Consider the following 230,686-nt stretch of genomic DNA (forward strand, 5'->3'; position numbering starts at 1 on the left):
GAACGCGCCAGCCTCATCGTCACCAGCAACAAACCCTTCGGCCGCTGGGGCGAGGTCTTCGGCGACGACGTCGTCGCAGCAGCGATGATCGACCGACTCGTCCACCACGCCGACGTCGTCTCCATGAAAGGCGACAGCTACCGACTCAAAGACCGCGACCTCGGCCGCGTCCCCGCAGCCACCAAAACCAACGACTAACAACCACCAACCAACCCGGGTGGGTCAGCATTCACCCGGACCAGACGGGTCAGAGTTCGACCGGCGTTGACAGGGCTGTCCCGGTCGGGGTTGGTGCCATTGAAGGAGCCGTCGGTGAGCATTTTCCTGCACCGGTGGTCCTACCCAGTTGCCAGACGAGATCGACCGATGGCTCGGATGTGCGTTGTAGCTGGAGAAGTAGTCCTGTCTTGGCTGCGCAGACCTTGACTCCTGGTCCATAGGCTGTGGAGCAGGCTAAGTCCTTGGCTGGGCCCGTTGGCCGAGATTTTCAGCGCGGCTTGTCCCGTACAGACTGCTCGCACCTCATAGGCTCCAGGCGCGAGAGACAGGTCCTCGTTGGTCGCTGTCTTGTCGAAATCGACGTCTTCGCGCCAGATCACTTGCGAATCGGCTGGAAGATCCGAGATCTTGAGCCGATTCGCGTTCCGGCCGGGCGTTGTCGCTGTCGCTGTCGGGCTTGCGGACGGCGTTGCGGGATTGGAGGTTGGCGAGCCTCCTGCGTCGTCGCCGGAGGAGCAGCCAGCCAACGCGCAGCAAGCAACAGTTGCTATTGATGCGCCGACAACGCACGGCCAGATCTTCATCAGGTAGTGGTCTCCCAGTACTTCCATCCGACCGACGCAGCCGAGGGGATACGCGCGGTGCCAGATGCTCGTAGTTTGGTCGTGCAGTCTGCACCGTCGTAGTAATTCCTCCACGAGACCTGCTGGCCCCAGAAACCGTCCTGCACGTTGCCGTACCTATTCGCGGTGATCAGGTGGTCGTAATTGTGCAAGACGCTGAGCGAGACCGAAGAACTGAGGGTTCCGGTCTACGGCATCATCCCGAAGGATGCTGACGGCAACGGCATACCCGCGCCAATGCGATGCGAAGGCCGGCCAGAGCAGCCGCAGCCGCAGCCGCAGCCGGAGCCGGAGCCGGAGCATGGTGGACTTAGTGAAGCGCACCGGCCATTCAACAGCGGTGGCTGCTCAGCGGTACATCATGCCGCCGAGGGGACGAGACAAGGAAGTTGCCAAGGCGCTCAGCGACATCGCCGCCAACGGCTCCGCCGCCTCGCTCCCCGAGAGATCAAAATCAAGCCGTAACGCTCCAGGCAAACTGTTTCAGTCATAGGGATTCTCGCAACGGCTTCGACTAGGAAGTCGAGTTGCTGGCCCAGAGACGGAACTCGTGCATCGCTTCCGTCATGTTGGCTGGGCCACAGGCGGCTTGGAATGTCCCGTTCTCCGTCCAAGTGATACACCAGTCATCTTCAGTCCGATGTACTTCGCGGCGCGCGTATGCCCCGACGTCGAGGCCGGTGTCAATCAGGCCGATCTTGATCGACCATCCCGGATTGTCGAGGGTCGTGATGTTGATTCCGTCCCCGTGCTCCCAGTCGTCGTTGCATTGGGCGACGTACCAGGCCTGCAGCCAAGTCCAGACATCGGGCCGGTCGGGATCGTACGCACGGTCATCAGTCACGTTGTGAGCGTAGAGGAGTGTGACCGAGTCTTGTTCTGCGGCTGAGCTACTGCAAGGCTTCCCCTCCTGATGTCGCACATCGGTCATACCACACGGCGTGAATGTGGCCTCTGACCTGCGGTTATGTGAGCGCCTGAGAAGCGGAGGGTCAACGGTTCGGACCGCCCTGGCCACACTTCCGTGACTCTGGATCTCGGTCTGAGATCCGCCAGCTCTTCCGCTAGTCCAGCAACTGATGCTGCTCCTGCTCCTGTCGCCTGCAGGGCGATCGGATCAGTTGAGCTGGCCGGTGGGGCGTAGGACGAGGTTGTTGATGTCTACGCCTTTGGGTTGGTTGATGGCGAACAGGATTGATTCGGCGACCTGGTCGGCGGTCAGGGTCGGGGCTGCTTCGGGGGATCCACCGCGCTCGTCCCAGAAGGGGGTGTCGACGACGCCTGGGGCGATAAGGGTGACGGTGACGTGGTCTTTGGTTACGAGGAGGCGGACGTTTTCGGCTAGGGCGTGCGCGGCCCACTTGGTGACGGAGTACAGGTTGCCGGGTGTGTTCCTGGTGCCTGCGACCGAACCGACTATCACTATCCGGCCCTTGGAGTTCCTCAGGTGTGGCAGTGTCTCGCGTACCAGTAGAGCTGGGCCGAGGATGTTGGTGAGAACCATGGCACGCATGGCCGCAGGGTCGTGGTCCTCCAGCGTGCCGGGCAGGGAGAAGCCGGCATTGGCGATCACCGTGTCCAATTGGCCCCACGAGTCCACGACCTGACGCACGGCAGCGGTGACATGGCTGTCGTCGCTGGCGTCACCGGTGATGGTCAGCAGCTGTTCGCCTGCTCCGGTGGAGGTGGCGAGCGCGGCCAGGCGATCTGCATCGCGGCCGGTGATCGCCACACGATGGCCTTGCTTGAGCAGGACACGAGCGGTGGCCGCACCGATCCCGCTCGAACCGCCGGTGATCAACGTGACGGGTTCCATGGCGGGGCCTCCTTGGCGACGGCGATATCGGCGATGCGCCAGGCTCCAGGCGTATGGCCACTGAGTTGGCGGACGCAGGCTACCCGACGACTGTGAAGGTGCGACGCGAAGATCAGGCGCACGAACCGCAACCGGGGATCGAACAGCAAATACGAGCGGCTCCCAGCTCCGTGCATGTCTGTGACGTAGCACGCAGCGTGGTGGCCAGAACCGGGGCTCTCCGTAGGCAGTCGGGGACAGTGTGAAATCGGACGTTCGAAATGCGGTGTAAATTCCCGGACAATGTGGTGACGGAATGTCGCGAAAACTTTATTGCGTTATTCGATAATCGGCGTTGAGCGACGGACGGTAATGCCTTGAGCGGGGACGGGGCATCGCGATTGTCACGCTGCGCTGCCCTGGCGCCCAGATTGTTGCGGTGCGTAGTCGTCGAGGCTGTCGTTACCGGTTTGAGACCTCGTGTGGGGTGTGCATATGCTCACCGGCGCCTGGCCGCGGACCTGGGGGACCGGATACAGACAGCAATGAATACCCCCGCCGACTCGCAACGCCGAGTTCCGCCCTCCGGGTCGGTGGCCCCTCCCACACACAGCATCCGAGGGCGGAAGTGGGGAACCCAAGGTTCCCGGACCGGCCGTGGCGCCAGCGTGCGCTGCTGCCTGTCCTCGGGGCGAAGTCGCGCCAGCGACCGGGCAATCTTCCTGCCCGAGCCCGACAGCTAACCTCACAGGCGTGCAGGAAGGACTGTCCCCATGCGGGATGCTTTCTCCCGTCGGCATGCACAACATCGAGCTGCCGTTCCCTCCGACAGACTGAAAGAACCGGCCGCCAAGGCCGGCCGCCGGGCACTGATCCCGATCATCGCGGGCATCTCCTTGGTCCTCACCACCGCCGGAATCGGCGTGGCGGCGCTGACCTCCGACAGCATTCCGGCCCCGGTCAGCCTCACGGCCGGCGCCGATGCCTACGTGACCACCACATCCCCGACCCAGAGGCATGGTTGGTCCTCCCGGTTGGTCGCGAAGATGAACGAGGCAACCAGCCTCATCCGCTACACGGTGCCCCCGGTGGCGGACGGCTACGACCGCAAGGCAACGCTGGTACTGACCCGGCTGACCACCAGCAACCCAGCCAAGATCGCGGTTTCGAAGGCTCCTGGCGGTTGGACCGAGGCCGTCACCTACTCGACCGCTCCCAAGCCCGGTACGCCGTTCGTGACCGTGGCCGACGACGGCAAGTCGTCGCAGCTGCGGATCGACGTCTCCGAGGGCGTCACCGAAGCCGGCGAGCTGAACCTGGCCGTCACGCAGCCCCAGGGGGCCGGCAGCACCGTCTTCGGTTCGCGCGAGTCCGGTGCGGAGCAGACAAAGTTGGAGATCAGCTACGTCCCCGAGGGCACGACCGACCCACTGCCGTCGACACCTACGTCGGCGCCAACGACGGTGAAGCCGACGCAGTCGCCCACGCCCACGGCGACAACGACCAAACCGACAACCACCCCGACCACGGCGTCGCCCACGCCGACCGTCTCACCCACCGCGTCGCCCACCACAACGAGTCCGACGTCTACTCCGCCGACGACCGGCCTTGCGCCGTCGTGGAGCCCGACGAGTTCGGCCAAGCTGACGTTCCAGGACGAGTTCAATGCCACGACAGTCGACACGACCAAGTGGGAGCGCGGCTGGTTCAAGGAAGGCATCTCGGACGGTGTCAACAGCGACAACCTCCAGTGCTACGACACCAAGCAGGTCACCGAGTCCGGCGGATACCTCAATCTGAGCCTCGCGCAGCGCGAAGCCTTCTGCCGAGGTGGCACCAAGCAGTACGTGTCCGGTCTGGTGAACACTCGCAAGTCGTTCAACCAGCGGTACGGCTCGTTCGAGGCAAGGGTCTGCCTGCCTGACGGGAACGGCGATGGCAAGGTCGACGGCTTCCCGGCCTGGTGGACGAACGGACCGTCCTCGGTGCCGTGGCCGGACCATGGCGAGATCGACGTCCTCGAAGGCATCGGTGGCGGCACCAAGGCTTCGCTGCACTATGTCGACCCGGTTTATCACGGCGGTACCTACTCGCCCACGCCGCTGGCCGGCTGCCACAACTTCGGCTCGCAGTGGACAAGCAGCGGAGTCACGTTCTACTACGACGGCAAACCGATGTGGTCGCACGCCTTCGCCGGCACGCTCCCGCAGTTCCTCATCCTCAACTACGCGGTTCGCCAGCACACGGGCGAAGCGATCCTTCCCGGCACTGCCGTCCGAGTCGACTGGGTCCGGGTGTGGGCGTAAGGCGCACACATCCGTACTGCGGTCCTTCTCCACGAAGTGACGTCCTGAGCTAGCAACACCGCGAGGTGCACTCCCGTGACTCAACACGGGAGTGCACCCGTCGGCCCGGCACCCCCAAACAAAAGATTTCGGTAGGTTGTCGGAATTGGTGGGGGCTGTTCGTAGCGTTGGTGGAGGCGGACAGTGGGTCCGCTCTAGTGAAGGAGCAGACATGGCCGAGTACCTCATCTACTTCAATCAGCAGTGGGTGGGCGACCACACCGAGGAGTGGTTCCGGGGGCGGGGGCCGCTGGCCATGGCGGTGGTGGAGGAGATGAAAGACGCCGGGGTCTACGTCTTCGCCGGCGGGCTCGAGGAGGAGGACGGCCCGGTCTACAGCGCCGATCCCACGAGTGGCGAGATGTTGATCACCGACGGGCCGTACGTCGAGACCAAGGAGTTTCTGGGCGGGTTCGCTCTGGTGGAGGTGCCCGACGACGAGACCGCCAAGATGTGGGCCGGCAAAGTCGCGGAGGCCTGCGGTTGGCCGCACGAAGTACGCCGGTTCAAGCCGCGGCCCAAGGCCAAGTAGCAGGAACGCTTACCAACGACGAAGTCACAGCGCTGGTCGTCAGTCGAGAGCCTGTAGGTGCTCGGTCTCGTTCAGCGCTACGACTTGGTGGCTGAAGTGCGTGTCGTTGCGGTGGAGGGTGGTGATGCTGCCTGATGTCAGCGGGAAGAAGACGCGGTCGGTCGACGTCATCGGCATGCCGATCCAGGCGGCGATCAGGTAGCTCGACGCGGATCCGTGAGACACCACGATCTGGTTCGTCGCCGGTCGACGGAGAATATCGTCGAGGGCGGGGTACAGGCGTTCGACCAAGGCCAGTCGCGTCTCGGCGCCGGCCGGACCGTCGTGGTGGCCGAGGCGATCGCCGTACTCCGGAAGCGGGATGCGGCGTTCGTCGAGCCAAGCCTGAGGACGGCCGTCCGCCTCGCCGTTGGACCTCTCCCGAAGCCGCGGATCAGTCTGTACGCCGACGGAGAACCGCGCGGCAATTCGCTCTGCCGCTTCGCTGGCTCGCCTCAGATCGGAGGAATAGACCTCCACGGGCTGGTTTCCGATCTTGCCGGCCAGGACGTCGGCGATGCGCTCGGCCTGCAGCCGCCCAGGTGCGGTCAGCTCCGAGTCGTACCAGCCGCCGACGAGGTCGTCGACGTGATGCTGCGCCTCAGGATGCGTGACGAGGTAGATGTGTCTCACTGGGCCTCCTCCGACCGGCCTCGGCAAGCCCAGAGCCTCTCACAAAGGGCAAGTCAGGTGCCGTCGGCAAGCTTTTCGGGGAGGACGAAGCCGCGGCGGCGCGTGAGGAGGACGGCGGTGGTGATGAGCCACAGCCAGAAGGCGACGTACGGCAGGAGCCAGGCGCCTTCGATCGTCCAGACGAACTGGGCCGGCGCGAGGGCGATTCCGCTGATGACGCCCCAGCGGCCCAGCCAGCGCGGCATGACCCGGGTCGCCGCGATGATCCAGCCGCAAGCGAACGCGAAGCCGGCCATCGCCAACCAGGCATTGGCAAACCCGAGGTGGCTGAGGTCGTACGCGTAAGCCAACTGCCCCGGATCGAGATCAGCGGCGTGATTGGCGCCCGCCGCGTCACCGACCTCGAGGATGACGAACGCGGCGACCAGTACTGCGGACACCAAGGCCATCGTCGATCGCACAGGTATTTCACCGTCGACCCGGCGCAGCAGCAACGCCAGGCCCACCATGAACCAGAGCAGAACGAACATCGCGATGTCGCTTCCCGCCTCCGCCAGCCGCACCCAGGTCGTGTCCAGTCCCCTGACGTACGTCGCGGCCTCAGCGGTGGTGGCGTTGATCGCGGGCTCGCCCGGCGAAGCGCCGATCAGCGTCGCGAAGAGCAACAGGGTGCCGACCAGCCCGGTCGCCCCGATAATCCGGGCGATCGGGATACCGCGCACCGCCAAGTCGTCACGGTCGGCCATGTCCTCAGGATGCGCCTGCCGTCGCCTGTTGCCCACAGTTGGCTACGGCAGCGAAGTCGTCGGACTATGAGTGGCCGCCTGTGAACGGACGGTGGTCAGCGGTCGGGAGGTTTGTCGGTGCTGGTGACTAGCATCCGGCGCTATGAATGCTTTCCCTGTCGAGCAGCCGGGCGATCTCGAGGTGGTTCGGACCTCCTATGACCGGGTCGCGGACAACTACGTGGAGATGAACCTCGGTGACATCACGGCGTATCCCTGGCTGCGTACGGCGATCGACGGGTTCGCGGCCGCAGTACAAGGGCTTGGGCCGGTACTGGATGTGGGGTGTGGGCCTGGAAGCGTGACTGCCTACCTGGCTGAGCGTGGCCTGGATGTGTCTGGGGTCGACCTGTCGGCTCGGATGGTGGAGCACGCTCGGCGGTTGTATCCCGACCTGCGGTTTGCGGTTGCCTCCGCGACCGAACTGGAGCTGGCCGACGCCTCGCTCGGGGGGATCCTCGGGTGGTGGTCGTTGTTCAATCTGCCCAGGCACGTCCTCCCGCTGGTCCTTGAGGCCTTCGGACGCGCGCTGGTTCCCGGCGGGCACCTCATCATCGGGACGCACATGGGCGACGGCGAGATCGAGCGGACAGAGGCGTACGGCGGGGTGCCGGTCGCGTGGACCACTTATCTCTGGCAGCCGGCGGCGCTGTGGTCGCTCTTGGCAGCGGCCGGCCTCGACCCGGTGGCTGAGCTGAAGGTCTCGGAGAGCGTGGCCGGAGTACCGTCACTGGTTCTTGTCGCGCGACGCCCAGACGAAAGCTGACGGTGGCCTGAGCGTTTGGCGGGCTTAAGCGTAGCCGCGTTTCAGGAGGTATTTGGCGCCTGCGTCGAAGGCTTCGGGGGTTAGTTGTTCGAAGCCGAAGGTGTCGGCGAGGCGGTTCGTGATGTTGAAGGCTGTGCAGACGGCCAGGGCGTCTTCGAGTTGTTGGGGTGAGGCACCGGCGGCCAGCGCTGCTTGCATGTCGTCGGCTGTCACGGTTCCTTCTTGGGTGAGTTTGCCGAGGATTCGCAGGGTTGCGCGTAGTGGTTCGTCGATGGGTGCTGAATCCAGGTCGTTGAGAACGGCTGCTACGCGTGAACCGTCCTCGGAGGCCTGACTCGCCGTCGCTGTGTGGGCGCTGATGCAAAACGCCGAATTGTTCATTTTCGAGACATAGGCGGCTATCAATTCGCGGTCGGCGACGGACCAGGCGGATGGTCCGCGCATTGCTTCGTGGGTGAATTTCTTGGCGAGGGTGCCGTAGAAGTCGGGGCGGTAGAAGACCAGTTTCGCGGCATCCGGTACTGGTTGACGCGAGAACAGGCGGATCATCGCGAACAGCACTTTGGTGCCGCGGCTGTAGCCGTGGTTGAGAATGTCAAGACGCATTGCCGTGGCTCCCTTCGGCCTCCGCCAAGGCAGCCAGTCCGGTTTCATAGAGCCGGGTGGACTGACCGACCGCCGCACAGATCACCAGCTCGAAGAGCTCGTCCTCCGTGGAACCGGTCCCCCTTGCTGCTGACAGATCGAACTCAGTGACGTCGGTCGGCCTGTTGGCCACCTTGTCGATCAAGGTGTCCAACGGCGAAGACAGCTCATGATTGCTGAAGGCGCGTGCGCGCTGCTCTGCGGAGGCCCTCCCTTCACCGTTGAGGATCCGATCCACCAAGGCTTGGTGCGCTACTTGCTTCTGGTCCGGCATGGTCCCGCTGCCTTCTTTCCAGTTCGGGTCATCTATCCAATCAGTAGACGATCGGGCATGCCGCTGATTCGACAGGTGAGCGAATCAGCGCGCGGCGATCAGGCTTTCGATGGCGTCGGCGAGGTCGGATATCGGCCGCCGGCCGTCCAACTTGAGGGTTGCGCCGCGCCGGAGTACGGGCTCGACGGTTTCGACGTACTGCGCGATCTCGGCCCGCTGTTCGACGGTTTTGCCGTACGGATTGTTCGTACGGCGGCTTACTCGCTCGATGAGGGTCTCCAGCGGAGCGCTGAGCAGGATGACGTGCTCGAAGCGGTCATAGAAGCGGCCTTGATTCTCGACCGCTCCTGAAATGACGATGTCGGCGTGCTGTGTCAGCAGCTCGTCCATCCGCGGCTCGTCCCAGGTGCCGTCCCGCAGCACCCAACCGTCATAGTCGGTGTCGATCGTGAGATGACCGCGCCGGCGAAGCTCGTCGAGGACGGTGGTCTTTCCCGCACCCGACATACCGGTCACCAGAACCCGGGCCATGGCTGCGACCGTAGTGCTTATTGGACCTTGGCGACAATCTCCACGAGGTTGCCGTCGGGGTCGCGGAATAGGGCGTTGCGATTGCCGTTTCCGGAGTCGCGAGGCGGCTGGACGGCTGTGACGCCGGCGGCGGTGAGGTCCGAGTACGCCGTATCGACGTCGTCGGTCCACATCACCAGGGCCATCGCGGGGGTTCCCGGGGAGGCGTCGACGCCGTGAGCTCGTTGGGCGGCCTCGACTGTGCCGAGGCCGAGGGTGAATCCGTTCAGGCGGAGTTCGACGTGCTCGGGAGTGCCGTCGATCGGAGTACGGAACGTCTCCTCGAATCCCAGGAGATCGCGGTAGAACCGAATCCCGGCCTCGATGTCGCGCGTGTAGAGGTTGACCAGCGCTCCGGCGTACATGCTGGAAATATACCGACCTGGACACTGCTGGTTTTCGGACGAGGATCGTCTGGAATTGGGCTTACCTTGGGGGTATGGCCAAGGTGACGGTGGTGGCGGGGGAGCTTGGGGTCAGGGCGCTGGGGGCTGAGACGTGGGATGCGTTTGCGGACCTTGTGGAGCGGCACAACGGGGTGTGGGGTGGGTGCTGGTGTACGTGGTTCCACACGATGCATGCCGAGAAGACACACACGGTTGAGGGAAATCGGGCGCTCAAGGAGCAGTTGGTCAAGGAGGGGCGGGCGCATGCGGCGCTGGTGTTCGATGGCGACGTCGCGGTCGGGTGGTGTCAGTACGGGGTGCCCGCCGAGTTGCCGAACATCAAGCATCGTAAGGATTACGAGGCCGGTGTCGTCGAGCCGCCGGATTATCGGCTGACGTGCTTCTTCATCGATACGCGGTACCGGCGTCAGGGGGTGGCCGAGGTTGCACTGCGCGGCGCCTTGGAGTTGATCGCGCGGGCAGGCGGCGGAGTTGTCGAGGCGTATCCGCAGGTCACGGATGGCAGGAAGATCACCGCCTCGTTCCTCTACAGCGTGACTCGCAATTTCTTCGAGGAAGCTGGGTTCACGTACTTGCGTCCGATCGGCAAGAACCACTGCGTGATGAGCAAGACGGTGGCCCCAGCGGGATGAGCCTCGTACGACGATCGCCTCGGCGAGGCGGGCGACTTCGTACAACGATCGCGGGAGACCTCGTACGGCGGCGTCCCGTCGTACGAGGTCTCCCCGGGCTCAGGAAGTGATGCGGGAGCGAGCCTGGTGGCGCCAGTCGCGGGCGGCCGCGGGTAGCTCGTGGTCGCGGCTCAGGTCGGCGACCGCGATCGCCGGGCTGCTGTCGGACGGGCCTTGGACGACCCAGTCACCCATGTTGTCGATCACGCCGGAATCGATGTTGGAGTCCGGGTTGGCGGCGACCGCGAGGCTGACCCAGAAGCAGTTCGCCGCGGCGTGGCCGCGTGCCTCTGTTGCCGCTCGATCGTTGCCTGGGACACCGTTCGTCGAGTAGCAGACCAGTACGCCGTCGACGTCGAGCCGGTCGTATTCGGTGAACAGCTCCGGGAAGTGCACGTCCATCCCCAGCGCCAGCCCGAACCGGTAGCCGTCGATCTCGATCGTCACCGGCTTCTTACCAGGCGTGTACATATAGGTGATCTTGGTCGTCGAGAGCGTGCGCTCGTCGTACCGCGCAACGAGCTTGCCCTGGTCGGACACGACGTACGCGCTGTTGTGCGGTCGGGAATCAGGCAGTTGGTGCACGGACGGGATGACGGTCCAGATGCCGAGTTCGCCTGACAGGGCTGCGATCTGGTCCAGTTCCTCCTGCAGCACGGACCACTCGGCCTTGGTCCAGTCGGACGGTCCGAGCTCGTCCGGACCCAGCGAGGACATCACGTATTTGTGGGGAAAGCAGATCGCACCCTCGGGGAAGTGCACCAGCCGAGCGCCCGCATCGGCCGCCTGCTTCATGAATCGGCGAACCTCCGCTCCGCTGGCCCGCAGCCCGTCGACATCGGTGGGGTCCTCGCGAACCGTCGACTGGGCGACGGCGATGCGGAGGACGGTCTGAGTGAGTTCCGGCATGTCTTCTCCTGATGGAGTCGAACGGAAGTGCCGAAGGGCAGCCGTGTAGGACTCGCCGGTCTTGGCGGCGCGGGCGCGAACCCGTCGCTTGAAGTTCCTGTGCGCTGTCATCTGGCCTTCCACGCACCCGCACGCGATCCCCCAGCGATCCCGTCCGAGGCGACTGACCAGGACGAGCGGCCCGAGATCGGAGATCCCTTTGCCTTCTCGATGAGACCAGGCTGGGGCCGGTCAGCGAAGGTGAGGCGCGGGCCGCGCCAGGACCCACATCCTTCCCGACCGAACCCGCCGTCGTCAAACCTCTCCCCGACGGGCGTGTCGCCGGAATCCCTTACCAGGCATCGGTTTGGCGTCATCGAAAGCCATCCGCAATCGCTTGAACGATCCGGTACTGCGAGTCGCCGGCGACCGCGTCGTTGCCGACACCGGTCCTCCCGTCGATCAACTCCCGAACGATGTCGGCATGACCGCCTTGAGGTTCGTCGGATCCGCCATGCCACGGAGCCTAGGCGAGGGCGCCGACAAAATCTGGAGTGCTGCGGTTCGGGGTCAGTGGTCGAGCCAGGACTGGGCTCGGGTGCCGTGGTAGTCGAGGTATTCCTGGGGAAGAGGGCCGTCGGCTGTCGCCAGTGAGAGGTTCAGTTGGTGGAGGCCTCGGGCAACGATCAGCCCGCGCATCACGGTGTCGGAGGCGTCGGGCCAGGGGCGGATCTTCGTGTAGCCGTCGCGGAAGGACTCGGTCATGGCGTCGCGGTCGTCGCGGCGGCCGAAGGAGGCGAGGGTGATGGAGATGTCTTGTTCTGGAAAGCCGTGGACGAGGTCCTGGAAGTCGATCGGCACGGGACCGAGGCCGGAAGCTTCGATGACGTTGGCCGGGGTGAGGTCGCCGTGGATCAGCTGGGGAGTTCGGCCGGTCCACACTTCATCGATGAGCGACTGAGCGCTGTCCCGTGCCTGGGTGAGCGCCTTGCCGTGCTTGGGTACGTCGCCGAGGCGGTCGGGCAGCAGCCAGTAGAGCACCTTGTCCGCACGCAGTACGTCGGCATCACGCAGTACGAAGGTGTGTGAGTGCAGCCGAGCCATGAGCTGCCCCAGCATGCGAGCGCGAGCCGGACCGAGTCGCGCGCGCATCGAGCGCCCGCGGATCCAGGTGAACAGCACACACGTCCGCGGCCGACCATCCACGTCATGCACCACAACCATCGGCTCACCCGACGAGGCCAGTACGACGTCAGGCACCGCCAGCCCATCGGCGACCAGAGCGCGTTGCCAAGCCGCCTCAGCCGCAGCCGTACCTTCCGCATGGATCCGCAACACAGGCCCGACCCGCAGCGCAAAGGTGCCCTCCGACGCCTCCACTCGATAAACCGTATTGAACGACTCCGCAGCCCGAGTCACCCGACGCACCTCAACGGGAAATTCCTGCAGGGCGGCAAATGCGAGCTCCCGTTCCGGGTTCACAGCGCTCCTTCGGTGGATAAGCTTGGCAGCCGAGCATAGATTGCGAGTCGCAATGGGTGAGCCGGACGACCAGGGCAAGAAAGGACTCGCCGTACTACGTGCTGCCGCCGACGACGCGCCTCGCCAAGCGGGCGTTTATCTGTTCCTTGGTGAAGGCAACGAAATCCTTTACGTGGGAAAGGCCGGCAACCTCCGCCAGCGTCTTCGCCAACACGCGGCGGTCGTGCCCTCCGGATCGCAGCTGCACCAACGCTACGACCTCGTACGCCGCGTCGTCTGGGAACTCGCCGACGACGAGGAGGCCGCGGTCTGGCGGGAAGCAGACCTGATCTTCGCCCTCCGGCCGCCGTTCAACGCGAACACCGGCCTCCGCGCAACCGACCCGATCGCGACCGAAGCACCCGCGCCGTACATCGTCGTCCGCGAGGTGGCGTCCGGCCTCCTCGGCTTCACGTTGGAGCCCGTAGTCCCCAAGGAAGGTCGGGTCTACGGCTGCTTTCCACATCTGGGCAAAGGCGTCGCCTCCCGTCTCGGCATCGCCTGCAGCGACGGCTACACCGCCCTCCTGCGATTGCTCTGGGCGGCAGCGGGAGAGGGCAGTCACATGCCCGCAGCGATCACGAGGTCGGCGCCCCCGTCGTACAAGGTGGCTGCTCCGCCCGGTGACGACCTGCACCGCCTACTCTCCGGCACAAGCCCTCGCCTGGCCGGCAACTTGCTCGAGAACGCCTCCCGCCGGCCAGAGTTCATGCAGCCGGCCCTGCGCCGCGACCACGACGCCGTACTACGCTTCTTCGCCGCCGGCCCCCAACTCCTCCGCACCCGCCGCCTACGCCACCAGATACGAACCCGAGTCCTCACCCCAGAAACCTACAAACACTTGTCCACAAGGAAATTCGACCGCTACTAGCAGAGGCGAGCAGCAAGTGATGCGAACTGCTCAGCCGTCGCGCCGCCGCCGCGAAGATAGGCTGCCGTTCCGCCATAGCTGCTCTGGAGATGATCCAAGGTTCGGCTGATGGTGTCGCTCCGGGGCGCAGCCAACTCGGGCAACGCGTGGCTGTCTGCACTCAGGGCAGGACTGGCCACATAGTCGGCAGCAATTGCACTCACCGGTACGCCGACCAGGTGGAGCGCGAGAGCTACGACGAGCCCAGTTCGGTCCTTGCCCGCATGGCAGGCGACCACGACGCATCCCGGCGGTGCTTCGGCGATGGCGGCGATCGCAGCGGCGAAGCGTTCCGGCGACCCGTCGAGCAGAAGGCGGTACTGCGCGGAGAGCTCCCAAGTCGACACGTTCGGACCGTCGGGATCAACCAGCGGAAGATTCAGCCAGAGCGGAGTGTCGGCGAACGGCGACGGGTACTTCTCGCATTCCCAAACGCTGCGCAGGTCGACGATCCTGCTCACCCCGGCCGCGTGGACCGCGGCGATCCCAGTGACGTCGAGCTGATCGAGGTTGTCACTACGTACCAGAGCACCGGCCCGAATCCGTCCGCCGTCGCGCAGCGGCGTACCGCCGAGGTCGCGAACGTTCTTGCAGCGGGGCCAGTGCAACGTCACGGCGTGGTCTCCAAGAGGGTCAGGTCGCGTTCGGCGTAGAGGCGGTGTTCCCATTCTTCGGTGAGGACTATGTGGAGGCACTCCTTGAAGGGGAAGTTTTCGAGCACGGGCCAGCCGGGGGCTGTTTGAGATACCGGAGAGGCGAGTTGGTCGTCCGTGAGTGAGGCGAGGACTTCGCGGACCATGGTCTGGCGATCGGTTCGGATCTTCAGGACTTCGTCGAGGGGAGGGCGGGCCTCGCGGTTCCAGGGGATGCCTTCCCAGCCGGGGGCCTCCTCCCAGGGGAGGTCGAGGGGGTGCCAGGGCGAGGGGTTGCCGAGGATCATCCGGCCGACCCAGGCATCGGTGGCGAAGTTGAGGTGACGCAAGGTCTGGATCAAGGACCACTCGTCGTTGACGTTGCGGTGCAGTGCGTCCTCGGGGAACGTGTGCGCCCGGGCAACGGTGTCCGCCCACAACCGTTCGAGGATCGTCCACGCCTCCCGGAACCCATCGGCGTCCGCGGGATGCATCTTGGCTCGCTCGGGCATCCGGCGGTTCAGCTCGGCCTCGACCAGCGGGCCGATGTCGACGCCGTTGACCTGGAGGTTCTGAAGTTCGCCATAGATCTCGACGTCCAGCAGTTCGACACCGAGCAGCCGGGTCCGATGGAGAGAGGTGCCGCGGATCGTCGCGTCGTCGAAGTCCGACGCGCGCAGCTCGGCGCCGGTGAGATCCACCCGGGAGAAGGTGGAGTCGCGCAGGTTCACCCGCTCGAAGCGGCTTCCGCTGAGATCCTGGTCGCGAAATCCGGTCATGGACCGACGGTAGACCCGGTTTCCGACGATCGGCGTCCGGATAAGTTGGTGACATGCGCACTCTCCGCCCCGGTCAGCGAGCCGAGCTGTACGTCGTGGACGTCGCCACCACCGAGCGACGCCTGGTCCACGAGTCGTCCACCTTGTTGTTCGAGGCACCGAACTGGACGGGCGACTGGCTGGTCGTCAACGGCAACGGCAACCTGTACCGGATCCCCGTCGACGGCGGCGACCTCGAGCAGCTGGACCTCGGCGGCGTACCGGCGATCAACAACGACCATGTGCTGAGCCCGGACGGCGAGACGGTCTACGTGTCGGCCGAGGACGGGCATCTGTACGCCGTACCGCTGGCCGGCGGCTCGCCGCGCAGGGTGAGCAACGATCGTGGGCCGGAGTTTCACCATTACCTGCACGGGATCTCGCCCGACGGCCGGACGCTTGCCTACATCGGTCTGGAAAACAGGGCCGATGGCAACAGAATCACCAACGTCTACGCGATACCGGCGGCCGGTGGCGACGACGTGCAGGTCACGGACGACGAGTACGCCGACGACGGTTCGGAGTACGGGCCGGACGGTCGGTGGATCTACTTCAACTCCGAGCGGGCCTCGACGACGCCTGGGCACGCTCAGCTGTTCAGGATCGCCGGTGACGAACTCGAGCAGCTGACCTTCGACGAGCGGGTCAACTGGTTCCCGCACCCGGCGCCGGACGGATCGATGATCGCCTACGTCAGCTTCCCGCCCGGCACCCTCGGTCATCCCGAAGACATCGACGACGTACGCGTCCGGCTGCTCCCGACCGAGGGCGGTTCACCTCGGGACCTGGCCACACTCTTCGGTGGCCAAGGCACGATGAACGTCCCCAGCTGGTCCCCCGACAGCAGCCGACTCGCGTACGTCGCCTATCCACTGGACTAGGCAGCAGCGGCGGCCTCAGTAAGCTGCTCGGCCGTCGGCTGCAGCTGCGGTGAAGCCAGAGTCAGTACTACGTTGGCGACGGCGAAGGCAGCGGCCACCAGCAGGCCGCGCTGGAATCCCTCGACCAGCGCCTGTTGCTGCGCGACACCGTGAGTCAGAGCGTCCGTAGTACGGCTGATCGACAGCGTGGTGACGATAGCGAGCCCGAGAGCTCCGCCGACCTGGTACATGGCGTTGACGACACCGGACGCCGCACCCGCTTCGTGGTGCTCGACTTCGGACACCGCGGTGATCTGCCCCGGTACGCCGACGCCGATGATGCCGAAGCCGAAGATGATCAGCCCTGGGAGCAACTGGCTCGTGTAGCTACCCACTGCATCCGCCTGCGACAGCAGTAGCAGGCCGACGACGCTGAGCGCAGCACCGGAGAGCTGCACAGTCCGGGTACCGACCTTCTGGACCAGCTGTGAGGCAAGGATGGCTCCGACGATTGCAGCTCCACCCATGGGAAGGAAGTGCACACCGGCCTGCAATGCCGAGTCACCGCGGACTTGCTGCAGGTAGATCGCCGTCAGGAAGAACATAGAGAGGAACCCGGCACCGTTCAGCGCCAGCGAGGCACCCGAGACACTGAGTGCGCGGGACCGGAACAGCCGCAGCGGAACGAGCGGTGCCTTCGACCGCGCCTCCACCAGCACGAAGGCGATCAGTAGCGCCACACCGCCGATGAGGAACGTCAGTACCTCACCCGAGCCCCACCCCTTCGGCTCCGAGCGAACCACGCCGTACACGACGGACAGCAGACCCGCAGTACCGAGTACTGCGCCTGCCGTGTCGAACGTGCGGTCGCGTCCCTCGTTGTGCCGGGTGTCGCGGACGAACACCGGGATCAGCGCGACCAGGGCGAGCACGATCGGCACGTTGACGAAGAAGACCCACTGCCAGCTGAGTGAGTCGACCAGTACGCCGCCCGCAACCACACCGAGCGTGCCGCCGAGACCGGCGAGCCCACCCCACACTCCCATCGCGATGTTGCGCTCACGACCGTGCGCGAACGTCACCGTCAAGATGGCCAGTGCCGCAGGTGACAGCAGAGCCCCACCGAGTCCCTGTACTGCGCGGGCGCCGATCAGGAACTCCGGCGAGTTCGACAGTCCTGCGACCAGCGAGGTGGCACCGAAGAGCAGGAGGCCGGCGATGAAGACCCGGCGCGGGCCGAGCAGGTCGGACATCCGGCCGCCGAGCAGCAGGAAGCCGCCGAACAGCAAGGTGTAGGCGTTGATCACCCACTGCAGGCTGTCGGCGGAGAAGTTCAGATCGGCCTGGATGTGCGGCAACGCGACGTTCACGATCGTCACGTCCAGCACCACGATGAATTGCGCTAGGGCCAACACGGCGAGTGTCGCCCACGGACTGCGTCGCATGCCTACCTCACAGGAGAGAGTTGTCTACGTTGTATGTATACGTTGTATGCGTACTCCGTAGACGTTAGGTCTACGTTGTACACTTGTCAACGTGGCGACGATCAGCAAAGAGACCGCGAGGCGGCTCGACCCGGAGAAACTGGCGACCAGCGCGCTGGCCCTGGCCGACACCGAGGGGCTCGAAGCGGTCACCATCAGACGGCTGGCCCAGCAGCACGAGGTCACCCCGATGGCGCTCTACCGGCACTTCAGCGACAAGGACGACCTGCTGGCCGCGATCGGCGACCGGATGCTGGCCGACATCGCCCTGCCGGAGCCGACCGACGAGCGCTGGGACGTCCAGTTGCGGGCGATCCTGACCGCCTTCGTCGCCGCGCTCCGCCCGCACCCGAAGGTCGCGCAACTGGCGCTGTTCCGCATCCTCGTCACCGAGCCGGGCCTGGCGCTGGCCGAGCGCACGATGGAACTACTCATCGAGGCGGGCTTCTCCGTGGACGACGCCGCCGAGGTCGGCCGCCAGTCGATCTGCTCGCTGATCACCCTCGTCAACATGGAGCCGGGCTCCGCGGAAGTCACCGATCCGATCGGCCGCGAGGACGCCCTCCGCGCCAAGCGTGCGGCGCTCGCCGCCCTCCCGCCCCGGCGCTACCCGCTCATCACCGCCGCCGCCGACGTCCTCGTCTGCCCGACCTCCACCGACGCGTACTACGAACTCGGCATCGACCTCGCGGTCGCCGGCATCTGCGGCATCCTGACCGATCGGCAGCAGCACTGACACTTCGGCGGCCGGCGAAGCAACGCGGGTTTAGCGTCGAAGCATGAGTCAGGAAGCGTTGGCGGCGAGGTTCCGCGAGGTCAATGGTGAGCATCCGATGAGTGCCGAGGACGATGCTTACGTCAATCGCCAGTACCGCGTGCTGGCTGAGCTCTGCGCGGAGCACGGTCGCGACCCGGACGAAGTACGGCGATCGATGCTGGCCGGTGAGCTCCCGCTTCCCGGCTATCTGCGCTCGGACGGTGCCGAGATGGTGCCGGCGGATCTGTTCGAGTTGCCCGACCAGGTCGGGCTCGGCAATCTGCACGCCTGGTTCGTTGCGCAATGGGAAGACATTGCCGAGGGCAACGAAGAATGGGAGGCGTACCTGAGCGGTCAGTACGTCTGCCTGCATTCGGTCACCCCGGCGACGATCAAGCGCAAAGGTGAGCTGATCAAGGCGATCGACGCGACCAGCGATCCGGCCGCGCTCAAGCCGCTGGTCGACGATCTGGACGAACTCGAACCCGAGTTCACCGCCTACGACCGGCTCCGCTTCGGTGGCCCGGTCTCCCGCGACACCCACATCACCGCGATCCGGGCGCGCCTCGACTCGTGAGCCCGAAGTGCCGGGCGGGCGTACAGCGTACGAGGCGGCGGGCGGGCGTACGAGTGTCGGGCGGCCGTTCGGCGTACGAAGTGTCGGGCGGTCGTTCGGCGGTCCCGGGTCTAGGCTCCGATTGGTAACCGGTTGATGACACGGGAGGTTTCATGGCGGCCAAGTTCGAGCTGTACGAGGACAAGTCGGGCGGGTTCCGGTTCCGGCTGAAGGCCGGGAACGGCGAGGTGATCGCCGTCAGCGAGAGTTACAAGACGAAGGCCGCCGCTCAGAACGGGATCGAGTCGGTCAAGAAGAACGCGGGCGACGCGAGCGTCGACGACCAGACCTCTTGAGCAGTCCGAACGGCAGGACCTCCCGCGGGCGGTCCTGCCGTTTCGCAGCTCCGGACGGCTACAGGCCCACCTCGTGGACGACCTCGCGGACCTCCACGCCGAGCCCCTCGATGCTCGCGTCGGGGATCATCGCGGCCAGTTCGCAGGCCCGCTCCCTGCTCGCGACGTCGATCAGGTAGTAGCCGGCCAGGAACTCCTTCGCCTCCAGGAACGGCCCGTCCGTCACCGCCGGTACGCCGTCGCGCACTTTGACGACCGCGGTCTTGGCCGGTTCCGCGAGCGCGGCGGTGCTGTGGAACTCACCCGACTCCTGGGTGAGCGCCATGAACTTCTCGTGGCCGCTGAAGATCGCCTGCTGCTCTTCCTCGGTCAGCGCCGCCAGCACGTCTGGGTTGATGTTCAGGACCAGTAGGTATTTCACGGTGTCTCCTTCACCCTCGGTTCCCCCGGCGGGAACCGCTCATCATCAGTACGGAACCGGCTCGACGTTCTTGACATGGCGATGCTACGAACTCTGGCGGGCCGCCAGGGGCTTGTGGGACGGTTGGGCTTCACGAGCCGGTTGCCGGGGGGCACCGCAACGGTTTTTTTGGGGGGGTTCATGCGTCGCGTTGTGCTGTCCACTGTCACCGCCATGATCGGGGCGATGTTGCTCGCCGTCGGGCAGGCCGGGTCCGCCCAGGCCGCACCGATCACGGTCACCACCACCACGGATGTCGTGAACGGCGCCGACGGTGTGACCTCGCTGCGAGAGGCGATCACCACGGCCAATGCCGCGGGCGACGCCACCACGATCACCCTTGCCGCAGCCGCGACGTACGGGCTGAACCTGTGCGGCGACGACGACACGAACGCTGCCGGAGACCTGGACAGTACGTCGGCGCAGCCACTCACGATCGAGGGGAACGGGTCGACCATCGACCAGAACTGTGCGGGCGAGCGGGTGCTGAACACGCTCGACTCCGACGGCTCACTCACCTTGCACAACGTGACACTGACCGGCGGCGACAGCCTCTTCGGCGCTGCACTGCAGCACGCGGGCGACGCGACTCTGGACAACACGACGGTGACCGGCAACGCGGGCGGGGCGGGCCGGGTGCTCGAGAGCTCGCTCGGTGGCGCTGTGCTCAACCTGACCGGCTCCAACATTCATGACAACACCGGTACGGGCGTTGCCTTGTCCCTGGGGCAGGTGCACCTCACCAACACGTCCGTCACCAACAACACCGGACGTGGTGTCGGCCTGACCGACGGAGCCCTCAGCGTGACCGGCTCGACGATCAGCGGGAACGGCAGCGACGGCGTACGGACCACCGGGCAGGGTTCGGGGCTCTTCACTCTTACCAATACGACAGTGAGCAACAACGGCGGTACTGGCGTGATCTGCTCGGCCTGTGGAGACCTGACAGTGACCGGTTCGACCATCACCGGCAACCATCCCGCCGGAACGAGTGCGGGCGGCGGCATCCAGGTGCTGTTCGACCAGGACTCACCCACTGATCAGCCGGTGGTGTCGGTGATCGAGTCGACCGTCTCAGGCAACTCCAGGACCGGTTCCGGTGGCGGGATCAACACCGCCATCATCGAGAACTCCGACGGTCCGCCTCCGGCGCAGATCGTCGTCACCCGCTCGACCATCAGCAACAACAGCGCTTCCGGTGCCGTGGACAGTCAAGGCGGCGGTATCTACGCGGTCACCGGTGAGGTGCGACTCGACAACTCCACTGTGACCGGCAACAGCGCGACTGCTGCCGGCGGCGGCGTGTACACGCTTGCCCATGACATCTATCTGCGGCACGCGACGGTGTCGGGTAATACAGCAGGCGGTGTCGGGCGCAACGTAGCCACCAATGCAGGGCTGCACACCTTCGGCTCGATCCTGGCCGGCGGCACCGGCTCCAGTGACTGCGGTATCGAGCTACTGACCACTTCTACCGGCTACAACCTCGACGGCGACGGTAGTTGCAGCTTGGCCGGTCCTGGCGACCACAGCAACATCGGTAGCCCGCAGCTTGGCGCACTGGCCAGCAACGGCGGACCGACGCAGACGATGCTGCCGCTTGCCGCATCGCTTGCCAACGGCGCAGTACCAGCGGCGGCGTGCACAGTGCTTACTGTCGACCAGCGCGGCGTCACCCGACCGCAGGGCACCAACTGTGAAGCCGGATCCGTCGAGGTCGCCGAAGTACCGCCTGCACCAAGCTGCACGCAGACCGGTACTGCGGGGAGCGATCTGCTCGTTGGTACCGCCGGAGCCGACGTACTGTGCGGGCTGGGCGGCGACGACCTGATCTTCGGACTGGGTGGCAACGACATCCTGCGCGGGGGCAACGGCAAGGATCTGCTGATCGGGGGCACCGGCCACAACACCCTCGACGGCGGTCCGGGACAGGACCTCTGCATCGGAGCCGGAGACACCAAGATCTCTTGCTGACGGTAGATTTCGCGACATGCTCAGCCTCGAGGACGTCCGGGAAGCCGCCCAGCGGATCGAAGGCGTGGCGCACCGGACGCCGGTGATCACGTCACGGACGCTGAACGAGCGCGTCGGTGCCGAGGTGTTCCTCAAGGCGGAGAACCTGCAGCGGATCGGGGCATTCAAGTTCCGGGGCGCTTACAACGCGATCAGCCGGCTGAGCCCCGAGCAACTCGGGCGCGGCGTCGCGGCGTACTCGTCGGGGAACCACGCACAGGCGGTGGCGTTGGCCGCGGCTCTCGCGGGGACGAGCGCGGTCATCCTGATGCCCGAGGACGCGCCGCCGACGAAGGTCGCCGCGACCAAGGGGTACGGCGCCGAAGTCGTCACCTACGACCGGTACACCGGGGACCGTACGACGCTCGCGACCCAGCTGGCCGAGGAGCGCGGGGTGACCTTGATCCCGCCGTACGACCACTACGACGTGATGGCGGGGCAGGGCACGGTGGCGCTCGAACTGATCGAGGAGGTGGGTCAGCTCGGGGCACTGCTTGCCCCGATCGGCGGTGGCGGGCTGATCGCCGGCTGCGCGACGGCCGCTACCGCACTCTCCCCCGGTATCCGGGTGATCGGGGTCGAGCCCGAGGCCGGCGACGACACGGCCCGGTCGCTGGCTGCCGGTGAGCGGGTGGAGATCGGGGTACCGCGGACGATCGCCGACGGGCAGGCCATCCCGATTCCGGGCGAGCTCACGTTCGAGATCAACCGGCGGCTGCTGGCCGGTGTCGAACTCGTCAGCGACGACGAGATCCGGGCCGCGATGGCGTTCGCGTTCGAGCGGCTGAAGCTGGCACTCGAGCCGAGTGGCGCCTGCGCGCTGGCGGCGCTGCTGGCCGGGCGGATCCAGCACCTCCCCGACCGGGTCGGAGTGGTGCTTTCAGGCGGGAACGTGGGGCTGGAACGCTTCCTCGAACTGCTCGCTGAGAGCTGAATCGGAGCCGGGCCACCAGCCGCCCGAGTACTCACTGTGGTCGTTGTCACAGAGAGCCATCATGAAATGTGAGCCAGCTCACAGGAAATCGCTACGTCGCCGCCTGCGCCCCGCTCAGACAGCCTCAGGACACCAGGTGTTCCCCAGCGGTCCTTGACGCGTCAGAGACCCGTTTGAGGCCTTTCCGGAGGGTCTCTGTGCATTTGAGGGTTTGCGTCGTGACCGTTCTGTTATACAGTCGTCGGCGGTTCGACAAATGAGACGAACTGCAGGTGTGTCAACGCCGAGTCCTGCCAGGCGCACCTGTTCCCCTCGAACAACCATGGCAGGAGTGGGGGACCCAGGAGGTTGGGGTCCGACCGTGAGTGGTCGGGTCCCTGGGGTGAAGTCCGCGGGAGCGGACCGGGCTATCGACTCTCAGCCCGAACCCGACAGCTAACTCCGCAGGCGTCGGGAGACAACCATGCCCGTCACCGTCCGACGGACAGCGCTGCCTGCTGTCAGTCAACAGAGCGAGTCCAGTAGCCGGCCCACCGGTCGCATCCTGGCCAAGCACCGCAAGACCACCAAGTCCGCGGCCGCCCCGCGTGCCGCAGCCGCCGTCCTCTCGGTCGGCCTCGCCGTCAGCGGCGGAGCGATCCTCACCGTCGCCAGCACGCCTACGACCGCATCCGCGGCCACCAGCAAGACCACCTCGGCCGCGTGGGCCCGGGGTAACAAGCCGGTCTCAACGAAGCCGCTGCTTCGCTACGCCGACGCCGGCTCCGCTGTTCGCTACGTGCAGCGCTCGCTGGACGTCCCGGCCGGCGGTTGGTACGGCTCCGCCACTCGTACGGCGGTCGCCAAGTTCCAGCGCCGGGTGGGCCTGCCCCGCACCGGCACCATGACCGTGAACACCTGGCGTTCGCTGTTCTACGCCGCGAGCCACGGTCTGCTGCACGGCGGTACCGGTAGCAGCTCCACCTTCCAGGCCCGTGTCCTGCGGGAAGCGGCCAAGCTCAAGGGCACGCCGTACCGCTACGGCGGCACGACCACCCGCGGCCTGGACTGCTCGGGCTACACCGGTCTCGTCTACAAGCGCGCCGGCAAGAAGCTCCCCCGTACGTCGCGCCAGCAGTACAGCGCCACCAGGCACTTGAGCCGCAAGGCCGCCAAGCCCGGCGACCTGGTGTTCTTCAAGAGCGGTGGCGGCAGCGTGTACCACGTCGGCATCTACGCCGGCGGCAACATGCTGTGGCACGCCTCCAAGCCGGGCCGCCCGGTCGCGAAGGCAAAGATCTGGAGCAGCAACGTGGCCTTCGGCCGCGCCTGATCCTCAGCGTTCTGCGTTGGAAGTTGTTTGAGCGATTGCGGTGGTCAGGTGCGTGCATCGCGGTGCTGGAGAAGCGCCCTCGATGCGGAGCATCGTGGGCGCTTGGCCAGTGCCGCGAGGTGCGTGCCTGGGCGCCGCAAGCGCCAAAGAACTTCCGACGCAGGACGCTAGTCACGTCAGCGAGACCCGTTCCCCCCCGGGTCGCTGACCTGGAACCGGTCGCGAGTCGCCGCCCCCACCCCTCCGGCGACTCGCGGCCGGTTTCCCTTGTCCACAAGGCGTTTCAGGTGTCCAGCAGGCCCGCGTCATGGGCGAGGATCGCGACCTGGACCCGGTTGGTGGCATCGAGTTTCACCAGCACCCGCGAGACGTGCGCCTTCACGGTCGCCTCGCTCATGAACAACTGCTTGCCGATGTCCGCATTGGACAGTCCCTTGGCGACCGCGGCCAGGACCTCCCGCTCGCGATCGGTCAGTGACGTCAGCCGCTCCCGCGCCACCCGCCGCCGATCGGTCCGCTGATCCGCCGCGAAGTGCCCGATCAACCGCCGGGTCACCGCCGGCGACAACATCGCGTCCCCGGCCGCGACGACCCGAACGGCTTGAACCAGTTCGCGTGGCGGCGTGTCCTTCAACAGGAACCCACTCGCGCCCGCCTGCAGCGCCCGGAACACATAGTCGTCCAGATCGAAGGTCGTCAGTACTACGACCTTCGGCGGCTCCGGCAACTCCTGCACGGCCCGGGTGGCAGCCAGTCCGTCCAGCTTCGGCATCCGGATGTCCATCAGCACCACGTCCGGACGATGCTCGCGCACCATCGCGACCGCGTCGGCGCCGTCCTCGGCCTCGGCGACGACCTCGAGGTCGTCGGCCGACTCGAGGATCATCTTCAGCCCGGCCCGGACCAGCGCCTCGTCGTCCACGATCAGCAGCCGCGTCATCCTTCTCCTTCGTCGATGTCGTCGGTGTCGTCGGTCTCGTCGGTCTCGTCGGTCTTGGCGGTCTTGGCGGTCTTGACGTCGGCGTTGGTCTCGTCGGTCTTGGTGTTGGTCGTGGTGTCGCCGGGCCCGGCGGGTTGCGCCGTGTCCTTCTCCGACCACGGCAGCCAGGCCTCGACCTGCCAGCCGCCTTCCGCGGTCGGTCCGGCCGAGATGCTTCCACCCGACAGGCTGACCCGTTCGCGCAGCCCGACCAGGCCCGCACCGGCGCCAGGCAACAAGGAATCGGCCGCGACCGGCCGGACGTTCGTCACCCGGACCGTCACCCCGGTGCCGGGCGCACCGTGCACCACGACTTCGGTCGAGACGCCGCGGGCGTGCTTGTGCACGTTGGTCAGCCCCTCCTGCACGATCCGGTAGACCGTGCGACCCACCGACGCCGGTACGTCGTCCGGCAGGACCAGCTCGCTCGACACGTTCACCCCGGCCGCCCGGGAGGCCTCCACCAACCGGGCCAGGTCGAGCGCTTGCGGTACCGGGGCCAGGTCAGCACCGGCCGCGCTGAGATCAGTTCGCAGTACGCCGAGGACTTCGCGCAGGTCCTCCATCGCCTGCCGGGCGGTCTCGCGAATCAGGCCGGCCGAGCTCTCCACCTTCTCCGGGCCGACCGCCGGGTTCACCTCGAGACCGCCTGCATGCAAGGCGATCAGCGACACCTTGTGCGCCAGGACGTCGTGCATCTCCTGCGCGATCCGGGCCCGCTCGCCCAACCGGGCCTGGTCGGCGCGGAGTTCGCGCTCCGCCTCGGCTCGCTCGGCCCGGTCCCGCAGCGAGACCATCAGGTCACGCCGGGCACCGATGTAGGCGCCGACCGCCACCCAGGTGCCGATCAGGAACGGCCCGGTGAAGAGCAGCACGTACGGATCGCTGGTCCGGTCGGACCAGGCGCTGGCGACATACGCGACGTACGCCGCGAGGCTCAGCGCGGCCAGCATGAGGTCGCGGCGACGGACCGCGAGCGTCAGCAGGGCCAACCCCATCGGGACGAAGATCTGACCGCCCAGCAGCGCCAGGATGGCAACGATGGTGACGGTGACGGGGAAGCGGCGACGCCACCACAGGGCCAGCGAGGCGGCGATCCCGAGACCGAGCACGAACCAGTCCCGCGCCTGCCAGCCACCCCGGCTGGTCCCGGACGCTGCCTGGGCGACGATCGTAAGCAGGCTGAAGCCGATGTACATCAGGTCGCGGATCCGCGGGGCGCGCTGGACGAACCAGTCGTACCAGCGCCGCAACCATTGCATTGCGTCAGCGTAGTCGCGCAGCGTAGGTGTCCACGTCCACCTTCAGGAGCGTGCCGTCTCCCTCCTCCGGTGGGGGTCAGGGTGGATCCCCGACGACTTTCGTAGGGGGCCGGTCGAGACGCTCGGTCGATGTGGACACCGGGGTCCGGACGGAAGAGTTGCCCCCATGATCACCGTCGAGAACCTCAGCAAGCGCTACGGCAACACCACCGCCGTGCAGGATGTCTCCTTCACCGTCGAGCCCGGCAGCATCACCGGCTTTCTCGGCCCGAACGGGGCCGGCAAGTCCACCACGCTGCGCATGCTGACGGGACTCACGCCGCCGACCTCCGGCCGCGCGACGATCACCGGCAAGCGGTACGTCGAGTTGCCGAACCCGGGCCGGGTCGTCGGGGTCATGCTCGACGCCGCCGCCCAGCACCCGGGCCGCACCGGCCGGGAGACCCTGCAGCTCAACGCGAGCCTGCTCGGCGTACCGAAGACTCGGGCGGACGAGATGCTCGAAGCTGTCGGGCTCAGCTCGGCTGCGAAGCGCCGGGTCGGTCAGTACTCGCTCGGGATGCGGCAGCGGCTCGGTATCGCGAGCGCGCTGCTCGGCGACCCCGCAGTACTGATCCTGGACGAGCCTGCCAACGGGATGGACCCGGAAGGCATCCGGTGGATGCGCGGCTTGCTGCAGGACTTCGCGAACCGCGGTGGAACGGTGATCCTGTCCAGCCACCTGCTGGGCGAGGTACAGGCGACCGTGGACCGACTGGTCGTCATCGGTGGCGGCCGCATCGTCGCCAACGGCTCGCTGGACGAATTGCTCGCCGGGAGCGGCACGCTGGTCCGCGGCCTCGACCCGGTCGCGCTGAACCAGGCGCTGACCGCCGCCGGGCTCGCCCTGGAGCCGCTGCACGACGGCGCGCTCCGCGTCGATGCCACCGCTGAGCAGGTCGGTCGGGCAGCCGCTGCTGCCGGCCAGATCCTCCTTGAACTGCGCGAGAGCGACGGCGCCGGTCTGGAAGAGCTCTTCTTCCAGCTCACCAGCCCGACCGCCACTGCCGTTGCCGCCTGACCACCTCGAAACTTCTGGAGTTCACCACCATGGCTGTCACCGAAATCGCCTCCCCACCCACCACAGCGGCCGCTGCTGGAAAGCACCGCGCTGTCGCCACCTCATTGCCCCCTGCACGCGGGCAGTCCTTCCTTCGGCTGGTCGTCACCGAGCTGCGGAAGTCCCTGGACACGCGCAGCGGCAGGGTGCTGATCCTGGCCATCCTTGCGCTGGCCGTTGCTGCACTCACCTGGCAGCTCACGCACATGGACGCAGGCCAGCAGCAGTTCGACAGCTACCTGGCAGCCGCGTCGACAGGCGTACAGCTGTTGCTGCCGGTCATCGGTGTGATGGCGATGACGAGTGAGTGGACCCAGCGCACCGCGTTGACCACCTTCACGCTGTCGCCGCGCCGAGTCCGGGTGCAGCTGGCCAAGTTCGTCTCAGCGATCGTGCTGAGCATCGTCGTACTGACCGCGACCACGGTGCTCGCAATGGCCGCCACTGCGCTCGGCGGCGCCACCGGCGGCCACGGCTCGTCGTACGCCGGACTGGGCGGCGCGCTCGCCGGCGCCTATCTGACCACCGCATTGAACGTCGTGATGGGTGCCGCCTTCGGTGCGGTGATCGCCCAGACCGCCGTCGCGATCCTGGTCTTCTTCATCGCCCCGACTGCCTGGGCGCTGGCCGGACCGGCGCTGTTCAAGGACAACGCGAACTGGCTGGACGTGTTCGGCGCCTTCGGCCGGATCGCCGAACGCGATCTGCACGGGATGCTGCCCGAGACGCTCACCGCGATCGGGGTCTGGATCGTGCTGCCGACCATCGTCGGACTGTGGGCAAGCTCACGTCGCGAGGTGAAGTAGTTCCTCGGTTCGACGCTCAAGACGCGGAAGGCCTGGCCGGTTTGAGGGGATCGGCCAGGCCTTCCGGCCTGTCACCGGGCCCGTTCGGGGGTCCAGCCAGGGGGCGGTGCGTGTGTCGGAGACCGGCTCCGGGTAACCTAGAACCACGATTACTGACGACTGATCCGTGGGCGCCCAGCTGCGTACCCGGTTGACTTGTGCGAGGGGGTCGACGCTATGGGGCGCGGCCGTGCAAAGGCCAAGCAGACGAAGGTCGCACGCGACCTGAAATACCGCACCTGGGAGACCGACTTGGAGCAGCTCAAGAAAGAGCTGTCCGGCGGCGAGCAGAGCGGTAACGGATCTGCGAACGGCGACAACGACGCAGACGTCGGCGATGACGCCGACGACTACCACCCCCGTCGGTAAGGCAGCATTTCAGCTCGGATGACCTGCCCAGCGCCTCGAGCGCCGGGCAGGTCTCCTGTGCTTGACCGACGAGTTCCACCACAGGGCTAGCGCTTGACCACACAGATGGCGCTTCGTGCTGCCCTGCTCACGCTGTGAATCCGGAGAACTCCTCGTGGAGTTCTCCGGATTTCGCGGGGTCGCTCAGCGGATGTCGCCGCTCGTTGCCCCAGCGGCGATTGCCTCGGCGGCTGGTTGCTTCCGGCGGAGTTCGCTTGCTGGTTGGCTTCAGCGGGCGTAGTCGCTTTCAGCGGGCGTAGTCGCCTTGGAGTTCGACGCCTGAGGCGCCGTCGGCTGCGCTGACCTCGCCGCACACCCAGGCGGGGATGTCGCGCTCGGCCAGTACGGCGATCGCCCGGTCCGCCGCGGCCGGGTCGAGCACCGCGACCATCCCGACGCCCATGTTCAGGGTCTTCTCGAGTTCCAGCAGCGGCACGTCACCGAGCTGACCGACCAGGCCGAAGATCGGCGCCGGAGTCCACGTCGACCGGTCGATCCGGACCGCGAGCTCGGCGGGGATCACCCGGGCCAGGTTCGCCGCGAATCCACCACCGGTGATGTGCGACATCGCGTGCAGCGGCTTCTCGTCGCCGTTCAGCTCCCGGATCAGCTCCAGGCAGTGCTTGGCGTAGACCTTGGTCGGCGTCAGCAAGGTGTCCCCGAGGGTGCCGCCGAGTTCGGGGACCTCCCGGTCGAGCTGCCAGCCGGCCCGGTCGAAGAAGACGTGCCGGACCAGGGAGTACCCGTTCGAGTGCAGACCCGACGATGCCATCGCGACCACGACATCACCCGCGCGAACGCGGTCCGCGCCGATCACCTCGTCGGCCTCGACCACGCCGGTGGCCGCGCCTGCCACGTCGTACTCGTTGGCCTCGAGCAGGCCGGGGTGCTCAGCCGTCTCTCCGCCGACGAGCGCCGTACCGGCTTCCACGCACGCCTCGGCGATGCCCTTCACGATCTGCGCGATCGTCTCGGGGACCACCTTGCCGGTGCAGATGTAGTCGGTCATGAACAGCGGTTCCGCGCCGCAGACGACCAGGTCGTCGACGACCATGCCGACCAGGTCGAAGCCGATCGTGTCGTGCCGGTCCAGCTTCTGCGCGATCGCGACCTTGGTCCCGACCCCGTCCGTCGACGTCGCCAGCAACGGCCGCCGGTACGCCGTCAGGGCGCTCGCGTCGAACAGGCCGGCGAATCCGCCGAGCCCGCCGACCACCTCGGGACGGGTCGCCTTCGCGACCCACTCCTTCATCAGTTCGACGGCCCGGTCACCGGCCTCGATGTCGACCCCCGCGGCGGCGTAGCTGGCGCCCTCGGACACGTTGTTCTCCTTGTTCTCAGGGTCCTGGTGATCAGGGCCCTGTCTGACGGCCTGATTTTCTGGCGGCCTTTGTCCTTGGTCCCGACCGGCCTCTTGCCCCGACCGGCTCGGTCAGGGCCGGGACAGGGCGTCCGCGGCGCCGGCTCCGCCGGCCACCGTGGCCAGACCGTCGACATCGGTGGCGACCGGCAGCTCCAGCAGGTGCTTGCCGAGGTGCTCCGGTTCGGGCAGCGCGATCGGGTAGACACCGTCGAAGCAGGCCCGGCAGAGCTTGTCCTTGCCGACCGAGGTGGCCTCGATCAGGCCGTCCAGGCTGACGTAGCCGAGGGAGTCCGCGCCGATCGAACGGCAGATCTCCTCGGTGTTCAGGCCGTTCGCGATCAGTTCGGCACGGCTGGCGAAGTCGATGCCGTAGAAACACGGCCACTTCACCGGCGGCGACGAGATCCGGACGTGGATCTCGGCCGCGCCCGACTCGCGCAGCATCCGGATCACCGCGCGCTGGGTGTTGCCGCGGACGATCGAGTCGTCCACGACGACCAGGCGCTTGCCCTCGATCACCTCGCGCAGCGGGTTCAGCTTCAGCCGGATACCCAGTTGGCGGATCGTCTGGCTTGGCTGGATGAAGGTGCGGCCGACGTAGGCGTTCTTGACCAGGCCCGAGCCGTACGGGATGCCGGACTCCTCGGCGTACCCGATGGCGCCCGGCGTACCGGACTCCGGGGTCGCGATGACGAGATCGGCCTCGACCGGGTGCTCACGGGCCAGTTGGCGGCCCACCTCGACGCGGGTCGAGTGGATCCGCTGGCCGGAGATCTGGGTGTCCGGGCGGGCGAGGTAGACGAACTCGAACAGGCAGCCCTTGGGGTCCGCCTCGGCGAACCGGGTCGAGCGCAGGCCGTCCTCGTCGATGGCGACGATTTCACCCGGCTCGACCTCGCGGATGAAGCTGGCGCCGACGATGTCGAGGGCGGCGGTTTCGCTCGCGATCACCCAGCCGCGCTCGAGCCGGCCGAGTACGAGCGGACGGATGCCCTGCGGATCGCGCGCGCCGTACAGGGTGGTCTCGTCCATGAAGACGAGGCTGTACGCACCCTTGACCTTCGGCAGCACCTTCGCGGCGGCCTGCTCGATGGTCAGGTCCGGGTACCCGGCGAGCATCGAGGTGAGGATGTCGGTGTCGGAGGACGCGCCGTGCTTGGCGTTCGCCTTCGCGTGCTCGACCTCCAGGTCCAGCCCGAGGTCGAGCGGGTCGGTGCCGTCGAGAGTCGCGGCCAGCTCACCGGTGTTGGTGAGGTTGCCGTTGTGCCCGAGCGCGATCGACCCGGTCGCGGTGGACCGGAAGGTGGGCTGGGCGTTCGCCCAGACGCTGGAGCCGGTCGTCGAGTACCGGCAGTGCCCGACGGAGATGTACCCCCGCAGCGACGCCAGGGTCGCCTCGTCGAAGGCCTGACTGACCAGACCCATGTCCTTGTAGACCAGAATCTGGGTCCCGTTGCTGACCGCGATGCCAGCCGACTCCTGCCCCCGGTGCTGCAGAGCGTAGAGCCCGAAATAGGTGAGTTTGGCAACCTCTTCCCCCGGAGCCCAAACCCCGAAGACGCCACAAGCGTCCTGAGGTCCTAGGTCCTGCGGGTCAAGATCATGAGTGAGCCGACCATCGCCACGAGCCACAGGCAACAGTCTACGGGACTACATACCCCAGCAATTTCCGGCCGCGCAGCTGCTGGTCGGGTTGTCCACGACCGGCGGGTCGTCGCCCGCCCAAGCCGACCCTGAGGACAGCAGGACGGAACCCGTCAGCAGCAGCGTCACGCCGGACACCGTCAGAAACCTCTTGATCACAGCGTGTCCTTTCGAAATAATCCGAAACGTTCTCCTGAGCGCGCTAAATCGACGCACCCTGTATATGGTCGGTTCCTGAACGAGCGTTAGAAGGGTGTAGACAGTGCTGGAACCGTTAGGTGTGGACGAGGCCACCTTCGCGGTCTATCACGCCCTTCTACGTGAGCCCGAGAGCACACCGGAGCAGATTGCCTCACTCCTGAATTGTGCATTGGACGAGGTTCACCACCGGATGGATGTTCTCCGGAAACTCGATCTTCTGGTTCCGACCTGGTCGAACCCGACCGTCGAACACGCTGTTCACCCCAGGGTCGGCCTCAGCGGGCTCGCGGAGCGCCGACGCAGCGAACTGAACAAAATGCTTGGCGAACTGAGTCAGGCCGAGGCCTCGGCCGAGGTACTGGCCGAGCAGTACAACGAACTTCTCACCTCCCGGACCAGCGGCGACGTCGAGGTGTTGCGTGGCCGCGCTAACGCTTCTCGCCGGATCGAGGAGCTGGGGTCGAAGGCCCGCGAATCGTTCTGGGGACTCATCCCCGCCCACGTCGACGACATCGTCGCCCCGGCGGAGGAATCCCCGGACATCCCGCTGCTCGAGCGCGGTATCAAGATGCGGAGCGTCTACCTCCAGAGCATGACCGTCTCGAAAGCCGGACTCGAGTTCGCCTCGTACATGTACAAGCTCGGCGGCGAGGTCCGCGCGACTCCGACCCTTGCGATGCGGCTGCTCATCATCGACCAGGAAATCGCGATCATGCCGCTCAATCCGGAGGTCGAGAGCGACGGCGCGGTGATCCACCGCAGCCCATCCGTCCTGGCGCTGGCGATCGCCCTCTTCGACTCGTACTGGTCCCGCGCCACGGAACTGTTCGCCCCCGAGGACCGCGAAGACAACTCTCCCCTCACCCCACACGAGGCCGAGGTACTACGGCTCCTCGCCGGCGGCGCCAAAGACGAGCAGGTCGCCCGCCTCCTCGGCATCTCCCTCCGCACCGCCCGCCGCATCACCGCGAACCTCTCCGAGCGCCTCGACGCCACGTCCCGCTTCGAACTAGGAGTAGCCGCAGCCAAACGCGGCTGGGTCTGACACAAGCCTGGAGCCGACTTGTTCGAATCGCTGGGGATCACAAGCACGGCACTGCAGATCTACAGAGCACTCCTGGACGAGCCCAACATCGGGGCGGAGGAGTTGGCCGCGACCACCGGCCACTCCCTTGCGCAGGTAGAGGACAGTCTCAACGAGCTGCGCGAGTTCAAACTCCTGATCCCACGCTGGACCGGCGGCGCCGAGTATGCCGTCCATCCGAACCTTGGCTTCTCCATCCTCAGCCGGCGTCGGCGCCAGCAGCTGAACCAGCTGACCGAAGAGCTTCACGCGGATGAGTTGAGAGCCGAGCTGATCACTCAGCAGTACAACGAATCGATGCGCCGCCGCAACGAACGCGAAATAGAGATCGTCGAGGGTAGCGAGCGCGCCCATCAGAGAATTGGCGAATTCCGCCCGACGAAGTCGTTTTGGGCACTGAACAACTTGGCGGAAACGAATCCAGAATTCGGTGACCCGGCAGATTCACCAGACAAACCATATCTCGACGCCGACATTGATTTCCGCGTCATCTTCATGACGGCCACCTTGACCAACAAATGAATCTTCGAGTACTTCGGCTGGATGCACGCCAACGGTGCGAAAATCAGGACATCACCGACCGTGCCAATGCGCTTGATGATTTTCGATGGAATTGCTGCTGTGACTGCGCTCGATCCCGACGACCATTCCGCCGGCTTGGTGGTGCACCACAGCAAAGCTGCGCTGACGATGGCGAAGGCTCTCTTCGAGCGCTACTGGCAGGACTCGACCGATCCATTCGCCGGTGAACTCAAGTCATCGAAAGACCTGGCACCGCAGGAGGCTGAGTTGTTGAATCTGTTGGTCCAGGGGGCTACTGATGAGCAGGCGGGGCGGAAGTTGGGGGTTTCGTTGCGGACGGTGCGGCGGATGGCGGCCAAGTTGAGTGAACAGGCGGGGGCGTCGGGACGGTTCGAGTTGGGGGTGCGGGCGGCTCAGCGGGGGTAGGTGCGGTAAGAGCGGGGAATGAGCGACCAATTCTTCTGGTGTGCGGGGACGGAATTACCGGACTGGACCGCTTCAGATGCACCAGCCGCGCGCGTGTTGGCCGGAAGCTGCCAAAGGGTTGTGGTCTCGGCAGAAAAGTGCTTTGGCGTTGACCCATTCGACGCCGGTCGAAAGTTGTTCGGCGTACTGGGCGACTGCGGGCGCTAGCGGGAGCAGCAGGAGCGAAAGTAGGACGGTGCTGCTGGAGAGTGGGCGGGCTGATTACGTCGTACGAGCGGACACGGTCATCCTTGGCTTTCGGGCATGACGAATAGACCGCGAGGCGGCCGGATCGTCACATTGACGGGCGGAATGCCACCAAAATCTCAGCGGCAGAGGTGGGAGCCGACAGCTCCACGACCCGCCCCGAACCTATTCGCCACCCCCAGCCCGGTCAACGCGATCCACACCTCCCACCCCGGCCGCATGGTGCATTGGCACCACCCGGCCTCATACCGCCGATCCGATCCGCCAGGCCTTGGGCGCCGTCTCGGCTTCGAGACCTTTCGCGCCGGGCCGACGACACTTACAGTGACTTTTCGGTCACAACAGTGACTGAGCGTCTGGGGTCAGGGGGTCATGGTGGGGCGTCGGAGAGGATTCTTTGCCGAGCTGGAACATCAGCGGATACAGCAGCAGAAGCAGGCGGCTCGCTTCCAGCGGGAGAACGACCGGCTTGCCGCTCAGGCTCGCCGAGCCAAGGAGCGCCAGATCCGAGAGGCGGACCGGGCGGACAAGCAGGCGGCCAGGGAGGCAGCTGCGGAGTATCTCCGCCTTCGCCAGGCCGAGACGGACGCCCTCAACGAACAGTTGACCGGCCGGGTGCGCGAGCTCGACGGCATTCTCATCGCGAGCCTCGCGAGATCTGTACGCGTGCCCTTCGCCTCGCTGCGACAGACACCCTCCATCAAACCGTTCCAACCCGGGAAGCTGGCTGCACCACTCGCACCACCGGCCTGGGAGGACTATGCCCCGCCTGCTCCGAAATCACTGCAACGACTCTTCAAGAAGACTCAACTCGAGCGTGAGCAGCTGGACGCCGCCGCGAGGTTCGAGAGCGCGCAGGCGCAGTACGCCGTAGCTGAACGGGACCGTCTCGATCAGTTACAGCGAGCCAGAGCGGCCTACGAGGCGAAGGCGGCCCGACAGCGGCTTGACGCGAGCGCGGCCAACGCCAAGGTGGACGAATTCGAACGCGCGTACCTGGCGAGAAGTCCGGAGGCGATCAACGACTACTTCGAGCTCATGCTCGAGTCCCGGGACCTACCCGCCGGACTGCCGGCCGATGTCGAGGTCGCCTTCCAAGCCGACAACGGACGGCTGCTGGTGGTGATGGAACTTCCCGGGGTCGACGTGATTCCGCCCGAGGTCGAACATCGCTACGTCCGCACCAAGGACGAGATCGTCCCGAAAGCGCGTCCTGCGCGCGACATCGCTCAGCGCTACACCAATCTGGTCGCGCAGTTGGTGCTCTGTACGATCCGCGACATCTACGAAGTGGCAGCCCCGGACCTGATCGCCGAGGTTGCCATCAGCGCACATGTTGCGACCCGGAACCGAGCGACCGGCAGACCCGAGCGGCCGTGTCTGGTCAGCGTCTTGACCACCCGCGAGCAGTTCAGCGACCTGGTGCTCGTCGATCTCGACCCCGTTCAGTGCCTTCGGCACCTCAACGCACTGATCTCCCCGCATCCCCACGATCTCGAGGCCGTCCGTCCGGTTTTCGACCCGGACCTGTCGAAGTACAAGTTCGTCACCGAGCACGATGCTGCCGTTGGTCTGGATAGCCGGACCGTCCTCGTCGACATGCCACCGACGGAGTTCGAGCACCTGGTTCGGCAGCTGTTCGAAGCGATGGGGATGAAATCGTGGGTCACCCAGGCGTCACGCGACGACGGCGTTGACGGTGTCGCCTTCAACGAAGATCCGATCATGGGCGGCGTCTGCGTGATTCAGGCCAAGAGGTACAAGAACATCGTGCCGGCCGACGCAGTTCGCGCACTGGCCGGCGTGATGGGTCAGAAGAAGGCCAGCCGAGGTGTGCTGGTCACCACCTCGTGGTACGGGAAGGCGACGATCGACTTCGCCGACGACCACGGCCGCATCCAGCTGATCGACGGTCAGCAGCTGAAGTACATGCTCAAAGAGCATCTTGGGCTGGATGTGGTCATCGGTGAACTCAACCGGCGGCGCCAAAGCAGCTGACCGGCGGAACGGGGTGCTCACCGACCTGAGTGAGCACCCCGTCGCCGATGAGACTAGACGGTCTTGACTGCGGCGAGGAGTTTGGTTAGGGAGTCTTTGGCGTCGCCGAAGAGGAGGGTGGTTCGGGGGTCGTAGAGGAGTTCGTTCTCGATGCCGGCGAAGCCGGGGCGCATGGAGCGCTTCAAGAAGATGACTCGTTGGGCTTCGTCGGCGTTCAGGATGGGCATGCCGTAGATGGGGGCGCTCGGAGTGTTGCGGGCGGCGGGGTTGACGACGTCGTTGGCGCCGACGACGAGGACCACGTCGGTGGCCTTGAAGTCGGGGTTGATCTCGTCCATCTCGCGGAGCTGATCGTAGGGGACCTGCGCTTCGGCGAGGAGCACGTTCATGTGCCCGGGCATGCGGCCCGCGACCGGGTGGATCGCGTAGTCGACCTTCACGCCGCGACCCTGCAGTACCTCGACCAGTTCGCGCAGCGTGTGCTGGGCCTGCGCGACCGCCAGGCCGTACCCCGGGACGATGATGACCCGTTGCGCGTACGCCAGCAGGATCGCCACATCCTGAGCCCCACCCGAGATCACCGGCCGGTCGGACACCGTTCCGGCCCCGAGGGTCGAACCACCGCGGACAGCGCCGAACAGGATGTTGAAGACCGACCGGCCCATCGCGTCGGCCATCAGCTTCGTCAGCAACGTACCGGCTGCACCGACAAGCGTTCCCGCCACCAGCAGCAGCGTGTTGCCGAGGACGTAACCGCCCGCGGCCACTGTCAGGCCGGTGAAGGCGTTCAGCAGCGAGATGACGATCGGTACGTCGGCGCCGCCCACCGGCAGCACCAGCATCACGCCGACCGCCAGACCGACCAGGCAGAGCAGTACGCCGACCCACACCCGCGGGTCGGACACGAGCCACCCCGACAGCGCGATCGCGCCGAGAATCCCGGCCACGAACAACACGGGCAGCCCCGGGAACGTCACCGGCCGGGTCGTCATGAGTTCCTGCAACTTGGCGAAGGTGACGATCGAACCGGAGAAGCTGATCGCACCGACCACGATGGTGAACGCGGTGGCGATCGCCGCGACGGTCTCGCCCGACTGGACCTCGCCGAGCTCCATCAGCGCGACCAGCGCCGCGGCACCACCACCGACACCGTTGAACAAGGCCACCAATTGCGGCATGTGGGTCATCTGCACCCGGCGCGACCCGATCACACCGCCGACCGCGCCGATCACCAGCGCGATCAGGATCGGCACCAGATGATGGGGCTTGTAGGCGATGAACGTGATGAGCACCGCCAGCACCGCGCCGGCTGCGCCGAGCAGGTTCCCGGTGCGCGCAGTACGGGGTGACGACAGCGCCTTGAGGGCGACGATGAAGCAGACCGCCGAAACCAGGTAACCGATCTGGGCCCAGGTGGCGATCACTTGTGCAGCTCCTTCTTGCGTGCCGCGGGTCCGCGGAACATCTCCAGCATCCGGTCGGTGACGACGAAACCGCCGACCATGTTCACGGTGGCCAGTACGACGGCCAGCAGGCCGACGATGACGACCAGCGCGGAGTCGGCCTGACCGGTGACGATGATCGCGCCGACCAGGATGACGCCGTGGATCGCGTTCGCCCCGGACATCAGCGGGGTGTGCAGGGTCGAGGAGACCTTGCTGATCACCTCGACGCCGACGAACGCGGCCAGCACGAAGATGGTCAGCAGGGCGATGGACTCGGTCATCTGGACGGTCCTTCCAGGAGCTCCCGGGTCGGCTCGTGCAAGACCGAGCCGTCGTGTGTGACGCAACAGCCGGCCACGATCTCGTCGTTGAAGTCCGGATCGAAGGCGGCGTTGCGGGTCATCAGCGTGATCAGGTTCGCGATGTTCTGGCCGTAGAGGCGGCTGGCCGGGCCGGCCATCTGGCTGGGCACGTTCGCGCCGCCCCAGACCAACGCGTTCCCGATCATCAGTTCGGTACCGGCGACCGAGCCCTCGACGTTGCCGCCGGATTCCGAGGCCAGGTCGACGACGACGGAGCCGGGCTTCATCTGCTCGACCATCGACCGCGACACCAGCATCGGCGCGGTCCGGCCAGGTACGGCGGCCGTGGTGATCAGGGCATCCGCACCTGCGACGTACGGCGCGAGTAGGTCGCGCTGGAGCTGCGCGCGCTCCTCGGTCATCTCGCGGGCATAACCGCCAGGGCCGTCCAACGTGCCGAGTTCCAGCTCGATCGGGCTGGCTCCCATCGACGCGATCTCTTCGGCGGCGGCGGTTCGTACGTCGTACGCCTTCACCACTGCGCCGAGGCGCTTCGCGGTCGCGATCGCTTGCAGGCCTGCGACGCCGGCACCCAGGACGAGGACCTGCGCGGGCGGGACCGTGCCGGCGGCGGTCATGTTGAGTGGAAAGAACCGGGGCAACCGTTCCGCGGCGATGATGGCCGCGCGGTAGCCGGCGACCAAGGCCTGCGAGGACAGGGCGTCCATCGACTGGGCCCGGGAGATCCGCGGGATGAGCTCCATCGCGAAGGCGGTCAGCTTGGCCCGGGTCGCGGCCCGGATCACGTCCGGCGGGTTCGTGGGCAGGAACGACATCAGCGCCGTACCGGCATGCAGCCGCTGCAGGCGTTCGCGTTCGAGCGGCTGTACCGACACGACGACGGTCGCGGCGTGGTCGGCTCCCCAGGCGACCTCGGCGCCGGCTTCGCGGTAGGCGTCGTCGGAGTACAACGCGCGCTCACCTGCCGCGGGTTCGACCGCGACCTCGTAGCCGAGCTGGACAAGTTTGGTGACCTGTTCCGGCACCAGCGCCACCCGGCGCTCCGCCGGTCTGGTCTCGCGCACTACTGCGATCTTCACTCGCCGAAACCTATGCCAAACCCTGGGTACCCGGAAACCCCGGTACCAACTTGTTCGCCACACTGTTGCGTCCGAAGAACCGTGGGCCCTGCCCCTCGGTCCTTCGGACGCAAGAAATCAGGCCAGGTTCTGCAGCAGGTGGGCCTCGGCGAGGCAGACCTTGGTGAACTCCTCCAGGTGCAGACCCTCGTCGATGCCGTGGGCCCGGGTGTCCGGGTCCTCGACCCCGGTGACCAGTACGGCGGCCTGCGGGAACGCCCGCTGGAACTCCGCGATGAACGGGATCGAGCCGCCCATCCCGGTGTCGACCGGCTCGACCCCCCAGGCCGCCGCGAACGCCGACCGGGCCGCGTCGTACGCCGTACCGCGGGCGTTGATCGAGCAGGGCTGGCCGATATCGCCTTCCGTGACAACGACCTGGGCGCCCCAGGGAGCGTTCTGCTCCAGGTGGTTGACCAGGGCCTGCATCGCCTTGACCGCGTCGTCGCCGGGCGCGACCCGGAGGCTGACCTTGGCCTTGGCGACCGGCACGAGCGTGTTGCTCGCCTCGGCGGTCCGCGGTGCGTCGATCGCGAGCACCGAGATCGACGGCCGGGTCCACAGCCGGTCGACCAGTGAGCCGGAACCGGTCAGCCGGACCTGGTCCAGCACGCTCGACTCGGCCCTGAACCGGTCCTCGGGATAGTCCAGATCGGCCGCACGGGAAGCGTGCAGACCGTCGACCGCGACGTCACCGTTCTCTGTGTGCAGCGTCGCCAGCAACCGGCACAACGCGGTCAGCGCGTCCGGAACAGCACCGCCGAAGAGGCCGGAGTGCACTGCGTGCTCGAGCGTCCGTACTTCGACGTAGCAGTCGACCAGGCCGCGCAGCGACACTGTCAACGCCGGCTGGCCGACCGCCCAGTTGCCCGAGTCGGCGATCACGATCGCGTCGCAGGCCAGCTCGTCGGCGTACTCGTCGAGCAGTTGCAGCAGGGTCGGCGAACCGATCTCCTCCTCGCCTTCGACGAACACCGTCACGCCGACCGGAAGATCGTTGCCGAAGGCCCGTACTGCGGCGAGGTGGGCCGCGATACCGGCCTTGTCGTCGGCGGCACCGCGGGCGTAGAGCCGGCCGTCCCGCTCGGTCGGCACGAACGGGTCCGTGGTCCACTCCTCGACCGCGCCGGTCGGCTGCACGTCGTGATGCGCATAGAGCAGCACGGTCGGCTTGCCCTCGGGAGCGGCCTTCTTCGCGATCACAGCCGGCGCGCCCTCGCCGGCGCGGACGATCTTCACCTCGAAGCCCTCGGCCTCGAACAAGGCGGCGGTGGCCTCGGCCGATCGCTGGACGTCGCCCTTGCGGGCCGGGTCCAGGCTGACCGAGGGAATCCGGATGAGGTCCTCGAGATCGGCACGAACACTGGGCAGAACGCGGTCGATAGCCGCTTTCAGATCGGTCATGCGCCCTACGGTACGGCGGCGCTGCGCGTCAATGATTACCGGACTACGCTGAGCTGACCGAAGGTTTCCGCCCCAACCTGAAGAGGACCCGCCCATGCCTCGCCCGTTTGCCATCCTTACTGCCTTCATCACCACAGCCACTGCACTTACGGCGGCAGTCGCTGCTCCTGTCACTGCCAGTGCCGCCATCAGTTGCGACACCGCGACCACCGGCGGCAGCACCTTCTACGACGGCCCGTCCGCGTCGGTGAAGTACGACGCCCGGTTCAGCAACTCCAGCATGACCGTGCCCGAGCTCGGTTCGTACACCCCGCAGGGAGCCGGTACTTGGTACAACTGGGACGGCTCCGGCCAGAACCTGATCCTGGTCGCGTCCTACCGCAGCGGTGCCGACTCGCACATCTACGGCATCAACCCGTCCACCGGTGCAACGGTCGGCGTCGTCGCTGTCGCCGAGGCGCACGTCGGTGGCATCACCACCAGCAAGGGCTGGGCGTTCGTCGCCGGCACGAGCAACACCATCCGCAAGTACCGCCTCACTGAGCTGCGCGACGCAATGAAGGCCGCCGGTACGCCGTACCTGGCACAGGTCGGTACCGCGCGGTCAGTGGCCGGCGCCTCCTTCCTGACCAGCTATGGCGACTCCGTGTGGTCCGGCTCGTTCAACGAGACCGGTCGCGGAACCATGTACGAGTACAAGATCGCTGACGACGGCACGCTCACCACTGTGGCCGGCGCCTGGGAGATCCCGACGAAGACGCAGGGGCTCCTCGTCACCGCGACCCACTTCATCTACGCCACGTCGTACGGCCGGGACAACCGGAGCAACCTGTACGTCGTACGTCGCGGCCAGAAGGATCTCGACGCGGCCACCCTGAGCTGTTTCCGGTCGCCGAGCATGGCCGAGGGCATCACGGAGTACAACGGCACGGCGTACCAGGTCTACGAGTCGGGCTCGTACCTCTACAGCGGCGATCCGGCGACGCTCAACGTGATCAGCAAGATCCACAAGGCCACGGTGTCGTCCCTGACCTCACTGGCGTAGCTACTTGACCTCGACCGAGTCGAGCACCTTCCGGAGCTCGGCTTGGTCGTCGTCGCGCACCTGAATCCTGACCAGCTCCTTGTCGGAGAGCTGGATGTAGCGCTCGACGACCGTCGGCGTACAGGAGTAGGTGAAGGTGACAGCCTTCTTGTTGCCGATCGGCGAGTCGTCCCGGGTAGAGGGACCGCAGCCCTGCGGCGGCGTCGGGCTGGGCGGCAACGAGGTCGCGTTCAGCACTCCGGCGAAGACTCCGGGGACCTTGGCCTGCTTCTGCCAGTCGGACGTGCTCGTACTGACCAGCAGTGCCGCGTTCGCCCCGGTGGTGGGCCCATTGGACTTCTGTGTCCAGTCCCTCGGCACCTTGACCGTCAGCCGCCCACTGCTGTCGTGCACTTCGACCGGCCGGCTCATGACGAGCTGGTAGCCCCCATAGCCGCCACCGCCTGCCAGTACTACGGCTAGCACGGCTGCGATCGCCCGGGCTCGACCGCCTCGGCGCCTGACCGGCGCTGTGGTCGCCGGGCTCTCCCCAGCGGCGGTCTGCGCTTCGGACAGGCCACCGGCGAGCGGGGCGATGGTGGGCCGGTCCGAATCCGACAGTTCGGTCGCCTGGTCGATCGCGCCCGGTCCAGCCGGGACGGACAGCTCACCGGCCGGGACCAGGTTGGCTGGGATCTTGCCGGTGGTGTGGGCCTCGTTGAGAGCGTCGAGGAAGCTGTCGAGGTCAGGCCAGCGCTTGTCGCGAACGGGTTCCAGCGCACGGCGTACGACGGCGTCGATCGCCGGGGGGATGTCGCTGCGGATCGTGCTCATCGAGGGCGGCGGGGCGTCGATCCGCATCACCGCGCCCAGGCTGATCACGCCGTGCGGGGCCTGCCCGGTGAACGCGGCGTACGCGACGGCGCCCAGCGAGTACAGATCGGCCCGCTGGTCCAGGCGGTCCCCCATGACCTGCTCCGGAGCCACGTACGCCGGTGTGCCACCGGGCATGGTCAGCTGGGACACCGTCTCGAGTGACTTGCCGAGTCCGAGGTCGCCGAGCATCGCGCGGTCCCCGGCCGGATCGGTCCGGAACAGCACGTTCGCCGGCTTCACGTCGCGGTGCAGGACGCCCCGGGCATGCAACTGCTTCAGCCCGCTGCCGACCTGGGTGACGATGTCGACCACGTCGGCGATCTCCAGCGGGCCGGCCTTGATCTTGTCGGCCAGCGAACCGCCGTCGGCGTAGGTGAGGACCAGGTACGGGCGGCCGTCGTCGGCCTCGCCGATGTCGTGTACGCCGACCACGTGCGGCGAGTCGACCCGGCGCAGGAAGCGTCCCTCGGCCACGAACCGGCGCCGGACGTCGTCCTCGTCGATCCAGTTGTCCGAGAGGATCTTGACCGCGACCTCGGCGTCCAACTGCTCGTCGCGGGCCAGCCAGACGGTCGCGAAACCCCCGGCACCCACCCGGCGGACCAGGGAGTACCGGCCGATCCGGGGTGGCTGGTCCATGTGCGCATTATGCTCGATTCCTTCTGCGACCGTGTCGCCAGTACTGTGTTCCGGCACCGCTCGGTCACGCAGACGCCGCTTACTGTCACAGCACTGTGACGCTCGGAGCCAACCGAACGCCTGCTTGCGGCGTCTGAAACGGGGATGGAAACAGGGCGCGTGTCAGCCAGGATCCGGCCGCTGGTCGCCGTGGTGGCCGCAGTAGCGGTCGCCGCCGTGGCAGTCGGCGGTCTGCTCGCGTCCAGGCGCAACCCCGAAGCCGCTGCAGGTACCGCGGTCCCACTGGCCGCTTCGAACAAGCCACAGCCCGGTACGCCGCCGAAGAAGCTCGCTGTCGACGCCACCAAGCTCCAGCTCGGCCGCGAGCCACAGGTCCCGTACGTGCGGGGCCGGACCCTCCAGGGCGGTGGCGGCCGGCCGGTGGTCATCCCCGGCAAGAACGAACTGGTTGCCGTCGCGAGGCTCTGGGACCTCACACTGACCGTGCAGCTCAAGGGCGTGACGAGCCCGGTCCTGGTCGTCTTCGACGGCGAGGGCAAGCAGGTGAACCAGGTCCCGGGCGTCGACTCGCTCGTCACGAGCGCCGACGGTCAGGCTGCGGCGTACGCATCGGGCGGTCGGTTCGCGGCCGACGCGACGGCCGGCGGCACTGTCTACTTCCAGGAGCCGGGCAAGAAACCGACAGCGCAGCTCAGCCGCCCGCACGTGTACGACCTGGAGGTTCTGGCGGTCATCGGCAAGACCGTGTACTTCCACTCGGCCCGCGGGACCGACGTACCGTGGGAGCTCTACCGGTGGCAGGTGGACAAGCAGACAGTCACCAAGGTCTCCGCTGTAGCTTCTCCGGTCGCGGTGTCGACCAGTGGCAGCGCCGTTGCGGGATTCGTGGTGTTCAACGACAGCGGCATGTGCACAGCTGTCACAGATCTCGCCAGTGGACGACAGAGCTGGCGCACCTGCCAGTACCAGCTCACGCGCTTCAGCCCGACCGACAGGTTCGTACTGGCGATCCCACCCGGCAGTTCGCCGTACGGCGATGCGCTGACCGCCGCGTTGGACAGCAAGACCGGTGCCCTGCTGCGCGAGTGGGACGCGAGCTCTCTGCGCGGCGCGGTTGCCGAGGACGACGACCACGTGTTGCTGCAGTGGCACGACCGGCCGGAACCGCAATCACGATCGGCACTGGTCCGCTGCACGATCAGCACTGGCCAGTGCGAGCTGGCCACCCCGTTGTCGTCCGAATCACTCCTGCTCGGATCATGACGAACAAATCAGGCTCGACCCGCGTCGTATCCGCGACGGCGACCAACCGATAGGACAACTGAACGTGAGAACGGGGAACGGCCGGCTGGCCATTGGGGTGGCCGCCGTCGCAGTACTGGCTGTGGTGGGCGGTGCGGCCTTTGCGGCTCGTCGTGGCCCTGTCACGTCCCCGGCAACCGCAGCGAGCCCGCTTGCCGCAACAGCCACACCGGCGAGATCGACGGTCAAGGTGGATCTCGCGAAGCTGCCCACGGGCCGCCCTCCGCAGGTGGCCTATGTGAACGGCCGGACGATCAAGGGCGGCCTCGGAGAGGACGTGACGGTACCCGGCCGGCAGGAGATCTTCCGCGCGGTCCGGTACGACGGTGACGCGCTGGTGATCCTGGAAGTCGGCATGGGCGACTCCGAGCTCGTCCGGGTCAGCAAGGATCAAGGCATCCTTCCTGGCAGCACTCCTGCTGTTGCGAGCCTGGTGACCTCGGTCAACGAGGACGCGGTGGCGTACGGGACGTCGCGCAGCAACGCCGACCACACCAGGCGGCAGGGCAACGCGGTGTACTGGCGCAACGCCTTCACCGACAACAAGCTCAACCGTCCTGACGACTGGGCGTCCACCGTGCTGGCCGTGGACGGCGACACCGTGTACTTCGCCGCCAGCATCGACCGCGACGGCCAGACCTCGACGCTGAACGCCTGGCACACCCAGACCGGCAAGGTCGACCTACTGAAGTCCTTCAGGTCACCTGCCGTGGTCGACTTCCAGGGCACGAACGGGGTGGACCAGATCTCCGGTGCTGCCCAGACGTTCTGCTCGGCGCTCCGTGAGCTAGCGACCGGCAGCCAGCTCTGGCGGACCTGTGAGTACTCGCTGAACGGGTTCACGCCGGACGGCCGGACCGTGATCGCCACACCGGACTTCCGTGGCGAGGGAGGCGATCCGTCGACTACCGCGATCGACACCAAGACGGGCGCAGTACGGCGGCAGTGGACCGGTGTGCAGTTCCTCGGCGCGACCGCTGAGGACGACGACCATCTGCTGATGGTCGTCGACACCGGCGAGAACACCGCGAGCGCGATCATCCGATGCAGCATCGGCTCGGGCGCCTGTGAACTCGCGACCGCTCCCGCGCGCACGGCCCGGCGGGACACGCTGCGGCTCATGGGTGAACGGTCATGAAGCGGAAGAGCGGCCTTCTGGTCGTCTCGGTTACCGCAGTGACCGTCGCTGCGGTTGTCCTGGGTGGCACAGTCGCTTCTCGCCGGGTCCCCCACTCCGAGAGTGTTGCGGCCGCCGCGCCGCTGCCGCCGTCGACCGGCGTACCGGCTACCACTGGACCGACCAGGATCACGCTGTCTCTGCAGGGACTCGGTAAGGGACAGCCGCCCACGAACCCTTATCTGGTTGGCCGTGAGGTCCGCGGCGGTGCCGGTGGACCGGTGCGGATCCCTGGCACCGAGGACGTCCTCGAGATCGCCCGGGTGAACAGTTCCGTCCTTGCCCTCACCACGAACGACAACGGCTGGCACCTCCAGCGGCTGAACGCGCACGGCACCAAGACCATCAACGGCGTCAACCACCTGGAGATCAACGCGGACCGCAGCGGTGCCGCGTTTGCCTCGTACGACGGCGGTCTGCCGCCGGTCGAGGGCGGCACTGTCTATGCCGACTCGGGCTCGTCGCTGAAAACGCTGAAGCTAAAGACCGGCTGGAACTTCAAGGTCCTCGCCTACGCGGCCGGCAAGGTCTACTACCAGTCCTCCGACGTACTCGGCTCAGGTGCCACCTGGAGCACGTACGCGTGGACTCCCGGCGAGCCGAAAGCCTCGCTGGTGAAGACGATTCCGTATCTGAACAAGCTGACCGCTGACGGCAAGACCGCAGCCTCGACGCTCCTGGTGAACAACAGCGGCTCGTGTTCTGCGATCAGCGCCGTCAGTACCGGGCTGCGGGCCTGGAAGACCTGCGACTACTCCCTCAACGGGTTCAGTCCGGGTGGCGCCATGGTGTTCGGTTCCCCCTCACGCGATCAGGGCAGCTGCGCCTCGGCGGCGGCGGTCCTCGATGCCAGGACCGGGCGGCTGCTCCGGGAGTGGAAGGCCTGCGTGCAGAACGCGGCACCGGAAGACGACGAGCACCTGTTGCTGGTGGTGAGAACATCGGATGCCGTGGGCAACAACTCGCCGTACGGGATCGTGCGCTGTGCCATCAGTACCGGCGAGTGCGAGCTCGCGATGCCGCTCAGCCCGGAGCAACTCCTGCTGAGCTCATGATCGAGACTGGGAACGGCCCTGTCATCACTACCCTGCCTGCTACGTCGCTGGTCGAAGTGGCACGGTTACGCCTTTTGGAGCCTCGTAAATGAAGCAGAAGAACGGCCGGTTGATCGTGCTGGTCGCAGCGATCGCAGTGGCCGCCGTAGTGGTCGGCGGCGCCATCGCCTCCCAGCGCGGACCCGAACCGGGCGCGAACTCCGCAGCTCCGCTGTCCGCCACCAGTTCAGCCCCGCAGACCCCTGCCGGTACGCCGTCCGCCCAGACGCCACCGGCGACTCCGTCTGCAGCCGGCAGCCCGGTGAAGGTGTCGCTGAAGCTGAGCAGGCTCAGCAAGGGTCGTGACCCGCAGGTGGCGTACCTGGTCGGCCGTGAAGTCCGCGGTGGAGCAGGCGACGTGGTGAAGGTGCCGGGCAACGAGCAGATCCAGGCGATCACCCGGGTCGGCGACGCCGTACTGGCCGTGGTCAGCAAAGGTCTCGGCACCGAGCTCCTCACAATCCAGTACGACAAGGTCGAGCACACTCCCGATGTCACCTCGGTCGTCAGCACCGCCGACGGCAAGGAGGCTGCTTATGCGACCAAGAAGGTCAGCGCCACTGACGGCGGAGCGCGCGAGGGCAGCACGGTCTACGCGACGGTCACCGACGCCGGTCTGCCCGAGGTGAAGAAGCTGGAGCTGGCGAACCGGTGGGACGTCTCGGTGCTCGCCTACCAGGACGGCAAGGTCTACTACCGCGCCTTCACAACCCAGAACTCGCCTACCTGGCAGCTGTACGAATGGGACCCGGCGAAGTCGGAGGCCACCGAGGTCAAGACGATTACCTCTCCGACCGCACTGTCCGGCGACGGCAAAACAGCCGGAGTACTGACCGTGCTGAACGACAACGGCACCTGCTCGGCCGCGATTGAAGTTGCCAGCGGCAAGCGTTTGTGGCGGACCTGTGAATATCAGATCAGGGGCTTCACGTCCGACGGGCGGACGGCGATCAGCGGACCGGCGAGGGTCGACGGGTACGCCGACGGGCTGGTCGCGGCGCTCGACGCTCGGACCGGGAGTCTGTTGCGGGAGTGGTCCGGGTTGTCGTTCCGGCAGACCGTTGCCGAGGACGACCAGCACCTGCTCGTCCTCGCCGACGACGGCTCGGAGACGAAAGCATCCATCATCCGCTGCACCATCACCACCGGCGCCTGCGAACTCGCGACTCCCCTCGCCAAAGGCGAACTCATGATCGGCCAGTAGACGCTCTTTGGTGCGTACACCCGTTCGCTGGGTGGCGCGTCTGCTGGTAGCAGAGAAGGCCTCGGGTGGGTGGCGGTTGCGGCGACACTGGTCGGTATGAGCGTTGTGGTGCTGGCCGATATCCACGCAGTACTGCCCGCGTTGGAAGCCGTGCTGGCGGAGCCTGACGTCGCGGACGCGGAAGTGATCGTGCTGGCGGGCGACATCGCCAGCGGTCCGCAGCCGGTGGAGACGCTGGATCTCCTTGTTTCCTTGGGCAAACGCGCCGTCTGGGTTCGCGGGAACGCGGACCGGGAGCTGGTCGCGATGGCTCGCGGCTCATTCGAGGGCACACCGCCCGACGCGGTCAGCCCGTGGGCCGCGTCGCAGCTGCGACCCGACCAGGTGGAGTTGCTCGACAACCTGCCGACCACCGTGACGCTCGGCGACACGCTCTTCTGCCACGCGACCCCGCGCGACGACGAGGAGATGGTGCTCGTCGACAGCCCGATCTCCCGCTGGACAACGGTACTGGCCGGCGTACCGGACGACATCAGAACCATCGTCTGTGGCCACACCCACATGCCCTTCGCCCGCCAGGTCGATCGCCGCCTGGTCGTCAACGCCGGAAGCATCGGCATGCCCTACGGCGCCCCCGGCGCAAGCTGGGCCCTGCTGACCCCCAACGGCGTCCAACTCCGCCATACCCACTTCAACGCCACCGAGGCCGCGGCCCACCTCGCCCAACACTCCACCTACCCCCACATCACCGCCTGGTCAGCCGAATACCTCCTGACCACCTACTCAGACACCGAAGCCCTAGAAGCCTTCCGCCCCCGCACAGAAATCTGATCCACCGCGCTACCCACACGGTTGGCGGCCGCCTGCGCGGGACCATCAGCGGGGTGAAGTGAAGGTTCCCCAGACTGTGCTGGGGCCGGTTGGGGTTTGGGTGTGGGCGTGGTAGGTGTCGCGCTTGGTTTTGCGGGGGCCGGGGGCGTGGTTGTACTGCGCGGCGAACTCGTGCTCGCCGGTCGGCACGGTACGGCCGGGCTTCAGGGTCCAGCGGTAGAGCAGTGCACCGCCGGACTCCTGGACGGTGACGATGAAGTCGTCGCTTGACAGGGTCTGCCAGTTGCCGGTCTTCTGCACACCGCCCGTCTGGGCAATGCGTAGTTCCACGGTGAGCGAGGTGAGCTGCTGCGTGGTCTTGAGGAAGAGATCGTTCTGGGCCCAGAAGGGGTTGCTGTGCACGTCTATCGAGCCCTGGGACCGCAACGGCCCGTCCTGCAGCCGGCTAGCGCCCGATGGAGTCGAGCGCGGGCTGGGCGAGGTAGTGGCAGGGGCTTGACCGGTGCTCGTGGCGCGCGCCGAGGGCGTCGAAGTGGAGGTGACGATCGGGGACGGAGCGGGCGAAGTGCGGGCTGTGCGAGTGGGGGCGGCGGCCGGCAGCGACGGAACTCCGCCGATGGCGGCAACTGCCAGACCACCGGTCGCCAGAGTGGCAGCGGCGACCATACCGACGATCGCCGCGCGGGGCCATGACCTGGCGATCGAAGGTGTGCGATGCCGGACGGCCGGGTCGGCCATGCCGCGCTCGACTCGCGCCAGAATCCTTGCACGGTTGGGTTCGTGGGACTCGGCGGCTTCTCGCAGCCGTCGGCTGATGTCCTCGTTCACCGGTTCCTCCTCCCTGCCGCTAGTTCGCCGACTGCTGCTGCGCCGAGCAGCGATTCCAGCTCGGCCATTCCCTTCGAGGTCTGGCTTTTCACCGTACCGACCGATATGCCCAGCGCCGCGGCGGTGTCCTTCTCGGACAAATCGAAGGCGTGGCGCAGTACCACGCACGCCCGCTTGCGGAACGGCAGCCGACTGAGCGCGGCCCGCACGTCCAGCACCACCGCAGTGTCCGGCCCATCCGCCACTTCTGTACTGCGTGACCAGAACAACGCCACTCGCCGCCGCTCACGCACCGTACTCCGGATCCGCTCCCGCGCCAGGTTGGCCACTACGCCGCGGGCATAGGCCACCGGGTGTTGCGCCGCCTTCAACCGGTCCCAGCGCTGCCACAGGGCGACCATCGCATCGGCGGCAAGGTCGTCGGCCGCGTCCTTCTCGCCTGTCAGGAGGTGCGCGAGACGCGACAGTTCGGCGTGGTGGCGTTCGAAGAAGTCGTGGAACTCCGCGGACGCGTCGTCGAGGAGCATCTGCCGCGGTCGCCCTCCCCCTGCGATGTGCGCGTTAACAAGCTGCCCGAGCGTAACAGCGCCCCTCCCCGGCTGCCGAACGGCGAACGCCGGCGGAGGCGAGGTCAGCGCTGACCGGCTCATGGCGGTTCGGTGATGTCCTGACGACGGCTCGGCGGCACGATCAATGCCGCGCGAACTGTACGCCGGTCCGCTGCGCGACGTCCGGTTTGAGTGCTATCCCCTTGATGGTCAGCCGCTCACCGTAGATGTCGGTGATCCTGATCGCCTTGCCGCAGCCACTGCCGTCGGTGGAAAGGAAGTAGTTGTAGTCGGTGCGGTGCAGCTTCCGCCAGCCTTTGGCGGTCTGGACCTCCAACACGGCCAGCGGGTTGCGATGACCGATCGCCTGCACGCCGCACCAGTACTGGCTGGACCCGTCCTTGTACCGAATGGAGATCGTGCCGGACGCGGCAGGACTCACCAGGGACCAGGTGATCGCGAGCCGGCCGACGGAGAGCTTGGCGAGCTTGGCGAAAGCCTGTTGGCTGAGGTCCAGTTGCCCCGGGGCGCAGGGCAACGGGCAATCGTTGACGATCCGTACCGTGATGGAGGCGCCGTTGGCCGCACGGACCAGCACGTGCGCCCCGCAGGCCTTGGCAGACTCGTAGTCGGTGTGGTTCATCGCCGCGATCATCAGGTCGCCGCCGGACGGCCCGTAGAGACACGCGCCGTTCCCGTCACCTGCCTCGTAGGCGGTCGCGACGCCGCGGTACCGGACGCCGGGCTTGATCCGTCCCGCCAGCGATCCCGAGGTCGCCGCGGCCGGCGTACGCGGGGTCTTGGAAGCCACGCGCTGAGTGCTGGATGCCACGCGGGGGCTAGGAGTAGCCGCAGGCGGGCGGCTTGAAGGCGTCGTAGTACGGGGCGATGACTTCGGTTTCGTGACGGGCGTCGGCGTCGGTGCGGTGGTGGCGTCGGCCGTGGCGTCCGTGGAGCCTGAACCGGACGGAACTCTCATCTTCGAACCCGCGACGGACACGTCCGCAGTACGGCGAGGAGCAGCGCCGCCCCTGGTGGGGAGTACGGCGATCAGGCAAACCACCACACCGGCAGCCAGTAGCACGACCGGAATCCCCAAGGCCCACCGCTGCTGCTTCGGCAGCTGCTCCGCACCGTGCTTCGTTGTCCTCATATCCATCCGTTCAGTTGACCGAGTCGACGTCCACCTCCAGTTGCCACCACCGGCCAAAAGGTTGCCGCCGCCAGGGAATTGCTCATCGGCGGCACGGAGGCCTACCGGAGAGCGGCTTACTGGAGGGCGGCGATGATCCCGTCGGCCAGGCCTCCTCGCCAGCAGGCCAGGTCGTGACCACCGCGGTATTCCCTGAACGACACCGCGTGACCACTGGCCTGCAGAACGTCGCGGAATCGGTGATTCTCCGTCAAGAGGTCGCCTTCCTGGCTGCCGACTTCCAGAAAGAACCGCGGCCGCCGCGGGCCGGCCTTCTCGTAGGCTGCGATCACCGCCGCGCCGGGGAGCCCGCCGGACTCGTCGCCGGGCCACCAGAGTGCGGCTGACTGGCCGATCACCCAGCCGATCTTGTCCGGTGCGACCGCCGCGACCTGGGCAGCAGCCAGGCCTCCAAGGCTTTGGCCGACAAGCACTGTGCGACTGGGGTCGCTGCTTACCGGATAGCTGGCGCGCAGGTACGGCAGCAGCTCGGCCAGAACGAAGTCGACGAACTGGTCCGGATGTGTGAGGCTCTGGATCCGCGTGGGTCCGCGCTCGACGGAACCATTGATCGACTCGATCAGGACGGCGACGAACGGCGGTACGGCGCGATCGGCGACCAGGTTCGCGAACGTGGCTGTGATTCCGATCCGGATCCAGGACCCGCCGTCGAAGGAGATCACCAGCGGTAATTGCGCCAGCGGTTGATCCATAGCGGGGGTCCAGACGTGGATGACGGAGTCGCCTAGTTCGACCCGGGACAACTCTCCCGGCGGTACGTCGGGGCGCCGGGCGACCCACGGCTGCGGCAGCGCGGCCGGCAGTTCGAGAATCGAAGCCGGACCGGGATTGCCCCACAGGGTCCCCGGTGGCAGGCCCTCGGGGGCGGTCGGATCCGGCACACCGGTCGCAAGAACCTGCAGCCATCGGTCCTCGTCCGGCGTCTGCCCACGCAACGGCCGATCGCGAACCGGGCAGAGCTGATAGGCCGTCCGCAGGTCGGCGGGCAGCTTGGAGGTCCACGTCCAGCTACCATCCGGCCCGGGCTCCATCAGATAAGGGGACAGATCCCCCGCGTCGTAGGCGTCATCGGTGAGGGCGATGAGCCGGACGAGAACGTCAAGCGCGGGGTGCGAAGAGTCGGTTTCAGCCCATCGCAAGGTGACCTCGTGCTCCGGGATGAGACTCTCAGGGTTAGACATGCTTCGTCGTACCATGAGACTGTTCGTTTCATCCACGAACTGACGGAGTGACCGATGGACAGCCGATTGCTCGCTGTGGCCACCGAGTTGCTCGACCAGGACGGCTGGACGGCGCTCAGCCTCGACCGGATCGCCGAGCGGGCCGGCGTCTCACGGGCAACGGTCTGGCGAGCCGGACTCACCCGCGCCAACGTCGAACTCGTGCTGCGGCGGAAACTGGCGGCTGACTACCAGGAACTGATGTGGCATCCGCTGACCATGCCCGGCTCCGGCCTTGATCGCCTCCAGGCAGCCCTCAGGTCTCTCTGCGCGGTCGCCGAGCAGAACCTCCCCTTGCTCGCCCACACCGACCTGGCCTTCCACGAACCGGACCTCGACGCAGCCGGCTTGGAACTCGACTACTTCGGCCCATGGCTGCGCATCCTCGAGCAGGCCGCCGCCGATGGAACCCTCCCACCGATCGACAACCCGACGAGATTCGTCGTAGCCCTCACCGATGCCCTGCTACTCACCTACGTCCACCTCCGCGCCCACCACAGCACCTACGGCTGGACCCCCGACAGCACAGCCGACCACCTCATCAACCTCCTGACCCACGGCTACCTCCCCCGCTCGGTCTGATCGGCGGGTTACCGTCGGGGCATGTTTGCTCGGCGGCGGAAGCATTTCGGGACTCCGGCTGACAAGGCGACGTATGCGACTTTGCATACCGCCTCGTTGGCCACGCCGAGTTTGCGCGAAGGGTTGACGCCCGAGGCGGCGGGTAAGGCGAGCAAGCATCTGCGGGACCTACTCGGTACTGCGGCGATCGCGATCTGCGATTCGTCCGGCGTACTCGCCTGGGACGGCGTCGGCGGACCATACGAGTCCAACCATCGTGTGGACGCCAAGTCCATCGCCGCACACACCCTGCGCACCGGGCGGACCGCAGTACTCGGTGCTCATGATGTCGCCTGCAAAGACCCACAGTGCCCGATCCGTACTGCGGTCGTCGCTCCGATCGTCACCGAAGAACGCGTAGTAGCGGTACTGGTTGCATATAGCCCTCGCTCGTCGGCCGCGCTCGTCCGGGCAACCGAGGAGGTAGCCCGCTGGGTCTCCGGTCAAGTGGAACTGGCGGAGCTCAACAAGGAACGCACCCGCGCAATGGAGGCCGAACTCAGAGCGCTCCGAGCCCAGATCAGCCCGCACTTCATCTACAACGCGCTTGCCGCGATCGCCTCGTTCGTCCGCACGGACCCAGAGCGTGCCCGTGAGCTCCTGCTCGAGTTCGCCGACTTCTCCCGCTACGCCTTGCGCAGAGGCGGCGAGTTCACGGCGCTGTCCGACGAACTGCGCAACGTCGAGCGCTATCTCGTGCTGGAGCAAGCACGATTCGGTGAGCGCCTGACCGTCTCGCTGCTCATCGCGCCCGAAGTACTGGCTGTCGCGATCCCTTACCTTGTCGTCCAGCCGCTCGTGGAGAACGCCGTACGGCATGGGCTGGAAGGCAGCACCGGCGTCGGGCGCATCACCATCCGCGCGCTCGACCGCGGCTCGGAAGCAGAGATCAGCGTCGAGGACGACGGTGCCGGCAGCGACCCCGAGGTGATCCGCGCAGCCTTGGCCGGTGAGCCGAGTGGCGACTCGATCGGCCTCGGCAACGTCGACTCCCGGCTGCGGCAGGTGTACGGCGACGCGTACGGGCTGGTGGTGGAAACGGCTCCGGACGCCGGCACGAAGGTAAGTTTCCGAGTACCCAAATACTCCTCAGGCGTGCATGCGTCCCCTTAGTGTGTGGGCCATGACCGACTCTCCGTTGCGTGCGCTCGTTGCCGATGACGAGGAGCCGGCGCTGGCCGAGTTGGTCTATCTGCTGCGGCAGGACGAGCGGATCGGCGAGATCCTGACCGCGTCCAACGGGCCCGAGGCGCTGAAGATCCTGCAGGCGGCCGATCTGGACGTGGTGTTCTGCGACATCAAGATGCCCGGCCTGGACGGTATCGACCTGGCCCGGGTGCTGTCGAAGTTCGCCAAGCCGCCGCGGATCGTCTTCGTCACCGCGTACGACGAGCACGCCGTCGACGCCTTCGATCTCAATGCGACCGATTACGTGATGAAACCGGTCCGCGCCGAGCGCCTGACCGAAGCAGTACGCCGAGTCGTCAACGCCGGCACGCCGACCGCTCAGCCGCCGCCGGTCGACACAGGAGAGGAAACCATCCCGGTCGAGCTCGCGGGCGTGACCCGGTTCGTCCAGCGTTCCACCGTGCGGTACGTCGAGGCGCAGGGCGACTACGCGCGCCTGCACACCGGCCAGAACTCACATCTGGTGCGGATTCCGCTGAGCACGCTGGAGGAGCGCTGGCGCGACGCCGGGTTCACCCGGATCCACCGCAGTACGTTGGTGGCCTTGGCTCACGTCGACGAGATGCGGGTCGACGGCGGTCGCTGCGCGGTCCGGGTCGGCGACGACTGGTTGCCGGTCAGCCGCCGGCACACCCGTGAACTGCGCGACCTGCTGGTCCGGTCGACCTCGCTGCGGGGATGAGTACGCCGGCGGAGGGACCGCGACGGGTTCGGGTGACGAGCCCTCGGACGAGCGCGGCCCGCCGCCCCAGTACGCCGGCCGGCACCCGCGAGATCGACGAGCAGACCCGCCTCGGCGAGGTCTACATGTACTCGCTGATCCAGTCGCAGCTCCGCCTCGCCCTCGCCGTGGTCGCCGGCGCTGCCGTGGTACTCGGCGGGCTGCCGCTGCTCTTCGCGCTGCTGCCCGCCACCCGCCATTTGCTGGTGCTCGGCATCCCGCTCCCCTGGGTCTTGCTGGTCTTCGTGGTCTACCCGGTGGTCTACATCTCGGCGCGGATCTACGTGCGCAACGCCGAGCGGATCGAGGCCGAGTTCACCGAGTTCGTCGGGCGGAAATGATGCCGGCCCGGAGGAATTAGATGTCATCGGCAATGAGTTTGACCGCGATCGGATTGGTGATCGCGGCAACTATCGGCATCGGGCTGTTCGGCTTGCGGATCTCCCGCACCACCAGCGATTTCTACGTCGCCAGCCGGGCCGTCTCGCCGCGTTGGAACGCCTCCGCCATCAGTGGCGAATACCTGTCGGCGGCATCTTTCCTCGGCGTCGCAGGGTTGGTGCTGGTGAACGGCGCCGACATGCTGTGGTTCTCGGTCGGCTACACCGTCGGCTACCTGATGCTGCTGGTACTGATCGCCGCGCCGCTCCGTCGCTCGGGCGCCTACACGCTGCCGGATTTCGCCGAGACCCGCTTCGAATCCGCAGTGGTGCGCCGGCTCTGCTCGGGCCTCGTAGCCGGAATCGGCTCCCTCTATCTGCTGCCGCAGCTCCGCGGTGCCGGCTTGACCTTCCATGCGGTCACAGGAGCTCCCCCGGCGGTCGGGGCCGCCATCGTCGCGGCGATCGTGGTGATCAACGTGGCCGCCGGTGGGATGCGGTCGATCACCTTCGTCCAGGCCTTCCAGTACTGGCTGAAACTCACCGCGCTCGCCGTTCCGATCTTCGTCATCCTGATCACCTGGCGATCGATGGAGCACCCGGTCGGGCTGCTCGACTCACTGCAGGGCGCAGGCTCGGAATGGGCCGAACCGCTTTCCCACGCAGGCGGTCGTGACCACCCCCTGTACGCGACGTATTCGTTGCTCTTGGCCCTTTGTTTCGGCACGATGGGCCTGCCGCACGTCCTGGTCCGCTTCTACACCAACCCCGACGGGCGAGCCGCGCGCCGGACAACCGTCGTCGTCCTGGCACTGCTCGGCATGTTCTACCTGTTCCCGCCCCTGTACGCCGTACTCGGGCGATCCTTCGCCGCCGACCTCATCGGGACGTCGCCTGACACCGTCGTCCTCGAACTGCCCAGCCGGATCTTCGCCGGTACCACCGGCGATCTGCTCGGAGCTCTGCTGGCCGCCGGGGCGTTCGCCGCGTTCCTGTCGACCTCGTCCGGGCTCACGGTCGCCATCGCCGGAGTGATCGACCAAGACCTGCTCCGATCGCGGCTGCACCGACTGACCGGTGGCGATTACCTTGCAGTGAACAGTTTCCGGATCGCAGCGCTGCTGGCGATCGCCATCCCGTACCTCGCTTTCAACCTCACCAAGGCGCTCAGTCTCGCCGACACGGTCGGGCTCGCGTTCGCCGTCGCCGCGTCGACCTTCTGCCCTCTGTTGGTGCTCGGCATCTGGTGGCGCAAGATGTCCGTCCCCGGTGCCGCGGCCGGACTCGTGGTCGGCGGAGTCGCCGCGATCACCGCCGTCCTGGTCAACGTGATCGGACCGCCGTCCGGCGGCTGGCCGAAGGCGCTGTTCGGTCAACCGGCCGCCTGGACGATGCCACTCGCCTTCCTGACCGTCATCGTGGTGTCGAAACTGACCCCGCACAGAATCCCCCGCGGCACCGCCCGCAGCATGGTCCGCCTCCACACCCCCGAAGCCGTCGACGTCGACCGCGGCCTACCGCCCGCCTGACACCGCGCCGGCAACGCCCGCCAACTGCCCGACCGGCGTACGCAGTACGAGGAGGGCACACTCGGCGCGGACAGGGCCGGCTCGCTGGCATTCGCAGTACGGGGAAGCTCCGTTCGTCGCGGGATTTCGACCGTTCGTCGTGGGGGCGGGCACCGCCGGGCGAGGGGGCGGGGCCGCTGGGCGCTCGAGGCGTGTGCGTGCTGTCCGGCGAGGGTGACCTGGGCCACAGTTTGGCCAACAACCCTGCGCGCCGGTCTCCGCCCGGCCCGAGATTCGTCTGGAGGTCCGCGATGAGCGATACGCGTCGCGCGGGCGATCCGGAACTGACGACGTACCGGGATGTCCAGTTGTCACCGGACTTCTCCGAACTGCGCCGCCGCTTCCGCCGCTTCGTGTTCCCGATGACCGGCCTGTTCCTGGTCTGGTACTTCGTCTACGTCCTGCTCGCCGACTACGCCCACGGCTTCATGTCGCACCGGGTCGGCGGGAACATCACCGTCGCGCTGCTGTTCGGGCTCGGCCAGTTCGTCTCGACCTTCGCCATCACGATGATCTACGTCCGCTGGGCCGACAAGGAGATCGACCCGCCGGCCGAGCGGATGCGGACCCTGATCGAAGGTGAGGACCAGTGAGCGCGCCCCTGCTGTTGCCGATGGCAACCGATATCGGCAACCCGACCGTCAACATCGTGATCTTCGCGCTGTTCGTGGTGGCCACCCTCCTGATCGTGATCCGGGCCTCGCGCAACAACCGGACCGCGGCCGACTACTACGCCGGCGGCAGGTCCTTCACCGGCCCGCAGAACGGCATCGCGATCGCCGGCGACTACCTGTCCGCCGCCTCGTTCCTCGGCATCGCCGGGGCGATCGCGGTCAACGGGTACGACGGCTTCCTGTACTCGATCGGCTTCCTGGTCGCCTGGCTGGTGGCGCTCCTGCTCGTCGCCGAACTGCTCCGGAACACCGGCCGCTTCACGATGGCCGATGTGTTGTCCTTCCGGCTCAAGGAGCGGCCGGTCCGGATGGCCGCGGCCATCTCCACGCTGGTGGTCAGCTTCTTCTACCTGCTGGCCCAGATGGCTGGCGCTGGCGGCCTGGTCGCGCTCCTGCTCGGTGTCTCGCACCGCGCCGGACAGAACATCGTCATCGCCGTCGTCGGCCTGCTGATGATCACCTACGTGCTCGTCGGCGGCATGAAGGGCACCACCTGGGTGCAGATCGTCAAGGCAGTCCTGCTGGTGATCGGCGCAGGCATCATGACGTTCTGGGTGCTGGCGAAGTACACCTTCAACCTGTCCGCGCTGCTCGGCGCTGCTGTGGACAAGAGCCCGGCCGCCGGCGAGAAGCTGCTCAGCCCGGGACTGCAGTACGGCGCGACGGGGGTCAGCAAGCTCGACTTCATCTCGCTCGCCCTGGCCCTGGTGCTCGGGACGGCCGGTCTGCCGCACGTGCTGATGCGCTTCTACACCGTGCCGAATTCGCGCGAGGCCCGGCGCAGTGTCAGCTGGGCGATCTGGATCATCGGCATCTTCTACCTGTTCACGCTGGTCCTCGGGTACGGCGCGGCCGCGCTGGTCGGGCCGGACCGGATCAAGGCAGCACCGGGCAAGGCGAACTCGGCCGCACCACTGCTGGCATTCGAACTCGGCGGTGAGCTTTTGCTCGGGGTGATCTCCGCGGTCGCCTTCGCCACCATCCTGGCGGTCGTCGCCGGTCTGACGATCACCGCCAGTACGTCGTTCGCGCACGACGTCTACGGCCAGGTGATCAAGAAGGGCCAGATCAGCGGCAACAACGAGGTCCGGGTCGCCCGGATCACGGCGGTCGTGATCGGCATCGTCGCGATCATCGGCGGCATCTTCGCCAACGGGCAGAACATCGCCTTCCTGGTGGCGCTGGCGTTCGCGGTGGCAGCCAGTGCGAACCTGCCGACGATCCTGTACTCGCTGTTCTGGCGACGCTTCAACACCCGCGGCGCGCTCTGGAGCATCTACGGCGGCCTGGCGTCCGCGATCATCCTGATCGCGTTCTCCCCGGTCGTTTCCGGCAAGGTCGACAAGAAGACCCACGCCAGCCTGTCGATGATCACCGACACCGGGATCGACTTCCACTGGTTCCCGCTGGACAACCCAGGCATCGTCTCGATCCCGCTGGCGTTCCTGCTCGGCATCATCGGCACGCTGACCAGCAAGGAAGCCGTCAACGTCGACAAGTTCGCCGAGATGGAGGTCCGCTCCCTGACCGGCGCGGGCGCCGAGAAGGCGGTCAACCACTAAGACCTGTCAGGCAGGTTCTGCTTCGACGCGGACCTGCCTGACAGCACCAACCACCGAGGCAGCCTCTGGCCAGTAGGCCAGAGGCTCTCTCATTTGAGCGTGGGCCAAAGTTCGAGGAACTGCTGGTACGAATGCTCGCCGCGGTACTCCTCCGCCGCATGCAGTCGCCCAAAGGTGAAGGCGTTGCCGCCGGACAGGTGAACCTCGACGGCCAACTGACGAAGCAACTCCCGGCCGACCACGCTGTCCTGATGGTCGCCAAGAACCTCCTGGACCTGCTCGGCCCGGCCGGCCAGCGCAGTGGCTTCCGAGCCCATCACTGGCTCGGCCGACTCCGCGGCGTACCGGAGTCGCTTGGCTGCCTTTCGTACTTCGTGCAGCTCGTGATCCCGCGCCACCGGATCCTCGGCGGACTCCATCCGCCGGACGGCCTTCCGCATCCGCTTCCAGTCGTGCTCGAGGATCTTCGGAAGCTGCTTGGCCGCCTTCCGCTCGTCGCCGGTCAGCGGCGGGTTCGCGATCAAGTCGTCCAGCGAATCGAGCAGACGGAAGTACCGCGCACTCTCCAGCGCGGCAAGCGCATCAACCCGGGCGGCCTTGTAGACGGCCCGCAGATGGTCGTCGATGGCACCGGCGACCCGGCCCATCACCAACTCGGATGGTTGCTCGGCGACGACGCCGGCCAGGTGTTCCCGCAGTACTTCGGCATCGCGCGCCCCGCCCAGCTCTCCGGCGAGCCATTTCAGCTCCGCCCTGATCGCATCTCCGGCTTCGCGATCCACCACCGGGCGGTAGCTGGCCAGCGCCGACCGAAGACGCCTGGTGGCGACGCGCATCTTGTGGATGGAGTCGGGCACATCCCGGCGTACTTCGGGATCGCGCACGCGGATCGCCTCGACCTGCGCACCGGCGTACAGGCGGAAGAGGTCGGCGGTGAGCGGCTTCTTCGGCAGCGTCCACTCGACCGGCTGCGGGATCCGCGAACCGAGTGCCCGGGCGAGTTTGCTCGGACCCGCTGCTGGTGTCGCACCGGCGTCGCGCAGCAGCGGCTCGGCGGCTTCGAGCAGCTCGGGACCGCCGTTGACGAGTTCCAGTTCCCACTCCCGCCAGCGATCCGGCTCGGAGCCTTCGATCTCGGCGGTCACGTGGTCGTCGGCCAGTTCGGCGAGCACCTCGCCGTCGGCGTCCAGTAGCCGGTGGACGATCCGGTGGGTCCGCAGGGTGACCACGGGCGCGAGGTCGCGGTCGCGAACGTGCACCCGAACTGCCCTGATCACCTGCAGCGGAACCTTCTGGACCGCGCGGCCGAGCGGGTGGCGGATCTCCAGCCGGCCGGCGCCGGAGCTCGGGAGTTTCACATGCCAGCCGTCGTCCTCGCCGCCGGTGCGTCTGCGCAGGGTCACCTTGTTCGAGGCCAGGGCGAGGTCGGCCGTGTCGAAGTACACCGCCTCCAGATCGAGCTCGACCGGTTGGGCGACGCTCGCGACCCCGGGCAGCTCGTGCAGAGCCGGCAGGATCGCGTGCTCGTCGACGTCGTACTTGGTCTCGATCTCCAACTGCTCAGTCGCGGGCATACTCCCTTGTCTACCAGCCCGGACCAACCGGCCCCACCCCTGCGCGCGTCACAGTTCGCGCCCGGCCGTTGCCCGCAATTCGGCGAGCACCCGCTCTGCGTCGCGGTCCTGGACATCGCTGCTGCCGGACGTTCGCGGGCGCGGGTGTGGTTGCCGGCGGCGGTTGCGTTCGAGGGCAGCGACGACGATCGCGGCGATGACGATCAGCCAGACCACGAGCCCACTCCCTCGGTCGCTGCGGCCTTGACCCCGACGGCTTTGAAGAACGTGTAGTGGAAGGTGCCGCCCGGTTCGGCCGCTCGTTCGAGGGCCCGAATTCCCTGCTCCCATTGGGTTTCTGTGCGGAGACCGCTGGCGATGGAGCGGTCGCGGACCGACTCGACCATCGCGATGAACGTCTTGCGGGTGAACCCGTCGACCAGGTGTGGCAGCGTCTCGTCGGCGTACACCGTGAGCGGCCGGGCGCTGACCTCGTCGTACCCGGCTTCCGTCAGCAGCGGCTGCAGTCGTCGCCCGATCAGTGCGTCGCCACCGGCCTCGGCCTGGAGTTCGACCAGGCAATCGATCACGCGTTGCGCGTTTGTACTGCGGGGGTGGAAGAACGCGGACTCGTGATCGCCTTCGATGACGGTGATCGATCCGCCCGGTCGCAGCAGGCGGCGCAGCTTCGCCAGTGCCTCGGCGGGGTGTGGCAGGTGCTCGAGTACGAAACATATGAAGAGGTGGTCGAACGTCTGGTCCTCGAACGGCAGGGTGAGCAGATCGCCGTGCTGCCACTCGACGTTGGCCTGCGGAGCCGTCGCGGCGACGCGGGCTTTGGCGTGGGCGAGCGATTCTTCGGAGATGTCGACGGCGGTGAGCCGGATGCCCGGACTCCTCGTCACCAGTTGCACGGTCTGCGCGCCGACCCCGCAGCCCACCTCCAGCACTTTGCTGCCCGGCTCGTACTGCGTATCGCCGTGCAGCAGGTCGGCCAAGGTACCCGCCTGGTCGGTCAGTCGGCGGGTCTCGGCGGTCGTATATCCGTGGACGTAATCAGTTCCCATGACTCCACCCTGAGGTCACAATGGTCTAGTGAACAGGTCCATATCCGGCGTGATCAGTAGGTCCAAAAGCGGAGCCGACTTCCTGCAGTTGTCGTTCGGCGACGTCCCGGCCGGCGGGTTGGCCAGTTGGCTGGCGTCGCAGCTCCGGGCGGCCATCTCCGACGGCCGCCTCCCGATCGGCAGCCGGCTCCCGCCAACCCGCGTACTGGCGGCCGAGCTCCAGGTCTCCCGCGGCGTGGTCACCGAGGCCTACCAACGCCTCACCGAAGACGGCCACATCGCGGGCCGAGGCCGAGCAGGTACCACCGTCGTAGCCGCCCCACTCGACGACACCACCACGTCGCCGGCAAACCCCGGCGATGGTCGCGCCAGGCCAGCGGCCGGCGGTGGATCGGCGGCGGACGGCGGGTCGGCGCACGGCGCCGGAACGGGGAGCGGCGGTGGTGCGGCGGGGGCGGTGGTGGGTGAGCCCGGGCTGGATGTGTTCGATGCGATGCGGGCGGTGCCTGCTCGACTTGATCTCACGCCGGGGGTGCCGGATCTCGCCGCGTTTCCGCGGGCGGCGTGGTTGAAGGCCGAGCGCGCGGTGCTGGACGACTTGGCGGCGGCCGAGTTCGGCTACGGCGAACCAGCCGGTACGCCGAGGTTGCGGCGGGCTGTTGCGACCTGGCTCGCGCGCAACCGTGGCATCAAGGCGGATCCGGACGATCTCATCATCGTCGCCGGTGTCGCCCAGGCGCTCGGCCTGATCGCCCAGGTCCTCAAGGACGAGGGGACGACGGAGCTCGCGGTCGAGGATCCCGGGTCGCTCGGATCGCGGCAGCACCTGCAGAACCACGGGATGCGGACGACACCGATCCCGGTCGACGCCGACGGGCTCTGTGTCGATCAACTCCGCGCGACGGGAGCGCGCGTAGTACTGGCGACTCCTGCACATCAGTTCCCGATGGGCGTCGTGCTCGGTGGGGAACGGCGGCGGCAGCTGATCCAGTGGGCGGCCGAGGGCGGGTTGATCGTCGAGGACGACTACGACGCGGAACACCGGTACGACCGGCCGCCCGTGCCCGCGTTGCGAGCGATGCTGAGCGATCGGGTGATCTACACAGGCAGCGTTTCGAAGCTCCTCGCACCTTCGCTCCGCATCGGATGGATGCTCCCGCCACCGCAGTACAAGGATGCTCTGATCCGCGCCAAACGCCTTGCAGACCTGGGAAATGCGAGCCTTCCCCAACTGGTGCTCGCCCAGCTGATGGACTCAGGCGACCTGGAACGCCAACTCCGCTACGTCCGCCGCCGTCACCGCCAGCGCCGCGACGCCATCATCGATGCCATCGGCAACCATTTGCCCACGGCAACAGTCCACGGCGCCGCCGCCGGCCTCCACCTCACCATCACCTTCGACACCCCCTTGGACGACGTCGCCCTCGCCAGAACCGCCCTCGCCCTCGGCGTCAAAACCCAACCCCTCTCCTGGCACGCCCAAACCCCCACCCCACCAGGCCTCGTCCTCGGCTACGCAGCCCGCACCCCCACCGCCCTGACCGAAGCCATCACCACCCTCGCCACAGCCCTCCAGCAAACAACAAACAAGGATAGATAGAAGCAATATCTTGTGTAGTACATAAGCGAGGTTTTGTAGTACATTACTGAGGTGGCGATCACGTGGGCACCCAGCGCGGACAAGCACGGCATCGACCGCGAGGACGCGCTGCACGCGATAATGAACGCCTACTACGTCGAGCGGGAGTTCGACGAGCCACGACCACCGGCCGAGATCCGGCCCACGTTGTTCATCGGTCCGCCTCGGCGACTGGGTGGGGAGCTGCTGGAGGTCATGGTTGAGGTGAGTCCTCCGCGCGATCTGCACATCTTTCATGTGATGGTTGCCCGGCCAAAACATCTCAAGCGGATGGAGGAGGGAAATGACTGAGAAGGACTACGACGCTGCGGCCGAGTGGGCTGAGCATGAGATGAGGCTGCCGGCCGGCTCGAGGTCCAGCCTGCGTGGCGAGGCTGCAGCCGCCTTCGGGCGTGAATTGGTCGAGCGCTCGCAGGGTGGCCGGCCGTCGATCGATCCTGAGGCCGGTCCCGGTGAGAAGTCACCGGTCCGGCAGGTTCGGCTTCCGCGCGCGCTCAACGCAGATCTCGACGCGTTCGCCAAGAGTCATCACCGCAAGCCGAGCGATGTTCTGCGCGAGGCCCTGAGCGAGTATCTGGCGACTCACAAGAACGCCAGCTGATCAGCGGGTGTAGAGGCCGTTGATGGAGAGGGCGAAGGCGACCATGGTGTCGGGGTCGGGGTGGGGGATGCCGATCGGGATCAGGTCGACGAGTTTGCCGGTGCCGACACGGATGGTGCCGCGGCCGGTGGTGGTGTCGACGTAGCCCTCGTCGCCGAGGGGGACGGACATCGAGGTGGGTGCCTTGCGGATCGGGACCATCGCCGCCTCGGCGTCCGTGACCCGGCGAGCAGTGGTGTAGAGGACGCCGGTCGCCGTGATCCAGCCGCAGACCGGGTCGCCGGCGGACGTCTCGCTATCGCGGCGGATGATCGCCGGTGCGCCCATCACCTTGGCGGCCTTCGTCGTACCGCGCTCGCACTCCGGCCGGGCGATCACCGGCGCAGGATCGGGCAACCCGGGCGCCTGCCGGACAGCCTCCTGCCCGAGTACGACGTACTTCGCCAGCGTCGCCGGAGGTCCGCTCACCTTCACAAGTCGCCCACCGAGCAGGAAGACGACAAACCGGCTCGTCCCGAACCCACCCGCGCCCAGCGTCACCGGCTTGGCCGGTTCCGCTCGGGTCGCCGCGTACGCCTTCTGCGCCGCCGCCAACTCCGTCTTGGTCGCGGGCAGGACGGACACCTCCATCCGTAGTACCGGACCGTTCGCGGCCGCACTCAACGCGAGCTGACACACGTCGTACGTCGGCAGGCCGAAGTCCGCCGGGAGCTGCTTCGGCTGGATCTCGACCACCGGTACGCCGAGGGTCGTGCGCACCAGCGTCTGGTCCATCCGCGTGCACAGCGTGTCGGCCACCTTCGACGTGGCCGGGTCACTCGGAGTGGGAGTCGGCGTCGGTGTCGGCGTCTCCGTCGTCGGAACGGAGACCAGCGGCGGTACGTTCGGCGCGTCCTCGTTCCCCGGCCCGCTGCAACCAGCGAGCACCGCGGCCAGCCCAAGGAGCCCTACTACCGAACGCATGCGCATGGTCACCCACACTACTCAAAGCTGTCCAGGAACTCCTTGCTCTTGGCGATCGCGAACCCCCAGCCCTGGCTCAGCGTCGGCGACGGCGGGACCGACACCTCGTCGGGGTTGGTCAGTACGTCGAGCAGCACCGGCCCCGGCGTCGCGAAGGCATCCCGCACCGCGGCGTCGACATCACCCGGCTTCTCGACCCGGATGCCGGTCAACCCGATCGCAGTGGCGACCGCGGCGAAGTCCGGATTGGCGAGCTTCGTCCCGTACTCCGGCAGGCCGACCTGTTCCATCTCGAGCTTCACCATGCCGAGCCGGCCGTTGTCGAACACGACCAGCTTCACCGGCAACTCGTACGCGACCGCGGTGATCAGATCGCCCAGCAGCATCGACAGCCCGCCGTCCCCGCAGAACGCGACGACCTGACGAGCCCGATCGGCCGCGGCCAGCCCGAGCGCCTGCGGCATCGCGTTCGCCATCGACCCGAGGTTGTACGAACCGACCAGCCGCCGACTGCCGCGCATCCGCACGAACCGCGACAACCACACCGTCGACATCCCGGTGTCCGTCGTGAACAGGGCGTCGTCGGCCGCATGCCGATCGACAGCGGCAGCCAGCAACTCCGGCCGGATCCGGCCGTCAGGGTTGTCCACCTTGCGGCGCAACAGCCCCTTGGGCTTGCGGTCGAACTCAGGATCGGTGAACTGCTCCTGCCGCTTCCGCCAGGCCTTGTACGCCGAACGCGCCTTGTCGAGGTGGTCCGTGTCCTTCTTCGGTGTCAGCAGCGGAAGCAGCTGCGCCAGTGTGGGTTTCGCGTGCCCGACCAGTCCGTGGTCGACGCTGACCCGCCGGCCGATGTGCTCACCCCGCAGATCGAGTTGTACGACGGTCTTCCCGCCCGGCAGGAATTCGCGGTACGGAAAGTCCGTGCCGACCAGGAACAACACATCGCAGCCGTCGAAGGCCACCTTGCTCGCGTGGTTGCCGATCAGCCCCGACTGCCCGACCTCCTGCGGCAGATACTCCTCGAAGCCTTCCTTCGCCTTCAGCGTCAGCACGACCGGAGCCGCCAGCGTCGAAGCAAGCTCCTGTACTTCGGCCAGCGCCTCGCGCGCTCCGATGCCGACCAGCAGCGTCACTTTCTCCGCCGCGTTCAGCACAGCCGCGACGCCGGCCAGCTCCTCGGCCGACGGAACCGTGTGCGAGGCGGGCTCGAGGAAACGCGGTACGGCGGTTCCGTGCGGCAACTCGAGACCACCGACATCACCGGGAATCGACAGTACAGCGACGCCTCGCTCGGCCAGCGCGGTGTTCACAGCCTGCTCGATCAACCCAGGCGCCTGCTCGGGCGTCATCACGGACGCCCGGAAGACGGCGACATCGGCGAACACCGCGTCGTTGTCGACCTCCTGGAAGAAGTCGCTGCCGATCTCCTCGCGCGGCACCTGGCCGCAGATCGCGAGGACGGGGACGCGCGACTTCGCCGCGTCGTACAGGCCGTTGAGCAGGTGGATCGCGCCGGGGCCGACGGTGCCCATGCAGACGCCGAGCTTGCCGGTCAGCGCGGCCTGCGCACCGGCCGCGAACGCACCGGCCTCCTCGTGCCGGACGCCGATCCACTCGATCCGGTCCTCGCGCCGGATCGCGTCCGTGACCGGGTTCAGGGCGTCGCCGACGACGCCCCAGACAGAACGGACACCGTGCTCGGCCAGCGACTCGACGAGCAGTTCAGCGATGGTGGTCATCTGCGGCTCCTCAGGGTTTGAACACGTCCGGGTCTGCCTGTACCCAATCCCGCGCCCAGTCCTCGGGCAGGTCGTGCACGCTGCCCAGCAACTGGCCGGAGGTCAGGTGGTCGAAGAGCTCCGCGTAGCTCTCGGTGCGGGTGTGGTCGATCCGGCGGCGGAGCATCCGCGGTTCGAGCTGGTGCGGGCCGTCGAGGCCCATCGACGCGATCACCTGCATCGCCTGCTGGACCGTCTCGCGCTGGTAGTTGGCGACCCGGTCGGTCTTGTCGGTCACGTCGAGCGCGCGCATCCGGCGCGGGTCCTGGGTGGCCACGCCGACCGGGCAGGTGTTGGTGTGGCAGGTCTGGGCCTGGATGCAGCCGGTCGCCATCATCATCGCCCGGGCGGCGTTGGTGTAGTCCGCGCCTTGCAGGATCCGCTTCACGATGTCGACCCCGGTCGCCACCTTGCCGCTCGCCCCGACCTTGACCCGGTCCCGCAACCCGACCCCGACGAGCGCGTTGTGCACGGTCAGCAGGCCCTCCGTCAACGGCGTACCGATGTGGTCCTCGTACTCCTGCGGCGCCGCCCCGGTGCCGCCTTCGGCGCCGTCCACCACGATGAAGTCGGGCGTGATCCCCTCGGCGACCATCGCCTTGCAGATCGCCAGCACATCGGTACGGGAGCCGACGCAGAGCTTGAAACCGGTCGGTTTGCCGCCGGCCAGCTCACGCATCCGGGCGATGAACAGCACCAGTTCGCGCGGCGTCGAGAACACTTTGTGGTACGGCGGCGAGACGCACTTCTCGCCCTTCGGGACGCCGCGGGCGGCCGCGATCTCGGCCGTCACCTTCGCACCCGGCAGAACACCGCCGAGGCCAGGCTTCGCGCCCTGGCTGAGCTTCAGGGAGATCATCTTGATCTGGTCGTCGGCCACCTTGTCCCGGAACTGGTCCGGGTCGAAGTCGCCGTCCTTGGTCCGGGTGCCGAAGTACCCGCTGCCGATCTCCCAGACCAGGTCGCCACCTTGGCGGTGGTACGGACTGATCCCGCCCTCGCCGGTGTCGTGCGCGAACCCGCCTTTCGCGGCGCCCCGGTTGAGCGCCTGCAAGGCGTTCGCGCTGAGCGCGCCGAAGCTCATCGCGGAGACGTTCAGCAAGGCCATCTCGTACGGCGCGCGGCAGTCCGGGCCGCCGATCAGGACCCTGGGGACCTCGGTGGCGACCGGCCGGGGCGCGGTCGAATGGACCAGGTACTCGTACCCGATCTCGTTCACGTCCCGCTCGGTGCCGAACGGCTGCTCCTCGTTGGTCCCCTTCGCCCGCGCGTAGATCGTCGAGCGGGTGTCCCGGTCGTACGGCCGGCCGTCGTAGTTGCGCTCGATGAAGTACTGCTGCAACTCCGGCCGGATCCCCTCCAGCAGGAACCGCATGTGCCCGATCACCGGGTAGTTCCGCAGGATCGAATGCCGCTTCTGCACCAGGTCGTAGATGCCCAGGGCAACCAATGCGACCACGATCGCGACCAGGAACCACCAGCCGGGGCCGCCGATGACCGCTGCCATCAGCGTCACCGCACCCAACCCGATCAACGTCGCCAGCACGTAGAAGCGGACCACCGCACCTCCTCGGTTCGGACCCGCCGCCGCACAGCCGACCGGTCGCGGCTCCGAAACTACCCGCTGCCGCCCCAGTGAACCGCAGGGGCGCGTCGAGTCAGCCCGCTTCGGCGGCCGTCCGCAGGTCGCGCTCGCGGATCGCGTGCTCGTCCGTGCGGGCGTCGTACCGCCAGAACTCGCGCAACCACACCGTCGTACCGACCACGCCCGCGACGCACAGGATGCCGCCACTGACGATCGCGGTCCGTACGCCGGTCAGGTCGGCCACGATGCCCGCGCGCGCCTGGCCGCCGAGTGGGCCGAGCGAGTAGCCGAGCATCTCGATCCCCGCGAGCCGGCCGCGCATCTCGTCGGGGATGGTCTGGTTCCAGATCACCGAGCGGAACAGCACCGAGACCATGTCGGCACCGCCGGCCACGGCGAAGAAGGCGATCGCGACCCAGATGTTGGGCGCGAGACCGGCCAGACCGACCGACGCGCCCCAGCCGATGGTGGCCAGCACGACCGCCCGTCCCTGGTGATGCACGCGTTTGGCCCAGCCGCTGGTCAGGCTGGCCGCCATCGCCCCGATCGCCTCGGCGCTGTAGAGGAGACCGAGCAGTTTCGGCTCTTTGAGGATGTCGGTGGCGAACGCGGGGAACAGCACGATCGGCATCGCCAGGAACATCCCGACCATGTCGACGACGTACGTCGCGAGCAGGTCCTTGCGCCTGAACGCGTAGGTGATCCCCTCGCCGATCCCGCGCAGGCTCGGCGGCTTGCTGTGTTCGCTCGACTTGTAGGAGCCGAGCCTCAAGTAGAGCGCGGTCGCGAGGATCACGCCGGTGAGCTCGATACCGAAGGCCCAACTGACGCCGGCAGTGCCGACCAGTACGCCGCCCAGCGCGGGACCGGCGAGCTGGCCGACCTGCATCGTGAGGGAGCTCAGCGCGACCGCAGCAGCCATCTCCTGGTGCTTCACGACTCGCGGGAGCAGTGCCTCGCGGCTCGGGCGCTGCAGTGAGGTGGCAATCGCGTTGAGGGCACCGCAGGCGTAGATCACCCAGACCTGCGGATGGCTGAGCAGGCTGTTGGCGAGCATCACAGCACAGATCGCGGCTTGCGCGATGCCGGTGGCGATCAGGGTCTTGCGGCGATCGAGGTGATCCGCGAGCGCACCGCCGTACAGGCCGAAGACGACCAGGGGCGCGATGGTGACCAGGCCCATCGCGCCGACCGCGAAGTTGGAGCCGGTCAACTGGTAGAGCTGGAACGGCAGCGCGACGTACCCGACCATGCCGCCGAGGAAGAACACCGTCCCCGCGATCAGCAGGATCCGGAAGTCGCGCGACCCGCGCCACGGGGTCAGGTCGACGCTCAACCGCGCCAACCGCGCTCGAAGACTCACCGGCCCATCGTGTCATCTGTGTCCACGCGAGACGACCCTGTTTCCACCATCTGGTTGCCGAACGCACCCATCGGAGCAGGCTCCCTACCTTCGCCTTCCCTTACCTGCACCTGCCTCAACGGGTCAGCAATGGCAGTAGTGCGGTGAGATCGGTCCGCTCGCCGCTCGCGCGGACCTTGCCGGTCGCGCGGGCGTCCGGCCAGCTGATCCGGCCGAGGGCGAGGGCGATCCACATCTCGGCCGGCATCTCGATCACGGCGCCCGGCGTACCGCGGGTGTGCCGTGGTCCCTCGATGCACTGCACCGCGCCGTACGGCGGTACGCGCACCTCCACGGCATGCCCCGGCGCCTTCGCCACCAGAAGGTTCAGCAACTGTTTCACCAGCAGTTTGAGGTCGGCCCGCTCCGCCTCACCGGCGTCGTAGCGGCGCAGCGCCTGGTCGAGGGCCTCGTCCGTCTCCACGACGGGCCAGCGTACGCCGGGTTTCGGCGAAGCCCCCCACGTAGACGATAATCGGGGCGAGGCAACGGAAGGCGAGGTCGGATGCTCACGCCCAGGCACCAGGCACTGGTGGCGACACTGGCGGGGATGACCGTCGGCGTGGCCGTCTTCGGGACGGTTCTCGCGATCAACCGGGCCAACGGCCCCGACACCGCTACGCAGGTGGTGTCCACACCGTCGACAACGCCCAGCACCCCTGGGCCGACGGACGGGCTGAGGGCCGACTCGCTGACCTACGTGACGCAGACCTTCGGCACCGGCAAGGCTCCGGTGACCACCGAGGTGCCGGACGGCTGGACCAGCGTCCAACTGGGGACGAAGCCGAAGTTCGTGGACCCGACCGGGGTCTGGCAGATCCGGTTCGACACCCGCGGCAGCAAGCAGACACCCGACGACCTCGTGTCAGCCCGGGCGAACAGCATCGACGAGCAGGATCTGAACGTTCTCAGCCGCACCGACGGCACCCTGATCTACACCTACGTGGACAAGGTGCGCGGCCCGCGGATGGGTCTGTCGCGCTGGATCCCGGCCGACGGCGGCAAGCGCTCGGCGATCGAGATCACGGTCGGCGGCCGGCCGCAGGACCAGGAAGCGCTCAAGGCCGTGCTCGACCACGCCACCGACAGCCTGCAGCTGCCCCCTCAGGACACCGGCGAATCCGGCGACACCCGCCCCAACTAGTACTGGCGCACCGTCGTACTGCGTGACCTTTACCAGTGCGCGCCCGCTGCGGAGCTTCTCAGCACTTGAGGTCGCCCGACGGCGGCGTGCCCTTCACGAGGTAGGTCTCGACCGCGCTGTCCACACACGCATTGCCCTCGTGGTAGCCGGTGTGACCGTCGCCGTCCCGGGTGATCAGGACGCCGTTCTCCAGCTGCTTGGCCAGCCCGACCGCCCAGGCGTACGGCGTGGCCGGGTCACGCGTCGTACCGACGACCACGATCGGCTTCGAGCCGGCGGCCTTGATCACGTGCGGTTTGTCGGTCGGCTTCACCGGCCAGTTCGCGCAGGCGAGCGAACCCCAGAGCAGGAACGACCCGAACCGCGGCGACGCCGCCTTATACTTCGCCTCCTGCGCCTTCGCCTCCGCGATGGAGGTGAGATCGGGGCGATCGAGGCAGTTGACCGCGTAGATCACCTCGTTCGCGTTGTCGCTGTATCCGGACGAGGTGCGGTCGGTGTACTCGTCGGCGTTCGCGAGCAGCCGGGCACCCTTCCCGTTCAGCCCGTCGACCACGGCGTCCTCGAGCCGGGGCCAGTACTCCTTGACGTACAAGGGGAAAATCACGCCGAGTACGGCGATCGCCTGGGTCACCTCACGCTTGCCGTCCCCGGGAAGGGGTTTCGCGTCGGTCTCGGTGAGCAGCTTGTCGACGTTCGCGAGAACTTCCGCCTTCGTACTGCCCAGGCGGCACGCTCGCTGAGCGCAGTCCTCGGCGAAGGCGTCGAGCGCGGTGTCGAAGCCCTTCGCCTGCGCGATGTTGTTGGTCTCCGACGACAACGACGGGTCGATCGCACCGTCGAGCACGAGCCGCCCGACGTTCTTCGGGAACAGTTCGGCGTACGTCGCGCCGAGCAACGTGCCGTACGACATGCCGAGGTAGTAGAGCTCGGAGTCGCCGACGATTCCCCGCAGTACGTCGATGTCGCGGGCGGCGTCCTTGGTCGAGACGTGCGGTAGCAGCTCACCCGACTTCTGCTCGCAGCCCTCGGCGAAGAGCTTCGACTCGTTGTTCAGCTCGTTGATCTCGGCGTCGTTGTCCGGACTGCCGTCGGTCGCGATGAACTTGTCGAGCTGCTCGGTGTCGAGGCAGCTCACCGGCGTCGACTGACCGACGCCGCGCGGATCCCAGCCGATGATGTCGAACTTCCGGAGCAGATTCTGACCGAGCGCGAATCCGGCCGCGGCGGCGAACTGCTGCCCGGACGCACCGGGACCACCCGGGTTGATGAAGAGCGTGCCGATCTTGCCGGCGCGGTCGCGGGCCGGGACCTTGCGTGCACGCAGCTCGATGGTCTTGCCCGACGGGTTCGCGTAGTCCAGCGGCACGGTGATCGTCGCGCACTGGTTGCCCGAGCCACAGCGCGACCAGCTCGGCTGTTGGCGGTAGAACTTCTCCAGGCCCACGGGGATCGGTCCGGCCGGTCCCTTGGGCGTGGCGCCGCCTGTCGTCACGCCGCCCGGGTCGCCGGAGTCCTGAGCCCTGCTGGCCACTCCACATCCGCTCACCAGTACCGCCAGGGCTGCCAGACCTGCGATCGTCCTGCGCGTCATCACTGCGAGCTGTCTCCCGTGTCTTGGTCGTCGCCTGCCTGACTCAGCCGACGTCGGCGGCGCGGCTTCCGTCGCTTACCGCCACTCTCCCCTGGAGTCTCCTCGACAGCAGGCTCACCCACTTGCTCCAGCTCCGCCGAAGGCTCACGCGCCTGCTCTTGCTCGGCCGCAGGCTCACGCGCCTGCTCTTGCTCGTTCGCGTGCTTCTGCTCGACCACGTGCTGACGCGCCTGCGGTAGCTCCGCCGCCTGCGGTTCGCCGATCTCTATCGACACGGGGTGTGTTGTCACCGGCTCTACCGCTACGGCGTCCGGTGTGGTCGTCGGTGACGCCTCGTACTGCTGGCGCGGCGAGCACACGTCCGCCCGGCTGCACGCACACCGCCGCCCCGAAGCCGCCAGCCGTACGACGACCGTGTCGCTCGGGACGTTGTGCCCGACGACCACCCCGTCGCCCGCCGGCGTCTCGACCGCAGTACCGGTGGCCGGCGCCTTGGCGTTGAACTCCTGGTAGAGCGGGTGCTCGTACTTGAGGCAGCACATCAGCCGGCCGCAGGCACCGGAGATCTTCAGCGGGTTGAGCGGCAGGTCCTGGTCCTTGGCCATCCGGACGCTGACCGGTTCGAAGTCCTTCAGGAAGGTCGCGCAGCACAGATCGCGCCCACACGGCCCGATACCGCCCTGCAGCCGGGCCTCGTCGCGCGCACCCACCTGACGCAGCTCGATCCGGGCCCGCAGGCCACGGGCGAGATCGCGGACCAGCTCACGGAAGTCGACCCGGTGCGGCGCGGAGAAGTAGACGATGACCAGTTGATCGACATCGGCCCGGCGGTCCACGAAGTCGATCCCGACCACCTTCATCGGCAGGCCATGCTCGCGGATCAGCCGCTTCGCGATCAGCCGGGCGTCTGCGCGGCGCTGCCGGTTCTGCTCGTCGCGGTCGAGATCGGCCGTCGTCGCGATGCCTTCACACAGCGGCAGCCCGCCGATCTCCTCGGTGACGTACTGCGGCGCCCAGACGCACTCGGCCACCTCGGGCCCGTCGTCGGTCGGAACCAGCACTTTGTCCCCGACCCGCGGTCGATGCGACCCGGGGTCGAGGTAGTACAGCCGCCCATACCGCTCGAACGACACCGCCATCACCATTCCCACCCCGCCAGCCTACGTGTGCCCCGCCCCTCCCCGCGCCACCCCACACTCCCACCACGCGCCACCCCCACCCCGCCACCCCGCTGCGCTTGGTCGCCTGGGGCCGGGGCTTGGGGTGGTGGGGTTAGCGCTTGGTGCCTTTGACGGTGCCGCGGAGTTGGGTGCCGTTCGCGCCGTACGCGGCGCAGACGACGACCCGGTCGCCGTCCTTCCACAGCTCGGCGTCCGGCCACCAGAAGCTCGACTTGCGCACCGACTTGTCCGGCGAGACCCCGATGTACTTGGTGAACTCCTGGCGACAAGCCAGCCGGGCGGACTCCTTCACCTTGGCGTCACCGGGATACGTGCCGGCGGGCAGGGTGACGTTCGAGATCAGTTCGGCGTCGTGGAGCTCCGGGCACGGCTGCCGGACCGCTTCCCCTTCGTCGAGACCGTCGTCGAAGCACTCCCCGACGATCAGTTCGTCGACGTCGACCTTGTCCGGCGAGGCGGAGGAGGTGGACACCGGTTGGTCGGAGCCGTAGTCGCTGTCGGTGCCCTCGTTCCAGTCGACGGCGACGAGGAAGATGATGACGGCCGTGAACACCAAGGTGAGCAGCCCACCGATCGACAGCCCGATCACGGCTTGAGCGGTCCCGTTCTCGCGCCGGCGCTTGATCTGCACCAGGGCGACGATGCCGAGCCCCACGGCGACCGGCGCGGTGACCCAGAAGAAGATGCCCACCAGGCCGCAGACAAGAGCCGCGACCGCCAGCCCGTTCGTCTTGACCTGGTGCACCCCGGGATACCCATACCCGTACTGCGGCGGGTACTGCGGGTACTGCGGCGGCACCTGATACTGCGGCCCACCCTGCGAACCCTGGTACTGCGGACCTTGGTACTGCGGGTTCTGCGGGCCGCCCTGGTACTGCTGACCCTGCACCGGCGAACTCGGCGGAACGAAAGGCGCAGCAGGATCCTGCGGCCGCTCGTACGGGTTCTGCGGCTGCTCCGGTCGCCCGTACGTCGGGAAGCTCGGCGCCGGGTTGCTACCCGGATACTGACCCGACTGCCCCGGACGGCCCGGCTGCCTCGGGTACTGACCGGGTTCCTGGCCCGGCTGCTGCCCCGGATACTCGCCCGGTTGCTGTCCCGGCCGGTCCCGTGGGGTGTCCTGCGGGCGGTTCGGGTCCGGCGGATGCGGCGGGTAGCTCACAGTTCTCCCCCCAGCGGAGCTGGTGTCCTGGCGATGATCAGCGCTGCGACCCGCGCATCGTACCGGTCAACCGCTCGCCGGGCTTGCCGACCAGGCACAGGACGTTGCCGTCAGCAACAGGATGATCCTCCAGCACCACGTAGTACATGTCCAGTTCCGATTGCACGTAAGGCTTTCCGATGAACTGCTGGAAGGACGACGCGCACGCCTGGGTGGCCGCGGTGCCCTTCTCGTCCGGGGGCAGCCCGGTCAGACCGGCCGACGCCTTCGCGAAGGCCTCGCCACTGTGCCCCGCGGCGCAGTCGGCGATGGTGACCAGTTTGAGCGTGGTGCCGGCGTCCAGGTCGGCGTCGAAGCACTTCCCGACCTTCAGCTGAGCGATCGGGACGGACCTTCCGATGCCCGCCTTGTGCTCGCCGTACAGACCGAGTGCGGCCGCGACGCCGATCGCGATCGCCCACCCGGCACAGATCGCCAGCGCGGCGACTCCGAGCTTCCGCCCGCGCGCCCCCGACTTCCGGATCCGGGCCAGGCCGACCAGAGCCAGGACGGCGCCGAGCGGCGCGGTCAGCCCGGGCAGACTGATCACGAACCCCGCCACGGCATACCCGTCCAGCTGCCGTTGCGCAGGCAGCGGTACGCCGGTCAGCCACGACTCCGCGGACGGCAGTTGCGTCCGGGCAGGCTGGATCGGGGTGGGTGGTTGGGTCATGCAGTTCCTTCACGAATGGCGCGTCAGCCGGTGATCCAGCCACCGCTGACATCGCCGCGACCGCCCACTTCGTTACAGCGGCGTCCGTCCCTCAGGCACGCATCTCACCCTTCGAACAAGGCGATCGTCATCGCCTCCAGTGCAAGCAGCGGCGCCACGTTCCCCTCGATCGCCTCCCGGCAGGCCGACAGCGCGTCGATCCTCCGAATCGTCTGCTCCGGGGTGGTCCGCTGGGCCAGTTGCTCGATGTTGCGGTGCAGTTCGGCGTTGATCAGCTCGGTGCCGGCGCCGGTCTGGAGCACCAGGACATCGCGGTAGAGCGCCATCAGATCGACCAGCGAGCGATCCAGCACGTCGCGTTCCCAGCGCTTGGCCCGGGCCTTCTGCTGATCCTCGAGTTCCTTGAGGGCCGCGGCCGTCTCCCGCGGCTTGGCGCCCTTGGTACCCATCCCGAGCGCCTGTTCCAGCTCGGCCCGCTCGCGTTCGTCCACCTTGGCCGCGCTCACCTTGGACTCCGCCTTGGCGGCATCGACCAACTGCTGGGCCAGGTTCAGGCAGGCGCCGATGTCGCGCAGCTCGAACGGGACCTCGAGCACCTTGTTCCGCCGGTCGCGGACCTCCTGGTCGCGAGCCAGCGCCCGGGCCCGGCCGATGTGGCCCTGCGCCGCGCGCGCCGCGAACCCGGCCAGCTCGGGCTCGACGCCGCCCTTCGTCGCGAGCATCTCGGCGATCGCGGCCACCGGCGGCGTCCGTAGTACGAGCAGGCGGCAGCGGGACCGGATCGTGGGTACGACGTCCTCGACGGTCGGTGCGCACAGCACCCATACCGTGCGGGGCGCCGGCTCCTCGATGCTCTTCAGCAAGGCGTCGGCGGCCTGCTCGGTGAGCCGGTCCGCGTCCTCGACCACCATCACCTGCCAGCCGCCCTGGGTCGGGCTCATGGCGGCCCGGCGGACCAGCTCTCGGATCTCGGAGACCCGGATCGACAGCAACTCGGTGCGGATCAGCGAGACGTCCGGGTGCGAACCGCTCATCGCAGTACGGCAGACGGCGCAGTCGCCACAGCCTTGGTCGGGGCATTGCAGGGCGGCTGCGAAGGCCCGGCCCGCATTCGAACGGCCGGAGCCTGGCGGGCCGGTGATCAACCAAGCGTGGGTCATGCCGTTGGTCGCGGTGCCGGTTTCGCCCCGCATCCGCGCGGCGGCGCCGTTGACGGCTCGCTGCAGTACGGCGACGGCGGGCTCCTGCCCGACCAGGTCGTCCCAAACAGTCATGGCTTCACCTTCGGCAGGATCGGCAGCAGGCGTTCCTGGATCTTCAGGGCGAGCTCCTCGCGGTCCAGCGTCGCGTCGAGGACCAGGTAGTGCTGCGGCTCGGCGGCCGCGAGCTCCAGGAAGGCAGCCCGGACGCGCTCGTGGAAGTCGGCCGACTGGGCCTCGATCCGGTCCCGCTCGGCGAACCGGCCGAGGCCGCTCTTCGGCGGCAGATCCAGCAGGATGGTCAGGTTCGGTCGCAGGTCGTCGGTGGCCCAGCGGTTCACCCGCTCGACGTCGGCGAGATCCAGGTCGCGGCCGGAACCTTGATAGGCCAGCGCGGAATCGACGTACCGGTCGGTGATGACGACGGCGCCGGTCTTGAGCGCGGGCCAGATCACCGAGTCGACGTGCTCGGCCTTGTCGGCGGCGTACAGCAGGGCTTCGGCCCGGTGCGAGATGTCGCCGGTCGCGGGGTCGAGCACGATCTGCCGCAGGGTCTTCCCGAGGTCCGTGGCCCCCGGCTCGCGGGTGAGCAGGACCTGCTGGCCTTGTTCCTCGAGCCATTTCACCAGGAGCGCCGCCTGGGTCGACTTGCCCGCGCCCTCGCCGCCTTCGAGCGCGATGAACAACCCGGTGGTCGGGTAGACGCCGGGCGTCTTGCCGAAGCTGCGCCGCAGGTCCCGCCAGAACGGTACGCCGGGGCGGTCGTCCATCTGCCGCCAGGCGACCAGCCCGATCACACTGGCCAGCACGGCCGCGATCAACATCGTCATCGACGCGCCGTTGTAGGTCACCGAACGGTCGCCGGGCAGGTTGACCGTGTTCCGCCCGATGGCCCCGGCGACGAAAGGCGCGACGGCGAGCGTCACCGCGAGCACGGTCCGGACGGCCGACTGGACGAACGCGAAGGTCCGGCCGCGAACGTTGTCCGGGACCTCCAGTCCGAGCAGCGTGTACCCGGACACCCAGGAGGCGCCCGCGCAGAACCCGAGCACGACCGCGATCATCGTGGCGATCTCGAGCTGCTGGATCAGCGCCAGCCCGGCCAGCCCGATCCCCGATCCGACCAGCCCGGCCGCGAACAGCCGGCGCCGGGACAACCCGGAGAACAGCCGTGGCGCGAACCCCATCCCGAGCGCCAGCCCACCGAACACCGCCCCGAAGAGCAACCCGTACCCTGGGTCGCCCGCGTCGAGATCCTCCACATAGGTCCGGCCGAGCCCGATCACGACCGCCCCGGCCGCGAAGGCGCCCGAGATCCCGACGACGAGGCCGCGAACGACCGGCGTACCGGTCACGTAGGACCAGCCTTCGACCATGGTGCGCCACAGCGTCGGGTGTTGCTCGTGCTCGTGACCCGGCGTCCGGCCGATCTCGGCGACCGACACGATCGCCAGCCCGGACACCACGAAGGTCGCCGCGTTCAGGTAGACGGCCAGGTCGATCGAGAAGTCACCGGCCCACCGCGTCACCAGGGTGATCGCCGTGAACAACGCCGCCGCCGGAAGCGCCGACCCGTACGTCGTGATCAGGCTCAGCTGGTTCGCGGCTTCCAGCCGGTGCCTGGGGATCAGGTTCGGCACGCTGGCGTCCTTCGCGGGACCCCAGATCAGGCTGACGATCTCGATCAGCACGGTCGCGATCAGCAGCCAGGTCAAGGTGCCGACGATCGGGATCGTGACGAAGAACGCGGCCCGGATCAGGTCGCCGAGGATCATCGTCCAGCGCCGGTCCAGCCGGTCCGCCACCCAGCCGGCCACCGGACCCATCACCAGGGCCGGCAGCACGCGCAGGAACAGCACCCCGCCGATCGCGAAGTTGGCCGCCTGGTAGTCGTCGCCCGCGAAAGCCTTCGCCATCGCCGTCAGCGCCAGCAACCCGATCCAGTCGCCCAGACTCGACAGTCCGAACGCGATCCACAGCCGCCGGAACGCCCGGATCCGCAACACCGCGCGCAGGTCATGCGCCGGTGCAGGGTCAGTCAACGGGTCATACACCTCCGGCACGCCCCAAACCCTATCCGGGCGCACCGACAACCACCGCACCCCGGCACACCGACTCTCCGCGGCGGCTCGCAGCCGCAGCAGCCGCCGCTGCCGGAAGCGGTGTGTCCGAGATCCCCAGCCGTGTCCGCCCCCAGGGAATCCTGGGGGCGGACCAGCTTCGCTCAGGCTCGCGTGAAGCGGAGCGACAGCGACGCCGGAGCGGTGTGGAGCTTGTACTTGTCCGGAAGAGCAGGACCGCAGGAGTTGGAGCCGATGCCAGCCTGAGCGAGGTCCAGCGTCACGTACGTCGTATCGCCGGCGACCAGATCGGGCGCGTGCGTCGCGTTCTCCAGGTCGGCCGTGGTCCAGTTGCGGACCGTGAGACCGAACAGGTCAGGCGCCGCCTCGATCCGGAGCGGACCGACAGTGGCCCAGCGGGTGTCGATCCGGTGACCGTTCTCCTGCGGACGCACGTACGGCGTCTGTAGGTCGGCCACGGTCGCCGAGTACTTACCGACTGCGGCTGCCGCACGCGTATCGACGTACGCCTCACCCGGCCCCGCACCGAACCACTCGACCTGCTCTACCTTCGGCAGCTCGAAGGTGATCGCCAGTCGCGGCAGTGTCGCCGGGAACTGGCCATCGGGCTGCACGGACAAGTCCAGCGCGACAGAGCCGTCCGGTGTGTGACTCCAGCGCCAGGTAGCGACCAGACCCCACTGCAGCGCGGGCGGCGCAGTACGGGTGACTACCTCCCAAGCACCGTCGTGCAGACCGGCCGACACCAAGCGGTGCTGGACCCGGTGGAGTCCTGCTTCCTTCCACGCGTCGACAACGCCAGGGATCGCGTCGTTGTCGGTCGGTGCGCGCCACACGTCCAGCCGAGCGTTCTGCAGTCCCAGTGAAGCTACTGCGATGCCGTTGACGCCCGCGGTGACGTCCTCACTCGCCGCCTCCGCACGAGCGTGCCGTGCCTCACCAGCAGCGCCACCCTCGGCAACAGAGCCGCCTGCATGCCGCGGCGCCACAGGCTGGTCGAGACGGACCTGGCCCCAGGCAACGCGGTGACCCGCGTCGGCCCACGCAGTACCGTCAGTCAGCTCGGCAGTGATCGTCAGCCACGTCTCGGGCTGTGTGGCGTCGACCGGCGGCAGTTCTACCTTGGCGGTCTCCCCTGGCGCGATCGGCGGCACGGTGATGACGCCCGAGCCGGTCCGCTCGCCCTGGACCTCGGTGACCACGCGGAACGTCAGGTGGCTCGTGTCGAGCACCTCGTACCGGTTGGTGATCGTGATGCCCGAGCTGTCACCGGTGATGACCAGGGGCTCGATCACTTTGGTGTACTCGATCATGCCGGGCGACGGCGTACGGTCCGGGAACAGCAGCCCGTCGCAGACGAAGTTGCCGTCGTGGATCGTCTCGCCGAAGTCACCGCCGTACGCGTAGAACTCCTTGCCGTCGCGCGTGGTGCGCAGCCCGTGGTCGATCCACTCCCAGATGAAGCCGCCCTGGCAACGCGGGTACTTCTCGAACAGCGCGCGGTAGTCCGACAGCCCACCCGGCCCGTTGCCCATCGCGTGCCCGTACTCGCACAAGATGAACGGCAGGCCGCGGTACGACGAGGTGTCCTCGCCGATCTTCGTGACGTCCTCCAGCGAGGTGTACATCTGGGAGTAGATGTCCACGAACTCCGCATGCGTGTCCCGCTCGTAGTGCACCGGGCGCGACGGGTCGCGGTCGTGCGCCCACTCGTACATGGCCTTGAGGTTGTCGCCCATGCCGCACTCGTTGCCGAGCGACCACAACACGATGCTCGGGTGATTCTTGTCGCGCTCGACCATCCGGCTCATCCGGGCGACCAGGTCGTCGCGCCAGCGCGGGTCCATCACCGGGTTGGGCAGGTCCGGCGGCTCGGGCTCGTACCCGAACCCGTGCGTCTCCAGGTCGCATTCGTCCACGACGTACAGGCCGTACTGGTCGCACAGGTCGAGGAAGTGCGGGTGTGGCGGGTAGTGGCTGGTCCGTACGGCGTTGATTCCGGCCCGCTTCATCAGCAGTACGTCGTCGAGCATGTCCTGCTCGGTCAGCGCGCGACCGCGGTCCGGATGGAACTCGTGCCGGTTGACACCGTTGAACAGCACCCGATTGCCGTTCACGGTCAGGACGCCGTCGGCGATCTCGATGGTGCGGAACCCGATCTTGAGGCGCACCTCGCCGGCCGCGGTTCGCAGTACGGCGTCGTACAAGCGTGGGCTCTCGGCGCTCCACGGCTCGACACTCGGGACGGGCGTCTCGAAGCCGGTGGGGAACTCCAGGCCGAGCTCCTCGACGACGACCGTGCCCGGCACGTCGGAATCGACCTTCAAGGTGCCACTGCCATCGGCGTACGACGCGTGCACGAACACGTCCGTCGGCGCTTCGGGCTTGAGGGCGAGCAGGTTCACCTCGCGGAAGATGCCGGACAGCCACCACATGTCCTGGTCCTCGAGGTAGCTGCCCGCCGACCACTGGTGCACCCGGACGACGATCTTCGCACTGTTGCCCGGGGCAACTTTGCCGGTGAGGTCGAACTCGGTCGGCAGCCGGCTGCCCGACGACCAGCCGACCAGGTCACCGTCGACGTACACGGCGAACCGCGAGTCGACCCCCTCGAACCGCAGCACGATCCGCGACCCGTCCCAGCCGGCCGGCACCTCGACCGTGCGGGCGTAATCCCCGGTCGGGTTCGCCGTCGGCACGAACGGCGGCTCGAGCGGGAACGGATAGACGACATTCGTGTACGCCGGTTCGCCGTACCCGCTGAGCTGCCAGTGCCCCGGCACGCTGATCGTGTCCCAGGACGAGGTGTCCGGGTCCTTCAGGTCGTCCGGCGCGTCCGCAACACTCGGCGACAACCGGAAGCTCCAGTCCCCCGTCAGCGAGATCCGCTCGGCATCGTCGTCCAGCCAGGCCCGCGGCGGCAACACGTTCGCGGCAGCCGCGAAGTCTTCGACATAGCTGTGGTCATAGGTCACAGGTAACGACCCTAAGCCCCAGCTGCTCACAATTCCACACCGATGAACAGATATGGACAGCTCGTACTACGACCACCCGCGCACACTCCTGCGTCGCGCGCTCCCTCCCACCCAGGCTTGCGCCCGCCGGAGCTACGCCCCTCATCCACGCCGCTGACGCGGAACTATTTCGCTGGCGCGGGCTTCTCCGCTGACGCGGGCTTCTCCGCTGCCGCGGAGCTCTCTTGCTGGCGCGGGCTTCTCCGCTGCCGCGGAGTTCTTTCGCTGGCACGAGGCGTCTCCGCTCACGAGGGCTTCTCCACTGACGCGCTACGTACGGCGGCGAAGCCGCAGCAGTGCGCAGCACGAGCCAAGGACGGCGGCAAAGCCGCAGGACGCGTAGCGCGACAGCAGCGCGCGTAGCGCCGGGTGAGCGGCGCAGCCGCACCGCGCGTAGCGGCAGGTAAGCGGCGCAGCCGCACCGCGCGTAGTGCTAGACAAGGACGGCGTGAAGCCGCAGTACCGCGCGTAGCGCCTACGGCGGCAGCCGCAGACCCCGAAGCGCGACAGCAGCCGGCGTAGCGCCGGGTGAGCGGCGCAACTGCAGGACGCGTAGCGCGATAGCAGGACGCGTAGCGCCGGGTGAGCGGCGCAGCCGCAGCACCGCGTAGCGCCAGGTAAGCGACGCAGCCGCAGCACCGCGTAGCGCCAGGTAAGCGACGCAGCCGCAGCACCGCGTAGCGCCGGGTGAGCGGCGTAGCCGCGGTGGGCGCAAGCCTGGGTGGGTGGGAGCGAGCGAGCGACGGAGGAGCTCGCGCGGGCTACTCGCAGTACGTCCTAAACCGAACAGTCCGCACAAACCCCGATGAGGGCTACCTGTTCGGGCGCCAGGTGGAAGCCCAGTTCGCGGAGGAGTTTGCGGCGGGCGGGGTCGAGGATGTCGCCGGCTACGTCGAGGACCTTGCCGCATTCGCTGCAGCGCAGGTGGAGGTGCCTCGGCGCGAGGTCGCCGGCCAAGTGGTACGTCGTGCCGGCGCGCCCCAGGTGCACATGTGTCACCAGGCCGAACTCGCCCAGCGCGTCGAGCGCCCGATAGACCGTGGCCCGGTGGATCCCGGGACGGAGCTGTTCGGCTCGTTCGCCGATCTGCTCCGCGCTCAGGTGTTCCTCGGTGTTGGCCAGTACCTCGACGACCGCGAGCCGGGCCGGGGTGACTCGCTCACCGCGATCCCGGAGGCGTTGCGCGGTGACGTCGACCGGGCTCTTCGAAACAGTCGCCATGCCTCAGTCTGACCTATCAGGACTTCTCGGCGGCAGCCTTCTTCGCGGTCGCCTTCTTCGCCGTCGTCTTCTTGGCGGCCGTCTTCTTGGCCGTCGTCTTCTTCGCCGCGGTCTTCTTCGCAGCAGTCTTCTTGGTCGTGGTCTTCTTCGCCGCCGCCTTCTTCGCGGTCTTCTTCACCGGCCCACGGGCCCGCTTGTCGGCGAGCAGTTCGGCAGCACGCAGCAGCGAGATCGTGTCGACCGAGTCGTCCTTGCGCAGTGTCGCGTTCGTCTCGCCATCGGTGACGTACGGACCGAAGCGGCCCTCCTTCACCACGACCGGCTGACCGGAGGCCGGGTCCTCACCCAGTTCCTTCAGCGGCGGCGCGGCGGCGCGGCGACCGCGCTGCTTCGGCTCGGAGTAGATCTTCAGCGCTTCGTCGAGGGTGATGTCGAACATCTGATCCTCGGTCTGCAGCGACCGCGAGTCCGTGCCCTTCTTCAGGTACGGCCCGTAGCGCCCGTTCTGCGCGGTGATCTCCTCACCGGACTCAGGGTCCTTGCCGACCACGCGCGGCAGCGACAGCAGCTTCAGCGCGTCGTCCAGCGTGACGCTGTCCAGCGACATCGACTTGAGCAGCGATCCCGTCCGCGGCTTGGCGCTCTTCGGCGCGTCCTCGGGCAGTACCTCGGTCACGTAAGGCCCGAAGCGCCCAGCCTTCGCGACGACCTTCAGTCCCGTGTCCGGCGTCTTGCCGAGCTCCAGTTCGACACCCGACGGCTGGCTGAGCAGTTCCTTCGCGCGCTCGACGGTCAGTTCGTCCGGCGGCAGGTCCTCGGGCACGTTCGCCCGGGTCTCGTCGGCACCTTCGACGTACGGTCCGTACCGGCCGACGCGGACGACGATCCCGCTGTCCGGCGGACCGACCGGGAACGTCGACATCTCCCTGGCATCGATGTCACCCAGATCACTCACCATCGACTGCAGGCCTTCGATGCCGTCGTCGCCGAAGTAGAACCGGCCGAGCACCCCTTCGCGCTGCAGGTTTCCGGCGGCGACGTCGTCCAGCACGTCCTCCATCGAGGCAGTGAACGCGTAGTCGACCAGCCGGGTGAAGTGCTGCTCCAGCAGCCGTACGACGGCAAAGGCCAGCCACGCCGGTACCAGCGCGTTGCCCTTCTTGTACACGTACCCGCGCGCCTGGATCGTGCCCAGGATCGACGCGTACGTCGACGGCCGGCCGATCTCGCGCTCTTCCAGCTGCGCGATCAGCGTCGCTTCGGTGAAGCGGGCCGGCGGCTTCGTCTCGTGTCCCGACGCGAGCACCTCGGTCGCGGGCAGGACGTCGCCCTCGGACACGTCGGGGATCTGCGTCTCCCGGTCGTCGGTCTCGGCAGACGGGTCGTCCGCGCCCTCGACGTACGCCTTCAGGAAGCCGTGGAAGGTGATCACGCGACCCGACGAGGTGAACTCGCAGTTCTCCCCGGACGACGCCTTCGCGTCGATCTTGATGGAGACGCTGTTACCGGCCGCGTCCTTCATCTGCGACGCGATCGTGCGCATCCAGATCAGCTCGTAGAGCCGGTACTCCGCGCCCGAAAGCCCGGTCTGCGCAGGGGTCTGGAACACCTCGCCGGCCGGGCGGATCGCCTCGTGCGCCTCCTGCGCGTTCTTCACCTTGGAGGTGTAGACGCGCGGCTTGTCCGGCAGGTACGACGCGCCGTACAGCTCGCGGACCTGGGCCCGTGCCGCGGTGATCGCGGTGTCGGACAGCGTCACCGAGTCGGTACGCATATAGGTGATGTTGCCGTTCTCGTACAGCCGCTGCGCGATCTGCATCGTCTGCGAGGCGGACATGTTCAGCTTGCGCCCGGCCTCCTGCTGCAGCGTGGTGGTCCGGAACGGCGCGTACGGCTTGCGGGTGTACGGCTTGGACTCGATCGATCGGACCGTGAACTGGGAGTTCTCCAGCGCGGCGGCCAGCGCGGTTGCCGTGGCCTGATCCAGGTGAACCGTGTTGCCGCTCTTCAGCTCACCGGTCGAGGCGAAGTCACGCCCCTGCGCCACGCGCTTGCTGTCCACCGAGACCAGCCGCGACGGGAACAGCCGGGGCGTCTTACCCTCACCGGCGTCGAGCGTGGCGTCCAGGTCCCAGTACGACGCGCTGCGGAACGCGATCCGCTCGCGCTCACGGTCGACCACCATCCGGATCGCGACCGACTGGACCCGGCCCGCCGAGAGCTTCGGCATGACCTTCTTCCACAGCACCGGGCTGACCTCGTAGCCGTACAGCCGGTCCAGGATCCGCCGGGCCTCCTGGGCGTCGACCAGCGCGTCGTTGATGTCCCGCGCGCTGCCGACCGCGTCCTGGATCGCCTTCGGCGTGATCTCGTGGAAGACCATCCGCTTGACCGGGATCTTCGGCTTCAGCTCGTCCAGCAGGTGCCACGCGATGGCCTCGCCCTCGCGGTCCTCATCGGTGGCGAGGTAGAGCTCGTCGGCGTCCTTGAGGAGATCCTTCAGTTTGCGGATCTGCTGCTTCTTGTCCGCCGGTACGACGTACAGCGGGTCGAAGTGGTCCTCGATGTTCACCCCGAGCCGTGCCCAGGGCAGCCCCTTGTACTTCGCCGGGATCTCGTCCGCGCCCTTGGGCAGGTCCCTGATGTGGCCGAAACTCGACTCCACCACGTACCCGGACCCCAGGAAACCGGCGATCATCCGCGCCTTCTTCGGCGACTCGACAATCACCAGACGTCGACTGGTCACTTCCTTGGTACCGGATACCCCTGCCACTGCGCTCCTAGCTCTTGCCACTCGTCTCACGCCCACAACGCCTACGGCCGGACGACTGTTCCCCCGTGACTCCACCGACCCGTTCGAGGACAGAGTACGGCCGACAGCAACGCATTTCTCAACGCACGGTAACCGCTCGGGGCGTCCCGGACCTCATCAGCGTTCCAGAAAGTGGCCGCAGAACGCGCCTGCCGCGCGTCGGACGAGACCGACGGCACACCCCGGATCGATTGCTCCGGCTGCCCCGACAGTACGCCGTACCGCAACCCGGCCGCCGCTCAGCGGGCGAACCGGACCTCCGGATACGCCGGCGACTCCTTGCGCAGGAGGGCTTGCGGACGGTGCACGAGGAACTGGTCGAAGAACGCGGCCAGGTACGCGCGTTGCGCCGCGACACTGCGGTCGGGATCGATGGTGCCGACGCGCAGCTCGATCGAGTCGTCGACGATCGAGCTGTCGCCGAAGATCTTCGGCAGCAGTTGCGGATAGACGACCTGGAAGTCCGAGAAGGACTGGTTCAGCGCGCCGGGCAGTTGCAGGTTGAGCTTCCAGCCCCGCTGCGCCTTCCAGAACGCGGCCCACGACTTGTCGTAGTACGCGGACTTCGGGTCCGATCGCTGGCTGGTGTCCGAGCCGAACAGCAGGAACGGCCGGTCGAGTCCCTGGCGGGCGACCTTGCCCAGCGGACCGTCGTCGAAGTTGTACTGCAGCATCCCGTCGAGGTCGGCACCGGCTTCGATCCGCCGGTCGGCGAGCATCGCCTCGGCGGTGGTGAAGCCGCCGGCCGCGAAACCGAACATGCCGACCTTGTGCAGGTCGAGCGCGGTCCGCAGGCCGAACGGCAGAGCCCGCCGCTCGGCGTCCGGATTGAGGCCGTAGGAGAGCAGGGTGAGCTGGTCCAGGACGAAGCGGACGTCAGCCGTCCTGGTCGCGATCGCCGCCTGGTACGCCGGTACGTCGGGCTCGTCCTCCAGTCCTGGGACGAACCGGCCGCCCGGGAACGTCACCGGGCCTTCATGGGTGTGGTCGATCGTCACGACCAGGTAGCCGCGGCTGGCGAGATCCTCTGACTGAGCCGTGTTGAGCAGCCGGCTGAACCCGTAGGCCGGCGAGAACAGCACGATCGGGTGCTTGCCGGGCTCGACCGCTACTCCGATCCGTCCGTGCGTCCGGCTGTTCGCGTAGTCGAAGGTCCCCTCCGGGAGCCCGGCCCAGACCCAGGGCGCCTGGACGGCATCTGCGGTCTTGACGGGCATGTACTTCGCTACCGGGCCCTCGTCGTCGTCCCCGGCCGGGTACCAGATGCCGACCATCAGTTCACGCTTCCGGCCAGGCGCGGTCGGGTCGGTGCGCCGGTGGTCGACGAGGTGCAATTCGGTGGTGCCGACGTCGTACCGTCCGGTCGGCGGCGGCAGCTTCACCTTGGCCGGCTTGACCTGCGGTTCGTCGGCCCCACCCGAGGCAGTCGCCCGTACTGCGGGCTGCCCGCCGCGCTCCGGGTCGCGCGGCGCTGCCTGGGCGAGGGTGGGAACAGACAACAGCGCGCTAGCCGCCAGCCCCGCGACCACGGCCCGGCGGCTGAAAAGTTGATTGTTCGCCATGCGAATCATCGTCACCGGACCGATCGCGGCGTGGGCCCACCGTGTGATGGAGACCTGATCTCAACTTCGTGACAGTGACAACTGCGGGGCCGCTGGGTGCCGACCTAGTGACAAAGGTCGGCCGGGTGAGCTATCAATAGCGCAATCCTGTTCATAGATGCGTGAAGTGAGGCACTCGTGAGCATCTTTCTTCGCTTTAAACGTTCATCACACTCGGTTAAACGTTCAGTAGTGCTGACCGGTACCGCAGTGGCTCTGGTCGCGGGTGCCCTGGTTGCCGGCGGCGCTCCGGCCACGGCACAGACCACGGCCGGCGGCGTCCCGGCCTCGGCGCGAACCGCCGCCGGGGACACCTCGCTCGGCGCGGTGACCGGCTTCGCCGCCGACGCCTCGACGTACACGTTCAGCGCCGGGACCGCGAAGGTCCGGGTCGCGTTCCTCAAGGACGACGTGTTCCGGCTTTGGCTCGCGCCCGACGGCACGTTCACCGATCCCGCGAACACCCCACCGACCGAACCGGGCGCGCCGGCGTCGAACATCGTCGTCAAAACCGACTACGCGAAGCCGAAGACCACCTGGCGTGACCTCGGCAGCTACTACTCGCTGAAGACCGGCGCGATCGAAGTACGGGCGAACAAGTCGCCGCTGCGCTTCTCGCTCTACCGCTCGAACGGTCAGCTGGTCTGGGCCGAGACCGCGCCGTTGTCGTGGAACGACACCTCGACGACCCAGTCACTCGGCCGCGGCGCGAACGAGCAGTTCTTCGGCGGCGGTATGCAGAACGGCAGGTTCTCCCACCGCGACCAGACCATCGCGGTCGCGCGCGACTTCAACTGGGAGGACGGCGGCAACCCGAACGCCTCGCCCTACTACATGAGCACCGCGGGCTACGGCGTACTCCGGAACACCTTCTCGCCGGGTAGCTACACCTTCACCGACCCTGTCGTCACCACGCACGACGAGAAGCGGTTCGACGCGTACTACTTCGTCGGTGACCTCAAGACGTCGCTGGACCGCTACACCGAGCTCACCGGCCGGCCCTTCATGCCGCCGATCTACGGACTCGAGTACGGCGACTCCGACTGCTACAACCGCGGCCACTACGGCACGGACCCGGACCCGAGCAACGACTGGAAGGTCAACCCGGAGAAGGTCACCACGCTCGACGCGGTGAAAGTCGCCCAGAAGTTCCGGGACAACGACATGCCCGGCGGCTGGATGCTCGTCAACGACGACTACGGCTGCGGGTACTCCGCTACCACCGACTCCGAGCAGGTCGACGGCACCTGGTGGGGCAAGCGAGACATCCCCGCGCTCAAGGAGACCGGCGACGAGCTGCGCAAGCGGAACATCCAGATGGGCCTGTGGACCCAGTCGTCACTCGACCGGCAGCCGGCCGAGGTGCGCGATGCCGGAGTACGCGTGCGCAAGCTGGACGTCGCCTGGGTGGGCCCGGGCTACCGCTATGCACTGAGCGCCTGCGACACCGCACACGACGGCATCGAGCAGTACAGCAACGCCCGTGGGTACGCCTGGATGGTCGAAGGCTGGGCGGGTGCGCAGCGGTGCGCAGTGCAGTGGACCGGTGACCACAGCGGTTCGCTGGACGCGATCAAGTGGCAGATCCCCGCGATCACCGGCTCCGGCAACTCCGGCATCGCCTACAGCGCGGGCGATGTGGACGGCATCTTCGGTGGTTCGCCGACCAGCTACACGCGCGACCTGCAGTGGAAGGTGTTCAACCCGGCCTTCATGACGATGTCCGGCTGGGCCACCCCCGCGTTCAAGCAGCCGTGGACCTACGGCGAGCCCTACACCTCGATCAACCGCAAGTACCTCAAGCTGCGCGAGCGCCTGCTGCCCTACTTCTACTCGTACGCCGCCGAGGCACACCGCACCGGCTCCCCGCTGGTCCGCTCGCTGGTCCTGGAGTACCCGAACGACCCGAACACCTGGGGCGACGCCGCGAAGTACGAATTCCTGGCAGGTAAGGAGTTCCTGGTCGCGCCGTCGTGGAGTGCCGACGAGGTGAAGAGCGGGATCTACCTGCCCAAGGGCAACTGGGTCGACTACTGGACCGGCAAGGTCTACCAGGGTCCGACCACGGTGAACGGCTACCACGCACCACTCGACACACTGCCGCTGTTCGTCAAGGCAGGCGCCGTCGTACCGATGTGGAAGAGCGGCATCAACTCGGCCGCCGAGCAGGGCTTCGCGGACCGGCTCACTGTCGACATCTACCCGCAGGGCAAGTCGTCGTTCTCGCTCTACGAGGACGACCGCGTCACCCGCGACTACAAGCAGGCGAAGTCCGCCACGCAGAAAGTGGAGGTCACCGCACCCACCGCCGATCGCGGCGACGTCACCGTCAAGATCGGCAGCAGCGTTGGTTCGTACGCCGGTAAGCCCACCAGCCGCCCATACGAGCTGACCGTCCACACCGGTACTGCGCCTCGCGCGGTCTCGGTCGACAACAAGAGCCTCACCAAGCTGGTCAGCAAGAACGCGTACCTCGCGGCCTCGACCGGCTGGTACTACGAGAACGGCGTAGTACTCGTGAAGACCGCAGCGATCTCGACGGCACGTTCTGCCACCGTCCTGCTGGCCGGAACCACTTCGGTCGGCGGCGGCAAGAACGTGTCCGACACCTTCGGTACTCCGGAGCTCAGCACTCCCTCACTGTGGAACGCACCCGGCCAGGCGACCGAGGTGACGGCCACTTTCCACAACGCCGGTACGACGACGATGCGCGACGTACGGCTGGCACTGGACCTTCCGGCCGGCTGGACGGCTACCGGCTCGAACACCTTCGCCACTGTCGATCCCGGGAAGACTGTCACCACCAAGCTCCAGGTGACTCCCGGTGCGGACGTGAAGCCGGCGAGCTTCACGCTGCGGCTCAACGCTACCTACCTGGCACACGGCGTCTCGTATACAAACAGTGCGGTGGCGACGGCACAGTTGCCGTACGCATCGTTGTCGCAGGCAGCGACCGTGGTCGGCGTGAGTGACGCGACGACCTATGCACAGGGCAACTTCGACGGCTCCGGCGACAGCTTCAACGGCGAAGCACTCGCGGCGGCCGGCTACACACCAGGCGCCAAGGTCACAGTGCAGGGCGCCGAGTTCACCTGGCCCACGGGTGCGCCCGGGACGCCGAACGTGGTGAAGAACCAGACCGCGCCGATCCTGGTGTCGGGTACCGGCTCCCACCTCGCGCTACTCGGGGCCGGAGCCAGCCTGAACGCCAAGGGCAGCGTGACCGTCATCTACACCGACGGGACCGAGTCGCAGTCCACACTGCAACTGCCGAACTGGTGCTGTCAGGACCCGACGACCGGCGGCGCTGCTCTCGCCGTCTCGGTCAAGGGCCGCTACACACCGTCCGGTCTGGGCAACACGACTACCGACTACCGCGTCTTCTACAGCGCAGTACCGCTGACCCCAGGTAAGACAGTGAAGGCGATCAAGTTGCCCGGTGGCGGTCTCGGGTTCTTCGCGGCCACCATCGCCGACAAGCCCTTGCCGCCGGCACCGACCGGAGAACCGTGGGTCAGCGACCTGGAGTTCCTCGACTCGACGAACGGGTGGGGACCGGTCGAGCGCGACCACAGCAACGGCGAGGACGCGGCCGGCGACGGCGGGCCGATCACGCTCGACGGTACGCAGTACGCGAAGGGGCTCGGCACCCACGCGCCGTCCTCGGTGAGTGTCCGGCTCGGCGGCAACTGCTCCACCTTCACCGCCAAGGTCGGTGTCGACGACGAGATGGAGGACCGCGGCAAGGTCAGCTTCAAGGTCGCGGTCGACGGCGTGACGAAGTACACATCGGATCTGCTCACCGGTTCCTCGCCCACCGTAGGAGTTTCGGTCGACGTCAGCGGTGGGCAGACCCTCACCCTGCAGGTCACCGATGCCGGTGACGGTGTCACCAGCGACCACGCCGACTGGGCAGAGGCGAAGCTGACTTGCAAAAACCCCTGAGTCTGACCCGCAAGTCCGGCTGACGCATCCGACTTTCGGCTGGTTCTGCCCTGAGATCCCCCGGAACCCACCTGCTCGCCGTCCCAGGGGACGGTACAGGTGGGTTCCGGTGGCATCCCGGCCCTCCGACATGACAAGGTCTGACTGGCACGACGGCGAAACCATGGCCCCCTCCCATGGTGGTGCCAACGCCACTACACAAGTAGTGCCAACACCATCAGAACTGGTCCGCGGAAGAGCTAGCTTCGGAGTATCCGAAAGCCGTCGGGGGCAGCACGTCAGAGAGGGCGCGTGGGAGTCATGGTTGCGACATACCTGAAGAGATGGGTCGGCAGCCGGGTACTGAGCAGAACCACCCGCAAAGGTGGTCTCAACCTGTCCAAGATGCGGGTGTTCCCGCGCCAGGTCTCGATGCCGTTGCGGCGCAACGGCCTGGACCCGGTGCCGGAGCTCGGCGCGATCCGCGAGGTCGAGCCGGTGCACAAGCTCGCCAACCTGTTCGGCCTGAACGTCTGGGTGGTCAGCGGCCACGCCGAGGCGAAGGCCGTGCTGGCCGACAGCGAGAACTTCAGCAACGACATCCGGCCGCTGGTCGGTTCGGACCCGAACAAGCCGTCCGAGGGGATCGGCGGCCTGGGGTTCACCGATCCGCCGGACCACACCCGGCTGCGCAAGCTGCTCACGCCCGAGTTCACCAAGCGCCGGCTGGCCCGGCTGGAACCGGCGATCGAGAAGATCGTCAACGACCAGCTGGATCTGATGGAGGCCAAGGGCCCGGTCGCCGACATCGTCGCCGACTTCGCCTTCAACGTGCCGTTCCTGCTGATCGCCGACCTGCTCGGCGTCGAGGAGTCCGACCGCGACCGCTTCCGGGCCCTCGGTCCGGCCCGGTTCGACCTGTCCGGCGGCGGGATCGGCGTGTTCGGCTCGGCGAGTGAGTCGCGGGATTTCCTGTTCGAGATCGTCCGCAAGCAGCGCAAGGATCCGGGCGACGGCCTGATCGGCTCGATCATCCGCGAGCACGGCGACACCATCGACGACATCGAGCTCGGCGGACTCGCCGACGGGGTGTTCCTCGGCGGGTACGAGACCTCGGCCTCCATGCTCGCCCTCGGCACGCTGGTGCTGCTGCGCGACCCGGAGAACTTCGCCCGGATCAGGAACGAGCCCGGCGCGGTCGACGCGATCGTCGAGGAGCTGCTGCGGTACCTCACCGTCGTCCAGGTCGCCTTCCCCCGGTTTGCCCGGCACGACCAGGAACTGTTCGGCCACCAGGCGAAGAAGGGCGACCTGGTCGCCGTGTCACTGTCGGGCGCCGATCGGGACAAGGCCGTCTTCGGCCCCGACGCGGAGGACTTCTGGCCGCAACGGGCCCCTGCGGCTCACCTCGCCTTCGGTCACGGCATGCATCGCTGCGTCGGTGCCGAGCTGGCGAGGATGGAGCTGCGGGCGGCCTTCACAGCGCTCGCCCACCGGTTCCCGGACCTGTCGCTGGCGGTGGCCGAGGAGCAGTTGCGGTTCCGCGACTTCTCCATCGTCTACGGCGTCGAGTCGCTGCCGGTCCAGCTGCACGCCACCGAGTCCCAGCAGGTCGCAGGCTGACCCCGGAGCCGGCTCTCATTTGCCGCCGTGACGACAAGGTCGTGACAGCGAGCCCCCACGCGGACACAATGGGCGGTCCGACCCGAACAAACGGGTGACCTCCGAGGGGACCAGATGGCGATGAGCGGGGGCCGGCTCACGGAACGGATTGCCGCCGCGATGACCCTGGCGCAATCCGGCGGTCACGTCACGGCCGCTGCCGAACTCAAGGCGATCCGCGCCGAGCTCGGCAACGAACCCAGCTACGAGCTCGCCGCCGCGGAGTACGTGCGCGGTGTGACCGCTCATCACGCCTGCGATGCCGACGAGGCCCTGGCCGCGGTGGAGGCGTGTCTGACCGTCGGCCGGGCGATCGAGGAGCCTGGCTGGGAAGCGAACGCGCTGCCCATCCGGATCATCACGCTGGCTCGTAGCGGGCGCAGTGGCGACACTATCAGCGACCTGGTCAGCGCGGAGCACGCCCTCGAACGGACCACCGATGCGGGACTGGCCGCCTGGGCGCACACCGGCATCGGCTACGCGTACGACGTACTGCGGATGTTCGAGTTGTGTGTACCGCATTACGAGCTCGCGGCCGCATCGGACGCCGATGTGCTGGAGCTGGCCGAGGTTCCGGCGATCGACCGGTTGAATCTGTCGGAGACCCATCTGCGCTGGGCCCATGAGCTGGAGCGGCTCGGCGATCCGGCGTACGAGACGGAGATCCAGGAACGGCTGGCCTCGGCGGAGTACTGGGCCAAGGAAGCCGAGCAGGTGATCGTCGACGACGAGAGCCAGGAGTACTGGCGGTTGAGCGCGCGGCTGTGGCTTGCGGCTGCCCGGACGGCGGCGGATCCCGCCCGCGCCGTCGCGGACCTCGAGGACTGCCGCGACGAGATCGGCAAGCTCGGCGAGACCGAGCGGCTCGCGATCGCCGGGGCCTACCTGGCCAGGGGACTGGCCGCGCAGGGCCGGATCGAGGCGGCGACCGCCGCGGCCGATCGAGCCCTGGAAGACCTGATTCCGCTGGCCGATCCGGCGACGGTGATGCTCGTGCTGCAGACCAGGTCGGAGCTTGCCGCCCGCACCGGAGAGTTCGGTGCGGTCAAGGGCCTCGCCTATGCGCGATCGGTCGCCCGCGGCTGGTGGAAGGAACGCCAGCGCGCGGTGAACGCCGTACGGCGTGCGCTCGAGACGCACGATCTGCCGGCCCGCCACGACGCGGAATGGCATGCCGCCCGGCAGGATCCGCTCACCGGCATCGGGAACCGGCGGGCCTTGGACGAGCGGCTCACTCAAGCCCGGGATTCGGGCCGCGCGGTGACGCTGCTGGCGATCGACGTCGACGACCTGAAGGTCGTCAACGACACCCACGGGCATGCTTGCGGTGACGAACTGCTGCAGGTTGTTGCAGATCTGCTGGTAGAACAGGCGCGAGCCACCGATGCCGTGATTCGATCGGGAGGGGACGAGTTCTTCGTCGTACTGGACCAGCCGGACGCGAAGGGCGGCGCCCTGCTCGCGCAGCGGATCCGGTCCGCGGTGGGCACCGTCGCGGCGACGACCTCGAAGCCCTGGCTCAGCCGGCTGAGCCTGAGCATCGGATATGCCGCGACCGCTGAAGGAGTGCCGGTGGAGCTACTGATCCAGGTCGCGGACAGCCGGTTGTACGAGGACAAGCGTCGCTCGCGGTGAGCGTGCCAAAGGAGGTCGCGTGCGCGAGACGTCTGGGGTGACCGCCCGGATCGCAGCGGCGATGACGCGCGCCCAGTCGGGAAATCCGGCCGAGGCCGCGAGCGACATCCGCGCGCTGCTGAGTGAACTCGGTCCGGAGCCGTCGAACGAACGCGCCGCCGCGGAGTACGTGCGAGCCGTCACGGCCCATTACCGCGCCGACTTCGAAGAGGCGCTGGACGCGGTGGACGGCTGCATCCGGGCGTCCCGGGCGATCGACGAACCGGGCTGGGAGGCGAACGCGCTCGCGCTGCGCATCGTCACGCTCATCCGGGCCGGCGAGGGCGGCGATTCGGTCGCCGACCTGGTCGCCGCCGAGAATGCGCTCTCCCAGACCCGTGACCGTGGTCTGGCCGGCTGGGCGCACACCGGACTCGGCTACGCCTACGACCTGCTGCGGTTGTTCGAGTTGTGCATCCCGCACTTCGAACTCGCTGCCGAGGCCGACACCGATCCGCTCGGGCTGCCGGAGTCCCCCGCGATCAACCGGCTCAACCTGGCCGAGTCGAACCTGCGCTGGGCGCACGAGATGGAACGGCTCGGCGACCCGGCGTACGACGAGGAGATCCGCCGCCGGCACGAAGAGGCGCGGCGCTGGGCGGGTGAGGCGATCGAGGTGATCGTCGGCGCGGATCTGATCGGGTACTGGCCGATGACCGGACGGATGTGGCTGGCGGCCTGCGACCGCGAGTCGGATCCGGCCGGCGCGGCGGTGATCCTGCGCGACTGCCGTGATCAGCTGGCCAAGCTCGGATCGATGGAGCTGGCCGCGATCGCAGGAGCCTATCTCGCCAAGGCCTATGCGGCGCTCGGCCGGCTCGATGACGCGCTGGAGGCGGCCGACCGGGCCGGCACCGATCTCCCGCCGACGTCGGACCCGCCGGTCGAGGCGCTGGTCCGGCACACCGCAGTACAGATCGTTGCGGGCACAGGCGATTCCGGCGCTGCGATCGGTCTGCAGTACGCGCGAGCGATCACGCGCGGCTGGTGGGCCGAACGCCTCCGCGGCCTGTACGCCGTCCGCAGCGCGCTCGCGAACCACGAGCTCTCGATCCGGCACGACGCCGAGTGGCGAGCCGCGCGAGAAGATCCGCTGACGGGCGTCGGCAACCGGCGGGCGCTCGACGAGCGGATGTCGCTCGCCGTCGACTCGGGACGCTCGGTCGCCGTGATCGCCATCGACGTGGACAACCTCAAGATCGTCAACGACAGCCACGGGCACGCCTGCGGAGACGCAGTACTGCGCCGGGTCGCGCAGTTGCTCAGCGAGCAGTGCCGGGCCGAGGACGTCGTGGCCCGGGCGGGCGGCGACGAGTTCGTCGTCGTCCTGGACAATCCCGACGAGCGCGGCGCCCGCGAACTGGTCGAGCGGATCAGGGCGACCGCCGAGCGAGTCGCAAGCACTGCTGTCGAGCCGTGGTTCATGATGCTCCGCCTCAGCATCGGCCACGCCACCAGCACCGACGGCACCCCGATCAGCGAGCTCCTCACCGAGGCCGACGCCCGCATGTACGCCGAGAAGCGCCGTCGCCGGTCGGCTCAGTAGGTCAAAAACCCTTCTGTGATGAGGGTTCTGATCTTCGGCAGGTACTCGGTGTGGACGTCGTCGCGCTCCAGCAGGCTGCCGAGCGCGTCGAGGATCTGGCCGACGCTGAGCTCACCGTCGCATGCTCCGACGAATCCGGCCAGCACGGTGTCGGCCTGCTCGGCTCTGCGCATCCCGCGCTGCCGTCGAAGCACGATCGTCGCGGGATCCTCGGCACCGGGCTGCCCGGCGGTCTCCTGGACCACGTCGTCGGCGACCACGAGGTGCAGGCCGGTCAGATCGGCCGGCAATCCCTCACGGCGCTCGAACCGCTCGAGCACGGCCGGGCCGATCGGCTGCTCGATCTCGTACGGCCAGTCCTCGGCATCCAGGCTGCCGGGGAGATTCCGCAGGTTGATCCACCCCATCCCGATCGCCTCCACCCCTTGCTCGTCGAGCCACCGCAGCCACGCGTCGTACCGGCTCGTGTACTCCGGCCGTCCGTGCAGCCCGGCGTCGCGCAACCACAACTCGACGTACTCCGCCGGATCCAGCTGCTCGCGCTGAACCGCCCAGGCCGCCCGATCCCCTGTCCAGGAAGCGATCCGCTGCTGCCAGTCCTCTCCTTTGATACACGTCCAGTTCGCGAGCAGCTGGCACCAGCCGCCTTCGGTCAGCTGCCCCGGCGCCTGCCGGACGAGCTGCTCGACCACCGAATCCCCCGCGAACCCGGTCTCCCGATAGGTCAGCCGCCCATCGCTCGGCGGCGCAATCACGTACGGCGGGTTGCTGACGATGAGGTCGAAGCGCTCGCCCGCGACCGGTTCGTAGAGACTACCTTCGCGGACATCCAGCTCGATCGCGTTCAGCGCGGCCGTCCAGCGGGTGAGCTGGAGTGCGCGGGGATTCACGTCCGTTGCGACTATGTGGTTGACGCGGTCGGTCAGGTGCAAGGCCTGGATGCCGCAGCCGGTGCCCACGTCGAGCGCCTTCTCGGCCTTGATCGGAACGGTCAGCTTCACCAGGCTCAGACTCGCCGGCGCGATGCCGAGGACGTAGTCGGGCCGCATCGGCTCGCGGCGGCCGTCCAGTCCTGGCGTCAGGTCGGCGACCACCCACCACTGCCGCTCGTCTTCTGCATAAGGCCGGATGTCGACGGCAGCGGTCACCTCATCACCGTGTTGCTGGGTGATGCCTAAGGCAAGTAATTGCGGGAACGTCTGCGGAAACGCCTTACGGGCGGTCGTTTCCGGCACTGGTCGCTGCAAGAGGAAGAGCCGGATCATCGCATCGATCGGCTCGCCCGCGGCCGTTCTGCTCGCGGCGAGTGTCGTCTCGTTCCGCGCCAGCGCATTGTTGGCCTGGACACCCAACCGCTCGGCGACCCCATCGACCGTGTACTCGGCCGCGCCGAACTCGGCACGCAACTGCTCCGCTATCGCATCCACGGCTCCATCCTCCCAGACGTCCCTGAGGTGGCTCCCAGAGTTATCCACAGGTTGCAGATTCGGGCCGACGGGAGCGGGTCCGATGCTGGCATATTCAAAGCATCAGAAGGTCGCAGCCGAAGGGAATGACGGATGAAGATGCGTGCGGGGCTCGCCGTGGCCGCGGGCCTGGTGCTCGTGTCCGGATGCGGGGCATCAGGGCTGGAGACAGGCGCCGGGACGGTCGAGAAGAAGACGGCCGAGGCGTTCCTGACGACCGCCGAGTCGGCTTGGCACCGGCAGGTCGACGACGAGTCGAACAAGAACCTCAGCGCCGAGGCGCGCTGCTATTTCGTCACCGGTGCCGATGGCAACAAATCTCTGGGAACGGTCGCCTGCGGTCCGCTCCGCCGCCTGGGCAGTGCGGAGCGGCAGGTGTGGGACGTGGCCCGGATCGAGACAACAGGAGGGGACAAACCAGGGCTGGAGCTGCCCGAGGACGAGCCGTGGAAGATCTCCCAGGTCAGACCGGACAGCAGCGAGCTCTGGCGTCCGGACGACAAGAAGGCTGCTGACGACGCGGACGTCCTGGCGGCGCCACCCGCGCCGGCTGCTCCGGCCGGCCTGACCCAGGTGAGCGACCAGAGCCAGACTTTCGATCTCAAGCCGGCGGGCGACAAACTCGTCGTACCGGACGGAACCCTTACGCTGAAAGGCATTGCTACCCCCGAGACGATCGGCAGCGGTGCCGAGGTGCGGGCACCTGCCAGTGGTGAGAAGTTCATCGCCGCTGTGTTCGGCACTGCACCGACCATGGATCCCTTGACCGGGCGCGAGCTCGTCGATCCTGCGAGCGGCGACGCAAAGGCCGTTGCGACGAAGTGGACCGTCACAGTAGGCGGTCAGCAACGACCGGTGGACATCCTTCCCGATGCGGCCGGCTCGGCCGTCGTACCGGAGCGGACCTTGATCGCCTCGGTTCCGAAGGACGCCACCGAAGTGTTGCTGACAGCAACCAATGGACCGGTCGTCCAGACCCTGTCCCTGACCACCGGGAAGCGGACCAGCACGACCGCGGCAGCCTTCTACCGAACGGGAACGATGGCCACGCTGAACAAATCCGTCCCCACCAAGTCGATCACCCTTGGATACAGCTTCCGCAGCAAATTCTCGTATTCGCTGGGCCGGGCCGCCTTGATGCCCTGGGATCCCGCAGCCGGGTGGGCGCCGGACGGCCAGACGTGGATCCGGGTGGAGCTGAAATCGAGTCTGGAGTACACGTTCCTCCAGTACGACAAGTCATGGGCCGACCCGATGCTGACCGCCACCGCCGACGGCACCTCGGTCGGGAAATCGGCCGGAGTCAACTCTCCGGAGGCCGACATCATCGCCATCGCAGTACCGGCCGGGGCCAAATCCGTCCAACTCAAGGCGCAGCCACGACTGAACTTCACCAGCAACAGTTTCAGCCCTCACAACTCACCCAAGTCAGGCACGGCCGTCTACCCAACTCTGACCGCCACAGCCACCTTCGGCTGAGGTGTGATCAGCGGGCGGTCGTGTAAAGCACCGTGCCGGACTCGACGAACGCTTCTGGAGGGAGTTCGGCCAGTTGCCGCTCGGCATCCGCCAGGCATTCTGCGCGGAGGTCGGCCCCCAGCAGGGCGAGCCGCCGCGCCATCGCCCCGATGACCTGGGAGTGCGAGAGGAACTCCTGCGCCGTGGGGTGATGGTGGAACCGCTCGACGGTGATCTCAACCCGGCCGAAGTTCGCCGCTCTCAAGGCCGCCTCGAGCTCGACCGGGTCGGAGGTGACCGCATTGGACGGCATCTGCGGTGAGGGATCAGGCGGAGCGCCGTACTCGTCGATCACCCGCACCCAAACCTCGTACGCCGGATGCGGGTCGTGGCCGGACCAGGTCACCGCGGCGAAGGAACCACCAGGCGCCATCACCCGGCGTACCTCGGACAGAGCAGAAGGGAGATCAGGGAGATGGAACAACACGAACGGCATGACGACGGCGTCCAGACTCGCTTCGGCGAACGGCAGAGCCTGGACGTCGCCGACCACCCGGGCGAACCGGGCCGGCGCCTGGCGGAGCATCGCCTCGGTCAGATCGGCACCGATCACCCGCGCCTTCGGAGCGAGCTGCTCGAGGTGAGGCAGCAGCCGGCCCGGACCACAACCGAGCTCGGCGACGCGACGGGCTTCGTTCAGGTCGAGACGAGCCGCGACCGCCCGCGCGTGCACGGCAAGGACGTCGGCCCACTTCCCGGCGTACGCGGTGGCGACAGTGGCGTAGTTCGCGCGGATCGCGGCGGTGACGGGTTCGGTCATCGATCAGAAGTAGTACGGAGTCGCGGCGCGGAAGACGTCGACGAGCTTGACCTTGATCGCGTCGCGATGACGGACCCGGACCGCCGGCTTCTCGCGGTCCAGCAACACACCGTTGTCGACCATGGCGTAGACGACGCGCAGGGTGCGGAGGGTGTTGGAGGACTCGGGAGCGATACCGCCCACCGTGTGCATGCTGATCGCGCGGACCGCGGGGTCCAGCCAGCTGGTCGCGTCCGCAGCGCTGAGGTCCGGCCGGGTCAGGGCGGCCGACAGGGCGAATCCGAGCCGGTCGTCCTCGAGATCCTGCATCACGTGGTCTGTGGGGGTCAGCAGACGCCCGATACCGAGCCGGAGCATCTCCACCGGCTCGACGGCGGGAACGAGCGCCAGGGAGCCCAGCAGGTCGCTGCCGTGGGCCATCGCGTGCAACCAGCCGAGCTTCGGGTCGTAGCCGCGCAGATCCTCCTCGGCGACGTACCAGCGCTCGAACGGCGGCACCCAGGCCGGCTCGAAGACCCCGGCCGACACGATCGAGTCGAGGATCAGCGGCGCGAAGGTCCGCGCCTGGATCTCCTCGTCCCCGAACCGGCCCACCATCTCGTCCCCGAGCGCCCGAAGCTGCTGGGTACTCAGCACTCCCTTCCCGATCCACGTCGCAAGCGTCGAGTACGCCTGCCCGTCCCGAACAGCGGGATCGGGCGACCGCAACATCCCCGACAGCTCACCCACCAGCTCAGCAAGCGGACGATCGGTCGGAACAGGAAAGCCATCGGCGCGAACCCGCGCCCAGTCGGTCATGCAGCGCAGGCTAGACGTTCACCAGGCCCACCCGCCACACAACTCGCACCCGACCCCCCAGGCAAAGGAAGCGGCCCGTGGTGCATCTGGTGGATGCCCCACGGGCCGCAGCGACCAGGACCCCTCAGCCCGGCCGGGCCTTCATTCTCCCCCGCCACCGATCCCCAGCGGACCGACGGTCTTCCAACTACCTGTACCGCCTGCCGAACGCGAGGATCAGGCGTCGCGCCTGCTGGCGCTGATCAGGGCGATCGTCAGCAACGCCGCCGCCCAGCCGGCGAAGTACAGCAGTGCCAGCCAGGGTCCCATGGCGTAGTCACCCTGGGACCCGGCCAGACCGAAGTCCTGACCCTGGTTCAGGAAGGAGCTGCCATTGGCGAACGGCGACCACTGAGCCATGTCGTCGCCGACCTTCGGGATCAGGTTGAACAGGTTCTCCACCAGCAGCGGCCAGAGGATCAGGATCGCGATCGCGCCGGCGCTCTGCCGGATCAGGATGCCGATCGCGACCGCGATGACGGCCGAGAGGGCGAAGATCAGGCCCTGCCCGGCCAGCAGCCGCCACTCGGCTGGGGTGTCGATGGACAGGTCGGCACCGCTGACGAACAGGTTGCCGATACCCCACGCCCCGAAGGACGCGATCAGACCGACGACACCGGCCAGGAAAGCGACCACCGCGGTCTTGCCCAGCAGCAGCGCGGTGCGCTGCGGCACGGCCTGGAAGCTGGTCCGGATGGTGCCGAAGCGGTACTCGGTGGTGACGGCCAGCGCTGCCATCACCATCATCACCATCTGGCTCAGCTGCGCCCCGGGCTGGGTGATGAAGATCGTGGCCCGCTGCTCGTCCGCGCCCTTGAGGAACCCGGTGGTCAGCGCTGCGAAGCCGATGGTCAGCACGGCGGCGACGATCATGCACCACCACGGGGAGCGGGTGGAGAAGAGCTTGATGCGCTCGACTGTGATCACCGACATGTCAGTTGTCCTCCTTCGGCCCGGCGGCCACCTCGGCGCCGGAGACCGGCGGAACCGCGGTCACGTCGGTGACTGCGGCAATCTCGTCGTGCGCGTGGTACTGGACCGAGTCGCCGGTCATCTGCATGAACGCCGCTTCCAGCGAGCCACGCTGCAAGGTCAGCTCGTGCAGCACGATGCCCTCCGCGGCGGCGGCCTCACCGATCTGGTCGGTGGTGGTGTCGCCCTCGACGAACAACACCTTGCCCTGGTCCTCGACGTCCTCGATCCGGGTCACCAGCTGCTGCTGGTTGAGAACGCCCTGGAGCTGGTCGAGTTGCGGGCTGCGGACCTTCACGGTCGTGCCGCTCGCGCGGTCGACGAACTCGGTGGTGGTGCTCTGCGCGATCAGCTTGCCGCGGCCGATCACGATCAGCTCTTCGGCGGTCAGCGCCATCTCGGACAACAGGTGGCTGGAGACCAGCACGGTCCGGCCCTCGTCGGCCAGGCGGTGCATGAAGGTCCGGATCCAGACGATGCCCTCGGGGTCGAGTCCGTTGACCGGCTCGTCGAAGAGCAGGATCTCCGGGTCGCCGAGCAGGGCGCCGGCGATGCCGAGGCGCTGTGACATACCCAGCGAGTAGGCCCCGGCGCGCTTGTTCGCGACCGAGGTGAGGCCGACCATCTCCAGGGCCTTGTCGACACTCGACTTCGGCAGCTTGTTGGAGGCGGCCATCCAGGCGAGATGTGCCCGGGCCGAACGGTTCGGGTGCACCCACTTGGCGTCCAGCAGGGCGCCGATCTTGGTCAGCGGCTGCCGCAGGTCGCGGTAGTGCTGGCCGTCGATGCGGACGTCGCCGGAGGTGGGGGTGTCGAGTCCCAGGATCATCCGCATGGTGGTGGACTTGCCGGCCCCGTTCGGGCCGAGGAAGCCGGTCACCTTGCCGGGCTTCACCTCGAAAGACAGGTTGTCAACGGCAACAGTTGCGCCGTATCGCTTGGTGAGGCCTTTTGCCTCGATCATCGCCGTACTCCTCGTTCGGTGGCGCGCCAGTGAATCCTCGGGCGGGCTGTTGCTATCAGTATCGAGGCCAGGTCGGGTCATCACATCGGACCCCGGGCGGATCCGGTGTGTCCACCTCTGGGTGGATTCTGCCGTTGCCACCCTGGACCCCGCCATCGGTTAACTCCCTGACCCGCCCCCGACGATCCCTCACTCGCAAGGCTCACGCATCAGCCGAAAGTAGACGGCTGCCGGTCGAAAGTCAGACAGACGATAGCGGTCCAGCGACCAGACCGCCCGTGGAAATCCTTGTATACAAAGCGCAAAGCCCGCCGGAGAGATTCTCCGACGGGCCTTGCGGTCACTGCTGAGTGCTGTTTGTCCTGACCTGCTGGTCAGATCACGCGGCGGCGTTCACCTCGGCCGGGGTGTCCGAGATGACGGACTCGCGGCGCTTGGAGACGATCACGGCCGCGGCGATGATCACCAGTGCCACCAAGGAGATGGCGATCCGCAGCGCGGTGTTGGTGTCCTCGCCGATGGTCGACATCCCGACGACGGCCGGAGCGATCAGCACCGACACCAGGTTCATCACCTTGATCAGCGGGTTGATGGCCGGGCCGGCGGTGTCCTTGAACGGGTCGCCCACGGTGTCACCGATGATGGTGGCCTCGTGTGCCGGCGAACCCTTGCCGCCGTGGTTGCCGTCCTCGACCAGCTTCTTCGCGTTGTCCCAGGCGCCACCGGAGTTGGCCAGGAAGACGGCCATCAGGGTGCCGCTGGCGATCGCGCCGGCCAGGTAACCGGCCAGTGCCGAGGCGCCGAGGCCGAAGCCGACGGCGACCGGGGCCAGGATCGCGAGCAGACCAGGGGTGGCCAGCTCACGCAGCGAGTCGCGGGTGCAGATGTCGACGACCTTGCCGTACTCCGGCTTGCCGGTGCCCTCCATGATCCCGGGGATGTCCCGGAACTGGCGGCGTACCTCGTACACGACGGCACCGGCGGCGCGGCCGACGGCGTTGATCGCGAGACCGGAGAACATGAACACGACGGCAGCGCCGATGATCAGGCCGACCAGCGTGGACGGGTCGAAGACCAGGGCGTCCGCGTTGAACGCGGCGTCGCCGGCGTCGTTCAGCACCGCGTAGATCGAGTCCGTGTACGAACCGAACAGCGCGGTCGCGGCCAGTACGGCGGTGGCGATCGCGATGCCCTTGGTGATCGCCTTGGTGGTGTTACCCACGGCGTCCAGCTCGGTCAGGATCTGGGCCGCCTCGCCGTCGACGTCACCGGACATCTCGGCGATGCCCTGCGCGTTGTCGGAGACCGGGCCGAAGGTGTCCATCGCGACGATGACGCCGACGGTGGTGAGCAGACCACAACCGGCCAGCGCGATCGCGAACAGCGCGACCACGCCGGAACCGCCGACCAGGAACGCGCCGTACACGGCGGCGGCGATCACGAGCGCGGTGTAGACGGCCGACTCGAAGCCGACCGAGATGCCGGACAGGATCACGGTCGCGGCACCGGTCAGCGACGTCTTGCCGACGTCCTGCACCGGCTTGTCCTCGGTACCGGTGAAGTAGCCGGTCAGCGCCAGGATGATCGCGGCCAGCACGATGCCGATGATCACCGACACCGTGGCGATGACGCGGGGGTCACCGTCGTGGGCGGAGATCGCGTCGGTCGCGCCGGTCAGGTCGCCGAACTTGGCCGGCAGGTAGACGAACGCCGCGATCGTGCAGAGCACGGCCGAGATGAAGGCCGAGATGTAGAAGGCCCGGTTGATCGTCTTCAGACCGTTCTCGCCGGTCCGCGGCTTGGTCAGGAAGACACCGATGACCGCGGTGACGGCGCCGATGGCCGGCACGATCAGCGGGAAGATCAGGCCCTGCTCGCCGAAGGCCGCCTTGCCGAGGATCAGCGACGCCACCAGCATCACGGCGTACGACTCGAACAGGTCGGCCGCCATACCGGCGCAGTCACCGACGTTGTCGCCCACGTTGTCGGCGATGGTCGCCGCGTTGCGGGGGTCGTCCTCGGGGATGTTCTGCTCGACCTTGCCGACCAGGTCGGCGCCGACGTCGGCGGCCTTGGTGAAGATACCGCCGCCGACCCGCATGAACATGGCGAGCATGGCGGCACCGAAGCCGAAGCCCTCGAGCACCGTCGGGGCGTCACCCTTGAAGAACAGCACCACCGCGGCGGCACCCAGCAGGCCGAGGCCCACCGTCGCCATGCCGACCGTGCCGCCGGTCCGGAACGCGACGCGCATGGCAGGTTCGCGCCCTTCGTCCCGTGCGGCCGCGGCGACGCGGACGTTGGCCCGGGTCGCGAGCCACATGCCCAGGTAGCCGATCGTGGCGGAGAAGCCCGCACCGACCAGGAAGAAGATCGACCGGAAGATCTTCAGCGTGGTGTCGTTGTCGCCGTCGCTGTGCACAGGCAGCAGGAACAGCAACAGGAACGCGACCACGGCGAAGACCGACAGCGTCTTGAACTGGCGGTTCAGGTAGGCGGCAGCACCTTCCTGGACCGCCTGGGCGATCGTCTTCATACTTTCGGTGCCATCGTTCGCGGCAAGCACCTGACCGCGGAACACCATCGCGATGGCGACCGCGAAGATCGCGATCACTCCGACGACGATGACCAGCGTGGTGTTGCTCGACGAAAGATCCACCGCTTGTACAGCAAGCGACGCGGACATCCGTCCTCCTTGTTGGCAACCCCTGTGGACTTGACGGCCCCCGTAAGCCGCTACCGAAGGGTTGGGAAATACGAAACAGCACCAATGACCTGGCGCGGTGGGTCACTCTAACGGGTAATCCGACCAGACCTGACGACAGGGTGGTCTACGTCATACCCGGGCCGAAGGGCAAGGCCGGCACCCTCCGTAGTCACAGCAACACCTTTTCCCGGTCGCCTCAGATGGCCGAGGCGACATCGGGGTGGATGTCGAAAACCTTGGTCAGGCCGGTGATCCGGAAGATCTTCAGCAACCGTTCCTGCGTACAGACCAAGGACAGCGACCCGTCGTGGGTGCGGACCCGTTTCAGTCCGCCGACGAGTACGCCGAGTCCGGTGGAGTCCAGGAAATCCACTCTTTCAAGGTCTACGACCAACTCGTACTGCCCCGCGTCGACCAGCGAGACGAGTGTCTCGCGCAGCTTCGGCGCGGTGTAGACGTCGATCTCCCCGCCCACCTCGACGACGGTGCGCCCACCCTCCGAGCGCGTCGTCAGCGACAGATCCACTTCGGCCTCCGATCCCGTGAACTGTTGCATTCAACCATGTACGGACCGTGAGTAGGGCCGTTGCGGAAAACTCTTTCATTCCGGCTCATCCCGCGTCGACCTCCTCGACAGAACTGTTGTGTGCATCCGCATTTGCAGCCGCCCGCGGCGTCCGACCGTGCACATTCCGGGCACGTTCCGGCACCCTGCGTCGTCCGAAGTTGTCGACGGCCCCGACTACGCTCGCGGTATGCGTGAGGGCGGTGAACAGGCAGATGCACGACAGCGGTGAAGCAGCGCTCATACTCAAACGCTTGGCTGCCGGGCCCGGCCGGGCCGAACGGCTCACCCACGTCGAATCCGTGCCGCCCCGGCAAGGCCGCACCGGCGCCTGGCCGCGCTGGGTGCCTGCGGAAGTGCTGAGCCAACTCGCCGACGCCGGCGTGACCGAGCCGTGGACCCACCAGGTCGCGACAGCCGAGGCTGCCTACAGCGGCAAGCACGTCGTCGTCGCGACCGGGACGGCGTCGGGCAAGTCGCTCGGCTACCTGCTGCCCGCCTTCGCCACGCTGAGCATCGCCCAGTCGGCATCACCCCATCGGCGTACGGCGTCAGTTCTGTACTTGTCGCCCACCAAGGCGCTCGCGCACGACCAGCTGCGCGCGGTCTCGGCGTACTCCGTGCCCGGGTTGCGCCCCACCACGCTCGACGGGGACTCGGAGCGGACCGAGCGGGACTGGGCCCGGGACCACGCCACCTATGTACTGAGCAATCCGGACATGCTGCACAGATCGGTGCTGCCCAACCACCAGCGGTGGGCCAGGTTCCTCGGCTGCTTGCAGTACGTCGTGGTCGACGAGTGCCACCACTATCGAGGGGTGTTCGGCGCGCACGTCGCCGGAGTACTACGCCGCCTTCGGCGCGTCTGCGCGCAGTACGGCGCTCATCCGATCTTCATCTGTGCGTCCGCGACCGTTGCTGAGCCGGCCGTGTCCGGTGAGCGCCTGACCGGCCTGCCGATGGTGGAGGTGGTCGCGGACGGCTCGCCCCGGGGCGGCATCTCCTTCGGCCTGTGGGAGCCCCCGCTGACCTCGGCGAGAGGAGAGAACGGAGCCCCCGTACGCCGTTCCGCGACGGCTGAGGTCGCCGATCTGCTCACCGATCTGGTGGTGTCGGGAGTCAGGACCGTGGCGTTCGTCCGATCCCGGCGCGGCGCCGAGACGGTCGCGTTGACCGCGCGCGACAACCTTGCCGAAGTCGACCCGGCGCTGGCCGACCAGGTATCGGCGTACCGGGCCGGTTATCTCCCTGAAGAGCGGCGCCGGCTGGAGGGGATGCTGCAAAGCGGGGAGCTCACCGGCGTCGCAGCGACCAACGCATTGGAGCTGGGCATCGACATCGCTGGGCTGGACGCAGTACTGCTGTCTGGTTGGCCGGGGACGCGCGCGTCGCTGTGGCAGCAAGCGGGGCGAGCAGGACGGACCGGTGGCGATGCACTGGCTCTACTGGTCGCCAGGGACGACCCACTGGACACCTATCTGGTCCGGCACCCGCAAGCGATCTTCGGGCGACCCGTCGAGGCGACAGTGTTCAACCCGGAGAACCCGTACGTGCTCGGCCCTCAGCTCTGCGCGGCGGCCCAGGAGTTGCCGCTCACGCCGGCCGACTACGAGATCTTCGGAGCCACCACCGAGAACGTGATCGGCCAGCTGGTCCGGCAAGGGCTGCTGCGCGAGCGGCCGCACGGCTGGTTCTGGACCAGGCGCGATCGAGCCGTCGACGCGATCGACATCCGCTCGGCCGGCGGCAAGACCGTGCAGATCGTCGAGGACCAGACCGGCCGGCTGCTCGGTACGGTCGACGGCGGCTCGGCCCACGCCAGCGTGCACGAGGGCGCGGTGTACGTCCACGCCGGCGAGTCGTACCTGGTGCGCAGCCTCGACCTCGAGGGGCACGCCGCCATCGTCGAGCAGGCCTCACCGGACTACACCACTTTCGCCCGTGACAAAACGGAGATCAGCATCCTGGCCGCCGAGCAGACCCAGGCCTGGGGCTCGGCGGAGTTGTCGCGCGGCTGGGTCCAGGTGACCAGCCAGGTGATCTCGTACCAGCGCAAGGAGCTCGGGACCGGCAACATCCTCGACGAGCAGCCCTTGGATCTCCCGGCGCGAACGCTGCGCACCAAGGCTGTCTGGTGGACCATGCCCGACGCGCTGGTCTCGGGACTCGGTCTGAGCGACGTACCAGGGGCCGCGCATGCGGCAGAGCACGCGTCGATCGGGCTGCTTCCGTTGTTCGCCACTTGCGACCGCTGGGACATTGGCGGCGTCTCCACCGCCAGGCACGCCGACACGGGCCGGCTGACGGTCTTCGTGTACGACGGTCACCCGGGCGGCGCGGGGTTCGCCGAGCACGGTTATGCCGCGGCGCGCGATTGGTTGACCGCGACACGTGAGGCGATAGCACACTGTGAGTGCGTGGACGGGTGCCCGTCGTGCGTACAGTCACCCAAATGTGGGAACGGGAACAACCCACTCGACAAGAGCGGCGCAGTCGCGCTGCTCACAGCACTTCTAGGCAGTGAGGCCTAACCGTCCAGCAGTACGGCTGCTGGAAGAAAGGCAGCGACCATGCTGGCCCTCGGAATCGTCCTGATCGTCCTGGCCGTCCTGTTCGGTCTCGGCGTCTCGGTCTCCTCCGGCGACACGACCAAGATGTCGGTGTTCGGCGTCGACTTCGGACTCGCCGTGCCGACCCTGTTCCTGCTCGGCGCCGCGACCGGAATCGCCCTGTTCCTCGGCCTGTGGTTGACGAAGAAGGGACTCGGCCGCGGCTACCGCCGGCACAAGGAGGTCAAAGAACTCCGCCAACAGGTCGCCGCAGCCCCCACCACCACCGAGCCCACCGAAGGCGCGACGACCCTCGACGACGACCGCACCACTCTGGACCGCGACACCCGGCCCGAGGTGGCCGACGACGCTGTCGTCCCGCGCCACGCCGCCACCTCCAGTGACTCCGTCGATGACGAGAACAGCCGCACGGTCGACCTCGACGAGGCGGACCGGCTCGCCCGCGAACGTCATACCGTTGCCGACGGCACCGAAACTGGGGAGCGCCGTCCCTGACGCCGGAGGAACTGAACGACCTTCACCATCGCGCCCTTGCGGAGAAGTGCAAACTCCTTCCCTGCAAGGGCGCAGTGCTGCGCACGAAAAGTTGTAGTATCTCGATCGAGCCACAGCCGCCACTCGATCCCGGCACGGCAGACCCGCAACCAGATTTCGATGCCCTGCGCAACCATTCGCGGCTGGCAGTTAGTTGCCATTGGCATCAAGTTTCCGGGATTGTCCATAACCACCTCCGGCTCTCTTGTGCATTACTGGTCGTGGCGTCAACGTCGCGTTGAGTCACCGTCGGCCTTCCGGGCCACACCACCTCCTGACGGAGGATCGACCCGCACCGCATCCCACGCGCAAGGGATGTCGTCGCGGCCCCCGGAATCGGCGCGCTCTCGCCTCGGGGTCCCGACGACCTGACGCCGCGAGATAGCACGACCTCTGGAGGTTGTCTTGATCATCCGTAGATTGTTGAGCCGTACCGGCGTCGCAGTGCTCGCCGTCAGCGTCGCCCTGGCCACGGCCATCCCGGCGCAGGCCGCGGCACCCGCCCAACCGGTCGGCCCACCGCCCGGCGTCGAGGTGGGCGTCGTGAAGCAGATCGCCAGCCGGGCCGACACCCGCTACTGCCTCACCTTCGTCACCGCGAACAAGGTGCCGATGGCGGTGATGATGGCCTGCGCTCCCGGCAAGGAGGGCAAGACCCAGGAGTGGGTGTACACCGAGAAGGGCCAGTTGCAGGTCGCGATGAGCAAGAGCGTCGGTGGCGCCCTTGCGAAGACGGGTGCCTGCCTGGACACCGGCGCGGATCTGGTCACACCACCGGCCGACGCGCCGGTCCTGGTGCTGCCCTGTCGTGACGGTGCCGGCCAGAAGTGGAACTACGACACCACTGACGGTTCCTTCACCAACGCGGCGAGCGGTCTGGCACTCAGCTCGCTGATCGGCAAGGGCAAGGCCAAGCAGGCCCAGCCCACCGGTGACCTCAAGGCCACCGGCGCCCCGTACCAGGGCTGGAGCGCCTTGCCGCTGCCGGGCCTGGACATCCTCGGCGCGGTGCTGGCACTCGTGAACGCACTGCTGGCATCGCTGGGCCTGGCCCTGCCGCTGCCGATCGCGAACGCCGCGACGAGCCTTCTCGACCTGGTCCGGGCGAAGAACCCGGTCCCGGCGCAGATGACGACACTGCCGAAGCAGATGATGCAGCTGGCCAGGCGCTGATCGAGAAGGATCCTCTGGTACCACGAGGACGGCCGGCCCCGACGATGTCGGGGCCGGCCGCTTGTTTCGGTCCTTTCTGTGCGAACCGTTTGTTCAGTTGTGAACCGTTGCGGGTTCGGGTGGTGGAGCGGTGGATCCGGTCGGCATCCGCTGCTTGCGCGTCAGCGGAGAGTTCCGATCACCGCCGTGGGATCACCACCAGCAGTGGTGGTGCCAGTGGTGCCAGTAGCCACAGCCGAGAAGGTCGTCCAGAAGTCCGAGCAACATTTCGTCACCTCCGATCCAGGGAACCCGATCGGCACTGACGCTACCTCCAGCAGTCACCCTGTGTATCTAGACCTGGACTGTTTGTGACAGAACCGCGAGCTAACTTCAACTTCATCGCAACGGTTGCCGCCTGCATCGGATTTGACCTGCTCGCACCGCTCGGAGAAGTGGCCACCGGCAACGGTCGGCTGGACCCCGGGTCGAGGATCAGTAGGAAAGTGACTATGTTCACCGCCGGATGGGTAAAAGTCTTCACATAGTTCCCGGCGAGTGCCAAGGTGGACCGGCACCGCCTGGACCGAACCCCCGCAAGGAGCCCCCTGATGCGACGAATTTCGCGGTTGTCCCGGCTGGCCGTTCTCGGCTCGGCCACCGTCTTGCTGCTGACCGGCTGTCTCGGGTCGTCCGGCGACGGCTCCGGCGACCAGGACTCGAACCGCAACGCCGATGCCAAGAAGGTCGAGCTGACGATCGGCTCGAACTCGGTCAAAGGCGGCAAGAGCAGCGCCGGCGCCACGTTCACCGAGGACGTCCTGATCCCCAAGTTCGTCGAGGCGCAGAAGGCCAAGGGCGTCGACGTCACGGTGAAGTTCCAGGGCGACGGCTCCGACGACGAGGTCTACAAGCAGAAGCTCGCGCTCAGCCTGTCCAACAAGGCCGGCCCCGACCTGTTCAGCCTCGACGGCATCTGGGTCGGTGAGTTCGCCCAGGCCGGTTACATCAAGCCGCTCACCGACACCGTCGGCGACGCCGCCAAGGTGAACGACTGGAACGGCTGGAAGCAGATCCCCGAGTCGGTGCAGCAGCTCGGCTCGTTCGACGGCAAGCGGTACGGCGTACCGGGTGGCACCGACGGCCGCGTGCTGTTCTTCAACAAGAAGCTGTTCCAGCAGGCCGGACTGCCGGCCGACTGGCAGCCGAAGTCGTGGGACGAGATCACCAGCGCGGCTCAGGCGCTGAAGAAGCTCCCCGGCGTCACCCCGGTCCAGATCAACGCCGGTACGGCGATGGGCGAGGCCACCTCGATGCAGGGCGTGCTGCCGCTCCTGGTGGGCACCGGCGCGACCATCAACAGCGACGGCAAGTGGCTCGGCAACACCCCGCAGCTGCGGCAGGTCCTCGACTTCTACAAGACGATCTACGGCAGCGGACTGGGCGATCCGGTGCTGCAGCGTGAGGCCAAGGGCCGGGACAAGTCGTTCGCCGAGTTCGCCGCGAACAAGATCGGCATCCTGCTCGAGAGCGACTACTTCTGGCGCAGCGTGGTCGAGCCCAAGGAAGGTGTCGCCAAGATGGCCGACCGGGACACCGCCGTGGGCTACGCGCTGATCCCGGCCAGCAAGCCGGGCGCCGGCGTCAAGGGCCAGGACTTCGTCTCGATGTCCGGCGGCGGTGCGACCGCGATCAACCCGAACACCAAGTTCCCGCAGCAGGCCTGGGAGCTGCTGCAGTTCATGAACTCGGCGGAGATGGTGAAGGCCTCGCTCAACGGTGCCGCGAAGATCACCCAGCGCACGGACGTCAACACCGAGGTACTGGCGGGCGACCCGATGCTCAACTTCGTTGCCACCAAGGTGCTGCCGATCACGCAGTTCCGGCCGGGTCTGGCGGAGTACCCGAAGATCTCGGCCGCGCTGCAGCAGGCGACCGCGGACGTGGTCGGCGGTAAGTCCACCGACGCGGCAGCGAAGAGCTATCAGGCCGCTGTCGAGGCCGCCGCCGGCAAGGACAAGGTCTCCAGCAGCTGATGACCACCGCACCTGCACCCGTGCCGGGACGCCCGGCACGGGTTCGTGGTCCGGCCCAGGACGTCGCGGGTCTCGGTGTTGCCCGAGCCGTCGGCTTCCTGGCCCCGGCCCTGTTGCTGATCGGCGCCTTCCTGGTCTTCCCGGCCATCTGGACCATCTACATCGGCATCACCAACTACCGGCTGACCGGCGTCGAGGCCGTCTCGCCGTCGATCGTCGGACTGGCCAACTACACGAAGGCGCTCAACGACGCGCTGTTCCACAACGCGCTCTGGCTGACCGTGCTGTTCGTGCTCGGCTCCGCGATCGTCGGCCAGAACATCCTCGGGTTCGCGCTGGCCTGGACGATGCGGCGCGCGCGACCGGCAGTACGCCGTACGGTCGAGGGACTGGTGTTGCTGGCGTGGATCCTGCCGTCGACCGTGGTGGCCTACTTGTGGATCGCGTTCTTCGACCGGGACACCGGCACGCTCAACAGCATTCTCGGTACGCAAGGCACGGCCTGGCTGATCGACTACCCGATGGTCTGTCTGATCGTCTTCAACACTTGGCGGGGCACAGCGTTCTCGATGATGCTCTACTCCTCCGCGCTGCAGGCCGTGCCGCCGTCGCAGCTGGAGTCGGCCCGGATGGTGGGCGCTTCGGGCTGGCAGACACTGCGCGACGTGGTGTTCCCGCACATCCGCGGGCACGTGCTGACCAACACGCTGCTGATCTCGCTGTGGACGGCCAACGACTTCTCGCCGTTCCTGCTCACCAAGGGCGGCCCGAACCACGAGTCGGAGACAGTGCCCGTCTACATCTACAACGTCGCGCTGCAAGGCGGTGAGCTGGGCTACTCGTCGGCGATCTCGTTCCTGCTGCTGATCGCGAACCTGCTGGTGGCACTGCTCTATCTGCGGCTGCTGAGGAGGCGGTCATGACCCCGGCCTTCGTCGTACGCCGGATCGGCTTCTACGTGCTGATCTGTGCGATCACGCTGTTCTTCGCAGTACCGATGCTGTGGATCGCTTCGGCGCCGTTCGACAAGTCACCCGGGCTCGGCGTGCACTGGCCGGACTGGACGCTCGACAACGTCCGCAAGACGCTGGACCATCCGTATGCGATGCACTCGATGGTGAACTCGCTGCTGATCTGTGTCACGACGGCAGTGGCCGTCACCGCCTTCGCCGCACTTGCCAGCTACGCGCTGTCGCGGGTGCGGATCCCGGGCCGGGACGCCTTGCTGTACGGGCTTCTGTTGCTGTCGTCCGTGGTCACGGGGACTGCTGCGATGGTGCCGATCTTCGTGATGATGTTCCAGCTCGGGTTGATCGATTCCCGCTTCGGGGTCGCGCTGGTGATGACCGGCGGCCTGTTGCCGGCGGCAATCTTCATCCTGAAGGACTTCGTCGACGCGGTGCCGAAGAGCTACGAGGAGTCGGCGCGGGTGTTCGGCGCCTCGACGTTGCAGATCCTGCGGGACGTCGTACTGCCGGTGGCGCGGCCCGGTCTCGCGACCATCCTGGTGTGGGCGTTCGTCAACTCGTGGGGCAACTTCCTGGTGCCGTTCCTGCTGATCCGGTCGATCGACAAGCAGCCAGGCGCCGTGCTGCTGCAGACCTTCACCGACGAGGGCGGCAGCGCCAACCTCTCGGTGATCCCGGTCTTCTCACTGCTGTTCTCGATCCCGGTGGTCGTGCTTTATCTGTTGGTGAACTCGCGGTACGGGTTCCGCTTCCATGGAGGGATCAAGAGCTGATGGCCGGTATCGACATCGAAGGTCTGGCGACCGTCTACCCGAACGGCGTGCGCGCCGTCGACGGGCTCGACCTGACGGTGGCCGACGGTGAGTTCTTCGCGCTGCTCGGTCCGTCCGGGTGTGGCAAGACGACGCTGTTGCGGACGATCGCGGGGCTGGAATCCGCGACCGAGGGCTCGGTGCGGATCGACAGTACCGACGTCACCAGGCTCGAGCCGGGCAAGCGCGGCGTGGCAATGGTCTTCCAGGACTATGCGCTGTTCCCGCACATGAACGTCTCGGAGAACATCACCTACCCCTTGAAGGTACGGCGGGTCGCCGCGGCGACGCGCGCTTCTGTCGCCGAGAAGACCGGCGACGAACTGTCCTTGCAAGGGCTGCTCGAACGGCGGCCGGGTCAGCTGTCCGGTGGTCAGCAGCAGCGGGTCGCGCTGGCGCGGGCCATCGCCTCCGAGGGCAAGGTGCTCCTGCTGGACGAGCCGCTGTCGAACCTGGACGCGCGGCTTCGGCTCGAGGCACGGACGTTCTTGAAGAAGCTGCAGAAGGATCTCGGCATCACCACCGTCTTCGTGACGCACGACCAGGCCGAGGCACTGGCCCTGGCCGACCGGATCGCAGTGATGCAGTCCGGCAAGTTGCGGCAGCTCGGTAGCCCGCGTGAGGTGTTCGCCCGGCCGGCCAACACCTTCGTGGCCAACTTCATCGGATCGACGCCGATGAACCTGCTGCCGGGGACGGTCGCTTCGGACGGGGTCTCGATCGCTGGTGGATCGTTGCCTGCGGCTACTGGTTCGGTTCCGTCCGGCGCGGAGGTGACGGTCGGCGTACGGCCGGAGTACCTCACCTTGTCGACCGGCGATGTGAGCGGGCCCGCGGTTCGCGGCTCGGTGGTCGTGGCGGAGAACCTGGGCACGCAGTCGCTCGTCACGGTCGACTGCGACGGCACACTGATCGGCGTCACCGTGCCGGAGGAGGACGAGCCTTCGCCCGGTACGCCGGTGGTTCTGACGGCCTCGGAGCAACGAGTCCTCCTGTACGACAAGGAGTCCGGCGAGCTGCTGGCCCGGCAACCGGCGGTCGTCTGATGGCTGTCACGAGTTACCGGCAGCGCTGGACCCTCGACGACAGGGCTTCGTCCGTCTGGCATTCGCTGCCGGTCGACATCCCTGCGGGCTGCGCTGGGTTGTCGGTGACCTTGACCGTACCTGCGGTCGAGGGTGCGGTGATCGATCTCGGGTGCGAGGGCGCCGCCGGCTGGCGCGGCTGGTCTGGTGGCGCCCGGCAGTCCTTCGCGATCACGCCAACTGCGGCGACGCCTGGGTACCTGGCTGGTGAGCTGGAGGCCGGCACCTGGTTCGTGGTCATCGGACTACACCGGGTGCCTGTCGAAGGTGTCGAGCTGGTTGTCGAGGCAGTCACCGGCCCGGTCTCGGTGATCCCGGGCCAGGAGGAGTACGCCGCCTTGACGGCTGCTGTCGGAGTACCGGCTCGGCCGCCGCGCCGCGAGCTGCCGGCGGCCGACGGGCTTCGGTGGGTGGCTGGTGACTTCCATGCGCACTCGTTGCACTCGGACGGCTCGACTCCGGTCGCCAACCTCGCGGCGCTCGGAGTTTCGGCCGGGCTGGATGTCATGGCGATCACCGATCACAACACCGAGGCGCATCACGCCGAACTGCCGGGGGTCGGGCGGCAGTTCGGGATCGGGCTGATCCCTGGTCAGGAGGTCACCACGGACACCGGCCACGCGAACGCCTTCGGCGCGATCGGAGTGGTCGATTTCCGGCGGCCTGCCGCTGACTGGGTCATCGAGGTTGCCCAACGCGGTGGGCTGTTGTCGATCAACCATCCGCTCGGCGGGGACTGCTCGTGGCGGCATCCGCTGCCGGAACATCCGCCGCTTGCCGAGGTGTGGCACTCGTCTTGGCTCGACCATCACTGGGGCGGCCCGGTCGCCTGGTGGCAGGCGTGGGGTCTCGGCTCGACAACTCCGATCGGTGGCAGCGACTACCACAACACGTCCTCACTGACGACGCCCGGCATCCCGACCACCTGGATCGCCATCGACGCCGCCGCCGAGGGTCCCGACGAACTCGTTCCCGCCGTACTGGAAGGCCTCGCCGCCGGCCGCACTGCCATCTCCGCCGGCTACGACGCACCCGTAGTACTCCACAACGGCAACGAACTAGTGGTCATCGACGCCCCCAACACCCTCCTCCTCACCGCCGACGGCACCCGCCACCCCATCCACACCCCCTACGAAACCCTCCCCGCCCCCACCACCCCCGGCACCGCCCTGATAACCCACACCAACCGCTTCCTCTCCCTAACCACCTAACCCCCACCGCCACCCACCTCCTCCACACACCCCACTCACCCTGGGCCAGCGCCGCCACCAACTCCCCCCTTCACGCGCCCGCTCACCCCCGCCGACGGCAGCCCCCATCGCCAGCATCAGCACCCCCACCACCTGACACCAGCCCCACCTGATCACCGGCCCACCCGCTTCGGGCCTTCCCGCCACGCGCCAGCCCGGTGACCAGCACCGCCGCCACTGCCCCTCCACACGCTCGCCCCCTCGTCGGCAGAACCCCATAGCTAGCAACCGCACCCTCCCCACCTAACCGCCCCGCCGCCACAGCCACAGCCACAGCCACCGACCTTGCCCGCGACCCGCTCACCCCGGGCTGGCATCGGCGCCAGCCAGGAGCGCCTTCCTTCCTCTTCACTTATTGCTGTGGGCCTCTATCGGTCGCAGTGATTGCAGGAAATGGTTCGTGGCTGGGCGTGCTGATTTCTTCGGCAAGGGTGTTTGTGAGGCGGCAGGTACCGGTGGGTCGCGATCTGGTCGCAATCTGGTAGAGATGGGGCGTTGATGTGGACGGCACCAGCCGGCTGCGTTCATGATCTGGAACCGAAGTCCTGCCCAACTCCTCCCGGACGCACTTCCCCGGCGCCCGGACGGTCACCCCGGAGGCTCGTTTGCCCGACCGCATCCGGCTGCTGCTGGTCGACGACCAGATCCTCAGCCGAGGCGTCCTCAGAAGCGGCCTGGAACGCGAACGGGATCTGGAGATCGTCGCCGAGATCAACCGGACCGATGATGTCGTCGGCGCCGCCAAACGCCACCGCGCGAACGTGGCGTTGCTCGACGCAGCCGGCCCGGGCTACGACAGCATCCACGTGACCACTGAGCTCCGTACTTCGATGCCCGAGTGCCGCGTACTGATGCTCACCACCTACGGCCGCCCCGGCCACCTCCGCCGCGGCCTCGATGCAGGCGCCAAAGGCTTCGCACTCAAAGGCAGCCCGACCCCGCAACTGGCCGACGCCGTACGCCGCGTGCACCTCGGCCTCCGTGTCGTCGACGCCAACCTGGCCGCCGAGACGCTGCTGTACACCGAGACGCCTTTGACCGAAGGCGAAACCAGCACCCTCCGCGCCGCCCGCGACGGCGGCTCCGTCGCGCTGATGGCGCAGAAGCTCGCCGTCTCCGAACGCGTCGTCCGCACCCGCCTCTGGTCAGCCATCGGCAAAACCGGCGCCCGCACCCGAGCCGACGCCATCCAAATAGCCGAACACAACGGCTGGCTAGCCGACTAACCCAACCCCGCGCAGCCCGCATGCACGGGCAGCAGCGGCGAACGCGCTAGGACTGGATCCCTCGGCAGCCGGATCTGGTTGCGCTCGGAAGTGGGAGGCGCAGAGCCCGGGCGGCGCGATTGGCATGGGCAATCGTCTACAACTCCCCTGGGAATGGCGCCGCACAGCAGTTGGATCTGGTTGCGCTCAGAAGTGAGACACGGCTGGAACATGGGCAGCCGCAACTGGCAAGGCCAATCGCCTACAACCCGCCGGGGGAAGGCGCCGCACAGCAGTCGGATCTGTTGCGCTCAGAAGTGGGGCACGGCTGGAACGTGGCAGCCGCGACTGGCAAGGTCCGTTGCCTACAACCCGCTGAGGAAGGCGCCGCTCAGCAGGCGGATCTGATGCGCTCGGCATGCGGCAGGGGTGGAGGTGGTGGCTGCTGGAAGAAGGTGCCACCGGTGGAGCAGTTGCCGCTGCCGCTGGAGGTCAGGGGCGAAGGCAACTCCCTTGGGCCGCTGAGGGCTGCCGGGGTTGCCCGGGGTCGCGGGGGGTGCCGGGGTCGCGGGGGTTGCCGGGGGTGCCGGGGTTGCGAGGGTGGTTGCGCTTGAGTGCTGGCGAGTTTGGCGAGGGTCGGGGGCTATTGGTCTAGGTGGTTCCAGAGCCAGCGGGGGCCTTCCGGTTCGGCTCCGTGGGCTTTGATGCGGTCGCGGAGGGCTCGGTCGGCGGTGATGACGGTGATCGGGCGGTCGGGATCCGTGATGGCGGCGGTCTTCACTACGTCGACGATGGTGTCGTCGCCTTCGTGGTCGGCGAGGACAACCTGCAGATCGCCAAGTGGCGGGGCATCGTCCATCGCTCGTCGGGCGGCTCCTTCTAGGACCACGACGATCTCGACCGGTTCGGACAGCTTCGGAGCGAGCGTGGTCAGCTTGTCGAGCAGTCGGCGGGCGGCGCCGGGGCGATCCCGCCACCATCCGTCCGGACGGGATCCCACGACGTTCGCTGCGTCGACCACGATCAAGCGCTCGCGTTCTGATGTCATCTCACCAAGTCTGCTCCTTCGTAGTCGGCGGGACCTGCACGGGCAGGCGTGTTGATGGACGGAGATCCTAGGACGCCTAGGTGAAGCACGATGCCGACCTCGACTGTGACGGTTTGGCCTTGAAGTTGGCAGGTTCTCAGGTCGACGTGCTGGGTGGCGGCGATGCGTTGGGCTGTTCGGCACGGATCGGGTTCACCGGCTTGTAGAGCTTGGGCCGCGCTCAGCGCCACCATGTCAGCAGCGGCCGTCACGCGGTGGGTGCCGACCGAGATGGCAGCCCAGAGCACGGCGACGCCTCCCGCCGTGAAGAGCACCATGGCAACGCAGAGGGCTAGTACCGTCCCCGCACCCAGCTCACGACGACGTCCCTTGAAGCGTGAAGACCTCATGGCACTGGGGTGGAGTTGGCTGGTTCGGATTGGATTGTTGCTTCAGCCTGCGCGTGCATGGGAGGAAGCTCGGCGAGCAGCGGCCAATCGGGGGTTACCAAGGCAGTGACGGCTACCTTGATGTCCGGACCGGATCGGGTGATCGAGATGGTTGCGTTTCGGGGAGCTGTGCGACTGCCGAGTTGCTGGGCTGATTCGGGCGGTTCGCCACGCGCGACCGCCCGGGCCACATCTCTTGCCGCGTCGATGCAGCGAATGTTTGCTATCACCAGACCGGCCAGCCAGACACCGAAAAGCATGGTTGCCAACAGCATCGGTATCGCCAAGGCAACTTCTGCTGTGACCGCACCACGCTCGCCCGAACGAGATGCGGCTCGCACTCCAAGCGGCAGCTGCGCCTGAAGCCTCTCATCATCAGTCTCGAACATTCCAGATCCCTCCTCGCGTGCTGGACCGGACCCGCCGCGACGGTATGGGGTGCGTCGCGGCGGGTCGGCGGGTCAGATCTGGACGCCGTCGAGTCCTGCGGCCTTGAGGGCGAAATTGATGATTGCCTTGAGCAAGGACAGCATCGCGGGCGATTTCAGCAGCGCGATGAGGATGCCGCCGATGCCGCAGGCGGCAACCATCGTCACCGCATACTCCGCGGTCGCCGCGCCGCGCTCGCTGAACTTGTGAAGGCGGCGAACGGCCACCAGCGCCTTGGACATGTGAAACCTCCTGATCTGCCGATCAGCTGCTCCGATCGACTCACTGACAAGGTGCCGTCGCCGGAGCCCTTGCAGACAAAGAGATTTCAACCTGGGGACAACTACCGCTCCGAGGCCACGGAATTCAGCCGGTCCAGCTGGTCCGGCGTCAGTTCCAGCTGCGCCGCCGCGACGTTCTCGACCAGGTGAGACTCCGAACTCGTCCCCGGAATCGGAACCATCATCGGCGATCTGTGCAGCAGCCATGCCAGCGACACCTGCGCGGGAGTGGCTCCGACTTCTGCTGCGATCTCGACCAGTAGAGCGTTCGCGAAATGATCACCCTTCGCGATGGGAAGCCAAGGAATGAAGGCGATTCCGTGCGCTTCGCAGTACTCGATGACCGGATCATGCTCGCGATCCGTCAAGTTGTAGCGGTTCTGCACACTCACGATGTCGACCACACCACGCGCCTCCTCCAGCTGCGCGACTGTCACCTCCGAGAGGCCGAGGTGCCGGACCTTTCCCTCGAGCTGCAGTTGCGCAAGGGCACCCAGTTGATCAGCGAACGGCACCAACGGATCGATCCGATGCAGTTGCAGCAGGTCGATCCGTTCGACCTGCAGACGCCGCAGGCTCAACTCTGCTGCCTGCCGGAGATAGTCAGGTCGGCCGACGTCGCCCCATTCCGTCGGCGACGGCCTCGTACGGCCCACCTTGGTGGCGATCACCAGGTCAGTGGCGTACGGATGAAGCGCCTCCGCGAGGAGCTGCTCATTCGTGCCGAGACCGTAGGAATCGGCGGTGTCGATGAAGTCGACGCCTAGCTCGACGGCTCGCCGCGCGACCCGGATCGGCTCGGTCCGATCCGGCACCGCCCGGAAGCCTGTCAGCCTCATCGCGCCGAACCCCAGCCTGTGCACATTCAGTTCACCGATCTTCACTGTCGGTTCGATCTGCATCTCGACTCCCTCTGCTCTGCCGCCGTCCCACCTCGGTGCGGCGCGGGTTCATCGTGCAGCCGGCCGGAAGTCGTCTTGAAATGATTTAGCCTGAGCTAAACCTTGCCGGAGGACGCGCATGCTGACTATCACCTTCACGGTGCAGGACCTGGCCCGTACCCGGCTGGCGTTGTCGCCCCTGTGGGAGGTGGTGGCCAGCATCCGGCTGCTGAAGACGCCGCGCGCCCAGCAGTTCCACGCCGGGTGGGCCCGAACCACGACCGAACGGATCGCCCGCGAGGGCATCGAACTCGGTCTGCTCTTCGACCTGATCGATCCGGCCGTTTGGTACCTGGCCGACTTCCTCACCCCTCGCCCACAGACGCCACTGCCCGATCTCACCGCCGACCTGGGTGCGCTGAACAGAGTCTCGGCCGATCAGGTTCGCGCGGACCTCGACGTACTCGCCTATGCGAGGAGCCACCCGGTCGGTTCGCTCGACGAAGCGATGCTGCCGCGCCGACTCACGCCCGCGACGGTGGACGACCTGCCGTCAAAGGCGATCGCGGATCTGTACGCCGATCCCGAGGCCGGCCTGGCTCTGCTCGTCGAGCAGGTGGAGGCGTACTGGGAGTTGGCAATCGCGCCGCATTGGGGGCGGATCCGCTCGCTACTCGAAGGGGATCTTCTGTACCGCGGTCGTCGGCTCGGTCAGGCCGGTCCTGCCGGGTTGTTCGAGGATCTCGCGGAATCGGTGAAGTGGCGGAACGGCTCGTTGTTCATCAAGCACCGCCGGTTCAAGGGGGTGCGGAACCTGAACGGGGAAGGGTTGCTGATGACGCCGTCGGCCTTTGTCTGGCCGACCGTGTATTCGAGCACGATCCCGCCCTGGCAGCCCACTTTCACCTATCCGGCGCGCGGGATCGCCACTCTTTGGGACGACTCGTCCCACCCGGCGCCGGCGGGGCTCGCCGGCGTACTGGGTCGGTCCCGCGCAGAACTGTTGGCTCAGCTCGATGCGCCACGGTCGACGACGGAACTGGCAGCGCGGACAGGGCTGACGCCTGGTGGAGTCTCCCAGCACCTGGGCAGCCTCCGCGCAGGCGGACTTGTCACTGCACACCGGATGGGCCGGACGGTCCTGTATGCCCGTACGTCGGTCGCGGAAGCTCTGCTCGACGCGGCAGCGAAGTAGCGTCCCGCATCAGGAGTTGGAGGTGTCGCCAGCGTCTGGCGAGGGCGGTGGTGCGGGGTATGCGACTGGGCGACGAGGGCCACGGGAAGGTCTGGCCGAGGGCTAGGCTGACGTCCATGTTCGTCTTGGAGCTGACCTATACCGCACCGCTCGAACGGGTCGATGAGTTGATGGCTGACCACGTCGCCTGGCTCAAGGGGCATTACGACTCCGGCACGTTCCTGGCTTCCGGGCGCAAAGTGCCGCGCGATGGTGGAGTCATCCTGGCGGTCGGCGACGATGCGCCGGCGATGGAAGAGCTGGTGAAGACCGACCCGTTCGCGATTGCCGGCGTTTGTGAGTACCGGGTCATGCAGTTCGTGGCGAGCAATGTCGCGACAGATCTCGAGAAGTACCGCCAGACGGTTAGCTGAACAGATGCAGGACTCCTCCCAGCGAGCCGGCGACGGTTGGGACCACGCCGAGCAGGACGAAGGCTGGGAGGAAGCAGAGGCCGAGCGGAACTACTGCTCGGGATTCGACAGCACGAGCCTGCTCCTCGACTGTCCAGCGCCGAGCGCTTCGAGCGTCGTCGGCGAGGTGTTCGAGTGATTTCGCCAAGGGTGCGCCGGAGCGCAGGGCGCGTTGTACTGCGCGGGCGAGGCTCGCGCATGGAGGCTCGGTCAGCAGGGTGGACCACGCGTCGATCGGGTCCGCACCCAGTCCGAGTCGGTGGCCGACGCCGGCCAGTAGGTCGCCCAGTGGGCCGCTGATTGCTTTCGCGACTGTTGCGACTGCGGCTTGGGGTGGTCGTCCGGCTCGCAAGCAGGCGGCAAGAAGGTCGACTGCCAGAGGCAGGTCGGCGGCGATGCGGGCTCGACGTCTGCGCGCGGAGGCTGGTTCGAGGCGGCTGAGACCGATGGGGACGGCGAAGGCGATGATCGGTGCCAGGAGAGCGCCGAGCGGAAAGCCGAAAAGCAGCAGCGCAGCACACGCGGCGATGAGCGCCACCAAACGGTGTCGGCGGGAAGTCGCCGGTAGAGCGAATCGGCGAGCGAGTCCACCACGGCGCCGACCAAGACGACGCGTCCCCGGCGGCCCCGGAACCCAGAGCGCCACCGCTAGCCCCGCAAGCACCACGGGCGTCAGCATCAACAATCACCTTCCTTGCTTTGACGATCGATCCACACCAGCTCTGCCAGGAGGATGTGGGTTGGGAGGGCGGAGGTGGGGTCATGGGGTGGGGTCTTTGGCTAGGTGGTCGGTCCAGGTGAGGCCGGTGATGGAGAGGGCTAGGCCGCTTGTGAGGACGGCTGCGCCTGGGGGTGTGGTGGTGAGGAAGGTGAGGGGGTCGGCGCCCAGGGCGTAGCCGAGGGCTGTGCCGAAGAAGGGGAGTACTGCGAGGAGGCGGGCGGTGGCTCGGGCGCCGGCGAGGCTGGCGGCTGTTTGGCGGCGGATTGCCTCGTCGGCTCTTAAGGAGTCGGCCAGGCGATCGGTGATCGCCGCGAACGGGGCGCCTGACTCGTCGGCTACTCGCCAGGCGGCGGCCAGGGCGCGGAGGCCTTCGGCGCCAGGGGTTTCGGCGATCAGTTCGAGAGTGGCCGGTACGTCGCCGCCGAGGCGGCAGGCGGCGGAGACGACCTGTAGGTCGGCGCAGATCGTGGCGGCTCCGTCGAGCGCCTCGGCCGGTGGTCGGCCTGCGGTCAGATCGGCGCTGAGAACATCGCAGGCCTCGATGACCTGAGCTCGACGAACGGCAGCCGCCGACCGGCGACGATGCTTGGCCCGCTGCCGGAAGACGACCGTGACGATGACGCCGACAGCAGCGACGGTGACCAGCACCTGTAAGCCAAGGGATCCCAAGAAGATGACCGAGATGGCGGCCGCGAAGGTGAGACTGCCGAGTCGGCGGCCCGCGCTACGGGTGAGGTCGGCGCCGCCTACCGAGAGCTTTCGGCGACGATCGACCAGGCCGGGAGAGGTGGCGGCCAAGCGATGGAGACCGCGGCCGCGGGTTGGCAGGATCAGCAGCAGGGCAACGAGCACTAGTCCACTGGCTGCGATGGCGGGTCTCATGCGGCACCTGCGAGGAGTTTGGTGAAGCGGCTGGCTGCGATGGCGGGTCTCATGCGGCGCCTGCGAGGAGTTTGGTGAAGCGGCTGGCGCCGTCGCAGAGTTCGAGGTTGCCGTCGGCAACGAACCGGACGGCCGGGAGCGTTGTCGCGAGTCCGTCAGCTGTTCGGCCGACTACGCGGACCTCGGCGATTCGTCGGCGGCCGTCGGATCCTCGCACCAGGTGGATGACGGCCTGCAGGGCGGACGACACCTGGCTGTGCAAGGCGTCGCGGCCAAGGCCGGCCATTGCGCCGAGCGCTTCCAGGCGGACCGGCACGTCCGAGGCGGAGTTTGCGTGGACCGTGCCGCAGCCACCCTCGTGTCCTGTATTGAGCGCACTCAGCAGGTCGACGACCTCAGCGCCTCGCACCTCCCCGATCACCAGCCGATCTGGACGCATCCGCAGCGCTTGCCTGACCAGGTCGCGCAAGGTGATCTCGCCGGATCCCTCGACGTTGGGCGGCCTTGCCTCCAACCGGATCACGTGCGGATGATCCGGACGGAGCTCGCTCGCGTCCTCGACCAGCACCAACCGCTCGGACTCGTCCACTAGTGACAGCAGACAGTTGAGCAGCGTCGTCTTCCCCGTTCCTGTGCCTCCACTGATCAGGAAGGCCAACCGTGCGTCCAGCAGATCCCGCAGCACCGATGCCCCACCGGGCGGCAATGAACCGGCGGCAACCAACTCCTCCAGGTCGAAGACCTTGCGCGACGGCACGCGCAACGACAGACAAGTCCCAGGGGCGGCAACCGGTGACAGGACGGCGTGGAATCGCGTCCCGTCTGGCAGCCGCACATCGACGTACGGCGTTGCGTCGTCGAGGCGGCGCCCGGCTGCTGCTGCGAGGCGGGTGGCCAAGCGGCGTACGGCGGATTCGTCGCCGGTGCGGAGGGATACTCGCTCGAGACCTGAGCCGCGATCGACGTAGACCTCGTTCGCGCCGTTCACCAGGATGTCGGTGATGCCGGGCTCGGACAGCAGTCCGTCGAGTGGCCCTGCGCCCAGGGCCTCTCGGCGCAGAGCGGCGACCACCGCGAGGACGGTGGAGTCGCCGAATACTCCGCCGTCGGCACGGAGAGCGGCGGCAACCCTCGCGGGCGTCGGCTCGGATCCCTGCGCAGCAAGGGTTTTGCGGACTCGCTCGAGTAACTCGGCCGAGACGTTCATGCTGCGGCCAGTTCGTGGAGACCGAAAAGATCCAGCAGTTCGGCGGCCGCTCGGCCAAGCGCCGTTCGCGGTCGTGGATCGAAGCGTCCTTCGTCCATCTGAGCAGCCAGCTCACGCTCGGCCCGGCCAACGTTCGCGGCCAGAGGAAGCGACAGATGATCCGCCACGTCGAGGGCAGACAAACCGTTCAGCGCGGGCTCTCGCGCCACCACTCTCAGGTCAGTGGCAACTTCGCGCAGCGGCGCCACCAGCCGAGCCGCCGCGGCGCACGCCCGCACATTCCGCGGTACGACCAGCAGCGTCGCCGTGGCCCGGACGAAGGCTTCTTCCGAGGCTGGATCAGGCCGGCGCGGCAGGTCGAGCACGACGAGATCGCTGCTTCGCTGTGCGGCACCCACGACGGAGCGCATCGCCTCGGGCGGTAACGCGGGCACATCGGACTGATCCCACGACAACACGGCCAGCCCGTCTATCAAGGGCAGGGCAGCTCGCAGCGCGCCGGAACTGACCCGTCCGGCAGCATTGATCAGCTCCGGCCACCGTGACCCTTGCTCGGTCTCACTGCCCAACGCGAGGTCGATACCGCCACCCAGGGGGTCGCCGTCGATCAGCATCGTCCGCAGCCCTCGTCTGCTCCCGGTCACTGCGACGGCAGCGGCGAGTGTCGTGGCGCCGGCTCCGCCACAGCCACCGACGAACGCCAGCGTCAGGGCAGACAGCACTCCGCCGTCCAGGGTGTCGGCGAGTTTGTCGCCGAGCGCGGCTTCTTCCGCCGGCAGCGGAAAGACGCCTTCGGCACCGATCGCGAGCGCGCGGCGATACGCCTCGGGGTCGTCGGGGTCCACGCCGGCCACGACGACGCCGGACCGGCGTACGGGTTGGGTGCGGGCCAGGGGCTCGACCAGGTCCTGGCCGACCACGACGAGGACCGGCGATTGCCAGCAGCGGCGCAGGCCGAGCAGGTCGTGCTCCACCTGGGGGGTCACCTCGACGGCCGCGGCCAGGCGCAGCAGGTCGTCGAGCAGCATCTCGTCGGCGGTGGCGAACAGGACCGCCGGCGGCAGGGAAGTGTTGTCCATGCCTAGAACGTGCCGTCTTCGGACGGCCCCGGAGAGGCCGATCGAAACCTGTGGACAACCGGTGTCGGATTTCCGTCAGCTGCGGCAACCCGCCAGCCCGAGCCCGCGACCAATGGGCGGCAAAACGCTACCGTTCGTTTTTGAAGCGTCTTTAACTAAGTTGCTTCCAGAAAGCTCCGCCCCCGTCCACTGATGGACACCTGCAGGACATCCGTGTCCCGCTCCGCTCCTGACCGGAGGACCGCCCCCATGAGTCGAACGCGCACCTTTGCCGCAGCGGCCACAGTCGCCGCGACCGCCCTGATCGCCGTCGCCGGCGTCGCCACCGCCGGACCGCCCGAAGCACAGACCGCCCCCCAGGCCGTCGCCGCCACCAGCGGTGGCGTGAAGACGGCCTACTTCACCCAGTGGGGCATCTACCAGAACGCCTTCTACCCCAAGAACCTGATCAGCACGGGTGCCGCGGCCAAGCTGGACTTCCTGAACTACGCGTTCGCGAACATCCACCCGACCAGCCACACCTGCTTCATGGCGAACAAGGCCGCCTCCCAGGACGAGAGCAACCCGAGTGCCGGTGACGGCGCCGGCGACGCCTTCGCCGACTACGGCAAGTCGTACGGCGCGGACATCAGCGTCGACGGCATCGGTGACGTCTGGAACCAGCCGATCCAGGGCAACTTCAACCAGCTGAAGAAGCTGAAGGCGAAGTACCCGAACCTGAAGATCCTGATCTCGATCGGCGGCTGGACCTACTCCAAGTACTTCTCCGACGCGGCCTCCACCGACGCCAAGCGCAAGGCGCTGGTCAGTTCCTGTGTCGACATGTTCATCAAGGGCAACCTGCCGGTCGTCGACGGCTTCGGCGGCCCGGGCAGCGCGGCCGGGATCTTCGACGGCATCGACATCGACTGGGAGTACCCGGGCTCGCCGAACGGTCACGTCGGCAACCACTACAGCGCCGCGGACAAGCAGAACTTCACCCTGCTGCTGGCCGAGCTGCGGTCCCAGCTGGATGCCTATGGCAACAGTGTCGGCAAGAAGATGTGGCTGACCGCCGCCACCCCGGCCGGCCAGGACAAGATCGCCACCATCGAGACGAACAAGCTCGGCCAGTACCTGGACTACAACAACGTGATGACGTACGACATGCACGGCGGCTGGGATGCCACCGGGCCGACCAACTTCCAGGACCCGTTGTACCAGGCGCCGAACGACCCGAGCACGCCGATCCCACCGGGCTCGGCCAAGTACTCCGTCGACGGGGCGGTCAAGGCGTGGACCACCGGCGATCCGGCGTACGGGATCCCCGGCGGCTTTCCGGCGAACAAGCTGACGATCGGATATCCCTTCTACTACAGGGGATGGAAGGGTGTTCCGGCGACAGCGAACGGTAAGTACCAGACCGCTACCGGACCCGCCGACGGGCACGCGCTGAGCGGCAACGTGCCTGGTGTCTCCTTCTACAAGGAGCTGACCGGCTTCGTCGACAATCCCGCCAGCACGTACTTCGACGACGCGACCAAGGCCTCCTGGTTCTACAGCAACGGCACCTTCTGGACCGGGGACAACGCCCAGTCGATCAAGGCGAAGGCGGATTACCAGCACTGCAAGGGGCTGGCGGGCGCGATGATGTATTCGCTCGAGGCCCTCGACCCTGGCGTCACGCTCTTCAACGCAGTGGTCAACTCCGTCAACGCGGACACCGCCGGTTGCACCGGCACAACCCCGCCGCCGACCACCCCTCCCACGACACCGCCGACGACGCCCCCGACCACCCCGCCCACGACACCACCCACGACTCCCCCGACCACGCCTCCCACCACGCCGCCGCCGACCACCCCTCCGACGGCTACCCCGTGGGCGCCGAACACGGCGTACGCGACCGGCGCTCTGGTGTCTTACAACGGCATCACCTACCGCTGCATCCAGGGCCACACGTCCTTGACCGGATGGGAGCCCCCGAACGTCCCTGCCCTATGGGGACGGGTCTGATCACGTACCGCCCACTGATCGGAGCATCATGAAACGCAAGAAGTACCTGTCCGTAGCAATAGCCGCGATAGCCGCCGTGGTGGCTTCGCTGATCGTCATCCCGGCGGCCCAGGCCGCAGGGGTGAGCGCCGCCTTCACCAAGGTGTCCGACTGGGGCAGCGGGTTCGAAGGCAAGGTGACCATCACCAACGGCACCACCAGTTCCCTCAGCACCTGGACGGTCGCACTGGACTTCCCGTCTGGCTACACCATCAGCAGTTCCTGGGACGCGACCAGGAGCAGCAGTGGCCAGACCCACACCTTCACGCCGCCCAGTTGGGCGGGACCGCTGGCACCGGGCGCCACTGTCACGTTCGGCTTCAACGGCAGCCCAGGCAACTTCCCCGGCATCACGGGCTGTCGCCTGAACGGCGGCTCGTGCAGTGGCGGTGGAGGAGGAACCGTGCCCGGCGCACCCGGCGGACTAACGGGTACGTCGACCTCCTCGTCGGTAAGCCTGTCCTGGTCGGCAGTTAGCGGGGCCACCAGCTACAGCGTTTACCGCAACGGTACGAAGGTGGGCACTCCGACCGGTACGTCGTACACGGACTCCGGGCTCTCCGCGAGCACGAGCTACAGCTACCAGGTCAGCGCCTCGAACGCCGCGGGCGAAGGCGCCAAGAGCGGCGCTATCTCCGTCACCACCCAGGGCGGCGGCAATCCGGGCACCGGCTCCAAGAAGGCTGCCCCGTACCTCTACATGGGCTGGGGTGACCCGCCGAACCCGGTGACGGTCATGAACGCGACCGGCATCAAGTGGTTCACCATGGCCTTCATCCTCTCGTCCGGTGGCTGCAACCCGGCATGGGACGGTTCCCGGCCGCTACAGGGCAGCGCAGATGCCAACGCGATCGCTGCGATCCACGCGGCCGGCGGCGACGTCGTACCGTCGATCGGTGGTTGGAGCGGCAACAAGCTGGGACCGAACTGCAGCACGCCGGAAGCACTGGCCGGCGCCTACCAGAAGGTGATCAGCGCCTACGGTCTGAAGGCGATCGACATCGACATCGAGAACTCTGACGAGTTCGAGAACGAAGCTGTCCAGGACCGCATCCTCGGCGCGCTCAAGATCGTCAAGCAGAACAACCCCGGGATCCAGACGATCCTGACCTTCGGTACCTCGACCACCGGCCCGAACTACTACGGCAACCGGCTGATCGAGCGGTCGGCGGCACTCGGCGCGAACATCGACATCTTCACACTGATGCCGTTCGACTTCGGCAGCAGCAACGTCTACAACGACACCGTCGGCGCCTCCACGGGCCTGAACAACAAGCTGAAGGCGACCTTCGGCTGGACCACCGCACAGGCCTACGCCCACCAGGGCATCTCCGGGATGAACGGTCTGTCGGACCAGCAGGAGCTGACCTCGACGGCGACCTGGCAGAACATCACCAACTGGGCCCGCAGCAACGGACTCGGCCGGCTGGCGTTCTGGTCGGTGAACCGTGACCGCGGCTGTGCCGGTGGCGGCGTCGTCTCCAACTGCAGCGGCATCGCCCAGCCCGACTGGGAGTTCACCCGCATCACCGCGGGGTTCTAAGCACCGCAGGGCTCTAAGCAGCAAGGCCAGAGCCAGTACGGCGGGCGGGCGCCCCACCGCCCGCCGTACTCCGCTTCGCTCGGTCAGGTGATGGTCTGGGCGATCAGTTCGTTGCGGGCGTCCTGGCCGAGCGGCACCGTCGTGTGTACACCGTCGCGCAGGTACATCGTCGGCAACATCCGCGACGGCTTGGCGGCCAGGAACTCGGCCCAGTGCACGATCTTCAGGTTCGGGTACCGCTTCTGCGCGTCGGCGAGCTGCACGTTGATCCAGCCACTGTTGCGCTGGTCCGCGAGCCGCACCGCGTCGGTGACGCTGGTCCGGGCGACCTGCACGTTCACCCAGTACACCGTCCGGGTGGGACCGGCGATGCTCATCGTCCGGTCGATCTGGGCCGCCATCACCGGCGGGTTGAAGATGTCGTTGGAGCCGGTCGCCATCAGGATCCGCTGCGGCAGGCCATACGTGGTCGCCCAATCGGCCAGCACGTCGACGGCAGGTGCTGTCGGCCGACCGGACCAGTTGTTGACCGCGAGCAGGATGCCGTCGGTGTTCAGCCGCACGGCCAGGGCATAGCCGTCCTGCACCGAGATGCTGTCGCCGAACATGTAGATCCCGTTGGCGTCCCGGACCTGCCGGATCGTCGTCGGCGTGGCGATCTTGTTCGAGTTGCCCTCCCACGGGCCGAGCTCACCCGAACCGTAGTCGTCGGCCGCATAGGCGGCGGTGGTCGAGGCAACCGATGCGACCGTCGCTACCGCGCCGGCCGCGAACAGTTGCCGTCTGCTGGGCTTCAGGGACTTCCATGACTTCTCCACGCGAAGACCTTGCCCGGCTGGACTCCGCCACGCCAAGACTCATTGCAGCAACCTGCAGAGAATCACCACGCCTGCACGAAGGACCGGAAGCGTTCCGCAGCCGGGGACAGCTCACGGTGCAGGTGCCACGCCAGGCCGATGTCCCGACGAGCCCGTACGCCGGCCAGTGGCACCCCGGTCGCTCCGCTCTCCGTACCTCGTACTGCGCCGCCGGGCAGCACCGCGACGCCGAGCCCTGCGCCGACCAGCCGATCGACCGTCGTCAGGTCCGTGCTCTCGAAGGCGACCGCAGGAGTGAAGCCTGCTGCTCTGCAGAGCTCGTCGGTGAGTCGACGGAAGCCGAAGTCGGAGCGCATAGCGATGAAGGGCTCGCCGGCCGCCTCAGCCAGCCGCACTCGGTCGCGACCGGCCAATGCGTGTCCTGGAGGGACGTAGAGACAGAGCCGTTGCCGTTCGAGCAGATGCCAGCCGAACGTGTGCTTGTCGGGTCTGGGACCCGTGATGGCCAACTCCGCGTCGCCGGACTCCAGATCCTGGACGATGTCGTGCGACGGCTGCTCCCGCAGCGCGAAGCGGATCGACGGTGCGGAGTGCCGGAAGGCAGTGAGCAGATCAGGCACCACTCCGGTAGCGACGGAGTGCAGGAACGCCAGGCGAACCGTTCCGGACTCGGGATCCAGCAACGCGTCGATGCGCTGCTGAGCCGAGTCCAACGCACCGGCGGCGGCCCGGGCGCCCTCCAAGACGATCCGGCCGTACGGGTTCAGCCGTAGTCCGCGGTGCTCGCGTTCGAACAGCCGGGTGCCGAAGGCTTCCTCCACGCGCCGAAGTGAGCGCGACAGATTCGGCTGACTGGTCTGCAGCGTTGCGGCTGCTTCGGTCAGATGCTCCGTCTCGGCGAGCACCACGAACCACCGCAGGTCGGTGACATTCATGCCGAAAGCGTATCGGTCACAGCTGGGCAAGACATTTTACGTATGCCAACACATCTGGCACCGTCAACGAAGTGCAGACAAAGCCCGCCACATCGATCGGCTACTTGCCCGGAGACCCCGGGTATCGTCGCCTGTCGGTAGCCCTGTTCGCCGCGGGTCTGGCCACCTTCGCGATGCTCTACAGCACCCAGCCGCTGCTGCCCGAGTTGGCCGCGGAGTTCCAGGTATCCCCGAGCCAGAGCGCCTTCACCGTGTCGCTGGCCACTCTCGGGCTCGGTGTCGCGCTGCTGATCGCCGGGCCGGCTTCCGAGGTCTTCGGCAGGACGCGATTGATGCGATGGTCCGTCGCGATCGCGGCCGTCATCGCCGTACTGTGCGCGCTCGCGCCCAACTGGCCGGCCTTGCTGGTGCTACGAGGCGTTCAGGGCGTCGCACTGGCCGGGCTGCCGGCAGTAGCGATGGCCTATCTCCGGGAGGAGGTTGACGAGAGCAGCCACGCTCGGGCAAGCGGCCTGTACGTCGCCGGTACTGCAGTGGGAGGTATGACGGGTCGCCTGGTCGCAGGTGGCCTGGCTGAGCTGGGCGGCTGGCGTACGGCACTCGGCGGCATAGCCCTGCTCGGCCTGATCTGCGCGGTACTCGTGGCGCTTCTTCTCCCCGCATCGCGCAACTTCGTCGCCATTCCACCCAGTCCGCGGAGGTTGCTGGAGCAGACCGCTCGCGTACTGAAGGACCCGGCGCTCCTTGTTCTGTACGGCATCGCCGCGACCGCAATGGGCGCCTTCGTCGCGGTCTACAACGCCACTGGCTTCCGGTTGGCGGCCGCGCCGTACGGGCTCGGGCCTGGGCTGGCAGGGCTGGTGTTCGCTGTCTATCTGGTCGGGTCGGCGGCCTCCGCAGTCGCCGGCAGGCTGGCGGACCGGTACGGGCGACGCGCTGTGGTTCCGATCGGCTGCCTGATCACCATGGCCGGTGTCGCGACGACGTTGGCTGCTCCACTCCCCTTGATCGTCATCGGCCTTGCCGTGATGACAGCGGGGTTCTTCGCGGTTCACGGCGTAGCGAGTGGCTGGGTGGCGGTCCGTGCCCATGCCGGTGGAGGAGGCACCGGCCAAGCCGCGAGTCTCTACCTGTTCGCCTACTACCTGGGATCCTCTGTCTTCGGCGGCCTGGCCGGTACTGCGTGGAGCCGTGGTGCCTGGCCCGGTGTCGTCGCCGAGGCATCAGCCCTGTTCCTGCTGACCCTCGTACTCGCACTGCTGATCCGCAGGATTCCCAGCCGGATGCGAAACTGACCAGGTGACCAGAGCAAGCGATGCAGCCGACGAACTGGGCCTTGCCTACGAACTCACCAAGCACGGCCGGGTGAACTCGCTCGAAGAGGCAGCGGCGGCCCGTGGAATCGAGCCGGCCAAGCTGATCAAGACAATCGTGGTCCGGCTGTCCGACAGCGACTACCGGTTCGTGCTGGTCCCTGGTGACCGCGAGATCGCATGGCCCAAGCTGCGCGCGTTGCTGGGGCTCAGCCGCATCTCGATGCCCAGTGCAGAGACAGCACTCGACGTCACCGGCTACGAGCGGGGGACGATCACACCGCTGGGCAGCACGAACGCTTGGCCGGTGATCGCCGACGAGCGGATCACCGGGACGATCTCGATCGGCGGCGGCGAACACGGCACCGGGCTGACCGTCGACGCCGAGGACCTGATCAAGACCCTCAACGCAACGGTCGCCGACGTCACGGACCAGTAGCTAGATCAGCAACCCTCGTTGCCCCGCTCTCAGTCCCGCCTGGAATCGCGTGGTGGCATCCAGGGACTTGAGGATGCGCTGCATCCGCCGCTCGACCGTCCGCTGGGCGACCCCGAGCCGCCGGGCTATCGCCTGATCAGTGAGTCCGGCAGCCGCCAGCGCAAGCAACTGGTGATCCTCTGCACTCAGCGGCCCGTCACCCGACGACTCGGGCGTCAGCGAGGTCGCCTGTTGCCAGAGCAGTTCGAACAGCCGGACCAGCGCATCCAGCAGACTCGACGGCCCCAGCTCGATGACCTCCTGCCCGGTCTGCAACAACCCGGTACGCCGATCAGCAACCACCAGCTTCAGCGGCACATCGCTGAGCATCCGGCAGCTGGCCCCCGCGCTCCGGGCTGCAGCCAACTCGGCCGGATTGCCGAGCGCAGCCATGTCGTAGATCGTCCGGTAGCTCACGCCGTACGCGCGACGCGGTTCCACCGGCAACACGGCGTACGGCGGCTTGTCCAGCACCAGGACCTCGCTCTGGGCGCTCTGCTGGGCTTGGTAGAACCGCTGGGCGATCGCCTGCTCGCCACGGATGACGGTGAATGGTCCGGACTCGTGGGCAGCCCGGAACTCCTTGGTGAGGATGGAGGCGCTCAGCCTGGCCTGGACGATCGCGGCCTGCTTGCGGAGAGCGAGTAGCTCGACCGCGGCCTCCGGGACGGCCGGCGTGTACCGGGCCGGGCGCCCCGCAGTACGGGACGCCAGGCCGAGTGACAGCAGCGACCTCAGGTGCCGGGCCACCCGTGCGGTGGCCCAGCCTGTGTCGTTGACAAGGTCGGTCGTGGTGGCTTCCGGCCGGGCCAGAAGCGCTCGGTAGAGCTGCTCGTCCTCGTAGCAGACTCCGAGCGCTTCCAGCACCTGCGCGGGTCGGTAGTTGTGCATGCCTGTCAGGGGAGTGAGTGCACGTGGGAGCCGACCGTGCTGGAGAACCCGTTGCCGTTCAGGGCGTCCCAGTTGGTCGACCAGGTCATCGCGCCGCGCAGCGAAGGCCACGTGGTGCTCGGCTTGAAGCTGCCGCAGTTGGTACCTCTGGCGAGGCAGTCGAGCGCGTTGTCGACGATCGTCGGCGACACGTAGCCGCTGCCGGCCGCGCGAGACGAGGCAGGCAGACCGAGACCGACCTGGTCCGGCCGCAGCCCGTTCTGCAGCATGATGCAGGCCTGGGCGGTGATGAAGTCGACGCTGCCCTGGGAGTAGACCTGCCCGTTGCAGCCGTTCATCGCACCGGAGTTGTAGTACTGCACGTTGACGATGGTCAGGATGTCCTTGATGTTCAGCGCCAGCTTGAAGTACTCGAACGAGGTGGCCTGCATGTCGATCGTCTGCGGAGCCATCGTGATGATCAGCCCACTGCCGAAGCTGCTCTGCAGGCTGCGCAACGCCTGACCCATGTACTGCGCGTTGACGCCGTTCTCCAGGTCGATGTCGACCCCGTCGAAGCCGTACTCGCGCAGGATGCCCAGCGCGCTACTGGCGAAGTTGGCCGCCGCTGTCGCGTTGGTGACCGAGATCGTGCCGTTCTGACCACCGACCGACAGGATGACCCGCTTGCCGGCCTGGTGCTTGGCAGCGATGTCGGCCTTGAAGTCAGCCGCCGTGTAGCCGCCGAGGCGACTCGACAGCGTCGGGTCGAGCGTGAAGGTGATCCCACCCGGCTTGCTCGGGTCCGTGTCGGCGAAGGCCACCGCGATCAGGTCGTAGTTCGCCTGCACATCCCGGATCCGCTGGACCGTGGCGCCGTTGTCGAAGTTCTGCCAGTAGCCGGTCAGCACGTGTTTCGGCAGAGTGCCGCCGCCCGGCGGCGGGTCGGTCGGCCCGCTCGACGTCGTACCGGAGGCACTCGCGCCGTACGCCGAGCAGTTGCCGGCCGCGTCGCAGGCGCGCACCTTGAAGCTGTACGTCGTACTCGGGCTGAGGCCGGTCGCTGTCCAGCTGGTGACGCTACCGACGCTTTGCGCGGCACCCGTACCTCGGACCACGTCGTAGTGGTCCACACCGTTCGCATCCGACGAGGCAGACCAGGTGAGCGCCAGCGAACTCGAGGTCGGGCTGCCCACGGTCAGACCACCGGGAGTGGTCGGCGGAGTGGTGTCCGGCGGCGGGGCGGTGCCGCCGGGACCGTCCAGGACGACGTCGTCCGCCTGGTACGCCGGGAGGCCGTACCAGCCGTGGAGGTAGACCGTGACCGTGGTTGCCGACGAGCTCGTGGTGAACGTGGTCGTCAACTGGTTCCAGGAGTCGTTGGTGCTCCACGTGCTGGTGCCGCCGTCGGCACCCAGGTACACGTTCGAGCCCTTCACCCAGGCCGAGAGCGTGTAGGTCGAGCTGGGTTTGACCGAGACCGACTGGCTGCAGCGGGCGTTGTCGCCGGAGGTGGGACTGCCCTGGAGAGCCCAGGTCCCGGTGTGCGCCGAGCCGCTGACGGCGGCGCCGGTACCGGAGGAGCAGGACCAGCCGGACAGGGTTCCGGTCTCGAAGGTGCCGTTCGAGATCAGGTTGGTTGCCGCCGAGCTCGTCGGTGAGAACACGAGCACGCCGGCGAGGGCGACAGCGGCGGACAACAGCGTGGAGATGATCGCGACGGTGGTGCGGGGGCGGGTTCGCGGTTTCATGTCTCACAAACTGTGACCAGTCAACTACATTGTCAAGACCCTACATAAAGTGGAAGCGCTCTCACGCTCACGAAAAGCAAAAATGAACAGTTTTCTAACCTTGGTCGAAGCGCCTGGCAGGGAGCGTCATGCTCAACCTGGAAGAGGAAAGGCGACGGCCCCCGGCGGGGGGGTGACCGGGGGCCGTCTTCGGCCACGGGCTCGGGGGGAGGAGCCGGGGGCCGATCAGGAGGCGACAGTCTGCCACTGTCGAGGAGTAAATACCCCCCGAAACCGGATCTCACACATCTCAGTTCCGTAAAACCGAGAGCCTGCTCTCCGGGCGCTCGGAAAGCCCTCAGCAGGCCGCCCGAACCAGTGTCACTGTCACACTGCTCAACAGTCTAACGGGAGAGTAGGCCACACGAAAGGCCGGGCCCCTCGGCGTTTCGCGGCGACCCCTATCCTCGTCTTCATGGAGCACCTGGGGACGACCCGATCGGCCGCCTTCTTCGATCTGGACAAGACCATTATCGCCCGCTCCAGCACGCTGGCCTTCTCCCGCCCGTTCTACGCCGGCGGGCTGATCAACCGGCGCACCGTGCTGCGCAGCGCCTATGCCCAGTTCGTCTACCTGCTCGGCGGCGCGGACCACGACCAGATGGAGCGGATGCGCGAGTACCTGTCCGCTATGTGCACGGGCTGGGACGTCCAGACGGTCCGCGCGATCGTCGCCGACACCCTGCACCACATCGTCGACCCGATCGTGTACGACGAGGCGGTGACCCTGATCGAGGAGCACCACGCGGCTGGCCGGGACGTGGTGATCGTGTCCTCCTCCGGCTTCGAGGTGGTCGAGCCGATCGGGGCGATGCTCGGCGCCGACAAGGTGATCGCCACCCGGATGGTAGTTGCCGATGGCAAGTACACCGGTGAGGTCGAGGAGTACGTCTACGGCCCGCACAAGGCGACTGCGATCGCCGCGCTGGCCGAGGCGGAAGGCTATCTGCTGAAGGATTCCTACGGGTACTCCGACTCGATCACCGACGAGCCGATGCTCGCCGCGGTCGGCCATCCGTTCGCGGTGAACCCGGACCGCGCGCTGCGCCGGGTGGCCGTGTCCCGCGGCTGGCCGGTGCTGGATTTCAGCAAGCCGGTCGCTCTGGGCGAGCGCACCCGCTTCCACGAAGTACGCCGTCCGGCCGTCGCGGCGACCGTCGTCGGCGCGGGGCTGGCGGCGGCCGGTGTCTTGCTGTATGCGGCTCGCCGGCGGTCTCGCGGCAGCGGCACTGCGTGACGGATCCTCAATTTTCACAGCTTCATGAAGACCGGCTTAGCCCTTCCCAGGAAGGGTTTTCCGGAGTACAAAAGAAGCACAAAGGACGGAGCCTTCCAGCGAAGTCCCGCAGAGAATCGCACGGCAGCCAGGCACCCACGCGGCGACCAGCCCATCCCAACCGGGCAGCGCGACCTCACGTCAGGTTCGAGAGAACCACGACCGAGGCGGCAGACAAGGTGCACGCTTGGTAACCAGGATGGCGTGCCAGCGACGGCGCTCTCAGCTGAGAGCGCCGTTCGCATGTGCGGACCACAGTGTCCTTGCTGGGCGTCTTATTTCCCTTGCTGGGCAGAGATGTTGAGCGGTGAGCGTTCGGCACCGAGTGCGACCACCTCACACGATCGCAGCAACCAGTCCCGTACACCGGTCAGCCCGCCGCCGGCGTAGTCGCGCAGGCCTTGCGCGTACGACCCGGCCAGTTCGAGATGCCCGGCCTCGGGCACCGTGACCGAGACCGGGTCGATGCCGCGGGCAACGAGCAGGCCACGTTCGGCGGCCCGGGCGACCAGGCCGTTCGCGGTCGGGAACGGCCTCAGTACGGCGAGTTCGGCGTGCACGATCGCGGCGACCACGATCCCCGGCGCGCTCGTCGGCCGGCTCAGCGCGCGGGCCAGGCCCTGCAACCTGTCCCACATCTCGTCGGCACCGGGCGCCTCGGGAAGGCCTGGGATGTCATCCGGCAGTGGTTCCCGACTGGTACGCAAGTGGCCCAGCTGGTCCTCGGTGCCGAGTTCAGCGGCAGCCAGCTGGTGCAGCCTGGTCCAGACCTGTACCGGCGTCTTCTCCAGCTGCGGGGCGAGGCTCATCAGCTCGCCGGTCATCCGGACGGCACCGGCCGACCGCGGGTCGCCGGCGCCCCGGCGTACCTGCTCCAGGGTGTCCTGGCTGCCGGCCAGCGCCGCTGAGGCGTGGGCGCCGCGCAGCAGGGCCTCGGCGGTCATGTCCGAGCCGACCTTGCGCAGGCCGCGGTCGCGGAGCAGCACGTCGACGGCATCCCGGGCCGCGCGGGCGGCCGAACCGACCCCCTCCAGCGTCGCCAGCGGCTCGAACACATCAGCAGTCATGGGGTGCACCCTAGTGTCCGGGGTGAAGATCACCGGTCGTGGCCTGTGCCCTGCCGTCCGCAACCTAGGATGGCGTCTCATGGCCGCCAGCACCGACTCCGCCGGGGTCCCGAGGTTCAGCATCGTGGTCCCGTGTCACAACGCGCGGGCCTGGCTGCGGCCGTGCCTCGATTCGGTCCTCGGCCAGTCCTTCACCGACCTCGAGGTGGTCGGCGTCGACGGCGCGAGCACGGACGGCTCGGGCCGGATCCTGGACGAGTACGCCGCGGCCGATCCGCGGGTCCGGGCCGTGCACCTGAGCGAGGACGTCGGGCTCGGGCTGACCCGCAACGCCGGTCTCAAGGAGTGCCGCGGCGAATACGTGTTGTTCCTGGACGCCGATGACGTCTACCTGCCCGGCTCGCTGGCGGCGATCTCGGCCCGGATCGACGACACGTCGCGGCCGGACCTGGTGATGTTCGACTACGAGCGGATCTTCTGGGACGGCAAGGTGGTCCGCAACCAGCGGCACGACGCGTTCGCCCGGGAGGGCCAGGGTGTCTTCACCGCGGCGGAACGGCCGGTCTTCCTGACCTTCCTCGAGGTGATCTGGAACAAGGCCTACCGGCGCGACTTCCTCAGCTTGCACGGCTTCGTCTTCACCACCGGGTACTACGAGGACGTGCCGTGGACCTACTCGACGATGCTCACGGCTGGCCGGATCGCCACCTTGGACCGGGTCGTCGTGCACTACCGCCAGCACCGGACCGGCGGGAACATCCACGCCACCCGGACCCGGCGGCAGTTCGACATCTTCGACCAGTACGACCGGGTGCACGCGTTCATCTCCGCCGATCCGGAGCTGACCGGCTGGCGGCGGTTCGCGTTCGACCGATCGCTGGACCACATCCTGGCCGTGCTGGCCAAGCCCGAGCGGATCGATCCGGATGACCGGGCCGAGTTCTTCCACGCCGGCGCCGCGTTCGCCAAGCGCTGGAAGCCTGAGGGGTACGCCGCCGATCGGACCGGCCGGGGATTTCGCCGCTGGCTGCTGATCCACGACGACTACGCCACCTACTCGACACTCAAGCTCAGCTCGAAGATGCTGCGTGGCAGCGCCTCCCTGCCGAGTCCCCGCAAGGCCGTCGACCGGCTGCTGCACCGGGAGCTGGAGCCGAACCTGGTCCTCTACGCCGCGTACTGGTTCAAGCAGTACGCCTGCAATCCGCGGGCGATCTTCGAGAAGGCGTCCGAGCTCGCACCGCAGTTCCGTGGCGTCTGGGTCGCCGACGCCGACCACGTCGACGCGATCCCGGAGGGCGTGGAGTATGTGGTGGCCGGCTCCCCGGCGTACGAGAAGCTGGTGAACCGGGCGACGTACTTCGTCAGCAACATGAACCTGCCGCGCGAGCTGGACAAGCGGGAGGGACAGATCCATGTCCAGACCCAGCACGGCACGCCGCTGAAGACGATGGGGACGGATCTCAGGCACTTCCCGATCGCGGCGAAGGACCTGGACCTGGAGGAGTTGATGCGCCAGGTCGACCGCTGGGACTACAACATCTCCTCGAACCGGTACTCCTCGGAGATCTGGGAGCGCACCTACCCCTCGCATTTCGAGGAGCTCGAGTACGGCTTCCCGCGGAACGACCGGTTGCTGACCGCCACGCTGGACGAAGTACGGGCGATCCGGGCGTCGTTCGGCTTCGACGACTCGCATCTGGTCGTGCTCTACGCGCCGACCTGGCGGGACGGGCAGGACGCCGTACGGACTCCCAGCGGTCTCGTCGATCTCGGCGGCACGGGCATCCACCTCGACCTGGACCGGCTGGCCGCGGCTGTCGGTGAGCACGGGCGGGTGCTGGTCAGGACGCACTACTCGCTGTCGAAGCATCCCTCGGTTCATTCGAGCCGGGTGGTGGACGCGTCGGACCACCCGCGGGTGGAGGACCTGATGCTCGCGGCCGACGTGCTGATCTCGGACTACTCGTCGATCACCTTCGACTACGCGAACCTGGACCGGCCGATCCTGCTGCTGGTCGACGACAAGGGGACCTACGAGAACGCCCGCGGGACGTACTTCGACATCACCGAGTTCCCGCCGGGGCTGGTGGCGCGATCGGCGGAGGAGTTGTTCGCCGCGTTGCAGACCGGCCGGTTCGCCGCCGCGGAGGCGGCCAAGCACCGGCAACTGTTCCGCGAGAAGTTCTGCGAATTCGACGACGGGCAAGCCGCAGAACGCGTTGTACGGCGGGTGTTTCTCGGCGAGACCGAGGTGCCACCGGTGATCCCGCTCGCTGACCGGCGACCGGCGCCGTCGCCACATCGGCTCTGAATCGTGCATACTTGGAGCCATGTGGACCTCGCCGGTGATCGCTAGCGCTGTGAGCGCTGCTTCCGGCCTGCGACGACGACGCACTGTCTGAACACCTCAGCCCTGTTCCAGTGCCTCGTTTCGAAGGACCTTCGTCATGTCTTCTCTGCTGCCTGTCCTTGCCCTGCGGTTGTCCGCTGCCGCCGGCGCCGCCTTCGGTACGCCGTACGCCGAGCTCGACCCTGAGTTGCGGGCGGCAACCAAACCCGAGTTCGGCCACTTCCAGACCAGCCTCGCGCTCCGGCTCGCCAAATCGCTCGGGCTACCGCCACGGGTGATCGCCGACCGGCTCGTCGCGGCTGCCGAGCTGGACGACCTGTGCTCGCTGTCGATCGCCGGGCCGGGTTTCGTCAACCTGACCGTGCATCCGCACGCGCTGGCCGAAGCCGTCAATTCGCTGCCCGGCCAGCTGCCTGCGCGCGGCGAGCGGGTCGTCGTGGACTATTCCCAGCCCAACGTGGCCAAGCAGATGCATGTCGGGCACCTGCGGTCGACCGTGATCGGGGACGCGCTGTGCAACGTGCTCGCGTACGTCGGGTACGAGGTCGTCCGGCAGAACCACGTCGGCGACTGGGGTACGCAGTTCGGGATGATGGTCGAGCAGGTCCTCTTCGAGCAGCTCGAGGTGGAATCCCTTGATATAGAAGGGCTGCAGCAGCTTTACCAACGGGGCCGGAAGCACTTCGACACCGAGCCGGCCTTTGCGGATCGGTCCCGGGCGCGGGTGGTCCTGCTGCAGTCCGGCGACGCGGAGACACTCGCGATCTGGGCACAGATGGTCGAGGTGTCGCTGGTGGAGTTCGACCGGCTGTACGCCGTACTCGGCTCTCCTTTGACGCGGGCCGATGTCGTTGGCGAGAGTGCGTACAACGACGACCTGCCGGTGATCGTCGACGAATTGGCGGCCGCTGGGTTGCTGACCGAGTCCGAGGGTGCGCAGTGCGCGTTCCTTCCTGGATTCGTCGGCCGGGACGGGGCACCGTTGCCGGTGATCGTACGGAAGTCCGACGGCGGATTCGGCTACAGCGCAACGGATCTGGCGGCCGTGCGGCATCGGGTGTCCGATCTGCACGCGGATCGGATCATTTATGTGGTCGACCATCGGCAGGGGTTGCATTTCCAGCAGATCTTCGCGCTGGCCCGGAGCGCCGGCTGGCTGCCTGATTCCGTTCCCGCCGAACATGTTGCCTTCGGCACCGTCTTGGGACCGGACGGGAAACCCTTCAAAACAAGGGACGGCGGGACCGTTCGGCTGGCCGCACTGCTTGCCGACGCCGTAGCACGGTCTTCCGCGTTGCTGGCCGGACGGGATGACGACCTGTCGGAGACCGAGCGGCTGGCCATCGCCCAAGCGGTCGGGATCGGAGCGGTGAAGTACGCCGACCTGGCGAGTGACCGGATCAACGACTACGTCTTCGACCTCGACCGGATGGTCGCGATGTCGGGCAACACCGGGCCGTACCTGCAGTACGCGCACGCACGGCTGACTCGGCTGCTCGAGAAGGCCGGCGAAGCGCCCGGGGTGGTGACGGAGTTGACGGAACCTGCGGAGCAGCGGCTGGCCTTGCTCCTGACCGGCTTCGGCGACACCGTCGTACAGGTTGCCTCGTCGTTGCAGCCGCACAAGCTCTGCACGTATTTGTACGAGGTTGCGAGCGCGCTGTCGGCGTTCTACGAGAACTGTCCGGTGCTGACGAGCGCCGGTGAACAGCGGTCCAGTCGGCTGGCGCTGTGCGCGGCGACCCGGACGGTGTTGCACGATGGCCTGGGCCTGCTCGGCATCACGGCCCCCGACTCGATGTGAGGTTGCCTGATGTTGCCCTGGTCCGCGGAACTGGCCGGCCGGTTCGAACAGCCGGTCTTCGACAGCACGGTACTGCGGGGGAACGTGCTCGGCGATCCCCATCAGCGACCGGTGCTGGTCTACCTGCCGCCGGGGTACGACGAGTCGTCGCGGCGCTACCCGACGATCTACGTGGCGATGGGGTACACCGGGCACCTCGGGATGTGGTTCAACCGGCCGCCCTTCCGGCAGCCGTACCCGGAGTTGCTGGATGCGATGTTCGCGGCCGGTGACGTCCCGCCGGCGATCGTCGTCTTCGTCGACGGGTGGACCCGCCTGGGTGGCAGCCAGTACCTCGACTCCCCCGGCGCCGGGCAGTACGAGACCTACCTGTGCGACGAGATCGTGCCGTGGATCGACGGGCGGTACCGGACTCTGGCGGATCGTGATCAGCGGGCCCTCACTGGGAAGTCGAGTGGCGGGTACGCCGCGATGGTGGTCCCGATGCATCGCCCCGACGTCTTCGGCGCGCTTGCGACGCACGCTGGTGACGCGTTGTTCGACGTCGCCTACCGGCCCGAGTTCGCCCAGCGTGCGCGGGAACTGCGGGACCTCTACGACGGGTCGTACGAGAAGTTCTTCGCCGACTTCGAAAGCCGACCGGGGCAGAACACTCGCGCCGATCTGGAGTTACTGGAGATGTACGGGTACGCCTCGGCGTACTCGGCGTTGCCGGACGGGACAGTCCAGATGCCGTTCAACGAGCTCGGCGTGGTGATCCCGGAGATCTGGGAACGCTGGCTGGCGCTCGATCCGGTGGAGATGGCCCGGCAGCCGGCGTACGGCGAGGCGTTGCGGTCGATACGCGCCGTGTGGATCGACGCGGGCAAGCAGGACGAGTACTACCTCGACCTGGGTGCGACCGCCTTCCGCCAAGCCGTCCGCGAAGCCGGCGTACCGGATGAACGGGTGTACTTCGAGTTGTTCGAGGGAGCGCACGGCGGCATCGAATACCGCTATCCACTGGCTGTCGCGTGGCTCTGCCGGCAGCTGGCCGGCTAGCTACGGGCAGAGGGCCTGCTCGATCAGGGCGTCGACAGCGCCGTCCGTGGAGTTGCGGTCTGGGCCCCATGGCGTGAGCGAGACGGTGGCCTGGCGACGGCGGTCGGCAGTGGTGAAGGAGTAGCTGAGGTAGGCGAGCGCGTCACCGTCGTTGCCGTACGCCGTGACGTGTGCTGCCGGTTGACCGCTGCCTGCCGCGACCCCGCAGGCGAGGGTGCGTTCGCGGAGGCCGGCGCCGTACGTGCTGCCTTCGGGCGGCTGCGTCATGAGCGGAAGCAGATCGCGCCGCACCACCTTGCCGTCCAACAGCGCGGCGAAGAAGCGGTTGAGGTCGCTGGTGGAGGAGACGAGCTCGCCTGCTGCGCCGAAGACTGACGGATTCAACTCGGTCAGGTCGACCGGGCGGATCGTGCCGTTGTCCTCCACCGGTAGGTAGCCGTGTGGGTGCGGGCCGTGGATGAACGGATCGGTTCCCGGCATCGTCGTCTGGTGGAGACCGAGCCGGTCGATCACCCGGTGCTGGATTTCGGTGCCGTAGGAGTGACCAGTGGTCCGCTCGACCACCATTCCGAGCAGCAGATAGCCGGCGTTGGAGTAGTGATACTGCCCCGGAGTCGTGGTCGGGTGCGCGGAGGCGAGCTTCAGCAGCTCCCAGGGATCCCATGTCTTCCACCGGACGGCGAGGAAGGCCGACGGCGGGCGGAGCGGTAGATCGCTCATGAAGTCGCCGAGGCCGCTGGTGTGGGTGAGCATCTGCTGGACCGTGATGTGCTCGGCGCCCGGAACCACGCCTGCGGACTGAGGCAGCAGGTCGGTCAGGTGGTCGTCGAGGGCGAGCTTGCGTTCTGCGACCAACTGCAGGACGACTGCTGCGAGGAAGGTCTTGGTGATGCTGCCGGCCCGGAACAAGCCGCGCGCCGGGACGGGCGTCGTACTGCCGAACTCGGAGACTCCACTCGTACCTCGCAAGATACCGCGATCCGTCCGCACCTCGGCCAGCGTCCCGACAGCACCGGCGGCGACGATCGCGTCCAGCGCTTGCTGCAACCCCGCACTCCGCTTGGCCGAGCCGACCTCGCTCGAGGCGGTGGTGGCTGAGGTGAGAGTGACCGAGTCGACTGCAGTGGAGGCGGAAGCGGCCGAGACGAGCCCGCTCGAAGCGGCGGCGGCTGAGGCGGGAGTGGCTGAGACCGGGAAGGGGGTGGGTGGGATGGGGGTTGCCGTGGCTGTGGTGGCTGCAAGGGCGGCGAGGGTGGTGGTGACGGCGGATGCTGTGAGGATTCGGCGCAGGGTGGGCATCGTGCGGTGGTCCCGTCTGTAGCGACTGAAGAGCAACGTCCTCGCCATCCTCGTGACGCCCTGTCCCCATCACATCCGGAACGACCCCCAGCACGGCCCGGTGTCCGCCTCCGTCCTGCCCTGACCGCGACGGCGGCACGACCCTGGAATCCCCTGCAGCTAAAGGAGGTGCAGAGGTGAACGAGGCGGTCTACCGTCGCCTGTATGGGGAGATTCCAGGGGTGGCCGGCCGGGGTCGAGGCCCGGCCGATCGACAAGGCAGACACACCTGCCTGGGCCGAACTGCTGGCAGCGAAGGAAAAGGTCGACGCCGAAGGTGAGAACTACGACGCGGCCGATCTGCTCGAGGAACTCGAAGACCCCAGCCTGGACCTGGAACGCGACACGGTCGGGCTGTGGGCGGACGGCGTGATGGTCGGCTACGGCAAGGTGCATGCGCCGGACCAGGTCGTCGACGTCCACCGCATCCGGACCGAGGGGACCGTCCATCCCGAGTGGCGCGGCCGTGGCCTGGGCGCCGCGATTCTTGCCTGGCTCGATCGCAGAGCAACCGAACTCCACTCCGCTCGCCAGCCCGGCACCGCCGGCGAGATCAACACCCAGGCGATCTCCACGAACACCGGCGCCCACGACCTGTTCACCAGCCGCGGCTTCGAGCCCTGCCGCTACTTCTTCCACATGCACCGCTCGTTCGACCTGCCGATTCCCGCGGTCCCGCTCCCGGACGGACTCCGCCAGCTCACCTTCGACCCGTCGTACGACGAAGTCTTGCGGCTGACCCACAACGAGGTGTTCCTCGACCACTGGGGTTCGACGCCGAGGAGTCCGGAGTCCTGGCGCACCTGGTGCACGGGCACTCGGGCTCTTCGCCCGGACCTGTCGTTCCTGATTCTCGACGGCGATCAGATCGTGAGCTATGCGCTCAGCTACGAGTACGAGGCCGACACGGCGGCCACTGGGATCCGCGAGATCTACATCGGTCAGGTCGGCACTCGTCGGAGTCATCGCGGCCGCGGGCTGGCTCGGGCTGCCCTGGCGCGGGTGATGAGCGATGCCGCGGGAGCCGGGTACGGTCGTGCGTCGCTCGGTGTCGACGCCGAGAATCCGACCGGCGCCCTCGGCCTCTACGAGAACCTCGGCTTCACCACCAGCGCGCAGATCGTCACCTACCGCCTGCCGCTGACCGAGCGCTGAGATCCGAAGAGCCGGAGCCCAGAGTGCTGAGGTTCCGAGGTACCGGAGTACACAGCGCTGAGGTTCGAAGGGTTCGAGTGCAGCGCTGAGGTCCGAAGAACCGGAGTACGACAGTGGCTCCGGTTCTTCGGACCTTTCCTCAGATGTGTGAGTCCACGACCGCGGGCTCGACTGCGGCCGGCTCGGTGGCGACATCCGCGGCCGGCGCCTGGTTGCGGCGGATCCACGGACGGACGCCGAGGACGATCACCGTGAGGGTCAGGGCGGCGTACACCATCGAACCGATGAAGGCGGCGTGCACGCCGTCGGTCAGGATCTCCCGGGCACGCTCGACCGGGTCGGCGGAACCGCCGTCCGCGATGGACGCCCGGCTCGCCGTACCGAAGATCGTCACCAGGATGCCGAGGCCGAGGGCGCCACCGACCTGCTGGAGAACATTCAGCAGACCCGAGGCGGCGCCGGCGTTCTCCGGCTGGACGCCGGCCAGCGCGCGGCCGGTCAGCGGGATGAAGATCATCCCGGCGCCCAGACCGAACAGCACCAGCGGACCGACCACTCCGGTGAGGTAGTGGCTGTCGATGGTCAACCGGGTCAGCCAGACCATGCCGGCGGTCACCGAGATCGCACCGGTGATCATCAACTTGCCGCCGTCGACCCGGCCGAGCAGGCGCGGGACGATCCGCGACGAGGTGAACAGCAACCCGGTCAGCGGCAGGAAGGCCAGGCCGGCCTGCAGCGGGCTCAGGCCGAGAACACCCTGCAGGTACTGCGTGAGGAAGAAGAACATCCCGAACATCGTCCCGACCAGCAGCAGCATGGTCAGGTACGCCGCGACGCGGTCCCGGTCGCGGAAGAGCCGCAGCGGCACGATCGGGTGGGTGGCGCGCCGCTCGATCAGGACGAAAGCGGCCAGCAGCACCAGGCCGGCGCCGAACGCTGCCAGCACCTCGGCCGAACCCCAGCCGGCCTCGGCGACCCGGATGAAGCCGTAGACGAGCGAGGTGATGCCGAGCGTCGAGGTCAGGGCGCCCGCGACGTCGAACTTGCCGGTCTCCGGCGGGGTCTCGGCCAGCACCTGCCGGGCGGCGATGACCAGGCCGATACCGATCGGGACGTTGATGAACAGGCCCCAGCGCCAGGAGACCCAGTCGGTCAGCATGCCGCCGACGACCAGGCCGACGCTCGCGCCACCGGAGGAGACCAGGCTGTAGAGACCGAGCGCCTTCAGCCGCTCCGGGCCTTCGCGGAAGGTCAGCATCAGCAGGGTGAGTGCGGCCGGAGCCGCGATCGCGCCGCCGATGCCCTGCAGGACCCGGGCGGCGAGCAGCAGCTCGGCGCTCGGGGCGAGGCCACCGAGCAGCGAGGCGCCGGTGAAGACGGTGACACCGGTAATGAAGACCCGGCGACGGCCGAGCAGGTCGCCGGCGCGGGCGCCGAGCAGCAGCAGGCCGCCGAACGCGAGGGCGTAGGCGTTCTGCACCCAGGAGAGGTTGGACGGGCTGAAGTCGAGGGCGTGCTGGATCTTGGGCATCGCGATGTTCACCACGGTGCCGTCCAGGATCACCATCAACTGGGTGACCAGGATGACTGCGAGAACTACCGACGGCCGCCGCGCGGGCGTGCCGGTAGAGGCGCCGCTCGGCGCCGCGGATGTTGCCGACATAGTGTGACTTGCTCCTTACCCCGAAGGGGCTAGAGTGGAAAACAACAGAAGTGGAGCGCTCCTCCGGATACAATACGGAGGGTACCTCCGCTTTTTCAAGTGATTTAACGGAGTGACTTTCCGAGCGCGCCCCCGGCGGGCGCCCCGAGCACGGCGAGGAGGCCGGCATGAACCCCAGGTCGTCGGCTGCTGCGACATCGACGGCACCGTCGGAGGATGCCGCGGGTGCGGGTGGTCGGCGGGATGTGAAGCCGTTGCCGTGTACGCGGCCGTCGCGGGCCGACGCCGCGCGCAACTACGACCTGCTCGTGATGGCCGCGCGGCAGGCGTTCGAAGAGCACGGCACCGACACGTCGCTGGAAGAGATCGCGCGCCGGGCCGGGGTCGGGATCGGCACGTTGTACCGGCGGTTCCCGAGCCGGACCGCGCTGCTCGAGGCGGTCTACGTGGAGGAGATCCAGTCGGTCTGCGATCGCGCCCACGGGTTCGCCGACAAGCTGGGGCCGTTCGACGCGCTGGCGGCGTGGCTGCAGAGCTTCGTCGACTACAGCGTGTCGAAGAAGAGCCTGGCCAGCGAGCTGACCGTTGCCCTGGGCAAGGACTCCGAGTTCTTCACCGCTTGCAAGATGAACGTGCGCGAGGCCGGTGATCTCTTGCTGGACCGGGCCAAGGAGGCTGGCACGGTGCGGCCCGAGCTGGAGCTGATGGACATCCTCCGGCTGGTCGGTGGCATCACCATGGGCCGCGAGATGGAGCCCGACCAGGCCAACCGGCTGCTCGACATCGTCCTGGCCGGCCTCAAGGCAGCCCCCGCCAGCTGAACCGTCCGCTCGACCCAGCTCGTGGACGGACTGTCAGCGGGTGACTGGGCGGCGGGTTTGCAGGTGGGCTCGGTCGGCGGCACTCAGCCCGGCGGCCCAGCCGGCGCCGTTGGAGACCCTGGTCCGCCGAAGCGTCGTCTCGGGGAACAGCTTGACGAAGAGCGCGTCCACCTGCTCCTCCCGCTTGCTCAACACCGGCAGCAACCGCCCCGCGTCCGCTTCCGGTACTGCGGCCCGCGTCGCCTCCGTCGTCGCTTGCAGGCGCTCGCCGATCCGTTGCGCATAAGCCATCAGGAACGATTGGCGGAACGACCTGGTCCGGGACTCTCCCCGGTGGCCGAAGTGTTTGCCGGCCGCGAGCATCGCGCGATTCGCCTGGACCAGCAGCGACGTACTCAGTAGCTCGGTCAGCTGCAGGTCGAGCTCGGCGCCCACGATCGTGACCACCGCGAGCTGTTCCATCGACACCGTGCGGCAACTGTTCGCTGAAGCGACCGCCGCGACCAGCTGCGCCTTGGCCGACACGTACGGCGTTTCGACCCAGATCCGGCGCGCTCCGGAGTCGTCGTCGAGCACGTGCTCCGGATCGGCGTCCACCAGCGCCCGGTCGAGGGAGAACTTCGCCATCAGCTCCTGCGCCTTCGCCGACAGCGCCTCGGCCTCGTCGGGGAAGTCGGTCGCCTCCGCCTTCGCCAGCAGCCCGCGGATCCGGGCCAGCATCTTGCCGCCGGCGGCCGGCGCGGCAGCTTCCCGGCGACCGGCCGTGGCCGCGCCCGGCAGCGGAAACAGCCGGGCGATCCCTGGCAGTGTCTGCAGGAACCCGATCAGCGCCAGGGCGTGATGCAGCGCCAGGTAGCGACCGAGCCGCCGTTGCGCGGCCCACGAGGTCAGCCCGAACTCGGCGTACGGCGGCTGGAGACCCAAATCGGTCAACTGGTCCAGCCAGCGCGGATCGATGGCGGTCGCCGGGTAGGACCGGTGCTCCGATGCGATCACCGCGAGCAGCAGGGACTCGATCGCCGGCTCGAGCTTGCGCCGGCCGTGCTGGACGACATCTCCGGGCGCCCAACCGCGCGACCAGGCGGCGCGGACCGCGCCCTCCAGCGTCACCTGGACACAACGATCCACCTGCGCCTGGTCGCGCTCGTCGTACTGGCCGAGCTGGGCCAGGTACTGGTCGGCCAGTCGCTCGTCCAGCGCGATCGCGGTCGCCGCCATCGGCAGCATCCGCAGGATTTCGTCGTCGGTCACGCCCCGAAGTCTCGCATCCGCGACCACCCTGGCGCTCGGGCGCACGTTCAGCCTGTGGACAACCGGCTCACCGGCAACCCGAACGACGGGAACAACTCGGGCTGATGGAAGGAGAAGACGGACGACACCCCCGCCTTGGTCAGCGTCAGCACCGACAGGGAGTGCGCATGGAACACGTCGTCGCGACCGCGCACGTACCACGCGAACGCGGGCTGCCCGTTCGCCGACGTCTCCACCAGGATCCGCAGGCCCTCGCCCTTGATGACCCTTGCCTCGAGCAACCGTAGTACGTCCGCGCGCCCGTTGAACCAGGTCGGGATGGGTGGCATCTCCCAGCGGGTGTCCTGGGTCAGGAGGCCTTCCAGAGCGGCCAGATCGGCCTTCTCGAACGCGGTCGCGTACTGGTCGAGCAGCGCACGGCGTACGGGTTCTTCCGGTTCGCTGAACTCTTCTTCGGCCGGTGCGAGCCGGGCGATCTCGGCACGAGCGCGCTGCAGCGAACTGTTCACCGCAGCGGTCGACGTCTCCAGGAACTCGGCCACCTCCCCAGCAGGCCAGGCCAGCACGTCCCGTAGTACCAGTACTGCGCGCTGCCGCGGTGGCAGGTGCTGCAGCGCGGCGACCATGGCCAGCCGAAGGCTCTGCCGGGTCCCGACGACCGCGGCCGGATCCGCGTTGAGCATCAGGTCGGGAAAGGGCTCCAGCCAGCTGACCTCGAGTGCCTCGCGCACTATGTCGTTCGGGTCGCTACCAGGAGCGCCCAGTGCGGACGGGACCATCCGGCGACTGCTGTGCTGCAAGGCGTTCAAGCAGACGCGGGTGGCGATCCGGTAGAACCAGGTCTTGATCGACGAACGCCCCTCGAAGTCGGCGAAGCCCCGCCACGCGCGAAGGTAGGTCTCCTGCACGGCGTCCTCGGCATCGTGCAGCGACCCGAGCATCCGGTAGCAGTGGGCGACCAGCTCACCGCGGTACTGCGCGAACTCCTCCTCCAGGTTCATCCCACCTCCTCAACCAGGCTGTCGACCAGGGCCGGAGCAGGAACCGACGGAGGTTCGGTACGCCGGCGCGCGATCCCCGCTCCGGCAGCAGCTCCGGCCAACGACAGTACGCCGCAGACCACCAGCGCCCGGGTGAAGCCGGCACTGAACAGGGCCGGCGAGCCGTAGCCGCCGTTGGTCGCGAACACAGCAGCCAGTATGGCCACACCGACCGCGCCACCGAGTTGCCGCATCATGCCGTAGATCCCAGAGGCGATCCCCACCGCTTCGCGCGGCAGCGACCCGGTGGCTGCGCTCTGCGCCGCCGGCATCGCCATGGAGACGCCGCAACCCGCGACGATCATTGGAGCCACCAGCGCGCCGTAGCGCACGCCCGGGTCTGCGACCAGGCCGATCCAAGCCATGCCGATCGCGTTGAGCAGCAGACCGGTCACCACCAGCGGGCGCTCACCGATGCGGTCCACCAGCCGTCCGGCGACGGGTGCGACCACGAAGAGCGTCGCGGTCCAGGGCATTAGCTGCAGACCGGCCTTGAGCGGCCCGGAGGCCAGCACAGCCTGCATGAACTGCGCGACGAAGAAGACCGCGCTGAACAGGGCTGCCGACAGGAAGAAGCCTGCCGCGTTGCCGGCGGAGAACGCCCGGTTGCGGAAGAAGCTCAGCGGCACCATGGGCTGCTCCGCACGCTTCTCCCATGCCAGGAACCCGCCCAGCAGCAGGGCTCCCGCAACGAATGAGCCGACTACCTCAAGGCTCGACCAGCCGGCTACTGCGCCGCGCACGACACCCCAGACGAGCCCGAGCACCGCCAGCGTGATCAGGGTCGCGCCGCGCGGGTCCAGTCGACGCGCGGCACCTCTGCTCTCCGGGATCCGCCGTAGTACCATGGGAATTGCCACGAGGCCGACCGGTACGTTGATCCAGAAGATCCACTGCCAGGCGAGGCCTTCCGTGACAGCGCCGCCGATCATCGGGCCACCGAGCACAGCCAGTCCTGTGATGCCGCTGAAGATGCCGATCGCCCAGCCGCGGCGTTCGGGTGGGAAGGCGGCGCCGAGCAGCCCCATCGCCAGTGGCATCACCACGGCCGCACCGGCACCCTGCACAGCGCGGGCAGCGATCAGCAGCGGCACCGAGGTCGCCAGAGCGCAGCCGACCGACGCCAGCGTGAACAGCGTGAGACCGGCCGCGAAGGTGCGTCGCCGACCCAGCCTGTCGCCGAGTGCGGCAGCAGTCATCAGCAACATGGCGAAGCTGAGGCTGTAGGCGTTCACCGTCCATTCGAGTTGTTCCATTGTCGCGCCCAGGTCCTGCCGGATCGTGGTCAGCGCCGCTGCCACCACCAGCACGTCGAGCGCGACCATCACCGAGCCGATCGAGGTCAGCGCCAGCACCCAACGCTGTTCGACCGTGGTCCGTTCCTTGCTCACAGCTCCTCCAGAAACTCGCAGTCACTGGTACAGACAGCTGCGAGCACCCGAAATCATCGCTTCGTCAGCTGAGGACGTCGGTGGCTCGGTGAGTGCGGTCCACTCCGGCCACCAGCATCGTGACGCTGTCGGAGTTCTCCGTCCGCAACGGCAGGATCTTCTGGTACTCCGGGGAGTCGTACCAGCCGCGGGCGTGGTCGTAGCTGGGGAACTCGATCACGACCAGGTGCCCGACCCACTCCCCCTCGACGGACTCCGGCGCGTCGCCGTGCACGATGAAATGGCCGTCGAAAGGCGCCAGCGTCGAGTCGATGCGCTCCAGGTACTCGACGATGTCGTCGCCCATCTGGACGCTCCGCATGTGGGCGATCGCGTAGTGCGTCATGGTGTTGCCTCTCCTTCGGTCGGTTGGGACCAGCTTCGGACGAAAGGGTGCGGAAGAACGATTACCTCTGACGTCATGCGCAGGGTTCACGATGAGTTCCGCTGCCCGGCGTGGTCTGCACAAGTAAGAGCGACTGAGATGGAGGGCGAGATGAGTACTTCGGTGATCCGGTACCGGACCAAGGTGGAAGCGGCCGATGAGAATCAGCGGCTGATCGAGAACGTGTTCGCAGAGTTGGCGGTCAAGGCACCGGCCGGGCTGCGTTACAGCAGCTACCGGCTGGACGACGGCGTGAGTTTCCTGCACATCGCCGACGGCGACGGGCTGCAGGATCTGCCGGCCTTCCAGGAATTCCAGCGCGGCCTCGCCGACCGCCTGGTCGAAGGTCCCGACCGGGTCCAGGCCACCCAGGTCGGTGGTTACATCACACAGAGTTAGCGCCCGAGCGGGTCTTAAGGCTGGTTTAAGGGATCAGGGCAACTATCTCTCTCAGGAAGCTATCGCTGTGGTCGGAGCAGATCTACGGTGAAAACGCTGGACCAACCAGGGGGAGGACCACTCATGACCCAACTTGCCGACAGCGGCATCGAAGACCTGAGAACCATGATCGGCGGGCCGGTGCTCGGCCCGGCCGATCCCGGCTACGACGACGCCCGGCGACTCTGGAACGCGGCGATCGACGGGCGACCTACCGTGATCACGCGATGCCGGAGCGCCGAGGACGTCGCGGCCGCCGTCACCTTCGCCGTACGCAACGGTCTGGAGATCGCCGTCCGGGGCGGTGCGCACAGCCCCGGCGGCCACAGCGTCGTGGACGACGGCCTGATGATCGACCTGAGCCTGCTCAACCAGGTCACGGTCGACCCCGAGGCGAAGCGGGCGCGAGTGGGTGGTGGCGCGCTGCTCGCGGACCTCGATGCGGCCACCCAGGAGTACGGTCTGGCCGTGCCGGCCGGCATGGTCAGCCATACCGGCGTCGGCGGCCTCACGCTCGGCGGCGGGATGGGCTGGCTCGCCCGCAAGCACGGACTCAGTATCGACAACCTGGTCTCGGCTCAGGTCGTCACGGCCGACGGGCAGATCCGGCGCGCCGCCGAGGACGAGAACCCGGATCTGTTGTGGGCCCTGCGCGGCGGCGGCGGCAACTTCGGCGTGGTCACGGAGTTCGAGTTCCAGCTGCACGAGGTCGGGCCGATGGTCCAGTTCGGCTTGCTGTTCTGGGAACTTGCTCAAGGCACCGAAGTACTGCGGCTGGCCCGCGAGGTGATCGCGACGCTGCCGCGCGAGCTGAACATCGTGATCGCGGGACTGAACGCGCCGCCCGCGCCCTTCGTCGCGCAGGAGCACCACTTCAAACCCGGTTACGCCTTGGTGGTCACGGGTTTCGGCGCGGCCGAGGAGCACGAAGCGGTGATGGCACAGCTCCGTACGGCGTTGCCGCCGCTGTTCGAGTTCGCGAGTCCGATGCCGTACACGGCGTTGCAGCAACTGCTGGACGAAGCGAACGCCTGGGGCCACTACACCTACGACAAGGGCACCTACCTCGACGAGCTCACGGACGAGGCGATCCAGGTCATCACCGATCACCTGCCCCGCAAGCAGTCGCCGATGTCAGTGATCCTGTTCTACCGGCTGGACCAGGCATATTCGGAGGTCGACGAGGACGCCACCGCCTTCAGTGGCAGCCGATCACCGGGCTACGCGCTCTTCGTGGTCGCAGTCTGTCCGACCGCTGACCTGCTCGACCAGGAACGTGAATGGGACCGGGCGTTCTGCGCAGCTCTCCAGCCGCACAGCCGCGGTATCGGCAGCTACGTCAACGCGATCAGCGACGAAGGTGCCGACGACCGGGTGCGTGCTTCGTACGGGGCGAAGTACGACCGGCTCGCGGCGATCAAGACGACCTACGACCCGGACAACGTGTTCCACCGGAACGCGAACATCAAGCCCGCGTAGGGGCCAGCGCCACCGTGACGATGAGCGGACCCAGCTCGAGGGTCCGCCATCGCCCGGTGAAGTCCGCCGGTACGTCGAGGCCGTGCTCGGGCCACCACGCGAGCATCGGGACGTCGGCGAGTTTGCAGAGGCACTCCGCCCGGGTCCACCGCTGCCAGAACTCCTCGTCCCCGAACCGGCGCGCGAGCGGCGCGGGGACCACCTGGTCGGCGTACTCGGCGTCGATCGCGACCGACCAGCCGGCCGGCGGTACGCCGTACCAGCCGACGCAGCGGAAGTCGGGCAGGTGCGAGCGGGTGACGGCGTCGGCCATCTCCTCGGCCGATCCCACTCGCAGGTGAGTCTCGGCCGAGTCGAGGAGCTCAGATGGAGGCGGCACCATCGATGACGAGCACCTGGCCGTTGATGTTGGTGTTCTCCAGCAGCAGCATCCGGACCACCGGAACGACCTCCTCCGGCTCGGTCAGGTGACCGGTCGGGGTACGCCGGACGATCTGGTCGAGCTGGGTCTGGCCGAGCACAGCGGACATGTCGGAGGCGAAGAAGCCGGGAGCGACCGAGTTGACCAGCACGCGGCCCCCGAGTTCACGGGCCATCGAGCGGGTCGCGGAGTCCATCCCGCCCTTGGTCGCGGAGTACGCCACCAAACCCGGGTAACCGCGCTGGGCGCAGATCGAGGTGACGTTCACGATCCGGCCCTTGAGGCCCTTGGCCATCATCCGGCGCAGGACGAACCGGGTCAGCACCAGCGGCGCGGTCAGGTTCGTGTGGATGATGTTGGCGATCTGCTCGGCCGAGGTGTGCACGTGCAGCGAATCCTGGCCGACGGCGGCGTTGTTCACCAGGCCGTCGATCGGGCCGAGCTTGGCCTCGACCTCCTTGACGAACGCCTGGGCGCCCTTCTCGTCGGTGACGTCGACGGAGCCGACGTGCACCTGGTCGGGGTACTTCTCGGCGAGCGCGGTCAGCTCAGGAGTGACCGTGCGGGCGAAGGCGGCCACCTTCACGCCGGCGTCGATCAGGTCGTTCACGAAGGCCAGGCCGAGGCCCTTGGACCCGCCGGAGACGAGGACCACCTTCGAGGGCGGCACCAGAGTTGGTTCAGACATCGCTTTTCAGGGTCTCCTTCTGGGGGATCTCGGCCAGGAAGCGGATCCGGCGCGGTACGCCGTAGTCCGGCAGCCGGTTCGTGCACCACTGCACCAGGTCGGCGTCGGTGATCGGCCCGAGGTCGGGATCGACGACCACCTCGGCGGCCACCATCCGGCCGACCAGCGGGGCCTTGCGGGCGAACACCCGCGCCCACGCGACAGCCGGGTGGGCCATCAGCACGTTGCGGACCAGGCCGGCCGACACCTTCGACCCACCGACGTTGATCTCGTCGGTGTCGAGGCGGCCGGTGATCAGCACCCGGTCGTCGACGAACTCGACCCGGTCGCCGGTCCGGTGCGCGCCTTCGAGACCGGCACCGTGGTGCGGCGAGCTGATCACCAGCTCGTCACCATCCACGTGCAGGATCGGCCGCTCGGCCTCCGGATCGGGGTCTCGGTCGAGCCAGGCCTTGGGGAAGCCCGCCTTGCCGTCGTGGACGACGATCGAGGCGCCGACCTCCGACGAGGCGTAGATCCAGGAGATCCGGGCTTCGGGGAAGATCTCGTGCAGCCGGTCCAGGATCGCCTGGTCGACCGGCTCGCCGCCGAGGGTGATCTGCTCCAGCGGAACCTTGGCCAGCGCCTCGGTGTCGCGGTAGATCGTCTGCCGCCAGAAGGTCGGCGTACCGGAGGCCGCCGTGACGCCGTGCTCGGCCGCGATGGCGGGCCACGTCTCCAGCTCCGAAGGCTCGATCACGACCAGGCCCTGGTCGGCCTGGGTGAGCGAGATCGTGATGACCTGCCACCAGGCGTAGGTGCCCGGGGAGTACGGCACTAGCCAGGTGCGCGGCTGCTGCTGACCGCGAACGGTCGTCAGCGACTCGAGCGTGTGGCCGATCCGCTTGGGCCGGCCGGTCGAGCCGGAGGTGAGCAGCCAGACGCGGCCTGATTCCTCCACCCGCTTGAGTTTCGCCGGGGTGACGGAGTGCTCGTCGCCATTCGCGATCACCACCGCGAAGCCGGACTCGCCCAGCTCCTCGCGCATCGCGAGGTCGACCCGCGACGAGGTGGCGACCAGCAGTTCGGTGCCGTGCACGGCGTGATGCCGCACGGCCGCGAGCGCATCGGCGCCGTTGTCCACCAGGACAGCTGCCGGCGAGGGCAGCTGCGGCAGCTTGTGCAGAGTCCGCCAGGTCAGCGTCTTGCCACCGACGACGACACGGTTGTCGTCACCGATCAAGGCGGTCGTACGACGCTTGGCGGTCACGCCGACTGAAGCTGCTCGATGAAGTCGAGGACGTCACCGACCTTGGCGATCTGCCGCAGGCCGGGGGCGTCGAAGTTCAGCTCGTCGCCGATCTCGTCCTCGACCCGCAGGGCCAGCTCGGAGAAGTCCAGCGACCGGAAGCCGATCTCACGCAGGTCCGCGCCGTCGTCACTCGGCAGCGTCTTGCCCTGCGCCTTCATCACCTCGCCCATCAGGTCCCGGATCTGCGCGCGCGTCAACTCACTCATGACGCCAGAGCCTAGCGGCTCCCGCGTCGTCGTCCGACTTCGCGGCAGGACGGTGGTGGTCCAGGTCACTGACCGGGCCCCGCTCAGGGGGTTTCGGGGGCCGGTTGCTGGTCGGCAGCCTCGGTACGGCGCAGAGCCGATCTGAACCGGCGGAGGCGGTCGCGGATCTCCCAGCCGATCAGGGCGATCACGGGAGTGGCGGTGGCGATGGCGGCGAGCAACAGTTCCTCGACCGGCATGCCTTCGATGTGCTGGCTGATCAACAAGGTGCCTCCCGGTGCTGTGCGTGACAGATTGGAGGGAGTCGCCTACTCAGTGTAAGAAGAACGGCGCGCGCGGTAAACAGCTCGTATCGATCGACCTGTCATCCCGAAGGGTTGGGAACTTTCTGCCACCGAAGGTCCTCTTGATTGAGTAGGTAGGACGTGGACAGAAGGGACCAGGGGTGAACAAGGGCGGGCGGGCCGCGGTGATCGCGGCACTGGCGAGCGTGCCGGTGCTGCCGCTGGGCTGGTTCGCCGGGCTTCAGGCACAACCTGCCTGGATGCCCGCCGCCTACCTCGGTTATCTGCTGTTCGTGATCGCCGTCCCCGGCACGCTGTTCTGGCGGCGGCTCACCGGCGGCACGGGCTGGTTCGCAGTCGACGCAGTCCTCGGTACGACGTTCGGTCTCGCGTGCGAAGCGCTGATCTACCCACTGGGACGCTGGCTCGACATCCCGCTGCTCGCCTTGGTCATGCCGGCTCTGGCGCTCGGAATGGTGCTGGCGCTGCCGCGGCGGAAGGAGACCGATCGGCCGACCCCGTGGTGGGCTGTCGCCGGGGTGATGGTCTCCGTCGGCGTCGTGTCCGCCTGGTTCATCCGGATCGGCTCCAGGCTCATCGCGCTCGACGGACCGGCCGCCCTCAGGCCCAACTCCGACTCGCCGTACCAGCTGTCCCTTGCGGCCGAGCTGACCCATCACTTCCCACCGCAGGTGCCATATGTGGCCGGTGAACCGCTCACCTACCACTGGATGGTCTACAACCACATCGCTTCCGCGCACTGGATCACCGGGATCGAGCTCGACGTCCTGACCCAGCGGATCGTCCCGTTCGCGTTCATCCTGCTCACAGCACTCGGCGCTGCGGCAGTCGGCATGGTGCTGACCGGCCGGGCCGTAGCGGCGCCGATCGCGGCAGCGCTGACGGTGATGGCCGGCGACCTGTCGCCGTGGGCGTGGACGACGACCAACACTCTCTACAACGACAGCCCGCTCTCGATGGGCCAGATGATCAGTCCGACCCAGGCGTTCTCCACCGTGCTGATGCTGCCGCTGATCGCGGTCACCGCGCTCATCCTGCGCCGGAAACGTGAGCACACCCGTGGCCGCTTGGCGGGGCTCTTCCTCGTCGCAGCCGTGCTCATCGCTGTCCTCTCAGTCGCCAAGGCCACCGAACTGCCCGTGTACGCCGCTGGGCTGCCCGCCGCGTGGATCTACCTATCGGTGCGCGCGCGGCGGGTCAACCTGCGCACACTCGTCCTCGCCGTACTGGCCGTCATCGGCTACGGAGTCAACTTCCTGCTGATCGTGCGCGGCGCGAGCCAGGGGATGGCGATCAAGCCGGCCGGGACCTTCCGGTCGATGCTGCAAGGGATGACCGTCGGCCTCGCCCCCGACGTGCGGCCGGGTCGATCGGTGCTGGTGATCGTCTCGGCGGCGATCGTCGTCGGCTGGCTGATGCCGGTCGTCGGCGCGCTGCTGATCCGCCGCCGGATCCCGCGCGACCCGATGGCGGTGTTCCTGGTGGCCGGCTTCGTCCTCGCGATCGGGGCCGCCTCGATCTTGTACCAGTTCGCCCAGGCCCAGGTCTTCTTCGCCCGGAACGCCTTCATCTACGGGGTTCTGATCGCCACCTGGGGACTGGCGTCGCTCGACCGTCGGCTCTATCTCGCGGTCGGGCCGGCCCTGGCCCTCGGCGTCGCCGCTATTTACTACGCCAGATCACGGTTGGACGGCGGTCTGATCCGAAGCTGCCGGGACACCGGTTGCCTGGACCGGATCTTCGCCGAACCGTTGCTCACAGCACTGATAGTCGTTGCCGTCGGCATCGTCGTACTCGGTCTGGTGTTCCGCGGATCGGGCCGGACCTGGGCGGCGATCGCGGTGGCGGCTCTGCTCGGGCTGACCGTGTCGCCGACGATCGCGAGCCTGCAGAGATTCGCGAATCCCGGCGGTTCGACGTACGAGTCCATTGCTCCGGGTGGGATCGAGGCGGCGCGCTTCATCCGGCGGCAGTCGGGACCCGACGAGCTGATCGCCACCAACATCCATTGCCATCGACCGACCAGTACGGTCGCCGGTGGCGGCCTGTCCGTGGGCAAGCGGGCGGACCAGAGATGCCACAGCGGCTCGTTCTGGATCCCCGGCTATGCGGAGCGCCGCGTCCTCGTCGAAGGCTGGGCGTACACGGCCAAGGCCAACAACCACGCCGACACCTCGAGCGAAGCGCTCTACAGCCCGTTCTGGGACCAGGAGAAGCTCCGCCTGAACGACGCCGCCTTCACCACCCCGACCCGAGAAGGCCTGGCGACCCTACACACGAAGTACGGCGTCAACTGGCTCTTCGCCGACTCCCGCGTCAACCCCATCCCGGACACCCTCAGCAAACTGGCCGAACTGAGATTCCACTCCGGCACAGTCAGCGTCTACCAACTCCGCCCGACCCCACCCGCCGGTCAGTGAGTCGCTACGGTCCCAGCAGGGCCGCCGGCACCACTGCAATGCCGTCGCGGCGCCGATAAGCTTCCGATCCGCTACAGATCACCACCGAATCCAGCAGGTCGCTGCCGATCTTCTCCTTCAGCCACAGCAGATGCTTGACATCGTCATCGGTGATGAACGGGGTGAGCTTCACCTCGATCGCGAGCACCCGCTGGTCCGGACGCTCGATGATGAGGTCGACCTCGTGATCCCCGTTGCGAGTGCGCAGATGCCGGACATTCGCCTCAGCAGCCTGGGCATAGACCTGTAGATCAAGAGTTACCAGCGATTCGAACAGCTGTCCGAGCAGGACTCCGTCCCGAACCATCGGACGGTTGCCTATCGAATCATCCAGCAATGCTTGCGAGTCCGCTCCAAGCAGAGCCGCCGCGAGCGCAGGGTCAGCCAGATGGTGTTTCGGAGCGGCACCCAGCCTGTTGAGCTGATTGCGGGTCGGCAGCCATGCCTGGACGGGATCGACCAACCACAACTGGCTGAGCACATCCCGATAGGCGATGGTCGTCGTCTTGGCCGGCTTGTCGGTGTCGCCTGCTGTCGCGGCGTCGAGGATCGCGGTGTACGACGTGGTGGTGGCCGTCGCGGCGGCGTACGCGGCCAACCAGGCGCGGAGAACGCCCGGCCGCCGAACGAGATGCCCTTGCTCGGGGAAATCCCGCTCGACGATTCGGTCCAGATATCCGGACAGCTGCGCGCGCCGGGCACGAGCCGGCAGGTTCCTGATCCCGGGAAAACCGGACCTGACGATCTCTTCGGCATAGACCGGCAGCGTCAGTTCAGTTCGTCCGCTGATCTCCGCCTGATCGCCGGACAGCAGCCGCCTAAGGCTCACGGTCGGCTGCTCGAGTCCGCGTTCCGACAGGGCCATCGGCCGCATCCGTAGCCGCACGATGCGGCCCGCACCCGAGTGGGTCGGCGAGGTGACCGGGCTCGCGCTGCCGGTCAGCAGGAACCGACCGGGCTCGGCCTGCCGGTCGACACTACGGCGAACCAGATCCCAGACTGGTGGATGCAACTGCCACTCGTCCACGAGGACCGGTGGGTCAGCCCGTGCCAGTCGCCCCGGATCGGCTTCGAGCAGCAACCGCTGCGCTGGATTGTCGAGTTCGAACACGCTTCGAGCGCGGCGAAGAGCCGTCTCGGTCTTGCCGACTCCCTTGGGTCCGTCCAAGGTGATCGCCGGCAGCCCACCCAACAGCTCATCCAGCTCCGCGTCGACAACCCGCAGCTGATAGTCGCTCATCACCCTAAACTACCATTAGCAGACTTGTCAGACTACCTTTAGCAGGATCTGAGCACTACCGATAGCAGGACTTGCAGACGACCGTTGGCAGGAATCTCTCTTAACTGATCGCGGGGATCGGGAGGCTCTGGTTCCAGGTGCGGTCCAGGGCGGTGATTGTGTAGAGGTAGTGGTGGCCGGGGACGGCGGTGGGGTCTGTGTAGGTGGTGGTTCGCTGGGTGGCGAGGAGGTTGCGGGCGTCGTTGTCGGGGCACCAATCGCCGGCGGTGAGGTCGCGGCGGTAGATCGCGTACGACGTGGTGTCGGCTGAGGTCGGGCGCCACTGCAGGCGTACGCCGGTGGTGGTGTTGCTCGCCTTCACCGCGTGGACGGGGAGCGGCGGGCGGGAGTCGAGGTGTGGCATCGGCGGGATCAGCGCGGGACGCGTGTACCAGTTGCTGTTCAGCAGCGTGGTCGCACCGAGGCGGTCGGCGCGGACATCCTTGGCGGAGAAGTAGATGTCGCCCTTGACCTCGGGAACCGTTGCATTGAAGGCCAAATGGTCACTCAGCTCGGCCGGGTCGGACCAGTCGGGCGACTGCGTCGACGTACCCACCTTGTAGGTGGCCTGGCCGATGTAGAGGTGTACGTCGGTACCGCGGACCTGCTCGGCCCACCAGGGCACGATCTTGTTGTAGTCGGCCGGAGCGAAGCCGCCGGCCCAGTACACCTGCGGGACGATGTAGTCGATCCACTCCTCGCGGACCCAGCGCCGGGTGTCCGCCGCGAGGTCGTCGTACGTCTGGACCCCTGCGGTGGTGTCCGAACCGAGCGGGTCGGTCGCCTTGTTCCGCCAGACCGCGAACGGGGAGATGCCGAACTTCACCCACGGCTTGGCCGCCTTGATCCGATGCTGGAGCTCCTGGATCAGCAGGTTGATGTTGTTCCGCCGCCATTCGGCCAGCGTCGGGATACCGCCGCCGTACTGCGCGTAGGTGGCCGCGTCGTCGAAGACCTGCCCTGCCACCGGGTAGGGGTAGAAGTAGTCGTCGAAGTGGACGCCGTCGATGTCGTAGTTCGACACCGCGTCCATGATGGCGTCCTCGACCAGCTTGCGGACCGCTGGGATCCCCGGGTTGTAGTAGAGCTTGCCGCCGTACGGGAGGACCCAGTCCGGGTGCTGCCTCGCGGGGTGCTCGGGGACGAGTGCGCTGAGGTCGGTGTTCATCGATACGCGGTACGGGTTGAACCACGCGTGCAGCTCGAGGTTCCGCTTGTGCGCCTCGGCGACTGCGAAGGCGAGCGGGTCGTAGCCGGGGTCCCCACCTTGTACGCCGGTCAGATAGCGCGACCACGGCTCCACCTTCGACGGCCAGAAGGCGTCGGCGGTGGGGCGTACTTGCAGTACTACGGCGTTGTGATGCTGGCGGACAGCGTCGTCGAACCAGCCGACGAGCTCGGCCTGCTGCTGGGCCGCTGTGAGCCCCGTTCTCGACGGCCAGTCGATGTTCACCACCGAGGAGACCCAGGTCGCCCGGAACTGGCGTAGCGGCGTACTGGGATTAGCAGCGCAGGCCGCCTCGGCCTCTGCCGGCAGGGCGCCCGCAGTACGGGCTGACGCAGGGAGGGCGCCGAAGACGAGGCCCGCTGTCGCGCCGAGGACGCCGACGATCCGCATCACACTCATGTCACTCTCCGACCGATCCATAGATGAAGTCGGAAAAATAGTTACACGCCCGGGCTCCGAGCAGAAGAGGTTGCGGCCGGCGATTCGATCCGGTGATGACCCGATGCGGTAGCTGTCTGGCAGGTGAATGGCTGGTCGCCGGGGCCAGCCAGTACCGTGGGGACCGGATCAACCAGGGACCGAGAGGGCGGGAAAGTGCTGCGTACGGCCACCGACGGCGACGTCGACATCATCCGGGTGCTGCGCAACCAGGAGCCCAACCGCGAGGTCAGCGTCAACGCCCACGAGATCTCGCCCGACGAGCACGCGGCCTGGTGGGCAAAGGCCAGCGTCGACCCGACCCGGCGGGTGCTGATCTACGAACGCGACGGGGTCACCGCCGGAGTGGTGAACTTCTTCGACCTGGAACTCGAGACCGAGCCCAGGACCGGCGCCTGGGGCTTCTTCCTGGACGCCGAGGGCCTGGCCGAGCGCGGCGAGACGCTGCCCGCGTGGATCGAGGTCATGAAGGACGCCACCAACTACGCGTTCGACGAGCTCGGCCTGGACGAGCTGCACGGTGAGGTGCTCGAGCACAACGCCGTGGTCCGGCAGATGAACCGGCGGTTCCGCTTCGTCGAAGGTGAACCGGAGACCCGGTACGCCGACGGCCGCGAGATCACCGTGTTCCCGATCAGCCTGCACAAAGACAACCGGCGGAAGCCGAAGGGAAACTGAACCTCATGAGTGCCAGCAAGACCATCAACTTCGGCGACGTCCCGGTCGGCCCGGACCACCAGCCGTTCATCATCGCGGAGATGTCCGGCAACCACAACGGCGACCTCGAGCGGGCCAAGGACATCGTCCGCGCGATGGGCGAGACCGGTGTCCAGGCGCTGAAGCTGCAGACGTACACCGCCGACACGATCACGCTCGACGTCGACCTGCCGGCGTTCCGGCTGCCGTCGGAGCACGAGCTGTGGGGCGGCGCCCGGCTGTACGACCTGTACCAGGAGGCGCACACGCCGTGGGAGTGGCACGAGCCGCTGTTCGAGCTGGCCAACTCGCTCGGCATGCTGGCGTTCTCGTCGCCGTTCGACCCGACCGCGATCGACTTCCTGGAGAAGCTGAACGTCCCGGCGTACAAGGTCGCCTCCAACGAGATCGGCGACCTGCCGCTGGTGCGCGGGATGGCCGAGACCGGCAAGCCGATCATCATCTCGACCGGTTCGGCGACGCTGATGGACATCGACGCGGCGGTTCGCGCGGCCCGGTCCACCGGTAACGAGCAGATCATCGTGCTGTCCTGTACGGCGAGCTACCCGGCGCCGGCCGACCAGTCGAACCTCCGCTCGATCCCGGTACTGCGGGACGCTCTCGGCGTCCAGATCGGCCTGTCCGACCACACGATGGGGATCGGCGCCTCGATCGCGGCCGTGGCGCTCGGCGCGACGGTGATCGAGAAGCATGTCACGCTGTCCCGCGCCGACGGCGGCGTCGACTCGGCGTTCTCGCTGGAACCGGCCGAGGTGAAGCTGCTGGTCGAGGGCACCAAGGTCGCCCAGCAGGCCCTCGGTGAGCCGATCGTCGGCCCGAAGCAGGCCGAGCAGAACGTGCTCCGCTTCCGCCGCTCGCTCTACATCACCCGCGACGTCAAGGCCGGTGAAAAGGTGGCCGCCGACAACGTCCGCTCCGTCCGCCCCGCCGGCGGCCTCGCCCCCGACGCCTTCACTTCCGTCGAAGGCCGCGAATTCCGCGTCGACGCAGTAGCCGGCACCCCCCTCACCTGGGACGTCCTCTGAGCCTCAGCAGCTGAACAGGCCCGGCGACGATCGCCGGGCCTGTTTCATGTCAGCTTCGCAGCAGCCAGATCCCACGCCTGCCGGGAGAAAACCAGGAAGTCCGCCTCCGGACCGGACGGCGCATACAAGACCGTCTCCACCACGTAGCGCGGAGTTCGGTAGAGCAGGATCCGCTCCGTCCACGGCTTCCCGGCCCGCGGATAGCTACGCACGAGGTACGTCGATCGATCCCCGAGCCCGGGCAGAGATCGCTTGCTGACAGAGGCACGATCATTGCTGTCGTCGAATCTGATGCTTGCGCACGCCGGGTCGATGTCGGGCAGCTGGGCCATGAAACGGTCCGCCACAGCGCCTGTCGCTTCAGCGACGACGACACTCACGAAGGCGTCGGGCCCACCAAGATCCGCCTGTCCTCCTGCGGCAGGTGTCTGCGACGGTATTCCGTCCCAGTTCAGCAAACCCAACCCCCGCACAGCCGAGCGACACTCCTCGGGGGCGATCCTCCGCCCGGCCAGCGGATCAGGACGACGCGTCGCTGTCAGATTCGGGAAGAAGATGTAGGTATCCGGGTCCAGATCGTGGCCGTGGTAGCTGGTAGGCACAGCTTTGGCCAGCTGGAAGACGTCGTACCGGTAGCTGATCGACACCGGAGGCGTGCTGGGCGGCGCCGAAGAGTTGGGCACCGGAGGCGACGTCCGCCCCACCTCGGTGTTCGCAGGTGGATCGCAGGCGATGAGGACGAGACCGGCCGCGCAGACCGCGGCCGTGATCGCGAGACGACGCCTTCGGGAACCTGTCCTGCTGCGCGGAGGGAGAGCAAGAAAGAGGACCGAGGCGGACAACTTGAGTGGCGGTCTGCGCATCTTCTAGTTGTGGGATTTGTCGCGGAAGGTCCAGAAGTTGTGGAGGAGGTAGGAGGCGACCGGGACGGCGCCGATGACGAGGGCCTGGGCGAGGAGGACCGGGAGGCCGAAGACCTCGATCAGCAGCGGCATGCCGAGCAGGGAGCAGCCGAGGCCGAACAGGTAGACCGTGTAGAACTTGGCGAAACCGCGGATCCAGCCGGCCGAGGTGGAGCCGAAGACGAAGTCGCGGTACAGCGGGTAGACGATCAGGGCGGTGGTGAAGTTCGCCGCCGCGGTGACCGCGAGGTACGGGATCGAGTGCTGGAGGAAGTGCCAGCCGAGCCAGAACAGGCCGAAGTACAAGACATTCGTGCCGACGCCGACGATCAGGTAGCGGACCCGGTGGTCCCCGGCGACCTTCGCGAGCTTGCTCGCGGCGGGCTTGGGGCCGAGCTGAGCGACAGAAATGGCAGGACCTCTTCTGGTCGGTGGAAGAATAAGGGCAGTTCGAAGACGTGGAACAATCGCAGCGGCGGAACCGCCGTGACCGCCTCCCCCGCGCCTGTGTCACCAGCAGAAGGGCCAGCAGTGTTCGTCTCCGTCGTCGTGCCATGTTACCGGTCGGCAGCCACGCTGCCGCGCCTCGTCGAGAATCTGACCCAGGTCTTACCCGACGTGACATCCGGCTACGAGATCATCCTGGTCGTCGACGGCAGCCCGGACGACACCTGGCAGGTCGCCAGCGAACTGTCGAACAAGTACGCCAAGACCCGGGCCATGCGGCTGGCCCGCAACTACGGCCAGCACAACGCTTTGATCGCCGGCGTGCGAAACGCGCGGTACGAGGTGGTCATCACGATGGATGACGACCTGCAGCACCCCGCCGACCAGGTCCCGGTCCTGCTCCGGGCCCTCACCGACGACGTCGACCTGGTCTACGGCGTACCGGTCGAGGAGGAGCACGGCGTACTGCGCAGCTTCGCCTCCCGGCTGGTCAAGGGGGCGATGTCTGCCACGCTGTCGGTGAAGGGCGCCCGGTCCATCAGCGCCTTCCGGGCCTTCCGGACCTTCCTGCGCGACGGTTTCGACGGGCTGGACGGCCCGCACGCGTCGGTCGACGTGGCGTTGTCGTGGTCGACCACCCGGATCGCGCAGACCACTGTGCGGATGGAGGATCGCGCCGAGGGCAAGTCGAACTACACGACCTGGATGCTGGTCAAACACGCGCTCACCCTGATCACCGGCTACTCCACCGAGCCGCTGCGGCTGGTCGGCTACCTCGGCTTCATCTGTGCGGTGTTCGGGGTCGGCCTGTTCGGCCTGATCATCTACAAGTACGTCGCGGGCGCAACGACCGTGGCCGGTTTCACCACGATCGCCTCGATGGTTGCCCTGTTCTCCGGTGCCCAGATGCTCGCGCTCGGCGTTCTCGGCGAGTACGTCGGACGCCTGCACTCCGGCTCGATGGGCCGCCCGACGTACGTGATCCGCGAGCGCACCGACGTCGACGCGCACCCCGACATCACGAGCGAGAGCGACTGAATGTACCTGCTTTTTCCTGGCCGGCATCACGTCCTGACCCGGTTTCAGGCCGCCTTCCTCAAAGAACAAGATCGCACGGTGGTCTGGGCCGTGACGTCGGCGAATCACCACACCACCAAGCGAAATCCCGTTCCGTACCACCGGCGCGAGGCCGCGATCGAACGCTTCAGCCTCCAGAACGGCCTTCGGTCGCTGGTGATCGGCGTGACCGACACCCCACCGACAGACGACTTCGCCGATGTCACGATCAAGGCGATCGAGGCCGGCACCGACGACCAAGTGCAGCTCGACCCGGCCAACACCGTGGTCGCGTGTTCGACGCCCGAGGTCGCCAAGCTCTACGAGCAACTCGGCTACCAGGTGATCGACGTCGAGCCGCCGGGCGAACCGCGGCCGTGGGACGTCCTGCTCATGATTGCCGAGGGCAACGACGGGTGGCGGGACCTCGCGGACCCAAGCACCGTTGACGTTTTCGACCGGTACGCGCTCGACGCGCACATCCGGCGCTGCGTCAACGACCCGGTCGTCGGCGACGACGGCGGACTCACCACGACGCGCGACTACAAGACCTACGCCGATGCCTTCGAGACCGCGGCCGACCGGAAATGGCTGCAGATCAAGGACTTCGTCCGTCCCGGCCGGATCCTCGACATCGGTTGCGCGACCGGCGCCACCCTGCAACTCATCGACGCGGACCCGCGCTTCCACGAGTCCGACCTGATCGGCGTCGAGGTGGCCCGTCACCTGTACGCCGAATGCGTGCACAAGAAGGAACAGGGCCTCTTCCACAACCCGAACGTGTACTTCTACCAGCGCAACATGCTCGGCTCGGCCGTCTTCCCACCGAGGTCGATCGACACCACCCTGACGCTGGCACTGACCCACGAGATCTGGTCGTACGCCGACGGCTCGCGACCCGCGACGGTCCAGCGCTTCGCCGACGCCGTCTACGCACACACGGCTCCCGGTGGCGTATGGGTCAACTCCGACGTCTGCGGACCGGCCGAGCCCGAGCGCCCCGTAGTACTGGCTCTCGACGACAGCGACGGGGCCAACCCGGACGATGTCACCGAGTTGGAGGCGCTGCACGATCCGGCCGCGTACGTTGCCGGATTGTCAACCAGGGCACGGTTCTTCCAGTTCGCGCACGACTTCCGGCGGAACGCGAAGGTGCCGTTCGCGTACGCCGAACGCGCCGGCAAGCTGGTCCTGCGGCTGGCCGACGCGATGGACTTCCTGACCCGCAAGGACTACGTCGACAACTGGCTCAGCGAAACCCACGAGCAGTTCTGCGGCCTGAACTTCGCCGGCTGGTCCGCGGTCGCCGAGCAGGCCGGTTTCAGCATCGACCCGGCCTCGAAGCCGTGGCGCAACGACTGGGTGATCACCCACCGGATCGCGCCGGTCGCCGCGATCACGACCGCCACCGGCGACCCGATCGACTGGCCCGACACCCACCAGCTCCTGATCGCCCGCCGCTGAAAAGCAACGCCCGAAGAACCGGAGGGCTCTTCGGGCGTCAGAAAGATCAGCCGAGTTTGTTGCGGAGTTGGCGGTTCACCTTGCGCTTGACCTTGCCGGCGAACTTGCGCGGGTTGCGGATCATCGCGGCCTTGCGGATCAGCTTGACCGCGGTGTACGCCTTGGAGTTGCGCAGCCGGGTGCGCTCCGCGTTGGCCTTCTGCACCTGCGTGCGCATCTCGCGGATCCGGGTCTCGCGCGTCTTCAGCGCTTTGTCGCGGAAGCCGAGGGTCCGCTCCAGGCCGAAGATCTGCCCGGCCAGCTCGAACGACTCCTTCTTCGCCCGCTCGGCCTCGGCGAGCGCCGTCTGGACGTCGGGGGTCTGCGAGGCATCCGCCGGAATACCCAGTACGCCGGTCAGCGCGGCGGCCAGTTCCTTGCCCCGGGCAACATGGGCGACCGAGGCGGACGGGGTGTCCGCGGCGGTGGCCGGGACCGGCTTCGGTGCCTCGATACCGGACATCGCGACCCAGGCCGCGACGAGGTCGTCGCCGACCATCCACGGCGGCCACGGGTGCCGGCGGTGGCCGCTGATCAGCCGGTCGTGGAACCGCGCCCAGGCCGCTGCCAGCCGATCCTTGTCGCTCTCGTCCGCGACGGTCTGCCAGGGCGAGACGCCGAAGGCGAAGCTGTCACCGTCGACGACCACGTCGTCCCAGCGCAGCAGCGTCCGCGAACCGGTCTGCGAGCGGGCCCAGTCCCCCAGCCGCGCCGCGAGGTCGCGGAAGGCGGGCACGTCCTCGGCCGCGGCAAGACGGAACAGCAGGGTCTCGGCAGTGACGCCACCCGGCACCGAAGCAGGAACGGCCGCCGCGTCGAACTGCAGCAACCCTTCTGCCTCAGCCGGAGCAGCATCCACCGCAACAGCCCAGCCCGCCTCAGCAGCATCCGCAGTCAGTACCGCGGTGTGCCCCGGCGTCTTCGCATAAACGCTGTGGCCGGCAGCGCCACCGGCAACCGCGATCCAGCCGCTGGGCGTAGCGCCGAGGAGCCCAGCGCGCGCAGCGGACTCCGCACCCTCAGCGATCGGAGCCAGCAGCGGTACTACGGCAGCCGACGCCTCCAAGGCCTCCACGGCGAGCCGCGCAGGCAACTGCCCCGGACGAGCAGCGGCAGCGACCTCTGCGCTCACCAGCGCGAACGGCGTCTCTTCGACCGAGAAAGCGGCGTACGACACAGAGGTGCCGAGCCCGACTCGCGACAGCTCAGCGGCAAGCTGGTCGGTGGAGACTGGGCGAGTCGGGTCGTCGTGCAGCGGGCGCCACTCGTCGTCGCCGTGCCGCTCGTCCGCAGGTCGCCGGTCCAGCAGGTTGGTCAGGGAGAACTCGTTCTCCAGCCCAAGCACGACCACGGCGCCGGGAGCGGCCACTGCGGCCAGCGCGTCCAGCCGCTGCGTCCAGTTCAGGTCGTCGCTGTCGTACCCCAGGACGCGGTCAAGCCCGTCAGCGGCAACCACTACGTCGAAGGGCGCCCGGTCGTCGCCGACAAGCCCATCCAGAGCGCCGGCGATCACCTGCACCTGACCGAACTGCTCAGTGAGCTCAGTGGCGTCGGAGACCGAGCGGACCAATACAGTCGTCTCGGCCGCCTTGGCGACCACTGCCTCGACCAGATCGGCGGCGTGCGGACCGAGGATCAGCGTGCGTCCCCCGTCGGGCAGTACGTCGGACAGCAGCGCGCGCAGCACCGGTCCCTGGACGGCCCCCCGCTTGCCGCTGTAGTCGCTCCACGGCTGCATCTCGCCGCGGACCACATCGACGGCCAGCTGGTTGTCAGACACGCTCTCTCCAATCGAACAACATGCGCAGTTCCTCGGCCGGCATCATCCATGGGACGCCGAGCTCGAGGTCGGTGGTCGCGCGGGCGGCGGCCAGGTCGATGTCCTTACCGAGCATCTCAGGCCACAGCCTGGCGATCCGGCTCTGCCCGCCGAACAGCGGGTTCTCGCCCTCCATCTCCATCGGGTCGCCGTACACGGCCGGCTCGCAGCCGGCGGCGATGCCGTAGAAGATCGCGGTGGACAGCCGGTTCGCGGCCACCCGCTTGTGCTTGCGCAGCTCGGCCAGCTGCTTGTACAGGAAGCGCGGATCCGTGCCCTCGTAGGAGAACCCGCGACGGCCGAACGAGACCACCCGGAAGCCGGCGTCCTCGTAGGACTTGCGCACCTCGGGCCGGTCGTACTCGGTGTAGTACAGGCTGAACGTGACCGGGCCGGGCTCGGTCTCGCGGATCTCGTCGATCAGGCGCTTGTGGTCGCCCTGGATCTTGCCGCCCTCCCAGCCGTGGAAGAGGAACCAGAGCGTGCCTTCCCGCTCTTCCTCCGGTACGACGCCGAGGTCGGGCTCCAGCTCCTGCAGGTACAGGAAGGGGGCGCCGATGCTGTGGTAGTTCCGGCGGCCCAGTGCGTGCCCACGGCGGCGCGGGCCGTCGCTCCAGGTGAACCGCCAGGCGCCGTCGTAGAACTCGTGCACCGGGTTCCAGCCGTCGGCGATGTTCCAGCCGTGCTGCAGGTAGCCGCGCAGGCGGGGCGGGTACTCGTCGTCCAGACCGGCGTACCGGGCCAGGATGTGTGCCTGGCCGTAGTAGTGGTTGTGGTGATGCATCAGCGGACCTCGACGTGGAGAGTGCCGGCGTGCGGGCGCAACGCGGCGGTGTGGCCGTCCTGCTCGAGCTCGATCGGCAACCGGCTGGACAGGAACGGCTCGCACTGGACCGCGTGCGACGAACCGTCGGGCGCGATCGCGAACAGGATCCAGTCCGCCAGGCTGGCCAGCGGGTCCGCCGAGCTGACCGTGACCTCGGCCGGGATCAGCTCGGTCAAACCGACCGAGGCGGTCCAGACACCGTCGGCCACCGTCCGGCGGCACTCGATGTCCTCGTGCTCGTCGTTGTCGTCCAGGTAGCGCCGCCAGCAGAACGAGTACGCCGCCTCGCCGTCGAGCGCCGCCCCGGTGATCCGGAGTTCCGGTCCGTTGCTCCCGGCAACCTCTTCGGCCCGGTCGGCGGCCAGCCGGAACGGCGACTCTTGCAGGTTCACGTAACCGCCGGTCGAGCGGGTCAGCGTCACCAGCCGGCCCTGCTCGGTGTGGCTGGCAGCCCGCTCCGGGGCGGTCCACAGCAGCAGCCGCTCGTCGCCACCGGTGCCGACCAGTCGGAACGCCCAGGTCGTCCGCTGGGTGAACGGGTCGTCGGGGTTGGTGTCCTCGATGATCGGCCGGATCGGGATCCGGGCGGAGAAGTCGCGGCCGTCGCCGGACAGTGTGAGCGGCACCGACTGGTCCTGACCGGCCAGCGGCCGGGTGACCTGCAGCTTGGGATCCTTCAGATCGGCCGGGACGCGGCCGTGCAGCACCAGGGCGTCGGCGGTCTGCTCCACCGAGGTGAGCCGGCACGGGTCGACCATCCGGCGCAGCACGAACGCGCCGTCCGCACCGGGACCGGGCTGGATCCAGCTCTTGGCGTCGATCCACGCGCCCGGCGGCCAGCCGGGGCTACCGGGCCGCTGGCCCCGCAGCTTGCCGTGCCGCCGCAACCGCCCGGAGCGCATCCGTACGACGAAGTGCGCCGGGGCGGCGGTGTCCTTGAGCCGGGCCAGCAGCGCCTTGTCGAGGCGAACCTCGAACCCGACGAGCGCGGGGTCGCCGTGCGTGTCGGTCGCGTCGTACCGGCGTACGGCCAGGGGGGTCTCGGCGCCGGCGATGACGAGCGCGATCCGCAGGCTGGAGGACGTCTTGGTCTCCAGGTGCCGGATCTCGGCGGTGCCCTTCACGGACAGCTCGCTGCCGTGCCAGGCCACCTCGGTCACGCTGGTCGCCAGCGTCAGGTCCTTCATCGGCAGCCGGTAGAGCTCCCGTGGCACCGAGCTGTTCTGATCGTGGACGCCCGGGTAGTTGTGCTCGAACTGCCAGGAGCGGCGCGGACGCGCGAGCGCCCGGGCACCGCCACGCAGGCCGCCGTCGTTGCGGAAGTTGGCCAGCCGGCGGAGCAGGTCGACGTCACCGGCGCGCAGCGCCGAGTGCTGCAGGCGGTCGTAGCTGTGCGCCCGCTCGAGCACCTTCTCGTCCAGCCGGTCCAGCAGCCGTCGAGCGAGCTTGATCAGGTTCTGCTCTTCTTCGGGCGGTGCGGCGCCGAACGCCATCATCAGCGTGAGCATGTCGATCTGGGTGAAGTGCGCGTGCACCCGCGGCCGCACCTCGCCGATCGCGTTCTCGACCAGGTCCATCACCATCTCGGCCGACTTGACCCGGTCCTCGAGGTTGCCGAACTGGAACTTCTGCTGGGTGATCGACTCGCCGGACTCGCGCTCGCGCCAGTAGTAGACCGGCACCGCCAGCGCGTCCACGGTGACGGCGTCCAGGTGCGCCTTCAGCGTGACCGGGTAGTCCTCGTAGCGGATCGCGGGGAACTCGTAGCCGTACTCGTCCCAGAAGGACCGCCGGTAGACCTTGTTCCAGACCATCCGGTCCAGGATCAGGTCCGGGGTCTCGATCACGTGCGTGGCCAGCCGGTCCTTGGCGAACGGCAGCCGGTGGATCCACGACGGCCGGACACCGGAGGAGTTGTTGAACCGCCGCGCGTTACCGCCGGCGAACGACGAACCGGTCTCGTCCAGGGTCCGGATCAGCTTCTCGAAGCCGTGCCGGGTGACCAGGTCGTCGCTGTCGACGAAGGTGATGTACTCCCCATCGGCGTGCCGGACCCCGGTGTTGCGGGCCGGGCCGAGGCCCTGGTTCTCCTGCGTCACGATCCGGAACCGCGGGTCGCGGTCGCAGAACTCCTTGGCGATCGCGGCGCTGTCGTCCGGGGACCCGTCGTCGACCAGGATCGCCTCGAAGTCGGTCCACGTCTGCCGGGCGATCGAGTCCAGACACTCCCCGATGTAGTCGCGGACGTTGTAGAAAGGCACAACGACACTCAGCCGCGGCGTCACAACGGCGTTCTCCTCGGCTCAGTCGGCAGTTCGGTCAGCATCGACATCCCGGTCGGCATCACGCCGGACCCGATGCTGCTGCGGCTCGCTCGCTCCGGAGCAACCAGAGGCCGGGCGGCGACCAAAGATCTCGCGGTCATGTTAGCACCGGGCAGGACCCTCACCGACCTGTGCGTCACCCTTCGCGACCGGCCGCTTCCGGTTCACCGGACAGCAATCCCGGCGTCACGAGATGGACAGTCAACAGGGTGTGCACGGGCTCGAAGCCGTACCTGGCCCACGCCCGTTGCACTCCGGTGTTCTGCCCCTGCGTGGAGATCACCAGCCGGCGCGACGTACTCGCGTCCTCTACTGCAGCCAGCAGGTGACCGTAGCGTCCCCGGCCCTGCTCAGCCGGTACTACGCCCGCGAGCTCGATTTCTGTCCACGACTCCTGTTGGTCGACGGTTGCCAGCCCGAGCACCCGGTGGTCCGGACCACGCAGTACGACCGCACCCTCGTCGGCGATGCTGCGCCGGGCCCACTCCTGGTAGCCCGCGAGAGCCAATGCCCTGTCGAACAAGGGGTTCGCGCAGTAGTGATTGCCGTAGTCACCGAAGATGTCGCCGACCAGGTCGTCCACCAGGTCGTCGTCGATCGCCCGCTCGAGTCCGGCGTTGAACCCCGCCAGGGGAGCCGGGCGGCGGCCCTTGCCGACCGGGAGCGACCAGTAGACCAGGCTGTCGGCCAGCAAGGCGGTCCGCGGCCCACTGGCGAGCGCGGCGAACCACTGCACCTCGCGAGCCGGATAACGCAGTACGACGACGTCGGCCGTCGACTTGTCGACCGCTGTGAGCACCTCGGCCAACTGGCTCCCGGCCGAGGCCGAGACGGTGACCCGGTCGACCGAGACGCCGAACCGCTTCGATTCGTACGCCGAAGGCGCGGTGATCAGCTCGCCCGCCTCGAGCGCGTCGTACCAGCCCATCAGAGCTGGTACGAGAACAGGCCGTCGAGGACGCGGTCCTGCTCTGTCTCGGTGAGCTGGCTGAACAACGGGAGCCGCACCAGCCGGCTGCTGAGGTCCTCGGTGACGTCGCAGCCGCCCGGACCGACCCGGCCGTACTTCTTCCCGGCCGGAGCCGAGTGCAGCGGCACGTAGTGGAACGCCGCGGTGATGTTGCGCTCGCGCAGGTGCGCGATCAGCCCGAGCTGGTGCTCATGGGAGGGCATCAGCACGTAGTACATGTGCGCGGGGTGCACACAGTCGGCAGGGACCGTCGGCAGGCCGACGCCGTTCGCCTCGGCCCAGTCGGGGAGCTTGTCGTGGTAACGCTGCCACATAGCCAGCCGCGGTGCCTGGATCTCCTCGAACAGTTCCAGCTGGGCGGTCAGGAACGCAGCGAGTGGGTCGGCCAGCAGGTAACTGGAGCCGATGTCGATCCAGCGGTACTTGTCGACCTGGCCGCGGAAGAACTGGCTGCGGTTCGTGCCCTTCTCCCGGATCACCTCCGCGCGGTGGAGCAGGTCGGCGTCGTTCAGCACCAGCGCGCCGCCCTCACCGCAGTGCACGTTCTTGGTGCCGTGGAACGACTGCGTCGCCATCTGCCCGAGCGAACCGAGCGGACGGCCCTTGTACGAACCGCCGAGGCCGTGCGCGTTGTCCTCGATCACCGTCAGCCCGTGCTTCTCGGCGATCGCCAGCACGGTGTCCATCTCGACCGCGACGCCGGCGTAGTGGACCACGACGATCGCCTTGGTCCGGTCGGTGATCGCAGCCTCGACCTGGGTCTCGTCGAGGTTCAGCGTGTCCGGCCGGATGTCGACGAACACCGGTACGGCGCCGCGCAGCGCGTATGCGTTGGCCGTCGAGACGAAGGTGAACGACGGCATGATCACCTCGTCGCCGGGCTCCAGGTCGAGCAGCAGCGCGGTCATCTCCAGCGCATGCGTGCAGGAGGGCGTCAGCAGTGCCCCGACGCCACCGGCCAGCTTCGTGAGCAGCTCGGAGGCGCGGGCGGTGAACGGGCCGTCCCCGACCACCGCGGCCGAGGCGAAGGACTGGTTGACGTAGGCGAGTTCGTCGCCCGCCACAAAGGCCTTGACGAAGGGGATCGGAGACAGGTCGGGCATGGTGGAGGAGCCTACCCGTGGTCGGTAGCGCGGTCCGAAACAGCTTGAGCGGCAGCGTCGGCAGTGGCTTCGTCAAGGGCTTCGGCGTACGAATGATGACCGGGGTCCTCGAGGCTGTCGTAGCCGATCATGAACTGCGGCCGCCGCTGGCTGGCCTGGAACAAGCGGGCCACGTACTCCCCCAGCAACCCGAGGCAGAGCAACTGGAGCGCACCGATCGTCCCGACGGCGAGCACCGTAGAGGTCCAGCCGGGAATGCTCCGGCCGGTCAGCTTGATCGCCAACGCAGCAACCACGACCCCCACCGACAGCAACCCGCCGAGCAGCCCGAGCCACGTCGCGAGCCGCAGTGGCGCCGCCGAGAAGGCAGTCAGGCTGTCGAAGGCCAGCCGGAACATCTTGGACAGCGTGTACTTCGTACTTCCGGCGGCCCGCTCTGCGCGGACGTACTTCACCTCCGCGCTCGGGAAGCCCAGCCACGGGATCACCAGCCGGAAGACCCGGCCGTCCTCGGGTAGCTGGTTCACTGCGTCCACCACGCGCCGGGAGACGAGCCGGAAGTCACCCGCGTCGAACGGCAGATCGCGGCCGACCAAGCGGCACATGAGCCGGTAGTAGAGGCGCGCGGTCGTCCGCTTCGCCCAGCTGTCGCTGGAGCGATCGGAACGTACGCCGTACACGACGTCGACGTCGTCCTCGCGCGCTGTGGCGAGCAGCTCGGCGATGACCTCGGGTGGATCCTGCAGGTCGGCGTCGATGGTGACCAGGTATTCACCGCGAGCCAGCTGGAATCCGGCCGACAGGGCCGCCTGGTGGCCGCTGTTGCGCAGCAACCGGACCAACCGGAGCTCTGGCCAGTCCGCGCTCGCCCTGGTGAGTAATGCGGCGGTCCGGTCGCGGCTTCCGTCGTCGACCACCACCAGCTCGTAGCTGAGCCCCAGGCCGTCCAGCAGTGGGTGCATCCGGTCGAGGAAGATCGGCAGCACGTCCTCCTCGTCGTACATTGGTACGACGACGGACAGTACGGGCCGAGTGGTTTGCATGCGAGAAGCCCTCCTCCGGCGAGGTTACCCGGCTCGGCTCACCTGGGGATCCCGCTACCCTCTGGTGGTGCCGACGATGACCAATGACACCGCCAGTAGCCTCGCTACTGCGGAGCGTGAGGTCAGTCCGTCCATGCCGTCGCTGCTCAGTCTGTTGCCGTGGCGGCCTATCGGCGCCGGCGCGGTGAAGGTGGCAGCCGGGGTCGCCCTGGCCTGGTTGACGATCTGGCTGATGGCCAGTCACTCGTCCAGCCACGACATCGTCGCGCTGCTGCGCTTCTGGGTCTTCGGGATCACCCTGCCGGGCACGCTGCTGTGGCGCCTGGCCAGCCCGTTCCGGCACAACCTGATCGAGGACTTCGCCGCTGGCTCACTGGTCGGCGTGTCCCTGCTGATCCTGGTCTATCTGGGGGTTGCTCCCCTCGGCGGCCAGCGGTGGGCCTGGCTGTGGGCCGCGCCCGTGATCATCGCGGTGACCGTCGTACCGAGCTGGCGACGACGCTGCCTCCAGCGCGTCGAGCGACCCGTCTCACCCTTGACGGCCTGGTTGGTCGCCACCACGCTTGCCCTGCCGCTCTACGCCATCGGGCGGTACCGCGCGCTGGCTCCCGCGCCGTACACCGATGCCCGCTCCCACGTGCCGGACATGGCCTTCCACCAGGCGCTGGCCGCGAGCGCCAAGTACGACGTACCGCTGCAGGCGCCGTACGTGAACGGCGAGCGGATGGACTACCACTACTTCTGGCACCAGCTCACCGCCGCCACTTCCTGGGCCACCGGAGTGGACCTCACCGACCTGATCTACAACATCGGCTGGATCCCCCTGCTGCTGGCCGGTTGTGCGCTGATCTACGCGCTCACCGACCGGATCGCACCCGGCTCGCGCTGGGCCGGGCCGCTGGCCATCGCCGTCGCCGGTATCGCCGGCACCGTCGATGCGTACCCGTCCGTGCGCCTCCCGGCGGAGAGCCTGATCAGCTACTACTGGGGCAGCCCGACGCAGAATCTCGGCGGTGCCCTGATCACTTTGCTGGCACTGATCGGTGTCGATCTGCTGCGCGGGCGAAGCGGCCCTGCCACCTGGGTGCTCTTCGTCGTGATCGCCGCCGCCGCGTCGGGTTCGAAGGCGACCGTGCTGCCGATGATCATCTGCGGGCTCGGGCTGGTGGTGTTCATCCGGCTGCTCTACGGCCGCTTCGCCAAGGGCGCGCTGCTGATCGCGATCGTGCTCGGCGGCATCTTCGTGGCCGCCATTTTCGTTGTCTTCGGCAACAAGTCGTCCGGCCTCGCGGTCCGGCCGTGGGTGACGTTCGCGAAGGTCGGCATCTATCCGCTGGTCGCCAAACCGGTCGAGGGCGGTGGGTTCGACCATGCCGCGATGTGGATCGGCGGCATCACCTTGTGCCTCGGCCTGCTGCTCGGCTCGGCCGGCCTGCTGGTGCTGCTCGGTACGGCGGCCCGCTGGTTCCGCGATCCGGGCATGATCTTCCTGGTCGGCATCGCGATCGCCGGCTTCGGCGGCCTGGTCCTGACCGACCAGCCGGGCACCAGCCAGCTGTACTTCCACCGGACCGCGGTGCCGATCATCGCCGCCCTCGCCGCAGCGGGCGTGTGGATGCTGGTGTTCTGGTTTGCCGACCGGCGGTCGGGCGTGCTCGTGTTCGTCTCGCTGCTCGGCGGGATCGGGGCGACCGCGGCCGCCCGGTCGATCGTGAAGGCCAACCCGGGCGACGGCAAGCCGTTCCTGACAGCGGACGGACGGCTGACCGGGCTGATCGCGCCGTGGGTCTGGACGATCACCTTCCTGCTCGCGGTCGCGATCCTGGTGACCGTTCTGTGGAAGCTCGCCAAGCGCCGAGGGCGGCCGACCAGAGTCGCGACGGCATCCTTCGTCCTGGCGGGGATGGGCGCCGGACTCTTCCTGCCCCTGCAGGCGATGGCTTCGTATCACCGGACCGACCTGCCTCCGCTGTCCGACGACTTCAAGCTCGGTCCCTCGGCGACCCAGACGACAGCCGCCCTGTGGCTGCGCGACCACACCGCACCTGGCGAGCTGATCGCCACCAACGCGCACTGCACGATGAAGAACACCACCGGCTGCGACTCCCGGCACTTCTGGATCGCTGCCCTGAGCGAACGCCACGTGCTGGTCGAAGGCTGGGGCTACACCAACACCATCAACGAGCTCGTCGCGGACACCGGGATGAGCCCGAACGGCCTGCCGTTCTGGGACCAGCAGAAACTCGAGGACAACGACCGCGCCTTCATCACCCCGACCCGCGACAACCTGCGGCTCCTGAAGGTCAAGTACGGCGTCCGCTGGCTCTACGCCGATCCCGGGCAGACCGTGGTCGAGACGGCGAAGCTCGACACGCTCGCGACGCTGCGATTCAAAGCGTCCGACGCGCTGATCTACGAACTTCCTTGACAGCGGTAGGGCTTACGCGGGCAGCACCTGCACACCACTGACGTCCACCGAACCGGCGTCCTCGACCACGATCGGCCGGCGCCCTCGGCGTGGCGGTGGGTTGCCGACCTCGACCGGCAGCGGCTGGACCGTCACGTCGCGAAGATCGAGGTCGACGAACGGCCGGGTGCTGATCGCTCCGTCGACCTCGCTCCGGCCCCAGCCCGCGACCCGGATCGCGTACAGATCACCGCACCAGCCGATGGCGCAGTCGCGGATCGACAGCCCGTGGTTGATCCCGCGCCCGGCACCTTCCTCGCGGTACCGGTCGGTGTTGTCGCCGGGCAGCAACCTGAAGCCGATCTCCACCCGTTCGCACTGCACGTCGCGGACTTCGACGTCGTGCACCGAGCTGAGACAGAACGCCTCGAAAGCGTCGTACACCCGGAGTCCGTCGACTTGGAAGTGATGAGGGTGCAGTGAGTATCCGGTGATGTCGCTGACGCCGGCGCCGACGGCACCCCAGTGCGCGATGAACGCCGTACCGCCGCCGTGTACTTCGAGATCCGACAACCGCACGTCCCGGACTGCGCCGATGAGAGTGAGGTTGTTGGCCGCACAGCGTCCGGCGCGCCGGACCACCAGCCGTCGTACGGCGATCCGCTCGATCCACTCCGGCTGCTCGGCGTAGAAGTACCGGCCGATCGTGACGGCGGTCCACTCGGCTCCGTCGTGCGGACCGGGTGAGGCGTCCGGAAGCTCCACGGTCAGGTCGGTGACGGTGACGTCGGAGCCGAGGACGTGGATCAGCGGCGCCGACTCGGCCCGCGCGCGCCACAACGTCGTACCGGAGCCCGACAGGGACCACGAGTCGGTGAGGACGAGGCCGCCGCTGATCGGGTACGACCCGGCAGGCAGGAGCAACCGGCCACGTTCGGATTCGGTCAACAGCGCGCGAAGCAGCTCGCCGTTGTCGTCGCCGTCGTCACCGAGCCGTGGCCGGTAGTCGGGAACAGTCAGGACCCGGCCCGTACGACGAGGTCCCAGCGCACCGTCGCGCCCTCGGCGATGTCAGGCACGTCGCCCAGCCCTGACGGGTCGACCGTCAACCGGACCAGCGCCGGAACCGTCAGCGGCCCGTCGGTGACGATCTCGACCTCGGTGCCCTCCTGCGCCCGCACCTGCACACCAGGCACCGGACCGGCTTCGAGACCGGCCAGCTCCACCTGGACGACGTTCCGGCCGACCAGGTCTGCCATCGCGTCGGCGAGCGGGTTCGGCGGCGGTCCTGGCGGAACCACCGGCGCGGGCGGTGGGGGCGGAGGTGGCGGCGGCGCGGCCGGCCGGCCCTTGGCAGCACGCACGATTCTGCGCTTGAGCGCGGCCGCGCGCCTGCTCGTCTTCTTCGCCACCGGGACCGCGGCGACCGGGACGACCCAGCGGGCCGCACGCTTGACGCTGCGCTTCAACCGACGGGCGGCGCTCGGTCGCTGCGGCACCGGCGGAGGGAGCGGTTCGGGCTCGGGTTCCGGCTCGGGCTCGATCGGGGGCGGCGGTTCGATCAGAGTCGCCCGGGCGATCCAGCGGCGCGGGCCGTCGCCAGGATTGGCCACGAAGTAGTCGCCCTGGATCGGCCACGTGGTGTCTGCCGGAACGTTGCCGGTCGAAACCAGGCCGGCGGTCCGTTCGCCGTCCACCTCGGTGAACTCGACCCGCTTCACCAGTACGCCGACCGCACCGGCCGAAGCAGCCGGGGCCCACGACGGGCGGCCGTGGTCGACGCTGACCACCTCGAGGACGAACAGCCCTGCGCTACTCAGCTCCTCCGGCCCGAGATCGAAGCTGACCACCCCGTCGGCGACGCCCGAAGCGACTCCTCGGCGGTTCAGCAGCACAGCGCCGCGAGTCTTGCCCTGCGAACGAACCAGCAACAGGCGGGGCAGCTCGGCCTCCCGCAACGACACATCCTCCGCGACTTGCTCCTGCCACCAGCCCAGGGCCATACCGTCGAAGCTGAAGTGCGCGGTCACCCGGACGGGCCGGCCACTCGGAGCCACCTTGGCGCCGAGCAGAGCCGGCGATGCGACGAAGCGGCCGATCACGGCGACACCGCGAGACATGCAGTCGATCAGGACCAGGTCGCTCGGCTGTCCGGAGCTCAGGACGCCGGGCACTGCGAGCGGCACCGGCACGATGTCGAACGCGGTCTGGAAACGCGGCGTGGTAAAGACCTTCACAGCTCGTTCACCCCGCCCAGTGCCATCGCGAACTCCTCGGCCGACAACGTCAGATCGGTCCTGGTCAGGAACGGATCCTTGCGGACCCACATCCTCCGGACGGCGGTGAAGGCGGGGTCGGCATCGGCCTCGATGTGCTGCATGGCCACCCTCAGGGCGACCATCAGGAACTCCATCCGGCCCATCTCCCAGTGCTGCACCAGCGGCGTCGAGACGTCCGCTCCGCTGCGGTAGAGCCACGCCCACAGCCGCGCCCGCTCGATCTGCTCGTCGGTCACCAGCGGCCGTCCGGCCAGCAGACCCTCGATCGACTCGTCCAGCTTGGTCCAGTAGTCGTCGGCGTCCTCGGCCAGGATGGTGAAGCCGCAATGGCTCCACTCAGACCAGCCGGCCTGGATCGCGGCGATGCCGTACGCCGGTAGCTCGGTGCTGATGCTGCCGCGCACGGTGACGCCCAGATCGACCAGGCTCCACATCACGTTCTTGCTCATCTCCAGGCTGGGCAGGAAGACCAGCGGCGTACCGGCGTGCTTGTCCTTGAGGTTGTCGAAGAAGCCGGTCGAGTCGTACAGGTGCTGGCTCGGGTGGTCGATGAACAACCAGTTGACGTCGTCGCGCTTGGCCGCGTAGTCGGCGGTCGCCTCGTACCAGGCGCCGAGGTCCTCGAAGCATTCGACGTTGGTGTTGAGCGCGTCGGAGACGGCGTGGTTGTAGACCGCGATCACCGGCTTGCCGGGATCGAAGCCGTACCTGGCCAGCGCGTGCTCGCGGACCGAGAGCCGCTCCTCGGGGGTCTGCAACTCGATCGCCGAGATCGAGCCGCCGCGCCACCACGACGGCTTGCCCCAGGTGCCCTTCACCCGCGACGCGGTCAGCTCCGCGCTGTTGCGCAACTGGTCGCGGTTCGGCCAGACGTAGGACTCGAAGAAGTCGGCGATCTGGTGGGTGAGCTCGGCCCGGAAGGTCGGCGCACCGCGCTTGGTCTCCGGGAAGAGCGCGTACGCCTTCAGGCTGCCGGTGCTCTGGACGTGCACGGTCGGCACGTTGAACCGGGCCGCCGACTCGACCGCGAGACCCCACAGGTTGTAGTCGACGTGACTGGTGATCAGCGCGACCGGGTCGAGCCCGGCGAACAGCGCGTCGTACACGTTGGAGAACTCCGCGCTGCGTTCCTGGACCTGCGCGTACTTCGCGCCGGCCCGGATCTCGTCGGTCACCCGCGGCGTCTTGAGCACCCGGCAGACCGTCGCCCGGACGATCTCCTCGAGCACGGCCGGATCGATTCCCGATCCGGTCACCGGCAGGTCCTGACCGGCCACGTGCAGGCCGCCGGGATCCGGATTGCCGATCCGGCTGTCGACCAGGTCATGGATGTCGATCACGTCAACGGCGCCGTACGCGTGCGAGATCGCCGACAGCGCGTCGCCCTCGAAGAACGTCCAGAGAATGTCGTGCCAGTCGTCGTCCGCGCCGGTGAAGACGACCAGCCGGGCCGGCACGAACCGGCGCAGCGCGTTCGCCACGGTCAGGTTGCGCAGCGTCACCCGGAGGTCCTGGCTCATCGCCTCGACCAGGATCACCCGCTCGGAGTCCGGGAGCACGTTCCGCTGCCAGAACTCGGAGGCCGCCGCCAGATAGAGCGGGAACTCCTTGATGTCCATCGTGCGTTTCGGAACGGTCACTGTCACCAGAGAGTTATAGCAGTCAACCCCTCTTCGTGTTATCTGTGCCACGTCACCGATCTAGACCGGTCCGGATTTCACCGCCCGGTGAGCTCGTAGACCTTCACCCGGGATTCCTGATGCCGCAGCGAAGCCAGCCGGTCCAGGGCCGGTGAGACGGGGCCGTCCCGAAGGTCCGCGTAGATCCAGCGCACGCCGTACTGCGATCGCAGGCGGTCCAGCAGTTGCGGGGTCGGCGCGGTGAGTGCCTGGTGGGTGAGCTCGACCCGATCCAGCCAGGGCGAGGGCTGGAAGAAGTACTTGATGCCGTTGACCCCGTTGTTCGCCATCCCCTGCTGCGTGTAGGCCCAGCCCTCCAGCAGAACGCGCCGGCCGGCGATGCCGCTCACGATGTACCCGCGGGCATCGCACCCGGGTCGCTGCGGGCCGGCAGGGCGGCAGTAGGTGTTGGCGAGCACGACGTCGTTCGGTGCGGAGTTCTTCGCCAGCCAGCGCGCTGCGGCGAGCTCGTCGGGGTACACCCGCCAGCCTGCCGAGACGAAGTGGCCTGAGCCGTGGAGGTGGCGAACTCGCCACGCATCGGTTACGACCGTGCCGATCGGTAGTCCGATCACGACGAGCATCGCGAAGGCCATGCCCAGTCCCGTGAGGCACTGCCGACGGCGAGCCCACAGCCAGACGATCAACGCCAGTACGGCGAGCAGGACAGTCACCAGGAGGGGACGGGCGAGCACCTCGATCTGGGCGGCGCGGAACCCGGTGGCGTTCTTCCTGACCAGCCCTGCGCAGACCGCGATCGCAGTACCGGTCCCCAGCCCGACCAGGCCGGTACGAAGGATCGTGCGCCGGCTGCGGCCTCGGACGCCGACTGCGATCAGCCAGCCGACCGCTGCGGCCGCGAACGGCAGACCGGAGCGCAGGAAGTAGTACTGGCTCGCAGAGGGATGGTTCACCAGGCTCACGCCGAGCCAGGAAGCGGTCAACCCTCCGACCAGGAACCAGGCGACAGGGCTCTGCCGCAGCGCGCGGACCCCGATCAGTCCGAAGCCGGCCAGCAGCGCCGCGTGCGCGAGCACGAAGCCGGCCAGGATCACCAGGGCTCCTGCGACCGCCACGTGGTCCCCGGTCAGAGACCGGAGCACCAGGCCGCCGGTACCGGCCAGCGAACCGTCGCCGGTCGCTCCGCGATAGCCGGGCTGGAACTTGGCGATCGCGAAGAGCTGGATCCCGGACCCGCTCGTGCTCCCGGCCACAGTGAGCATCGTCCACACGGTGATCGCGACCAGCAGTCCACCGATCGCGACGGCCCGCCAAGGGATGCGCCGTTCCTTCACCAGCAGGAACAGCGCCGACAGCCCCACGCCACCGATGAGGATCGGCAGCACGGTCGGCTTCGAACCACCTCCGACGACGGCCGCCGCCACCGCGAGCGCCCAGACTCCTCGACCACCACCGCGATAAAGAGCAGCGATCACGAAGTACGCCGCCGCGGCGAGAACCAACGTCGCCAAGGTCTGCGAGGGAGTCATCAGGCCGGCCGGGCCCACGAGGTCCACCTGAGACCAGGCCGGTACGAAGAAGCCCAGTTGCGGTACGACGAACGCCAGGCCGGCCAGCAAGCCGGTCCACCAAACCTTGCTGACCTGACGAGCCAGTGCGGCTCCGGCCAGCAGACCGGCGAACATCACCGGCAGCAGCCACAGCCGGTACATCACCAGGATCGGCGAGAGCCTGGTGATGTCGACGGCGCCGGCCATGTCGGCATTGGGGAACCAGTGGTACTCCAATGCCTCGCCTGACACCTGGGGCAGCTGCGGTGGAACGCTGCGGAGCAGTTCGTTCACCATCGACAGGTGGTAGAGCCCGTCGGGGTAGTACGCGATGCCGTGCGGTGGTGGGGCGTGATCCGCCATCACGCCCAGCGTCGTCGCCAGCGCGAGCAGAGTCAGGCAGATCGACAGACCCCAGGACCACGCCATCGGCAATGGTTCAGGCTCGGCAATCCGCCAGTACTGCCGTAGCCCCGGAACCAGCGCGAAAGCCAGCAGGACCAGCAAAGGCCAGACGACGAGAAACTGCTGCACACCAAGCCAGGTGAAGAGAGCCCAACCGCCAAGCTGGTAAGCGATTCCGACAGCGGCTCCTAGACCGACGTCCTCGGCCCAGTTGCCTGTACTGCGCCAGAGAGCCCGCATGAGCAGGACGCCCGGCAGCACGACGCACGCCCCGAAGTACACGCCGTACCGGAGGATCGCTTCGAGCGGCACGTCGATGATCAGTAGCCCGACCACGGAGGCCACCACAGGGACAAGCCACGGCAGCAGCCCGTGCCGAATCCGGGCAGCTGGTCGCGGTGGCTCGACGGACAGGGCGTGGGTCTGCTCGTGCGGGATGACCGTGGCCATCAGCCTGCACCGAGCTCGTAGATCTTGACTTCACCCTCCTGGTAACGCAGTACCGCCAGCTCGTCCAGCTTGGCGGACGTCGGTCCGTCCCACCCGTCAGCGTAGATCCAGCGCACGCCGTACTGCTGACGAACCTCCGTCAGCAACTGCGCGGTCGGCGCTGTCAGGATCTGTTCGGTCAACTGGACTCGGTCGGGCCAGGGCGAGTCCTGGTACGCGTACCGCTTGCCGCCGACTCCACTGGTCTCCAGCGCCTGCTGGGTATAGGCCCAGCCCTCCATCAGGGTTCGGCGACCGGCGATCCCGCTGACGAGATAGCCCCGCGCATCGCAACCGGGCTGCTGTGCGCCGGGCGGCTGGCACCAGGTGCCGGTGAGTACCACGTCGGCTGGGTCGGAGTGCGCGCCGAGCCACAGGGCGGCAGCCTGCTCGTCCGGATGGACCTGGCCGTTCACCGCGCGGTAGGTCCCATCCGTCTGGAAGGCGAAGTACGAGTACTTGGCCATGCCGACCAGAGACACTGCAATCGCCACGAGGACGGGCACAGCCGAGCCGAGTCCTGGCTGCTTCACCCGACGGCGTCTACTGAGCAGCCACCCGCAGACCAGCAGCGCGGTCAGTACGCCGGTTACGAGCAGCGGCCGGGCCAGCGCGTCGACCTGAGCCGCTCTGGAATCTTCGGAACGGAGCTTGGCGGGCTGCATGGCCACGAAGAACCCGACGCCGAGCACCAGTGCAGTGGCGCTCACCAGCAGGATCGTCCGGCCACTGCGGCCTTTGAACGCTACGGCAACCAGCCAACCCGCTGCCGCGGCCGCGAACGGCACGACGCTGCGCAGGAAGTACTGCTGACCCGCTGCGGGGTGATTCGCCACCAACAGCCCGATCCATGCACTCGCCAAAGTTCCTGCCAGCAGCCAGGCGACTGGATCACGCCTGGTCGATCGCACGAACAGCAAACCGAAGCCGGTCAGCAGTCCGGCCGACGACAACAAGATCAGTCCCAGCAGTACGGCGACCCCACTGATCGTCGTCGAGTCTCCCGAGGTCAGCCACGCTGGGACCAGCCCGCCGGTGCCCGGCACCGACGTGTCACCGGTGATCGCGGGGTACGCCGGCTGGAACCTGGCGATGGCGAAGAGCTGGAATCCCGATCCGCTCGGCCCCGCAATGAAGCGCAAGGTGACGAGCATGGCGAGCACCAGGACGAGGCCGGCGCCGACCGACCGCCAGAGCAGCTTCCGCTCCCGGACGAGGAGGAACAGCGCGGCCAGACCGACGCCGCCAGCCAGGATCGGCAGCATCGACGGCTTCGATCCACCAGCGACAACCGCCAGCGCCGCGGCGAGCACCCAGGCACCACGACCACCGCTGCGACGGAACACCGCATCGACGACGAAGATCGCCGCCGCTGTCCCCGCGACGATGCTGAACGTCAGAGATGGGCTGAGCAGACTCGCTGAGCCGGTCGGCAGCACCACCACTGCGGCGAGCACACCGGTCCACCACACCTTGCTGACCTGCCGGGCCAGCGCAGCGGACACAAGCAGCACGACAACCGCCTGCGGCAACAGCCAGAGGCGAAACAGCACGAGGGCCGGTGAGAGGCGGGTGATGTCCACGGCGCTCGCCATGTCAGCATCGGCGAACCAGTGGTACTGCAGCGGTTCGCCTGCCGCCTGCGGTAGCTGCGGCGGCACCGACCGCATCACCTCGTGCACCAACGACAGGTGAAACAGCAGGTCCTGGTAGTACGCCGTACCGCTCGGCGGCGGCTGGTGATCGGCCAGCACGTTGAAGGTGGTGATGAGGACCAGCACCGTGGCACAGCCGGCGACACCCCAGGACCAGGCCACCGGAAGCGGCACCGGCGCCACAATCCGCCAGCAAGACCGCAGCCGAGGCACGGCCGCGAAGACCGCCAGCACGAGCGCTGGCCAGGCGCACAACCAGGACTGCAGCCCCAGTGCAGTGAAGATCGCCCACCCCAGCAACTGGTACGCCGCCCCGACCGCTGCACCGAGCCCGAAGTCCTCAGCCCAGTTGCCAGTGCTCCGCCATGCGCCCCTGAGCAGCAGTACGCCGGGCAGAACCACGCAAAAGACGAAATAGCCGCTGTACTTCGCGATGTCCGCCAGCGGCACGTCGATCGCAAGCAGCCCACCCACCCCCGCGGCAACCGGGAGCAGCCACGGAATCAGCCGGCCAAGAACAGCGGAACCGGGCGCACGGGGACTCGTGGCAACGGCGGGCTCCGCTTCGATCGCCGTCACGCCTGTTCGCTCTCCTGCGTGCGCACCGCCCTATTGGAGCACGGTGCACCTCCACCGGCGGCGCAGCTCGAGGCCGCGGCCAGCGACCCGAAGTACTGGCAGTGGCCGGGCTCCGGGCCACCTCGTCGTGCTCCTTGCCCTCGATCTCAGTAGGGTGTGCCAATGACCGAAGCCGGATCGCCGTCGATCCAGAGCCCTGACTACTGGTGGTACCGCGCCCGCGCCGAGCTTCTCGAGACAGTGCTCAGCGAGCACGTCGGGGAGCCGCGGCGGCTGCTGGACGTCGGCAGCGCCGACGGCCCCAGCGTGTCCTGGCTGCGCGGACACGGTAAGCAGGTCGCGCTGGACGTTGACCCGCGCGGGCTCGGACCCGGCGGGGTCTGCGGCTCGGCACTCGAGCTGCCGTTCTCCGACCAGGTGTTCGACGTCGTCGCCGCGTTCGACGTGATCGAGCATTGCGAGCCCGAGGACCAGGCGCTCGCCGAGGTGTACCGCGTGCTGTCTCCCGGTGGGCGCTTCCTGATGTCGGTGCCGGCCTACCAGTGGGCCTGGACCCACTTCGACGAGCACAACCACCACTTCCGCCGGTACACCCGTGCCCGCGCGACCCGGGCCCTGCGGGCGAGCGGTTTCGAGATCCTGCGGGCGACCCACATCTTCGGTTCGACGTTCCCGATGTTCGCGGCGAACCGGCTGCGCACCCGGCTGAAGGAGCGCGGCCGCGACTTCGCGGCGCTGGAGGCGGACGCCGTACCGGGCCTGCCGCACGTGCCCCCGCCGGTGGAGAAGGCGCTGCTCGGGCTGGCGGACCTCGACCGGTGGGTACTGCGCTCGCGCGACCTGCCGTTCGGCTCGTCGGTCGTGGTGGCGGCCCGGAAGCCCTACTGAGGGACCTCGCGGGCTCGGCGTTCTCGCCGCGCCACCGCCGAGGGCTATAGTCCGGCAGGTGAGTGACGTCGACGGCCACGATCAGGCTCCTGCACACGACGTATCCGTCGTGGTTCCGGTATACAGGGGCGAGCACAGTCTGCCCGGGCTTCTCGAGGAGATAGTGCCGCTGCATGACGAGTTCGTCACCGAGGCAGGCCACCGGGTCCGGGTGGCCGAGGTGGTCCTCGTGCACGACCACGGCCCGGACGACTCGGCCCGGGTGATCCGCGAGCTGGCGGCGAAGTACGAGTTCGTGCACCCGGTCTGGCTGAGCCGGAACTTCGGCCAGCATGCCGCGACGCTGGCCGGGATGGCCTCGTCGGGCGGCGACTGGATCCTCACCATCGACGAGGACGGTCAGTACGACCCCGGCTTCCTCGGCGCGATGGTCGACACCGCGCTCGCCGAGCGGGCCACCGTCGTCTACGCCAAGCCGAGCAACCCGGCGCCGCACGGCCCGCTGCGCAACCTGGCCTCCAAGATCGCGAAGACCTTCATCGAGACCGTGCTCGGCAGCCGGGGCACTTCGGTGTTCCACAGCTTCCGGCTGGTGCTCGGCGAGGTCGGCCGCAGCGTAGCGGCGTACTCCGGGCCCGGCGTCTACCTCGACGTCGCGCTCAGCTGGGTAGCGGGCGACGTCGCAACCTGCCCGGTGGAGCTGCGCGGCGAGGCCGACCGCCCCTCCGGCTACAACCTGCGCAGCCTCACGTCCCACTTCTGGCGGATGGTGCTCACCAGCGGCACCCGGCTGCTCCGCGTGGTCAGTGTCGTCGGCGCGCTGACCGCTCTGTTCGGCCTGCTGGTCGCGCTGGTACTGATCGGCAACCAGCTCTTCGGTGCCGACCTGCTCCGCGGCTGGACGTCGACCATGGTCGTCGTGCTGCTCAGCACGGGAGCGATCCTGTTCTCGCTGGGCGTCGTGGCCGAGTATCTCGGTGTCGCGGTGAACATGGCGATGGGCAAACCGCTCTACCTGATCGTCTCCGATCCCGCCCAGGGGCCGCTGGGCCGTCGGCGGGAAACGAGGCAATGACCGCGGCGACCGTCACCTGGGTCGTCGGGGCCGGCGGCCTGCTCGGCCGCCAACTGGTACGCCGGTTGCTGGACCGCGGCCACGAGGTCGTGACGGTCCCCGTCCCGTGGCAGGACCACGAGGCGTCCGCGGTCGCCCTGCAGGACGGCTTCGCCGAGTTGCTCGCCCGCTCCGGCGGCGGCGAGTGGAACATCGCGTGGTGTGCCGGTGCCGGCGTCGTCGCCAGCTCGGCCGAGGTACTCAAGGAAGAGGGCGAGACCTACTCCCGATTCCTCCGCCACCTCGGGGACCAGCAGGATGTCGGCGCCAGGGGTGCCTTCTTCCTCGCATCCTCCGCCGGCGGCCTGTACGCCGGGTCGAGCGACCACCCGCCGTTCACCGAGAACAGCGAGCCGCGACCGCTCGCGCCGTACGGGCAGTTGAAGCTGGCGATGGAGCAGGAGCTTAGTGAGCTGTCCCGGGCGACCGGGATGCCGGCGTTCATCGGCCGCATCGCGAACCTGTACGGCCCCGGCCAGAACGTGAACAAGCCACAGGGCCTGGTCTCCCACCTGTGCAAGGCGCATCTCACCGGGCAGCCGCTGTCCATCTACGTGCCCTTGGACACCTTGCGCGACTACCTGCTCGTGACCGACTGCGCCGCGATGGTCACCGCTGGACTGGAGGACGTACGCCGGGTCGCCCGGTCGGCCGCGGACCCGGTGGTGGTCAAGGTGCTCGCCTCCGGGCGCGGTACCTCGATCGGGGCGTTGATCGCCGAGTCGAGGCGAGTGTTCCGCCGCCGGCCCCGGATCGTGCTCGGTTCCTCCCCGCTGGCATCGGTCCAGCCACGGGACATCCGGCTGCGGTCAGTGCGCTGGCCGGAGCTCGACTGCTACGCCCGCTCGACCCTCGCCGCCGGAATCGCCTCCACCGCCCGGGAGCTCGGTCGGCAGCGCGTGTCATGACGGACAGTTCTCCCAGCGTCCTCGTGGATGAGGCGCCCGACCCGGTGGCCACCACGGACGAATCTCGACGGTCCAGGTGGCCGCAGCTCGTCAGTACGCTCATCTGGCTGCTCCCCGCGGCGACCCTGTACTGGGTCCTGGAGGGGACAGGCGTAGGCAAAGGCGACATCGTCCGCTACACCGCCTACTTCGCGGGCTGTGTGACGCTGCCCGGAGTCCTGCTGCTGCGCGCCTTCGCGCCGGGCAAACGGACCTGGCCGGAAGACATCGGCATCGGCATCGTCGTAGGCCTGTCCTTCGAGCTGCTCGGCTGGGCCCTGTTCACCGCCGCCGGGCTCCAGCAGTGGCTGATCGTGTGGCCCGCGGCGCTCGTGGTCGTCTTTGCCGCCGTACCGCGCTTGTGGCGCTGCTGGCGGGCGCAGAACGCACCGCGGCTCCCACTCGCCTGGGCAGTCACGCTGGCGCTCCTCCTGTCGATCACCCTGCTCCTGTACTACGGCGGCTCGGTCAGCACCTCGCCGGTCCCGAAGGCCGGCGGCAACCCGTACCAGGACCTGCTCTGGCATCTGTCGATCGTGCACGAACTGGGCCGCTCCGTTCCGCCGCAGATCCCGCAGGTGGCGGGCGAGACCATGCAGTACCACTGGTTCGCCGACGCCCACCTTGCCTCCGCAGCCCAGATCACCGGGATCGACGCCCGCCTGGTGCTGTTCAGGCTGTGGTTCGCGCCGATCATCATCGGGCTCGTCCTGGCGGTGGCCGCCCTTGCCCGTCAGGTCAGCGGCGCCTGGTGGACCGCGCCGTTCGCGGTCGCGCTGACGACGATCATTCAGCGGATCGCGATCTGGAAGTTCGCCGGCGGCGTCGGCGGCTCGCCCCTGGTCTACCTGAGCCCCTCGCAGTCCTTCGGTACGACGCTCACCGTCGGAGCAGCAGCGCTGGTGATCGGCGTGCTCTACCGCGGTGCCCCGCGGCGCTCCTGGGTGCTCGTGCTCCTGGTCGTCTGCGCCTGCGCCGGCTCCAAGCCCACTGCCGTGCCGCTGCTGCTCGGCGGGACAGGTCTGGCCGCGCTGTTCCTGCTGGTGCGCAACAGGCGCATCCCCTGGCCGACCGTCGCCTTGGGCGCCGCACTGGCCTTCGTGACGCTGGCGGCGAGTGCGACGGTTTCCGGCAGCACCGCCGGTACTCCGATCCGTCTGTTCGGCTTTCTGCGGATCTTCCCGGGCTACGCCACTCTCACCGGCTCCGGCCCGATTGCGCCGCCTGGTGGCTGGATCATCCAAGGACTCAGCGATCCCACGCCGGAGACGCTGAACTGGGCGATCGCGTTCGTAATCTCCGTCGTGCTGAGCAGGATCGTGGTGGTTGTGGCCTTTGTCGGGCTGGTCCAGCGCCGGGTCCGTACCGATGCGGCCCAGTGGTGGCTGGTCGGAACGCTGATCGCCTCCGCACTCGGGTTCGTGGCCGTCGACCACCCGGGGCTCGGTCAGTTCTACTTCCTCGGCAGCGGGCTGCCCTTCGCCGCTGTCGCCGCGGGCTACGTCATCCATGGCGCAGTCGCCGGACGCCGCCGTCCGGCCCGCCGGGCGGTCATCGCCGGTGGCCTGCTGGCGGGCGCAGTGCTCGCTGTGGTGATCAAGTCCGTCGGCAACAGTGATGCCCGGCCCCTCTCCCCCGCCGACTTCACCCGCGCCGCGACCGAACCGATGCTGTGGCTTGCCGGAGCACTCGCCGTCGGCCTGATCGCCTGGCTCGTACTCCGGACCGTCCACCGGCCGCTTCGCGGCGTCGGCCTCGCACTCCTGCTGTGCGTGGCGGTCGGCCTCAGCCTGACGAGCCGGCCCTGGTCGGACTACCGCACCGCGGTGGACGCCGTCAGAGGCAAGACGCAGCCGATCCCGGAACCGGCGAGACCGTGGTTCAGCACGGACGAGGTCCAGGCAGCCCTGTGGCTGGACCGCAAGGCTGGACAGGACGACGTCGTCGTGACGAACACCGCCTGCATGGGACAAGCAGGTCGCCCCACCTGCGACGCCCGCGGCTACCTGGTCAGCGGTATCGGCGGGCGCCGAACGCTGATCGAAGGCTGGGCCTACACGCAGCAGTCCCTGGCCAACCAGGGCAAGGACAACGTCGCCTCCAGCTACCTGCCGTCGCCCTGGCCGGACCGGGTCACGCTGACGACGAAGGCACTCACGGCGCCGACGCCTGAACTGCTGGCCGGCCTGTACCGCGATCACGGCGTCCGCTGGATCTTCGCGGACAAGCGGACCGGCAAGGTCGCCGAGCACACTCTCGACCGGCTCGCCACCCGCAGGTTCACCCGAGGACCGGTCGTCATCTACCAACTGAAGAACTGAGCGAGCTCGTTTGACTTAGCGAGTCGCCACGCTGGAGCATTGTCAATTCCCCGAGCGAGGAGATACCCATGGAGGGGCTGAAAGGCCTTCTCAGGCATGTGCCTGCGTACGTCCTGTTGCAGCGCGTCGTCGGCGCCGACAAGTTGCGGTACCGCTGCATCGACGAGGTCAAGGCAGGCGAAACCGTCCTGGACATCGGCTGCGGCCCCGCCTACTACTTCCCGCGGCTGCCCCAGCCGCTGAAGTACCACGGCTTCGACACCGACGCGCCGTACATCGACTGGGCCACCCAGCACTTCGGCGGTGAGAACGCCAGCTTCCACTGCGGCATCTTCGACGAAGCCGCCGCCCGGTCGCTGCCGCAGATCGACGTCGTGCTGCTGCTCGGCCTGCTGCACCACCTGTCGGACGAGCAGTGCACCGACCTGCTCAACCTGGCCGCGAGCGTGCTGAGTCCGGGTGGCCGGGTGGTCAGCGTGGACACCTGCTTCGAGCCGAGCCAGGGCCGGATCTCGCGGTGGATGTCGGAGAACGACCGCGGTGAGTACGTGCGCGATCCGGCCGGGTTCGAGAAGCTCGCCCTGCAGTCGTTCGGCCAGGTGGAGGGCGAGGTCATCAACGACGTCACCCACATTCCGGCCAGCTACTGGATGATGAGGATGACCGCGCCCAGCAGCATCTGAGCCGTCCGGCCCTGCGCGCGGCACCGACCACGGTTGGTGACGCTCCGAGTGCGAAGTGAGATCACAGCACCGTTAAGGTTGCGCGCATGCACTCGAGGGCAAGACGGCGGGGGCCGAGGAGCATCGGCAACGGAACGGTCGCCGGCCGGACCGCCGCCCTTCCGCTGCTGATCCTCGCCGTCTGGATGATGGCCGCCCGGGCGCCGGTGCTCGACGTGCTGGTGTTCACCGCCTACGTCGGGGCCGGCGTGGCGCTGCCCGGGTTCGTGCTCTGGCGTCTGATCGGCGCCTACCGGCGGAATCTCGTCGAGGACTGTGCCGCCGGGTTCGCGATCGGTACTGCGGTGCAGTTGATCGTCTATCTCGCGAGCGCTTCGGTCGGTCTCCAGCAGTGGTCGTGGGTCTGGGCGCCCGTGGTGCTCGTGGTCGGCCTGCTCGACCGCGACGCGCGCGCCCGGGTCTGGCAGCGAGTGGAGGCTCCGCTTGCTCCGCTGACCGCTTGGCTGCTGACGATCTCGACCGGCCTCGTGCTGCTCGCCGTCTACCTGAAGGGGCCGGGCCGGTACGCGCCCGCGTACGCCGATCCGGCCAGGAGCACTCAGGATCTGGCCTTCCACCAGGCGCTCGCGGCGAGCGCGAAGTTCGACGTACCGATCAAGCCGCTGTGGGTCGCGGGCGAGCCGATGAAGTACCAGACCTTCTTCCATCAGCTCGCCGCCGCGACCTCGTGGTCGACTGGCGTGGGGCTCACCGACCTGATCTACGCGCTGCTCTGGGTTCCGTTCGCGCTGGCCGGTTGCCTGCTCGTCTTCGTCCTCACCCAGCGGTTTCTGACGCCGCTGAAGGCGGAACCGCTCGCCGGAGCCCGCTGGGCCGGCCCGCTCGCCGTACTGATCGCCGGTCTCGGTGGCGCGATGCAGCCGCTGCACGACGTCGCTCTGGGTGGAGCGGCGATGGCGCTGTCCGCCTATCTCAGCCCGACGCAGAACCTCGGCGTGATGCTGGCCCTCCTGCTCGCGGTCCTGGCCATCGACGTACTACGGAAGCAGGGCCCCCGCAGCCGATGGGTGCTGCTGATCCTGGTCGCGCTGGCCGCGGCGGGCGCCAAGGCGACCGTGCTGCCGTTGATCGGGTGCGGCTTCGGTCTCGTGTTCTTCGCGCTGTTGTCGCGACGCAAGCCCACTCGGACGGCTGTCATCGGCGGGCTGGCCATGCTGGCGATCTTCGTCGGCTCGGTCATCGTCGTCTTCGGTGGCGAGTCGTCCGGCCTGCAGGTCGATCTCGGCGGCACGTTCGTCCAGCTCTCGCCGTACTCGATGCTCCGGCACGGCTCGGGGGTGGACCGTTCGGCCCAACTCCTGACGGCTGCGGCGACGTTGGCGGCCTGGGGGATCGCGGTGCTCGGGATCCTGTTCCTGCGATGGTTCTGGCGTGATCGAGGTGTGGTCTTCTTGGCCGGCGCCGCTCTCGGCGGCGTCTTCGCCACCGCGTTGACGTCCCAGCCCGGTATGAGCCAGGCGCCCTTCTACCGAACGGCTTTCCCCTTCCTGGCCGTGCTGTCGTGTCTCGGACTGACCCGGCTGATCGGCAAGCTCGAGGATCATCGCAGTGCTCTGCTGGTCTCTGCGGGAGCCTTGGCCGGCCTTGCCGCTTGCGGCGTTGCCCGGTTCGGCTCAGCAGACCAGCGTGGCTTGAAGAGCCCGTTCATCTGGATGATCGCGACGCTGTTTGCTGCCGCGCTGATCGTTGCCGTCGCTTGGAAGACGGCCAGGCGGAACGGCAGCCTGCTGACGGCGTTCCTGGCCGGCCTGGTCGCCGCTTGCACAGTGGGCGCGACCTTCTTGCCCCTGGCCGGCCTGGTCTCGGGTCACGCAAGCACCTTGGCGTACGGCGAGGTCGCCGCCGGCGGCCCGACGAGCTCCGAGGCCGACGCTGCCCGTTGGCTGCAGAAGAACACACCGACAGGCGATCTGGTCGCGACGAACGCGCACTGCCTTGTCTCGCGCGGCGACAGCTGCGACAGCCGCCACTTCTGGATCGCCGCGTTGTCGGAACGCCAGGTGCTCGTCGAAGGCTGGGGCTACACCAACCGCGTCAACCGGCTGTCGGTGGCGACCGGCGTCAACACCAACCTGGTGCCCTACTGGAACCGTGAGCTGCTGGCCACCAACGACGCCGTCTTCACCGCACCCTCACCCGCCCTGATCGAGAGGCTGCGGCGTCGCGGCGTGCGCTGGCTGTACGCCGACAACCGGGCCGGCCAGGTGTCGCCGAACCTCAAGCAGTACGTGCGGCTCCGGCAGGCGACCCTGGACGCGACGATCTACGAGATCAGGTGAAAGAGGGCGTCGGCGACCCGGACCCGGCCCTGCCCGTCGACGAGTTTCCAGCCGGCGGCCGCGACCCGGGCGCGCTCGACCGGATCGGTGAGGAGCTTACGTAGTACTGCGGCAGCCGGGGCCGGGTCGACCTTGAGGTCGGAGAGCACTCCGATGCCGACGGCCGCTCCGGTGCCGACAGCGCGCTCGTAGCCCATCACCTGGTTGTCCACCACGCACACCAGACCCGCGGTCGCTCCGAGGCACAACAGCTCCCAGGTCGACGTACCGGAGGCGCTGACGGCCAGGTCCGAAGCCACGACGGCCTTGGCGAGCTGCGAGGTCGGGCCGATCACCTCGACGTGCTGGTCCGTGCCGAGCTCGACAGCGTTGATCGCGTCGGCCAGGTCCTCGCCCGGCGCCACCACGGTCGCTTCGAACGGCACCCCGGTCGCCGCGAGCGCAGCCACGACGTACGGGCCGGCACCGAAGGCGTCCGTGCCACCGAAGAACGCGAACACCCTCGGCACGCCGTCTGCTCGCGGTACCGGTGGTGCTGTGGGGCGGAGCGAGAGCACCTCGTCGCGAAGCAGCACGTAGTCGAGGCCGGCCAGCCTGATCGCGCCCTTGGGCAGCTCCGGCTCGTCCAGCTCGGAGCCGAGGTTCTGGTCCACGAACACGTCGGCCTCGGCGCCCCGCAGATCCCCGTCGACGATGGCCGCCGTCGGTACGCCGGTCGCCCGCACCGCGGTGAACACGTCGCGGCCGAGGTCGTAGGAGTCGAACACCACCGCGTCCAGCCCGAGCCGGCCGAACAACTCCACATGCTCGTCCGGCGTCCAGACGGCCGGTTCGACCGGAATGTCCCGGGCCAGGATCTGGTCGTTCGCCCACGGCACCGTGTGGCTGTCACACACGAACACCACCTCGGCCCCGCGCCCCTTCAACTCCTCGGCCAACGCCAGGCTCCGCATCACATGCCCGACCCCCCGCAAGGGCCCCACGTCACACCTGATCCCGATCCGCAAAGTCACCCCCAGACCGTAGCCAACTTGCGGTAACCTCGTTCTGACACGTGTCAGATGTAATACAGAGGAGAAATCATGCGGATGAACAGTAAAGGCCAGGTGACCATCCCCGCCGAGCTGCGACACAAGCACCACCTGCACGAAGGCGACGAACTCGAGGTGATCGAGGACGGCGAGACGCTACGCATCGTCCGGGTCCAGCACAGCGAGACCCGAGGGCAGCGTTGGGCGCGCGAACACCGTGGCAGCGCGACCACCGGGATGAGCACCGATGAGCTGATGGAGCTGCTGCGTGGCGAATGATCGACGGTTGCGGGTCGTCGAGCCGGTAGTGACGTTGATCGACAGCTGCACCCTGCTGGACGTCCTCACCGGCGATCCGACCTGGGGGGACTGGTCCGCCCAGGCCATCGCCACGGCGGAGACTGAAGGAGATCTGGTGATCAACCCGCTGATCTACGCGGAAGTATCAGCGGGTTACGCGAAGGTAGAGGAAGTGGAGGCGGCACTGCCGACCTCGATCTTCCGCCGGGAACCATTGCCGTACGACGCGGGATTCCTGGCCGCCAAGGCCTTCGTCGCCTACCGGAAAAGGGGCGGCGCCAAGACCGCACCGCTCCCCGACTTCTACATCGGCGCGCATGCCGCGGTCGCCCGCTACCGCCTGATCACCCGTGACACAGCGCGGTTCCGGAGCTACTTTCCGGGTCTCGAACTTCTCGCACCGAACTGACGTCTATCCCCGGGCAGGCTGCTGTTCGGGTCCGGGATTGAGGGTTCGGTGGAGTGGCCCGCTATCGTACGGAGTTGCGCTCCGTGCGCTGTCCGGAACTGTCCCCTCAGAAGGGTCCTACTCGACGTGTCCATCCTCACCGGCTCCGACATCCTCGTCACCGGAGGCACCGGCTCCTTCGGCAAGGCGTTCATCCGCTACGCACTGGACAACCTGGACCCGCGCCGGATCATCATCTTCAGCCGCGACGAGCTGAAGCAGTGGGAGGTCCGCCAGCTGTTCGGCGACGACCCCCGGCTGCGGTTCTTCATCGGCGACATCCGCGACCGGCAGCGGCTGAACCGCGCGATGCACAAGGTCGACTACGTCGTACACGCCGCCGCGCTCAAGCAGGTCGACACCGCGGAGTACAACCCGTGGGAGTTCGTCCAGACGAACATCGTCGGCTCGCAGAACGTGATCGAGGCCAGCATCGACTCGGGCGTGAAGAAGGTCGTCGCGCTGTCGACCGACAAGGCGTCCAGCCCGATCAACCTGTACGGCGCGACCAAGCTGACCGCCGACAAGCTGTTCATCACCGGCAACCACTACGCCGCGGCGTACGACACCCGCTTCTGCGTGGTCCGCTACGGCAACGTGATGGGCTCGCGCGGCTCGATCATCCCGAAGTTCCGCGCGCTGCACGAGGCCGGCCAGTCGCTGCCGATCACCGACCTGCGCTGCACCCGGTTCCTGATCACGCTGCCCGAGGCGGTCCAGTTCGTGGTCGACTCGTTCGAGCAGATGATGGGCGGCGAGCTGTACGTGCCGCGGATCCCGTCGATGAAGATCACCGACCTGGCCCAGGCGATCGCGCCCGGCGCCAAGATGCACGACATGGGTCTTCGTCCGGGCGAGAAGCTGCACGAGGAGATGATCAGCCCGGAGGAAGGCCGTCGCGCGCTGGCCATCGGCGACCGCTACGTGCTGCAGCCGGATCTGGCGACCTGGGGCTACACGCCGCCGGCGAACGGCGTACCGGTGGCCGACGGGTTCCACTACACGTCGGACAACAACGACCAGTGGTACTCCATCGAGGAGATCACCAAGATCCTCGAGAGTGACGTCTGAGCCGATGCTGCCCTACGGACGTCAGTCGATCTCCGAAGAAGACATCGAAGCGGTCGCCGCGATCCTGCGCGGTGACTGGCTGACCACCGGCCCGGCCGTGACCGCGTTCGAGAACGCGATCTCCGAGCTGAGCGGTGGACACCGGGCCGTCAGCTGTACTTCGGGCACCGCAGCGCTGCACATGGCGTACGCCGGGCTCGGCGTCGGCCCTGGTGACGAGGTCGTCACGACGCCGATGACGTTCGTCGCCACCGCGTCCTGCGCCGCGATCCTCGGCGCCAAGATCGTCTTCGCGGACATCGAGGACGACACGGCTCTGATCGACCCGGCGGCCGTCGAGGCGGTCGTCACCGACCGCACGAAGGTGATCGCGGCCGTCGACTACGCCGGTCACCCTGCCGACTACGACGCGCTGCAGCCGATCGCGGACCGGGTCGGCGCGAAGACGCTGGACGACGCGGCCCACTCGGTCGGCGGGTTCTACCGCGGCCGGCCGGTCGGCGACCTGGCCGACGTGACCACGCTGTCGTTCTTCCCGACCAAGAACCTCACCACCGGCGAGGGCGGCGCGGTCGTCGCCAAGGACCCGGCGATCGGGCAGAAGGTGCACGAGTTCCACTTCATCGGGCTGGTCCGCGACCCGGACCGGTTCGAGATCGTCGACGAGGGCCCGTGGCACCAGGAGGTGCACGAGCACGGGCTGAACTACCGGCTCACCGACCTCGCCAGCGCCCTCGGGCTGTCCCAGCTGAAGCGGCTGGCCGACTTCAAGAAGCGCCGGACCGAGATCACCGCGCGGTACAACGAGGCTTTCGCGAGCGTGGACGGCCTGCGTACGCCGGCCCAGCGTGCCGATGTCGATCCGGCCTGGCACCTGTACCCGGTGCGCGTGCTCGGCGGCCGCCGCCGTGAGGTGTTCGAGGGTCTCCGGGCGGCCGGGATCGGCGTCCAGGTGAACTACATCCCGGTCTACTGGCACCCGGTCTTCGCGAACGCGGGCTACCAGCGCGGCCTGTGCCCGAACGCGGAGCAGTTCTACCGCGAGGAGATCTCGCTGCCGATGTTCCCGGACCTCACCGACGCCGATGTCGACCGCGTCATCGAGACGCTGACGAAGCTGGTCTCCTAACAACTTCATTGTGGAAAGCGCAGAGAATTGACCACTGTGACACCTGACCGGTCCTCGCAAGACTCCGGTGGCGAGCCGCTGGCGCGATCGGTGATGATCGCCGGGGAGATGCTCAACTGGTCCGATCTGCACCCAGAGGACGGCGAACCCGCCACCGGCGGTCCGGTCCCGTCCGCGCTGCTCGACGCGATCCTGCGCCCCGAGGACACCGTCCTGGTCGCCGGACCGCACTCGCTCGAGGTGCTGTCTCTCATCGCCAAGCGGGTGACGAAGCTCGACGTCCTGGTCCGGTCCGCGCCGGACGCCGAGGAGATCGCCGACCAGCTCGACGGGCACCCGGTGCGGGTGTTCTGCGGCTCGCTCGACCACTTCGCTCCCGAGCACGGCGAACCGGCGTACGACGTGGTGGTGGCCCTCGACGGGCTGCCGCGACTGGTGGGGCCGGACACCATCGCCTTGACCTGGAGCGACGCGCTCGAGGCCTTGAAGGCGCGGCTGGCTCCCAAGGGACGCCTGCTGGTCGCTGCGGCGAACCCCTTCGGTGTCGAGCGCCTGGTGCTGCCGGGCGTGACGGCGACCGTGCCGCGCGACGAAGCCTGGCCGCGCGACATCCGGGGCAGCGTGGAAGCTCCCGCAGGTCTCAAGGCAGTCCAGGCCGCGCTGGGCGACAACGCCACGGCGTACGCGGTCTATCCGTCGCTGGTGGACGCCAAGGTGGCGCTGGTTGATGCGGGCGATGCATTGGCAGGCGCCGTGGCCGCCCGGTCCGTCGCCGAGCGCTTTGCCGGTCCGACGCTGATGGACCCATATCGCGTGGTCCAGGACGCCTTCGCCGCCGGGCTCGGCGCCGAGCTGGCTGCCGGCTGGTACTTCGCGATCGGCAGCACCGACCTTCCCGGCGTGCTCGGGGAGGTGCCGCAGGGTCCGGGCGTGCTGCTGGAAGAGGAGCTGCTGGCCGCGCTGAGGATCGACGACCACGCGGCACTCCGCCGTACGGTGCCCGGTTATGTGGCTTGGTTGCGGTCGCTCGACGCCGAGGCAGCCGCGGTTGCTTCGCCCGACAACGTCCTTGTCGACGGTACGGCATACAAGGTGTTTGCCGATAGCAACGGTGTTGCCGGTGCGGGCGATGCCCTCGTGGTCGGGCAGCTGGCCCGCTTCGTCCGCCGGTCGCTCGAGGCAGCTTCGCGCGAGCCGTGGGCCGGGAGCCCTCGCGATCTCACCGCGCGACTGGCCGCGATGGCCGGAATCACTGTCACCGAAGAGCTTTGGGCGACCGTTGCTGACAGCAACGAACCGGCCGCACCGGCCGGCCACGCCGAGCAGCTCGCGACGATCGCCCGGCTGACCCAGGAGCTGGCCGACGCGAGCGCGCAGGCATCCTGGTTCGAGAGCCAGCTGGACGGGATCCGTCGGTCGCGGCCGTACCGGATCGGTCAGGCCGTGCTGAATCCCGCCCGCGTCGTGGTGAAGCGCGTCCGCCGGACGACGGGTCGCTGATGCACCACGCGAACCACTTCTACGGCCACGCGCACATCATGGCCCGGTACGCCGGACTGGGTGGCGGTGAAGCTCCGCGCATCTGGGGCTACCTGCAGCACGGCTGGAACATCCTGGACGGCTTCGCGTACAACACCGCCTTCGTCGACGGGATGCCGAAGTTCGTCTGGTCGGACACCGTCCGCCGCCGCGGCTGGTCGATGGGCCTGCGCAACTACGACGTGATCGGCGCCACCTGGCTGTACCTGCTCGAGCTGTACCCCGAGCTGGCCAAGCCCGCACCCGATGCCGCCGGCACCATCTTCTATCCCTTCCACGGCTGGGAAGGGCAGAACGTGCTCGGCGACCACGGCCGCATCGTTGCCTCGATCAACGAGCATGAGACCGGCCCGATCACGGTCTGCCTGTACTGGAACGAGTTCGAGAACCCGGCCATCCGGCAGGTCTACGAAGACGCCGGCTTCCGGGTGATCACGCACGGGTATCGCGGCCTGCACTGGCGCAAGACCGACGAGGACTTCCTGCTCAAGCAGCTCCGCGAGGTCCGCAAGCACACCAGGGTCGCCTCCAACCGGCTCAGCTCCGCCGTCCTGTACGGCGCGTCGCTCGGCCTCCAGCCCGGTGTGTACGGCGACCCGATGCTGCTGGAGAACGAGCACCCGTCCTTCGGCGGCCAGGCCCGGATCCGGCGGCTGTGGCCGGAGATGAACCAGGCCTACGTCCCGCTCGAGGTCGCCAAAGCCTTCACCGACGTCGAGTTGGGCGTCGACCACATCGCCCGGCCGGAAGAGATCCGCGAGATGTTCCGCTGGAATACTGCAAAGGTTGCCTCATGAAGATCGGCATCATCACCCAGGCCCGGGCCACCAGTACGCGGCTGCCGGCCAAGGTGCTGCTCACCGCCGGCGGGCGCACCTACCTCGAACACCACCTCGACCACCTGCAGGCGACCGGCCTGCCGGTCATCGTGGCCACCACGACGAACGAGGCCGACGAGCAGATCGTGGAGATCGCGGCGAAGGCCGGCGTACCGGTGTTCCGGGGCAGTGAGCTCGACGTGCTGAGCCGGTTCGCCGGTGCGATCCGCGAGCACGAGCTGGAGGGCGTCGTCCGGGTCACCTCCGACTGCCCGCTGATCGACCCCGAGGTCGTCGTCGCGGGCGTGGACCGGTTCCGCGCCGAGGCCGCCGAGAACCTGTACGTGTCGAACTGCCTGGAGCGCACCTACCCGCGCGGGATGGACTACGAGGTCTTCTCCGGTCCCCGGCTGCTCAAGGCCGACGCCGAGGCGACCCTGCCGGCCGACCGCGAGCACGTCACGTCGTACCTGCACCAGAACCGCAGCGGCGACATGCGGCTGGTCAACATGCCGTGGACCGAGAGCGGTTCGCAGTACCGGCTGACGCTGGACACCGAGGACGACCGCTTGCTGCTTGCCACGCTGATCGAGGACTTCGGCGCGGCCGAGCTGAACGTGCACGATCTGGTCGCGATCATGGACAAGCATCCCGAGCTGCACGCGCTCAACGAGCACATCGAACAGAAGAAGCTCGGCGAGTAACCGCGCTCTGGGGCGTGCCTACGGCATGATTCAGGGTGATGACAGGCGATGATTCAGCTCGCGCGCACTCGTTCGGTGCCGTCGCGGCCGCGTACGACGCGGGCCGGCCGACGTTCCCTGCCGACGCGCTGACCTGGATCCTCGGTCCCGGCCGGCTCCAGATCCTCGATCTCGGCGCGGGCACCGGCAAGCTGGCCGCGGTCGCCGCCGGGCTCGGCCACGACGTGGTGGCGGTCGATCCGTCCGAGGAGATGCTGTCAGTCTGCCGCCGGGTGCCCGGGGTGGACACGATGGTCGGCGCGGCCGAGAACATCCCGCTGGCGCACGCCTCGGTGGACGCGGTCATCGTCGGGCAGGCGTTCCACTGGTTCGAGCACGCCCGGGCGCTGCCTGAGATCGCCCGGGTGCTGCGGCCCCACGGCGTACTGGGTCTGCTCTGGAACAACTACGACACGGTCGTCCCGTGGGTACGCCGGATGCATCGGGCCATGGTGGGCGAGGACCACCTGGCCGGCGGCGACACGTTCGATCCGATGCCGATCCTGCTCCAGTCCGACCTGTTCGCGGGGGTGGAGACGGCCCGGTTCCGGCACTGGCACGATCTGGATCGGACGGGTCTGCGGCAACTGGCGGAGTCGCATTCGCGGGTCGCGGTGCTGGCCGAGTCCCGGCGCGAATCCGTCCTCGAACAGGTCGACGCGATCTACGAGAGCACCGCCCGGCCGCCCGAACCGCTCCGGATGCCCTATCTGACCAGCTGCTACCGGACCTGGCCGAGCGACCTGGCCAACTACCAGCGAACCCTCGACGCACCACTCGCGCCACCGCTGTGATCCGGGCTGTCAATTTTTTGCGCCCGAATTGTTGCCGTCGCATTCGGTCACAAAACCGCAACCACCCGCTAACGTGCACCTGATCGCAATCCCAGTGGAGGGGTGCAGATGGTGGATGAGGAAACGGGGCACGAGCGGCAGGCTCGGGCCTATGAAGCGGTGCACGAGGCGGCGGACTTCACCGAACTGAAACGCCGGTACAAGAATTTCGTCGTGCCGTGGACGGTCGCGTTCATGGTCTGGTATCTGGCTTATGTGGCCTGTAACAACTGGGCCCGGGACTTCATGAGCCACAAGGTGATCGGGCACGTCAACGTGGCGCTGATCTTCGGCCTGTTGCAGTTCGTCTCGACCTTCTTGATCGCCGCGGTCTACGGCCGGTTCGCGAACCGCAAACTCGACCCGCTGGCGAGTGGGCTCAATGCCAAGTACAAGAGGGAGCGCCGCCGGTGAACGCATTACTACTCCCCCTGGCGGATTCGAAGCCGGGAAACCAGGCGCTGACCATCTCGCTGTTCACCGCGGTCGTCGCCGTGACGCTCTACATCACCTGGTGGGCGTCACGTCAGAACAAGACCACTGCGGACTACTACGCCGGCGGCCGCTCGTTCAGCGGTGCGCAGAACGGCCTGGCCGTCGCCGGCGACTACATGTCGGCGGCCTCGTTCCTGGGCATCTCCGGCCAGATCGCGCTCTACGGGTACGACGGCTTCCTCTACTCGATCGGCTTCCTCGTGGCGTGGCTGGTGGCCCTGCTGCTGGTCGCCGAACTGCTGCGCAACTCCGGCCGGTTCACGATGGCCGACCAACTCGCCTTCCGGATGAAGCAGCGGCCGGTCCGGACCGCCGCGTCCACCTCGACGATCGTCGTGTCGATCTTCTATCTGCTGGCCCAGATGGTCGGTGCGGGTTCGCTGGTCGGTCTGCTGCTCGGCGTGAAGAGCGAAGGCCTGAAGGCGGGCGTGATCATCCTGGTCGGCGCGCTGATGATCGTCTACGTGACGATCGGCGGCATGAAGGGCACCACCTGGGTGCAGATCGTGAAGGCCGTGCTGCTGATGACCGGCACCGTGCTGATCACGTTCCTGGTGCTGCTGAAGTTCGACTTCAACCCGTCGAAGCTGCTCGGTGCCGCCGCGGTCCACTCGGGTAAGGGCGAGGCGTTCCTGCAACCGGGCCTGCTGTACGGCAAGGACCTCACCGGCCAGATCGACTTCCTGTCGCTCGGCCTGGCATTGGTGCTCGGTACGGCGGGTCTGCCGCACATCCTGATCCGCTTCTACACCGTGCCGGACTCCCGGTCCGCCCGGCGTTCCGTCCAGTGGGCGATCGGCCTGATCGGCGCGTTCTACCTGATGACGCTGGCGCTCGGATTCGGCGCGGCGGCCTTGCTGGACACCGGCAAGGGCAGCGCGGTGGCCGCTTCCAAGGGCAACACCGCCTCGGTGCTGCTGGCCGAGGTCGTCGGTGGCGGATCGGGCTCGGTCGGCGGCGCGATCCTGCTCGCACTGATCGCGGCCGTTGCCTTCGCCACCATTCTCGCGGTGGTCGCCGGGCTGACGCTGACCTCGGCGTCGTCGTTCGCCCACGACCTCTACGTGAATGTGATTGCCAAGGGCAAGGTCACCGAGAGGGACGAGATCCGGGTCGCCCGGTTCGCGGCGATCGGGATCGGCGCGGTCGCGATCGGGCTGGCCATCCCGGCGCAGAAGCTGAACATTGCGTTCCTGGTCGCACTGGCCTTCGCGGTGGCGGCATCGGCGAACCTGCCGGCGTTGCTGTTCAACCTGTTCTGGAAGAGGTTCAACACCTCCGGCGCGGTCTGGAGCATCTACGGCGGGCTGATCTCCGCCGTGGTGCTGGTGATCTTCTCGCCGGTCGTGTCGGGCAAGCCGACGTCGATGATCACCGGCGCGGACTTCTCCTGGTTCCCGCTGTCGAACCCGGGCATCGTCTCGATCCCGCTCGGCTTCATCCTGGGCGTGGTCGGCACCTTCGTCGGCCGCGACACCTCCAGCGAGCTCCGCTACAACGAACTCTCCGTCCGCGCCCTCACCGGCGCCGGCGCCGAAGGCGCCGCCAAACACTGACCACCACCGCACCACCGCACCACCGCACCCCGCTGACGTCCGAAGAACCCGAGGTCCTGCCCCTCGGTTCTTCGGACGTTGCAGTTCGTCAGGTCGGGGGTGGGCCGATGCGGAAGGCGGTGGCGAAGCGGTCGAGGTCTTCGGCCGTACCACTCGTCTTCAGGAGACCTGTCTTCAACGCCTGTGCGCCCTCGATCGCGCCGGTGAGCAGCGGACCGATCGGGCCGAATGCCTCCACCACCGTCGCGCCTTCGAGCGGACCGTTCTCCACCGTCAGCTCGTCGTGGTCGACGATCGCGTGGATGACGATGTCGCCGAAGCGCAGTTCGTACTTCGCCTTCTGCTTGCCCGGCTGGAACGTACTGCGCAGCGCCATCACCAAGATGTCCGCGGTGACGATCTCGTCCGGCCGCAACTCTCCCAGCGAGCGGGCTCCCCAGGCGCCCAGAGCGAGCACGACCGGCTCGAGATCCGCGCCGTACGGCGTGAGTTCGTAGACGATCGCGCCGGACGGGCGGGCCTGGACGCGGCGTTCGACCAGGCCGGCCTGCTCGAACTCCTTGAGCCGGGTGGCCAGGACGTTCGTCGGGATCTTCGGCAGGCCCGCGCGCAGGTCGGTGTAGCGCTTGGGGCCGACCAGCAGGTCGCGGACGATCAGCAGCGCCCAGCGCTCCCCGACGAGTTCGAGCGCGCGGGCGACCCCGCAGTACTGGCCGTAGGTCTTCGTCGTCATGAAAGTAAGCATACTCCACTTGACAGATCATGCTTGCTTTTATGAAGCTTAGTGCATGGCAAAGATGACTGAGCAAGAACGCGAAGAGTTCCTGGCCGGCACCCACGTGGGCGTCCTGAGCGTGGCGGGTGAGCCCGGGCGGCCGCCGACGAGCGTGCCGACGTTCTACGCCTACGAGCGCGGCGGCGAGATCACGATGTTCACCGGGACTCAGCGGCGGGCGCCGAAGCGGATCGGGCTGATCAAGGAGGCCGGCGTCGTTTCTCTCGTGGTGCAGCGCGAGGAGATGCCACCGGCGTACGTGACGGTCGAGGCCGAGCTGCTCTCGGTTGGCAAGCCCACGCCGGAGCAGATGCTCACGATCGCCCGGCGGTACATGCCGGAGGAGCACGCGCAGGGGTACGTGCAGACCGAGCTCGGCGACCCGGAGAACATCGTCACCTTCTTCACTTTCCGCCCGACGCGCTGGTTCAGCTCAGACACCTCGCGCTGACCCTGGCGACCGACTAGCGTCGCCGCCCGTGAATCGATTACTGACGGCCACCCTCCTGCTGTCCATGACCGTCACCGGATGCTCGACGGGCGGCGAGACCCAACCGCCGCCCAGGCCGAAGACCACGGTCGGTCAGCCCTTCGAAGTGCTGGCCGGCGGCGGGCGGGACGCACTGGCCCAGCGGGCGCTCGACACGGACCTGACCGGCATGGTGGACGATCTCGAGGTGGCCCCGGACGGTACGGCGTACCTGCTGGTCAGCGCGGACGGGAAAGCGAGGATCGAGCGGATCCGCCCGGACGGCACCCACGCCACGATCGCCCTCCAGGACGCGGCAGACACCGGTCGCCAGCTCGCGGTAGGGCCGGACGGGTCCGTGTACGTCGATCTCTTCCGTGGTGACGAGAAGAAGGACGCGATCTGGCGGATCCGGCCGGACGACAGCCGGCAGCCGGTGATCGGCTACAACGCCGGCGCAGCACTTCGCGGCAACCGGTCGATCGGCGTCTTCGGCGGCCTGACCGTCGATCCTCAGGGCCGGCTTGTCTTCGCCGTCGAGGTGAGCACCAAGGGAGGAGCCGGGGTGCTGATCCGCCGGCTCGAGGCGGACGGCTCGGTACGGACGATCGCGGGCCGGCCCACCAAGTTCCGCGACCTCGACGCGGCCCGGGACGCGACTCGCGCCGCCATCCATCCCCCGGCGAGCGGTAAGGCGCTGGACTGGGGTACGACGGCGGCGATGCATCTGCGAGAACTCGGCGCCCAGCCGGACGGCACGATCGTCGCGGCCACCAGCGATATCGCTTCCGTCGGAACCACCAGGACGATCCTCACCGTGACGCCCACGGGATCGATGCGGGAGATCACGGGAAGCGCCCTCGACGGCCTCGCGGTGGCACCTGCGCCCTTCACTCCCGAAGGCGGCGTTCAGCAGCTGGGGAGACTTCAGGCCGGAGTCTCGGCCGCCGACGGCCTGCTCACCGTCACCACGGTCACCGAGTCGGGAGCACCACCCTCCGGCGGCCGCTACGACTGGGCCGGCGAGCACACCGAGGGGCAGCGCGCGGTGCTCGACGCCGCGCGCGGACTTGCTGTCCGGGTGATCCAGCCGGACGGCTCTGTGATGACCGGTGCGTTCGGCGCCCGGTCCGCACTGCATGGCGGCTATCTCTATGTCGTCGTGCGGGACCTGACCGCCGGCCACATGCTGCTCGGCCGGGTCAAGATCCCCGCCTGACGAACAGCTGGGTGACGAACCGTTGACGCTCGCGTAGCGCTGCCGTAACAATGAGCCAGCGCTGCGCAAGAAGTTGACAAACTCTAAGAAACTTTCAGAGCAACGATGCAATTTCTTGGCAGCTGGAATCTCCTCACTACCCCGCCCACCAGGAGAGGCCCGGATTGCCATGAGAACCAAACCCCAGAAGTGGCGGCTGCTGGCCGCGTTGCTCGCCGGCAGCCTGACGCTGTCGGCCGGCCCGATGATCTCCGCGGCGGGGCTCTCGCCCGGAGCCACCGCCTCGGCCGCTGTGCTGGCCGGGCCCAACCTCGCCGCGGGCAAGGCTGCCTCGGCCAGCAGCAGCACCCAGAACTACACCGCCGGCAACGTCACCGACGGCAATCAGGGCAGCTATTGGGAGAGCGCCAACAACGCCTTCCCGCAGTGGGTTCAGGTCGACCTCGGTTCCGCGGTGAGCACCAACCAGGTCGTGCTGAAGCTGCCGACCTCGGGCTGGGGCTCGCGCAACCAGACGCTGGCCGTCCAGGGCAGCACCGACGGACAGAACTTCAACGACCTGTCCGCGTCCGCGTCGCGGGCGTTCAACACCCCCAACAACACCGCGACGATCGACTACGGCGCCTCCACCGCGCGGTACATCCGGATCCTGATCACCGCCAACACCGGCTGGCCCGCCGGCCAGTTGTCCGAACTCGAGGTCTACGGTCCGGCGACCGGTGACACCCAGGCTCCCACCGCCCCGGGCAACCTGGCCTTCACCGAACCCGCCGCCGGTCAGATCAAACTCACCTGGACCGCCTCGACGGACAACGTCGGGGTCACCGGGTACGACGTGTATGCCAACGGCGGCCTTCGGACCACCGTGGCCGGCAACGTGCTGACCTACACCGACACCCAGCCGACCAGTACGGCGGTCAGCTACTTCGTCCGGGCAAAGGATGCCATCGGCAACCAATCGCCGAACAGCAGCACCGTGACCCGCCCCGGCAGCGGCGGTCCCGGCACGAACCTCGCGGTAGGCAAGCCGATCACAGCATCCGGCTCGGTCTTCACCTTCGTCGCCACCAACGCCAACGACGACAACGTGCAGACGTACTGGGAGGGCAATGCCAACCCGGCCACGCTGACCACCCAGCTCGGCGCCAACGCGGATCTCAGCTCGATCGTGATCCGGCTGAATCCCGACTCCGCGTGGGGCAACCGCACCCAGACGTTCTCGATCCTCGGCCGGGAGCAGAGCGCGACCGCGTTCACCACGATCGTGGGCTCCGCGTCGTACAACTTCAGCCCGTCGACCGGTAACACCGTGACCATCCCGGTCAGCGCGCGAGTGGCCGACGTACGGCTGAACTTCACCGCCAACACCGGCGCCCCGGCCGGTCAGGTCGCCGAGCTCCAAGTGATGGGCGTCCCCGCTCCGAACCCGGATCTGACCGTCTCCGGCGTCTCCTGGACGCCAACCGCCCCGGTCGAGACCGACAGCATCACGCTGCGCGCGACGGTGAACAACTCCGGCAACGCCGCCGCACCGGCCTCCGACGTGAACTTCTATCTCGGCACCACCAAGGTCGGCACGGCTGCCGTTCCGACGCTGGCTGCCGGAGCTTCGACGACCGTCACCGCCTCGATCGGATCCCGCGACGCGGGCAGCTACCCGGTCAGCGCGAAGGTCGACGAAGCGAACAGCGTCATCGAGCAGAACGACTCCAACAACACGGCCAACAGCGCGTCGCCACTCGTGGTCACCCAGGTCGCGAGCTCGGACCTGATCGCGTCCTCGGTCAGCTGGAGCCCGGGCAACCCGGCCGCCGGTAACACCGTGACGTTCTCGGTCGCCATCAAGAACCAGGGCAGCATCGCCTCCGCGTCCGGGGCACACGGGATCACGCTCACGGTGCTGAGCGGCAGCACCGTAGTAAAGACTCTGACCGGCTCGTACTCCGGTGCGATTGCGGCCGGCGCCACCACTCCGGCCGTCTCACTCGGCACCTGGACGGCGGCCAACGGCCGGTACTCCGTCCGCGTCGTGCTGGCGGACGACGCGAACGAGTTGCCGGTGAAGCGCACCAACAACACCAGCGAGAAGCCCTTGTTCGTCGGGCGTGGCGCGAACATGCCGTACGACCACCTCGAAGCCGAGGATGCCTCCGTCGGCGGCGGCGCGACCGTGATCGGCCCGAACCGGACCATCGGCGACCTGGCCGGTGAAGCGTCCGGCCGCAAGGCGGTCACGCTGAACTCGAACGGTTCGTTCGTCGAGTTCACCACCCGGGCGAGCACGAACACGCTCGTCACCCGGTTCTCCATCCCGGACTCCGCCGGCGGTGGCGGGATCGACTCCACCATCAACGTCTACGTCAACGGCGCCTTCCACAAGGCGCTGCCGCTCACCTCGAAGTACAGCTGGCTGTACGGCGCCGAGTCGGGCCCGGGCAACTCGCCGGGCGCGGGCGGACCGCGGCACATCTACGACGAGGCGAGCATCATGCTCGACTCCTCGTTCCCCGCCGGTACGAAGATCAAGCTGCAGAAGGACCCGGCGAACACGACCAACTACGCGATCGACTTCGTCGACACCGAGCAGGTCGCCCCGATCGCCAACCCGGGCGCCGGATACGCCGTACCGGCCGGGTTCTCCCAGCAGGACGTGCAGAACGCGCTCGACAAGGTCCGTCAGGACAGCACGCTGACCGGTGTCTACCTGCCGGCCGGCGACTACCAGACGTCGGGCAAGTTCAACGTCTACGGCAAGCCGATCAAGGTGGTCGGGGCCGGACCTTGGTACACCAAGTTCCACGCGCCGACGACGCAGGAGAACAGCGACGTCGGGTTCGACTCCCAGTCGAGCGCCAACGGGTCGACGTTCAGCGGGTTCGCGTACTTCGGCAACTACACCTCGCGGATCGACGGGCCGGGCAAGGTGTTCAACTTCGCCGGTACGTCGAACATGACGATCGACAACATCTGGGTCGAACACATGATCTGCATGTACTGGGGTGCGAACACCGACAACTCGACGATCAAGAACTCGCGGATCCGGGACACCTTTGCCGACGGCATCAACATGACGAACGGGTCGGCCGGCAACACCGTCAGCAACAACGACGCCCGGTCCACCGGTGACGATTCGTTCGCCCTCTTCAACGCGGTCGACAACGGCGGCGGCGAGGTCCGCGACAACGTCTTCGAGAACCTCTCGGCGACCTTGACGTGGCGGGCGGCCGGCTTCGCGGTCTACGGCGGCACCAACAACATCTTCCGCAACCTGTACGTCGCGGACATGCTGGTGTACTCCGGGATCACGATCAGCTCGCTCGACTTCGGCATCCCGATGAACGGCTTCGGCGCCACCCCGCCGACGGTCTTCCAGAACGTCTCGGTGGTCCGGGCGGGCGGGCACTTCTGGGGCAACCAGACGTTCCCGGGGATCTGGATCTTCTCGGCCTCGAAGATCTTCCAGGGCATCCGGGTGTCCGATGTGGACATCGTCGACCCGACGTACTCCGGGATCATGTTCCAGACCAACTACGTCGGCGGCCAACCGCAGTTCCCGGTCGCCGACACGGTCTTCACCAACATCACCATCTCCGGCGCCCGCAAGAGCGGCGACGCCTTCGACGCCAAGTCCGGCTTCGGTATCTGGGCCAACGAACTCCCCGAACCCAACCAGGGCCCCGCCGTAGGCACCGCCACCTTCAACAACCTCACCCTCACCAACAACGCGGTCGACATCCGCAACACCACAACAACCTTCACCATCACCCGCAACTGACCCCGCGCTGAACAGACGGCGGCCGCCGGAGGTCCAACCCCTCCCGCGACCGCCGTTCCCATCTGCCCCGCCCTGGCCCCCAAATCCCCAACAAAACAAGACATCCCCCATGCAACGGTTTCCTTTTGCATGCCGCGCTCCTGGGGGACCATCCAATGCCGATCCACGTCTTCGTCGACGAAACCAAGTCCAAAGGCCTCCTGATGGCCGCCGCCCGCTGCCCCGCCGACGACGTCGCCGTCAACCGCAAGGCCCTCCGCTCCCTCCTCCTACCAGGCCAGGAACGCCTGCATTTCAACAACGAAAACCCGACCCGCAGGAAGAAGATCCTCGACACCATCGCCGGTTTCCGAATGCTGGTGGACATCTACCAAGCAGATCGTGCAACGGCGGCCAACCGAAGTCGGTGTCTCCAGGCGATAGTGCGAGACAACGCCGAGGTCGCTGAGCGACTGGTGATCGAACGAGACGAGCCGAACGTGGACAGCGATGGCCGCGCTCTCCGCGCAGCGAGCAGCCAGTTCGACTGCCGGAATCTGCGGTGGGATCTACTGGCTCCCAAAGCGGATCCGTTGCTCTGGGTCCCGGATGGGGTCGCCTGGGCTTGGATGCGAGGCGGCGACTGGCGGCGCAGGGTGGCGGCGTACTGCGAAGAACGGGCGCTATAAAGCGCGAGACCCGGCACGCCCACCGTCCGGTAGGCTTCCGGGTCCACTTCCGGGGGACTCTTGTCCCCAGGCATCAACAACTCTACCTGCTGACGTCTCGGATGTCTGCTGGACTACCAGGGGCAGATTGATCTGCCCCTGGATGGCCCGGTAGGTGGGTTAGGTGGCGGGGTGGGGTGGGGGTGGTTAGGAGGGGGCGGGCTGCCGGGGTCAGGGAGTGGTGGGCTGTGCCGGCGGTGCGGTGGGTGGTGATGAGGCCGGCGTTGCGGAGTACTCGGGCGTGTTCGCTGGCTGATGCCAGGGAGATGCCGGTGCGGCGGGCCAGTTGGGTGGTGCTGGCCGAGGCGCTGAGGGCACGGAGTACGGCGGCTCTGGTGCGGCCGAGTAGGTCAGCGAGGGCGTCGGTGGTGTCGTCGGTTTCGTCGGCGAGCGGGAGTTCGGCGCAGGGGTAGACGAGGACGGGGCGGCGATGAGGCAGGTCGAGGACCAGGCACTCGGCGGTGAACGGCGACGGGTAGAGCTGGAGACCGCGGCCGTTGAGGTGCGCGTCGTAGCGCCGCCCCTCGTCCAGTCCGTACGTCGTCAGCGTCGGCGCGTCCCAGGTGACGTCGGGATGCAGGTTGCCGAGCAATTCGTCGATACCGCCGTGCAACAGCGACCGCGAGCGGATCGCCAGGTCGGCGCCGTGACGTCGCTCGAGTTCTGCTGCTCCGGGCGCGAGTACGTGCTGATGAAAATCCCGTACGGCGTTGCCGAGCGCGCGCCGTGATCCTGCCCGACCGGCCAGCAGCCCCTGCATGAACTGATCGGTTTCGGCCGGCACCCAAGGCCCGAGCTCGTCCTGTACCAACTCCGTCGGCGCCTCCATCAAGACCTCGATCGCCGCATCCAACCCCGGCGACGAGACCTCAGGCGTCAGGAAGTCCGGAAACTGTCCGCCCGGCGCGATCAGCTTGAACAGCGGGCGCATCGACGGCCGGACCAGCGGTACCGCCTGGCGTCGCCAGCGTCGCGCGACCGGCGGGATCGCCCGGTCCCCCAGCGCCCGCGCGGCCAGCGCCGCCTCCCACAGCGGCTCCGGCTCGACCGGAAACGTGATCCGCGCGAGATCGGCAGGCATGAAGTGGATCCGGATGATCACCCACCCGATTCTGCCTGCACCCAGGCCCCACCAACAGACCACCCGTGGCGGCCCGAGAACTGAGGACCTAGGAACTGAGCGCTTCGGGTGTGGCCGAAACCGGTCGAGGGCGCGGGGTGGGAGCGCTGACGCTGGGGCGATGAAGCCTCGACGTATCGCGACCGCCGCCGCCCTCAGTGCCGCCATCGCCGTAGCTGTTCAACCTCCAGCCGCCCAGGCCACCCATCCCCACCGCCCGAGCACGTACGTCGTCTCCACTGTCCCCGGCGACACTCCAGAGGGCATCGCCGTCACCAACGACGGCACGATGTATGTCACCAGCGTCGGCACCGGCGCCGTCTACCGCGGCTCGACCAGACAGCCGAACCTCCGTCCCTGGCTCCCCGCCGGCAGCGACGGCCGTACGTCGGCAACAGGTATCCACGTCGACCGCTGGGGCCGCGTCCTCATCGCCGGCGCCAGTACGTCGAAGCTCTACCTGTACGACGCCCTCGGCCACCTCCTCGCAGTACGAGCGGCCCAGGAGGGCTCGTTCCTCAACGACTTCGCGATCACCGCCGATGCCGTCTACGTCACCGACTCGGCCCACAACCAGATCTGGCGCGCACCCCTCACCGCCCGCGGCCTCGGGGACCTCGAACCCTGGCTGACCCGCGACCAGCTCCAGCCCACGCCGTACTTCCTCAACGGCATCGTCACCGACGGCCGCACCCTGCTCGTCGGCGAGCAGGGCCAGGACGTCACCTATCGCATCGACCTGCGCTCCCGCCAGGTCAGCACGCTCGCCATCACCGGCGCGAACGGGATCCTCTCCGGCGACGGCTACCTCCTCGAAGGCAGCCGCCTGTACGCCGTCTACAACGCCGGCGGCGGCAAGTACGTCACCCGCCTCGCCTGGCTCAACCGCGACTGGACCGCGGCCCGCATCCTCGCCGACTCCCGGCCCGCTGCTGCCAACACCACTCCCACCACGTTGGCCAGAGATGCCGGTCGCCTGCTGTGGGTGAACAGTCAGCTCGACGCGGCACCCGGCACCCCGCCGTACACGGTGTCTGTCGTTCCAGAACTCCAGCTCGCCACCAGACCGGCAGAAGATGTTGCCTGTAGCAATAATTTGTGTTCGGTGGGCTGGTGAACGCTACGAACCGACCCCGATCTTGCCGCGGTGGCGCGCCGGCCGGTCGATCTGGTCGACCAGCGCGATCGCGAAGTCGGCGTAGGAGATGAGGTTGGTCGCATCGGCCGGGAGGACGCGGTATTCGCCGGTGCGAGTGGGGTCCGCGTGGTTGAAGTCGCCGGACGGGGCAATCGACACCCAGTCCAGCGCGGAAACATCGAAGACGTTTGCCGCGGCTGCGTGGGCCAGGTAGAAGGAGCGGTACTCCTGCGGATAGGAAGGGGTGTCCATCAGCAGTACCCCGGCTTCGGTGGGCAGGATCGAGGCGAGACCGACCCAGAGCAGCCGCGGTACGCCGGCCTTGGTCAACCCGTCGACCAGCGACTCGGCGGTCGAGGTGAAGAACGTGGCCGGGTCGGCACTCGCACCGTCGTACACGGCCGCGACGACCGCGACGTGTCCCTTGCTCAGCCGCTCCACGTCGGCGGCCGACGTCACATCACCCGCGACCAGCCCCGGCAGATCGGCGTACCGGCTGGGATCGCGGACGACCGCAGTCACCTCGTGCCCACGGCTCCGTGCTTCCTCGACCACAGCACGCCCTGCCCTGCCGCCTGCTCCGAAGACCAGCAGCTTGCTCATCTGAACCTCCTCGATCGGTTGGTGCTGCGACCGTAGGCGGCGACCTGGTTACCGATCGGATACTCGCTAGGCTGGTCGGATGGAGCCGTTGCGCGCGGACATGTTCGAGGAGATCTGCCCGTCGAGCCTGAACCCGATCCGGTTCGGCGGCGACAAGTGGGCCGGCCTGGTGATCCGCTGCCTCGAAGACGGCCCCCGCCGGTACTCCGAACTTCGCGTCCCCCTGCACCGGGTGACCCCGAAGGTGCTCACCCAGTCCCTCCGCCTGCTCGAACGCGACGGCCTGATCCGCCGCACCGAGTACGCCGTACCGGTGCGTCGTGTCGAATACGAACTGACACCTCTCGGCCGCAGCATGCTCGGTCCCATGCGCATCGCCTGCGAATGGACCGCCGACCACTGGGACGAACTCCTCGACGCCCGCGAGTCAACCGCCGCGGCAGGCAACGAATAGGCCGCGCTCTCCCCCTCAGAGCGCGGCCCGGCTCACCAGCGCGGTTGGGGCAGCAGGTGGGTTCTGGTACGGCGTACGCGGCGTTCGCGGGCGTGGACGCGGCGGCGCGCGGCACGGGAGATCCGGCGCTTCGGCTCCGGCATCGGCTGCTCGGCGACCGGCTCGGTCTGCTGGTACATCGTGGCTCCTCCCATGAACGGCAACGGTCCTGGGATGCACGAACTGGTGGATCGGTTCCCGCTGATCGCGATCGTGGGGAGCGCCAACGACTAGGCTGAAGGCGTGGAAGAGAAGACGCCGAGCGTGTTGCTGACTACGCCCAGTTGGTTGCTCACCCAGACCGCGATGCACGCGCAGCGGATCGTCGCCGAGGCGTTCGCGGCCGAGAACTCGCGCGGCTACCACTTCCGGCTGCTGGCCACCCTGATGGAGTTCGGGCCGTCCAGCCAGGCCGCGCTCGGGCGGCATACCGGGATCGATCGCAGCGACATCGTGGCTACGGTCAACGAACTCGTCGCGGCCGGGTACGTCGAACGGTCCCCCGACCCCGCCGACGGACGCCGCAACATCATCAGCCTGACCACCGCGGGCAAGCGTCGCCACCGACACCTCAGCGAACTCGTCGACACGATCCAGGACAAGATCTTCGCCCCGCTGTCCAGTACGGAACGCGCCACCCTGGCCGGCCTGCTCACCAAGGTCCTCGCTCACCACAGCTGAGTAATTCCAGCAAATCATTGGCGTGGCCAACGAATACCTGTATTGTTGGCGCCACCAACGATTTGAGGAGAACATCATGACGCTGACCTTCGGCCCGCAGCTGATCGGCCAGACCGAGAAGACTCTGCAAGCACTCCTGCGCCAGGCCCTGGCCGGCACCGGCCTCGACGAGCGGCTCTGGGTCGCATTGCGGCTTGCCAACCAGCCCGACGGTTCGCCGCTTCGCGAGCGGGTCGCCGACCTGGCGCAATTCGGCGACGCCGACGACCTCGTCGCGATCTTGGAGCAACGACAGCTCGTGGCGAACGACGCGCCCACCGCCACCGGGCACGCCCTGCTGGAAAGCGTTCTCGCCAAATCGGCGGAGTTGAGCGGCCCGTTGTGGACCGACCTGCCCAACGCCGACGCGGCCGCGCAGGCCCTGACCGAACTCCTCACCCGAGCCCGAGCCGCCCTCGCCCGCACGGCCGACTGAGTCATGTGACGCCGTTCACTAGTGGCCCCGTTCGGCGCAGATCGGGGGCGACTGGGCGACGCACCAGTACCACGGCTGGTCCGGCATTGGTAGAAAGGGGATCGGGCGCGCTTCCGGCGTACCGACAGCTTTCAACGAGGAGTCCGCGACGTGACCAGTTCAGAGTCCCCCCAGTCCGAGGCCTTGTCGAACCTGATGCACGAGGAGCGCCGCTTCGAGCCACCGGCCGAACTGGCCGCGAACGCGAACGTCAAGGCGGACGCGTACGAGGCCGCCGCGAACGACTTCGAGGGCTTCTGGGCCGAGCAGGCCAAGCGGCTGACCTGGGCGGTCGAGCCGACCGAGACGCTCGACTGGAGCAACGCGCCGTTCGCGAAGTGGTACGCCGACGGCAAGCTCAACGCGGCGTACAACTGTGTCGACCGGCACGTGGAGAACGGTCTCGGCGACAAGGTCGCGTACTACTTCGAGGGTGAGCCCGGCGACACCCGCGAGATCACCTACGCGCAACTCAAGGACGAGGTCAGCAAGGCGGCCAACGCGCTGCTGGAGCTGGACGTCAAGGCCGGCGACGTGGTCGCGATCTACATGCCGATGATCCCCGAGACCGTGGTCGCGATGCTCGCCTGCGCGCGGATCGGCGCTCCGCACACCGTCATCTTCGGCGGCTTCTCGGCCGATGCGCTGAAGGGCCGGATCCTCGACTGCGACGCGCGCGTGGTGATCACCTCCGACGGCGGGTACCGCCGCGGCGCCCCGGCCGCGCTGAAGCCGGCCGTGGACGCCGCACTGGAGGACTGCCCCGACGTACGGAACGTCCTCGTCGTGAAGCGCACCGGCCAGGAGACCGCGATGGTGGACGGTCGCGACCTGTGGTGGGAGGACTTCGTCGCGAAGCAGTCGACCGAGCACAAGCCGGAAGCGTTCGACGCCGAGCACCCGCTGTACGTCATGTACACGTCCGGAAGCACGGGCAAGCCGAAGGGCATCCTGCACACGACCGGCGGCTACCTGGTGGGGACGTCGTACACGCAGTGGGCGATCTTCGACCTCAAACCCGAGACCGACGTCTACTGGACCGCGGCCGACATCGGCTGGGTCACCGGGCACAGCTACATCGTGTACGGCGCGCTCGCCAACGCGACGACGTCGGTGCTCTACGAAGGCACCCCGGACACCCCGCACCAGGGCCGCTGGTGGGAGATCATCCAGAAGTACAAGGTCTCCATTCTGTACTGCGCGCCGACGGCGATCCGCACGTTCATGAAGTGGGGCAAGGAAATCCCGGCGAAGTTCGATCTCTCGACGCTGCGCGTGATCGGGTCGGTCGGCGAGCCGATCAACCCAGAGGCCTACATCTGGTACCGGGAGAACATCGGCGGCAACAAGGCACCGGTCGTCGACACCTGGTGGCAGACCGAGACCGGCATGCACATGATCTCCCCGCTGCCGGGCGTCACCGCCGGCAAGCCGGGCGCGGCGATGAAGGCGATCCCCGGTGTGAGCGTCGACGTGGTCGACGACACCGGCAAGTCGGTGCCGGACGGTTCCGGCGGCTACCTGATCATCGACAAGCCGTGGCCGGCCATGCTGCGCACGCTGTGGGGCGACGACGAGCGCTACAAGGACACCTACTGGTCCCGCTTCCCAGGCGTGTACTTCGCGGGTGACGGCGCCAAGAAGGACGAGGACGGCGACATCTGGCTGCTCGGCCGCGTCGACGACGTGATGAACGTGTCCGGGCACCGGCTGTCCACCACCGAGATCGAGTCGGCGCTCGTCTCGCACCCGAAGGTGGCCGAGGCGGCCGTCGTCGGCGCGTCCGATCCGACCACGGGTCAGGCGATCGCGGCCTTCGTGATCCTGCGTTCCGAAGCCGGTGACGGCGGTCCGGACGTCGTCCAGGAACTCCGCAACCACGTCGCCAAGGAGATCGGCCCGATCGCCAAGCCGCGCCAGATCATGGTCGTCGCCGAACTCCCCAAGACCCGCTCCGGCAAGATCATGCGCCGCCTCCTCCGCGACGTCGCCGAGAACCGCGAGGTAGGCGACGTCACCACCCTCGCCGACTCCACCGTCATGGACCTCATCAAGACCAACCTCGAGTCCGGCAAAACCGACGAAGACTGACACACCCCGAGCCGACAACCTCGGCCGGAACCGCACTACGTAAACCAGCCTGCACGCCGGCCGCTCGGCGTGCAGGCTGGTTGTGGGTCAGTAGCGGACTATGCCTTGCGAGCTCGTCTTGTTGCCGTCCCAGTCGCCTACTACTGGGAGGTCGCCGGTGTCGCCGTAGCGGATCGATTCGGTGGTTTCGGTGGGGTCGATGCCGCTCATGCGGAAGTAGAAGGTGGCGTTGGCGGGGTTGAAAAGGCCTGGTTCGTCGCGGCCGTCGCCGTTCCAGTCGCCGATGAGCGGTTTCCAGTAGGGATCGCCGTAGTGGATCGAGCGGGTGGTGCCGTCCGGCAGGCGGAGGTCGAACGTGGCGGCCGACGCGCGGTAGACGCCGACGTCCGTGATGCCGTCGCCGTTCCAGTCGCCGGTGAGCGGGAGCTGGTACGGCGTACCGAAGGTGACGCTCGTCGTGCTGCCGTCGGCCGCGCGCTTGGTGAAGGTGCCGGTCGACGGTGTGTAGGCGCCGACCTCGTCGGTGCCGTCGCCGTTCCAATCACCGGTGATCGGGCGGTCGCCGACGTTGCCGAAGGCAATTGTTGTCTCGCCGACGCCGCCGGTGAACGAGTTCGTCAGGAAGAACTTGCGCTCGTCGGGGCTGTACGCCGCCGGGCTGTCACCGCCGGCGCCGTCCCAGTTGCCGGCCAGTGGGACCATCGGAGTGTTGCCGTAGGCAAAGGCCGGGATGGTCGCGGTTCCCGAGGTCCTGCTGTTGGACAAATACCAGGTGAATGTGCAGATCGCGGTCGGCGCCGCAGCCTTCGCGGGCTTCGCAGCAAAGTTCGAGAAGACAGTGGGCGCGGCGATCACGGCGGCAGCGACCGCGGCCGCGACACCGGCGGTGATCACTTGGCTGAAGAGCTGGGTACGCATCTCGTTCCCCTTATGCGTCGAGCCGGTAGAGGGCCGCGGCCCCGGGTGCCAGGGTGGCGACGATCTTCGTCCGGTCCGCCTGCGCGACGTACGCGCGACTCGCCGGGTCGAAGACCGAGACCTTGGTGACCGTTGCCTGGTTCAACGTCACGGTCGTGGTCGCGCTGGTGTTGTACTGACGGTTCGCGATCAACAGCCAGCGGGTCTTGGCAGCATCGGTTGGACGGAAGCGACCCAGCACGGCCGCGCTGCCCGACGTACCGCTCAGGTAGCTGTCCGGCGTGAACCCGGTCGCGCCGGCCGGTGGTGTCTCATTGGCGTGCACTGCCAGCTCGGAGACCAGCGGTTTGAGCTCGACGCCGACCTGGCTCAGCCAAGTGGTGTTGATGTTCTTGGCTGCCGAGTAGAGCGGGGTGAGCGTTCCGTCGGCCGTGGTCAGCGCGCGCCCGAATCCTTCGCCGCGCGCTGGATCGGGCTGCCAGTAGGTGAAGTACTGAATCCCCTTGCAGCCATAGGCAAGACTCGTGTTGATCTGCCAGAGCAACTCGGCGGCCGTCGGGAACCGGTGGCCGTTGTATTCGACGCTCTGCACGAACGTCCAGGTCGGGATGTTCGCCCGCAGCCCTTCGGAGCGGATGATCGCCCAGTTCGCGAAGTACTGCGTGTCCTCGCCCGAGGTCAGCAGGGGATACCGGTCGAACGACAGCATCGGCGGATGCACCGTGTCGACGAACTGCCGCACGAAACTCTGGTACCCGCTCCCACTGCCCGGCACGAGATTCGAGTACGGCGTGTAGTCCGGCGCCACCTCGCGCGCCACGGCGAAGGCCTTCGCCAGCGAGGGAAACCGGCCGGCCGGCGGCTCGTCGCCGAGGCTGAACCCGGCGAACGAACCGAACCCGCGGTACCGGTTCAGCGCATCGGTCGCCAACTTGCGCGCGTCCGCAGTCGTGATCGACATCGGCACCGACCGGTCGTCGCTGATCGTGAAGCGAGCAGCGAGGTTCTGTACGTCGGGGTCGCTGGCCACCAGCACCTTCAGGCCGACCTGGTCGGCGATCGCCAGCGACTGGCTCAGGATCGCCGAGTCGTCGACGTAGTTGCCGGTGATCAGGAAGGTGAACCCGGCCTCGCGGATCTGGGCGTACCGCTCGACCGTGGTCGCATAGGGATGCGGCGGCCAGTACAGTCCGATCGGGAACTCGGCACCGCCGACCAGCGGCAGGTCGGCGCAGGACGCGCTCGCTGCCGCGCCGGTCCGCGCCGAGGCCGGTGCGCCGGCCTCCGCCGACGCCGATGCGGTGGTCTTGTCGGATCCGTCGGTCAGCCGGCGGGCGAACGGGACGGGCGCTGCCGCGAGGGCTCCGATGACGGCGCCCCGCAGTACCGCCCGCCGGCCCACCCCCTGGGCGGCTCGCACACCGTGGAACGGCGATCGATCAGGAATCATCATGCTCCCTCTCTGTCTGGTCACGACGGTCACCAGAACAGCCGACCCGATGACACAGGGCAATGCCTTTCGGCCAGAACGAGTGAACGGTCCCCGGCCAGTTCCGGACACCTGATGAACACGGCAGCCGTTAGGCTGCCCGGCATGACCGTCCTGCTGGTGATCGTGCATGCCGGGCTGGCCGCGGCCTGGGTCGGTGGGATGGCGTACTCGCTGTTCGTCGTCCAGCCGAAGCTGAAGAGGTTCTTCGGCCCCGACGAGGAGGGCCGCGAGGCGCTCACCGCAGTGATTGCCTCAGGCAACCGTTACAAGGTGCTCGGACTGATCGCCGCGATCGCGCTGACCGGTATCGCCCTGCTCCTGCTGGACCACGACAACTGGTGGATCCACCTGGTGAAGGCCCTCCTGCTGCTGACCGCGACCGCCATCTTCTGGTACGTCTCCTGGCGGCACTGGCCCCGCCGCGTCTTCGCCACCGCCGCCGAGCGCCCCGCCCTCCAACGCCAGCTCTACCTCCTCGCCGGCACCATGCTCACCCTCACCGCCACCGCCTTCGCCCTGGGCATCGTCGCGACGCACCTCTGAGGATTGGTCTACTCGGGTTCCTCGCGGTTCGCGGTTCGAGCTGGCTAGGGTCCGGGGATGGGTGGTGCGGAGCGGTTTCTGAGTGGGGCGCTGGAGTTGGCGGCGAAGGCGGCTTCGACGCAGCTGGACGCCGTACGAGAAGCAGCTGAGCTGGTGGCTGATGCGGTGGGAGCAGGCAAGCAGTTCTGGGTATTCGGGACCGGGCACAGTCATCTGCTCGCGGAGGAGCTGTACGGGCGTGCCGGTGGGCTGGCCGACGTACGGGCTGTGCTCGAGCCGGGCGTGATGCTGCACGAAGGGCTGCTGAAGAGTTCGCTGCTGGAGCGGCTCGGCGGCCTGGCGGACGTGTTGCTGGAGGTCCACGACGTTCGACCCGGCGACGTCGTGCTGATCGCGTCGAACTCGGGGCGCAACGCAGTACCGGTCGAGTTCGCGCTCGGTGCGCAGAAGGCCGGTGCGAAGGTGATCGCGTTGACGTCGCTGGCGCACAGTACGGCGGTCAGTTCACGCGCGCCCGGTGGTCAGCGGTTGTTCGAGGTCGCGGACGTGGTGATCGACAACTGCGGTGTGCCGGGCGATGCGTTGATCGACGTGGGCGGCACCCGGACCGGCTCGACCTCGACGTTCGTGGGCGCACTGCTGGTTCAGGCGCTGGTCGTCGAGGTGGTCACCGTCCTGACCGATCGCGGTCAGGCGCCGAACGTGCTCCGCAGCCTGAACGCCTGATGCAGCCTGAACGCCTGATACTTGATCACGCGCTCAGGTGGCGCGATAGGCGACGGTGATGTCGTAGCGGTCCGACCGGTAGATCGACCGGCCGAACTCGATCACCTCGCCGGACGCGGTCCGGGGCGCCGACGTGATCAGCAGGCACGGAACCGTGGGCTCGATGCCGAGCAGTTCCGAGTCGGCCTCGCCCGGCGGGGCGGCCACGATCGACGCGGACACCATGCCGAGGGTGACTCCCCAGCGGCTCGACAGCGAGTCGTAGAGCGAGAGCTCGCTCAGGTCCAACTCCTCCAGCCCCGGGTACCGCCGCAAGGAGAGCGCTGTCCGCTCGACGGCCATCGGCTCACCGTCGGCGGTCCGCAGCCGGACGAGGTGCAGGACCGGCGTACCGACCGGCTCCTCGAGTTCGCGGGCCAGGTCCTCGTCGGCGGTGCCGACGCGGTGCTCCAGCACCTTGGCGCCGGGCGTGATGCCGCGGGCCCGCATGTCCTGGCTGAACGACGACGTGAGCATCCGGGCCGGCCGCGGCTCCGCGACGAAGGTGCCGCCGCCGGGACGACGGGCGGCAAGGCCCTCGGCCACCACCCGGTCCACTTCCTGCCGCACGGTCATCCGGGCGACGCCGAAACGCTCGGCCAGCACCCGCTCCGACGGCAGCACGGTACCGGCGGCCAGGCTGCGGGTGAGGGTCTGCAGGATCTCGCGGATCTGGTCACCCTTCGGCCGGTCCGCGCGGAGCTCCGTGGGGAGTTCGGCGAGGTCACCGGGGTTGTTCCTTGGGCGGGCCATGAGGTCAGTATCCCTGGGAATCTGCCCGGCAAACCGGTTGCCGGGGATCGCGTGCGGCTGGGTGATCGAGAGTGTTCAAGAACCTGTTCCGTTCAGCTCGACACTACTGTCCAGCTCCCCAGCACGGCCAGTGACCATTCTCGCCCCCGGCGCCCGTTCTGACGACAGGACCCGCGGAAAATCTGCTCCCCGGACAGAATCTCACCAGCCGTGCCTGAGCAGCCGCTGACGGTCAGCAGCCCGACCGGGTAGAGTCTGGGCAGAGCTTCGGCTCGGTGTGCCGGGAAGTCTGGTCGGCGATGTTTCCGACGACCCCGACCGAAGGGTGCCGTGATGAGCCCCGTGAACCGTCTGCTCCAGCGGCGCCGTGCGTTCCCGCGGGTCCTCGCGAGCGAGCGGGCGTTCCTGGCCGAGACGCTGCGCGCCGAGACAACTGGCGGCCTGCTTCTGCTCGGCGCGGCCGTGATCGCGCTGATCTGGGCGAACTCGCCCTGGCAGGAGACCTATCACCACCTGCGCGAAGCCCAGCTCGGCCCGTTGAGCGTCGAGGCCTGGGCCGCCGACGGCGCGCTCGCCTTGTTCTTCTACCTGGCCGGCGTCGAGCTCAAGCGCGAGCTCGTCGTCGGTACGCTCTCCCGTCTCAGCGAGGCCGTCGTCCCGGTGGTCGCGGCCGTTGCCGGAATGGTGCTGCCGGCAACCATCTACCTGATCGTCAACCTGACCTCCGCGGCCGGCCGGCCGTCGGGCTGGGCGGTGCCGACGGCAACGGACATCGCCTTCGCGCTGGCCGTGCTCGCGATCGTGGGCTCCTCGCTGCCGAGCGCGTTGCGGGCCTTCCTGCTGACGCTGGCCGTGGTCGACGACTTCGGCGCGATCCTGATCATCGCGATCTTCTTCTCGCACGGTTTCCACCTCCTGGCGCTGCTCGCGGCGGTCGCCCTGATCGCGGTTTTCGCCCTGCTGCAGCGGTTCAGGTTCCGTACGCCGTTCCTGTACGTGCCGGTCGCCTTGGCGGCCTGGTGGTTCATGCACGAGTCCGGGGTGCACGCCACGATCGCCGGAGTGGCGCTGGGTCTGGCCACCCGCGTGCTGCGCGACCCGGACGAGAAGAAGTCGCCGGCGGAGCGGGTGGAGCACCGGCTGCGCCCGTGGTCCGCCGGCCTCGCGGTACCGGTGTTCGCGCTCTTCGCGGCCGGGGTCACCTTGAGCGGCAGCGCGGTACGGGCGATGCTCACCGATCCGGTCGCGACCGGCGTCGTCGCCGGATTGGTGGCCGGCAAAGCGCTCGGCGTGTTCGGCGGCTCCTGGCTGACGGCCAGGTTCACCCGGGCGGAGCTGAACTCCGACCTCGCCTGGCGCGACGTGGCCGCTGTGTCCGTCCTGGCCGGGATCGGGTTCACCGTCGCGCTGCTGATCGCGCAGCTCGCCTTCGGCGACGACGTCGCCCAGATCGAGCGTGCGAAAGCGGCCGTCCTGATCGCTTCGCTGCTCGCAGCATTGCTCGCCGCGTTGCTGTTGTTCCGGCGCAACCGCGCGTACGCCGAGGATTGAGCCGGGGGTACCCGCTAGGGTCGGGACACGGACCCTTGGGAAGGAGTGCCATGTCGATGGGGCAGAACGAGGATGAGCCCACGATCGGGCAGCTCGTCGCCGATGCCAGCCGGGATCTGTCCAGCCTGGTCCGCAGCGAGCTGGAGCTGGCCAAGACCGAGCTGAAGAAGACCGCGATCGCCGCCGGAACGGGCGCGGGCCTGTTCGGCGCCGCCGGCTTCCTGGCCCTGCTCGCGATCATCCTGCTGTCCATCGCCGCGGCGTACGGCGTGAGCGCGCTCGGGCTGCACCCGGCGCTGGCGTTCCTGATCGTTGCCGTCGTCTACCTGTTGATCGGGGCCGCGCTGGTGCTGGTCGGCAAGCGGCTGATCGGCAAGGCGAAGGGCCCCGAGCGCGCGATCGAGACCTCGAAGGAGTCGGTCGAGGCGCTCAAGTCGATCGGCAAGGGCGACTGAGCCCGGCCGGCGTCTCGGATCTGCTGGTCGACGGACCCTGGTCGCATTCGCTGGTCGCAGCCAACGGGGCCAGGTTCCACGTCGCCGAATGCGGCGCCGCTGACGATCCCCTCGTCCTGTTCCTGCACGGCTTCCCCGAATTCTGGTGGGCGTGGCGCCACCAACTGCCCACCGTCGCCGCGGCCGGCTACCGCGCGGTCGCGATGGATCTGCGGGGTTACGGCGCCAGCGACAAGACTCCCCGTGGCTACGATCCGTTCACCGCCGCAGCCGACGTCTCGGGCGTCATCAGGTCGCTGGGCGCAACCGATGCGGTCGTTGTGGGCCATGGCTGGGGTGGCTTCATCGGTTGGTCGACCGCCGTACTCGCTCCCCGCCAGGTGCGAGCGCTGGCCGCAGTGTCGGCCCCGCACCCACTCATGCTGATGCGCTCGGGGCAACCGCGGGCCGTCGCCAGGGCCGGCTGGTTCCAGCTCCCGATCCTGCCCGAGCGCCGCTTGCTCGCGCAGGGCGGCATCCATATCGAACAGCTGCTCAGAGATCTGTCCGCACCGGGCGGCGACTTCCCTGACGCTGAAGCATCCAGGCGCTATCGAGCGGCTCTTCAGGTCTGGCCTGCGCCGCACTGCGCCCTCGAGTACCACCGGTGGTTCGCCCGCTCCCGCCTGCGCTCCGACGGCCGCCGGTACTCAGCACAGATGCGTACGCCGATCGTCGTACCCGTGCTCCAGGTGCACGGGGCCCAGGACGGAGCCGTGGCCGCCACGAGCACCCAGACACCGGCTGCGCTGATCACCGGGCCGCTGCGCCACGAAGTACTGACCGGTGCCGGTCACTTCCCGCACGAGGAGGCCCCAGCTCTCTTCAACCGGCTGCTACTCGACTGGCTTGACGTCGCCAAGCGGTAAGCCTGCTGACGGCCGGACGCCGCTAGCTTGGAGGTGTGACTCGCAAAGCGATTGCTGTCGGGATTCTGCTGCTCGGGCTCGCCGGGTGTTCGAACGACCCGAAGACCGACAGTGGCCATCCACCGGCCGTCGCGGACACCGGGCAGTTCGCGGTACTGCCAGATGACGGCTTCCATTCGGACGGCAGCTTCGATCCGCGGATGACCTGCGACGGCTCGGGTGACTACTCGCCGCCCTTGGTCTTCCGGCACGTCCCGGCCGGTACCGCCGAGCTGCTGTTGTCGATGGTCGACGACGACAAGACCAGCCCACAAGGCGATCCGCTGATCCACTGGGTGCAGTGGAAGATCCCCGCCACTGCCACCGGACTGGCTGAGCACACCGAGCCGGCCGGAGCTCGCGAGGCTCTCAGTGACCTTGGCGAGGCGACGTACAACGGGCCTTGCCCGCCGGCCGGCCAGACGCACCACTACCGCTTCACGTTGCTCGCGCTGTCGAAGCCGATCGACCTGCCGAACGGTACGGCCGCTCGCAAGGTGCTGGAGGCTGCCGAGCCGCTCGTCATCTCCACCGCCGACTTTGTTGCCTCCTACAAGCGGGGTTGAAAGTGCTGCACCGGTCGGCTCTTAGACTCGGCGGGTGACTGGTCGCAGAGTTCGGCTCGGCTGGGAGATGCGGATCGATCAACTGACTCTGGCGATCGATCTGGCGTTGCTCGGGCTGGGCCTGGTGCTGACCGGAGCACTCGTGCACTGGCACGGCTGGCCGGCGCACACGTTCGGCATTCTGTTGATCGTCATCGGCGCTGTCCTCTGTCTGGTCGACGGTGTCCGGCTGCTCGGCTGGCGAACGTTGATCTGGCCCCGATCGCTGCGGCTGGACGAGCAGGGGATCTCCGACGACACCAGGAAGGCTCGGGGCTTTCGCGTCGACTGGGCGGACCTCAAAGCCCTCGGCGTGATCGACGATCCCGCTCGGCCCGGCCTGCTGCTGGTGTTCTTCCCTCGGACACGAAGGTCTGACCTGACCCCGTACGCCGGGTTCGCGCCCGCCGATTGGCCACAACCCGTCGCGTCGCCGCTCCCCCGGCGAACCGGCGTCGCCGAGGCGATCGTCGCCGGCAAGCCCGCGAACTGGCAGCACCACGAACGCGGACTCGGCTGGGCAGCCTTGATCGCCGGGCCCGGTGAACGAACTGAGGCGATTCCGGCGCCTCCGCAGGCGACACCGCAGCAGCGGATCGAGGTGGGCACGCAGCTCGCCTGGCAGGCGCTGATCGGCGGAGCACTGGCCGGCCTGCTCGGCGTATTGGCTTATCTCGCCGCGTTCGACGTCCTGTCCGCGACCGGAGCGACCGCGACCTTTCTCTTGATCGGCACGCCGTTCCTGCTGATCGGGCTGGCGACCCTGCTGAGCATTCCGGTCGTCGTACGCCGCCGGTGGGTCGTGATCGACCAGGAGGGCCTCGGCTGGGCCGATCCGGGCGGGACGTCGTTCGCGATCGGGTGGCACGAACTGGCAAGCGCCTCCCTCGAGATCGTCAGCGTCCCGTCGGCGTCGCTCAGCCGGCATTCCGTGCAACTCCAGCTGACGCCGTTGGACGACACCGGATTCGCCGGTCGCCATCCTCAGCTGTCCGGCAAGGACGGCCACTACGTGCTGCAACTGGGCGATGTCGTCGGACCGGCCAAAGCGATCGCCGCCGCCTGCCAGAAGTCAGCACCCGCAGGTGTCTGGCAAGGCGTCTCCGAACGCAGGGGGACGCTCGGCCTCATCTGATCACGCGCAACTGCGAGATCAGCTGATCAGGTGCAGCTGCGGGTCGAGACTTCCTGGGTGGCCTTGAGCCCTGCGGTCGCGTCAGCGGCGACCTGGCCGGCGGTGAGGACGTAGCCGGTGCGGTTGTCCTCGACCGAGGCGGCGAACACCACGCCGTACACGGTGCCCCGGGGTGAGAGCAGCGGGCCGCCGGAGTTGCCGGGACGGACCGAAGCCCAGATGGAGAAGGCGCGCCGGGTGACGGTCTTGTCGCCGTAGATGTCCGGGCCACGGAGCCGTTCCTCGGAGCGGATCCGGGCCGGCTCCGCGTCGAACGGGCCGTTCTCCGGGAAGCCGAGCACGACAGCAGCGGCGTCGGCCTTGCCGGCCTCGTCGAACCTCAGCGGCGTCGCGTTCAGCTTCGGGACGTACAGCACAGCGATGTCCACGCTCGGATCGAACAGCACCACGGTCGCGTCGTACGACTTGTCGCCCACCTCGACCTTGGGATTACCGACCCCGGCGACCACGTGCGCGTTCGTCATCACCCGCTGCGGGCCGTAGACGAACCCGGACCCTTCGAGCCCGCGCGAGCAGTTCGCGACCCCGGTGATCTTGGCGATCCGGCTGCGCGCGTCCCGGACCGCCGGTTGCCGCGCGATCGCCGCGTCCGGCGGCTGCGTGTCGCGGATCCGCTCCGGCACGAACGGGTCGAGGAACCGCGGAAACAGGTCGGTGTTGACCACGTCGTTGAACGCCTGCAACGCCTTGTCGGCACTGCTCGGCAACGCCTCGTCGACCTTCGCCAGCACCTCCGAGCCGCGGACGGCGGACGTGACGCTGGGGATCCGGGCACCGCTGACCGCGACCCCGAGCACCCAGGCGACGATCAGCACCGAGACCGCGGCCAGTACGGCCCCGCCGAGCGCGTCGACGGCCTTGACCGGCTTCCAGGAGATCTTGTTGCGCAGCTTCGACCCGAGGATCGCGCCGACGGTCCGCCCGATCGAGGCGAACAACACGACCAGCACCAGGGCGGCGAACGACACCTCGACACTCGGCGAGAACCGGTCCAGCACCCGCGGTACGCCGTACACGCCGATCGCCGCGCCGGCCATCAACCCGAGCGTGGCGCAGGCACCGAGCACGAAGCCCTCGACGTACCCCGAGATCGCCACCAGCAGCGTCACCACCAGCAGCGCGTAATCGAGACCGCTCACTCCATGCCCTCCGGATGCCCCAGGTCGTGCTCGATGGCCGTCAGGCGGCGCATGTCTGCCGACCTCCGCCCGTCACTCCGCCAGGCCAACTCGACCAGCCGGTCGGGCAACGGTACGACGTTCGCCGGGTCCCAGTCCCGCGCCCAGCCGCCGAGGGTGAGCATTTTGTCCAGCAGCCCGGCGGTGAATCCCCAGATGAAGAGGTCACCCACGGTGAACGCGGGCCCGGTGAAACCGGACGGGTGCAGGCAACTGATCCGGTTCGCCGGGTCGGCGAGAGCCTCGATCGAGACCCGGTGCACGGAGGCGACCTCGGCCGGATCGACGACCGCCACCGGTGACGGCAGCCGCCAGTACCCGAGCACGGGCGAGACGCCGAAGTTGCTCACCGGCACCCAGAGCGCGGGCCAGACGGCGAACACGTCGACCCCGGCCGGATCCAGCCCGGTCTCCTCCTCGGCCTCCCGCAACGCGGTCCGGATCAGCCCATCCACACCGGTCCCGTCGGCCTCGTCGACCCGGCCGCCCGGGAAGGACATCTGGCCGGCATGGGACCGCAACGTCCACGCCCGCTCGGTCAGCAACACGTCCGGCTCGTTGCTGCCGGCATCCGTTTCGTTGCCATCAGCAAGCAAAATCAGGACGGCGGACTGCCGAACGCTCGGGTCGTCGGGTGGCAGGAACCGGGACAGCTCGAGCGGATCGACCTGCTTGGAGGCCGTCGCCAACGGCTGCAGCCACTCGGGCAGCGGCACGTCGTACGTCGTACTGGTCTTCACCAGCTCACTCCCAGCTTCTCCTCGACCAGCTGATCCAGCTCCTGCTGGGACTTGAAGGCGCCGTAGTGGATGTGCAGCAGCGCGCCCTTGGCGTCGACGAACGCGGTCAGCGGCGGCCCGCCGATCTTGAACGGGACACGGGTCTGCTTGTCGGAGTCGACCAGATGCGGATAGTCCAGCTTCTGCGCGATCGCGAACTTGACGGCCTCGTCCGCCCGCGGATCGTCGTAGTCGATGCCGATCAGCTTCACCTTGGCGCCGGCCTTCTTCTGCAGCTCGGCGAGGTACGGCGACTCCTGGCGGCAGGGCGGACACCACTGCGCCCAGACGTTGATCACCAACGGCCCGCGCAGGTCGGCCAGCCGGA

The 230,686-nt window shown here is 67.8% G+C and carries 208 protein-coding genes and 2 riboswitches (1 of these 210 cut by a window edge); of the genes, 103 read left to right on the forward strand and 105 right to left on the reverse strand.

The genetic code is table 11. From position 1 onward, the window contains the following. The coding region (locus tag DIZ26_RS13825) for an ATP-binding protein (protein ID WP_198676090.1) at positions 1-198 on the forward strand (198 nt) is incomplete at its 5' end. Positions 199-1,356: 1,158 nt separating this feature from the next. Here DIZ26_RS13825 and DIZ26_RS13830 read toward each other — a convergent pair. Both DIZ26_RS13830 and DIZ26_RS13835 read right to left on the reverse strand, forming a co-directional pair. After that, on the reverse strand, positions 1,357-1,686 hold the full coding sequence (locus tag DIZ26_RS13830; RefSeq protein ID WP_198676091.1) for an immunity 53 family protein: 330 nt from the start codon (positions 1,684-1,686) through the stop codon (positions 1,357-1,359). A 273-nt stretch (positions 1,687-1,959) separates the two neighbouring features. Further along, on the reverse strand, positions 1,960-2,658 hold the full coding sequence (locus tag DIZ26_RS13835; RefSeq protein ID WP_112241200.1) for an SDR family oxidoreductase: 699 nt from the start codon (positions 2,656-2,658) through the stop codon (positions 1,960-1,962). Between the two features lie 538 nt (positions 2,659-3,196). Continuing rightward, positions 3,197-3,406, forward strand: a riboswitch (cyclic di-AMP (ydaO/yuaA leader). A gap of 4 nt (positions 3,407-3,410) precedes the next feature. On the opposite strand from DIZ26_RS13835, the gene DIZ26_RS13840 reads away from it, so the two are divergent. Together DIZ26_RS13840 and DIZ26_RS13845 are read left to right on the forward strand one after the other, a co-directional pair. Continuing rightward, a complete protein-coding gene (locus DIZ26_RS13840) occupies positions 3,411-4,943 on the forward strand; it encodes a CBM96 family carbohydrate-binding protein (protein WP_112241202.1) in 1,533 nt (510 codons plus the stop codon). A gap of 211 nt (positions 4,944-5,154) precedes the next feature. Beyond that, positions 5,155-5,514: a YciI family protein gene (locus tag DIZ26_RS13845; protein WP_112241205.1), complete on the forward strand. Its 360-nt coding sequence runs from the start codon at positions 5,155-5,157 to the stop codon at positions 5,512-5,514. Positions 5,515-5,553: 39 nt separating this feature from the next. Here DIZ26_RS13845 and DIZ26_RS13850 read toward each other — a convergent pair whose 3' ends face one another. Together DIZ26_RS13850 and DIZ26_RS13855 are read right to left on the reverse strand one after the other, a co-directional pair. Next, the gene (locus DIZ26_RS13850) at positions 5,554-6,186 is read right to left on the reverse strand and encodes a histidine phosphatase family protein (protein WP_112241207.1); all 633 of its coding nucleotides are present in this window, start codon (positions 6,184-6,186) and stop codon (positions 5,554-5,556) included. 53 nt (positions 6,187-6,239) lie between these two features. Further along, positions 6,240-6,932: a hypothetical protein gene (locus DIZ26_RS13855; RefSeq protein WP_112241210.1), complete on the reverse strand. Its 693-nt coding sequence runs from the start codon at positions 6,930-6,932 to the stop codon at positions 6,240-6,242. A gap of 142 nt (positions 6,933-7,074) precedes the next feature. Here DIZ26_RS13855 and DIZ26_RS13860 point away from each other — a divergent pair, with 142 nt between their 5' ends. Continuing rightward, entirely contained in the window at positions 7,075-7,737 is a 663-nt protein-coding gene (locus DIZ26_RS13860) for a class I SAM-dependent methyltransferase (RefSeq protein WP_112241212.1), read from the forward strand. A 24-nt stretch (positions 7,738-7,761) separates the two neighbouring features. Here DIZ26_RS13860 and DIZ26_RS13865 read toward each other — a convergent pair whose 3' ends face one another. The 4 genes from DIZ26_RS13865 to DIZ26_RS13880 form a co-directional block, all read right to left on the reverse strand. Further along, positions 7,762-8,343, reverse strand: coding sequence for a carboxymuconolactone decarboxylase family protein (locus DIZ26_RS13865; RefSeq protein WP_112241214.1), 582 nt, complete (start codon positions 8,341-8,343; stop codon positions 7,762-7,764). After that, positions 8,333-8,656 carry a hypothetical protein gene (locus DIZ26_RS13870; RefSeq protein WP_112241216.1) on the reverse strand — a complete coding sequence of 108 codons (324 nt, stop codon included), beginning with the start codon at positions 8,654-8,656 and terminating at the stop codon, positions 8,333-8,335. Before DIZ26_RS13870 ends, DIZ26_RS13865 begins: the two co-directional genes overlap by 11 nt. Positions 8,657-8,740: 84 nt before the next feature. After that, positions 8,741-9,187 (reverse strand): AAA family ATPase, encoded by a 447-nt coding sequence (locus tag DIZ26_RS13875; protein ID WP_112241218.1) that lies wholly within the window; start codon positions 9,185-9,187, stop codon positions 8,741-8,743. Between the two features lie 17 nt (positions 9,188-9,204). Continuing rightward, positions 9,205-9,591 (reverse strand): VOC family protein, encoded by a 387-nt coding sequence (locus DIZ26_RS13880; protein WP_112241220.1) that lies wholly within the window; start codon positions 9,589-9,591, stop codon positions 9,205-9,207. 74 nt (positions 9,592-9,665) lie between these two features. Between DIZ26_RS13880 and DIZ26_RS13885 the strand changes: the two genes are divergently transcribed. Then, positions 9,666-10,265, forward strand: a complete 600-nt coding sequence (locus tag DIZ26_RS13885; RefSeq protein WP_112241222.1) for a GNAT family N-acetyltransferase — start codon at positions 9,666-9,668, stop codon at positions 10,263-10,265. Positions 10,266-10,364: 99 nt separating this feature from the next. Here the strand turns inward: DIZ26_RS13885 and DIZ26_RS13890 are convergent, their stop codons facing one another. Further along, a complete protein-coding gene (locus DIZ26_RS13890) occupies positions 10,365-11,324 on the reverse strand; it encodes a carbon-nitrogen hydrolase family protein (RefSeq protein ID WP_112241225.1) in 960 nt (319 codons plus the stop codon). Positions 11,325-11,762: 438 nt separating this feature from the next. Continuing rightward, complete coding sequence (locus DIZ26_RS13895) at positions 11,763-12,674, reverse strand: phosphotransferase enzyme family protein (protein WP_332872729.1); 912 nt, start codon at positions 12,672-12,674, stop codon at positions 11,763-11,765. 52 nt (positions 12,675-12,726) lie between these two features. Between DIZ26_RS13895 and DIZ26_RS13900 the strand changes: the two genes are divergently transcribed. Beyond that, positions 12,727-13,584, forward strand: a complete 858-nt coding sequence (locus DIZ26_RS13900; RefSeq protein WP_112241228.1) for a nucleotide excision repair endonuclease — start codon at positions 12,727-12,729, stop codon at positions 13,582-13,584. Here the strand turns inward: DIZ26_RS13900 and DIZ26_RS13905 are convergent. Next, complete coding sequence (locus DIZ26_RS13905; RefSeq protein ID WP_232828332.1) at positions 13,581-14,237, reverse strand: tyrosine-protein phosphatase; 657 nt, start codon at positions 14,235-14,237, stop codon at positions 13,581-13,583. The genes DIZ26_RS13900 and DIZ26_RS13905 overlap by 4 nt on opposite strands. After that, positions 14,234-15,034 carry a DinB family protein gene (locus DIZ26_RS13910; RefSeq protein WP_112241232.1) on the reverse strand — a complete coding sequence of 267 codons (801 nt, stop codon included), beginning with the start codon at positions 15,032-15,034 and terminating at the stop codon, positions 14,234-14,236. Before DIZ26_RS13910 ends, DIZ26_RS13905 begins: the two co-directional genes overlap by 4 nt. Positions 15,035-15,087: 53 nt before the next feature. Here DIZ26_RS13910 and DIZ26_RS13915 point away from each other — a divergent pair, with 53 nt between their 5' ends. After that, positions 15,088-15,954: a TolB family protein gene (locus tag DIZ26_RS13915; protein ID WP_112241234.1), complete on the forward strand. Its 867-nt coding sequence runs from the start codon at positions 15,088-15,090 to the stop codon at positions 15,952-15,954. On the opposite strand, the gene DIZ26_RS13920 is transcribed toward DIZ26_RS13915, so the two are convergent. Next, positions 15,951-17,378 (reverse strand): DHA2 family efflux MFS transporter permease subunit, encoded by a 1,428-nt coding sequence (locus DIZ26_RS13920; RefSeq protein WP_112241236.1) that lies wholly within the window; start codon positions 17,376-17,378, stop codon positions 15,951-15,953. The genes DIZ26_RS13915 and DIZ26_RS13920 overlap by 4 nt on opposite strands. A gap of 91 nt (positions 17,379-17,469) precedes the next feature. On the opposite strand from DIZ26_RS13920, the gene DIZ26_RS13925 reads away from it, so the two are divergent. The 3 genes from DIZ26_RS13925 (at position 17,470) to DIZ26_RS13935 (ending at position 19,086) form a co-directional block, all read left to right on the forward strand. After that, positions 17,470-18,153, forward strand: coding sequence for a TetR/AcrR family transcriptional regulator (locus DIZ26_RS13925; RefSeq protein WP_112241238.1), 684 nt, complete (start codon positions 17,470-17,472; stop codon positions 18,151-18,153). 43 nt (positions 18,154-18,196) lie between these two features. Beyond that, complete coding sequence (locus DIZ26_RS13930) at positions 18,197-18,751, forward strand: DUF6058 family natural product biosynthesis protein (RefSeq protein WP_112241240.1); 555 nt, start codon at positions 18,197-18,199, stop codon at positions 18,749-18,751. A gap of 152 nt (positions 18,752-18,903) precedes the next feature. Beyond that, entirely contained in the window at positions 18,904-19,086 is a 183-nt protein-coding gene (locus tag DIZ26_RS13935; RefSeq protein WP_112241241.1) for a YegP family protein, read from the forward strand. A 58-nt stretch (positions 19,087-19,144) separates the two neighbouring features. Here DIZ26_RS13935 and DIZ26_RS13940 read toward each other — a convergent pair whose 3' ends face one another. Further along, positions 19,145-19,507, reverse strand: coding sequence for a YciI family protein (locus tag DIZ26_RS13940; RefSeq protein WP_112241243.1), 363 nt, complete (start codon positions 19,505-19,507; stop codon positions 19,145-19,147). Between the two features lie 180 nt (positions 19,508-19,687). On the opposite strand from DIZ26_RS13940, the gene DIZ26_RS13945 reads away from it, so the two are divergent. From DIZ26_RS13945 to DIZ26_RS13955, 3 genes are all read left to right on the forward strand, one after another. Next, entirely contained in the window at positions 19,688-21,520 is a 1,833-nt protein-coding gene (locus tag DIZ26_RS13945; protein ID WP_198676092.1) for a right-handed parallel beta-helix repeat-containing protein, read from the forward strand. 16 nt (positions 21,521-21,536) lie between these two features. Next, on the forward strand, positions 21,537-22,493 hold the full coding sequence (locus DIZ26_RS13950) for a pyridoxal-phosphate dependent enzyme (protein WP_112241247.1): 957 nt from the start codon (positions 21,537-21,539) through the stop codon (positions 22,491-22,493). A gap of 271 nt (positions 22,494-22,764) precedes the next feature. Next, a riboswitch (cyclic di-AMP (ydaO/yuaA leader) is annotated at positions 22,765-22,957 on the forward strand. Next, positions 22,957-23,805, forward strand: a complete 849-nt coding sequence (locus tag DIZ26_RS13955; protein WP_112241249.1) for a C40 family peptidase — start codon at positions 22,957-22,959, stop codon at positions 23,803-23,805. It overlaps the preceding riboswitch by 1 nt. Positions 23,806-24,088: 283 nt before the next feature. Here DIZ26_RS13955 and DIZ26_RS13960 read toward each other — a convergent pair whose 3' ends face one another. Both DIZ26_RS13960 and DIZ26_RS13965 read right to left on the reverse strand, forming a co-directional pair. Continuing rightward, entirely contained in the window at positions 24,089-24,745 is a 657-nt protein-coding gene (locus DIZ26_RS13960) for a response regulator (protein WP_112241251.1), read from the reverse strand. Further along, on the reverse strand, positions 24,742-26,046 hold the full coding sequence (locus DIZ26_RS13965; protein ID WP_112241253.1) for a sensor histidine kinase: 1,305 nt from the start codon (positions 26,044-26,046) through the stop codon (positions 24,742-24,744). The genes DIZ26_RS13960 and DIZ26_RS13965 overlap by 4 nt, the downstream gene beginning before the upstream one ends. Before the next feature lie 166 nt (positions 26,047-26,212). Between DIZ26_RS13965 and DIZ26_RS13970 the strand changes: the two genes are divergently transcribed. The 3 genes from DIZ26_RS13970 to DIZ26_RS13980 all read left to right on the forward strand — a co-directional run bounded on the left by DIZ26_RS13970 (position 26,213) and on the right by DIZ26_RS13980 (position 28,359). After that, positions 26,213-27,106 carry an ABC transporter ATP-binding protein gene (locus tag DIZ26_RS13970; RefSeq protein WP_112241255.1) on the forward strand — a complete coding sequence of 298 codons (894 nt, stop codon included), beginning with the start codon at positions 26,213-26,215 and terminating at the stop codon, positions 27,104-27,106. Positions 27,107-27,135: 29 nt separating this feature from the next. Further along, positions 27,136-27,951 (forward strand): ABC transporter permease, encoded by an 816-nt coding sequence (locus tag DIZ26_RS13975; protein WP_112241257.1) that lies wholly within the window; start codon positions 27,136-27,138, stop codon positions 27,949-27,951. Positions 27,952-28,167: 216 nt separating this feature from the next. Beyond that, positions 28,168-28,359, forward strand: coding sequence for a DUF3073 domain-containing protein (locus DIZ26_RS13980; RefSeq protein ID WP_112241259.1), 192 nt, complete (start codon positions 28,168-28,170; stop codon positions 28,357-28,359). A 286-nt stretch (positions 28,360-28,645) separates the two neighbouring features. Here DIZ26_RS13980 and purM read toward each other — a convergent pair whose 3' ends face one another. From purM to DIZ26_RS37445, 3 genes are all read right to left on the reverse strand, one after another. Beyond that, positions 28,646-29,719: a phosphoribosylformylglycinamidine cyclo-ligase gene (gene purM / locus DIZ26_RS13985; protein WP_112241261.1), complete on the reverse strand. Its 1,074-nt coding sequence runs from the start codon at positions 29,717-29,719 to the stop codon at positions 28,646-28,648. 111 nt (positions 29,720-29,830) lie between these two features. After that, positions 29,831-31,393: an amidophosphoribosyltransferase gene (gene purF, locus DIZ26_RS13990; RefSeq protein ID WP_112241263.1), complete on the reverse strand. Its 1,563-nt coding sequence runs from the start codon at positions 31,391-31,393 to the stop codon at positions 29,831-29,833. 18 nt (positions 31,394-31,411) lie between these two features. Next, positions 31,412-31,564: a hypothetical protein gene (locus DIZ26_RS37445; protein ID WP_157979707.1), complete on the reverse strand. Its 153-nt coding sequence runs from the start codon at positions 31,562-31,564 to the stop codon at positions 31,412-31,414. Between the two features lie 232 nt (positions 31,565-31,796). Between DIZ26_RS37445 and DIZ26_RS13995 the strand changes: the two genes are divergently transcribed. The 4 genes from DIZ26_RS13995 to DIZ26_RS37860 all read left to right on the forward strand — a co-directional run bounded on the left by DIZ26_RS13995 (position 31,797) and on the right by DIZ26_RS37860 (position 35,882). Continuing rightward, on the forward strand, positions 31,797-32,651 hold the full coding sequence (locus tag DIZ26_RS13995; protein ID WP_232828333.1) for a helix-turn-helix transcriptional regulator: 855 nt from the start codon (positions 31,797-31,799) through the stop codon (positions 32,649-32,651). Positions 32,652-32,669: 18 nt separating this feature from the next. Continuing rightward, positions 32,670-33,212 (forward strand): hypothetical protein, encoded by a 543-nt coding sequence (locus tag DIZ26_RS14000; RefSeq protein WP_112241267.1) that lies wholly within the window; start codon positions 32,670-32,672, stop codon positions 33,210-33,212. A 21-nt stretch (positions 33,213-33,233) separates the two neighbouring features. Further along, positions 33,234-33,638 carry a helix-turn-helix transcriptional regulator gene (locus DIZ26_RS14005; protein ID WP_112241269.1) on the forward strand — a complete coding sequence of 135 codons (405 nt, stop codon included), beginning with the start codon at positions 33,234-33,236 and terminating at the stop codon, positions 33,636-33,638. Between the two features lie 621 nt (positions 33,639-34,259). Next, positions 34,260-35,882, forward strand: coding sequence for a restriction endonuclease (locus tag DIZ26_RS37860; RefSeq protein ID WP_198676093.1), 1,623 nt, complete (start codon positions 34,260-34,262; stop codon positions 35,880-35,882). Positions 35,883-35,935: 53 nt separating this feature from the next. On the opposite strand, the gene DIZ26_RS14015 is transcribed toward DIZ26_RS37860, so the two are convergent. From DIZ26_RS14015 to DIZ26_RS14030, 4 genes are all read right to left on the reverse strand, one after another. Further along, entirely contained in the window at positions 35,936-37,306 is a 1,371-nt protein-coding gene (locus tag DIZ26_RS14015) for an NAD(P)(+) transhydrogenase (Re/Si-specific) subunit beta (protein WP_112241271.1), read from the reverse strand. After that, positions 37,303-37,608, reverse strand: a complete 306-nt coding sequence (locus DIZ26_RS14020) for an NAD(P) transhydrogenase subunit alpha (protein ID WP_112241273.1) — start codon at positions 37,606-37,608, stop codon at positions 37,303-37,305. The genes DIZ26_RS14015 and DIZ26_RS14020 overlap by 4 nt, the downstream gene beginning before the upstream one ends. Continuing rightward, a complete protein-coding gene (locus DIZ26_RS14025; protein ID WP_112241275.1) occupies positions 37,605-38,729 on the reverse strand; it encodes an NAD(P) transhydrogenase subunit alpha in 1,125 nt (374 codons plus the stop codon). Before DIZ26_RS14025 ends, DIZ26_RS14020 begins: the two co-directional genes overlap by 4 nt. Positions 38,730-38,846: 117 nt before the next feature. Continuing rightward, on the reverse strand, positions 38,847-40,172 hold the full coding sequence (locus DIZ26_RS14030; protein ID WP_112241277.1) for a dipeptidase: 1,326 nt from the start codon (positions 40,170-40,172) through the stop codon (positions 38,847-38,849). Between the two features lie 94 nt (positions 40,173-40,266). Here DIZ26_RS14030 and DIZ26_RS14035 point away from each other — a divergent pair, with 94 nt between their 5' ends. After that, the gene (locus DIZ26_RS14035) at positions 40,267-41,217 is read left to right on the forward strand and encodes a hypothetical protein (RefSeq protein WP_112241279.1); all 951 of its coding nucleotides are present in this window, start codon (positions 40,267-40,269) and stop codon (positions 41,215-41,217) included. Here the strand turns inward: DIZ26_RS14035 and DIZ26_RS14040 are convergent, their stop codons facing one another. Further along, positions 41,218-42,711 carry a serine/threonine-protein kinase gene (locus DIZ26_RS14040; protein WP_112241285.1) on the reverse strand — a complete coding sequence of 498 codons (1,494 nt, stop codon included), beginning with the start codon at positions 42,709-42,711 and terminating at the stop codon, positions 41,218-41,220. Between the two features lie 159 nt (positions 42,712-42,870). Here DIZ26_RS14040 and DIZ26_RS14045 point away from each other — a divergent pair, with 159 nt between their 5' ends. The 5 genes from DIZ26_RS14045 to DIZ26_RS14065 all read left to right on the forward strand — a co-directional run bounded on the left by DIZ26_RS14045 (position 42,871) and on the right by DIZ26_RS14065 (position 48,319). Further along, positions 42,871-43,974 carry a hypothetical protein gene (locus tag DIZ26_RS14045; protein ID WP_112241287.1) on the forward strand — a complete coding sequence of 368 codons (1,104 nt, stop codon included), beginning with the start codon at positions 42,871-42,873 and terminating at the stop codon, positions 43,972-43,974. 64 nt (positions 43,975-44,038) lie between these two features. Beyond that, a complete protein-coding gene (locus DIZ26_RS14050; protein WP_157979708.1) occupies positions 44,039-45,151 on the forward strand; it encodes a hypothetical protein in 1,113 nt (370 codons plus the stop codon). Continuing rightward, positions 45,148-46,245: a hypothetical protein gene (locus tag DIZ26_RS14055; protein ID WP_112241291.1), complete on the forward strand. Its 1,098-nt coding sequence runs from the start codon at positions 45,148-45,150 to the stop codon at positions 46,243-46,245. The genes DIZ26_RS14050 and DIZ26_RS14055 overlap by 4 nt, the downstream gene beginning before the upstream one ends. An 88-nt stretch (positions 46,246-46,333) precedes the next feature. Next, entirely contained in the window at positions 46,334-47,488 is a 1,155-nt protein-coding gene (locus DIZ26_RS14060) for a hypothetical protein (protein WP_112241293.1), read from the forward strand. Positions 47,489-47,584: 96 nt separating this feature from the next. After that, positions 47,585-48,319 (forward strand): metallophosphoesterase family protein, encoded by a 735-nt coding sequence (locus DIZ26_RS14065; protein ID WP_112241295.1) that lies wholly within the window; start codon positions 47,585-47,587, stop codon positions 48,317-48,319. A 45-nt stretch (positions 48,320-48,364) separates the two neighbouring features. Here DIZ26_RS14065 and DIZ26_RS14070 read toward each other — a convergent pair whose 3' ends face one another. From DIZ26_RS14070 to DIZ26_RS14085, 4 genes are all read right to left on the reverse strand, one after another. Next, the gene (locus tag DIZ26_RS14070) at positions 48,365-49,147 is read right to left on the reverse strand and encodes a hypothetical protein (protein WP_112241297.1); all 783 of its coding nucleotides are present in this window, start codon (positions 49,145-49,147) and stop codon (positions 48,365-48,367) included. Continuing rightward, positions 49,144-49,674, reverse strand: coding sequence for a SigE family RNA polymerase sigma factor (locus DIZ26_RS14075; protein ID WP_112241299.1), 531 nt, complete (start codon positions 49,672-49,674; stop codon positions 49,144-49,146). The genes DIZ26_RS14070 and DIZ26_RS14075 overlap by 4 nt, the downstream gene beginning before the upstream one ends. 163 nt (positions 49,675-49,837) lie before the next feature. Further along, the gene (locus DIZ26_RS14080) at positions 49,838-50,848 is read right to left on the reverse strand and encodes an expansin EXLX1 family cellulose-binding protein (RefSeq protein WP_112241301.1); all 1,011 of its coding nucleotides are present in this window, start codon (positions 50,846-50,848) and stop codon (positions 49,838-49,840) included. Positions 50,849-50,964: 116 nt separating this feature from the next. Beyond that, positions 50,965-52,089 (reverse strand): alpha/beta hydrolase-fold protein, encoded by a 1,125-nt coding sequence (locus DIZ26_RS14085; RefSeq protein WP_198676094.1) that lies wholly within the window; start codon positions 52,087-52,089, stop codon positions 50,965-50,967. A gap of 54 nt (positions 52,090-52,143) precedes the next feature. On the opposite strand from DIZ26_RS14085, the gene DIZ26_RS14090 reads away from it, so the two are divergent. From DIZ26_RS14090 to DIZ26_RS14120, 7 genes are all read left to right on the forward strand, one after another. Beyond that, entirely contained in the window at positions 52,144-52,710 is a 567-nt protein-coding gene (locus DIZ26_RS14090) for a TetR/AcrR family transcriptional regulator (RefSeq protein ID WP_112241305.1), read from the forward strand. Positions 52,711-52,731: 21 nt separating this feature from the next. Beyond that, positions 52,732-53,862 carry a histidine kinase gene (locus DIZ26_RS14095; protein WP_112241308.1) on the forward strand — a complete coding sequence of 377 codons (1,131 nt, stop codon included), beginning with the start codon at positions 52,732-52,734 and terminating at the stop codon, positions 53,860-53,862. Positions 53,863-53,872: 10 nt separating this feature from the next. After that, the gene (locus tag DIZ26_RS14100; RefSeq protein ID WP_112241310.1) at positions 53,873-54,619 is read left to right on the forward strand and encodes a LytR/AlgR family response regulator transcription factor; all 747 of its coding nucleotides are present in this window, start codon (positions 53,873-53,875) and stop codon (positions 54,617-54,619) included. A 32-nt stretch (positions 54,620-54,651) separates the two neighbouring features. Next, positions 54,652-54,999, forward strand: coding sequence for a hypothetical protein (locus tag DIZ26_RS14105; protein ID WP_232828334.1), 348 nt, complete (start codon positions 54,652-54,654; stop codon positions 54,997-54,999). 32 nt (positions 55,000-55,031) lie between these two features. Then, positions 55,032-56,567: a sodium/solute symporter gene (locus tag DIZ26_RS14110; RefSeq protein WP_232828335.1), complete on the forward strand. Its 1,536-nt coding sequence runs from the start codon at positions 55,032-55,034 to the stop codon at positions 56,565-56,567. 290 nt (positions 56,568-56,857) lie between these two features. Beyond that, on the forward strand, positions 56,858-57,199 hold the full coding sequence (locus DIZ26_RS14115; RefSeq protein WP_112241316.1) for a DUF485 domain-containing protein: 342 nt from the start codon (positions 56,858-56,860) through the stop codon (positions 57,197-57,199). Further along, positions 57,196-58,842, forward strand: a complete 1,647-nt coding sequence (locus DIZ26_RS14120; RefSeq protein WP_112241318.1) for a sodium/solute symporter — start codon at positions 57,196-57,198, stop codon at positions 58,840-58,842. The genes DIZ26_RS14115 and DIZ26_RS14120 overlap by 4 nt, the downstream gene beginning before the upstream one ends. An 89-nt stretch (positions 58,843-58,931) precedes the next feature. Here the strand turns inward: DIZ26_RS14120 and DIZ26_RS14125 are convergent, their stop codons facing one another. The 3 genes from DIZ26_RS14125 to DIZ26_RS14130 are packed head-to-tail and all read right to left on the reverse strand — an operon-like array spanning position 58,932 to position 61,462. Beyond that, on the reverse strand, positions 58,932-60,416 hold the full coding sequence (locus DIZ26_RS14125; RefSeq protein ID WP_112241320.1) for a CYTH and CHAD domain-containing protein: 1,485 nt from the start codon (positions 60,414-60,416) through the stop codon (positions 58,932-58,934). Positions 60,417-60,464: 48 nt separating this feature from the next. Beyond that, positions 60,465-60,632: a hypothetical protein gene (locus DIZ26_RS37865; protein ID WP_198676095.1), complete on the reverse strand. Its 168-nt coding sequence runs from the start codon at positions 60,630-60,632 to the stop codon at positions 60,465-60,467. Then, positions 60,620-61,462, reverse strand: a complete 843-nt coding sequence (locus DIZ26_RS14130; RefSeq protein WP_112241322.1) for an L-histidine N(alpha)-methyltransferase — start codon at positions 61,460-61,462, stop codon at positions 60,620-60,622. Before DIZ26_RS14130 ends, DIZ26_RS37865 begins: the two co-directional genes overlap by 13 nt. A gap of 28 nt (positions 61,463-61,490) precedes the next feature. Here DIZ26_RS14130 and pdxR point away from each other — a divergent pair, with 28 nt between their 5' ends. From pdxR to DIZ26_RS14145, 3 genes are read left to right on the forward strand one after another with little or no spacing between them, the layout of a single operon-like run. Continuing rightward, positions 61,491-63,062 (forward strand): MocR-like pyridoxine biosynthesis transcription factor PdxR, encoded by a 1,572-nt coding sequence (pdxR, locus tag DIZ26_RS14135; protein WP_112241324.1) that lies wholly within the window; start codon positions 61,491-61,493, stop codon positions 63,060-63,062. 51 nt (positions 63,063-63,113) lie between these two features. Then, on the forward strand, positions 63,114-63,392 hold the full coding sequence (locus DIZ26_RS14140; protein WP_112241326.1) for a hypothetical protein: 279 nt from the start codon (positions 63,114-63,116) through the stop codon (positions 63,390-63,392). Beyond that, complete coding sequence (locus DIZ26_RS14145; RefSeq protein WP_112241328.1) at positions 63,385-63,702, forward strand: hypothetical protein; 318 nt, start codon at positions 63,385-63,387, stop codon at positions 63,700-63,702. Before DIZ26_RS14140 ends, DIZ26_RS14145 begins: the two co-directional genes overlap by 8 nt. On the opposite strand, the gene DIZ26_RS37450 is transcribed toward DIZ26_RS14145, so the two are convergent. The 5 genes from DIZ26_RS37450 to DIZ26_RS14170 form a co-directional block, all read right to left on the reverse strand. Next, positions 63,703-64,671 carry a hypothetical protein gene (locus tag DIZ26_RS37450; RefSeq protein ID WP_157979709.1) on the reverse strand — a complete coding sequence of 323 codons (969 nt, stop codon included), beginning with the start codon at positions 64,669-64,671 and terminating at the stop codon, positions 63,703-63,705. An 11-nt stretch (positions 64,672-64,682) separates the two neighbouring features. Further along, positions 64,683-66,407 carry a thiamine pyrophosphate-dependent enzyme gene (locus tag DIZ26_RS14155; RefSeq protein WP_112241329.1) on the reverse strand — a complete coding sequence of 575 codons (1,725 nt, stop codon included), beginning with the start codon at positions 66,405-66,407 and terminating at the stop codon, positions 64,683-64,685. 10 nt (positions 66,408-66,417) lie between these two features. Then, positions 66,418-68,007: an FMN-binding glutamate synthase family protein gene (locus DIZ26_RS14160; protein ID WP_198676096.1), complete on the reverse strand. Its 1,590-nt coding sequence runs from the start codon at positions 68,005-68,007 to the stop codon at positions 66,418-66,420. Positions 68,008-68,104: 97 nt separating this feature from the next. Continuing rightward, a complete protein-coding gene (locus tag DIZ26_RS14165; protein WP_112241331.1) occupies positions 68,105-69,394 on the reverse strand; it encodes an MFS transporter in 1,290 nt (429 codons plus the stop codon). 115 nt (positions 69,395-69,509) lie between these two features. Continuing rightward, positions 69,510-69,857 carry a sterol carrier family protein gene (locus DIZ26_RS14170; protein WP_112241333.1) on the reverse strand — a complete coding sequence of 116 codons (348 nt, stop codon included), beginning with the start codon at positions 69,855-69,857 and terminating at the stop codon, positions 69,510-69,512. 81 nt (positions 69,858-69,938) lie between these two features. Here DIZ26_RS14170 and DIZ26_RS14175 point away from each other — a divergent pair, with 81 nt between their 5' ends. Next, on the forward strand, positions 69,939-70,577 hold the full coding sequence (locus tag DIZ26_RS14175) for a hypothetical protein (RefSeq protein WP_112241335.1): 639 nt from the start codon (positions 69,939-69,941) through the stop codon (positions 70,575-70,577). A gap of 58 nt (positions 70,578-70,635) precedes the next feature. Here the strand turns inward: DIZ26_RS14175 and DIZ26_RS14180 are convergent, their stop codons facing one another. From DIZ26_RS14180 to DIZ26_RS14225, 10 genes are all read right to left on the reverse strand, one after another. Next, positions 70,636-72,171: an alpha/beta hydrolase gene (locus DIZ26_RS14180; RefSeq protein WP_232828336.1), complete on the reverse strand. Its 1,536-nt coding sequence runs from the start codon at positions 72,169-72,171 to the stop codon at positions 70,636-70,638. After that, on the reverse strand, positions 72,171-73,316 hold the full coding sequence (gene ricT, locus DIZ26_RS14185; protein ID WP_112241339.1) for a PSP1 domain-containing protein: 1,146 nt from the start codon (positions 73,314-73,316) through the stop codon (positions 72,171-72,173). Before ricT ends, DIZ26_RS14180 begins: the two co-directional genes overlap by 1 nt. 127 nt (positions 73,317-73,443) lie before the next feature. Next, complete coding sequence (locus DIZ26_RS14190) at positions 73,444-74,514, reverse strand: DUF4190 domain-containing protein (RefSeq protein ID WP_112241341.1); 1,071 nt, start codon at positions 74,512-74,514, stop codon at positions 73,444-73,446. Between the two features lie 37 nt (positions 74,515-74,551). Continuing rightward, complete coding sequence (locus tag DIZ26_RS14195; protein ID WP_112241343.1) at positions 74,552-75,226, reverse strand: DUF4190 domain-containing protein; 675 nt, start codon at positions 75,224-75,226, stop codon at positions 74,552-74,554. Between the two features lie 104 nt (positions 75,227-75,330). Further along, a complete protein-coding gene (locus DIZ26_RS14200) occupies positions 75,331-76,500 on the reverse strand; it encodes a DNA polymerase III subunit delta' (protein WP_112241345.1) in 1,170 nt (389 codons plus the stop codon). Beyond that, positions 76,497-78,467 (reverse strand): dTMP kinase, encoded by a 1,971-nt coding sequence (tmk, locus tag DIZ26_RS14205; protein WP_232828337.1) that lies wholly within the window; start codon positions 78,465-78,467, stop codon positions 76,497-76,499. Before tmk ends, DIZ26_RS14200 begins: the two co-directional genes overlap by 4 nt. Positions 78,468-78,649: 182 nt before the next feature. After that, the gene (locus tag DIZ26_RS14210) at positions 78,650-81,481 is read right to left on the reverse strand and encodes a glycoside hydrolase family 2 TIM barrel-domain containing protein (protein WP_232828338.1); all 2,832 of its coding nucleotides are present in this window, start codon (positions 81,479-81,481) and stop codon (positions 78,650-78,652) included. 816 nt (positions 81,482-82,297) lie between these two features. Beyond that, the gene (locus DIZ26_RS14215; protein WP_112241349.1) at positions 82,298-82,741 is read right to left on the reverse strand and encodes a Fur family transcriptional regulator; all 444 of its coding nucleotides are present in this window, start codon (positions 82,739-82,741) and stop codon (positions 82,298-82,300) included. 16 nt (positions 82,742-82,757) lie between these two features. Continuing rightward, entirely contained in the window at positions 82,758-85,487 is a 2,730-nt protein-coding gene (topA, locus tag DIZ26_RS14220) for a type I DNA topoisomerase (RefSeq protein ID WP_112241351.1), read from the reverse strand. A 305-nt stretch (positions 85,488-85,792) separates the two neighbouring features. Beyond that, positions 85,793-87,115: an alpha/beta hydrolase family protein gene (locus tag DIZ26_RS14225; RefSeq protein ID WP_157979710.1), complete on the reverse strand. Its 1,323-nt coding sequence runs from the start codon at positions 87,113-87,115 to the stop codon at positions 85,793-85,795. Between the two features lie 231 nt (positions 87,116-87,346). Here DIZ26_RS14225 and DIZ26_RS14230 point away from each other — a divergent pair, with 231 nt between their 5' ends. From DIZ26_RS14230 to DIZ26_RS14245, 4 genes are all read left to right on the forward strand, one after another. After that, entirely contained in the window at positions 87,347-91,099 is a 3,753-nt protein-coding gene (locus DIZ26_RS14230; RefSeq protein ID WP_198676097.1) for an NPCBM/NEW2 domain-containing protein, read from the forward strand. 300 nt (positions 91,100-91,399) lie between these two features. Next, positions 91,400-92,701 (forward strand): cytochrome P450, encoded by a 1,302-nt coding sequence (locus tag DIZ26_RS14235; protein WP_112241357.1) that lies wholly within the window; start codon positions 91,400-91,402, stop codon positions 92,699-92,701. Between the two features lie 114 nt (positions 92,702-92,815). Then, positions 92,816-94,375, forward strand: a complete 1,560-nt coding sequence (locus DIZ26_RS14240; protein ID WP_198676099.1) for a GGDEF domain-containing protein — start codon at positions 92,816-92,818, stop codon at positions 94,373-94,375. Between the two features lie 19 nt (positions 94,376-94,394). Next, on the forward strand, positions 94,395-95,960 hold the full coding sequence (locus tag DIZ26_RS14245) for a GGDEF domain-containing protein (RefSeq protein WP_232828339.1): 1,566 nt from the start codon (positions 94,395-94,397) through the stop codon (positions 95,958-95,960). On the opposite strand, the gene DIZ26_RS14250 is transcribed toward DIZ26_RS14245, so the two are convergent. Beyond that, positions 95,954-97,387 (reverse strand): DUF7059 domain-containing protein, encoded by a 1,434-nt coding sequence (locus tag DIZ26_RS14250; RefSeq protein WP_112241361.1) that lies wholly within the window; start codon positions 97,385-97,387, stop codon positions 95,954-95,956. The genes DIZ26_RS14245 and DIZ26_RS14250 overlap by 7 nt on opposite strands. Positions 97,388-97,519: 132 nt before the next feature. On the opposite strand from DIZ26_RS14250, the gene DIZ26_RS14255 reads away from it, so the two are divergent. Continuing rightward, positions 97,520-98,905 carry a hypothetical protein gene (locus tag DIZ26_RS14255; protein ID WP_112241362.1) on the forward strand — a complete coding sequence of 462 codons (1,386 nt, stop codon included), beginning with the start codon at positions 97,520-97,522 and terminating at the stop codon, positions 98,903-98,905. A gap of 7 nt (positions 98,906-98,912) precedes the next feature. Here DIZ26_RS14255 and DIZ26_RS14260 read toward each other — a convergent pair whose 3' ends face one another. The 6 genes from DIZ26_RS14260 to DIZ26_RS14285 form a co-directional block, all read right to left on the reverse strand. Further along, a complete protein-coding gene (locus tag DIZ26_RS14260; protein WP_112241365.1) occupies positions 98,913-99,704 on the reverse strand; it encodes a class I SAM-dependent methyltransferase in 792 nt (263 codons plus the stop codon). Positions 99,705-99,707: 3 nt separating this feature from the next. Further along, positions 99,708-100,502 (reverse strand): DUF2785 domain-containing protein, encoded by a 795-nt coding sequence (locus DIZ26_RS14265; protein WP_112241367.1) that lies wholly within the window; start codon positions 100,500-100,502, stop codon positions 99,708-99,710. A gap of 216 nt (positions 100,503-100,718) precedes the next feature. Next, positions 100,719-101,474 (reverse strand): hypothetical protein, encoded by a 756-nt coding sequence (locus tag DIZ26_RS14270; RefSeq protein WP_112241369.1) that lies wholly within the window; start codon positions 101,472-101,474, stop codon positions 100,719-100,721. A gap of 1 nt (position 101,475) precedes the next feature. Further along, positions 101,476-102,477, reverse strand: a complete 1,002-nt coding sequence (locus tag DIZ26_RS14275; protein WP_112241371.1) for an ABC transporter ATP-binding protein — start codon at positions 102,475-102,477, stop codon at positions 101,476-101,478. A 379-nt stretch (positions 102,478-102,856) separates the two neighbouring features. Next, on the reverse strand, positions 102,857-105,163 hold the full coding sequence (locus DIZ26_RS14280; protein WP_112241373.1) for a sodium-translocating pyrophosphatase: 2,307 nt from the start codon (positions 105,161-105,163) through the stop codon (positions 102,857-102,859). A gap of 217 nt (positions 105,164-105,380) precedes the next feature. Then, positions 105,381-105,710, reverse strand: a complete 330-nt coding sequence (locus tag DIZ26_RS14285; RefSeq protein ID WP_112242100.1) for an STAS domain-containing protein — start codon at positions 105,708-105,710, stop codon at positions 105,381-105,383. A gap of 254 nt (positions 105,711-105,964) precedes the next feature. On the opposite strand from DIZ26_RS14285, the gene DIZ26_RS14290 reads away from it, so the two are divergent. The 9 genes from DIZ26_RS14290 (at position 105,965) to DIZ26_RS14330 (ending at position 117,382) form a co-directional block, all read left to right on the forward strand. Continuing rightward, complete coding sequence (locus DIZ26_RS14290; RefSeq protein ID WP_112241375.1) at positions 105,965-108,280, forward strand: DEAD/DEAH box helicase; 2,316 nt, start codon at positions 105,965-105,967, stop codon at positions 108,278-108,280. Positions 108,281-108,319: 39 nt separating this feature from the next. Beyond that, positions 108,320-108,814 carry a hypothetical protein gene (locus DIZ26_RS14295; protein ID WP_112241378.1) on the forward strand — a complete coding sequence of 165 codons (495 nt, stop codon included), beginning with the start codon at positions 108,320-108,322 and terminating at the stop codon, positions 108,812-108,814. Between the two features lie 444 nt (positions 108,815-109,258). Then, positions 109,259-110,026 (forward strand): RICIN domain-containing protein, encoded by a 768-nt coding sequence (locus tag DIZ26_RS14300; RefSeq protein ID WP_157979711.1) that lies wholly within the window; start codon positions 109,259-109,261, stop codon positions 110,024-110,026. Between the two features lie 590 nt (positions 110,027-110,616). After that, positions 110,617-112,041: an extracellular solute-binding protein gene (locus tag DIZ26_RS14305; protein ID WP_112241383.1), complete on the forward strand. Its 1,425-nt coding sequence runs from the start codon at positions 110,617-110,619 to the stop codon at positions 112,039-112,041. Then, positions 112,041-112,964 (forward strand): carbohydrate ABC transporter permease, encoded by a 924-nt coding sequence (locus DIZ26_RS14310; RefSeq protein ID WP_232828340.1) that lies wholly within the window; start codon positions 112,041-112,043, stop codon positions 112,962-112,964. The genes DIZ26_RS14305 and DIZ26_RS14310 overlap by 1 nt, the downstream gene beginning before the upstream one ends. Beyond that, positions 112,961-113,782 carry a carbohydrate ABC transporter permease gene (locus tag DIZ26_RS14315; RefSeq protein ID WP_112241385.1) on the forward strand — a complete coding sequence of 274 codons (822 nt, stop codon included), beginning with the start codon at positions 112,961-112,963 and terminating at the stop codon, positions 113,780-113,782. Before DIZ26_RS14310 ends, DIZ26_RS14315 begins: the two co-directional genes overlap by 4 nt. Continuing rightward, positions 113,782-114,867, forward strand: coding sequence for an ABC transporter ATP-binding protein (locus tag DIZ26_RS14320; protein ID WP_112241387.1), 1,086 nt, complete (start codon positions 113,782-113,784; stop codon positions 114,865-114,867). Before DIZ26_RS14315 ends, DIZ26_RS14320 begins: the two co-directional genes overlap by 1 nt. Beyond that, positions 114,867-116,117, forward strand: a complete 1,251-nt coding sequence (locus DIZ26_RS14325; RefSeq protein ID WP_112241389.1) for a CehA/McbA family metallohydrolase — start codon at positions 114,867-114,869, stop codon at positions 116,115-116,117. Before DIZ26_RS14320 ends, DIZ26_RS14325 begins: the two co-directional genes overlap by 1 nt. 644 nt (positions 116,118-116,761) lie before the next feature. Beyond that, positions 116,762-117,382, forward strand: a complete 621-nt coding sequence (locus tag DIZ26_RS14330; RefSeq protein ID WP_112241391.1) for a response regulator transcription factor — start codon at positions 116,762-116,764, stop codon at positions 117,380-117,382. A 622-nt stretch (positions 117,383-118,004) separates the two neighbouring features. Here DIZ26_RS14330 and DIZ26_RS14335 read toward each other — a convergent pair. The 5 genes from DIZ26_RS14335 to DIZ26_RS14355 form a co-directional block, all read right to left on the reverse strand. Next, entirely contained in the window at positions 118,005-118,409 is a 405-nt protein-coding gene (locus tag DIZ26_RS14335) for a hypothetical protein (protein WP_112241392.1), read from the reverse strand. Then, complete coding sequence (locus DIZ26_RS38895; RefSeq protein WP_112241394.1) at positions 118,406-118,798, reverse strand: Rv3654c family TadE-like protein; 393 nt, start codon at positions 118,796-118,798, stop codon at positions 118,406-118,408. Before DIZ26_RS38895 ends, DIZ26_RS14335 begins: the two co-directional genes overlap by 4 nt. Next, complete coding sequence (locus tag DIZ26_RS14345) at positions 118,795-119,226, reverse strand: TadE family type IV pilus minor pilin (protein ID WP_112241396.1); 432 nt, start codon at positions 119,224-119,226, stop codon at positions 118,795-118,797. Before DIZ26_RS14345 ends, DIZ26_RS38895 begins: the two co-directional genes overlap by 4 nt. 72 nt (positions 119,227-119,298) lie before the next feature. Then, positions 119,299-119,508, reverse strand: a complete 210-nt coding sequence (locus DIZ26_RS14350) for a DUF4244 domain-containing protein (RefSeq protein ID WP_112241398.1) — start codon at positions 119,506-119,508, stop codon at positions 119,299-119,301. Between the two features lie 101 nt (positions 119,509-119,609). Beyond that, on the reverse strand, positions 119,610-120,449 hold the full coding sequence (locus DIZ26_RS14355; RefSeq protein ID WP_112241400.1) for an aldo/keto reductase: 840 nt from the start codon (positions 120,447-120,449) through the stop codon (positions 119,610-119,612). Positions 120,450-120,567: 118 nt separating this feature from the next. On the opposite strand from DIZ26_RS14355, the gene DIZ26_RS14360 reads away from it, so the two are divergent. Beyond that, a complete protein-coding gene (locus DIZ26_RS14360) occupies positions 120,568-121,623 on the forward strand; it encodes a winged helix-turn-helix domain-containing protein (RefSeq protein WP_112241402.1) in 1,056 nt (351 codons plus the stop codon). A 116-nt stretch (positions 121,624-121,739) separates the two neighbouring features. Then, on the forward strand, positions 121,740-122,036 hold the full coding sequence (locus tag DIZ26_RS14365; protein ID WP_112242105.1) for a YciI family protein: 297 nt from the start codon (positions 121,740-121,742) through the stop codon (positions 122,034-122,036). Here DIZ26_RS14365 and DIZ26_RS14370 read toward each other — a convergent pair. From DIZ26_RS14370 to ssd, 4 genes are all read right to left on the reverse strand, one after another. Next, entirely contained in the window at positions 122,029-122,613 is a 585-nt protein-coding gene (locus DIZ26_RS14370; RefSeq protein WP_232828341.1) for a type II secretion system F family protein, read from the reverse strand. The genes DIZ26_RS14365 and DIZ26_RS14370 overlap by 8 nt on opposite strands. A gap of 222 nt (positions 122,614-122,835) precedes the next feature. After that, positions 122,836-123,678: a type II secretion system F family protein gene (locus DIZ26_RS14375; RefSeq protein ID WP_112241405.1), complete on the reverse strand. Its 843-nt coding sequence runs from the start codon at positions 123,676-123,678 to the stop codon at positions 122,836-122,838. Positions 123,679-123,727: 49 nt separating this feature from the next. Then, positions 123,728-124,885 (reverse strand): TadA family conjugal transfer-associated ATPase, encoded by a 1,158-nt coding sequence (locus DIZ26_RS14380; protein ID WP_112241408.1) that lies wholly within the window; start codon positions 124,883-124,885, stop codon positions 123,728-123,730. Further along, a complete protein-coding gene (gene ssd / locus DIZ26_RS14385) occupies positions 124,882-125,964 on the reverse strand; it encodes a septum site-determining protein Ssd (RefSeq protein WP_232828342.1) in 1,083 nt (360 codons plus the stop codon). The genes DIZ26_RS14380 and ssd overlap by 4 nt, the downstream gene beginning before the upstream one ends. Positions 125,965-126,213: 249 nt before the next feature. Here ssd and DIZ26_RS14390 point away from each other — a divergent pair, with 249 nt between their 5' ends. Together DIZ26_RS14390 and DIZ26_RS14395 are read left to right on the forward strand one after the other, a co-directional pair. Then, positions 126,214-127,956, forward strand: a complete 1,743-nt coding sequence (locus DIZ26_RS14390) for a glycosyl hydrolase family 18 protein (RefSeq protein ID WP_112241410.1) — start codon at positions 126,214-126,216, stop codon at positions 127,954-127,956. A 28-nt stretch (positions 127,957-127,984) separates the two neighbouring features. After that, on the forward strand, positions 127,985-129,538 hold the full coding sequence (locus DIZ26_RS14395; protein ID WP_112241412.1) for a glycoside hydrolase family 18 protein: 1,554 nt from the start codon (positions 127,985-127,987) through the stop codon (positions 129,536-129,538). Positions 129,539-129,621: 83 nt separating this feature from the next. Here DIZ26_RS14395 and DIZ26_RS14400 read toward each other — a convergent pair whose 3' ends face one another. Beyond that, positions 129,622-130,356 carry an SGNH/GDSL hydrolase family protein gene (locus tag DIZ26_RS14400; protein WP_112241414.1) on the reverse strand — a complete coding sequence of 245 codons (735 nt, stop codon included), beginning with the start codon at positions 130,354-130,356 and terminating at the stop codon, positions 129,622-129,624. Positions 130,357-130,418: 62 nt separating this feature from the next. Next, the gene (locus DIZ26_RS14405; RefSeq protein ID WP_112241416.1) at positions 130,419-131,291 is read right to left on the reverse strand and encodes a LysR family transcriptional regulator; all 873 of its coding nucleotides are present in this window, start codon (positions 131,289-131,291) and stop codon (positions 130,419-130,421) included. 71 nt (positions 131,292-131,362) lie between these two features. Here DIZ26_RS14405 and DIZ26_RS14410 point away from each other — a divergent pair, with 71 nt between their 5' ends. Then, a complete protein-coding gene (locus tag DIZ26_RS14410) occupies positions 131,363-132,586 on the forward strand; it encodes an MFS transporter (protein ID WP_112241418.1) in 1,224 nt (407 codons plus the stop codon). A gap of 4 nt (positions 132,587-132,590) precedes the next feature. Next, positions 132,591-133,043: an aminoacyl-tRNA deacylase gene (locus DIZ26_RS14415; protein WP_112241420.1), complete on the forward strand. Its 453-nt coding sequence runs from the start codon at positions 132,591-132,593 to the stop codon at positions 133,041-133,043. Here DIZ26_RS14415 and DIZ26_RS14420 read toward each other — a convergent pair whose 3' ends face one another. Beyond that, positions 133,044-133,973 carry a helix-turn-helix domain-containing protein gene (locus tag DIZ26_RS14420; protein ID WP_112241422.1) on the reverse strand — a complete coding sequence of 310 codons (930 nt, stop codon included), beginning with the start codon at positions 133,971-133,973 and terminating at the stop codon, positions 133,044-133,046. Positions 133,974-133,978: 5 nt separating this feature from the next. Next, positions 133,979-135,703: a chitinase gene (locus DIZ26_RS14425; protein ID WP_112241424.1), complete on the reverse strand. Its 1,725-nt coding sequence runs from the start codon at positions 135,701-135,703 to the stop codon at positions 133,979-133,981. A gap of 454 nt (positions 135,704-136,157) precedes the next feature. Between DIZ26_RS14425 and DIZ26_RS14430 the strand changes: the two genes are divergently transcribed. Beyond that, positions 136,158-136,979: an HAD family hydrolase gene (locus DIZ26_RS14430; RefSeq protein ID WP_198676100.1), complete on the forward strand. Its 822-nt coding sequence runs from the start codon at positions 136,158-136,160 to the stop codon at positions 136,977-136,979. A 314-nt stretch (positions 136,980-137,293) separates the two neighbouring features. Here the strand turns inward: DIZ26_RS14430 and DIZ26_RS14435 are convergent, their stop codons facing one another. Then, on the reverse strand, positions 137,294-138,085 hold the full coding sequence (locus DIZ26_RS14435) for a Fic family protein (RefSeq protein WP_112241428.1): 792 nt from the start codon (positions 138,083-138,085) through the stop codon (positions 137,294-137,296). A 79-nt stretch (positions 138,086-138,164) separates the two neighbouring features. Between DIZ26_RS14435 and DIZ26_RS14440 the strand changes: the two genes are divergently transcribed. From DIZ26_RS14440 to DIZ26_RS14450, 3 genes are all read left to right on the forward strand, one after another. Next, positions 138,165-140,399, forward strand: a complete 2,235-nt coding sequence (locus tag DIZ26_RS14440) for a bifunctional glycosyltransferase/CDP-glycerol:glycerophosphate glycerophosphotransferase (RefSeq protein WP_112241430.1) — start codon at positions 138,165-138,167, stop codon at positions 140,397-140,399. Between the two features lie 136 nt (positions 140,400-140,535). After that, entirely contained in the window at positions 140,536-142,242 is a 1,707-nt protein-coding gene (gene argS / locus DIZ26_RS14445; RefSeq protein WP_112241432.1) for an arginine--tRNA ligase, read from the forward strand. 9 nt (positions 142,243-142,251) lie between these two features. After that, positions 142,252-143,283: an alpha/beta hydrolase gene (locus DIZ26_RS14450; RefSeq protein ID WP_112241434.1), complete on the forward strand. Its 1,032-nt coding sequence runs from the start codon at positions 142,252-142,254 to the stop codon at positions 143,281-143,283. On the opposite strand, the gene DIZ26_RS14455 is transcribed toward DIZ26_RS14450, so the two are convergent. Then, positions 143,284-144,582 (reverse strand): serine hydrolase domain-containing protein, encoded by a 1,299-nt coding sequence (locus DIZ26_RS14455; protein WP_198676101.1) that lies wholly within the window; start codon positions 144,580-144,582, stop codon positions 143,284-143,286. 204 nt (positions 144,583-144,786) lie between these two features. On the opposite strand from DIZ26_RS14455, the gene DIZ26_RS14460 reads away from it, so the two are divergent. Beyond that, positions 144,787-145,776, forward strand: coding sequence for a GNAT family N-acetyltransferase (locus tag DIZ26_RS14460; RefSeq protein WP_112241435.1), 990 nt, complete (start codon positions 144,787-144,789; stop codon positions 145,774-145,776). A gap of 139 nt (positions 145,777-145,915) precedes the next feature. On the opposite strand, the gene DIZ26_RS14465 is transcribed toward DIZ26_RS14460, so the two are convergent. Then, positions 145,916-147,439 (reverse strand): MFS transporter, encoded by a 1,524-nt coding sequence (locus DIZ26_RS14465; protein WP_112241436.1) that lies wholly within the window; start codon positions 147,437-147,439, stop codon positions 145,916-145,918. Between the two features lie 167 nt (positions 147,440-147,606). Here DIZ26_RS14465 and DIZ26_RS14470 point away from each other — a divergent pair, with 167 nt between their 5' ends. Beyond that, positions 147,607-148,260: a TetR/AcrR family transcriptional regulator gene (locus DIZ26_RS14470; protein WP_112241437.1), complete on the forward strand. Its 654-nt coding sequence runs from the start codon at positions 147,607-147,609 to the stop codon at positions 148,258-148,260. A gap of 33 nt (positions 148,261-148,293) precedes the next feature. On the opposite strand, the gene DIZ26_RS14475 is transcribed toward DIZ26_RS14470, so the two are convergent. The 4 genes from DIZ26_RS14475 to DIZ26_RS14490 form a co-directional block, all read right to left on the reverse strand. Continuing rightward, the gene (locus DIZ26_RS14475; RefSeq protein ID WP_232828343.1) at positions 148,294-149,511 is read right to left on the reverse strand and encodes a DUF2786 domain-containing protein; all 1,218 of its coding nucleotides are present in this window, start codon (positions 149,509-149,511) and stop codon (positions 148,294-148,296) included. A 47-nt stretch (positions 149,512-149,558) separates the two neighbouring features. Further along, positions 149,559-150,512: a sigma-70 family RNA polymerase sigma factor gene (locus tag DIZ26_RS14480; RefSeq protein WP_112241438.1), complete on the reverse strand. Its 954-nt coding sequence runs from the start codon at positions 150,510-150,512 to the stop codon at positions 149,559-149,561. Beyond that, complete coding sequence (locus tag DIZ26_RS14485) at positions 150,509-151,942, reverse strand: DHA2 family efflux MFS transporter permease subunit (RefSeq protein WP_112241440.1); 1,434 nt, start codon at positions 151,940-151,942, stop codon at positions 150,509-150,511. Before DIZ26_RS14485 ends, DIZ26_RS14480 begins: the two co-directional genes overlap by 4 nt. A 64-nt stretch (positions 151,943-152,006) precedes the next feature. Then, entirely contained in the window at positions 152,007-152,327 is a 321-nt protein-coding gene (locus tag DIZ26_RS14490; RefSeq protein ID WP_112241442.1) for a DUF1330 domain-containing protein, read from the reverse strand. A 150-nt stretch (positions 152,328-152,477) separates the two neighbouring features. Here DIZ26_RS14490 and DIZ26_RS14495 point away from each other — a divergent pair, with 150 nt between their 5' ends. Both DIZ26_RS14495 and DIZ26_RS14500 read left to right on the forward strand, forming a co-directional pair. Then, entirely contained in the window at positions 152,478-152,765 is a 288-nt protein-coding gene (locus DIZ26_RS14495) for a hypothetical protein (protein WP_112242113.1), read from the forward strand. A gap of 123 nt (positions 152,766-152,888) precedes the next feature. After that, entirely contained in the window at positions 152,889-154,283 is a 1,395-nt protein-coding gene (locus tag DIZ26_RS14500) for an FAD-binding oxidoreductase (RefSeq protein ID WP_112241444.1), read from the forward strand. On the opposite strand, the gene DIZ26_RS14505 is transcribed toward DIZ26_RS14500, so the two are convergent. From DIZ26_RS14505 to DIZ26_RS14525, 5 genes are all read right to left on the reverse strand, one after another. Beyond that, positions 154,270-154,665 carry a hypothetical protein gene (locus tag DIZ26_RS14505; protein WP_112241446.1) on the reverse strand — a complete coding sequence of 132 codons (396 nt, stop codon included), beginning with the start codon at positions 154,663-154,665 and terminating at the stop codon, positions 154,270-154,272. The two genes, DIZ26_RS14500 and DIZ26_RS14505, sit on opposite strands and share 14 nt — an antisense overlap. Further along, positions 154,646-155,392 carry an SDR family NAD(P)-dependent oxidoreductase gene (locus tag DIZ26_RS14510; protein ID WP_112241448.1) on the reverse strand — a complete coding sequence of 249 codons (747 nt, stop codon included), beginning with the start codon at positions 155,390-155,392 and terminating at the stop codon, positions 154,646-154,648. Before DIZ26_RS14510 ends, DIZ26_RS14505 begins: the two co-directional genes overlap by 20 nt. Then, positions 155,385-156,641 carry an AMP-binding protein gene (locus DIZ26_RS14515; RefSeq protein WP_112241450.1) on the reverse strand — a complete coding sequence of 419 codons (1,257 nt, stop codon included), beginning with the start codon at positions 156,639-156,641 and terminating at the stop codon, positions 155,385-155,387. Before DIZ26_RS14515 ends, DIZ26_RS14510 begins: the two co-directional genes overlap by 8 nt. Next, positions 156,638-156,889 carry an acyl carrier protein gene (locus DIZ26_RS14520; RefSeq protein ID WP_112241451.1) on the reverse strand — a complete coding sequence of 84 codons (252 nt, stop codon included), beginning with the start codon at positions 156,887-156,889 and terminating at the stop codon, positions 156,638-156,640. The genes DIZ26_RS14515 and DIZ26_RS14520 overlap by 4 nt, the downstream gene beginning before the upstream one ends. A gap of 83 nt (positions 156,890-156,972) precedes the next feature. Beyond that, positions 156,973-157,155, reverse strand: a complete 183-nt coding sequence (locus DIZ26_RS14525; protein WP_112241453.1) for a hypothetical protein — start codon at positions 157,153-157,155, stop codon at positions 156,973-156,975. 179 nt (positions 157,156-157,334) lie between these two features. Here DIZ26_RS14525 and DIZ26_RS14530 point away from each other — a divergent pair, with 179 nt between their 5' ends. Further along, entirely contained in the window at positions 157,335-159,614 is a 2,280-nt protein-coding gene (locus DIZ26_RS14530) for a hypothetical protein (RefSeq protein WP_112241455.1), read from the forward strand. 4 nt (positions 159,615-159,618) lie between these two features. Here the strand turns inward: DIZ26_RS14530 and DIZ26_RS14535 are convergent, their stop codons facing one another. Beyond that, the gene (locus tag DIZ26_RS14535; RefSeq protein ID WP_112241457.1) at positions 159,619-160,893 is read right to left on the reverse strand and encodes an ATP-binding protein; all 1,275 of its coding nucleotides are present in this window, start codon (positions 160,891-160,893) and stop codon (positions 159,619-159,621) included. Positions 160,894-160,993: 100 nt separating this feature from the next. Next, positions 160,994-162,559 carry a glycoside hydrolase family 10 protein gene (locus DIZ26_RS14540; protein ID WP_112241459.1) on the reverse strand — a complete coding sequence of 522 codons (1,566 nt, stop codon included), beginning with the start codon at positions 162,557-162,559 and terminating at the stop codon, positions 160,994-160,996. Positions 162,560-162,754: 195 nt separating this feature from the next. On the opposite strand from DIZ26_RS14540, the gene DIZ26_RS14545 reads away from it, so the two are divergent. After that, entirely contained in the window at positions 162,755-163,276 is a 522-nt protein-coding gene (locus DIZ26_RS14545; protein WP_112241461.1) for a GNAT family N-acetyltransferase, read from the forward strand. A gap of 5 nt (positions 163,277-163,281) precedes the next feature. Further along, positions 163,282-164,340: a pseudaminic acid synthase gene (gene pseI, locus DIZ26_RS14550; RefSeq protein WP_112241463.1), complete on the forward strand. Its 1,059-nt coding sequence runs from the start codon at positions 163,282-163,284 to the stop codon at positions 164,338-164,340. A gap of 44 nt (positions 164,341-164,384) precedes the next feature. Here pseI and DIZ26_RS14555 read toward each other — a convergent pair whose 3' ends face one another. Further along, the gene (locus tag DIZ26_RS14555) at positions 164,385-164,987 is read right to left on the reverse strand and encodes a hypothetical protein (protein WP_112241465.1); all 603 of its coding nucleotides are present in this window, start codon (positions 164,985-164,987) and stop codon (positions 164,385-164,387) included. Positions 164,988-165,206: 219 nt separating this feature from the next. After that, positions 165,207-165,710, reverse strand: a complete 504-nt coding sequence (locus DIZ26_RS14560) for a GtrA family protein (RefSeq protein WP_112241467.1) — start codon at positions 165,708-165,710, stop codon at positions 165,207-165,209. 63 nt (positions 165,711-165,773) lie between these two features. Here DIZ26_RS14560 and DIZ26_RS14565 point away from each other — a divergent pair, with 63 nt between their 5' ends. Both DIZ26_RS14565 and DIZ26_RS14570 read left to right on the forward strand, forming a co-directional pair. Beyond that, positions 165,774-166,727, forward strand: a complete 954-nt coding sequence (locus tag DIZ26_RS14565) for a glycosyltransferase family 2 protein (RefSeq protein ID WP_112241468.1) — start codon at positions 165,774-165,776, stop codon at positions 166,725-166,727. A gap of 78 nt (positions 166,728-166,805) precedes the next feature. Continuing rightward, on the forward strand, positions 166,806-168,209 hold the full coding sequence (locus DIZ26_RS14570) for a class I SAM-dependent methyltransferase (protein WP_232828344.1): 1,404 nt from the start codon (positions 166,806-166,808) through the stop codon (positions 168,207-168,209). A gap of 46 nt (positions 168,210-168,255) precedes the next feature. On the opposite strand, the gene DIZ26_RS14575 is transcribed toward DIZ26_RS14570, so the two are convergent. Genes DIZ26_RS14575 through DIZ26_RS14600 form a run of 7 tightly spaced genes read right to left on the reverse strand, consistent with a single transcriptional unit; the run spans position 168,256 to position 176,333 of the window. After that, on the reverse strand, positions 168,256-170,028 hold the full coding sequence (locus DIZ26_RS14575; protein WP_112241472.1) for a serine/threonine-protein kinase: 1,773 nt from the start codon (positions 170,026-170,028) through the stop codon (positions 168,256-168,258). Beyond that, positions 170,021-170,851, reverse strand: a complete 831-nt coding sequence (locus DIZ26_RS14580) for a hypothetical protein (protein WP_112241474.1) — start codon at positions 170,849-170,851, stop codon at positions 170,021-170,023. Before DIZ26_RS14580 ends, DIZ26_RS14575 begins: the two co-directional genes overlap by 8 nt. Continuing rightward, on the reverse strand, positions 170,851-173,178 hold the full coding sequence (locus tag DIZ26_RS14585) for a glycosyltransferase family 2 protein (RefSeq protein ID WP_112241476.1): 2,328 nt from the start codon (positions 173,176-173,178) through the stop codon (positions 170,851-170,853). The genes DIZ26_RS14580 and DIZ26_RS14585 overlap by 1 nt, the downstream gene beginning before the upstream one ends. Further along, a complete protein-coding gene (locus DIZ26_RS37455; RefSeq protein WP_157979714.1) occupies positions 173,175-173,318 on the reverse strand; it encodes a hypothetical protein in 144 nt (47 codons plus the stop codon). The genes DIZ26_RS14585 and DIZ26_RS37455 overlap by 4 nt, the downstream gene beginning before the upstream one ends. A gap of 35 nt (positions 173,319-173,353) precedes the next feature. Further along, positions 173,354-174,145 carry an N-acetyltransferase gene (locus DIZ26_RS14590; RefSeq protein WP_112241478.1) on the reverse strand — a complete coding sequence of 264 codons (792 nt, stop codon included), beginning with the start codon at positions 174,143-174,145 and terminating at the stop codon, positions 173,354-173,356. Beyond that, complete coding sequence (gene rffA, locus DIZ26_RS14595; RefSeq protein ID WP_112241480.1) at positions 174,145-175,290, reverse strand: dTDP-4-amino-4,6-dideoxygalactose transaminase; 1,146 nt, start codon at positions 175,288-175,290, stop codon at positions 174,145-174,147. Before rffA ends, DIZ26_RS14590 begins: the two co-directional genes overlap by 1 nt. Positions 175,291-175,301: 11 nt before the next feature. Then, on the reverse strand, positions 175,302-176,333 hold the full coding sequence (locus tag DIZ26_RS14600) for a glycosyltransferase family 2 protein (protein ID WP_112241481.1): 1,032 nt from the start codon (positions 176,331-176,333) through the stop codon (positions 175,302-175,304). Positions 176,334-176,409: 76 nt separating this feature from the next. On the opposite strand from DIZ26_RS14600, the gene DIZ26_RS14605 reads away from it, so the two are divergent. Next, on the forward strand, positions 176,410-178,761 hold the full coding sequence (locus DIZ26_RS14605) for a hypothetical protein (protein ID WP_232828345.1): 2,352 nt from the start codon (positions 176,410-176,412) through the stop codon (positions 178,759-178,761). Positions 178,762-178,773: 12 nt separating this feature from the next. Here the strand turns inward: DIZ26_RS14605 and DIZ26_RS14610 are convergent, their stop codons facing one another. The 5 genes from DIZ26_RS14610 to DIZ26_RS14630 form a co-directional block, all read right to left on the reverse strand. Beyond that, on the reverse strand, positions 178,774-179,688 hold the full coding sequence (locus tag DIZ26_RS14610; RefSeq protein ID WP_112241483.1) for a hypothetical protein: 915 nt from the start codon (positions 179,686-179,688) through the stop codon (positions 178,774-178,776). Between the two features lie 68 nt (positions 179,689-179,756). Next, on the reverse strand, positions 179,757-180,977 hold the full coding sequence (locus DIZ26_RS14615; RefSeq protein ID WP_112241485.1) for a hypothetical protein: 1,221 nt from the start codon (positions 180,975-180,977) through the stop codon (positions 179,757-179,759). After that, positions 180,974-182,665 carry a hypothetical protein gene (locus tag DIZ26_RS14620; RefSeq protein ID WP_232828346.1) on the reverse strand — a complete coding sequence of 564 codons (1,692 nt, stop codon included), beginning with the start codon at positions 182,663-182,665 and terminating at the stop codon, positions 180,974-180,976. Before DIZ26_RS14620 ends, DIZ26_RS14615 begins: the two co-directional genes overlap by 4 nt. Positions 182,666-182,736: 71 nt before the next feature. Next, positions 182,737-185,064 (reverse strand): hypothetical protein, encoded by a 2,328-nt coding sequence (locus DIZ26_RS14625; RefSeq protein ID WP_232828347.1) that lies wholly within the window; start codon positions 185,062-185,064, stop codon positions 182,737-182,739. Continuing rightward, complete coding sequence (locus DIZ26_RS14630; RefSeq protein WP_232828348.1) at positions 185,064-187,337, reverse strand: hypothetical protein; 2,274 nt, start codon at positions 187,335-187,337, stop codon at positions 185,064-185,066. The genes DIZ26_RS14625 and DIZ26_RS14630 overlap by 1 nt, the downstream gene beginning before the upstream one ends. 162 nt (positions 187,338-187,499) lie before the next feature. On the opposite strand from DIZ26_RS14630, the gene DIZ26_RS14635 reads away from it, so the two are divergent. The 6 genes from DIZ26_RS14635 to DIZ26_RS14660 all read left to right on the forward strand — a co-directional run bounded on the left by DIZ26_RS14635 (position 187,500) and on the right by DIZ26_RS14660 (position 195,629). Then, the gene (locus tag DIZ26_RS14635) at positions 187,500-188,225 is read left to right on the forward strand and encodes a class I SAM-dependent methyltransferase (RefSeq protein ID WP_112241487.1); all 726 of its coding nucleotides are present in this window, start codon (positions 187,500-187,502) and stop codon (positions 188,223-188,225) included. Between the two features lie 58 nt (positions 188,226-188,283). Then, on the forward strand, positions 188,284-189,300 hold the full coding sequence (locus tag DIZ26_RS14640) for a glycosyltransferase (protein ID WP_112241489.1): 1,017 nt from the start codon (positions 188,284-188,286) through the stop codon (positions 189,298-189,300). Continuing rightward, complete coding sequence (locus DIZ26_RS14645) at positions 189,297-190,247, forward strand: SDR family oxidoreductase (RefSeq protein ID WP_112241490.1); 951 nt, start codon at positions 189,297-189,299, stop codon at positions 190,245-190,247. The genes DIZ26_RS14640 and DIZ26_RS14645 overlap by 4 nt, the downstream gene beginning before the upstream one ends. Continuing rightward, positions 190,244-192,607, forward strand: a complete 2,364-nt coding sequence (locus DIZ26_RS14650; RefSeq protein ID WP_157979715.1) for a hypothetical protein — start codon at positions 190,244-190,246, stop codon at positions 192,605-192,607. The genes DIZ26_RS14645 and DIZ26_RS14650 overlap by 4 nt, the downstream gene beginning before the upstream one ends. A gap of 68 nt (positions 192,608-192,675) precedes the next feature. After that, positions 192,676-193,290, forward strand: coding sequence for a class I SAM-dependent methyltransferase (locus DIZ26_RS14655; protein WP_112241494.1), 615 nt, complete (start codon positions 192,676-192,678; stop codon positions 193,288-193,290). Positions 193,291-193,376: 86 nt separating this feature from the next. Next, positions 193,377-195,629 (forward strand): hypothetical protein, encoded by a 2,253-nt coding sequence (locus DIZ26_RS14660; protein ID WP_112241497.1) that lies wholly within the window; start codon positions 193,377-193,379, stop codon positions 195,627-195,629. Here the strand turns inward: DIZ26_RS14660 and DIZ26_RS14665 are convergent. Continuing rightward, a complete protein-coding gene (locus DIZ26_RS14665; protein ID WP_112241499.1) occupies positions 195,614-196,642 on the reverse strand; it encodes a PseG/SpsG family protein in 1,029 nt (342 codons plus the stop codon). The two genes, DIZ26_RS14660 and DIZ26_RS14665, sit on opposite strands and share 16 nt — an antisense overlap. A gap of 69 nt (positions 196,643-196,711) precedes the next feature. Here DIZ26_RS14665 and DIZ26_RS14670 point away from each other — a divergent pair, with 69 nt between their 5' ends. The 10 genes from DIZ26_RS14670 to DIZ26_RS14715 all read left to right on the forward strand — a co-directional run bounded on the left by DIZ26_RS14670 (position 196,712) and on the right by DIZ26_RS14715 (position 205,592). Continuing rightward, positions 196,712-196,939 (forward strand): AbrB/MazE/SpoVT family DNA-binding domain-containing protein, encoded by a 228-nt coding sequence (locus tag DIZ26_RS14670; RefSeq protein WP_112241501.1) that lies wholly within the window; start codon positions 196,712-196,714, stop codon positions 196,937-196,939. After that, positions 196,929-197,369 (forward strand): type II toxin-antitoxin system VapC family toxin, encoded by a 441-nt coding sequence (locus DIZ26_RS14675; RefSeq protein ID WP_112241503.1) that lies wholly within the window; start codon positions 196,929-196,931, stop codon positions 197,367-197,369. The genes DIZ26_RS14670 and DIZ26_RS14675 overlap by 11 nt, the downstream gene beginning before the upstream one ends. A 126-nt stretch (positions 197,370-197,495) precedes the next feature. Next, complete coding sequence (gene pseB / locus DIZ26_RS14680; protein WP_112241505.1) at positions 197,496-198,479, forward strand: UDP-N-acetylglucosamine 4,6-dehydratase (inverting); 984 nt, start codon at positions 197,496-197,498, stop codon at positions 198,477-198,479. Continuing rightward, on the forward strand, positions 198,469-199,608 hold the full coding sequence (pseC, locus tag DIZ26_RS14685; RefSeq protein ID WP_232828349.1) for a UDP-4-amino-4,6-dideoxy-N-acetyl-beta-L-altrosamine transaminase: 1,140 nt from the start codon (positions 198,469-198,471) through the stop codon (positions 199,606-199,608). Before pseB ends, pseC begins: the two co-directional genes overlap by 11 nt. Before the next feature lie 36 nt (positions 199,609-199,644). Continuing rightward, complete coding sequence (locus DIZ26_RS14690; RefSeq protein WP_232828350.1) at positions 199,645-201,108, forward strand: methyltransferase domain-containing protein; 1,464 nt, start codon at positions 199,645-199,647, stop codon at positions 201,106-201,108. Next, positions 201,108-201,944, forward strand: coding sequence for a hypothetical protein (locus DIZ26_RS14695; protein WP_112241507.1), 837 nt, complete (start codon positions 201,108-201,110; stop codon positions 201,942-201,944). The genes DIZ26_RS14690 and DIZ26_RS14695 overlap by 1 nt, the downstream gene beginning before the upstream one ends. Then, entirely contained in the window at positions 201,941-202,669 is a 729-nt protein-coding gene (locus DIZ26_RS14700; RefSeq protein WP_112241508.1) for a cytidylyltransferase domain-containing protein, read from the forward strand. Before DIZ26_RS14695 ends, DIZ26_RS14700 begins: the two co-directional genes overlap by 4 nt. A gap of 38 nt (positions 202,670-202,707) precedes the next feature. Continuing rightward, entirely contained in the window at positions 202,708-203,502 is a 795-nt protein-coding gene (locus DIZ26_RS14705; RefSeq protein WP_112241509.1) for a class I SAM-dependent methyltransferase, read from the forward strand. 108 nt (positions 203,503-203,610) lie between these two features. After that, positions 203,611-203,955, forward strand: coding sequence for a DUF485 domain-containing protein (locus tag DIZ26_RS14710; RefSeq protein WP_112241510.1), 345 nt, complete (start codon positions 203,611-203,613; stop codon positions 203,953-203,955). Further along, positions 203,952-205,592, forward strand: a complete 1,641-nt coding sequence (locus DIZ26_RS14715; RefSeq protein WP_112241512.1) for a solute symporter family protein — start codon at positions 203,952-203,954, stop codon at positions 205,590-205,592. Before DIZ26_RS14710 ends, DIZ26_RS14715 begins: the two co-directional genes overlap by 4 nt. Positions 205,593-205,680: 88 nt before the next feature. Here the strand turns inward: DIZ26_RS14715 and DIZ26_RS14720 are convergent, their stop codons facing one another. After that, positions 205,681-206,325, reverse strand: coding sequence for a winged helix-turn-helix transcriptional regulator (locus tag DIZ26_RS14720; protein WP_112241514.1), 645 nt, complete (start codon positions 206,323-206,325; stop codon positions 205,681-205,683). Between the two features lie 55 nt (positions 206,326-206,380). Between DIZ26_RS14720 and DIZ26_RS14725 the strand changes: the two genes are divergently transcribed. The 4 genes from DIZ26_RS14725 to DIZ26_RS14740 all read left to right on the forward strand — a co-directional run bounded on the left by DIZ26_RS14725 (position 206,381) and on the right by DIZ26_RS14740 (position 212,498). Beyond that, complete coding sequence (locus DIZ26_RS14725; protein WP_112241516.1) at positions 206,381-206,818, forward strand: pyridoxamine 5-phosphate oxidase; 438 nt, start codon at positions 206,381-206,383, stop codon at positions 206,816-206,818. A 28-nt stretch (positions 206,819-206,846) separates the two neighbouring features. Continuing rightward, positions 206,847-208,055 (forward strand): NHL repeat-containing protein, encoded by a 1,209-nt coding sequence (locus DIZ26_RS14730; RefSeq protein WP_157979716.1) that lies wholly within the window; start codon positions 206,847-206,849, stop codon positions 208,053-208,055. Positions 208,056-208,224: 169 nt separating this feature from the next. After that, positions 208,225-211,830 carry a discoidin domain-containing protein gene (locus DIZ26_RS14735; protein WP_112241520.1) on the forward strand — a complete coding sequence of 1,202 codons (3,606 nt, stop codon included), beginning with the start codon at positions 208,225-208,227 and terminating at the stop codon, positions 211,828-211,830. Between the two features lie 155 nt (positions 211,831-211,985). Then, complete coding sequence (locus DIZ26_RS14740; RefSeq protein ID WP_112241522.1) at positions 211,986-212,498, forward strand: hypothetical protein; 513 nt, start codon at positions 211,986-211,988, stop codon at positions 212,496-212,498. 82 nt (positions 212,499-212,580) lie between these two features. On the opposite strand, the gene DIZ26_RS14745 is transcribed toward DIZ26_RS14740, so the two are convergent. After that, entirely contained in the window at positions 212,581-213,639 is a 1,059-nt protein-coding gene (locus DIZ26_RS14745; protein WP_232828351.1) for an ArsR/SmtB family transcription factor, read from the reverse strand. A 139-nt stretch (positions 213,640-213,778) separates the two neighbouring features. On the opposite strand from DIZ26_RS14745, the gene DIZ26_RS14750 reads away from it, so the two are divergent. After that, positions 213,779-214,774, forward strand: coding sequence for an SMP-30/gluconolactonase/LRE family protein (locus DIZ26_RS14750; RefSeq protein ID WP_232828352.1), 996 nt, complete (start codon positions 213,779-213,781; stop codon positions 214,772-214,774). 3 nt (positions 214,775-214,777) lie between these two features. Here DIZ26_RS14750 and DIZ26_RS14755 read toward each other — a convergent pair whose 3' ends face one another. Beyond that, positions 214,778-215,398 (reverse strand): NAD(P)-dependent oxidoreductase, encoded by a 621-nt coding sequence (locus DIZ26_RS14755; RefSeq protein ID WP_112241524.1) that lies wholly within the window; start codon positions 215,396-215,398, stop codon positions 214,778-214,780. Between the two features lie 79 nt (positions 215,399-215,477). Between DIZ26_RS14755 and DIZ26_RS14760 the strand changes: the two genes are divergently transcribed. Further along, on the forward strand, positions 215,478-215,852 hold the full coding sequence (locus DIZ26_RS14760) for a winged helix-turn-helix transcriptional regulator (RefSeq protein ID WP_112241526.1): 375 nt from the start codon (positions 215,478-215,480) through the stop codon (positions 215,850-215,852). 32 nt (positions 215,853-215,884) lie between these two features. Here the strand turns inward: DIZ26_RS14760 and DIZ26_RS37460 are convergent, their stop codons facing one another. Continuing rightward, entirely contained in the window at positions 215,885-216,031 is a 147-nt protein-coding gene (locus DIZ26_RS37460) for a hypothetical protein (protein ID WP_157979717.1), read from the reverse strand. 103 nt (positions 216,032-216,134) lie between these two features. On the opposite strand from DIZ26_RS37460, the gene DIZ26_RS14765 reads away from it, so the two are divergent. From DIZ26_RS14765 to acs, 3 genes are all read left to right on the forward strand, one after another. Further along, positions 216,135-216,572 carry a MarR family winged helix-turn-helix transcriptional regulator gene (locus DIZ26_RS14765; protein WP_232828353.1) on the forward strand — a complete coding sequence of 146 codons (438 nt, stop codon included), beginning with the start codon at positions 216,135-216,137 and terminating at the stop codon, positions 216,570-216,572. Positions 216,573-216,648: 76 nt separating this feature from the next. After that, the gene (locus tag DIZ26_RS14770) at positions 216,649-217,047 is read left to right on the forward strand and encodes a hypothetical protein (RefSeq protein WP_112241528.1); all 399 of its coding nucleotides are present in this window, start codon (positions 216,649-216,651) and stop codon (positions 217,045-217,047) included. Between the two features lie 195 nt (positions 217,048-217,242). After that, positions 217,243-219,177 (forward strand): acetate--CoA ligase, encoded by a 1,935-nt coding sequence (gene acs, locus DIZ26_RS14775; RefSeq protein WP_112242128.1) that lies wholly within the window; start codon positions 217,243-217,245, stop codon positions 219,175-219,177. 87 nt (positions 219,178-219,264) lie between these two features. Here the strand turns inward: acs and DIZ26_RS14780 are convergent, their stop codons facing one another. Together DIZ26_RS14780 and DIZ26_RS14785 are read right to left on the reverse strand one after the other, a co-directional pair. Next, on the reverse strand, positions 219,265-220,095 hold the full coding sequence (locus DIZ26_RS14780; protein WP_112241534.1) for a hypothetical protein: 831 nt from the start codon (positions 220,093-220,095) through the stop codon (positions 219,265-219,267). Positions 220,096-220,105: 10 nt separating this feature from the next. Then, positions 220,106-221,548: a hypothetical protein gene (locus DIZ26_RS14785; RefSeq protein ID WP_232828354.1), complete on the reverse strand. Its 1,443-nt coding sequence runs from the start codon at positions 221,546-221,548 to the stop codon at positions 220,106-220,108. A gap of 141 nt (positions 221,549-221,689) precedes the next feature. Between DIZ26_RS14785 and DIZ26_RS14790 the strand changes: the two genes are divergently transcribed. Both DIZ26_RS14790 and DIZ26_RS14795 read left to right on the forward strand, forming a co-directional pair. Continuing rightward, on the forward strand, positions 221,690-222,130 hold the full coding sequence (locus tag DIZ26_RS14790; RefSeq protein ID WP_112241536.1) for a hypothetical protein: 441 nt from the start codon (positions 221,690-221,692) through the stop codon (positions 222,128-222,130). A 57-nt stretch (positions 222,131-222,187) separates the two neighbouring features. Next, a complete protein-coding gene (locus tag DIZ26_RS14795; RefSeq protein ID WP_112241538.1) occupies positions 222,188-222,856 on the forward strand; it encodes a sugar isomerase domain-containing protein in 669 nt (222 codons plus the stop codon). 33 nt (positions 222,857-222,889) lie between these two features. Here the strand turns inward: DIZ26_RS14795 and DIZ26_RS14800 are convergent, their stop codons facing one another. Then, positions 222,890-223,648, reverse strand: a complete 759-nt coding sequence (locus DIZ26_RS14800) for a GntR family transcriptional regulator (protein WP_112241540.1) — start codon at positions 223,646-223,648, stop codon at positions 222,890-222,892. A 333-nt stretch (positions 223,649-223,981) separates the two neighbouring features. Here DIZ26_RS14800 and nhaA point away from each other — a divergent pair, with 333 nt between their 5' ends. The 5 genes from nhaA to DIZ26_RS14825 are packed head-to-tail and all read left to right on the forward strand — an operon-like array spanning position 223,982 to position 228,341. Continuing rightward, positions 223,982-225,199 carry a Na+/H+ antiporter NhaA gene (gene nhaA, locus DIZ26_RS14805; RefSeq protein ID WP_112241542.1) on the forward strand — a complete coding sequence of 406 codons (1,218 nt, stop codon included), beginning with the start codon at positions 223,982-223,984 and terminating at the stop codon, positions 225,197-225,199. Between the two features lie 56 nt (positions 225,200-225,255). Further along, complete coding sequence (locus DIZ26_RS14810; RefSeq protein ID WP_332872731.1) at positions 225,256-225,654, forward strand: phage holin family protein; 399 nt, start codon at positions 225,256-225,258, stop codon at positions 225,652-225,654. A 50-nt stretch (positions 225,655-225,704) separates the two neighbouring features. Next, positions 225,705-226,562 (forward strand): alpha/beta fold hydrolase, encoded by an 858-nt coding sequence (locus DIZ26_RS14815; protein WP_232828381.1) that lies wholly within the window; start codon positions 225,705-225,707, stop codon positions 226,560-226,562. A 35-nt stretch (positions 226,563-226,597) separates the two neighbouring features. Further along, positions 226,598-227,167, forward strand: a complete 570-nt coding sequence (locus tag DIZ26_RS14820; RefSeq protein ID WP_112241548.1) for a YbhB/YbcL family Raf kinase inhibitor-like protein — start codon at positions 226,598-226,600, stop codon at positions 227,165-227,167. 34 nt (positions 227,168-227,201) lie between these two features. Continuing rightward, positions 227,202-228,341 carry a hypothetical protein gene (locus tag DIZ26_RS14825; protein WP_157979718.1) on the forward strand — a complete coding sequence of 380 codons (1,140 nt, stop codon included), beginning with the start codon at positions 227,202-227,204 and terminating at the stop codon, positions 228,339-228,341. A 26-nt stretch (positions 228,342-228,367) separates the two neighbouring features. On the opposite strand, the gene DIZ26_RS14830 is transcribed toward DIZ26_RS14825, so the two are convergent. The 3 genes in view from DIZ26_RS14830 to DIZ26_RS14840 are tightly spaced (each overlapping or abutting the next) and all read right to left on the reverse strand, a layout consistent with a single transcriptional unit that may run on beyond the window. Further along, positions 228,368-229,540, reverse strand: coding sequence for a MarP family serine protease (locus DIZ26_RS14830; RefSeq protein ID WP_112241552.1), 1,173 nt, complete (start codon positions 229,538-229,540; stop codon positions 228,368-228,370). Further along, positions 229,537-230,319 carry an NUDIX hydrolase gene (locus DIZ26_RS14835; protein ID WP_112241554.1) on the reverse strand — a complete coding sequence of 261 codons (783 nt, stop codon included), beginning with the start codon at positions 230,317-230,319 and terminating at the stop codon, positions 229,537-229,539. Before DIZ26_RS14835 ends, DIZ26_RS14830 begins: the two co-directional genes overlap by 4 nt. Next, positions 230,316-230,686, reverse strand: the 3' portion of a protein-coding gene (locus DIZ26_RS14840) for a TlpA family protein disulfide reductase (protein WP_232828355.1). The gene runs 241 nt beyond the window's last position; the window shows 371 of its 612 coding nt (coding positions 242-612); its start codon lies beyond the right edge, outside the window — the gene reads right to left on this strand; its stop codon occupies positions 230,316-230,318. Before DIZ26_RS14840 ends, DIZ26_RS14835 begins: the two co-directional genes overlap by 4 nt.

Origin of the sequence: Kribbella monticola (assembly GCF_003261635.1) — a bacterium.
GTDB classification, from domain to species: Bacteria; Actinomycetota; Actinomycetes; order Propionibacteriales; family Kribbellaceae; genus Kribbella; species Kribbella monticola.

Coding starts and splice junctions, on each gene's coding strand:
- DIZ26_RS14440 (WP_112241430.1), top strand. CDS start 138,165: ATGGCCGCCAGCACCGACTCCGCCGGGGTCCCGAGGTTCAGCATCGTG.
- DIZ26_RS38895 (WP_112241394.1), bottom strand. CDS start 118,798: ATGAGGTCTTCACGCTTCAAGGGACGTCGTCGTGAGCTGGGTGCGGGG.
- DIZ26_RS13900 (WP_112241228.1), top strand. CDS start 12,727: ATGGGTGAGCCGGACGACCAGGGCAAGAAAGGACTCGCCGTACTACGT.
- DIZ26_RS14195 (WP_112241343.1), bottom strand. CDS start 75,226: ATGACCCAACCACCCACCCCGATCCAGCCTGCCCGGACGCAACTGCCG.
- DIZ26_RS14130 (WP_112241322.1), bottom strand. CDS start 61,462: ATGGGAACTGATTACGTCCACGGATATACGACCGCCGAGACCCGCCGA.
- DIZ26_RS14020 (WP_112241273.1), bottom strand. CDS start 37,608: ATGACCGAGTCCATCGCCCTGCTGACCATCTTCGTGCTGGCCGCGTTC.
- DIZ26_RS14085 (WP_198676094.1), bottom strand. CDS start 52,089: ATGTCTAACCCTGAGAGTCTCATCCCGGAGCACGAGGTCACCTTGCGA.
- DIZ26_RS37460 (WP_157979717.1), bottom strand. CDS start 216,031: ATGTACCAGCAGACCGAGCCGGTCGCCGAGCAGCCGATGCCGGAGCCG.
- DIZ26_RS13910 (WP_112241232.1), bottom strand. CDS start 15,034: ATGACCGGATTTCGCGACCAGGATCTCAGCGGAAGCCGCTTCGAGCGG.
- acs (WP_112242128.1), top strand. CDS start 217,243: ATGCACGAGGAGCGCCGCTTCGAGCCACCGGCCGAACTGGCCGCGAAC.
- DIZ26_RS14090 (WP_112241305.1), top strand. CDS start 52,144: ATGGACAGCCGATTGCTCGCTGTGGCCACCGAGTTGCTCGACCAGGAC.
- DIZ26_RS14695 (WP_112241507.1), top strand. CDS start 201,108: ATGCACCACGCGAACCACTTCTACGGCCACGCGCACATCATGGCCCGG.
- DIZ26_RS14645 (WP_112241490.1), top strand. CDS start 189,297: ATGACCGCGGCGACCGTCACCTGGGTCGTCGGGGCCGGCGGCCTGCTC.
- DIZ26_RS14800 (WP_112241540.1), bottom strand. CDS start 223,648: ATGGCCCGCCCAAGGAACAACCCCGGTGACCTCGCCGAACTCCCCACG.
- DIZ26_RS14355 (WP_112241400.1), bottom strand. CDS start 120,449: ATGCAGATCGAACCGACAGTGAAGATCGGTGAACTGAATGTGCACAGG.
- DIZ26_RS14265 (WP_112241367.1), bottom strand. CDS start 100,502: ATGACCGACTGGGCGCGGGTTCGCGCCGATGGCTTTCCTGTTCCGACC.
- DIZ26_RS13865 (WP_112241214.1), bottom strand. CDS start 8,343: ATGCGTCTTGACATTCTCAACCACGGCTACAGCCGCGGCACCAAAGTG.
- DIZ26_RS14520 (WP_112241451.1), bottom strand. CDS start 156,889: ATGAGTGAGTTGACGCGCGCGCAGATCCGGGACCTGATGGGCGAGGTG.
- DIZ26_RS14295 (WP_112241378.1), top strand. CDS start 108,320: ATGCTGGCCCTCGGAATCGTCCTGATCGTCCTGGCCGTCCTGTTCGGT.
- argS (WP_112241432.1), top strand. CDS start 140,536: ATGTCTTCTCTGCTGCCTGTCCTTGCCCTGCGGTTGTCCGCTGCCGCC.
- DIZ26_RS13875 (WP_112241218.1), bottom strand. CDS start 9,187: ATGGCCCGGGTTCTGGTGACCGGTATGTCGGGTGCGGGAAAGACCACC.
- DIZ26_RS14435 (WP_112241428.1), bottom strand. CDS start 138,085: ATGACTGCTGATGTGTTCGAGCCGCTGGCGACGCTGGAGGGGGTCGGT.
- DIZ26_RS14655 (WP_112241494.1), top strand. CDS start 192,676: ATGGAGGGGCTGAAAGGCCTTCTCAGGCATGTGCCTGCGTACGTCCTG.
- DIZ26_RS14305 (WP_112241383.1), top strand. CDS start 110,617: ATGCGACGAATTTCGCGGTTGTCCCGGCTGGCCGTTCTCGGCTCGGCC.
- DIZ26_RS14405 (WP_112241416.1), bottom strand. CDS start 131,291: ATGAATGTCACCGACCTGCGGTGGTTCGTGGTGCTCGCCGAGACGGAG.
- DIZ26_RS14470 (WP_112241437.1), top strand. CDS start 147,607: ATGAACCCCAGGTCGTCGGCTGCTGCGACATCGACGGCACCGTCGGAG.
- DIZ26_RS14700 (WP_112241508.1), top strand. CDS start 201,941: ATGAAGATCGGCATCATCACCCAGGCCCGGGCCACCAGTACGCGGCTG.
- DIZ26_RS14510 (WP_112241448.1), bottom strand. CDS start 155,392: ATGTCTGAACCAACTCTGGTGCCGCCCTCGAAGGTGGTCCTCGTCTCC.
- DIZ26_RS13915 (WP_112241234.1), top strand. CDS start 15,088: ATGCGCACTCTCCGCCCCGGTCAGCGAGCCGAGCTGTACGTCGTGGAC.
- DIZ26_RS13870 (WP_112241216.1), bottom strand. CDS start 8,656: ATGCCGGACCAGAAGCAAGTAGCGCACCAAGCCTTGGTGGATCGGATC.
- DIZ26_RS14320 (WP_112241387.1), top strand. CDS start 113,782: ATGGCCGGTATCGACATCGAAGGTCTGGCGACCGTCTACCCGAACGGC.
- DIZ26_RS14705 (WP_112241509.1), top strand. CDS start 202,708: ATGACAGGCGATGATTCAGCTCGCGCGCACTCGTTCGGTGCCGTCGCG.
- DIZ26_RS13855 (WP_112241210.1), bottom strand. CDS start 6,932: ATGGCCGACCGTGACGACTTGGCGGTGCGCGGTATCCCGATCGCCCGG.
- DIZ26_RS14325 (WP_112241389.1), top strand. CDS start 114,867: ATGGCTGTCACGAGTTACCGGCAGCGCTGGACCCTCGACGACAGGGCT.
- nhaA (WP_112241542.1), top strand. CDS start 223,982: ATGAGCCCCGTGAACCGTCTGCTCCAGCGGCGCCGTGCGTTCCCGCGG.
- DIZ26_RS14235 (WP_112241357.1), top strand. CDS start 91,400: ATGGTTGCGACATACCTGAAGAGATGGGTCGGCAGCCGGGTACTGAGC.
- DIZ26_RS14375 (WP_112241405.1), bottom strand. CDS start 123,678: ATGAGACCCGCCATCGCAGCCAGTGGACTAGTGCTCGTTGCCCTGCTG.
- DIZ26_RS14030 (WP_112241277.1), bottom strand. CDS start 40,172: ATGACCGATCTGAAAGCGGCTATCGACCGCGTTCTGCCCAGTGTTCGT.
- DIZ26_RS14145 (WP_112241328.1), top strand. CDS start 63,385: ATGACTGAGAAGGACTACGACGCTGCGGCCGAGTGGGCTGAGCATGAG.
- rffA (WP_112241480.1), bottom strand. CDS start 175,290: ATGCCCGACCTGTCTCCGATCCCCTTCGTCAAGGCCTTTGTGGCGGGC.
- DIZ26_RS14055 (WP_112241291.1), top strand. CDS start 45,148: ATGAAGCGGAAGAGCGGCCTTCTGGTCGTCTCGGTTACCGCAGTGACC.
- DIZ26_RS14465 (WP_112241436.1), bottom strand. CDS start 147,439: ATGTCGGCAACATCCGCGGCGCCGAGCGGCGCCTCTACCGGCACGCCC.
- DIZ26_RS14790 (WP_112241536.1), top strand. CDS start 221,690: ATGACCGTCCTGCTGGTGATCGTGCATGCCGGGCTGGCCGCGGCCTGG.
- DIZ26_RS14125 (WP_112241320.1), bottom strand. CDS start 60,416: ATGCCCGCGACTGAGCAGTTGGAGATCGAGACCAAGTACGACGTCGAC.
- DIZ26_RS14490 (WP_112241442.1), bottom strand. CDS start 152,327: ATGACGCACTACGCGATCGCCCACATGCGGAGCGTCCAGATGGGCGAC.
- DIZ26_RS14360 (WP_112241402.1), top strand. CDS start 120,568: ATGCTGACTATCACCTTCACGGTGCAGGACCTGGCCCGTACCCGGCTG.
- DIZ26_RS37450 (WP_157979709.1), bottom strand. CDS start 64,671: ATGCGCATGCGTTCGGTAGTAGGGCTCCTTGGGCTGGCCGCGGTGCTC.
- DIZ26_RS14660 (WP_112241497.1), top strand. CDS start 193,377: ATGCACTCGAGGGCAAGACGGCGGGGGCCGAGGAGCATCGGCAACGGA.
- DIZ26_RS14505 (WP_112241446.1), bottom strand. CDS start 154,665: ATGGTGCCGCCTCCATCTGAGCTCCTCGACTCGGCCGAGACTCACCTG.
- ssd (WP_232828342.1), bottom strand. CDS start 125,964: ATGGACAACACTTCCCTGCCGCCGGCGGTCCTGTTCGCCACCGCCGAC.
- DIZ26_RS14080 (WP_112241301.1), bottom strand. CDS start 50,848: ATGAGGACAACGAAGCACGGTGCGGAGCAGCTGCCGAAGCAGCAGCGG.
- DIZ26_RS13935 (WP_112241241.1), top strand. CDS start 18,904: ATGGCGGCCAAGTTCGAGCTGTACGAGGACAAGTCGGGCGGGTTCCGG.
- DIZ26_RS14395 (WP_112241412.1), top strand. CDS start 127,985: ATGAAACGCAAGAAGTACCTGTCCGTAGCAATAGCCGCGATAGCCGCC.
- DIZ26_RS13920 (WP_112241236.1), bottom strand. CDS start 17,378: ATGCGACGCAGTCCGTGGGCGACACTCGCCGTGTTGGCCCTAGCGCAA.
- DIZ26_RS14670 (WP_112241501.1), top strand. CDS start 196,712: ATGCGGATGAACAGTAAAGGCCAGGTGACCATCCCCGCCGAGCTGCGA.
- DIZ26_RS13835 (WP_112241200.1), bottom strand. CDS start 2,658: ATGGAACCCGTCACGTTGATCACCGGCGGTTCGAGCGGGATCGGTGCG.
- DIZ26_RS14155 (WP_112241329.1), bottom strand. CDS start 66,407: ATGACCACCATCGCTGAACTGCTCGTCGAGTCGCTGGCCGAGCACGGT.
- DIZ26_RS14795 (WP_112241538.1), top strand. CDS start 222,188: ATGGGTGGTGCGGAGCGGTTTCTGAGTGGGGCGCTGGAGTTGGCGGCG.
- DIZ26_RS14500 (WP_112241444.1), top strand. CDS start 152,889: ATGACCCAACTTGCCGACAGCGGCATCGAAGACCTGAGAACCATGATC.
- DIZ26_RS14390 (WP_112241410.1), top strand. CDS start 126,214: ATGAGTCGAACGCGCACCTTTGCCGCAGCGGCCACAGTCGCCGCGACC.
- pseI (WP_112241463.1), top strand. CDS start 163,282: ATGAGTGCCAGCAAGACCATCAACTTCGGCGACGTCCCGGTCGGCCCG.
- DIZ26_RS14760 (WP_112241526.1), top strand. CDS start 215,478: ATGGAGCCGTTGCGCGCGGACATGTTCGAGGAGATCTGCCCGTCGAGC.
- DIZ26_RS13840 (WP_112241202.1), top strand. CDS start 3,411: ATGCGGGATGCTTTCTCCCGTCGGCATGCACAACATCGAGCTGCCGTT.
- DIZ26_RS14380 (WP_112241408.1), bottom strand. CDS start 124,885: ATGAACGTCTCGGCCGAGTTACTCGAGCGAGTCCGCAAAACCCTTGCT.
- DIZ26_RS13965 (WP_112241253.1), bottom strand. CDS start 26,046: ATGCAATGGTTGCGGCGCTGGTACGACTGGTTCGTCCAGCGCGCCCCG.
- DIZ26_RS14540 (WP_112241459.1), bottom strand. CDS start 162,559: ATGAGTGTGATGCGGATCGTCGGCGTCCTCGGCGCGACAGCGGGCCTC.
- DIZ26_RS14350 (WP_112241398.1), bottom strand. CDS start 119,508: ATGTCCAAGGCGCTGGTGGCCGTTCGCCGCCTTCACAAGTTCAGCGAG.
- DIZ26_RS14365 (WP_112242105.1), top strand. CDS start 121,740: ATGTTCGTCTTGGAGCTGACCTATACCGCACCGCTCGAACGGGTCGAT.
- DIZ26_RS14460 (WP_112241435.1), top strand. CDS start 144,787: ATGGGGAGATTCCAGGGGTGGCCGGCCGGGGTCGAGGCCCGGCCGATC.
- DIZ26_RS14750 (WP_232828352.1), top strand. CDS start 213,779: ATGAAGCCTCGACGTATCGCGACCGCCGCCGCCCTCAGTGCCGCCATC.
- DIZ26_RS14430 (WP_198676100.1), top strand. CDS start 136,158: ATGGAGCACCTGGGGACGACCCGATCGGCCGCCTTCTTCGATCTGGAC.
- DIZ26_RS14720 (WP_112241514.1), bottom strand. CDS start 206,325: ATGACGACGAAGACCTACGGCCAGTACTGCGGGGTCGCCCGCGCGCTC.
- DIZ26_RS14065 (WP_112241295.1), top strand. CDS start 47,585: ATGAGCGTTGTGGTGCTGGCCGATATCCACGCAGTACTGCCCGCGTTG.
- DIZ26_RS13995 (WP_232828333.1), top strand. CDS start 31,797: ATGGATGTTCTCCGGAAACTCGATCTTCTGGTTCCGACCTGGTCGAAC.
- DIZ26_RS14270 (WP_112241369.1), bottom strand. CDS start 101,474: ATGTCGGTGATCACAGTCGAGCGCATCAAGCTCTTCTCCACCCGCTCC.
- ricT (WP_112241339.1), bottom strand. CDS start 73,316: ATGGTGATGGCGGTGTCGTTCGAGCGGTATGGGCGGCTGTACTACCTC.
- DIZ26_RS14255 (WP_112241362.1), top strand. CDS start 97,520: ATGAAGATGCGTGCGGGGCTCGCCGTGGCCGCGGGCCTGGTGCTCGTG.
- DIZ26_RS14535 (WP_112241457.1), bottom strand. CDS start 160,893: ATGAGCGACTATCAGCTGCGGGTTGTCGACGCGGAGCTGGATGAGCTG.
- DIZ26_RS14455 (WP_198676101.1), bottom strand. CDS start 144,582: ATGCCCACCCTGCGCCGAATCCTCACAGCATCCGCCGTCACCACCACC.
- DIZ26_RS14315 (WP_112241385.1), top strand. CDS start 112,961: ATGACCCCGGCCTTCGTCGTACGCCGGATCGGCTTCTACGTGCTGATC.
- DIZ26_RS14275 (WP_112241371.1), bottom strand. CDS start 102,477: ATGATCGAGGCAAAAGGCCTCACCAAGCGATACGGCGCAACTGTTGCC.
- DIZ26_RS14100 (WP_112241310.1), top strand. CDS start 53,873: ATGACCGACTCTCCGTTGCGTGCGCTCGTTGCCGATGACGAGGAGCCG.
- DIZ26_RS14225 (WP_157979710.1), bottom strand. CDS start 87,115: ATGGCGAACAATCAACTTTTCAGCCGCCGGGCCGTGGTCGCGGGGCTG.
- DIZ26_RS14260 (WP_112241365.1), bottom strand. CDS start 99,704: ATGACCGAACCCGTCACCGCCGCGATCCGCGCGAACTACGCCACTGTC.
- DIZ26_RS14290 (WP_112241375.1), top strand. CDS start 105,965: ATGCACGACAGCGGTGAAGCAGCGCTCATACTCAAACGCTTGGCTGCC.
- DIZ26_RS14600 (WP_112241481.1), bottom strand. CDS start 176,333: ATGCAAACCACTCGGCCCGTACTGTCCGTCGTCGTACCAATGTACGAC.
- DIZ26_RS14635 (WP_112241487.1), top strand. CDS start 187,500: ATGACCGAAGCCGGATCGCCGTCGATCCAGAGCCCTGACTACTGGTGG.
- DIZ26_RS14710 (WP_112241510.1), top strand. CDS start 203,611: ATGGTGGATGAGGAAACGGGGCACGAGCGGCAGGCTCGGGCCTATGAA.
- DIZ26_RS13950 (WP_112241247.1), top strand. CDS start 21,537: ATGCTCAGCCTCGAGGACGTCCGGGAAGCCGCCCAGCGGATCGAAGGC.
- DIZ26_RS14420 (WP_112241422.1), bottom strand. CDS start 133,973: ATGCACAACTACCGACCCGCGCAGGTGCTGGAAGCGCTCGGAGTCTGC.
- DIZ26_RS14200 (WP_112241345.1), bottom strand. CDS start 76,500: ATGACTGTTTGGGACGACCTGGTCGGGCAGGAGCCCGCCGTCGCCGTA.
- DIZ26_RS14450 (WP_112241434.1), top strand. CDS start 142,252: ATGTTGCCCTGGTCCGCGGAACTGGCCGGCCGGTTCGAACAGCCGGTC.
- DIZ26_RS14175 (WP_112241335.1), top strand. CDS start 69,939: ATGCTCACGCCCAGGCACCAGGCACTGGTGGCGACACTGGCGGGGATG.
- DIZ26_RS14060 (WP_112241293.1), top strand. CDS start 46,334: ATGAAGCAGAAGAACGGCCGGTTGATCGTGCTGGTCGCAGCGATCGCA.
- DIZ26_RS13860 (WP_112241212.1), top strand. CDS start 7,075: ATGAATGCTTTCCCTGTCGAGCAGCCGGGCGATCTCGAGGTGGTTCGG.
- DIZ26_RS14780 (WP_112241534.1), bottom strand. CDS start 220,095: ATGCGTACCCAGCTCTTCAGCCAAGTGATCACCGCCGGTGTCGCGGCC.
- DIZ26_RS37455 (WP_157979714.1), bottom strand. CDS start 173,318: ATGACCGCGAGATCTTTGGTCGCCGCCCGGCCTCTGGTTGCTCCGGAG.
- DIZ26_RS14110 (WP_232828335.1), top strand. CDS start 55,032: ATGAGTTTGACCGCGATCGGATTGGTGATCGCGGCAACTATCGGCATC.
- DIZ26_RS14180 (WP_232828336.1), bottom strand. CDS start 72,171: ATGACGCGCAGGACGATCGCAGGTCTGGCAGCCCTGGCGGTACTGGTG.
- DIZ26_RS14740 (WP_112241522.1), top strand. CDS start 211,986: ATGCCGATCCACGTCTTCGTCGACGAAACCAAGTCCAAAGGCCTCCTG.
- DIZ26_RS14590 (WP_112241478.1), bottom strand. CDS start 174,145: ATGGGCTGGTACGACGCGCTCGAGGCGGGCGAGCTGATCACCGCGCCT.
- DIZ26_RS14480 (WP_112241438.1), bottom strand. CDS start 150,512: ATGAACCTGGAGGAGGAGTTCGCGCAGTACCGCGGTGAGCTGGTCGCC.
- DIZ26_RS14425 (WP_112241424.1), bottom strand. CDS start 135,703: ATGAAACCGCGAACCCGCCCCCGCACCACCGTCGCGATCATCTCCACG.
- DIZ26_RS14495 (WP_112242113.1), top strand. CDS start 152,478: ATGAGTACTTCGGTGATCCGGTACCGGACCAAGGTGGAAGCGGCCGAT.
- DIZ26_RS13890 (WP_112241225.1), bottom strand. CDS start 11,324: ATGACAGCGCACAGGAACTTCAAGCGACGGGTTCGCGCCCGCGCCGCC.
- DIZ26_RS14240 (WP_198676099.1), top strand. CDS start 92,816: ATGGCGATGAGCGGGGGCCGGCTCACGGAACGGATTGCCGCCGCGATG.
- DIZ26_RS14115 (WP_112241316.1), top strand. CDS start 56,858: ATGAGCGATACGCGTCGCGCGGGCGATCCGGAACTGACGACGTACCGG.
- DIZ26_RS13955 (WP_112241249.1), top strand. CDS start 22,957: ATGCCCGTCACCGTCCGACGGACAGCGCTGCCTGCTGTCAGTCAACAG.
- DIZ26_RS14810 (WP_332872731.1), top strand. CDS start 225,256: ATGGGGCAGAACGAGGATGAGCCCACGATCGGGCAGCTCGTCGCCGAT.
- DIZ26_RS14605 (WP_232828345.1), top strand. CDS start 176,410: ATGACCAATGACACCGCCAGTAGCCTCGCTACTGCGGAGCGTGAGGTC.
- DIZ26_RS14755 (WP_112241524.1), bottom strand. CDS start 215,398: ATGAGCAAGCTGCTGGTCTTCGGAGCAGGCGGCAGGGCAGGGCGTGCT.
- DIZ26_RS14345 (WP_112241396.1), bottom strand. CDS start 119,226: ATGTTCGAGACTGATGATGAGAGGCTTCAGGCGCAGCTGCCGCTTGGA.
- DIZ26_RS13970 (WP_112241255.1), top strand. CDS start 26,213: ATGATCACCGTCGAGAACCTCAGCAAGCGCTACGGCAACACCACCGCC.
- DIZ26_RS14095 (WP_112241308.1), top strand. CDS start 52,732: ATGTTTGCTCGGCGGCGGAAGCATTTCGGGACTCCGGCTGACAAGGCG.
- DIZ26_RS14280 (WP_112241373.1), bottom strand. CDS start 105,163: ATGTCCGCGTCGCTTGCTGTACAAGCGGTGGATCTTTCGTCGAGCAAC.
- DIZ26_RS14735 (WP_112241520.1), top strand. CDS start 208,225: ATGAGAACCAAACCCCAGAAGTGGCGGCTGCTGGCCGCGTTGCTCGCC.
- DIZ26_RS14075 (WP_112241299.1), bottom strand. CDS start 49,674: ATGCTCCTCGACGACGCGTCCGCGGAGTTCCACGACTTCTTCGAACGC.
- DIZ26_RS13880 (WP_112241220.1), bottom strand. CDS start 9,591: ATGTACGCCGGAGCGCTGGTCAACCTCTACACGCGCGACATCGAGGCC.
- DIZ26_RS13980 (WP_112241259.1), top strand. CDS start 28,168: ATGGGGCGCGGCCGTGCAAAGGCCAAGCAGACGAAGGTCGCACGCGAC.
- DIZ26_RS14785 (WP_232828354.1), bottom strand. CDS start 221,548: ATGATGATTCCTGATCGATCGCCGTTCCACGGTGTGCGAGCCGCCCAG.
- DIZ26_RS14335 (WP_112241392.1), bottom strand. CDS start 118,409: ATGACATCAGAACGCGAGCGCTTGATCGTGGTCGACGCAGCGAACGTC.
- DIZ26_RS13960 (WP_112241251.1), bottom strand. CDS start 24,745: ATGACGCGGCTGCTGATCGTGGACGACGAGGCGCTGGTCCGGGCCGGG.
- DIZ26_RS14580 (WP_112241474.1), bottom strand. CDS start 170,851: ATGCATCACCACAACCACTACTACGGCCAGGCACACATCCTGGCCCGG.
- DIZ26_RS14650 (WP_157979715.1), top strand. CDS start 190,244: ATGACGGACAGTTCTCCCAGCGTCCTCGTGGATGAGGCGCCCGACCCG.
- DIZ26_RS14005 (WP_112241269.1), top strand. CDS start 33,234: ATGCACGCCAACGGTGCGAAAATCAGGACATCACCGACCGTGCCAATG.
- DIZ26_RS14215 (WP_112241349.1), bottom strand. CDS start 82,741: ATGGCGACTGTTTCGAAGAGCCCGGTCGACGTCACCGCGCAACGCCTC.
- DIZ26_RS14040 (WP_112241285.1), bottom strand. CDS start 42,711: ATGGACCAGCCACCCCGGATCGGCCGGTACTCCCTGGTCCGCCGGGTG.
- DIZ26_RS14770 (WP_112241528.1), top strand. CDS start 216,649: ATGACGCTGACCTTCGGCCCGCAGCTGATCGGCCAGACCGAGAAGACT.
- DIZ26_RS14625 (WP_232828347.1), bottom strand. CDS start 185,064: ATGGCCACGGTCATCCCGCACGAGCAGACCCACGCCCTGTCCGTCGAG.
- DIZ26_RS14310 (WP_232828340.1), top strand. CDS start 112,041: ATGACCACCGCACCTGCACCCGTGCCGGGACGCCCGGCACGGGTTCGT.
- DIZ26_RS14725 (WP_112241516.1), top strand. CDS start 206,381: ATGGCAAAGATGACTGAGCAAGAACGCGAAGAGTTCCTGGCCGGCACC.
- DIZ26_RS13845 (WP_112241205.1), top strand. CDS start 5,155: ATGGCCGAGTACCTCATCTACTTCAATCAGCAGTGGGTGGGCGACCAC.
- DIZ26_RS13930 (WP_112241240.1), top strand. CDS start 18,197: ATGAGTCAGGAAGCGTTGGCGGCGAGGTTCCGCGAGGTCAATGGTGAG.
- DIZ26_RS13945 (WP_198676092.1), top strand. CDS start 19,688: ATGCGTCGCGTTGTGCTGTCCACTGTCACCGCCATGATCGGGGCGATG.
- DIZ26_RS14035 (WP_112241279.1), top strand. CDS start 40,267: ATGCCTCGCCCGTTTGCCATCCTTACTGCCTTCATCACCACAGCCACT.
- DIZ26_RS13885 (WP_112241222.1), top strand. CDS start 9,666: ATGGCCAAGGTGACGGTGGTGGCGGGGGAGCTTGGGGTCAGGGCGCTG.
- DIZ26_RS13975 (WP_112241257.1), top strand. CDS start 27,136: ATGGCTGTCACCGAAATCGCCTCCCCACCCACCACAGCGGCCGCTGCT.